Origin of the sequence: Beggiatoa alba B18LD (assembly GCF_000245015.1) — a bacterium.
Classification (GTDB): Bacteria; Pseudomonadota; Gammaproteobacteria; order Beggiatoales; family Beggiatoaceae; genus Beggiatoa; species Beggiatoa alba.
Genome location: NZ_JH600070.1, coordinates 3,719,041 through 3,945,804, shown reverse-complemented (window position 1 = coordinate 3,945,804; position 226,764 = coordinate 3,719,041). Strand labels below are relative to the sequence as shown.

Below are 226,764 nucleotides of genomic sequence, written 5' to 3'. Positions count from 1 at the left end.
AAACAAATCAAAGAAAAAATTGAAAAAATCGGTACTCCACTCCGTGAGTGGGATATTAATATTTATCGTGGTGTATTAACAGGTTACAACGAGGCTTTTATTATTGATAGTGCAACAAGAGATAAACTAATCTCAGTTTCACCAAATTCAGCAGAAATAATACGACCAATTTTAAGAGGCAGGGATATTAAGCGGTATGGGTATGAGTCTGCTGATTTGTGGTTGCTTTTTATTCCTTGGCATTTTCCTTTACATAAAAACTCATTAATTAAAGGGGCTTCCGAAGAGGCAGAAGATATTTTTAAAAGACAGTATCCAGCTATTTATAACCATTTGCTTCAATTCAAAACCGAACTTTCTAACAGAAATAAAGCTGAAACTGGAATACGCTATGAGTGGTATGCATTACAACGTTGGGGAGCAAATTATTGGGAGGATTTTTTTAAACCTAAGATTATTTACCCAGAAATAACTAAATTTTTACCTTTCTATTATGATGAACATGGGTATTACATTAACAATAAATGTTTTATGATTACAAGTTCTAATATATCTTTTTTAACTGCTTTTTTTAATTCGTCATTATTTAAGTTCTGTTTCCGAGAAAACTTCCCAGAATTACTAGGTGGAACAAGGGAATTAAGAAAGGTGTTTTTTGACAAAATCCCAGTTATTAAAGTTGATGAAAATACTAATGAGTTTTTTAGGGAAAAAATTATTTTAATTCAAGAATTAAAGGCTATAAATCAAAAAACCACCCAGCTTGAAAATGAAATCGACACGCTAATATTTGATTTATATAATCTCAGCCAAGAAGAAAGAAAGTTAGTCGTTTTAGCTAGTGTTATATAAGATAATTTTTTATTATTTTATAATAATTTGTATTTCTTCTTCAGTTAAACTGTATAAATTAAATATTAATGTATCTAGTTCATTTTCAATATAGAGTGTTTCTCGATTATCTTCCTTTTGTTTATGAATTTCATCAACTAAATGATTAATTTTATCCTCTAATTGATTATCTGGTTTTGGTAAAGGTAAATTTTCTAAAAAAACTTTTTTATATCTATATCCATCTTCTCCAAGTCCACCACCTGCATAGAATTTCTTGAAAAAATATGAAACTGGTCTTGAATTGAGTAATGCTAATATATACTTTAAGTTCTGTCCTACCATGACAAAGCAAGTATCATTAATAAATATAGAGTTTGTGTCATATGAAAATTGAGGTTCTCTAACAATTTCTGGGTAAATAATCTTAGGTTTAAAAAAATCCTCCCAATAACTTATACTATCTTGAGTTTCAAACCATTGATAATTCGTTATTTTTCTTGATTTGATAATTTTTCCATCCACTTTATATTGTTTACCAGTTTGTTCTAGTCGTTCCCTTCCAAAAGAAAGTAGGTGCTCTTTTACCGCAGGATATTTTTCAATATCCACTCTCAAACTCGGAAGAGTTCCTATTATGTACAAGCCCTGCCATTCATGCCCATACCGCTTAATATCCCTGCCTCTTAAAATTGGTCGTATTATTTCTGCTGAATTTGGTGAAACTGAGATTAGTTTATCTCTTGTTGCACTATCAATAATAAAAGCCTCGTTGTAACCTGTTAATACACCACGATAAATATTAATATCCCACTCACGGAGTGGAGTACCGATTTTTTCAATTTTTTCTTTGATTTGTTTTTCTATTTCATCAACGACAATCCAACTGTTTGGGGTATTGAAATGGGTATTGAGGGTTGAGTGCTGTTGAAAAAAATCGCTCATATTTTTTAAACTAAAATCCTTTCCAAAAACACACGTTTTTACTTTATTCTGAAACTCAGCTTTCTGCCCAATAAAAATGTTAGTATCCACTGTTGCACTATCAAAAACCTGAAAACCGCCAAAATCGATTAATATCAATGGATTTGAATGCTTAATAAAATACTGCCGTAAAGATTCGCCATAAGCCGCACGCATCCATTTATTAGACGTAATAAACGCAAGAATTCCATTATATTTTAATAAACTAAGTCCTTTTTCATAAAATAAACAATACAAATCCCCCATCCTCGTAAATGTTTCATAACCCAATTCTTGCAAAATATGAATTTCTTCCGTCATTTTTTGCAACTGTCTGTAAGGCGGATTACCAATAACAATGTCAAATCCTCCTTCTTTAAATACATTTTTAAACCATAAATGCCATAAGAAATAAGGCTTATCTTCTGTTTTTTGTAGAACAAGCAACTTCTGTTCAGTTTCATCTAAACCCGCTAATTGCTTTTGCCAATCAAGATATTGCTTAAACTCTTTTGATTTTTGATTCAGTTTTGTAAAATCCTTATTTTTAACGTTAATTCCCAAGCTTTCCCATTTACGTTCTACTGCCTTAATTTTATATGTCAAATCATCTTGACATGCTTGTATAAAAGCATGGATTTTTTTCTCCACAAATTGATTAATTTGTTTTTTTGCCTCAGATTTATCTAGTTTTTCCCCTGTGTCTTTCTCCAACTTATCAGGGTCAAAATATTTATCGATTAACTTATCCAATTGTTCTTTACTATCTTGAGAAAAAGCCTCAAGCGGTTTTTCTGCTTCAAAACCAATACCTAGTGATGGCTGTCTTTCCTCAACAGCATTCTCTGTTTTCTTCGCTAAATCTTCCAATTTAACCGTGCCAAACCGCTCCAGTAAACTGTTTCCCTGCATAATTTTAAAATCAAGATTGGGCAAAGGTTGTGGTTCATCCTCATCAACGACCAATGTCAGCCAAAAACGCAAACGGGCAATTTCCACCGCACCATATTCTAAATCAACCCCATAGATATTCTTTTGAATAATCTCTTTTTTAACCGCAATAGGGTCAAAAATCGTATGATTTCTTAAATAAGGATAAAGCAAACGGCGACATTCAAAAATTTCCTTCAATAACCCCATTGGAAATGCACCAGAACCAATAGTCGGGTCACAAATTTTAACGGCTTTCAATTTATCATTGATAATATTCGCTTTTTTATAAGCAGTGATACTAGCATGTACTTGATTATTTCTAATCAATAATTCAAATACTTCTTTGTTTTCCAATGGTAATTGGGTATGCAAATATTCAATTAAACTTTCTTGACAGAGAAAATGTACAATTTCTTTAGGGGTGTAAAATGTACCCTTTTCACGGTTTTCTTCTAATAAATTCTCAAAAATATGCCCTAACATCTCAGGGTCGATACCTATCTCACTGTCATAGGGGTCATTTTCATCAATCGTAAAATTATACTGTTCAAAAAAATCTAATAAATTCGCAAAATAATCCGCAGGAAAATCAATTTTATAAATAAAAGCACTGTCTTGGTCAAATAAACCACCATTGAGATACGGTAATTTTATGGCGATTCCTAACGAGGCGGGTGCAATGTCATTTTCACGTTTTATATTTAACGTTTCAAAAAACAATGTTTTTAAAGCTGTACTGTGGAATTTCTCGGGCTGCGGGTGACTTCTAAATAATGATTGTAAAAATTTCATATCGCCGTTTTTCCAATCTTTACGACTTGCAGAAACGCCCAACCAGCCCTTTTTTTGTAAAAATTGTAAAAATACCATTCTACCTAATAGTTTTTTAGCAAAATCACGAATTGGCTTTTGTTTTTTATCCTCATCAGTTTGACGGTTGTCTATTAGCTGTTGATAATATTCTGTATTTTTTGCCAAATACTGCCAGAATTTTTCATAAAACGCTTTATAAGTCTTAAAAAAGTCTTTATTGAGCTTTTCTACACTAAACGCTTCATATAAATCGTTTAAATAAATGGGTTTATCTTTTAATTTATCAAAACGGTCTGCGGCTGTTCTGCAACTTTCACCTTTGCCAAATAGATAAGTATAACGTTTTGGTTCTGTTTGCTTTTTTTCGTCTAAAGTTCTTATTTCACTGATGTAGCTAAAACGCCATTTATCCTCTTGCACAAAGACAATAAGCGCACCATCCACATCATATTGATATACTTGTCGTAATAAATTACGTAATCCGACCCGATTTTTACTAATCCATATTTGGGGCGTGAGTTTTACCTCATAAATGCCTATCAATCTTTCATCTGCCGTATAAAAGCTGCCAAGTTCAACGGCTTCTGTTGCTAACTCATTATCTGATATAGGAATTATTTGAGGCAATTGATGAAATTTTTTAGCTCCAAAATAGCGAATTAAAACATCTCGCCATTTTTCAGGTTGGTAAGGAGCTTCTAATATTTCTGTTTGTAACGTTTTTTTATCAATCATGAGCGGTTTCTTGTAAATTTATTCAATAAAAGTCTCAGATAAAATGATATTAGGTTCAGGTGTTGCTTCTAATTTATCTGGATTTTCTTCCGTTATATTGTGCTGAACATTGTATTTTTTAGCCAATTTAATAATCAGTCGACTGACTTGCTCATTGGTGATTAATTTTTTATCCAATTGGCGAATAATTTTATTCATTTCTGTGGGTAAATTCGTAATAGTCCCCTTGTCGATTAAATTTAATAAATTAATATAAGCTATTTTCGCTTCTTCTTGCTGACAAGATTTTTCCATATCACGCAAAAATTTTCTTGCTTTTGCGGAAATAACCCCATCATTCTTTGTAACTTTCTCAAGAGTTGTACTTAAAAAATCTTGTTCAAAGGTCTGTAAAGCGGCTTCTACTTGAGCATAATGCTGTATTGGTAAATCAAAACTGGGTTCGTTAACATTTGCTTCAAAATATTGTGCGGCTTCTAAAAATGATAAAGCATTTGTTTTCAATTCATTATCAACCTTATAAAATTCAATTTTATAGGGTGATTTTAAAAAAATAATAGTGTTTTGTGCCAAATTATCAGTTGATGAATTTTCTACTTTTCTAGCGGTTCTTGCTTTCATTGGAAATTGTGCAATTCGCTTAAAGAGTTGGGGGTTATTATCTTTAAACTCACGAATAAAACGTAAATAGTACAAACGTTTATCTTCATCATCTTTTGTACCTTCTTTAAATAATTCGAATTGTTCTAACATTTCTTCATGGGTATAAATTTGTGCATCTTCGCCAAAGGCAGTATGAAAGCCTTGTAACTTAATTAACGCAGTATTATAAAGTTTTATCTCTTCATCACCTTGTTTTGACGGGTAAAAATTATAGTTATAAATAACCCCAGCAATGCTACCAATACGATTTACGCGCCCAATGCGTTGCATTAAACGAGTTGCGTTCCAAGGCGTATCATAATTTACGATGACATTACAGCGATGTAGGTTAATTCCTTCAGCCAATACATCCGTCGTCACTAGTATCTTATATGTTTCTTTCCTCTCACCCGTATAATTCGCATCAAAGTTTTCTTGAATAGTTTCAAACAGTTTACTTCTATTATCAGCCGAAACATTTAAAACCTTTGTCTTTAATCGTTTTTCAAGCTTTTCTTGTAAATAATCTGCTGTATCGACGCTTTCAGTAAAAATAACGAGTTGCCCTGTTGGATTAATGATTGAGTTCAATAACTCTTCGTCTAATACTTTAAAAAAAGTATCTAGTTTAGGGTCTTCTGTGATGGCTGACCATTCTTTAATAAGCTCTTGTAATAGCATTGCATCTTTCTGTAACCCTTCGATGAAATGGTTTTCAAAATCATAGGGTGTAAAAACATTATTTTTAGGATTATCAATGTTTACCTCCATAATGAGCGTTTCTATCTCATCAATACTAAAACCTTTTTCCATTAAATCATTAATCTGTAAGTCGGGTGCAATTAAAATTTTACCCATTTCAAACATTTGAATCATTCGTTGTGTCGTAGTCTCTAAATTATTCAGTGATTTTTTGAACGCGGTAAAACTACTTTCTAAACGTTTTACCATAAAAGTCTTCATAATACCTGCAAGCGATTTTGATGAAGTAACTGCTTGTTCGTAATATTGTTCTCTTAATTCTGGTTTTAGATAAGCAGTGGCTTGGTAACGGGTGTAGTTAATTTTGTCTGCGTCTGTCAGGTAGAAAACAGTGCGGTAAAACAATTTACTTAATTTGGTACTCAACTCATAAATTTTGGGTCTTGGCGCAGCAATTTCAGGGAATACAATATGTTGTGCATTTAAGTCCTCTAGGTATTTGGGATAATTTTTTAAGTCTTTTCGGGTTCGACGCACGGTTATTTGAGAAATAATTTTTTCTCGAATTAGGCTGTATAGTTTGCGAATTTGTTCAATGTCTGGTTCACTACTTAACATAATCTCTTGATAATCACGAATAATCGGACTAAAGAAATTTTGTAAATTTGTTATGGGTAGTGTGCTTTTCCGTGCGTCTTGGAAAAGTAAAAGTTGGTAATATAAATCTTGAGGGCGATTATTCAGTGGCGTTGCTGAGATGAGAATAACTTTCTTTTTTGTTCCTTGAATTAAACCTTCTCCATTTCTAGGGGTTTTACAGATTTGTTGTAAATTATTAAACATGGTTGATTTATGGTTGCGATAACGATGTGCCTCATCAACCAGAATTAAATCATAGTCTTCTTTCGCCCAGTAGTTTAAATCTTCCCCTTTAATAATTTTTTCTAGTCGTCCATTGGTAATAAATTTGGCATGTCGGTCAATACCAAACTGACGAAAAGTGTTTTTCCAATTTTTTTCAAGTGTTGGTGGATAAACGACTAATATTTTTGTATTTAAAGAACCATTGGCAATGAGAAATCGTTTAGCAATCATTGCGGCAACAATGGTTTTACCCAGTCCCACAACATCGGCTAAAAAGAACCCATTATGCTCAATGAGCATTTGGAATCCTTGATTAACTGCATCAATTTGGTAACTAAGTTTTTTATAGGTCTTTGGTAAATCTCCAATAGTATCTGGGTCATAATCGATATTTTTTCCAAAAAACTCTATGAGAAATCTGATATAAAGTTCATAGGGGGTAAATGATTGCCCTATGTGTGTTTTTTCCTTAAAGCGTTGAATATCAGCAGGTAATATTTCTGTCGCTTGCTCCCAAAGGGTTGAAAATTCGTCTTTAAGAAACTTAACATCATCAAAATCTTTTAAAGCAATATTTAGTTCATAATTAGCAGTTTTTTTTATTCCCAGCCCAGCTTCTGTCAAATTAGAAGAACCCATAATAACCCAGCCATCAGAATGGGGCGTGTGATGTTCGGGTAGAAATAAGTAAAATTTTGCATGGACAGTTTTGGAATGATGCGCCCTAACTTTAATTTTCTCTTTTATTAAATCATTGATAAAAATTAAAATACCGTCTTCAACTTCTTTAGAATATTTTGCTTCTTTGATATCTTGAATAAACCATCGTAAAAATTCATCTTTTGCTTTATCAACGTCGCCAAAATAAAGCAGCCCTTTGCGTTGTGCTTCTGCAAATAAGTGATCTACATTGATTCCGATTAATATGTGTATCTCTTTGACATTGGTTAAATATGGTTGTAATGCAAAATAGCCTGATGAGCGAAAGTAACCAATTACTGCATGAAAAGCATGTAACCCCGTCATGTCATGGATAATACCTTTAAATTTATCAAATAAATTACGTTCATGACTATTGGTAAAAAATTTAGAGGACATGTTTATTTCTTTGAAAGATAGTTGAAAAAATAGGCAGTTTCTGGGAAGGATTTAAGCGGATAATTTTTTTCTAATAATTGTTGGTAGTGATAAATAGAGAGTGATATTTGCCTATACTTAAGTCCAGTTTATGAACTTCTAAGCATTGTTGCATCACTTCTAATGATGCACCACCTATGTTTAGCGATAAACTGATATTTTACTCACCCATCTATCAAAATATTATTGCCCTCTGCTGAGATTAAAATTGAATCCCCCGAGCCAGCTTCTAAAAATTTAAAGGTAATTGTCATAATTTTTTATATTAAATAATAAGGTAGTTAAATATCAGTAATATAATTAGATATATAAAAAGGTAGTTAAAGCAAGGAGATATATTTTAAATTAAACAATCAGGAAGATAAATATTTTTTTATTTAAATCAAAGTTTCTAGCATTGATTATTTACTAACCTGAGTTCGACGATATTTATAAAATAAAACAGAGACCTGCTAGGTTTTGAAAACCCAGCAGGTCTGTTGGAACACGAGAAAAGGGTTGAAGGACTGGCAGAGATTATTCTCTTGTTTTTCATCGGGATTCACCAGATAAAATTAAAACATTTTCTGAATCAGGATTTTCAGAATTAACAGGATTTAAAACCCTCAAACCAAAAAGTCAGGTGAATCACGCTTTTTAATCCTGCTAATTCTGAAAATTCGATGAATTCTGATTCAGACAAGCTGTTGTCTTTTTAAAAGAAAATCGCCGAACTCAGGTTAAGTTGATTCATGAGATGTCGAATAAAAAAACCTGTTTTTGTGTATCCGATAAGTGGCTGAAGGATAGCAAAAACAGGTTATGTGAATGGCAATGCAAGCGTTAAGCGTTATTGAATCCCTTTCATACTTAAACGGATTTTGCCTTGCTTATCAATTTCTAAAACTTTTACTTTAACGGTGTCGCCTTCGCGCAATTTGTCGGTTACTTTGTCGACACGTTCTTCCGAGATTTGGGAAATATGGACTAAACCATCTTTTCCGGGGGAGATGGTTACAAATGCACCGAAATCGACTAATTTGGCAATTTTACCGTCATAAATTCCACCGACTTCAACGTCAGTCGTAATCTGTAAAATCCGACGTTTAGCTTCTTCAGAGGCGGCTTGGTCAGAAGAAGCGATTTTAACCAGTCCGTCATCACTGATATCGATAACTGCGCCTGTTTCTTCGGTGATTGAACGAATGGTCGCGCCACCTTTACCGATAACATCACGGATTTTGTCGGTTTTAATGCGGAAGCTGGTAATGCGGGGTGCATGAACGGACATTTCTTCTCGCGGGGTGGAGATGGCTTGTCCCATAATGCCTAAAATGTGCATCCGCCCTGTTTTCGCTTGCGCTAAGGCTATTTCCATAATTTCACGGGTGATGCCGTCGATTTTAATATCCATTTGCAACGCGGTAACGCCGTTTGTCGTCCCTGCAACTTTAAAATCCATGTCGCCTAAGTGGTCTTCATCGCCCATGATGTCGGAGAGAACCACAAAGTTATCGCCTTCTTTAATTAAACCCATCGCGATTCCTGCAACAGGGGCTTTGATAGGCACAGCTGCATCCATTAACGCAAGGCTTGCACCGCAAACGGTCGCCATAGAGCTAGAGCCGTTAGATTCGGTAATTTCAGAGACTAAGCGCACGGAATAGGGGAAGGTTTGTTGATTAGGCATCACGGCTTGTACACCACGACGGGCAAGGCGACCATGTCCAATTTCACGGCGTTTCGGTGTGCCAATGCGTCCAATTTCGCCCACACAGTAGGGAGGGAAATTGTAGTGGAGCATAAAGCCTTCTTTGCGTTCGCCTTCTAAGGCATCAACTACTTGGGCATCGCGTTCTGTGCCTAAGGTGGTGACAACGATGGCTTGCGTTTCGCCACGGGTAAACAGGGCAGAGCCGTGGGTGCGTGGTAAAACACCTGTACGGATGGTAATCGGACGAATGGTGCGATTATCACGCCCATCAATACGGGGAAGACCACCGAGAATATTGCCACGAACGATTTTTTCTTCTAACTTGCTTAATGCTGATTTAACTTGGCTCTCGCTCCATTGAGGGGCTTCAACATCGCAAAGTTGGCTGATGACTTCTTTGCGAATTATTTCAATGGTATCACGGCGAACTAGTTTATCGCGGATTTGATAGGCTTCACGTAAACGGTTTTCTGCACTATTTTTAACCTGCTCGACTAAAGCAGGGTCTAAGGTGACAGGTTTCCAGACCCAAGGGCTTGGATTGGCTTCTGTCACCATACTTTGAATAGCGTCTAAAACAACTTGTAATTGTTCATGTCCGAACAGAACTGCGCCGAGCATGATTTCTTCGCTTAATTCAGTCGCTTCAGACTCTACCATTAACACGGCTGTTCGTGTTCCTGCTACCACGAGGTCAAGCGCAGAGTGTTGTAGTTGCTTCCCTGTTGGGTTTAACACATATTCGCCATTGATGTAGCCAACCCGTGCAGCCCCTAAGGTTGCTAACATGGGGAAACCAGCGAGCGCAAGGGCTGCGGATGCCCCTATTAAGGCAGGAATATCGGGATCTATTTCAGGGTCTAATGACATAACCGTTGCAACGATTTGGACTTCGTTGGTAAATCCTTCAGGAAATAGAGGACGTAACGGGCGGTCAATTAAGCGAGAAGTTAAGGTTTCTTTTTCGGAAGGTCTGCCTTCACGTTTAAAGAAGCTGGCAGGAATTTTTCCTGCGGCATAAGTGCGCTCTTGATAATCCACTGTCAGCGGAAAAAAATCGCCTTCTTTTGAAGGTTCTTTACTCCCAACAACCGTGACTAACACGACAGTGTCGCCCATGCTACTCATGACAGCAGCAGAAGCCTGACGTGCAATTTCGCCAGTTTCTAGCGTAACGCTATGCTGACCATACTGAAACGTTTTTTTAAGTGGATCCATCGAAACTCCTTAACCGACTCGCTCATTTACTGAAAAGAGGAAGGCTATATTTTTAGTGGCGTAAACCAAGTTTGGCGATTAACGTTTGATAACGCGCGAAATCTTCTTTTTTGAGGTAGTCGAGTAAGCTACGGCGTTTGCTCACCATTCTTAATAAACCACGACGAGAATGGAAGTCTTTGCCATTGCTTTTGAAGTGTAAAGTTAAGCTGTCGATATTGGCACTTAATAAAGCGATTTGGACTTCAGCAGAACCCGTATCGTTAGTGGAGCGTTGATATTCTTGGACAATTTTGCTTTTTGTTTCGGCAGTTAGCATGACAGATAATGTCTCCTGAAAATAAAACAGTATTTTTACCTAAACGCGCAAGTATAGCGATAAGTCAAGCTAAAAACAAGAATCTAATTGAATTTAAGCGAGGGTTAATACGCTATTTTTATCGCGGAGGGGGTTAAGGTTAAGCGTCAAAGTGTTGTCGCCATAAATCGGGGAGTGGTAGTGATTTTCCCATGTGGTAATTGACCCAAACCATTACAACATGTCCTTGTGCATAGATTTTAGTTGGTTGTTGGCTGTCATAAATTTCGTGAATAAATGGCACACTGCTTCTCCCTGTTTTGCCAACGTAGGTATCAACAGTAATCGTCGCGGGGTAAACAATCGGCAGTAAATAATTGCATTCAGCTTTGACTAAGACAGGGCCTTCTTCGCCTTCTAATTTCATGCCTAAGCTATCTAGCCATTCAATCCGTGCTTGTTCCATAAAGGTGAAATAACGTGAATTATTCACATGTCCCAATGCGTCCATATCTGACCAGCGAATGGGAAATGAATAACGATAAAGTAGTTTTTTCGGTGTTTCTGTCATTTTATGAAACCTCAATCAGGCATTCAGTTATTTTTGAGCGTCTGCGGCTCTTTGTGCACGTTGTCGCGCTTCTGCTTGTAAAACGCTTAAGGGTTTATCTGACCAACCTTGGGCGTGTTGTTTTACTAATTCAGCGAGTGCTTGAATATGTAAATCTTCCGCATTTAAAGCGGGAATGTAGTGAAAGACTTGTCCGCCATTGTTGAGAAATAACTGACGGTTTTCAATGTCAATTTCTTCTAAGGTTTCTAAACAGTCAGCGGTAAATCCTGCACAGATAACATCCACCCGTTTTGTCCCTGTTTTTGCCCATTGGATTAAGGTTTCATCGGTGTATGGTTGTATCCATGCCTCACGCCCAAAACGGGATTGAAACGCAACTTGCCATTGGGTGTCGGCTAATCCCAATTTTTCCGCAACTAAACGGGCGGTTTTTTGACATTCGCAGGGGTAAGGGTCGCCTGCTGAAAAAAAGCGTTGTGGAATACCATGAAAAGAAAATAATAATTTTTCGCCTTGTCCATGGGTTGCCCAGTGTTGTTGAATGCTGTTTGCTAAGGCGTGAATATAGGCAGGAAAGTCATGATAATGTGAGATAAAACGCACATCAGGTATCCAACGCCATGTTTTAAACGCTTGGCTAAGTGCATCAAAGGTAGAACCTGTTGAGGCGGAGGAATACTGCGGATATAGGGGTAAGCAAAGAATGCGTTGTGCATTGGCTTTGCGTAATTGTTCTAACCCTGCCGCAATTGAGGGGTTGCCGTAACGCATACCCATCGCAACAGTGACAGGTGATTGAAACTGTTGGGTTAAAACTGTTTGTAATTTCTCAACTTGTTGTTGGCTAATATTTAGCAATGGTGAGCCTGTTGCCGTCCAAATTTGTTGATATTTTTTTGCAGATTTGGCAGGGCGTGTTCTTAAAATAATGCCATGTAGGATAAACCACCAAAACCAGCGCGGTAGTTCTGTAATGCGAGGGTCAGCTAAAAATTCAGCCAAATAACGGCGTAAGGCTTGTGGCGTTGCTTCATCAGGCGTGCCAAGGTTGATTAATAAAATGCCTAGCTGGGGAATCGCTTGATGGTCGAATGCAGTAGTATTTAAATAACTTTTCATAACATCACAGAGTTTGTGTTTTTTCTGTCTGATAGGGATAAATAAAAAAACCGCTTAAAACATTAAGGATTTTAAGCGGTTTTTTTATCACGGGGTTGAGATAACAGCCAAGTAAAATTAAAGTTTCCAGAAGCTCGTCATAACCTTATATTGCAAGTCTATCAGCTCAGAGGCAAGGCTTGTATTCGACAATAGTTGTTTTGTCATACATTGAAAAATTTGCCCTGTCACTTGCGCATCACCCGATGCAGTATGACGTGCGGGGTTTTTAATTTGAAACGACTTTGCAACATCATCAAGGCTGTAATGTCCTAAGTTACCACTATAGGCAATATACAATAACATTGTATCTATCCATAAATTAGGTAGTTGCCAAACTAATTTACGTTGTAACGCTTTATTAATAAAACATAAGTCAAAATTTACATGATGCCCGACGATAATCGCATCTCCAATAAACTCGACAATTTCGTCCAAAATATCGTCGATATACGGACTATTAGCAACATCGCTGTCACTAATACGGTGCAATGCGGTGGACATGACAGGAATCGAACGACGTGGATTTACTAAACTTTTGTATTCTCGTCCTGTAAATTCTAAGCCCCGCATTTCTAATAAACTGATAGAGACAATTTCGTCTCCTGCATAGGGTAATAATCCCGTTGTTTCAGTATCAAGTACAACAAAACGGGTTTTATCATTTGCGACGATTTTTTTTAACAATGTCGCCTCAGTGCAATGTGTACTCATATGGTTGGCTGAACACACAATCTCCTCCTTCTTTTCCTTGCTTTAATAAACGGTTATAGCATGAAAAACTTATAAACAACTTAAGAAATTATCAAAATATTCATGCTAAATTTTTATTTTATATCTGGCAATTATATCCCATAAAAGATAAGTACAAATATTGCCTATAAATTTCTAATGCGTTTCAGGAAACAATAAAAACTAACTTATTTTTATAATTAAGAAAAATCTATACATAAGCATTGCAAAATAATTTCAATACTATCCGTCGATATAATTAACAAAAGGTATTTTGCTTATCAATGAACATTCGTCAAACCGTTATCATACAAGCCATCAGCTTATATTTTTGAATCCAAAGCGACCCAGTTATAATATGCGGCATTATAAATAAGCCTCATGACATTAAGGTGATAATTCACAATGTTAATTCCTGTTATTTTATCGGGTGGTGTGGGTAGTCGATTATGGCCTTTATCACGCGAACATTATCCTAAACAATTATTAGCGTTAGTCGGTAACAACACATTATTACAAGATACAATTTTACGATTAGCGGGATTAGGACAACCGCTACGCCCCTTAATGGTTTGCAATGAAAGCCACCGTTTTCTGGTTGCTGAACAATTACGGGTGCTCAATCTCCAAGCGGAGAACATTTTATTAGAACCCAGTGGACGTAATACCGCCCCAGCGGTTGCCGTTGCTGCATTACATGCGGTACAGCAACACCCCGATGCCTTATTATTGGTACTGCCTGCTGACCACATTATTACTGCCACAGAACAATTCTGCTCAACGTTAAAGCAAGCGATTCCACTGGCAGAGGCAAATTATCTGGTCACTTTTGGCATCGTGCCCAACTGCGCAGAGACAGGATACGGCTATATCAAAGCTGCACAAACGATTCCCCAAACACAAGGCTATAAGGTAGAAAAGTTTGTCGAAAAACCTAATTTAGCCACTGCACAACATTATGTTGAATCAGGCGAGTATTATTGGAATAGCGGCATGTTCCTGTTTAAAGCCAGCCGTTATTTAGAAGAATTAGAAAAGTTTGCCCCTGCCATTTTTGCTGCTTGCCAACAAGCTTTGAGTCATGCGACCCAAGACCAAGATTTTTTACGTTTAGATGCCAATGCCTTTAATAATTGCCCCAGTGATTCCATCGACTATGCAGTGATGGAACACACCGAGGCAGCCGCCGTATTACCGCTTGATGCAGGTTGGAGCGATGTCGGCGCATGGACAGCACTTTGGGCAGTGAGTGCTCAAGATAAGCAAGGTAATGTTTTACTTGGTGATGTGATTGCCGAAAATGTGAAAAATAGTTATTTACGTGCAGAATATCGCCTACTTGCCGCGATTGGGTTAGATAATCACATTGTGATAGAAACCGCTGATGCCGTACTGGTTGCCCATAAAGACCAAGTACAAGATGTAAAAAAAATCGTCACCCATTTAAAAAATACAGCACGCCAAGAGGCAGATTTACACCGTAAAGTCCATAGACCTTGGGGAACTTACGAAAACATTGATGTAGAAAGCCGTTTTCAAGTAAAGCGCATCATGGTCAAACCTGGTTCTAGCCTCTCATTACAAATGCACCACCACCGCTCCGAACACTGGATTGTCGTCAAAGGGACTGCAAAAGTCACTTGTGGTGAAGACACCTTTTTAATGACTGAAAATCAATCGACTTATATCCCACTTGGGGTCAAGCATCGCTTAGAAAACCCAGGCAAAATTCCTTTGGAAATCGTTGAAATTCAATCAGGTGCTTACTTAGGCGAAGATGACATTATCCGCTTTGAAGACATTTATGGACGGTAACTGAACAAAATCTGATGAAAAGCGTTTGCGGTTTACCCCTAAAAAATCCTAAACTACTCGTTTTTCTGTGCAGAAACCGCCCTAATTAGAGTCACCATGAAACCTTCAATTCAACATAAACTGGAAAACCTTTCAGATCGTTTAGATGAATTAAACGCGCTCCTTGCTGATTCTGATACGATTTCTGACCAAACTCGCTTCCGTGAGTTATCTAAAGAATTCTCAGAGATTCAACCCGTTGTTGCCTGTTTTCAGCAGTATAAAAAAGTCTTAGCGGATATAGAAACCGCTAAAGAAATGTTGAAAGACCCAGAAATGAAGGAGTTAGCAGAAGATGAACTCAATCAAGCTGAGGCTGAACAAGTACGACTCAATGATGAATTGCAAATCCTGCTCCTACCAAAAGACCCCGACGATACCAGTAATACCTTCGTTGAAGTGCGGGCGGGAACTGGCGGGGATGAAGCCGCTATTTTTGCGGGCGACTTAGCGCGGATGTATTCTCGTTATGCAGAAAAACAGGGATGGCAAGTTGAAATTATTAACGAAAACCCAGGGGAGCATGGGGGCTATAAAGAAGTTATTCTCCGCATTTCGGGGCAAAACGTTTACTCTGCTTTAAAATTCGAATCGGGCGGGCATCGTGTGCAACGTGTTCCTGAAACAGAAGCACAAGGACGGATACATACTTCTGCTTGTACCGTTGCAGTGATGCCAGAAGTCAGCGAAATTAACGAATTTCAAATTAACCCTGCTGATTTAAAAGTAGATACTTACCGTTCTTCGGGGGCGGGGGGGCAACACGTTAATAAAACCGACTCTGCCATTCGTATCACCCACTTACCAACAGGTATTGTTGTAGAGTGTCAAGAAGAACGTTCTCAACATAAAAATCGGGCAAAGGCAATGTCATGGTTACAAGCCCGTTTATTAAAAATGGAACGTGATAAGCAAAATGCAGAACAGGCAGCAACACGACGGAGTTTAGTCGGCAGTGGCGACCGTTCGGAACGAATACGCACTTATAATTATCCACAAGGGCGTATTACTGACCACCGCATTAACTTAACGTTATACAAACTAGAAGATGTATTGGAAGGCTATTTGGATTTACTCATTGCGCCATTAACGCATGAGTATCAAATGGATTTATTAGCGAACTTAGTAGAATAACCCAAAATATCTGTGATTTCGTTGATTATCATGGATAAATCAATGAATCACAGTTAAAAAAATAGTTTCATCTTATGATGAACTGGGTAACATGACTTTGTGAGCGCGTAACCACTCTTGGCATTTCACCCATTGTACCTGCCAACCAGCAACACCACTTGCTGCTTCACTGCTTTGGCTGTCTTCACTATTAGCAGCATTAGTGTGTTCTGCACTAAACCAAGCTTTTGCCGTGACTTGTAAAACCTGACGAGCGACAGGAGTTAAATTGTCCCAACGAATAGCAGAATCTTGTTGCGCTGAAAGAGCGGGTTGAGGTTGTGGGGACATGATTATATTCTCCTCAAAACGATAGATATATCGACAATAAACAAATTTTATTTGTGGGCGTAAAAAGTATTTCACAATACTTTTTATAGTGAAGCAGGAAAAAAAAATTGTCCACTACTAAGTATCACCTATGACCCACTGTAGCAAAGATTTTTTATTCTAAAAAAGAATAAAATCTCTTTTCAATATAACTAAACCGTAGTTTAGCTAAACTTCTATGAAAATACACTACCATAGAATAAACGATAAAATGCATTAATCATTCGTTATCGTTACGTCATAAATTGAGTAACTGAATGATTGAGTAGGATTAAGGAAACAATATGAAAAATAAGTTATATCGATGATTGTAGAGACCTTATTATCTACACAGTTAAGGTGTTTAAGGTCTCTACAGATAAAGACAGGCAAGGAATTGCCATCGAACCAAGTATAGACTAAACCATATTGGCTAAGAGGTGTTCATCAAAAATATAAAACGTATTTTTTCCTGACTCTTTCGCAAGATACATTGCCATATCTGCTTGCTGAATCAATTTTTCTACCACGCTAATGCCATCTTCTTCTATTCTGTCATGGTTAGGTCGATAAAAAGCAATGCCAATATTGCAATTAACTTGTACTTCATGCCCTTCTAAAAACACAGCCTGTGTGACCAGTTCAAATAATTTTTCAGCCAGTAAACGCACGTCATAATCTTGATGAATAGGCGATAAAATCAGCGCAAATTCATCCCCTTCTAAACGTGCAATCATGTCACCATCCCGAATGACCTTGCGTAATTGTTTTGCCAGTGTTTTCAAAAACTCATCACCAACTACATAGCCAAAATGCTCATTAATCTGTCTAAAGTTATCTAAATCTAGGTATAACAGGGCAAGACATTCATCTTGACGACAGGCGCGGGTTAATTGTTCATGGAATAAAAGACGGTTTGGTAATTCGGTCAACGAATCATAATGCGTCAATAGACGCATCCTTTCTGCATCATCACGCAATGCCCGCATATCGGAATAGACAGCAACATAATGTGTGATTTCATTATGCTCACCACGAATAGCACTGATAGATAACCACACCGCATAGATTTCGCCAGATTTACGACGATTATAGATTTCGCCGCGCCAACGTCCTGTTTCGCGCAGACTTGCCCATAATGTCTCATAAAATAAAGCCTCATGTCTGCCAGACTGTAAGAAACGTGGTTTTTTATCTAAAACTTCATCATAACTATAGCCTGTTGTCACAATAAAGGCTTGATTCACATCAATGATTGCACCATTTGCATCAGTGATTAATACACTATCGGTGGTGGTTTCAAAGACTTTTGTTGCTAAACGCTGCTTTGTTTGGGCGCGTTTTCGCTCGGTGATATTTTCCACCATATGAATTAAATATTGAGGTTTATCATTCGCATCTCGCACCAACGATGTGGTAATACGCCCCCACAGCATGGGGCTATTTTGGTGATGGAAAAAATATTTTTCCATTTGATAAAACGGACGTTCTTCACTCAATAACTGCAAATAGAATTCTTTTTCTACAGCGGTATCTGCAGGGTAAAAAAGTTTATTAAAGTTTTTACCTTCTAAGTGTTCGGTCGTATGACCTAACATCTGTTGTAAGGCTGGGTTGTGATGCACAATTTTGCCTGACATATCGACCAATGCGATACCCATCGCAGCTTGTTCAAAAATACCCCGAAACCGATTTTCACTTTTACGTAGCGCAACTTGTGCGCGTTTACCCTCTAAAATAACTTTGACCCGATGACGCAAGACCGCCCAATGCACAGGTTTAGTAATATATTCAACTGCCCCCACTGTAAAAGCCTTATCAACAGAAGCTTCATCGTCTAAAGAGGTAATCATAATCACGGGGACATCAATGCTTGTATTCATTTGCTTTAATTGATAACAAGCAGTAAATCCATCCATCACAGGCATAGCAGCATCTAACAACACTAAATCAGGCGAATAAATTTTAAACGTATCAATTGCTTTCGCACCATTTTCAGCCTGTATAACGGTATAACCTTGTTCCTCTAGCAAATTTTGCAACATACCCCGCATAAAGAGGTCGTCGTCAACGACTAATACTGAAAATTTTTGTTCGTCCTCTTTAAACATTTTTGCCTCTCTTTAAACGCGAGTTCATCCCTCGTTACTGTTTTAATGCGGCTTGTAATGCCCGTTTAATTAATATCTCACTGCTGATTTTTTCTGTGCTTTCGCTTGTCACAGCTTGTACCCAACGTGTTGCTTCCTGAGGCTTATATCCTAGTGCAATCAATGCACTAATCGCATCATCGACTGGGCTAATCAATCCCTGTACTAAAGCAGATGAGGCGGATGATGTCGCGGAATGATTGGGCGCATCGGTGATAAATGTGGTTAATCTATCACGCATTTCAATAACTAAACGTTCAGCCGTTTTTTTTCCGACACCAGGAATTTTGATTAATTGGGCGGTATTCCCTTGCTGAATACTACTTGCAAATGTACCTAATTCCATAGCGGATAAAATACCTAATGCTAATTTAGCTCCCACACCATTGACGCGAATTAATTCTCGAAACATGCGCCGTTCTGCATCACTAATAAAACCAACAAGATGATGGGCATCTTCACGAATTAATAAATGAGTAAATAAACTAACAGACTGGTTCAAATCAGGTAATTTATAAAAAGTTGACATCGGGGCTTCTACTTCATAGCCGACCCCTTGTACATCGATGACAAGTATAGGAGGAGATTTTTCTAATAATAATCCGCGTAAGCGCGAAATCATGAAATAACCTAGTTCAATTGAAAGTGAAAATACGATGACCTTACCGCAATATACCTGCTTTGGCTAACTGCTGTTGATGTTGTGCTGTGTGCAAATGACAAAGTGCGACCGCGAGCGCATCCGCCGCATCGGCTTGAGGAACAGCGGATAAACATAATAGAATTTTCACCATCTGTTGCACCTGCTCTTTTTGTGCATGTCCCTGTCCAACAACAGCCTGCTTAATTTGATTCGGCGCATACTCATGAACGTGCAAACCTTGTACCACTGCTGCAACAATTGCTGCACCACGTGCTTGTCCTAACTTTAACGCAGAACTCACATTTCGTGACACAAATACTTGTTCTATGGCTAAAACACTGGGTTGATATTGCGCAATCAATGATTGCAATCCTGTATAAATTTCATGCAAGCGTGTCGGCATATCTGTTGTGTGAGTGCGAATACACCCACACGTAACAAATACAGCCTTTTGAGCGTGCGCCTCAATAATGCCAAACCCCGTTACTCGAGAACCAGGGTCTATTCCTAATATTCGTGTCATGCAAAAATTATGCGAGTGCTGCCATGACTTCATCACTAAAGTCGGCATTTGAATAGACTTTTTGCACATCATCTAAATCTTCTAGCATATCTAGTAATTTAACGATTTTCTGTGCAGTTTCTAAATCAACACTGGTGCTTGTACCTGCACGCATGGTAATTTCAGCCGATTCAGGGGCTAATTTTGCTTTTTCCATCGCCGTTTTAACGCTGTGTAAATCACTGGGTGCGGTAATAATATCGACAGAACTGTCTTCATTCTTCACCACATCCTGCGCACCAGCTTCTAAAGCCGCCTCCATGAGCTTGTCTTCATCACTACCAGCGGGGTAGGTTAAAAGCCCAATTTCTTCGAACATAAATGCCACAGAACCATCCGTGCCTAAGTTCCCGCCACATTTACTAAACGCATGACGCACTTCAGAAACCGTCCGATTGCGATTATCCGTCATACAATCCACAATCACCGCAATACCGCCCGCGCCATATCCTTCATAACGGACTTCTTCGTAGTTTTCCCCTTCCGCCGCACCTGCTCCGCGCTTAATCGCCCGTTCAATTGTGTCTTTCGGCATATTAGCGGTTAATGCCTTATCCACCGCTAAACGCAAACGGGGGTTTGCATTTGGGTCTCCCCCTCCCATCCGTGCGGCAACGGTGATTTCACGAATAAATTTCGTAAAAACTTTGGCTCTTTTTGCATCTTGCGCACCTTTACGATGCTGAATATTCGCCCACTTACTATGTCCTGCCATAAATGAAAACCTTAAATTCTGTGATAGTTTGAGTGTTTAAGAAGGAGAAAAAACCCGTACATATTTTAAAATATCAGGTTGTTACATAATTTATTTTATAAATAGATGTAATAACGGGATATTGTATCACCAACTTATTGATGTCAGGTAGGGTAGAAAAGTACGTAGTGTGGTAGGCAATTCAGTCAATATGCTAGGGATATATAAAGATGATTTATTCTGATTTTATTTTTAGAAAAAAACAGGGTATATCATATAATTAATGATATACCCTGTTTTAAATGGTTTGTTCAAATAAACTTAACGCACCTGCACATCTGAGACATCAAAACGCAAATCAGATTCACGTCCAGTCAACTCGACATTCAATACATTGTTATCATTATCAATACGAAGACAAGGAATATTGACGGTATTTTGTGCCAAATGATAGGTGGCAACGCAATCACTATCAGTAATAACACGATATAATCCGCTATTTTGTACCCCGACAAAGAGAATTTCAGGATGATGCGGGTTGATAACCAGTGCGCGAATATTAGGTTTTGAACTAAGCTCAGTTGATAACTCAGTCCAAGTTTTACCGCCATTCGCGCTACGGTATAAACCTGTTCGTGCGCCTAAATAGACAATTTCTGGATTATGGGGGTCAATCACAATATTATCGGCTGCAATATGATGAATAGTCTCCCATGTTTCTCCCCCATCAGTGCTTTTGCTAATACGTGGTTCATATTCTCTAGGTGGATTATAGTGTTCTTCACTGACATAAAGTGTATTTGGATGATGTGGATCAATTGCGATAGGTAAATTTCCTTCCTGTAGGACGGAAGAAAAAAAAGTTTTTAACACCCAAGTTTGCCCTTGATCGACACTCTTATGAAGTTCATAACCACGAGTACCACCAGAGAAGGGAGAATCATTCGTACTCAGATAAAGTGTGTTGGGATTTTGTGGATTCACGGCGATAAATGAAGGCGAATATGGAGAAGGTAAGGCGTTTTCCCAGTTATCACCACCATCAACACTTTTGAGAAAACCATAATTTAAAAAATAAAGAATATCAGGATTATAAGGATTAATTCTTAATTGAATCAAGTAGCCCGTATTTTCATATTTTTTTACCCAAGAGATGCCATCATCTTCGGATTTAAAAATACGAACTGTTGAATCATCGTGAGTTGTTAGGTAAATAATAGCCGTATTTTGTGGGTTAATAACGATACCATTGATTACCCCTTCGACATTTGTCGTTTCTAGCTGTTCCCACTGTTCCCCACCGTCTTTACTCTGATAAAGCCAGTCAGCATCCGTAAAATAGAGCATATTTGGATTATGGGGAGAAATGGCAATCGTGTCGTTTTCCCCAAATCCACTGCGACCTGTTGCGACCCGTTCCCATTGTGTGGCATAAATAGTATTGGAAAAAACTAATAAATAAAGCAATATAAAAAAGTTTTTCATTGGCGCATCCTTAATTAAACTCACTTAGCAATTAATCAAGCTGTTCTAATCGGATAACTGATTTCTTTTAAGTATCGTTATGAGAACCGCTAAATTTAACGCACCTGCACATCTGAGACATCAAAACGCAAATCAGATTCATACCCTGTCAACTGGATATTTAATCTATTATTAATACAAAGGCTAAAGAATATTGGTAATATTTTATGCTAACTGATTAAGTTGCTACGCAATTATTATCGGTCACAAGGCGATATAATCATGTTGAATTTAGGTTTATAAAACACATCTTGATTAAACGCTTAACTTACTACATAATTATGAGTTTAAGTTTCAACTGGTCATTATTCAGGGAGTTCAACGTTGGCTAATTCAGCACAAGCAAAGAAACGGGTTCGTCAATCCGAAGCACATCGTCAATTAAATGCGGGACAACGTACCCGTTTACGTACTTCTATTAAAAACGTGGTTAAAGCCTTAGCAACAGGTAATGTTGAAGCCGCTAAAGCCGCTTATGCAATTGCAGTTCCTGTCATTGATGGCATGGCGCATAAAGGTTTAATTCATAAGAATAAGGCTGCTCGTCATAAGAGCCGTTTAAATAGTCATATTCGTAGTTTGAGCCAACAAGCTCAAGCGTAAGCGTTACCGCGACTCGATTGCGCCGTCTTTTTATAAAAAAACCTGTCACGGTGTTTCGTACGGACAGGTTTTTTTATGGGCTAAAGAAAGCAACAGATTGTTTATACGTTAGATTAGTATTAGCGTACAATACCGCGTGTTGTTTTTCCTAGAAAATCAATCATTAAGTTAATTTCAGCACAATCCGTTGCTTTCACTTTTAAGGCTTCTATTGCCTCTGTTAAGGTTAAGCCTTGTCGATAGATGATTTTATAGGCTTCTTGAATGTGGCGAATGGCTTCAGGGCTGAAGTTACGGCGTTTTAACCCTTCTTTATTAATACCATAGGCTTTTGCGGTATTGCCCCAAACGGTCACAAAGGGGGGAACGTCTTTAAATATGACGGTGCCTGCTCCTGAAAAGCTGTGCGCGCCTAGTTGGCAAAACTGATGCACGAGGCTAAATCCGCCCAGTATGACGTAATCAGCAACAATGACATGTCCTGCTAAGGATGAGCCGTTTGCGAAAATGGTATGATTGCCTACCCGTGAATCATGGGCAAAGTGGGTATATGCCATAATCCAGTTGTCATTTCCAATGGAAGTAATCCCTTCGTCATCTTCTGTTCCACGGTGCATGGTGCAATATTCACGAATAACGTTGTCATCACCAATTTCTAAGCGTGTATCTGTTCCACGATATTTTTTATCTTGTGGATCATCGCCTAATGCTGCAAATTGATGGATACGGTTATTGCGTCCAATTCGAGTCGTGCCTTTAATGACGACATGCGGTTCTATTTTTGTGCCTGCGTCAATTTGGACACCAGCACCGATATATGAGAAAGCTCCAACTTGGACACTGCTGTCTAGTTCTGCTTTAGGGTCTATGTATGCGCGTGGGTCTATCAACTTGGTATATCACTTTTCATGCACATGAGATCGGCACTGGAAACCAATTTGCCGTCAACTGTCGAGGTTGCGGCATATTTCCAAACCCCCCGAATAATTCTGGTCACTTTCACTTCTATGTAGAGCTGATCACCTGGTTCAACTGGTTGTTTAAACCGAGCATTGTCAATACCGACTAGGTAATAGAGGGATTGGTTATCAGGTTTTGCATCGCTGGTTTTAAAAGCAAGTACGCCTGTTGCTTGTGCCATCGCTTCTAGTATTAAAACGCCTGGCATAACAGGGCGGTGAGGAAAATGTCCTAAAAAGAAAGGTTCATTATAGGATACGTTTTTAATCGCTGTTAAATACTCACCCAGTTTGTAATCTAATACCCTATCGATGAGCAAAAAAGGATAACGATGGGGTAAGTGTTGTAAAATTTGATGAATATCCATGCTATTCAAAGTATTTGTTGTCATCGCATGGCTCCTGTTTGACAGGATAAGAAGGAGTGAGAATGTGTGCAGTCTTGATGACCACAGAAATAATGTTTTGTCATTTCAGCGTTTTTTCTAAAGAAGTGAGACGTTTTGCCATGTCATCCAGTTGTTTAAAACGGTGATAATTGCGATGCCATTGATGGTTTAGTTCTAACGGAGTACCTGAAGAATAAACTCCTGGTGAGAGGATGGATTGTAAAATAATAGAACCACCTGTGACATGAACATGATCGACCAGTTCAATGTGTCCCACAATGCCAACACCACCTGCAATCATGCAATAACGCCCAATGCGCGTACTGCCTGCAATACCAACACAACCTGCAATTGCTGTATGTTCTCCAATGTGAACATTGTGAGCAATTTGGATTTGATTATCGAGTTTTACGCCACGTTCTATGATGGTGTCTTCTAGCGCGCCTTTATCAATGGTGGTATTTGCGCCTATTTCTACATCGTCACCAATGATAACACCACCTAACTGAGGGACTTTAATCCATTGACCTTGATGATTAGCAAGTCCAAAACCATCCGCACCAATGACTGCTCCTGGTTGTATCACAACACGCTTGCCAATTTTTGTGCCTGTGCATAACGTCACTTGGGCAATCAGTTGGCTACCTTCCCCGATATGTACTCCAACACCGATGACGGACATTGCACCGATAACCGCATTATCCTCAATAACGGCTCGCGCTTCGACCACCGCTTGTGCGCCAATATAGACACCATGACCAAGCGTTGCCTCAGGGCTAACCCATGCACTGGGGTGTATGCCTATAGGTTTTGGCAGGGGCGGGTTAAAATAAGCGGCAGCAAGTGCGTAGCCAAGATAAGGATTTTCCATGAGCAGCACAGGAACAGGGCAATCGACATGGTCTTTTGCGTTCAATATAACGGCAGCTGCTTGGGTTTTAAGCAGGTCAGCACGATAACGACGGTTGGAGAAAAAGCTGACTTCTTGTGCAGTCGCCCGTGTGAGGGAGTTAATACCACTCACAACGGTCGACGGGTCTGCACCTTGTAGTTCTGCTCCAAGGGTTGCCGCTAATTCAGCAAGGCTCACAGAAACGGACATAGGCTCAGTAGGGATGGGGTTTAAGGATTATTTTTTCTTTAAACTGCCTAAGACTTTTTCAGTAATATCAACTTTATCACTGGCCCATACAACGCCATCACTGAGTATAAAGTCATAAGCCTCTTGACGGGCAATGGATTGAATCACTTCAACAATTCGTTTTTGTAATTTGTCTAGCTCTTCACTCCGACGGATATTGTAGTCTTCACGGAATTCATCTTGTTCACGGCGTAAATCACGACGTTTAGCAGCAATATCCCGTTGTAAATCGCGGTTTTCTGCTTCGCTCATGATTGCGCCATCTTTGGCAAGGCGGTCTTCTAAACGGCGTAATTCTTGTTGTGAGCCTTGCAGTTTTTTCTGCCGATTCGCAAATTCTGCTTCTAAGCGTTTGTTTGCGTCCGCAACTTGGGGGGCAGATTCCATCACCCGTACAGCATTGACAAAGCCAATTTTTAACTCGGCAAATGCAGGGGTAGAGACAAGACTACATAATAAACCAGTGATGAGATAAAACTTTTTCAAGGGAAACTCCATACAATGACATGTCAAGATTAAAAATTAGTACCAATTGAGAACTGGAATGCTTGGGTTTGGTCGCCGTCTTTATCGTTAATGGGATAAGCAAGACTAAAAGTGAGTACACCAATGGGTGAAATCCAGATTGCACCAAGTCCTGTTGAAGCGCGTAATGTTGATACATCAAAATCTTCGTTTTGACCGTACACGTTCCCAACGTCAACGAATGCAGAGACACGTAACGAGCGGAGGTCTTCCGCAAAAGGAATGGGCAAGAAAAGTTCTGCATTTCCAACTACTTTGAAATTTCCCCCCAGCGGTCTGTCATTAGAGTCTAAAGGCCCTAATGTGTTTTCTTTGTAACCACGAACAGTACGCGGTCCCCCCGCTGTATAGTTTTCAAAAAATGGTAACTCGTCATTATCGCCGTATCCATCACCATAAGCAACCTCTGCTTTGGTCGAGAAAACGTAATCCTTCATAATGGGGAATAACCATTGTTGGCGATAGCTGAGTTTGTAGTAATCTAAATCGCTGATTGGAATTGCAATTTCTGCGTTAAAGGATTGAAACATCCCTTTATCAGCAAAAACAGCACGGTTACGGGTATCGCGTGACCAGCTCGCGGTTAAACGATAAGAGTCGTAAGTATCGCCGTAGCGATTAATAAAATCAAAAACTTCTGTTGCACTGGATTCGGTGGTTTTTAATTTGGTGTTGTCGTAGTTAAATCCAAGGCGCACGCTATTGAATTCACTGATGGGAATACCATAAGTCATGTTTCCGCCATACACATCGGTGGTGTAACGGCTTAAGTTGGCTTCTTCTGCATCAGTTGTACGGTAAAAAAGTCCAAAACCACGGCTAACCCCATCTACATCTACATAGGGATTTAAATAGGAGAAGCTATAAACGGTATTCACTTGGCTATTGTTGACTGCCGCGCTGACATGTCGCCCTGAGCCTAAGAAATTATCTTGTGAAATACTGGCGTTGAGTAATAAACCTTGCGTTTGTGAGAATCCAACCCCTGCCATTAATGAGCCTGAGCTTTTTTCTTGAACGGTATAGTTAATATCGACGAGGTCGTTGGTATTGGGGACTAAAGGGGTTTCTACGCCAACATTATCAAAGTAGTTGAGTAATTCTAAGCGGTTTTGTGAACGTTTTACCGCACGGGTTGAGATATAACCGCCTTCCATTTGGCGCATTTCTCGACGTAGGACTTCATCGCGGGTTTTCGTATTGCCCTGAAAATTAATCCGTCGCACATAAATCCGTCGATTTGGGTCAACAAAGAAGTTTAAAGCAACGGTTTTCTTTTCCTTATCAATATCAGGCACCATGTTGATGTTAGCAAATGCGTAGCCTTCATCGCCTATCCGTTCGGTAATCGCTTCTGTTGTACTGGTAATTTCTTTACGTGAAAATACATCACCTGACTTAATTGTCATTTTTGAGGTGAGTTCTGATTCAGGGACAATGAGATTGCCAATCAGTTTGATATTAGAAATGCTGTATTGTTCACCTTCCGTGATAGCGATGGTGATATACACATCTTTTTTATCAGGGGTAATAGAAACTTGTGTTGAATCAATGGTAAAATTGATATAGCCACGGTCTAAATAATATGAACGAATGGCTTCTAAATCGGCAGAGAGTTTTTGGCGCGAATATTGGTCATTGCTGGTAAAAAAGGATAGCCAGCCCGTTGTTCCTAATTGCATTTCACTGAGCAATGCTTTATCAGGGTAGGTTTTATTCCCAATAATATTGATTTGTTTGATTTTTGCGACAACTCCCTCAGAAATTTTGAGGTCAATCGCAACGCGACTTTCATCCAGTGGGGTAACGGTGGTATCTATTTGTACCGCATATTTTCCTAAGCTGAAATATTGCCGTTGTAACTCAAGTTTTACCCGTTCTAATGTCGATTTATCAAAGACACGTCCTTCTGCAAAATTAATAGATTTTAAGGCATTTTTTAAATCTTTGGTTTCAATACTACTATTGCCTTCAATATTAATTTGCGAAATAGCGGGGCGTTCTGCCAATTTAACGACTAACACGTTCTCATCACGCGCTAATTGCACATCGTTAAATAACCCTGTTTTAAACAATGCAGTAATTGCATTATTGGTTTTTTGTGCATCTACCCGCTCACCGACTTGTATCGGTAGGTAGTTAAAAACCGTCCCTGAGGTGGTGCGTGTCAATCCTTCTAAACGAATATCGGTTGCGGTAAAAGGTTCAAAAGCCCCTGCACTCAGTGCGTAACTGGAAAGAAGCACGCCTAAACAGTGGCGATATTGAAAACGTTTAAGTTGCGTAGTAAAAGGTCGATTGTTCATTCAAGCGGCGGTGGGGTTGTTTAAGTGTTTGTCCGTATTATCGGCATTCGGTCACTAAGTTAGGCAATCGCTCTATTATCTTACGATGTTATCTTGAGAATCAATAAAACGGGTGAAATTAGTTATTATCTATTGCTATATCGTTGACAATCACTAAAGTAGTCGTCCAAGGTCGTTAAAAATCGCAAGTCCCATAAGTCCAAGCAGTAAGCTCAATCCTATTCGATAAAAGAAAAACTGTGTTTCTTCATCAACGGGTTTACCCTTAACCCATTCTAAAAAATAAAATAAGAGGTGTCCGCCGTCTAACACAGGAATTGGTAATAGATTCATTACCCCTAAACTGATGCTAAACACACCCAAAAAGGTTAAAAAGGTGATAATGCCGTTACTGGCGGACATACCTGCGTATTGTGCAATGCCAATTGGGCCGCTGATATGGGTTAGTGAGACTTCTAATAACACTATTTTACCCAAGAAGCGTAAAGAAAGAATTGTAACATCCCATGTTTTAACCGTACCTTTCCAAATAGACTCAAAAAAGCCATAGTATTCAGTAGTTAAATAATCTTCGGGGATAAGTATTCGTGGCGCGTAAACACCCACACGTCCTACCCCATCGATATTATCAGGGGTTAGTGTCAAGGTATGACGCTCTCCTTGACGTTCAATTTCTGTCACGATGGGCTGATTAGGACGAGCCATCACATATTTTACCCAATTTGTCCAATCTGCAACTTTTTCCCCATTCAGTGACAAAATACGGTCGCCTTCCTGCAAGCCTGCTCGGTCAGCCGCGCTATTAGCAATAACCTGCCCAGCTTGTGCGGGTAATGGTATGCGAAAAGGAGTCAGTCCTAAATGCTGAAGAAATTGTCCTTCCGCAATATCATCTAGGGATAATTCACTGGTTGCAACCGTTAATTGTTTTTCATAAAGCCCTTCTGTTTGTACCGTATAAATACTATCTTCTTGGTCTAACATCGCGGGCAATGTTGCTTGTAGGACAGTTTGCCAGTGTGGCGTGGCTGTTCCATTCACGGCAATAATTTGATCACCTGATTGTAAGCCCGCACGTGCTGCAACACTATTTGGGCTCACCTCACCCACAATGGCTTTAATATCGGTGATACCGAATTGATAAATCAGGGTATATACAAGAATAGCAAATAAAAAGTTAAACAGTGGCCCTGCACTCACAATGGCGGCTCGTATCCATAACGGTTGACGGTTAAAAGCACGATGTCGTTCTTGCTCAGGGACTTCCCCCTCTGCTTCATCTAACATCTTCACATACCCGCCTAATGGCACTGCTGCCAATGCGAATTCGGTATTATCACGCCCAATTCGTCGTGACCATAGGACTTGTCCAAATCCGATGGAAAAACGTAAAATTTTAACGCCTAAGCGTTTAGCAACCCAGTAATGTCCAAATTCGTGAACCGTCACTAAGACGACTACCGCAACAATAAACGCGAATATCGTTTGGATGAGCCACATAATTTCCATCCCAATTTATAAAGAATAATTGATGCGCAATATGGGGGTTAAAAAGGTGACTGCAACTTATCTAACCATGTTGTTGCCCACAAACGGGCCTGAGTATCATCAGCTAAAACATCATCCAAGCAAGTAACCGTTTTTGCAGGAATATGTGCTAAGGTATTTTCAATTAAGCGCGGAATTTGTGTAAATCGAATGCGTCGTTCTAAAAAGGCTTGTACTGCAATTTCATTTGCTGCATTTAAAATCGTGGTTGCTGTTCCCCCTATTCGCATGGCTTCATAAGCCAATTGCAAACAAGGAAAACGACCATCAACAATGGGTTCAAATTCTAATCGAGCAATTTCAATTAAATTTAAGGGTTCAACACCCGCACTGATACGCTTAGGATAAGCCAGCGCGTGGGCAATGGGTGTGCGCATATCAGGATTGCCCAATTGTGCCAGCACAGAGCCATCAACATAAGCGACTAAAGAATGGATAATACTTTGTGGATGCAAAACAACGTCTATAAAATCCGTTGTTGTATTAAATAACCAACACGCCTCGATGACTTCTAAACCTTTATTCATCATCGTTGCCGAATCAACAGAAATTTTTTGCCCCATTTTCCAATTTGGATGAGCACAAGCCTGCTCAGGCGTAACTTCCCCTAACTGTTCTAACGGGGTTTTGCGAAAAGGGCCACCCGATGCGGTGAGTAAAATCTTATGTACGCCTAACTGGGCTAAATCGCCAACTTGTTGAAACTGCGCAGGCATACATTGGAAAATGGCATTATGTTCGCTATCAATCGGCAATAACGTTGCCCCTGTATCCCGAATTGCCTGCATAAATAAATGCCCTGACATCACAAGGGCTTCTTTATTCGCCAATAAAACCGTTTTGCCCGCTTGAGCAGCGGCAAGTGTCGGTAATAAACCCGCACCGCCCACAATCGCCGCCATCACCTTATCTACATCAGGCAATTGCGCAACTTTTACAAGTCCTTCTACGCCACTTAATACCGTCACATCTGAATTTAAGGCTTTTAAACGATAAGCAAGTTGTTCCGCTGCATCAGGCTCAACCATCACCGCATAACGGGGCGACCACTTAATACATAACTGCAATAAGCGTTCGACATTTTGATTGGCAGTTAGCGCGATAACCTGATATTGCTCAGGATGTTGACCAATGACATCAAGCGTATTTAAACCGATAGTGCCTGTCGCGCCTAAAATACAAATGCCTGCCATTATAAAGTTCCTGTGATAAAAAGACTGGTAACAAAAATGGGGCTTGCTGAGGTTAAGCTGTCAATTCGATCTAACACACCACCATGCCCTGGTAATAACTGCCCACTATCTTTTACACCCGCTTTCCGTTTAAACAAACTCTCTAACAAATCTCCCAGAATAGACGCACAAACCGTCAACAGCCCAATTCCTAACAAAATGACTAAAGCAACACCAGAGAAATGCGCCCACCCGCCAAATAACAAGGTAACGATAAGACTAGCTCCTAAAGCCCCCCAAACACCCGCCCATGTTTTCCCTGGACTGACTTTATCCGCTAATTTTCCACGTCCCCAACGTCGCCCAGCAAAGTATGCCCCCGTATCAGCCGCCCAAACTAGAATCAAGAGAAATAACACCCACTCCCCCCCACGTTGTGCGTGCAATAACCACAAAGCACACCATGCAGGCAATAAAATCCAGACACCTAAAGCCGTTTTAACAATTCGCTCTGTTGGTAAATAATCACGCCCCTGTTGATAAGCCCACACAACGAATAAAGCAAACAACCAGCCTAAACTTGCAACACTTATCAAACCATTCAATAACAACGGATACTTATATAATCCTAAATAAGTGATACTCATTAAAACCGCAAATATCCCTGTATAAATCCATTTTTCTACAACTTGCGTCCAACCACTCAAACCCGCCCATTCCCACACCCCAAGCAAGACAAAAATGCCCAAGACAATGGCAAAAGATAAAGTAGAAAAATACAAATCTAAAATGACTAATAAGGGTACTAAAATACTAGCGGTTAGAATTCTTTGCTTGAGCATCTTGTTCTACCTGATCGCCTGTTCGTCCAAATCGACGTTGTCGCGTTGCAAAAGAAGTCAGGGCTAATTGAAACGCATCCGCATCAAAATCAGGCCATAAAGTATCCGTAAAATACAACTCGGTATAAGCCAATTGCCACAATAAAAAATTACTGATGCGCTGCTCGCCCCCTGTACGAATAAATAAATCAGGTTCGGGCAAATCAGCAAAAGATAAATGTTTAGCTAACAAAGACTCATTAATTTCTTGGGGGGTTAATAACCCCTGCTCAACTTGATGGGCTAAATAACGGCTCGCTTGAGTAATATCCCAACGTCCGCCATAGTTAGCAGCAATGACTAAGACCAATCCCGTATTATGCTGAGTTTGCTCTTCAGCATGACGAATCAGTGCTTGTAACTTTTCAGGAAAGGCAGTGCGCTCGCCGATAATTCGCAAGCGAATATTATTACCATGTAATTTTTTAACTTCATTCTGTAACGCAAACATAAACAATTCCATCAATAAACTGACTTCTTGTTCAGGTCTGCGCCAATTTTCACTACTAAACGCGAACAGCGTTAAAACCTCAATGCCCTGCTCCGTACAACAACGCACGATTTTTCTAACGGTTTCAACACCAGCACGGTGTCCTGCAATACGCGGTAACAGACGTTTCTTTGCCCAACGTCCATTACCATCCATAATAATTGCCACATGGCGTGGCGTTTGCGCCTGTTTTGTCATAAGAGTTGATGTGTCGCTAAGGTGACTCGCCCAAAAAAAACGATAAACCATTACGCCAGCATTATACTTCCATTAACTCCGTTTCTTTATCCGCTAATTGCTTATCTAACAAAGCAATATATTTATCTGTCAACTTCTGCATACTCTCTTCGGCGCGTCTTTCATCATCTTCAGAGATAGAACCGTCTTTTTTCAGTCCTTTTAAATCCTGAATCGCATCACGGCGAATATTACGCACAGCAACCCGTGCATTTTCAGCTTCATGGCGCACAACTTTCACCAAATCGCGGCGACGCTCTTCGGTCATGGGGGGTAAAGGAACACGTAAAACTGTCCCTAAATTTGTTGGGTTCAACCCTAAATCAGAATCTCTAATCGCCTTTTCCACTGTAGATAACATCGGTTTTTCCCAAGGGGTTACCCCTAAGGTACGATTATCTAACACGGTCACATTGGCAACCTGATTAATAGGCGTATCATTCCCATAATAAGGCACCATCACATGATCCAATAAACTGGTATGAGCGCGACCAGTACGGATTTTAATAAATTCGGCTTTGAGTGCTTCGATACTTTTCTGCATCCGCTCTTCTGCATCGGATTTTATCATCTGTAACATTTCACTCATTACTTATTCCTCACTATAAATCAAAGTACCTTCATCAACGCCTGTTACAGCACGTAATAACGCGCCTGCTTGTCCCATATCTAACACGCGCAAAGGCATTTTATGATCGCGACATAACACAACGGCGGTCGTATCCATAACCCCCAATTGATTTGCCAACACTTCGTTATACGTTAAACGGCTAAATCGCGTTGCATTTGGATTTTTCTTCGGGTCTGCTGCATACACCCCATCAACCTTTGTCGCTTTTACCATCAAATCTGCATTAATCTCAATTGCTCGCAAACTCGCGGCAGAATCAGTGGTAAAAAAAGGATTACCTGTCCCTGCGGCAAAAATCACCACCCGCCCTTTTTCTAAATGGCTAATAGCCCGACGGCGGGTATAGTCCTCACAGACGGCATCAATACGAATCGCAGACATCACGCGGGTATGAACCCCTACTTTTAACAATGCGTCTTGCATCGCAAGTGCGTTAATGACGGTTGCTAACATGCCCATATGGTCAGCCGAGACACGGTCTATCCCATTTGCGGTTAAACCTGCACCCCGAAAAATATTCCCGCCACCAATGACTAAACCAACTTGTACTTGTAACTGCACAATATCACGGATTTCTAAAGCAAGCCGCGCAATAATTTGCGGGTCTATTCCATAGCCTATATTCCCCATTAAAGCCTCACCACTGAGTTTTAAGAGGACACGGCGATAAGCAGGAGTCAATTCAGACATTTGGAAAAATACCGATTATCTTGTTTAAGAAGGGTGAACAGTCCGCCATCAGCAACTGCAAAAGATAAAAAACCATAATTGCAATAGACGGCGGACATAAATAAAGAGATGAAACAGCTGGGTTAAAAATTAACCGCTCACTGCTTTCACTTGTTGCATGACTTCATCAGCAAAATTCTCGACTTTCTTCTCGATACCTTCACCGACTTCAAAACGGATAAAACTGGCAACGGTCGCTTTTTTACTACCTAACAATTTTTCTACCGTTTGGTCAGGGTCTTTAACAAATGGCTGACCTAATAAAGTGATTTCTTTTAAGAACTTTTGCACCCGACCGCCAATCATCTTTTCAATAATTTCAGCAGGCTTACCACTTTCTTGTGCTTGCGCAATGAAAATTTCTTTTTCTTTCGCAATTAAGTCAGGGTCAACTTGCTCCGCAGAAACGCAAACAGGACGGCTTGCGGCAACATGCATTGCAACATCACGGGCTAAATCCACATCACCGCCCCGCATATCGACCAATACGCCAATCCGCGTACCATGTAAATAAGCCCCCACAACCCCACTGATAGGCATTAAAGAGAAGCGACGAATAGTCATATTTTCACCAATCTTCGCAATCAACTCACGCCGTCTTTCATCAACGGTTTTACCATCAGCTAACTGAGCGGCGGCTAATGCCTCTAAATCGGCGGGCTTATTCACCAATGCACTACTGGCAATTGCATCGCAGAATTCTTTAAACTCATCACCTTTAGAAACAAAATCAGTTTCACAGTTGACTTCAACAATCACCGCATTTTGCGCATCTTGTTGAATCACGACCAACCCCTCAGCCGCAACACGTCCTGCTTTCTTATCCGCTTTCGCCTGTCCTGCCTTACGCATGGCTTCGATAGCAGCTTCGATATCGCCATTATTTTCGGACAAGGCTTTCTTACATTCCATCATACCTGCACCAGTCCGCTCACGCAGTTCTTTAACCAGTGCCGCTGAAATTGTCATAAACAGTAACTCCTTCAAGCAAATCAATATAAAATTCGGGTAAAGGGAAGTCCTAAAACTTCCCCTACAAAAAACGGCTTATTCGGCTGCTTGTTCTTGCGCGTCAGAAGCAACTTTATCGTCTTGCACTTCTACGAAATCATCCTCATTGGGCAATAAACCCGCTTGACGACTTTCGAGAATCACATCGGCAATGCCGTTTGCATACAAACCAATGGCACGGATAGCGTCATCATTACCAGGAATCACATAATCAATATTCAAAGGGCTAGAATTACTATCCACCACACCAATCACAGGAATCCCCAACTTCATCGCTTCGCTAATGGCGATTTTTTCATAACCGACATCGATAACGAATAACGCATCAGGCAGACCATTCATATCCTTAATCCCGCCTAAGCTACGCTCTAATTTTTCGACTTGGCGATTAATGGATAAGGCTTCTTTTTTGGTTAAATGATTGATAGTTCCGTCGCTAATCATCGCCTCTAAATCTTTCAAGCGTTTGATAGAAGACTTCACTGTCTTATAGTTGGTCAGCATCCCGCCTAACCAGCGACGATTGACATAAGGCATACCACAACGCAATGCGGCTTCCTTAATTGGCTCTTGGGCAGAACGTTTCGTACCCACAAATAAAATATTGCCTTTTCTCGCGGCTAATTTACCAATGAAGTTAGTCGCTTCATTGTATAAACGCACGGTATGCTCAAGGTTGATGATATGGATTTTATTGCGAGCACCGAAAATATAAGGTGCCATTTGCGGATTCCAGTAACGGGTTTGATGACCGAAATGCACACCCGCTTCCAACATTTGACGCATTGAAACTGCCATTTAAAAACTCCAAAAAATAAAGTAGGGTTAATCCTCCATACATCCCATAGATTGACTCCTTAACGGAGCACCCCAATATATGTGCCGATGTATGTGCGATGTGACAAGTGTTAAGACCTGTCGGTTGAGAATTAAAGTATGGTTATACTTTGTAAAAAGACAACGGCATTTAACGAAAGGAAAAACTTTCCGAAACGGCTATTTTAGCGTATAACTGCACGCTTTAATATTTATCATTCACAGAAAAAGCGTTTTACCGCATACAAAGCGCGTGCTTTATACCACATAAGGCACAAGACAACAATTGTATTCCTATAAAAATTATGGCAGTCACAATTAAAACTCAGACAGAAATTGAAAAAATGCGGGTTGCGGGTCGATTAGCGGCTGAAGTCTTAGAAATGATAGAACCCTATATTCAAGTTGGCATCAGCACTGAAGAAATAGACCGCATTTGTCATGATTACATGGTCAACGTGCAAAAAGTGATACCTGCACCACTGAACTATAAAGGCTTTCCAAAATCCATTTGTACTTCTGTTAATCACCAAGTTTGCCACGGCATTCCGAATGATAAAAAATTAAAAGCGGGCGACATTGTCAACATAGACATTACCGTGATTAAAGACGGCTATCACGGCGACACCAGCAAAATGTTTATTGCAGGCGAACCCACTGTTCGCGCAAAACGCCTTATCGATGTAACTTACGAATGTTTATGGATAGGGATTAGACAAGTTAAACCTGGTAATTATTTAGGCGATGTCGGTGCTGCTATTCAAAAACATGCTGAATCGCTCCATTTCTCCGTTGTGCGTGAATACTGCGGGCATGGTATCGGACGATTATTCCACGAAGACCCCCAAGTTCTACACTACGGCACACCCAAAACAGGCGAACTACTCCGCCCTGGTATGATTTTCACCATAGAACCCATGATTAACGCAGGAAAACGCCACATCAAACTATTACCTGATGCGTGGACAGTCGTCACCAAAGACCACAGCCTATCCGCCCAATGGGAACACACGGTATTAGTGACAGAAGACGGCGTAGAAGTATTAACGCGACGTGGGGAAGAGGCAAGCCAATCAACAAATTAAAGACTCAATTGCCAAGCCTCTCTTAAAAAAACGAGGGTATTGCTAAACAACGCGAGTACGGCGAGATTCTTTTAAAAAGACAATAGTTTGAATGTTGTTTTGAATGTTGTAGGGTGGAATAGCGAAGCGTATTCCACCTTGAAATTCTGCAAAAACTGAGCAAAAAAAGATTATAAATCGTAGGGTGGAATACGCTTTGCTATTCCACCCTACATTTTTTGGTTGAAAAATTCTAAAAGGTTTTCGCCACTCGCCGAACTAGCATTAATGAAGGTGTATCAATAACCTGAGTTCGGCGAATTTCTTTTAAAAAGACAACAGCTTGTCTGAATCAGAATTCACAGAATTTTCAGAATTAGCAGAATTAAAAAGCGTTATTCACCTTAAATTTTTGGTTTTAGGGTTTTAAATTCTGTTAATTCTGAAAATCCTGATTCAGACAATGTTTTAATCTTGTCTGGTGAATTCCGATGAAAAACAAGAGAGTAATCTCTGCCAGTCCTTCAACCCTTTTCGCGTGTTCCGACAGACCTGCTAGGTTTTCAAAACCTAGCAGGTCTCTGTTTTATTTTATAAAACTCGCCGAACTCAGGTTAAACAGGTAAGGTTGATAGGATATAAAGAACCTCCCAGAAAAAGAGAACCGCAAAACGCAAAATGCCAGATTGTCCCGAATGTCAAAGTCCTCATGTGATTAAAAAGGGGAAAACGCATTTAGGCAAACAAAACGACAAACTAGGCGTTTATCGTCAATGTGCAGTGTGTTATACGGATTTTTGGGCGGCGTATAAAGGGGTATTACCCAGTAAACGTCACCGAGCGGTCGGGAAGGAGACAGGTTTAACTAATCATATAGAACGATTTAATAACACATTGAGACAGCGAGTTAGTCGCTTAGTTCGCAAAACCTTATCCTTCTCTAAGAAATTGCAAGATCACGTGGGAGCTATCATTTTTTTCATTAATCGTTACAACCTATCCTTACTTGTTTAGCAAACATTAGTTAAAAAAGAAATGCGGATTTTCCGCCAATTAGTCGGCGAAAACCTAGACGCAGATAAACTCCTACCCTACCTAACATGCCAAACAACACATAGTTGTTAAATACCCCCGCCTCGCGCCATTTCCAAACGAAACCAAGCTAACCGTATCGATAGAAAGCACTAACACACGGTATCGAGAATGTCCGTAAATCCCCCTACGGAAAAATGCAGATTAAAACTAGCACAACACTTGCTACACTTACAATAATTTAGAGATAACAACAAATACCCCCATAACTAAGGAATAACCAATTTATGCGCATATATCCCTTATTACTGATTCTATTAACTACATTCACGCTCAGTGCTTGTGCAACCAGCCGTTCAGGCTCAGTCTATACCCGCGAACAAGCCCGCCAAGTGCAACAAGTAGAATATGGCACTGTGCTTGCCGTGCGCTCCATCCTGATTGAAGGCACAAAAACCCCTATCGGCTCTGTCGGTGGTGCAGCAATTGGTGCAATTGCAGGTAGTGCAGTAGGTGGTGGCAGAGGGAGCGATATTGCTGCTGTTGCAGGTGGTATTGGCGGATGGCTGTTAGGGTCAGCCGCTGAAGAAGGCTTAACCCGCCAAGACGGCTTAGAAATTACCGTTCGATTAGACAGCGGTAGAACCGTTGCTGTTGTACAATCTGCCGATGAAATCTTTAACATTGGCGACAAAGTGCGCCTTGTCTCTGGTGATGAAGAATCCCGTGTTGTTCACTAAATTTACTAATGACCATCCCTATTTACCCAAATACCCCCAATCTACAACCCACTGCCGCCCAACTCGCGGCAGTTTTTCATCTCCCCCTCAGCGACCACCCCAACCCCACAGGATTAACGCTACATTTACGCGCTGATTACTTAGAATTAATTGATTTTAATAGTAAAGAAAACGGCATTTATGTCGACTTTATTGGCGGGCGGGTTGGCTATCGTCGCCAACAAGGGGGCGGAAAAAATCAACCACTAGGGCGAGCCATCGGATTGAAAAAAAATGCAACCCCTCGCATTATCGATGCAACCGCAGGGTTAGGGCGTGATGCATTTGTCCTTGCCTGCTTAGGTTGTCGCATCACCCTTGTTGAACGCTCCCCCGTTGTCGCCGCACTGTTACACGACGGACTACAACGTGCCCAACAAGACCCTGAAACAGCAGAAATTATTACCCGCATCAAGTTGATACACCAAGACGCAAGCGATTATCTTGCCCACCTTCCCCCAGACGAAAAACCCGATGTTATCTATTTAGACCCGATGTATCCACACCGCGATAAAAGCGCGTTAGTTAAAAAAGAAATGCGGATTTTCCGCCAATTAGTTGGCGAAGATTTAGACGCGGACAAACTTCTACCCCTAGCCTGCGGAAATGCTAAACAACGGGTTGTTGTCAAACGTCCACGCCTCGCGCCATTTCTCGCAGAGACTAAACCAACGGTATCGATAGAAAGCCCTAATACGCGGTTTGATGTGTATATATCAAACGTATTATAAAAAGATTAAATAGAATTCAATAAAAATAGCGCATCAATATAGTAAACGCACTATAAAACGATGCCGAGGACTGGCAGTCCTCACAGGACTGCCAGTCCTAAATTTAATCACTTTGTGGTACGTTTACTATAGCAACCTGAGTTCGGCGAGATTTATAAAATAAAACAGAGACCTGCTAGGGTTTCAAAACCTAGCAGGTCTGTTGGAACACGCGAAAAGGGTTGAAGGACTGGCAGAGATTATTCTCTTGTTTTTCATTGGGATTCACCAGACAAGATTAAAACATTGTCTGAATCAGGATTTTCAGGATTAACAGGATTTAAAACCCTCAAACCAAAAAGTTAAGGTGAATCACGCTTTTTAATTCTGCTAATTCTGAAAATTCTGTGAATTCTGATTCAGACAAGCTGTTGTCTTTTTAAAAGAAACTCGCCGAACTCAAGTTATAGCAGGTTTTTTCACTCGAAAAACAAGGGGGAGTTTCCTCCCCCTTGTTGTGGTTGTCAGCAGATGTCACTCAAGGTGAGTTATTCTGTTTTAATAGTGGTATCAATGGGTACTGCGTTGAACACTAACTTACCAACATCAGAACCTGAAGTGATACGGTAGCCAATGAAGATTTGTAACACACCAGGAGCGGCGAATTTGCTTGCATAAATCTTGATTGGGTAGTAAGCAGGTAAGATTAGCCCTGTTTTTTGTGCAGTTAATTGACCTAAGGATTGGACAATATCACGGCTATCAAAGTTCCATGCAGCGACGCATAATTCACAAGTATTGTTTTTACCATCTAACATGTACCAGAAGAATTGGTCACCAATGGTTAATAAACCCGCAACAATGATGTCTGCCGTTTTGCCCACGTCTTCGCTAGCGACTTTGATATGACCTGCGACTACAACATCCTCCAACATGGTGGTATTAGATGGATTGAGGTAGCTTGAACCATTATTTACCATCACACCGCCGACAATTTCTGCTGTGGTTGCAACACCTTCACCTGTGGTTGCTACCGCTGTGGATAAGAGTGGTTGTGCAGGTTTGCAAACACCATCTAACAAGATGCCTTTTTGTGATTCAAAGCAATTTGCTTCAGAACTGGTGGCTGTTGTAAAGGTTGCTGTGCAAGCTTTTGCACTGTCCAGTGTCAACACGAGGGTTGTAGATGTGCCTGAGCAACTACCACTCCAACCTGTGAAGGTTGCACCTGTTGTCGGTGTGGCTGTTAAGGTGATGGCTGTGTTGGTATTAAAGCTTGCAGAACAAGTCGTACCGCAATTAACACCGCTGGGAGAGCTGACGACAGAGCCACTACCTGTTTTTGTGATGGTTAATGTTTGTGTTGTGCCTGTGCTGGTATCGCTGAAGGTTGCAACGCAAGATTTAGCGGCATCAACAGTGACCGTTGCGGTGGTGTTTGTGCCTGAGCAGCTACCGCTCCAGCCTGTGAAGGTTGCACCTGTGCTGGGGCTGGCTGTTAAGGTCACGCTGGTGCCACTGGTGAAGCTGGCAGAGCAAGTTGTACCGCAATCAATGCCTGTAGGGGTGCTGCTGACAGTTCCGTTACCGTTCTTTGTTACGGTTAAGGTTTGTGTCGTGCCTGTGCTACCACTTGTAAAGGTTGCTGTGCATGTTTTCGCGGCATCCATTGTCACACTTAAAGGATTGGTTGTGCCTGAGCAGTTTCCGCCCCAACTGGTGAAGGTCGCGCCTGTTGCAGGGGTTGCAGTTAATTGAACCGTCGCGTTTTGGGTGTAGTTAGCTGTACATACAGTGCCTGTTGTACCGCAGACGATACCGCCCACATCACTGGTAATAGAGCCATTAGTTGGTGCTGGGGCAATGGTTAATGCGGGTCCTGTGCTGGTTGTTGAGGTTGCAACGCCAGTGACTTTAATCCGGAAGGGATTTTCTGAAACGCCCGCATCATGTGTACCACCGTTTGCACGGTCGGTGTTGTAGATTTCAATGGTTTCGTTGAAAGTACCTGCCGTTGTTGGGCTGAATTGGACGCTAAATTGTGTTTCGCTGAGTTGCACAACACGGTTTGCTACTGTACCAACTGTTTTGAAGTTGAGTGAGGGCTGTCCATTTTGACCTAAGAAGTTGACAGAGGTCACGAGTAAGTCTTCTGTACCAACCCCAACGTTTTTGATAATGATTTCTTTAGTAACAGGCGTACCGATGTTGGTTGTTCCAAAATCGATGGACGTGGTGGCATCTGTTTGTAATTCAGTTGTTCCAAAGTACACATCAATTTCAGGGCTAACAGGGGCTGGAGGTGGGGCGTTTTCAAATGTTCCTGTCACTTTAAAGGTAAAGCTGGGATTTGTAGGATCATTGGTTGCGATAGTTACCGTACCTGTATAAATGCCTGCAGTTGTGCTGGTCATCGCTAATTCAAAGGTTGTTTGTTCACCTGAGGGCGTTAACGAGGTTGCACAACCACCGTTTGTTGGTTGGTTTAAAGTACGGGGTCCTAAGACTTGATCAGAATCTGCATAAGGTCCAGGGGTTGCTGTAACGGCAGTAGTCAGACCTGCTATTGTTGGAGCAATAGTCGCTAAGTTTAAATTACTGTATCCAATATTCTTTAAAATAAAGGTTTTGGATAAGGTTTCACCAACAGTTGCTGTTCCTAAATCAATTGTAGCGTCTTTTGATACGGTTAAGCTGGTATCTACCAACACTTGTAATTTTGGATTCAAGTCAGGGACAACAACGGCACTGATAGGAATCTCCGCAGGGTTGGAATCAGGGTCGGTTGAGAAGACTTGCAATTTACGTTGTGGCACAACATAGGGATAGGTTGTGGGCGTTGGGCTGAGTTTGGCTGGGTCAAAAGTGACTTTGAACGAGCCGGCAATGGGCGTTCCCGTATAAAGCGTTGCAGGAGCAACAGGGTCAATTAACCCCATTAATCCCGTTAGACCGCTGGTGACTGATGAACCTGAGGTGCTGCTTAAACCAAAGGCGGTATCAGGCGAGGGGAAGAAGACAATACTGGTTACTGAATCTGTTGGGGGGGTGAAAGTACCATCATTGGTTGAACCAACCGTAACCGTTTTAATCGGGTTCGCTGTTGACCCTGGTGCAGTTAGCCCAATGTTTAAACAACGGGTTGCTGTTTGTGGAGGAACAGCAGGGTAGAGTTGATTTGTGGTTTCGTAGGTGCTTAAGTCAGTGGTATCAAATACCCGTAATCTCGCATTAGACCCCGTTGCTGGCGTTGCAATAGTACCAGAAATGGGAAAACTAACGTTTGCAAATCCTGCTTCATTACTAGAAATACCCACATTTCCACTCACGACCGTATCAGATGCTTGAGAATTCAGGCGAATGATAAAAGTTGCGGTTGTTGTCGTTGTTCCATCTAAAACCAGTGGGAACGGAGTGGGTACTGTGGACATCAAGGTATAACCAGAGGGCACTGTAATAGCGGTAATTTGCAGTGCTGTGGCAGTGGTTAAAGTACATGTTGCCGTTGTTGTTGTATTAGGAGAGATAGTGCCCAGATTTAAGGTAGGACTAGGAACGGGTACGTTTGTCGTTACAACGGCAACGGCTGTTGCCCCTGTTGGGTTAGCAGGAGTACAAGAAATATCATACGCCCATACGTTTTGTCCTAATGCGGAAAGCGCAAGGCTTCCGACAACAGATAGCCAAATTTTCCGCCGTCTGTAAGTGCCTTCAGCGGGTGCTGAAGGTGTTCCTTTGTTCATAAAAGTACGCATATAAAAAGCCTCCAAAAAATAACGTGTCACCAATGCCTATTTAAGACATGCCTACCTGACATCAAATAGGTTGCTATTATTAAGGCAATAACCACGCCATTTTTTATTGTTATTGTTATTCAATTGATTAGTAGCACATTCTAAGCGGTTACTTATTTGACTCAGTGCTTAGAAAGTGACAGATATTAACCTTTTTTAATCTCCTTCCCTGTGTAGCTGTGAGATGACATAAAAATAAATCGATGTTGATAAACTCAACACCCTGTCAAATGCTAATCAGCGTCATAGAAATGACATTTTTATGCGGTAAATCAATCCGTATTGCAGCGTAACATATCGAGTATAATACAAGCTTAGTAGCCCGTATGATTCTCTTAATTTTCTCTGCTGATGCCCTGTGCTTATGCAAATTCCAACGACAGAAAACACCCAAAAACCGAACTTACTTATCGTTGATGATAATCCCGCTAATTTACGATTATTAGTCAGTTTATTAGCAGACAGTGGTTATAAAGTCCGTCCTGTCCCCAGTGGTGCGCTAGCACTTTCTGCGGCGCAACTCTTGCCCCCTGATTTAATTTTGTTAGACATTAACATGCCTGATATGAACGGGTATGAAGTGTGTCAGCATTTAAAAGCAGAAGAAGCGACAAAACACATTCCTGTTTTATTCATTAGCGCATTAGATGATGCAATGGATAAAGTTCATGCGTTTCGAGTGGGTGGCGTTGATTACATTACAAAACCTTTTCAACCTGAAGAAGTTTTAGCACGGATTCAAACCCATTTACATATCAGCCTGTTACAGAAACAATTGCAATTAGCCAAAACCGAAGCGGAAAATGCAAAAGAATCTGCGGAAACCGCAAATCGTGCAAAAAGTCGTTTTCTAGCCAACATGAGCCATGAACTGCGTACCCCCTTAAATGGTATTTTGGGCTACGCTCAAATTTTGAGACATGACAGCAACTTAACCCCACAACAGCAGGAAGGCATTAATATCATCCAGCGAAGTGGCGAATATTTACTGACACTGATTAACGATATTTTAGACTTATCAAAAATTGAAGCTGACCGCATGGAATTATATCAAAGCGATTTCAGCCTAGAACAATTTCTCAATAATGTTGTCGACCTGTTTCGAATGCGGGCAGAACAAAAAGATATTCGGTTTATATACGATTCCCCCTTTGTTCGGAAAGAAAAAAATGCATTACCGACAGCCATTCGTGGCGATGAAAAACGCTTGCGTCAAATTCTCATCAATTTATTAGGCAACGCCATTAAATTTACCGAAAAGGGGCAAGTCATTTTCCGTGTAGAAAAAGAACACGATAAAATTTGTTTTAGCGTTGAAGACACAGGCATTGGAATTCCTAGCAATAAATTAGAAGAAGTATTCCTCCCCTTCCAACAAATTGGCTCACACAATCAACAAATGGAAGGTACAGGCTTAGGACTTTCAATTAGCAATCGCCTTGTCAACATGATGGGCGGTAAATTACAAATTACCAGCCAACTCGGACAAGGTAGCCGTTTCTGGTTTACGATACATTTACCAGAAGCAAAAGGCTTTTCTGATAACCAACCCAGCATTTTACCCAAAATTACAGGCTACGAAGGACAACAGCGTAAAGTTCTCATTGTGGATGACCAAAAATTTAACCAGCTGGTTTGTAAACACTTATTACAACCTTTAGGCTTTGAAATTAGTCATGCCTACACAGGACAAGAAGCCATTGAAAAAACCCAAGAATTAAAACCAGATGTCATCCTAATGGACTTAGTGATGCCAGAAATGGACGGCTTTACCACGACAGAACGCATTCGCAAACTTCCTATTGCATCTGATATTACCATTATTGCCGCATCTGCCAGCGCATTCAGCCAAGACCAACAAAGAAGCCTAGCCTCAGGTTGTGACGATTTTATTGCAAAACCCATTAAAGCAGATGAACTCCTTAAAAAGCTAAAACACTATCTGAGTCTCACATGGACATATGAAAAACCTGAAATGACCTTACCAATAGAAACAACGTTCACAGCCCCCAATTCCGAACAACTAAAAACCCTACTAGACCTCACTATTCGCGGTGATATTGAAGGCATTTTAGAATATATCACCATTTTAGAAAATGATAACAAAGCGTTACAAGCGTTTACCTACCGTGTTCGCCAAATGGCAAAAAATTTTCAATTAAAACATATTCGTGAATTAGTTAAATCGCTATCCTCATAAAACACGTATAGCAGACAAAAATATTGCCTGCCCATCTTTATATACGCAATAACGAATATACTTGAGAAATACACAATACATCCCCAATTATTAACATATCGTAATTGTTGGATTAATTAATATAACAAACAGAAAGACAAGACTTATTTAGAATTTTTATTTTAAAATGTTTGATTAGATGTACAATAAATCCTGCTTTACGTGCGTACTAAAACAACAAACGTGAAGAACAGAATGACCATTCACCACTATCTTTCTTCAAACACACAAAAGTTTATCCTCAATCATTGGAGCATCTCGTAAATGAGCGAAAATATAACAGAAATTACTGACTTAACCTTTGCAGATGAAGTGCTGAATGCAGACTCCCCCGTCTTAGTTGATTATTGGGCAGAATGGTGTGGACCCTGCAAAATGATTGCGCCTATCATGGAAGAAATTGCCAAAGAATATGAAGGAAGGGTAAAAGTGGTTAAATTAAACATTGATAACAACCCAGAAACCCCCCCTAAATACAGTGTTCGTGGCATTCCAACCCTGATATTATTTAAAAACGGCAACGTAGAAGCCACCAAAGTTGGCGCAATTTCAAAATCTCAACTGACCGCATTCTTAGATAGCAATCTCTAATGCAAAAAAACTAGACGAAATATTACTGACGTGTTAGCATTTACGACTACAGTGTGCAACGCACTACATTAAAAACTAAAGTAGTCATAAGCATATTCTTAAAACGTATTTTTCGTTAGTTCACACAAACCCAGCCCGTTTTAATCCCCTCACCAACGCACGATACCAAAACGGGCGATAGTTTTCTTAAAGAACTAAAAAACCACTCACCATTTCATCACTACCATCTACAGACTGTTAGCGAATTCATCACTATGCTCGATAGTTAGCCCCTGTATTCCGCACTGATACCTAAGCGCGTATCATCCGCAACCCCGATACAATCTCCATCAAGACCATTCTTAACCATCCCTGCAACACAATCTCTACCCAAATAGACAATTATGAATCTAACCGAACTCAAGAAAAAAAATGCTAGCGAACTTATCCAAATGGCACAGGATTTGGGACTAGAGGGAACAGCCCGTGCTCGTAAACAAGACATCATTTTCGCGCTCCTCAAAGCCCATGCCAAAAAAGGCGAAGACATTTTCGGGGATGGCGTACTAGAAATATTACAAGACGGTTTCGGGTTTTTACGCTCTGCTGACAGCTCCTATCTTGCAGGTCCAGACGATATCTACGTCTCACCCAGCCAAATTCGCCGATTTAACCTACACACAGGCGACACCGTCTCAGGCAAAATTCGCCCCCCCAAAGAAGGCGAACGCTATTTTGCCCTGCTTAAAGTCAGCGAAATCAACTTTGAAGCCCCAGAACAAGCCAAAAATAAAGTTCTCTTTGAAAACCTAACCCCACTTTTTGCAAACGACCGATTCCGCTTAGAACTTGGCAATGGCAGTACTGAAGATGTCACCCCCCGCATTATTGACCTTATCGCCCCCATCGGCAAAGGACAACGCGGCATGATAGTCTCCTCCCCCAAATCAGGGAAAACCATGATGCTCCAAAGCATCGCCCACTCCATCGCCATCAACCATCCAGAATGCTACCTCATCGTCCTCCTCATTGACGAACGCCCCGAAGAAGTCACCGAAATGATGCGCTCCGTTAAAGGCGAAGTCGTTTCCAGCACCTTTGACGAACCCGCGACAAGACACGTCCAAGTTGCTGAAATGGTGATTGAAAAAGCAAAACGACTGGTTGAACATAAACGCGATGTCGTTATCCTCCTAGACTCCATTACCCGCCTTGCCCGCGCCTACAACACCATTGTCCCCTCCTCAGGCAAAGTCCTCACAGGTGGTGTCGATGCCAACGCCCTACAACGCCCAAAACGCTTTTTCGGCGCAGCACGTAACATTGAAGAAGGCGGCAGCCTCACCATCATCGCTACTGCCCTTGTTGATACAGGCTCACGTATGGACGACGTGATTTACGAAGAATTCAAAGGCACAGGCAACAACGAATTACACCTAGACCGCGAAATTGCCGAAAAACGCATCTATCCCGCCATCAATATCAACCGCTCAGGCACTCGCCGAGAAGAACTACTGGTTAGTGCCGACGACCTCCAAAAAACATGGATACTACGCAAACTTCTCCAACCCATGGACAACATCGCCGCGATGGAATTCCTCATGGACAGACTCAAACTCACCAAAAACAACGCCGAGTTTTTCGACTCCATGAAACGCTAATTTCACGACCCATCCTATAAAGAGCCTACGCCTTGTCGGATACTACAGACCAAACACCCACAACAACCCCATTTGTCTCCATCATCATCGTCAACTACAACGGTGGTGAACTACTCACCCGCTGCGTGTTATCTGCCCTTGCCTCACAACAAATTGACTTTGAAATCTTTGTTGTCGACAACGCCTCAGATGACACCAGCCTTGCCACCCTACGGGCTGCTGTTCACAATGACAAACGGGTTACTATCCTACAAAACGAGCGCAACGAAGGCTTTGCCAAAGCCTCCAACCGCCCGATTCCACAAACACGCGGACAATACCACCTCTTTCTAAACCCCGACTGCCTCATTCAACCCGATACCCTCTACCGATTCTGCCAAACCCTCGCACAATACCCCCATGTTGGCATGGCAGGCGCGCTTGTGCGCAACCCTGACGGGACAGAACAAGCGGGCAGTCGGCGTGGCACACCCAGCCCATGGCGTTCTGTCGTTCGTGTACTTCACCTAGACAAACTCCTACCCAACCACCCCCGCTTTAAAAGCTTTGTCCTCACACAAGAACCCATGCCCACTGAACCCACAGAAATGGAAGGCATCTCAGGTGCTTGCATGTTTGTCCGCCGACAAGCCATGGAACAAGTCGGTACAATGGACGAAGCCTACTTTCTCCACTGCGAAGATTTAGACTGGTTTATGCGTTTTCGCCAAGCAGGCTGGACAATTCTCTTCATTCCCGACATAGAAGTCACACATATTAAAGGCGCGTGTAGCCGTCGCCACCCCATTCGAGTACTCTGGTACAAACATCGTGGCATGGTACGCTATTACCGAAAATTCTTTCGCCAACAATATCCTATCTGGTTACAATGGGGAGTTATTACCGCTGTTTGGATACGTTTTGCTATGCTATTGCTTATCCAAAGCATCTTACGAAAATCATAAAACCATCACATCAAAAACCCGTTAATATGATACGCCCGACACAAGCGATAACGGTTTTATAGCAAATAGAGAGGAGGACACACCGATGGAAATTCGTTTTAGCCAACGCCCTGGTTGTTGGGAACGTTACTTACAACGTCAATATCAAAACCCCCTCTTTGCTGAAATCCGTGACCGCGAGGTTACACAAGCAGAAGTTGAACGCGCCCAAAAACGCGACGAAAGCGAACGCCAAAAATTTACAAGCCAATTTCAAAAACTATTAGAAGAAGTGGCAACATTACAAGCACAGGTAGAAGCCGATGTCGTGCTACACCTACGCACAAAAATAGATAGCCTTTACGAACACTGTGCAGGCTTAGGAGGAAAAGATTACAGCATGGAAAAAAACGCCCTTGTAAAACTGGGCGAACTCATTGTTGAATCCATCCGTGCTAGTGGACTACATGACAGTAAAACACTAAAAGAACTAGAAAAAGAAATGGTTGCCCGTCAACTACATTTCAACTTATTAGAATATCCGCTAATTGCCCACCTTTTACACCCAGAATCACCCATTAATGAAGCGAGCATTGTCCCGACTTTATTATCTGAAGAAAACAAAGCACTACGAGCGGCAATGACCTTATTCGGCGCAGAACAACAAAAAATTCTTTGTACAGCTGCTCGTGATTTAATTAAACGCTTACAAATAGAAGGAAAACGTGTTCCATCTGTGGTGCTATTACGATTAGAGACGATGGAACAGCCGATTAATAAATTAAATTAGAGAAGGCAGACACAGACTTACTAACCTGAGTTCGACGAGATTCTTTCAAAAAAGACAACAGTTTGTCTGAATCAGGATTCACAGAATTTTCAGAATTAGCAGAATTAAAAAGCGTCTTTCACCTTAATTTTTTGGTTTAAGGGTTTTAAATTCTGTTAATTCTGAAAATCCTGATTCAGACAATGTTTTAATCTTCTCTGATGAATCCTTATCACAAAGTGATTTAAATTTAGGACTGCCAGTCCTTCGCATCGTTTTATAGTGCGTTTACTATACTGTTGCTATACATTTTCTCCAAACCATTAAAAAAGCCCCGCTCAAGTTTAACCCTGAGCGGGGCTTAATGTAAAAGCTAACTATTCGGATTAGATAGCGTTATTTTTAGAGTTTGCCGTTTAAGGCTTCAACAGTAGCGGCATCGTCATAAATGCCAGCACCGACTTGGATGCTAGAGCCTTCAATGGCGTGCGCATAAGAGAATTTCTTGAAAATGCCTTCAACACCAGGTTTTGTCCATTGATACTCAACCCAGCCACCTTTCGCGCCTTTACCTGCTTCACATAATTCTTTAAACAGTTCTTTGGCGTTTTCTTTGGCTTTGTCTTTCATGGCTAACACAGGTTGACCGACTAAAGCGGGAGCCATGGGGTGGGCAACCATTTTGTCTTCTTTGCAGTCATAGGCGAAGACATAGGTATCTTTCCACACAAATTTGCCATCTTTCTTGTTTAATTCAGCTAAACCAGCGGTTGCATCTTTTGCAACTTCTGCTGCGGCTTCTTTGACTTTGGCGACAACTTCGTCAGCGGTCGCAACGTCAGCGGCAAAAACAGAACTCACACCGAAACTGAACACAACACCAGCAGTTAAAGCGGCAATTTTGGTCAACTTCATAAAATTCTCCTTTGAGATGCTTCTTATTGGTTGTAATCTTGTGATGAAAAAAACTTATCTGAAAATGATAAGTGTTGTTTATTGTACGTATAAAACATTAGAAAATAAATAGGGTTACTCCCCAGCTTTACATAAGTTTTTTTCATCATTATGGGGGTTGACAAAAAGAGAGACGCGATTTTTTACGTCTCTTGCTTTGAGGAGCATTGATTTAGAAGTGGCAACGGTTTTCTTTTTCGTCGTAGCCGAGTGTGTCTAAGTTATTGGTTTGGTGCATAAAGCCTGCTAAGGGAGCTGTGGCAACAACCCAGTTATCAGCCGTTAAAAAAATCGCTTGGCGTAGTTGGTTATTCCATGGACGGAATGAAGAGCGACTGCCTTTAACGCTGTCGATAACGATTTCATCGCTACGGATGTAGTCGCGTAGGGTTGCAAAATCTAAGGTGTTTTTGCGTTGAATGGCTTCGGCAATGATTTTTATACCTATCCATGCTGACCAGTCATAGCCTGTGCCGTGTCGCCGTCCTTCTTTAGTGAATCGACCATTTACTTGGGGCGCGCCGTTGCGTTCCCATGACCAATGCCACCAGTCAGGCACAAGCCCTGCCGCACCGACGACTAAGCGCGGGAATTGGGTTTGATAGGGTACTGAGCGGGCAAAATCGCCTGTACCATCGGCAACAAACACAACATCGTAATCGGCATTGCTGGTTAATAAGGTGACGTTATTTTGTTCGCGGTCGCGTGGGTCACGTCCGAGCACGTAATCGCGGACTTCTATCACTTTTAAGCCGAACCGTTTGGCAGAGCGGGTAAAGGCTTCATGTAGTTGTATATCATCAGGGTTTGTGCCTTTTAGTTCTAAAACGTCGCGCCATTTGCGGGAAATAAGGTATTGTGCAACGGCATCGGTGAGCATTTCCCAACTGGGGGCAAGGTGTAGTACGTGGGCTTGACAAGCTTCATTGCGTAAATTTGTATCTAATGCACTGATATTAAAAATTAAGATGTCTTTGCCTTTTGTGCGTTGTCCTAGTTGTGCCAGTGTGGTGCTAGGCACATCGACGAGGAAAAAGCGCACGCCTTTGGCGTAAAGTTTGTCGAGTTCGCCCATGAGTTCATCAACGGTATTTCCTTGTGATTTTTCTAGCATTAGGTTGATGTTTAATGCTTGTAGGGGAAAACGTACATCTTTTGCCGCAACGATTGCCCCCATATAAGGTCGACCCCAAGGCTGAAAATGTAATTGTGCATCGTTATGTTTGGCACTATAACGGACATCATCTGATTGTTCTAAATACCCTATTCGTAAAATTTGCGCGTTTTCTTCGGCAAGAACGGGCATTATTGCGCATAAACTAATGATAAATAGTAAAAAACGCAGTTGAGTGTACATAATTACAAAATCTCCTTGTGGTTTCGTGGATAATATCAGCGGTAGATACAATCCGTTTTATGTCTGTTTGGCGATTCGCCTGACATTTTTACAATAACTGAAAATAATGCGTTGTGAACAGCCGATTTATTTAAATTGCCCTTTTACCGAAAAAGAGTTAGTCAAACAGTTGGGTGCGAAGTTTGACGGGGTTTCGAAAAAGTGGTTTATACCTGTTAGGTTAGAGATTGAACCTTTTCAACGGTGGTTGCCTGCGGAATGGCAAGCGAGTTTATTGCCATTGGATTCAGCTCCATCTGTAGCGACTCAAGCGTCTATCGCGGGAATTTCTTTGTATGAGTTGTTAAACCAAGTCCGCCAAACCCTTGCCCAAGCCCATGCACAGCCGTATTGGTTACGAGCGGAGATTGTGGCTATTCATCATCGTCAGCATGTGTATTTAGAATTATCCGATCATGATGCTGAGGGACGGGAAATTGCTAAAGTTCGCGCGAGTCTTTGGCGTGAGCGAGCAACAAAGGTTTTGAGCCATTTTGAACAGCAAACGGGCATGGCATTGAGTGCAGGCTTAAAAGTCTTATTTCAAGCGACGATTGAGTTACATCCTGTTTATGGCTTTTCACTCAACCTATTAGATATAGACCCGCGTTTTACGCTGGGCGAGATGGCGGCAAAAGTGCAACGGATTCGTGTGCAATTAACCCAAGAGGGTTTAATTAATCAGAATCGACAACTGGCAAAACCGAATGAATTTTGTCAAATTGCCGTCATCGCGCCCGCACAAGCCGCAGGATTAGGCGATTTTCGCAGCCAAGCCGATAAATTGCAGGCATTGGGACTGTGTCAATTTCATTATTATGTGGCTAGTTTTCAGGGTAAAAATGCAACGGAGGAAATTCCTCAGGCAATTGAAAAAGTCGCAAAAGCGCATTTAAAAACACCATTTGATGCGTTGGTACTTATACGCGGTGGTGGTGCGACGGCTGATTTAATGCAATTAAATGAATATCCAATTGTAAAAGCAATTTGTACCGCGCCCTTGCCTGTGATTATCGGCATTGGGCATGAACGCGATAAAAGTTTATTGGATGAAGTCGCAAATCATGTTTGTCATACACCGAGCTTGACCATTACTTATATTCAAACCACGATTGTACAAAATGCCCAACAAGCCAAACAGCATTGGCAAAATTTGCTACAAGGGGCGCAAGCCGTGCTGACGCAAGCACAACTCCAAAATCAACAAGTATATGCGCAAGTTCGTGAACAAGCCCGCTATGCACTCGCAAACCAACGCCAACAGACACAATACTTATGGCAAGATATTAAAAACGCTAGTCAACAACAGCTACAACAAGCGCGTTTTATGACCAAACAATGGATGGAACAAATCTTACTCGGCGACCCTAAACGTATTTTACAACAAGGCTATGTACTCGTTAGAGATAAGCAACAACGGCTACTTACTGATAAAGAACAAGCCCAACAAGCCCGTGAGCTTTGGCTAGAGTTTAAAGATGGCATGATTGCCAGCCAAATTACCGAAAAAAGCCCTGAGTCTTAACCCTTGTGACTTTTACCCGATTGACCAGACTGTCAGATACTTATGCAAAACCTTATTAATGAATGCACCGACGAAAGCTACGACACTTTAGAAAGTTATAAAAAACCAACCGTAATGGTGGATGTCGCTATTTTTACCGTACAAGACAACACGCTAAAAGTGTTACTGATTAAACGCGGAATCGCTCCGTATAAGGACGCATGGGCATTACCAGGGGGGGCGTTACGGGTTGAACAAGATGAAAGCCTAGAGATTGCCGCCCTACGTGAACTTGCTGAAGAAACAGGCTTAAACCCGCAAACAGGCGCACAACGCCAATATTTAGAACAACTCCACACCTACGGCGGGCGTAACCGTGACCCACGGGGCTGGACAGTCAGCGTTGCCTATTTTGCCCTTGTTGCAATTGACGATGTCACCCTACGCGCGGGAACGGATGCCAGTGCTGCCCAATGGCACACGATTAATGGTCATCAAGTAGAACTCCCACTTGCCTTTGACCACGCCGATATTCTGCATGATGCAATTACCCGCTTACGTTCAAAATTAGACTATACCGACATTGCAGTACATCTCTTGCCCAAAGAATTCACTCTCACTGAATTACAACGAGTTTACGAAATCATCATGCAAGAAAAACTGAATAAAAGCTCTTTCCGTCAGCGTGTGGATAGAGCAGGCATTGTGAAACCAATTAAGGGCAGAATGCGTACAGGCTCAAATCGTCCCGCCCAGTTGTACCAATTTATTCAACAAAAGCATGACCGCATGTTTTTCCCGCGCAGTATTGCATGGGCACAAGAACGCAAACGCTAAGGATATTCCCATGAATTCAGAAATTTTTATTCCCAGCGTCATACCGCCCACAACGCCCAGCCCCTCACTCTGGTTTATCTTTCGCCGTGACCGTTTACTGGTTGCCGACCTAGACAGTGAGATTCGCGTCCCCTGTTGGCTCTCTTTTCACGAATCAGGACTTAATGCGATACGACAACACTATTTAGGCACATGGGGGCAATATCCCTGTTATTGCGTGGAAACTAACGACGAAACCCCTCCCACAGGGTTTAATTTTATCAATCTACGGACACTGAGCTTAGAACTGAGTCGTGATATGTTTGTTCTCGCAGGGCGTGGCATACAAGTTTTACAATGGGACAGAGACCACCAATTTTGTGGACGGTGTGGGCAGGCGATGCAACTGCTTCCTACTGAACGCGCTAAACGTTGTCCCAGTTGCGCCCTCGTCAGTTATCCACGCATTTCCCCCGCCGTGATTATGCGCATTACCCGCCATGATGAAATCTTACTATCTCGCTCCGCACACTTTGCGCCTGAGATGTATAGCGTACAAGCAGGCTTTGTCGAAACGGGAGAAACCTTAGAAGAAACGGTGATTCGAGAAGTACAAGAAGAAGTCGGGATTCGTATCAAAAATCTACACTATTTTGGCAGTCAACCATGGCCATTTCCGCACTCGCTCATGCTTGCCTTTACCGCAGAATATGCCAGCGGTGAACTGTGCATTGATAAAAATGAATTAGAAGATGCCCAATGGTTCAACGCCAATGCACGCCTGCCGAAATTACCGACACCGATGAGCATTGCACGCCATTTGATTGAAGATTTTCTGGCAGAACATCGCCAGTAAACCCAGTATGATACATAACTGTTTTAACGACGAAAAAAAGGAAAACACAATGCGTTATTTAAGCCTGATACTCTGCTGTTTATTACAACAAGCGGTTTTTGCTACTGAACCCAGCGCAACAACAGCAAACCCCGCGAACATGCCCGCCATGACGCTTGCGCAAACGATTGTTAAATTTCCCATTGCCGAAGGGGTGAGCATGGACAGCGCGATAGACTCCATGAAACTTCGCGCTAACTCTTTAAATATGAAATTAGTTGCTCATCAACCGATGTGGAAAGAATTTGAAGCACAAGGTCATCAAAAAGTACGCCGTGTCGAAATTTTTCAATTCTGCAATATAGATGTTGCCCGCGATATGCTGGACTTTAATATTGATTTTGTTGCTTATATGCCTTGTCGAATCGCAGCGATTGAAGATGATACAGGCAAAGGCTGGTTAGTCATGATGAATTTAGACTTGCTCATGCAATTGACCCAAATGCCGCCCGATTTACTGCCAAAAGCCCAAAAAGTCCGCGATGATTTAATGGAAATTATTCAAGCGGGGGCAAATGGTGAGTTGTAATTTACGGCGACATTAAGATGAATAACCGAATGAAACGTAAAGTTATTGTTATTGCACCACATCCAGACGACGAGACCTTAGGCATGGGAGGGACTCTTTTACGCCACCGTGCCGAAGGCGACGACATTTATTGGCTCATTATTACGAATATTTCAACACAACAAGGCTTTAGCTCGGAGCGGGTTAATAGTCGTCAAGCGGAAATTGCGCAAGTCGCTGAGGCTTTTGGTTTTACAGAAACAATTAAATTAGATTTTCCCACCATGAGCTTGACTGATAACGATTGGCAAGCCTTGATTAAAGCCATTGTGCAGGTATTTTTACGGATACAACCAGATACAATTTATTTACCTAATCGTAGTGATGCACATTCAGACCATCGCATTATTTTTGATGCGACGATGGCATGTACAAAAACCTTTCGCTATCCCTTCATTCAACGCATTTTTATGTACGAAACTGTTTCCGAAACAGATTTCGCACCTGCACTACCTGAAAAGGTATTTATTGCCAATTATTTTGTTGATATAACAGCCTTTTTCGCGCAAAAAATAGCCATTATGCAAATTTACGCTTCAGAACTTGCGCCGCCACCCTTTCCGCGCAGTATAGAAAATATCAGCGCGTGGGCAACGGTACGCGGTGCGATGGCGGGCGTTTTACATGCTGAGGCTTTTCAAATCGTGAAGTGGATAGAGAAATAATCCAAAAAATCTGAATTCGGCGAGTTTCTTTTAAAAAGACAATAGCTTGTCTGAATCAGGATTTTCAGGATTAAAAGATTGTCTGAATCAGAATTTTCAGAATTTTAACAGAATTTTCAGAATTAAAAAGACAAGAAAATTAAAAGAATAAAAAATTATGTTTTTAATTGTTTTTAATTCTGCTAATTCTGAAAATTCTGTGAATTCTGATTCAGACAAAAAAAGACCTGCGAGGTTTTCAAAACCTAGCAGGTCTGATTGAGCAACTTAAAAATTGCTGTATTGTCTAATATTTCTGCTGTGTATTGCGTTTATACTGCTCTTCACGCATCAACTTACGTTGTTTATTCCAATTCTTCTCATCCAAGTTATCTGCATCTTGTTCGTTTTTGTCTTTCAAACTACTTAAACTCGGCGCACTATAAAGTGTTGCCCCTTTTTCAAGTTCTTGTACATTGTCTAACAAGACTTGTCTTGCCTCTTCGATTTTTCCTGCATCCCGCAAGGTCACTGCTAACTTATTTTTCTCAATTGCTAACTGTTCTAAAACGGTTGCCATAACGGTTGCGTTGGTTTGTGTGCGGACTTGTTCGGCATCTTGGCTAAAACGCATATTCACTTGACTGCTTAAGTGGTCTTTTATTTGGTTACTCATGTTTAAGTAATCCACCGTTACTGTTGCAACCGTGAATAAGTTATCTGTTGCATTTGCAGGGGTTTCAATTTCTAATAATACGTATTTCTCTTGCTCACTATACAGTTGATTTAACACGATTTTGACTTGTTGCCCGTTAATAGCCGCATCCCGTCCTATCACACGCACAGGGCGCACACCCGATGCACAGTCGATAGTAATCACTAATTCTTGCGCGACAACGGAGAGTAAATCACCAAATTCGTAGTTAAAAATACGGGTTAAGTCGTTGGCATTTTCTACAAAGCTGTGACTGCCTTCACTTTGCTGGGCAAGACGGGTCATTAAATCTTCGTTATACCCTAAGCCTAAACCGATAGTCGTCACGCTGATGCCTGATTGACTCAATTGCGCCCCCAACGTGCCTAATTCCTCAGGAGTACTTGGGCCTACGTTAGCAAGACCATCAGAAACGAGAATTAACCGATTGACTTGATTACGGGTTAAAAACTTATTTAACTCTTTCGCCCCCCGTTGTACACCGCCATATAACGCGGTACTGCTACCAACCGTTATTTTGTCGATAATTTTGTAAATACTGTTCTTATCCACTGCTTTAGTTGCGGGCAGGACGACATCAATCTCCGTGTCATATGTCACAATCGAAAGGATGTCGTTTTCTCTTAAACGTTCAACCGCCATTTTTGCGGCGACTTTCGCTTGCTGAATTTTCTCTCCCTGCATAGACCCTGATTTATCAATAACTAAGGCAACATTTACAGGTGCAACTTTTCCTGTTTGTGGGAGTGCGTATCCTGTCACTGCGACACGTAAGTAAGTCGTTTGTGGTTTTTCTGCGAGCAAAACGGGATGTGCTAATGCAGTGTCTAACTTGACTTGTAACGCATGAACGGAATTTAACATAGAATAAACCCCTAATATCATTAAGATAAAAAAGTAACGCATAGTAATACTCCTGCAACGCCGTGTTATTAAGGAATGTGTCGTAAAATTAATTAAAATCCTCGTCTTTGTTTCCGTTATGATGAGGGCTATCAATCGTCATGCAGGTCTATTATTCATGATGCATACACAGCAAATACAACAAGGGTTTACCTTATTAGAAACCATTATTGCAATGGCCATTGTGGCAATGACATTGGGAAGTTTATTAAGCGTGTTAGGCAGTAGTAAGCAACTTGCATTTAAGGCGCAAGCAAATATTTATGAAGTCATTGTTTTACGCTCTGCTCTCAATGTCGCTCAAGTGCAAGAAGAGCCTGATTATCCAGAGTATCCCGCCGATTTTATAGAAAAATTAACGTTTGAAATGGAGGATGTGTTAGAACCGCCTAAACGTCAAACGCAAAAAATCATGTTAGGACTAGAGCCTTATCAATGGACGGATAAAACACATGGTTCACTGGTTAGCGGGTTGCGCTGGAAAAAATTAACGTCTGCACAATAAGAGTTTATTTATGTTGTCTGTCCGTCAAACGGGTTTTACTTTATTAGAAATTCTTCTTGCCCTTGTCATTTCTGCCGCCATCATGACCACTTTGGCAACAGGGATGTACCTCATCACGCAAGATTGGAAACGAACCACGCATGATCTAGATGATAGTTTAGATGCAGTTTTAGTGTTATTACAGTTAGAAAGAGCACTTAATGGCGCGTTTCCTCATACTTATATCGACCGTGACGAAAATAAAAGTTATATCTATTTTAAAGGCGATGAAGAACAGCTTACTTGGGTTTCTACGGTTTCACCCGCCCGCCATGCGGGGCTTGCTGCTTGGCAGTTATCGCCCAGTGAGTCGAAAGAGGGTGGTATTGATATTCGTGTTGTTCCTGTTTTTGCAGGGAATCCCGCTGAAAATTTGGAAAAAGCAGAACCATTAACCGCTTTTACAGGATATACCGCCCGTTTTGAATATTTATTTGTAGATACAGAAATTAAAGATGAAACGGAATGGTTAAAAGAGTGGTCGGCAGAAAAAACGCAAGGTTTGCCTAATGCGGTACGTATTGTTTTAGAAAAAAATAATGATGATAAAAAGGCAGGCAAAGATTTAGAAATCATTGCGGCTATTTTAGCTTTTGAACACAGTACGATTAAACGGGCTAAACCACTTTAAGCATGACAGAGGCTGATTTGATTATTAGCACTTTGCAACTATTGTAGTCACTAATAACCATGTCTCTTAATGCTTAATAGAGAGGTGTCACATGTTAAAAGTTGCATGTCCTAAATGTCATTATGAACCCATGAGCAAAGACCGCTGGATGTGCTCGTGTGGGCATGTTTGGCATACGTTTGATACATTGGGACAATGTCCCGCCTGTGGTTTAATCTGGTTTGATACAGCTTGCCCACATTGCCAACAATGGTCTAGGCATTCTCAATGGTATTACTGGCAACCCCCTGCGCGTATTTTAGTAGCCCGTCTAGCCTTGCCCGCACCACAACAATTTTTACGGTTAAGCTATCGCAGTTAGCCATGTAGCCATGTTTTGGATATAAAAAAAGTGATTGTTAAGATAGAAACCTTTTTAGATAAATTGGGTATTATTTTGTTATGAGTACAGAATTAGCCTTACATGATATTCATTTGCCTGAACCTATTAGCTGGTTTCCCCCTGCGTTGGGATGGTGGGTATTATTTGGATTCATCATTGTAGCCATTATCGCTGGTTTTTGGTGGTGGCAATATTATCGCTCACAATATTTGCAACGCTTTGTCTTACAAGCCTTAGAATCTGTTGCAACGCAATATCAACAGACTCAAGACACGCAGCAATTGGTCATAGCTCTATCGCGCTTATTACGACGTGTCTGTTTAAGTTACTATCCTCGTCAACAAGTCGCAGGATTAACAGGGGACGCATGGCTACAGTTTTTAGACCAGTTTTTAACAAATAAACCATTTACGGATGGGATAGGTAGAGTATTAGCCTCCTCTCCTTATCAAGCCCACGTAGAAGTAGATGCTCCAGCCTTATTAGACTTATGTCGTGCATGGTTAAGGGCATTTGTGAAGCAGAAAATGATGAAAGCGTGAGGTTTGATAGATTGGTCGTGCTAAATTGTCTGAATCAGGATTAGCAGAATTTAAAAGCGTCATTCACCCTACTTTTTAGGACTAGCAGTCCTCACAGGACTGCCAGTCCTTCGTACCGTTTTATAGTGCGTTTACTATAATTTAACCTAAGTTCGGCGAGTTTTATAAAATAAAACAGAGACCTGCTAGGTTTTTAAAACCTAGCAGGTCTGTCGGAACACGCGAAAAGGGTTGAAGGACTGGCAGAGATTATTCTCTTGTTTTTCATCGGGATTCACCAGATAAGATTCAGACAAGCTGTTGTCTTTTTTAAAAGAAACTCGTCGAACTCAAGTTAAAACCAAGAAATTAATGTGAATCACGCTTTTTAATTCTGTTAATTCTGTGAATTCTGATTCAGACAAGCTGTTGTCTTTTTAAAAGAAAATCGTCGAACTCAGGTTAATTTAAGCAACCGACTTATGCCAAAACAACGCCAGATAAATGCCTATAACCACAAAAATAATACCAATCAGATGATAATAATGCAGTTGTTCGCCTAAAAAGATGAGTGATAACACAGTCCCAAACACGGGAATTAAATGAATAAATTGCCCCGCTTTTTGTGCGCCGATTTCAAAAATTGCCTGATTCCAGCAAATATAAGCCACTATTAAGGGAAAAATCCCTACATAAATAATACTGCTGATAGTGGGGAGATTTGGCGACCATGTTCGCGGTGAATACATGAATTCCCAAATATAAAACGGTAGCATCACTAAAACCCCTAAAATTACAATTACGCCCATAAAGCCCAACCAGTGTAAATCCATGGGCTTCCATTGTAGTAATAGGGAATAAACCGCCCAAATCAGTACCGCACCTAATACCCAAACATCCCCTTGATTAAACTGGAAATGAGTCAATACTTGCCAACTGCCTTGGCAGATAATGACTAAAACCCCCAGTGTTGAAATTAAAATGCCCATAAATTGAAAATGGGTAACGCGCTGACGAAACCAGAAGTAGCCAAGAATAATAATAAGTATCGGCATGTTAGATTGTAAAATAGCGGCATTGGTTGCCGTAGTCGTTTGTAAGCCAACATATAGAAAGCTATTAAATCCGCCGACACTTAATGCACCTAATACGAGCAATATCAGCCAGTGTTGACGAATTAACGCCTGTTGTGCAGACATATAACGCCATGCAAAAGGCAGTAAAATCAATAAGCCGACAATACCGCGCCAGAATGCTAATGCCATCGGTGGCATTTCTGCCATTACCGCTCGCCCAATTACCATATTGCTTCCCCAGAAGAGGGTAGAAAGAACAGGCAATACATAGGGTGAGATGGAAAAATTGAGAATACGCATAGTAAATTTTTAGTAAAAATATTTAGTTGGTAACTGATTCAAAAGAAAATTAAAGAAAAATTTTTCTTTAAATCCCCAGTTTTCCCCAAATTTCATCAATCCGTTGTTTAACCGCTTTATCCATTGTAATGGGGCGACCCCATTCGCGTTGGGTTTCACCTTGCCATTTATTTGTCGCATCAAATCCAATCTTTCCGCCCAAGCCAGAAACAGGCGAGGCGAAATCTAAATAATCTATTGGGGTATTTTCCACAAGGGTTGTATCGCGTACAGGGTCCATACGGGTGGTCATTGCCCAAATCACATCTTGCCAATTGCGTATATTGATGTCGTCATCGGTGATAATGAGAAATTTGGTGTACATGAATTGTCGTAAAAATGACCAAATGCCAAACATGATGCGCTTGGCATGTCCTGCGTATTGTTTTTTGATGCTAATAATTGCCATTCGATAAGAACAGCCTTCAGGGGGTAGATAGAAATCAACAATTTCAGGGAATTGCTTTTGTAAAATAGGGACGAAAACTTCATTTAATGCAACGCCTAAAATTGCAGGCTCGTCGGGTGGTCGTCCTGTATAGGTGCTGTGGTAAATAGGGTTGTGGCGGTGGGTGATGCGTTCAATAGTGAATACGGGAAACGTATCAACTTCGTTGTAATAGCCTGTATGGTCGCCGAAAGGCCCTTCGGGTGCAGTTTCGTTGGGATAAATAAAACCTTCTAGGATAAATTCAGCGTAAGCAGGGACTTGTAAGCCATGACTTAGGCAGGTTGCAACAAGGGTACGTTTTCCGCGTAAAAGTCCTGCAAAAGCGTATTCAGAAAGACTATCAGGAACGGGCGTAACCGCGCCTAAGGTTGTTGCAGGGTCTGCACCTAGAGCAACGGCAAGGGGAAAAGGGTCTGTTGGATGAGCATTTTTCCATTCTAAATAGTCTAATGCACCGCCTCGATGAGAGAGCCAGCGCATGATGACTTTATTGCGTCCAATCACTTGTTGGCGGTAAATGCCTAAATTTTGCCGTGCTTTATGCGGACCTTTGGTGATAACTAAGCCCCAAGTAATCAGGGGAGCCGCATCTAGTGGCCAGCAGGTTTGAATAGGGAGCTGGCTTAAATCAACGTCATCGCCTTCAATTACATTTTCTTGGCAGGGTGGTTTTGTAATGATTTTAGGGGGCATGTTAAGCACTTGTTTAAAAACGGGGAGTTTATCAAACAAGTCACGCACGCCTTTGGGTGGGTCGGGTTCTTTGAGAAAGGCAAGGAGTTTACCCACTTCGCGTAGGCTATGAATATCGTCTTGTCCCATGCCGAGCGCGACCCGTTTCGGTGTACCGAATAAGTTGGCAAGCACTGGGATTTTATAACCTTTAGGGTTATCAAAAATCAGGGCAGGCCCTGCGGCGCGTAGGGTACGGTCGCAGATTTCCGTCATTTCTAAGTAGGGGTCTATATCTAAACGAATGTGTTTTAATTCGCCTTGTTTTTCGAGCTGACGAATAAAGTCGCGGAGGTCTTGATAACGCATGGGATTGGGGTAGTTGGCGGGTAAAAAAAAGGGTCTGGTAGAAAGCGGGTAGATTACCAGACCCTTATAGCGATAGGTTAATTAAAAAGAGGGACATTCACCCTTGTTCTTTTTAGAATCAAGCATCTTATCGCCATTAAATTTATAAGTGACGCATTGACTACCGTCTTCAGCTTCGAATTGCCAAATTGTTGCAACGCCAATATCGCCATCCTCGTTATCAAAGAAATCAGGCAGACGTTTTTCTGTCTTGAGCACTTTTTGCTTATCACCTGTTAAGGCTTTAACGAGCGCGTTATATTCTTCATCGTCGCTGACTTCCCCTGTTTCTTCAGGTGGGGTATCTGCTGGCGATTCGGCAGGAATATCAGGGCGTACTGATTCAGCAGGGGCGGGATGCGGTGCTGGTGTCGGTGCGGGGGGAATTGCGCTATTAGGTTGAGGCGGTGGCGGGAGTGGCCCTTCATCATGGGGGGCAGGTGGCGCGGGCGGAATGGCTGGCGGCTCGGCAGGTTTTTCAACAGGCTTTTCAGCGGGTTTTGCAGGTTCTACTTTTACAGGCGGTGCACTGGGTATTGCGGTTGCGGGAAGTTGAAATAATTCATCGCAATAGGCAAACCATGCTTGTACTGTGCGTGTTGTTTTAGCGGCTTCTTTGGTATCGGGGTCAGTAAAAGTTGACTCATGTGTATATTTGATAATATTGGGATAATTCGTCAGCGCGTTTTGTTTTGCTGTGGTATAGATGCTGACTAATGATTGATTGCTGGGGTCATTGCTATATTGAGAACATGCTTCATCAACGGCTTTCCCGACTTCTTGTTTTGCCGTGTTGAGTTTCTTCATCAGTTCATTTAAAACAGCTTCTTGTTGCTGGGCTTTCTGTTTAACTTCTTCTGCCTGTTTAGCAATTAATGCCTCTGCATCAGACACTTTTGTGCTCAGTTGTTCTTCACAAGTGTTATAAGCTTGGGCTAAGGTTTGGTCGACAAAGTATTTGCCTGTGTAACGGTCAGTTGTAGAATCTTTTAATGTCGCATCAATTTTTAGCGCGAAATCGCGGTCGCGTTCATAGCGACTGACAAGGCTTTGCAAAATACTCAATGAGCCTTTACTTTTTGGGGCAGGCATTTGTAGGCTACGTTCACAGGTATTTAATGCCGCTTTAAATTTTTCTAGTGCGAGGGCATCAGCGGCGTAACTATTCGGGGTGTTAAATAACGCCGTTAGTAATGAAAGCGTCATGGCGCGTTTTAAAATCATACTATGCAAAACTCCCTTGATAATTTGATAATCATGCGTAGTCCATCCTTATAATCGTTTCGTTCATTAGATTGCACAAGGTAAACGCATATCTTTTAAGACTTTGCGAACAGTCGGTAAATGTCGGCGACTGACTTCTAAGGTTTTATTAGCCGTGCGTAATTTGATGAGATGTCGCCCTTCATGATCTTTCACCAATCCCGCAATTTGTACAATAGCAACTAAAGTACTGCGATGAATTCTTAAAAATTGTCCACTGAATTCTTGTTCTAATTCTTTTAAGGTTTCCCCTATCAGTGCTTCACCCTGTGTCCAATGCAAAACGACATACTTTTGATCAGCATAACAATATTGTATTTCATTCACAGGAATCATACGCAGTTCATCGCGTACTTTAACACTGATATGACTGCGTGCTTTTGTCTTTATGGGGCTAAAACTGTTCGTTTCAGAAAGCTCATCATCACTGATATTCAACAAAGTTTTAGCACGCATTAGCGCACCTTCCAACCGATCACGTCGTATTGGTTTCATCAAATAATCAACTGCTTGCTGGTCAAACGCATCTAGCGCGTGGTCGCCGTAAGCCGTTGTAAAAATCAGCGCAGGTGATGGGGATATATGACGCATTTGGCGAGCGGCTTCCATCCCATCCATACCCGGCATACGAATGTCTAACAAGACAATATCAGGGTGGCATAAGCTCACGATATTAACCGCTTCCCGCCCATTTCCAGCCTCCCCCACCACTTCACCAATGCCAATTTCTTCAAGCAATGCCCGTAATCGCGCCCGCGCAAGGGGTTCATCATCAACAATGAGAATTTTCATCATAGCGTAGGTATTTATTAGAGAGTTATTAGCCTAGCGTGTGCGAATTCAGTGCCATATTAAACAATGCATAAATCGCATAAAGAGACAAGACATTGAGTTGCTGAAATCACACAGTATCCCCATATATCATCAGGAAAGTCGTTAGTTTAAAACAATGGAGTACATGATTAATATGGCAAAAAAGACATTTCCATGTGGACATAAAGGGTTAGGGCAGTATTGTCATAAATGTCAACAATCTTCAGTAGAACAACATCATCAAGACACTAATAAACGTGAAAAACAGGTGTGGGAACAACAATTTAAAGCAGATGCTGTTGACTTACGAAAACTGCCACATAAAAGTTTAGTTATTAAAGCCCGTTCTATTCTCGCTGCCATTAAAGAAGGGCAAGCGTATCAAGTCTTTAACGGTAAACGGATGAATTACGATAGGCACATCGTTTCCGTGCCTATTGATAATGATTACCGCATCTTATTTAAGGACGAAAAAGAAGGCTTAACCCCTGTTGTTGTACTCTCTCATGAGGAATACAACACCAAAAAACCCGGTGCATCAAAAATATAAAAAACTCACTGAACAAGGCGATAGTGACATCATCACACGCCTTGTCTATTCCAGCCGAGACCGTACCCCAATTTTTACATCCCACAGATTGACAATAGCACAAAATAAATCCGCTGTTCGCTCAGCGTCATAAATCGCCGAATGCGCCTGATCATTATCCCACTCAAAACCCGCTACCTGCACCGCCCGTGCTAATACCGTCTGACCAAAAGCCAAACCGCCTAATGTTGCTGTATCAAAAGCACTAAACGGATGGAAAGGATTGCGTTTTGTATTCGTCCGCTCAGTAGCGGCATTTAAAAAACTTAAATCAAACGCAGGATTATGACCCACTAATACCGCCCGCGAACACTTCTGCGACTTTACCGCCTCACGAATAGGCTTAAAAATCTTATGTAACGCATCATGCTCAGGCAAAGCTAAACGAAAAGGGTGATAAGGGTCTATCCCTGTAAACGCCAACGCGGCTGCGTCCAAATTTGCCCCCGCAAACGGCTCAACATGACAAGCATGTGTTTCGCCCCGTTGCCAAAATCCCTTTTCATCTACATCTAAAATGACGGCGGCAATCTCAAGTAAGGCATCCCGTTTAGGGTCAAATCCCGCTGTTTCCACATCAACAACAACGGGTAAAAAACCACGAAATCTTTTTGCAATTAATGGATTATACACTATTAAATCAACCTGTTACCAACTGCCATTGAATATCATCACCTGCCCGCAAAGGAACAACCGTATCATCACCAAATGCAAGCGATGTCGGCATTTGCCAACACTGTTTTTTCAACGTCACTGTCCGCGTATTACGTGCTACGCCATAAAAATCCGCGCCGTAAAAACTCGCAAACCCCTCTAACTTATCCAAAGCATTAACCTGCTCAAACGCTTCCGCGTACAACTCTAAAGCGGCAGGCGCGGTAAACATACCCGCACAACCACAACTTGCTTCTTTCGTATGACGGGCATGAGGCGCGCTATCCGTGCCTAAAAAGAATTTAGGATTACCACTGGTTGCTGCACGTAGCAAGGCTTGACGATGCTGTTCACGTTTTAACACAGGCAAACAATAATGATGCGGACGCACCCCGCCTGTAAATAAATCATTGCGATTCATCAATAAATGATGCGCGGTAATGGTCGCCCCAATCTTAGACGACTGTGCACTGACATAATCCACAGCTTCCGCCGTTGTAATATGTTCTAAGACAATCCGCAAATTAGGAAAGGCAAGAATAATAGAGTCAAGAATATACTCAATAAAAACCTTTTCACGGTCAAAAATATCGACCGTATTTGCCGTTACTTCCCCATGAATTAACAAAGGCACATCATACGTTTGCATCGCTTCTAACAAATGCCAAACTTTATGCAAATCCGTCACACCTGATTCAGAATTAGTCGTTGCACCCGCAGGATAATACTTAATGGCAACAACGCTTTCAGACTCCTTTAACCGTTTGATTTCTTCAACGCTTGTATTATCCGTTAAATATAAGGTCATCAACGGCTGAAAAGTAGAACCTTCAGGCAAGGCTTGCAAAATACGACTTCTATAAGTCTCCGCTTGTGCTAAAGAAATAACAGGCGGTTTTAAATTCGGCATAATAATGGCGCGTCCAAAACAACGCGCAGTTGCTTGAATCACAGAAGCCATTGCCACGCCATCACGGACATGCAAATGCCAATCATCAGGTTGAGTTAAAGTAATCTGCGTCATCTAAAGAAGTTACCCCTTAAAATTTAAGGGGGTTATTATGCCATGTTCACACTGTTTTCAATATGTGATGTGGATGTTCAATGGTGATTGAGCCAATAAAATGATGAAAATTTTTAAGGTGTTATAATGTTTAAAGACTTGTTTTATTGACAGTATAGCCACTGGGTAAACGTGTCAACTCGTCAAAAATCACGTTATCTAACATAACATTGTCAAAGATAGCGGTGGAAAAATCGATAGCACTTATGTCAGTTTTATGCAGAACATTATCTGGTAAAAAAGAAACATCCTTTAACGTTGCTTGAAAAAACTGCGATGCTTTTAAATCAACGCCATAAAATTGAGCGTTTACCCATTTTGTAAAAGAAAAATCGGTTAAAAAAAACACAACGTCATAAAATTCAACATTCACAAAAGTTGCATATTTAAAATTTACATCCATGATAATGCATCTTTCAAAAATTACATTTTCTACATGCTTATTTTCCAAATTCATACCATCATCAATTCCGCCACCTATAAAGGTGCAATTGCACAAATTCAATCCGTCTTTATACCTTAATTTCATGTAAATTAGTCCGATAAGATATTATGTTCTTTCTTACATTAACCAATGTCTATCAATTAAGGCTAAAATAGCTCTAAATTTTTAAAAAAGCAGCTTTTAAGTTACTAAACCATGTTTCATTGTGTGCTTCATCAACCAGAAATCCCCCCCAATACAGGGAATGTCATTCGTCTGTGTGCCAATACACAAGTACAACTCCACCTAATTCACCCATTAGGCTTTAGTCTCGACGACAAACGTATGCGTCGCGCAGGGTTAGATTATCATGAGTGGGTCAATGTAAAGGAATATAAAACATTAGATGATTTTCTAATCACGATAAATCCAACCCGTTTATTTATCTGTGAAACTTGTGGCGAACAATATTACACCGACTGCCACTATCAGGCGGGAGATGCATTTTTATTCGGTTCGGAAACTTCTGGATTACCGCGAACTGTCCTTGAACGTTTTCCACAAGAACAGATGATTAGAATCCCCATGCGAGCAGGCAATCGAAGTTTAAATTTATCAAACTCCGTTGCAGTCGTTATTTACGAGGCATGGCGACAACTGGGATTTGCTTAAAAAGATAATTAACGTGCTTCTGTTGGCGACTTACCTTGCGTAAAACGCCCTTTTGTTTTCCAATAGACTAGCATGTTGAGTAAGCCTTCATCACTGGCAATTTTGGTGACTAAAATCGGCGCAGAAAAACCTAAATTGATGGCTTCGTTGCGTGTGCGCTCGCTCATCACTAATAAGGGTGTACTTTTAACCCAAGATTGTTCCGCCAATAAAATCAATAAATTTTGTAAGCCTTCGCTACTGGTCACTATCATAATATCGGGCGGTGAAGTCGGTAACGTTAATAAACGCGGGCATTCTCGACGATAAACATTTAAATAATCTACTTGCGCCCCCCGCAAACGCAACTGTTCGGCTAACGTCTCGCGCCCTCCTTCTCCTCGCACAATAATGATTTTTCGGGCTTCCACCTGTTGCATCAAAGGCATGATTAATAATGCTTCTGTGTTATAGGGTGCTGGCGCACAAAGTGCGGATACTCCCCACGCTTGCAACGCCTCAGCCGTTTTTTTACCAATCGCAATCGTCGTGAGATGAACAGGGAGTTTTTTCTGTTCATCAAGCAATTCAGGCAATCCATATTCGACAGCATTAGCACTGACAAAGATAAGCATGTCTAATTGAGGCAATTGTTGACGACAACTAGATAGCGGACTTCTGTCTGCCAATGGAATAATTTCTAAAACAGGTAAACGGATTGCTATACCGCCAAGAGCTTCTATTTGCTCACATAAGGCTTCTGCTTGATGTGCAGGACGGGTGACGAGTACACGAAAATCAGTTAAAGACATAATTCAAATAACCCTCAGCACAACGATACAATTGATATTAAATAATTAATTGTCAATGACGTTTAAAAAGCAGAACCAATGAAATAAAAAATTGTACCTAAATAACCCCAGCTTTGCGAGTTTTATAAAATAAAACAGAGACCTGCTAGGTTTTGAAAACCTAACAGGTCTGTCGGAACAGGCGAATCAGATTGACCAGACAAGATGAAAAAATTGTCTGAATCAGGATTTTCAGAATTAACAGAATTTAAACCCCTTAAACCAAAAAACTAACATGAATAAATCTTTTTAATTCTGCTAATTCTGTTAATTCTGATTCAGACAAAAAAAGACCTGCTAGGTTTTGAAAACCTAGCAGGTCTGTTGGAACAGGCGAATCAGATTGACCAGCTTAAAAAATTAAGCGTGGGTAAATTGCTCTTCTTCGGTAGAGCCTTTTAATGCAGTGATAGAAGACACACCGCCTGTAATCACTTGGGTCACGTCATCAAAGAAACCAGCACCGACTTCACGTTGATGCTTGGTTGCCGTGTAACCACGAGATTCAGCAGCAAATTCTTTTTCTTGCAATTCTACATAAGCAGTCATGCCAGTGTCACGATACTTGTCAGCTAAATCGAACATAGAGTAGTTCAATGTATGGAAGCCTGCCAAGGTGATGAATTGGAATTTGTAACCCATTGCACCGAGTTCTTTTTGGAACTTGGCAATGGTTGCGTCGTCAAGGTGACGTTTCCAGTTGAAGGAAGGTGAGCAGTTGTAAGCCAGCATTTTATCTGGGAATTCTTTCTTAATAGCTTCCGCGAAGACGCGGGCTTCATTTAAGTCAGGTTTGCCTGTTTCTAACCAAATCAGGTCAGCATAAGGGGCGTAGGCTAAACCGCGAGAAATCCCTTGAGCCATCCCTTGACGGGTTTGGTAGAAGCCTTCAACGGTACGGTTGCCAGTGACAAATTCTTGATCACGTGGGTCGATGTCGCTGGTTAATAAAGCAGCTCCTAATGCGTCGGTACGGGCAATAATCACGCTAGGTACGCCAGAAACGTCAGCAGCTAAACGGGCAGCGATTAATTTTTGCACGGCTTCTTGTGTAGGAACTAAGACTTTTCCACCCATGTGACCGCATTTTTTCGCAGAGGCTAATTGGTCTTCCCAGTGAACACCAGCCGCACCCGCTTCAATCATGCCTTTCATTAATTCGAAAGCATTTAACACACCGCCGAAACCTGCTTCGGCATCAGCAACGATAGGCACGTACCAGTCGATGGAGTCGTTGCCTTCGGCATGGTGTAATTGGTCAGCGCGTTGGAATGCGTTGTTAATACGGCGAACAACGGTCGGCACGCTGTCAACGGGGTATAAGCTTTGGTCAGGGTACATTTGACCTGCGCTGTTGGCATCGCCTGCAACTTGCCAGCCACTTAAGTAAATGGCTTTTAAGCCTGCTTTGGCTTGTTGCATGGCTTGGTTGCCAGTTAAAGCACCTAAAGCATTAACATACGGTTCTGTGTTTAAATATTTCCACAGTTTCTCAGCACCTACTTTGGCTAAGGTGTGCTCAATGGGTAAAGTGCCACGTAAACGAACTACTTCAGCAGCGGAATAACCACGGGTCACGCCTTTCCAGCGAGGATTCTCAGCCCAGTCTTTTTCAAGTGCTTTTGCATCTAAAAATGTCATATTATCCAGTCTCGGTTTAAGGTAAATATTCGTAAGCGACTAAAGTCAAAAATTCAGCAAACGTCTCTTCTGTCACAATCTTCGCGAGTAATTCCGCAGCTAATGCGTAGTGACCAGCCTTTTGGCGCTGTTCACCCACCTGAGCACGGATAATATCGAGTTCCTCCTGTATCACTTGTTTGACTAATTCGGCGGTCACTTTGCGACCATCGTTTAAAACGCCTTTCGGATAACGTACCCACTGCCATAATTGGGCGCGGGCAATTTCAGCGGTTGCTGCATCTTCCATGAGGTTGTTAATAGGCACACAGCCATTTCCGCCTAACCATGCTTCCATGTATTGAAGTGCCGCACTGACATTGTTACGCAATCCTTTTTCAGTGATATTGCCTGTTGGAACTTGCAATAAATCTTTTGCGGTAACATTGACTTCTTCGCGCAGTTTATCTTTTTGATTGGCTTTGGGCATGTATTTGTTGAATACGTCCATTGCAATCGGAACTAGTGCAGGATGTGCAACCCACGTGCCATCATGTCCATCGCCTGCTTCTCGTTCTTTATCAGCCAGCACTTTTGCTAGTGCGGCATCGTTAGCGGCTGGGTCATTCTTAATCGGAATTTGCGCCGCCATCCCGCCCATCGCATGTGCGCCGCGACGGTGACAGGTTTTAATCAATAGTTGAGAGTAGGAACGTAAGAAGTGGCTTGTCATTGTCACTTCGCCACGGTCAGGTAAGACAAATTCTGGGTTTTTGCAGAATTTTTTGATGAAACTAAAAATGTAGTCCCAACGACCACAATTTAACCCAACGCAATGGTCACGTAATTCATATAGAATTTCGTCCATTTCGAAAGAGGCTAAAATCGTTTCAATTAAAACAGTGGCTTTGATAGTGCCACGGGGTAAGCCGAGTTTATCTTGTGCGTAGTTAAATACGTCGTTCCATAAACGGGCTTCTAAATGGCTTTCTAATTTGGGTAAGTAAAAGTAAGGTCCTGTGCCTTTGCTTAAAGCACGTTTTGCATTGTGGAAGAAGTACAACCCGAAATCAAAAAGTGAACCAGATATAGGTTTACCTTCAAATAACACATGTTTTTCTTCTAAATGCCAACCACGAGGACGCACTAATAGGGTCGCTATAGTGTCGTTTAATTGATACTGTTTGCCTTCTGGGCTGGTGTAGGAAATGGTCTTGTCTAAGGCATCACGTAGGTTAATGTGCCCTTCCAATAATCCTTCCCAAGTAGGGCTTTGTGCATCTTCAAAATCTGCCATGAATACTTTCGCGCCTGAGTTCAAGGCATTGATGACCATTTTGCGGTCAACAGGCCCAGTAATCTCGACACGGCGGTCTTGTAAATCGGCGGGGGTCGCACCGACTTGCCAATTACCATCACGAATGTGCTTAGTTTCAGGCAGGAAATCAGGCATAATGCCTGCTTCTAATTGTTTTTGCCGCTCAACCCGTCTTGCTAAAAGTGCTTCACGTCGTGCACCAAAGTGTTTTACTAAGTCCGCTACAAACGCAACTGCTTCAGCGGTTAATACAGAGGCAAACTCTGGTTTAACTGGAGCAGTGATTGTCAAATCAGGCGTATGCAGTGACACAGGTTGTGTTGACATCGTAATCTATCCCTCTGGACGTGTTTAGCTACGTTTGAGTAATGGGTCTATAATTAAAGCTGATTTTTACGTTGCGTTGCAACAATTGGTAAGCCAAATATTTTAATATATACTATTGTCTATGTTAATAGTGAATTGTTAAAAATATTGCTTATTGTGGAAAATGAGGCATTAATACAGTATTAGCAAGGGTTTAGCGATGGCAGTTAATACAGAAGAAATTTGGGAAATGTTTCGTGAAACGGGAAAGCAGATTCAAGCTTTACGTTATCGGTCAGAAGAAACAGAGCGGAGCATTAAAGAGCTGGTAGAAGCGTCAAGAGAGACTGACCGTAGATTTCAAGAAATACGAACGGAAATGGCTGAAAGCTCAAAAGAGACTGACCGTAGATTTCAAGAAATACGAACGGAAATGGCTGAAAGCTCAAAAGAAACTGATCGTAAAATTAAAGAAACGATTGTCAGTTTACATGACGGATTGCATAAAACAGAGAAGTTATTAGGCGGTTACGCACAGGCAGCTGAAAAACGTTCGCGAGAGTTAGATAAAAGAATTGGCGCATTAAGCAATCGCTTAGGCGAGTTTGTTGAAGAATTTATTAAACCTAATATAGTGCCTTTATTACAAGCGCGGGGCATTGATGTACATGTGGTTAGTCGTGATGTGGAGGCGAATAACCCTCAATTAGGTTTAGCAATGCAAATTGATTTATTAGCGATTAATGGCGATTGTTGCGTACTTATCGAGGTTAAAAGCCATTTAAGTCAAGATGATGTCGACGAACATATAGAGCGGATGGGAAAATTTAAACCATTATTTCCTAAATATCAGGACAGTCAAATTTTTGGCGCGGTCGCTGGCATGGTTATTCCTGATAATGTCTCTAAATATGCGTATAGAAAAGGTTTTTTTGTTATAACCCAAAAGCATGATACTGCTATCATTCTGAATGATATTCAATTTCAACCTAAAACATGGTAATTCTTTGATAACTCAATTAACCATGATTCTTTAATAACGCGCAATAATTTCAATAATATTAGGTGTGTTATGTCTAACGAGCGTTTTTACTACAAACAAAATCGACTGAAACAACTGCGGGCTTTTTGCCATGCGGCACAAACGGGAAGCATTTCTAAAGCTGCTGACCGTTTATTTTTAAGTCAGCCCTCTGTTTCACTACAAATAAAAGCCCTAGAACGTGAATTAGATATTTCTTTATTCGAACGGCGTGGTCCCTCGATTGAATTAACCCCCGAAGGAAAAATTTTATACGAATTAGCAACGCCTTTAGTAGAAGGGATTGATTCTTTAACAGAATCGTTTGCAGTACGACGGGGTAATTTAGAATCAGGCGAGTTAAATATCACAGCGGGCGAATCGACCATTCTGTATATTTTGCCCGATGTCATGAAACGTTTTGCCAGTGCTTACCCTGGTATCCGCTTGCGCTTGCATAATGTCACAGGACGCGATGGGATGGCGTTATTACGGGCAAATGAAGTCGATTTTGCCGTTGGGTCATTTTTAGATATTCCTGACGATATCATGTATTTTCCCATTTACTACTATGACACTGTTCTGATTACACCGAAAAATCATCCTTTAGCGCAAAAACCCGATTTTCGTTTAGAAGACATTAGCCAATATGGGTTGATTCTCCCACCGCGTCATTTAAGCACATGGCGTATGGTGAAAATGGTTTTTCAACAGCATAATTTAGACTATAAAGTCACCTTAGAAGCAGGTGGCTGGGAAGTGATTAAAAAATACGTGGCGTTAGGCTTGGGCATTTCTGTTGTGACGAGTATTTGCCTAACACCGAGTGACCCTGTTGAAGTTTTATCGTTAGAGCAATATTTTCCCAAGCGAAGTTATGGCGTGATTCTGCGCCGTGGCAAATTCCTCTCACCAGGAGCAAAACGATTTATAGAGATGATGGACACGGATTTTTTTAAACGTGATTTGTAATTAACCTGAATTCGGCGAGTTTCTTTTAAAAAGACAACAGCTTGTCTGAATCAGGATTCACAGAATTTTCAGAATTAGCAGAATTAAAAAGCGTGATTCACCTTAAATTTTGGTTTTAGGGTTTTAAATTCTGTTAATTCTGAAAATCCTGATTCAGACAATCTTTTAATCTTCTCTGGTGAATTCTTTTCGCACGTTCCGACAGACCTGCTAGGTTTTTAAAACCTAGCAGGTCTCTGTTTTATTTTATAAAACTCGTCGAATTCAGGTTAATTAACCTGAGTTCGGCGAGTTTCTTTTAAAAAGACAACAGCTTGTCTGAATCAGAATTTTCAGAATTAAAAAGACAAGAAAATTAAAAGAATAAAAAATTATGTTTTTAATTCTGCTAATTCTGTGAATTCTGATTCAGACAAAAAAAGACCTGCTAGGTTTTAAAAACCTAGCAGGTCTCTGTTTTATTTTATAAAACTCGTCGAATTCAGGTTAATTAAAAAAGGGCGAAATCATATCGCCCTTTTGATTTTTAAGCAGAATTAGCGAGTACAGAGCTATTCTACGCCAACATTTGCCTTTTCCTGATAATCCTTAATGGCTGCTTTAATGGCAGATTCTGCCAATACGCTGCAATGAATTTTTACAGGAGGCAGGGCTAATTCTTCAGCAATTTCTGTATTTTTAATCGATGCTGCTTCTTCTAAGGTTTTACCCTTAACCCATTCTGTCAGTAGTGAACTGGAGGCGATGGCAGAGCCACAGCCGTAGGTTTTGAATTTTGCGTCTTCAATTACCCCTTGTTCGTTGACTTTAATTTGTAAGCGCATCACGTCGCCACAGGCGGGTGCGCCGACTAATCCTGTGCCAACATGTGGGTCTTGCTGGTCAAACGTGCCAACATTGCGGGGGTTTTCATAGTGGTCGATAACTTTTTCGCTGTAGGACATGTGTCTTCTCCTCTGTGCAACTTAAAGATAAATTCGGTTAGTGTGCCGCCCATTGGACGCTTTTTAAGTCTATACCTGCTTTGTACATGTCCCATAATGGGGATAATTCACGCAATTTGGCGATTTTGTCCCGAATTAGCGGAATTGCGTAGTCGATATCTTCTTCTGTGGTAAAACGTCCAAGGGTAAAGCGGATGGAGCTGTGGGCGAGTTCGTCATCGCGTCCTAAAGCCCGTAAAACGTAAGAAGGCTCTAAGCTCGCAGAGGTACAGGCAGAGCCAGAGGATACGGCTAAATCTTTGAGTGCCATAATTAGGGATTCACCTTCTACATAGTTGAAACTGATGTTTAAGTTTCCTGCTATGCGGTGTTGTAAGTCACCATTGATATAAACTTCTTCCATATCTTTGATGCCATTCCATAGTTTTTCGCGGAGATGTTGTAAGCGTTTGTTTTCCCCTGCCATTTCTAGTTTGGCAATGCGGAAGGCTTCTCCCATGCCAACAATTTGATGGGTCGCCAGTGTGCCTGAGCGCATCCCACGTTCATGTCCACCGCCGTGTATTTGTGGTTCTAGGCGTACACGGGGTTTACGACGCACGTATAACGCGCCCATGCCTTTGGGTCCATAGACTTTGTGGGCGGATAGTGACATGAGGTCAACTTGCATTTTTTCGAGGTCTATGGGGACTTTTCCAGCACTTTGTGCGGCATCAACGTGGAATAGGACATCGTGAGCGCGGGTAATTTCGCCTATCGCTTCTAAGTCTGAAATTACGCCGATTTCGTTGTTGACGTGCATGAGGCTGATGATAATTGTGTCCTTGCGAATAGCTGCTGCTAATTTTTTCAGGTCAACCAGTCCATTGGGTTCTGGGTCTAAATAGGTGACTTCGAAGCCTTCGCGTTCTAAATGTCGACAGGTGTCGAGGACAGCTTTATGTTCGGTTTTACAGGTAATGATGTGCTTGCCTTTTTTTTGGTAGAAGTGCGCCGCGCCTTTCAGGGCGAGGTTGTTAGATTCGGTCGCGCCTGATGTCCAAACGATTTCTTTTGCGTCGGCATTGAGGAGGGCTGCAACGTGTTCACGGGCTTCTTCAACAATTTTTTCTGCATCCCAGCCAAATTTGTGTGAGCGGGAGGCTGGATTACCAAAATACCCTTGCATGGTGAGGCATTGCATCATTTTCTCAGCAACTCGGGGGTCAACGGGGGTTGTTGCGGAGTAGTCCATGTAAATTGGAATATTCATAATTCACCTTTAGATTTTTAATCTGGTCTTTAATCTCTGAAAATATTGTGTTTTTAACTTTCTTTTTTTAAATGTTTTGTATTAACCTAATGCCATTAGTAGCTGAGTTTGTTCAATTTGTTTTTTAAGTGCTTGATAAAATTGTTGAATATCTTCAAGGGTGTTGTGTATCCCTAAGCTGATTCTGATTGCACTTTTTGCATTAATTGGGTCTATCCCCATTGCGAGTAAAACGTGGCTGGGTTCGGTCTTTTCGCTGTGACAGGCAGAGCCACTGGAGACGGCAAAGCCTAAGCGGTCTAAGCCCATAAGTAGGGTTTCGCCTGTAAATCCTGCGACGGTTATCATTAAGGTATTCGGTAAGCGTTCAGCATGTTCTGCCAGAATTTTCACACTGGGTAGGGTGTGTAATAAGGTTTCTAATTGGTCGCGTAGTTGGCGTGTATGGCGTTGGCGTTGTTCTAATTCATCGCAAACTAGCTCGGCGGCTTTGCCCAGTCCAACAATGGCGGGAATGTTTTCAGTGCCACCTCTTAGCCCTTTTTCTTGTCCACCGCCGTGTAATAGGGGTTCAAGTAGGGTTGTTTTGTCGGTAATCAGCACGCCACAACCCAACGGGGCATAGAATTTATGCCCCGATAGGGTCATGAGATTTACACCCATTGCCGCGAAATCAATCGGTATTTTGCCAACAGCTTGGCTAGCATCAGTGTGGAAAACGATGCGGTGCGTTTGGCAGTAGTTTGCAATTGGCTGAATGGGTTGTATAACCCCTGTTTCATTATTCGCCGTCATGACGGAAATGAGGCGAGTATCAGGCGGGATATTTAAGTAGTCTTGTTTCACCCGTCCTAAGTCGTCAACGGGCAAATAATCAACTGTCCAGCCTTGTCGTTCTAAACTTAACGCAGGGGTGTATAAAGAGGCATGTTCGATACGACTAATCAAGATTCGTCCAATATCGACATGGCAGGCAGTCCCTTTTAATGCGAGGTTATTGGCTTCAGTGCCCCCACTGGTAAAGATGATTTGGGAGGGGTGGGCATTTACGAGGTTTGCAACTTGTTCGCGGGCATGGTCTATGGCGGCGCGAACACGACGACCATAGTGGTGTACGCTGGAGGCGTTACCATGTAGTTGTTGCAAATAGGGCAACATGGCTTCTAAGACGCGCGGGTCTAAAGGCGTTGTTGCATTGTAATCCAGATAAATACCCATAACTGCATCATCTCATAGGGGGTTAGCGGTGATGTGCAACATGGCTTTCCATGCGGTGTTGTGTGGCATATTCAACAGGACGGAGATTTGCTTCACGGGTGAATTCTTTCATGCGTTTTTCAACCACTTGGGCAAGTGAGATATTGCTTAAGAATTCACGAATTTGGTCGCTTAAATCTTCCCATAATTCATGGGTTAAACAGGCGTGTGCATCGTGGCAATTTTTCATGCCTTGGCATTTGGTCGCATCAACGGATTCGTCGACGGCTGAAATCACTTGAGCAACAGTAATTTCGTCAGCACTACGGCTTAAGCGATAACCGCCACCGGGCCCGCGAGCACTGTCCACTAAGTTATGCTTGCGCAGTTTAGAGAATAATTGCTCTAAGTAAGATAAAGAAATGCCTTGTCGTTGCGAAATATCTGCCAGTGTGACAGATTTTTGATCGCGGTGAATAGCTAAGTCCAACATGGCAGTGACGGCATACCGTCCTTTTGTGGTGAGTCTCATTTTTAATGACCTTGTAATAGTGTGTGAATAATGGCAAGTGCAAGTATTACATCACCTACTAAAACAATCAAGTAAATTCCCAATTAAATTACTCAAGAAATAATCACGTGTCCTGTGTATTTTGTTTTTCCCTCAACTGGTTTACATAATATATATCATAGTAAAATACTCAAGTATTAAGCTGAAAAATATCTTGTCTTTTTAATAACTGATTAAAGATGTTGCATGATTTTAGCTTGTTTATAGGGTTTTAATTCTTAAAAATTAGGACAATAATAGACGCGCCTCAAGTGAGCACTTGAGAAAATAAATAACAGTAAATGCTAAATCCTCTAAAGGAGTTTTTATGTCTAAACTTGCACGTTGGCTAAGTCCTGTGATTGGGGCATTAGCTGTGGCAGTCACCAGTTTGCCCAGTTATGCCGCTGATACGTTTAACTGGAAGATGGTTACGACATGGCCGCCCAATTTCCCAATTTTTCAAACGGGCGTTGTGCGTTTTGCCAAAGATGTGGAAACCATGAGTAATGGGCGGATTAAAATCCAAGTTTTTGCAGGGGGGGAATTAGTACCGCCTTTACAAACTTTTGATGCCGTCTCTCAAGGGACTATCGAGTTAGGACATGGCGCGGCTTACTATTGGGCGGGCAAAGTGCCTGCTGCACAATTTATGTCGGCAGTGCCGTTTGGCATGACTGCTAAAGGCATGAATGCATGGTTTTATAACGGCGATGGTTTAAAGCTGTGGCAAGAAGCTTATGCACCGTTTAACGTTGTCCCTTTTCCAGGGGGGAATACAGGCGTACAAATGGGAGGCTGGTTTAACAAAAAAATTGAAAGTGTGCAAGACTTACAAGGTCTTAAAATGCGCATTCCTGGTTTAGGTGGCAAAGTGATTGCCAAAGCAGGCGGAACACCTGTGTTATTAGCAGGTGGTGAAATCTATACCGCATTAGAGCGGAAAACCATTGATGCAACAGAATGGGTAGGGCCTTTCCATGATGAACGTTTAGGCTTATATCGAGCGGCACAATATTATTATTATCCAGGTTGGCATGAACCTGGTACGGTACTTGAGGTGATTGTCAATAAAAAAGCATGGGATTCTTTACCACCTGATTTGCAAAAAATTGTGGAAAGCGCGGCAAGCTCCTTAAATGTTACCATGTATGCCGAATTTGAAGCCTCTAATAACAAAGCCTTACGGGAATTAAAAGAAAAATATAAAGTAAATGTTTTACCATTTCCGCCTGAAGTGTTGAAAGAATTACGGCGTTTAACGAAAGAAGTCTTAACCGAAGAATCAGCAAAAGACCCTTTATTTAAAAAGGTTTATGATTCTTTCACTGCATTCCAAGCAGATAATGACGCATGGACAACAGTATCTGATGATGCTTACAGCGAGGCATCCAAAGAATAAAGAAAGCCTGTTTGCTAAAACGGCGAGTCATTCACGGAAACCCCATGAATTTACTCGCCTTTTTTATTGAAATTAACTTATAGTATTGTATCATATGAGTTTTTTAAATTATTAACCATTTGCCGATAACCCAATTAGTTTAAAAATAATGAATATAGATATTAGCTTGATTGCATTAATTATTTTAAGTTTTTTATTAATACTCGTTTTAGCCTACGCCTACCATCAACGCCAACAAGCGCGGTTTGGAGTGATTGAACAACCCAAACAAGGTGCTTATAAAAACAAAAAAAGTTCATGGTGGTATCGCAATTTATACACAACGGATTTACCCGATGTTGCTATTTATGGTGAAAGTGATAAAAAGCAAACATTTGAACACCCTGCCGTAATTACCTCTGAATATCCCATTGCCCAACAATTGCACACAGGACATCTCAACGAAAACAGCTACCCCTATCAAGCGAAAGCCAGTTTATTATCCACGACAGAAAGCACCTTGTTTCTAGCCCTGCATCAAATTTTACAAAATCAACCCTATATCTTATTAGCTAAAGTACATCTTGCCGAAGTATTAGAAACATTAGCCGATGTCGGTGATATAAAAACAAGACGCACCGCTTTAGAACGCTTACGCCAAAAACGGTTAGATTTTGTTATCTGTCATCAACAAAGTTTTGCGGTCTGTGGTGTTGTTGCTATCGAAGAGCCATTTGATGCTAATAAACCGTTAAGTACACAACTGCATGATAAATTTGTTGATATTGCATTAGAAACAGCAAAAATTCCGATGATGCACGTTATCGTGAGCGAGACCTATGATTTAACCAGTTTAAAACAACAATTAATGGACAACTTACAGTTAAATTTATTCACAACCAGCCAGCCAACAACTGCCACACCCGCCACAAAAACCTGTCCTCAGTGTGGCGAACCGATGAAACGGGTTTCCCCAAAAACAGGGCAACATGCAGGAAAAACCTTTTTTATGTGCAGTCAATACCCTGCTTGTAAAACCGTTGTACATGCTTAATAGACCGAATGTCGCGCTGCATATTAGCGTTTTTATTAACCAGTGCGTATCCAAGCCCCTACTGAGATAAATCCGTGTGATGCTACACAATGCTGGTTTTGCTTTATACTCACTTTATAAAAGACAGAAACAAAGCAGTAGATTGGGGGATGGAGAGTAAGTCATGATTGAATTAACCGATTATGCCATCACAGAAAAAATCTATGATGGTATAAAAACCGTTGTTTATCGCGGGTATCGTAAAAAAGATCACCAAGCCGTTATTATTAAAGGTTTGCAAAATCAATATCTTGAACCGCGTCGTATTGCGCAATTTCACCATGAATATCAAGTGACACAAGGCTTGAATTTACAAGGAATTGTAAAACCTTACGGCTTACACAAGTGCAATAACTCGTGGGTATTGATTTTTGAAGATGATCACGGTGAATCATTGCGCACCTTATTAGATAAACAGAAAACGATAGATGTCCCCCTCTTTCTTGAATTAGCCATTCAACTTGCCCATGCAGTCGGTGAATTACACGTTCATCATATTATTCATAAAGATATTAAACCCGCGAATATCATTATTAATTTAGAAAAAAAACAGATAAAACTGACTGATTTTAGTATTTCCTCAAAACTTCACACAGAAAATCCAACGTTATGCAACCCTGATTTACTTGAGGGGACATTGCTGTATATGTCGCCTGAACAAACAGGACGGATGAACCGCTCTGTCGATTATCGAACAGACTTATACTCCTTAGGCATTGTTTTTTATGAAATGCTGGTAGGACATCCACCGTTTGAATCCAGTGACGCACTAGAATTAGTACATTGTCATATCGCAAAACGTCCAACAGCCGTCCATGTACTAAATCCAACAGTCCCCCATACAATTTCACACATGATAATGAAATTACTTGCAAAAACAGCAGAATCTCGTTATCAAAGTGCGTTTGGTTTAAAAGCCGATTTAATTGGCTGTTTAGTACAATATCAAGAGCACGGGAATATTCAACCATTTGAATTTGGAAATAAAGACCGTTGGGATAGGTTTCACATTCCACAGAAATTATATGGGCGTGAACAAGAATTAGACGTTTTATTAACCAGTTTTGAACGGGTCAATGCAGGACAAACAGAATTCATGCTGGTTGCAGGTTATTCGGGAATTGGTAAGTCTATGCTAGTACAAGAGATTTACAAACCCATTACCCAACAACGTGGCTATTTCTGTGCAGGAAAATTCGACCAATTTCAACGCAATATTCCCTATAGTGCGGTTGTAAAAGCCTTTGCTAATTTAGTGCGTCAATTATTAACGGAAAGCACGGAGCGCGTGCGTTTATGGCGCGAGCGATTACTAAACGCATTAGGTTGTAATGGACAAGTTGTGATTGAAGTCCTACCTGAAGTAGAGCTAATTATTGGTAAACAACCCCCCGTTGAAGTTTTACCGCCAACTGCCGCACAAAATCGATTTAATCATGTCTTTCGCCAATTTCTCCGCGTTTTTGCTCAAGCCGAACATCCCTTAGTTTTATTTCTGGACGATTTACAATGGGCAGACTCAGCAACCTTGAAATTATTAGAACTAATTTTAACGGATGAAGAAACCCGCCATTTATTATTAATCGGTGCATATCGTGATAACGAAGTCGATATGAGTCACCCCTTAATGTTGACTTTAGACACATTACGCCGTGAACAAGTCAATATCAGTCAAATCACCTTATCTGCCTTGCAACTGGTACATGTAACCCATTTATTAGTTGACACCTTACACAGCGATATTGAAGCGGTTAAACCCTTAGCCGAATTAATCGTTCAAAAAACTCAAGGAAATCCTTTTTTTAGCACTCAGTTTTTAAAAACATTACATCAAGAACGGCTATTTACCTTTGATTTTGAACAAGCCTGTTGGCGGTGGGATGTGCAAAAAATCCACGCTTACGGCATTACTGACAACGTCGTCGATTTAATGATTGCTAAATTGCGTAAATTACCACCTGCTACGCAACAAGTGCTACAACTCGCTGCCTGTGTTGGCAACCAATTTTCACTGCAAACCCTCGCAACCATCTATCAACATCGTTTAAAAGAAACGTTTTATACCCTACTCCCCACTATTCAAGAAGGCTTAATCCTACCTGTTTCTACCCTAGAAATAGACCCACAAGATGAATCTGTCTTACTCATTGCACATTATCGTTTTTTACACGACCGCGTTCAGCAAGCGGCTTACGCCTTAATTAACAACGACCAAAAACAAAGCGTGCATTTAAGTATTGGACGTTTACTGATTCAAAATCTTACCCCACAAGAAAGAAGCGATAACTTATTTGAAATTGTTGACCATTTAAATTTAGGTCAACCCTTAATGACGGATGCTAATGAACTCATTGAATTAGCCCGTTTAAACTTAGAAGCAGGACAAAAAGCCAAACTAGCAACCGCTTATCAAGCCTCATGGACATACTTAAGCAACTGTCGCCAATCGTTAAACGCGCTTGCAGGCTCTGCCATGTGGACGTATTACTACGACCTAAGCTACACCTTACACCGAGAATTGATTGAAGCGGCTTATTTAAATGGATATTTTTCTGAGTCTGAGCGATTAGTACAACACACAATCGCGCAAGCTCGTACCGTGTTGGAAAAAGCAGATATTTATAATGCGTTGATTATTCAATACACCATGCAAGCCCAATATGTCCTTGCGACCGAAGCAGGACGACAAGCGTTACGGTTACTCGGTGTTGATTTACCCACAGATGACTTACGCGCCGCCTTATTCACAGAAATGCAACAAGTCACCAAAAATTTAGGACAACGCCCCATTGCAGCCCTACTCAACGCGCCTGATATGCGTTTGCCTGAAAAACAGATTGAAATTCGTTTAATGAATAATTTAATCGGTGCAACCTATTTTTCTAATCCCGCCCTGTTATACGTCATCATTGCTAAATCGGTGAACTTATCCCTGCAATACGGAAATTCTGTAGAGGCTGCAATGGGTTATTCCTGTTATGGCATCGTGCTTGGGGCAGTATTGGGTGATTATCAAACTGCCTACGCCTTCGGCACAATGGGCATGAAATTAGCCGACCGTTACAACGGATTAGCACAAAAATGTAAGGCATGGGAATTATTTGCAAACATGTCTTTGATTTGGGTAAAACATTTACGTGAAGCGGATGCAATTAGCGAAGAGGCTTTTAAAGCAGGCGTTGATGGCGGAGAATTGCAATTTGCTAGCTATACCCTTGTTCATTTACTGACACATGCATTTTATGAAGGTAAACCACTAGAAACTATATTAAGCGAGTATTCGCCAAAATATCTCAATTTTGCAGAAAAAACAAAAAATCAATTAGCCATTGATTCTATGTTAGGTTATCAACTCATCATCTGGAATCTGACAGGACGAACAACCGATAAAGAAAGTTTTCACCTCGATAATCTTTCTGAAGCGGATTATTTAACCCAATGCCACAAAAATAAAAATCTTGCCCCTGTCTGTCGCTACTATGTCAGTAAATGCCAACTTTATTATTTATATGGGGATTATCATAAAGCCTTAGAACTTGCCCTAGAAACCGATGATGTTATTTATGCGCTAGTAACGTTAGCACCTGTTGCAGAACATAATTTTTACACATCCCTCAGCATTATCGCCTGTTATCCCAGTTTTAGTGCTGAAGAAAAAACCCGCTACTGGCAACGATTAGAACAAAATCAGCGCAAATTACAACACTGGGCGGAAAACTGCGAAGCAAATTTTTTACATAAATATTTGTTAATTAAGGCAGAAATGGCGCGTTTAGAACAGGATGTTTTAAGTGCGATGGAACATTATGACCTTGCCATTGCCTCCGCCAGTCAATACGAATACACCCAAAATGAAGCCCTCGCCAATGAATTAGCGGCAAAATTCTGGTTAGCACGTGGTAAAAGCGACATTGCCCAGTTATACATGAAAAAAGCCCAATATGGTTATTACTTATGGGGCGCGAAATGTAAATTAGCTGATTTAGAAAAAATGTATCCGCAACTGCTCAGTTTGCTACCTGAAGGACGGCTGAATAGCAACGACGGGCAAACTGTCACAGCAACAATGACCAGCTCTTACGGGGCGCATTCATTCATCACCATCGGTGCAAAAAGTCAATTAGATTTAGCCAGCGTTATCAAAGCCTCGCAAGCAATTTCTAGCGAATTTGTCTTGCATCATTTATTAGAACGCTTAATGCGTGTTGTGATTGAAAATGCAGGCGCGGAAGAGGGCTGGCTTATTTTGAAAAAACAAGGACAGTTAGTGCTCGGTGCATATGGCAATGTCGCAATGGATAATATTCAAATTTTGCAAAATATCCCGCTAGACCACGCGCATTGTCAAGACCCCTGTTTATGCCTATCGACAGCTGTCGTTAGCTATGTATCACGTACCCAAATGCCTGTTGTACTTGCAGATGCTTGTCAAGATGATGTGTTTGCAAATGACCCTTATACCGTACAAAAACAGCCAAAATCGGTTTTATGCCTGCCATTGGTTTATCAAAAAAACCTGATTGGCGTGCTTTATTTAGAAAATAATTTAACAACGGGAACTTTTACCCCTGAACGCTTAACCGTTTTAAAACTTTTGTGTTCACAAATTGCAATTTCTTTAGAAAATGCGCGATTTATCGATGAGCTAGAACACGCACATGTTGCTATTCGGCATCATGCCGATAATTTAGAAACGTTAGTTGCACAACGGACTGAAGAATTAGCACGCGCTAATGCAGAAATTACCACGTTAAATCAACAATTACATGCTGAAAACTTACGTATGGGTGCAGAATTAGAAGTAACCCAGCGTTTACAACAAATGCTGTTACCCAAGCCTATAGAATTAAGTGAAATTCAACCGTTAGAAATTGTCGGTTTTATGTTGCCTGCTGATGAAGTTGGTGGAGATTATTATGATGTTTTACAACGTGATGGGCGGGTTGTCTGTGGTATTGGTGATGTAACGGGACACGGTTTAGAAAGCGGTGTTTTGATGCTGATGGTGCAAATGGCAGTACGCACTTTATTAGAAAATCAGGTTGATGATTTAGAAAGCTTTTTAACGGTTATTAATCGCGCTATTTACGCCAATGTTGAGCGTATGCAGTCTGATAAAACCCTGACATTATTACTTTTAGATTATCAAGCGGGTATTGTGCGTTTATGTGGGCAACATGAAGAAGTATTGCATGTTCGCGGCGATGGGGTCGTAAAACGGATTAATACCTTAGAGCTGGGTTTTCCTATCGGTTTAGAAACAGATATTCAAGCCTATTTACAGCATTTAGAAATCCCTTTAGCGGTAGGAGAGGGGATTGTTTTATATACAGATGGGATTACAGAAGCCCGTGCGTTGAATAAGACGTTATATGGTGTCCCGCGCTTATGCCATGTCATACAACAAACATGGACAAGTGGCGTTGAAACAGTGAAGCAAGCGATTGTCGCCGATGTTCAGCAACATTTGGGACAAGCTCCAATTTTTGATGATATGACGTTATTAATTATTAAACGCTGTTAAATAACCCCAGTTCTGCGAGATTCTTTTAAAGAGACAACAGCTTGTCTGAACCAGAATTTTCAGAATTAGCAGAATTATAGTAAACGTACCACAAAGTGATTTAAATTTAGGGCTGGCAGTCCTGTGAGGACTGCCAGTCCTTCGCATCGTTTTATAGTACGGTTACTATATAAGCTTTTAAAAACGTATTAAACACGTGATTAAATTACTCTCTGGCTTTCCCACGTAATAAATCCCGCCGTGAAATTCCTTTCTTTTCCATTAACTCAACAGGTTGCATTAACAACATTAAGACTTGTTGAGCGGTCTGTTTTGCTATTTCTTGCGTTGTAAAATCAAACATGGGGGAAAAAAGCGAGCAACTATGATAAATCCCTAAACTTTCTTCATAACAGACTAAAAACTCATATTCTCCTGATGGAAAATGATAAGTAATTTTTTCATCACTTTTAGGTGAATAATGTAATTGTTCGGTACTATCTGGTAATACCAATAAATTCATAAACCAAGGTGTTATAAGGATGCCAACACAATATTTTTCCCACACTTGAAAATTAATTGCCTCAACTTGTAATGCAGGATTTACAATAGGAATTCCCTGCATTCGTTGTAGTTGAATCGCTTTAAACGTTTTTTCTAAGGCTTGCACTTGATTACAACAAAAATAAGGCATAGTTAATTATCACGCTAACGTTGTTTTAAGACTAATAAGGTAATATCGTCATAGACTTTTTGTTGTCCGATATAGCGATGTAAATCATGAATCACCGCTTGACGGATAGCATGTGCATCGAGTTGATGCGAGCGTTTTACTGCATTAATTAATCGATTTAAACCATAATGTTCATGTGCAGTATTTTCTGCTTCTGTAATTCCATCAGTGTATAACACAACAACATCACCCGTCTCTAATTTCAAATGGGCTTGATCAATATAATGACTAATTTCTTGTTCTAAACCAATAGGAAACCCTAAATCCATTGTATCAATCAACTCAATATTGCCATCTTCTCGCACAATGAGAATTTCTTCATGTTGACCACTCAACCATAAATAACCATCTTCATAATCTAACAAGGCTAACGTTAAGTTTTTATCTGAATTCATCCGCTGGACATTATGATAAATTGTGCGGTTTAAAGCATTTAAAAAGCGAATCGGATTACGCTCTTCATTCGTCAATAAGGTATAAACCGCTGTTTGTACCATCAGCATCAAAACACTGCTTTCTAAGCCGTGCCCTGTAACATCGCCAATTCCAATTTTAATCCGTCCGTTATGACACAATACGTCGTAATAATCGCCACCGACTTCAGAAGCAGGTTCCATAAATCCCGCAATATCCAAATCTGAAATACGTTTTAATTCATCCTCAGAAGGCAATAACATCATTTGTAAACGCCGAGTCACATCTAATTCAGCACTCATGCGTATATTTTCTGTTTTCAAGCGACTATTTAACAAAGAAATTTCTTGATTTGCTTGTGCTAATTGTATTGTACGCTCATCAACTTTTTGCTCTAAATGATTCGTTAAGTCCTTTAACTGCGCTGACATATTGGCTAAAGAATCAACTAACGTATCTATTTCACGAATTTGAGAAGAAGTCAGATGAATATCAAAATTACCATAAGCCATTTGTACCGCCGCCCGACTGGCTTGATGAATAGGATTGGTTAAGCTATGCGTTAAACGATGAATCCAATAAGGCAATAATGTAAATAATACCGCTAAGGCAATAACTATTCCTAATAATAACAGTCGGCTGACCTGATCAACGACAGCATCATTCGACAAAATAGCAATGGTATATTGATTTTCTAAAGTTAAACTTGCAAATCCAGCATGTTTGGCAATATCAAGTGGAAACAATAAACCTGTTGCAGTTTCATCAGTAGAAATAAGGACATATTTACTCTGATCTAATAGCCACACATTGACTAAATCCCCTGTTTTCGAGACCCCATCAAAAAGATTCACAATCATCGAATAATTTTCTTGCTCTAAAGACAATGCAACATTATTCGACAAGTAGCTAAGAATTAAATGACTGTTTTCACTAATATGATTATGCAACGCGGTATAAACAGTAACGAAAAAAAATGCGCTTAATAAAACAGCAACAACAGCAACAGAACCTGTAACCAACCAAAAAATGCGTTGATGTAATGAAGATAATTTTGTATTTATCATATAATTTAGCGAAAACATCAGTTTTGAGTTGCCTGTTTCCATATGGCTTCATATTTTTCTAATATGTCAGTCGGTAATGGCTGCCACAAAATCAGCCTGCGCAGATAATCAGGGTCGGTCACATGATAAATAATTTGTTCTTTCACACTCATATAGCGAGAAACATAGAGGTTCGTCCCCCCATATCCCGTTTGTCGCATCACCTGCGCCTGTGTTGTTGCACTCAACATAAAATTAATAAAGCAATAGGCAGCATCAATTTTTTTATTAGCAATACCACTTGCCATTACCCAACTATCAACCCACGCCGTTGCCCCTTCCTCAGGAATCACTAAATCCCAATTACCACCCCGTGCATTAATCATATGCACACCAACGCCCCAGTCCATACCAACATCTAATTCATTCATATCATTTGGTTCTAAATTACTCTCCCAATATCGATAAATTTGTGTCGTATGTAAAAGAGATAATCTATTTTTAATTTTTGATAGTTCTGTATCGCTTAAATTGAATAAATGACTTTCTGGAATTTTTAAAAACAAGGCGACCATATAAATATTTGCCGCATAAAAATCACCACTGATAGAAACTCGTTTACGATAGCGTTCATCCCATAAAATGACATAAGAAGTCGGTGCTTGCATACGGTCTTTATTGTACGCTAAGGCATAAGGCCCAAAAGTAAACGGTGCGGCATATACCTGCCCCTCCAACCGATAAAAACCATGTCGTAAAATAATGGGATTAACTTGTCTAAAATTAGGAATTTTCTCTAAATCCAAAGGACGAATTAATTGCTTTTGCCATAAGTGCTCAATCACATCATTTGCAGGGCTAATTAAATCCGCTGTATTTTGTGTCAATTGCTCAACAAAAGAAGTTAAGCCTGTCGCATAAGTAACCTCTAACTGAATATCTTCATGACATTGTGTTTTTGCATACGCCTGAAACTCTTTTTCATAAGGTTTTACATACCCTGTCCACGTGTGAATTTTTAATACAATCGGTTCTGCCCGTAGCGACAAGGTATAAAAACTAAATAAAAAGAAAACAAATAAATTCAAATTTCTACATTTTAAATTATTCATTATTTTCATGATAAAATCAGAAATAGGTAAAACAAAACTAATTAACATCGCTAAACTGAATACCCTTAAAATTATGCATAGAATTAGCCAAAGCCCTAAGTAAAAACCCTTATATCATGCCTTAAATAATAACAATCGCAACTAGTTATCCTACTATTTTGATGTTTTAATATGAAACTAATATGAAATGCTTAGGATTAACCCGCCGTTAACTCATCACCAAACATGGAGAATTTAAGATGACTCTTTCCCTTGGACTTGTTCTAACCAGTATTCTCATTCTCGCATTTATCCTCTTTGGTGTGCTCTTTCTCATCTTCCACTTTTTCAAAAAAGTAGAACAAGGCAAAGCACTTATCGTCAACACCATGAAGTCTGAACCCGTTGTAACTTTTACAGGTCGTATTGTGTTACCTGTTGTTCACAAAGCAGAAGTTATGGATATTTCGCTCAAAACCATAGAAATAGACCGACGAGGACGAGAAGGCTTAATTTGTAAAGACAATATTCGCGCTGACATCAAAGTCACCTTTTTTGTACGTGTCAACAAAACCCCTGAAGATGTCTTACGAGTTGCCCAATCCATCGGTTGCGCCCGCGCCTCAGACCAAAGAACCTTAGAAGAACTCTTTATAGCCAAATTCTCCGAAGCCCTCAAAACTGTGGGTAAACAACTGGACTTTGAAGACCTTTACAAAGAACGCGACTCCTTCCGCGACAAAATTATTGAACTCATCGGCACACACTTAAACGGCTATGTCCTAGAAGATGCCGCCATCGACTATCTGGAACAAACCCCATTAACCGATTTAGACCCCAGTAATATCCTTGATTCACAAGGGATACGCAAAATTACCGAATTAACCGCAAATCAAAACGTCCTGACCAATGAATTCAAAAATCAGGAAAAGATGAAAATCACCAAGCAAAACGTCGAAGCGAAAGAAGCCATTTTAGAACTCGAACGCCAACAAGCCGACGCAGAAGCCCGCCAAGCCCGCGAAATTCAAAACGTCCGCGACCATGAGCAAGCAGAAATGACGACCGTCGCCGAACAAGAACGCCTCCGCTCAGAAACTGCTCGCAAACACACTGAAGAACAACTCGCCATCCAAGAAGAAAACAAACAACGTGAAATCGAAGTAGCAGGACAAAATCGCTTACGTGTGGTTGGTATTGAATCTGAACGGGTAAAACTCGCGCAAGAACAAGAAATTGTTAATCGTGAGCGTGAAATTGAATTACAACGGATTGAAAAAGAGAAAGCCCTAGAAGAACAACGACGCGACATTGCCCACGTTGTCCGTGAACGAGTTGCAGTCGAAAAAACCGTTGCCGAAGAAGAAGAACGCACCAAAGAATTACGTGTTCTCGCTGAAGCCAATCGCCAAAAACAAACCAAAATTATTCAAGCCGAAGCCATCGCCCAAGAAGTATTAGTCACCGACATCAAAGCGGCAGAAGCCTCACACGAAGCGTCAAAATTCAAAGCCCTAGAAAAAATCACCCTTGCTGATGCAGAACGCGATACAGCAGATAAATTAGCCCTTGCCAAAATCCGTCTTGCCGAAGGGGTTCAAGCCGAACAAGCTGCTTCAGGGCTTGCCAATGTCAAAGTCAAAGAAGCCAATGCCCTCGCCATTGAACGTGAAGGCGTTGCCCAAGCAAGAGCCTTACTAGAAAAACTCCAAGCCGAAGCAACGGGCGAAGAGCAAAAAGGGCTAGCCCAAGCGCGGGTCAAAGAGGCAGAAATTGCCTTAACCGAAAAAGATGGCATTGCTCAAGCAAAAGCCTTACTGGAAAAACTCCAAGCTGAAGCAACAGGCGAAGAACAAAAAGGACTTGCTCAAGCTCGGGTAAAAGAAGCGATGGCAAGCGCGTTAGAAAAACAAGGCATGATAGATGTTAAAATTAAAGAAGCCAATGCCCAAGCAGTTGAGAAGCAAGGAATTGCTGAGGCTAAAGCCTTACAAGAACGTTTCCTAGCTGAAGCGGCAGGATTAGCCGAGAAATTCAAATCGTTAGATGCACTCAGCGAAACAGGCAAAGTACACGAAGAATTCCGCTTACGCATGGCGCAACAACTCGACGTTGAAAAATTGCGGATGGATGCGCAAAAAGTCACCGCAGAAATGCAAGCAGCTGTGTTAGCAGAAGCCTTAAAAACCGCGAAAATTGATATTATCGGCGGTGATAGTCGCTTTTTTGAACAAATTCTCAGCGCAACCTCAATGGCAAAAGCGATTGATGGCTTTGTCGATAACAGCCAAACCACCCAACAACTGTTTAAAAATTACTTAGCAGAAGACGCAAAAGGCGATTTAACCCTAGATTTAAAAGCCATTTTAACCAATCCTGCTTTTTCTAGCCAAGACGTACAAAACTTAAGCCTTGCGGCTTTTCTCACAAAATTGCTTGCCCACAGTACCCCAGAACAACAAGGGAAATTAACACAATTGTTACAAGCGGTTAAAAAAATGGGGCTAGAAGACAAACAAATATCATAAAATCGCACTGTTTCCCGCTTGTTTCTCCATCACACAAGCGGGAAATGCACAACCATTTAATGCATCAATGACCACTCAACAAACTTATACTGTTTTAATTCTCACCGATTATGCCACTCCAACCGCAGAAACGCCCCTCACTGAAACGGTTTATGCATGGCAATTAGCCCAACAAATCAGTCAGCACGGCTTCAATGTCATTTGGGCAAGCACCGCCGCATACGCCCACAACGCGACGATAGCAATAACGGCTTGTCAATGCGTCGTCTGTCCTGATGCACAGGCATTACAAAATTTATTAAAAAATACAGCGATTGACGTTGTTATTACAGAAAATCAAGCCCTTGCAAACTGGCTACCTGCCTCATTTTCACAGCCCGTTATCAGCCATTTATTAACGGCGAAAAATCAATTTTTCTTCAGCTTATTCAATAGACCAGCCAATACGACAGCTATCAATTCATCGCTTGAAACAATTTCATTAAATCAATTATTTAACCCTATAGGAACGCCATTTTTAGATGGGAAATTAGCGGATTATCAAAAAGACGCTTTAACTGCTTTAAAACAAGCGGTTGATATACGCGGTAAAAATATCCTAGAAATTGGCGCAGACAATGCAAATGTCTTATATGAATTAGAATTAGCGGGAATGCAACGCGGGGTCGGGATTAATAACTGGTATTGGCAAGATAAAACCGCTAAACAACGAATAACCGATAAAATTGTTTTATGTCATGGTGATATTCGTGCTTTACCGTTTGAAGATGAAAGTTTCGACCTCATTTTCAACATTGCTGCGTTTGAACATATTCATGATTTTCAAATCGCAATGCGCGAAATGTCACGCTTATTAAAACCTAATGGCATGATATACGGCTATTTTGGCCCTTTATGGTCGTCAGCAATTGGGCATCATCTCTGGTTTGAGTACAATGGGCACTGGATGCGCTTCACTGAACCAGATTCATACGCCCATCTATTACGCCCTTATGACCATTTACGGCTTGATAAAGCAACATTTTTCGCCAAACTCGCCAAACAATGGGGCGAAAAATTCGCACAAGCACTGACTTATCAAGTCTATGAAAATCCGCATATTAATCGCTACACCTACGCCGATTATTTACGCTTTTTCCACGAATCAGGCTTAACACTACGCTTATGTCGCAATGTCGGCGCAATCTCTATCGATGCCGAATTAGCAGAAACGCTCGCCAACGAACTCCCAGACGGGCAACAAATCGACTTTACCTGTTCCACTTTAGAAGTTTTATTACAAAAAACAAAAAATACCGTGTCAAACTCAACTCAACAAACAGATTTAATAATAAATTCAGAAAGTTCTGAACAAAAAAACCGCAAAATCTTCTTAATTACGCATGGCATGTTCCCTGTTACAGGCGAATCCGTTACAGGTAACGGAATTCGAGCGTGGGGATTAGCAATGGGCTTAAAACATCAGGGTTTTGAGGTTATTTACGCCACACAAGCCAACACCGTGCGCACGATTCCTGAACAATCGCTAGTCACGCTCGCCCCTTACCAAGACTACCAACACTTACAAGCCCTGATTGCGCAACATCAGCCCGCTGTGTTAATTGTCGGTTATTGGGAAATCATGCGCCAATTGCCTGAAAACTTCCCAATTCCTATCGTTTTAGACCTACTCGCTCCCCGATTGCTTGAGGCTGAATTTCAAGAACAACACAACGTCGAATTAGAACTGATTGATTATATTTACACCCTCAGCCGTGCCGACCACTTTCTATGCTGCACCAAACGGCAAAAAGGGTTTCATATCAGCTGGTTATTAATGAGCGGTATCAGTTGCAAATCCAATCCCCTAGATTTAATTCCTATTTCTGCCAATCCACAACTGCCACAACGTCCAACCCCTGCCCCCGACCATCAGCCCGCTTTTGTCTATGGGGGCGTGATTTGGCCATGGCGCGACCCATCCGCGTGGATGCTCGTCATTATGCGCACTTTAGACACACACGCACGCGGGAAACTGCATTTAGTTGTTGGCAAATATCCACTAGCGGGCGGTGAAGCAATTAGCCTAAAACTGCCTGAAGAAGACCGTTATCAGCATATTCTGCACAAATCCGATTTAATGCCCTATAACGAAATGGAACAATTTTATTTACAAGCAGATATCGGCATTGAATTAGGCACAAAAAACTGTGAACGCGAACTAAGTTTTTCCTTCCGCGTCATCGACTATTTACGCTGTGGCTTGCCTGTAATTTGCAACGACTTTTTAGAAGTTGCTGACTTAATTCGTGAATATGATGCAGGTTGGGTAATTCCTTCCGATGATGACCAAGCCCTTGCAAGCGTTGTGAGTCGCATTATTACAGGACAAGAAAACCTTGCACAAAAAAGCGCGAATGCACAACGCTTGATTTTAGAACAATTTAACTGGGAAAAAACCACGCAACCGCTGGTCGACTTCTGTCGTAACCCGCACAAACTCGACAAACGTAGCCACTTCTTTATGGCATTAGCAAAACGCTTTAGCCATGAACAAGACGCGCAACAGTTACAACAGCAACTTGAAAGCGTAAAAGCGCAATTAACCGCTGAACAAGTCTTAGCGACACAAATCACTGAAGCCAAACTGCAAAGCTGGGCAGAATGCGAACGGTTAAAACAGGAGATTGCACAATTACATCAGCAACAAGCTGAAACTGCGCAACAAGTCACCCTTTGGCAAGATATCGCCGAACAACGTCGCTTAAAAACACGATTTAAACATCTTAATCAAGGCGTTAAACTGCTATATCGCGCAGTGGTGAACCGCTTTTTTATGCCCTTAGCGAATCGCCTGAAAAATCGGCATCAAAAACACCTTGCGATTGTCACCCGTCACGACGTTTTCCCCGTTGACCACGGCGCGGCAGCGAAGATTTACCACACCGCCCGCGCCCTTTCCTCACTCTATGACGAAGTTTATTTAATCACCGCAGACCGCGAAAAATTTTATATTTTCCAAAATGGTGCAATGCGCGAAGAGCTTTACCCGCGTTTACTGCGTCGCCTGTGGGCACAACCTGAAGAAACCCTACGCCAGACCTTAAAGGCACAATACGGCATCCCGTTAGACGACGCTTTTTTATTTTTCCCCCTGTTAGATAAAAATTTCCGTTTACGGGTTTTATACGTCGCTTTACAGAAAAAAATTGATGTTTATCAAGCAGAATTCCCCGCTTATTTAGACGCTTGTCGCTGGGCGCATTTCCTTTTTCGCGGACAAACCAGCATTGTAGAACACAATGTAGAATTTGCAAGAATTGCAAGGACTTACAATGTTTCTAGTGCAACGGAAACCTTTATGCGTGAGACAGAAATTCGTTTATGTCGCACTGCGGATAATGTTATCGTCGTTTCACAAGCAGATTTAGAAAAATTGGAACAAGTTGGCGTTCCTAATCAACAATTAACGTTAATCCCGCATGGCGTGGATTTAAACGCTTTTAATCATCCTAGCCCATCTCCTGAACAAATTCGCCAACAATATGGCATCAGTCAAGATGATATTGTCCTTGTTTTTCATGGTATTTATCTCTATCCGCCCAATCGTCAAGCAGTAGAATTAATCGATAACGTGATATTACCCGCATTAAATCAACGGGGTTACTATCCAAAATGTTTAGCAGTCGGCAAATATCCGCCTGCGCAAAAAAATCACCCTGATTTGCATTTTACAGGTGTTGTCGATGAAGTCGCCCCATATTTAAAAGCTGCTGATATTGCGATTGTGCCGTTACAAGATGGCGGCGGTACACGGATGAAAATCTTGGAGTATTTTGCCAGTAGTTTGCCTGTGATTGCGACCGCTAAAGGCGCGGAAGGAATTCCCGTGATTAATGGACAAAGCATTATGATTGAAGATGATATGAATGCGTTTGTTGAGGCAATTATTCAATTAATCACGGATACAACCGCTCGTTATCGATTAGGCAACGCAGGCAGAACATTTGTCGAGCAATTTGATTGGCAAGCGATTGCAGGGCGTTATTGGGAGCTATATGAGGGAGGCAAGAAATAGGTTTAACTATAGTAAACGTATCATAAAGTGGTTTAAATTTAAGTGAAAACCTAGTAGGTCTTTTTTTGTCTGAATCAGAATTCACAGAATTTTCAGAATTAGCAGGATTAAAAAGCGTGATTCGCATTAATTTCTTGGTTTAAGGGTTTTAAATTCTGTTAATTCTGATTCAGACAAGCTGTCGTCTTTTTAATAGAAACTCGCCGAACTCAGGTTAGAGTAACGACTAAAACCCAGCTTCTTTAGTACTACCCTTTCTTTTACCATTAATCAACTTATCTTTTAAATCTGGCGGAACAACAAAAACGAAAGAGTTACCATATTTTCTTTTTCTCAGTAAATTTAAATCATCTGACATTTTTAATAAGTCCGTCCTTGCTGTTTGGTAACTAATAGCATGGGATGCCTGATGTTCTTGGATACGATAGATAAAGGTTGGATTTTTTAACGCATGTTTTAATAAAGACAATTGTCTGTGATTTAATTGTCCTTTTGCCTCTGAATTTTCTAACCATTTTTCTACTTCTTCAATTTCTAAGGATTTCTTAGACAAATAATCATGTAACGCACTTATCCCTTTTCTAATCACACCAGTCTGATGAACTAGAAAGTAAGTCATATCATTATTATCTGTTTCTGTGTGCAAATAGGCATTCCCATATTGAATAGGTGCTTGTTTAATAATGCTAGAAATCGATACAAACTCCATTAACCAATAACCATGTTTTGCCATTGCCCAATAAAATAAGGCTCTAGCAGTTCTACCATTTCCATCAACAAAGGGATGATCATAACCAATCATAAAATGTAGGATAATCGCCTGAATCACTGGATGAATAAATGGGTCTTCATGTATCTTATTTGCAAAATCACAAAGCTTCTGAATTCGCATTGCTAATTCGTTGGCGCGGGGTGGTGTATGCAGTATTTCAACTTTACTGGCATCTACCACATGAATGTCATCCGATTCATCTCTGAATTTGCCTGCTTTTTCTGGATTATCTAATGTCCCTTTTGTCAGTACCTCATGCAGATGAAGAATTAAAGAGGGCGTTAAATCTTCCTCTTTGTAGTCCCGAATAACTCTCATCGCTTGATAATTATTAAAAATCATTTTCTCACTATGATCTTTAGGTTCTCTCCCTTGTCGCAACATTTCCTTTGCAACGTTTCTAGTGGTTGATGCACCTTCAAGCTGGCTTGAACTAATCGATTCCTCCATCAGAGAACTTATTAAGTAAGTATCTCGTGTATGTGGATTAGTAATGGGCTGATTCATGATAATGCTGCCCGCTGCATTTTTATCTAACCAATGTAACTCCTTATATAAACTATCTGGCACACAAAATGAAAATGGCTTGCCGTGTTTATCTGTAAAAGATAATTTTTTAGAGATATGTTGCCTAGCGATTTTAGTGGCAAACCAATATTCTTCGCTGGTTAATCCCTCAGGGGGTATCAGATGCTTGAGTTTTTCCCAATGCAAATAACGCCCTTTGATGTCTTCAGGACCTACTTTTGCATTCGTGATAATAGATATGATTTTCGTCATATCTTTTTGATTAAAAAATTTTTCAAACGGCGGCGGGCTTTCAGGAATTTTCATTGTAACCACTGTATTGTATTTTTCGACCTAATACATTCGTACCTATACAACTAGACTACTAATTTTTATTTTTTTAGTAAATACTAAACTAACCTGAGTTCGGCGAGTTTTATAAAATAAAACAGAGACCTGCTAGGTTTTGAAAACCTAGCAGGTCTGTCGGAACACGCGAAAAGGGTTGAAGGACTGGCAGAGACTACTCTCTTGTTTTTCATCGTGATTCATTAGACAAGATTAAAACATTGTCTGAATCAGGATTTTCAGGATTCACAGGATTAGCAGGATTTAAAACCCTCAAACCAAAAAGTCAGGTGGATCACGCTTTTTAATCCTGCTAATCCTGAAAATCCTGTGAATTCTGATTCAGATAAGCTGTTATCTTTTTAAAAGAATCTTGCCTAACTCAGGTTAACCCTATTGTTTTTATCGATGAAAAACGAAACCCCATCCTATTTTTAGGTGGGGGTTTCTTCTTTACTCCACCCCCTTCAATACCTTTTCTACCGCTTCAATCCGTTCTTGACAGACTTTATAGGCTTTGCTGGCTTCTTCTACGAGGGGTATCAGTTGGTCTATGTCTATGTTTTCAGTTTCGCGCATGGTGTCGGCGATGGTTTTTAGTTTGTCATAGTTTGTTTTATAGCTGTTTGTATTTGCTGTTTTTCGGGTTGCCATTTTTTAATCTCCTGTCTTTTCTTGTAAGACTGCGTAAGTTGTTTTAACGATGTCCACCGTTGCTGCTACGTCGTGAGTGCGGATGATTTTCGCGCCTTTGCTTAACGCTAATACGGCAAGGGCTAAACTGCCATAAAGTCGTTCTGTGACGGGTTTATGCAACACCGCGCCGAGTAACGATTTACGCGATACGCCAATAAGTACAGGGTAGTTTAAGGCGGTGAGTTGTTCTAATCGGTTCATCAGTTGTAAGTTGTGTTCAGGGGTTTTACCAAACCCAAATCCAGGGTCGAGCCAGATGCGTTCTTTGGCAATGCCTGCGTCTAAACAGGCTTGAGCGCGGGCTTGAAGGTAGTCGCAGACTTCACGACTTACGTCTTCGTAGGTAGGATTAATTTGCATGGTTTGTGGTGTGCCTTGTTTGTGCATCAGGCAAACAGTCACGTTGGGTGATTCGGCAACAGCTTGTAAACTGTCTGTTTCAGTAAGGGCGGCGATGTCGTTGATAATCTGCACGCCTGCTTGTATCGCGGCACGCATCACATTGGCTTTATAGGTATCGACGGAAACGAGAATAGGAAATTCTGCTAAAACGGCTTCGATAATCGGCATGACGCGGGCAAGTTCTTCTTGTTCTTCGACGGGTTGGGCGTTGGGGCGGGTAGATTCGCCACCAATATCTAAAATTTGCGCACCTTCTTTAATGAGTTGTTCGGCTTGGCGTAGGGCGTTGTCTTTGATTGTGTATTTACCGCCATCAGAGAAGGAGTCGGGCGTAACATTTAAGATACCCATGACGAGTGGGGCAGTCGGTGGGAGGGTGGTTTGTGTCATAATGTGTTTCTCAATTTTGATTAAAAATAATGCGTGTGTGCAATTAAAGTGATTGTTATGAGCCAGTCCAATATGTTCCCGCAACCGCGTAAACGGTTCGGACAGAATTTTTTACATGATACTTATGTAATTCAACGAATTATCCAGTCTTTTGCGCCGCGTGCTGGTCAGTCAGTTGTCGAAATTGGCGCGGGGCGGGGGGCGTTGACTTTACCCTTGTTGGAAATCTTGGGGCAGTTGACCGTTGTTGAGATAGATAGAGATTTAGCCAGTTTATTGCAACAGGCTTGTGCTAAATTGGGTGAGTTGCGTTTGTATCAGGCGGATGCGTTGCGCTTTGATTTTGGCGAATTGGCGCAGGCAGGTCAATCTTTGCGGATTATTGGTAATTTGCCGTATAACATTTCTACGCCGTTGTTATTTCATTTGTTAAGTTTCGCGCCTGTTGTTAGTGATATGTTGTTTATGTTGCAAAAAGAGGTGGTTGACCGTATGACGGCTGAACCTGATAGCGCGGATTATGGGCGGTTGTCGGTGGCTTTGCAGTATCGTTGTCATGTAGAAAAGTTATTTAATGTTGGTGCGGGGTCGTTTACGCCTGCGCCGAAAGTTGAATCGAGTATTGTGCAGTTAATCCCTTATCAGACATTGCCTTATCCTGCGAATGATGAGGCGATATTTCAGCGAGTGATTACGAGCGCGTTTGCACAACGACGGAAGACCTTACGGAATAATTTAAAAAGTCTGTTATCTGATGCGCAAATTCAGCAGGCAGAGATAGACCCGCAAATACGAGCGGAAACGTTAAGCGTTGCGGATTTTGTGCGTTTAGCGAATATTGTGCAGGCTTCTATATAATCGTTATAAAATTTGCCAAAGGGATGGATTCATTGCCATGACGACAGGAATCACAACGGATATTCAGCGGATTTTATCTGCGTCACATCATGACCCGTTTGCAGTCTTAGGACGGCATGTGCAGGGTAAAAAGTGTTCTATCCGCGTGTTGTTACCACAGGCGCAAGTGGTGCAGATTTTACCCGCGCAATTGGCATTAACCCGTTTAGAAAATACCGATTTTTTTGAATGGGTGGGCAATCCTCATGCAGTATCAAGTATCTATAAAATTCGTTGGTGCGATACGTTGGGACAATGGCATGAGCAATATGACCCTTATTGTTTTCCACCACAATTAAGCGAATTTGATTTGCATTTGTTTAATGAAGGGAAACATCGCCATGCTTATACGTTTTTAGGGGCGCATCCGCGCATTATCGACGGTGTTACAGGCGTTTTATTTGCGGTTTGGTCGCCTCATGCAGAACGGGTGAGTGTTGTTGGTGATTTTAATCAATGGGATGGGCGCGTGCACCCGATGCGGGTACGGGGCAATAGTGGCGTGTGGGAGTTATTTATCCCTGATTTACCCGTTGAAAGTTTATATAAATTTGAAATTCGTCAGCGTGGAACAGGGCAAATTACATTAAAAGCTGACCCTTACGCGCAAGGTTTAGAACAACGTCCCCGCACCGCTTGCTATGTTGTTCCGCCAACGCAACACCAATGGCAAGATGCACAATGGCTCGCAGAACGCGCACAAAATCAATGGCTAAAGCGTCCTATGAGTATCTACGAAGTACATTTAGGCTCATGGCAACGCACAGAAACAGGCGAATTTTTATCTTATCGTGAATTAGCCCCGCGTTTAGTCGCTTATGTGCGTGAATTAGGCTTTACACATATCGAATTACTCCCCATTGCCGAACATCCTTATGACCCTTCATGGGGTTATCAAGTCACGGGATTTTATGCCCCAACCAGCCGATTTGGTTCACCTGACGACTTCCGCTACTTCGTCGATTACTGCCATCAACATCAAATCGGCGTGTTATTAGATTGGGTCGCGGGACATTTTCCCAAAGATGCGCACGGACTCGCCCAATTCGACGGCACAGCCCTATACGAATACGCCGACCCACGCAAAGGCGAGCATAAAGAATGGGGGACATACGTTTTTAATTATGCCCGCCATGAAGTGCGCAGTTTTTTAATCTCCAATGCCCTGTATTGGCTGAAAGAATTTCATATTGATGGCTTACGTGTCGATGCTGTTGCCTCAATGTTATATTTAGACTACTCCCGCAAAGCAGGTGAATGGTTGCCCAATGCTTACGGCGGTAATGAACATATTGAAGCCATTGAATTCTTACGTGAATTAAACAGCATTACCCATGCGGAATGTATCGGCACTCTAATGATTGCTGAAGAATCCACCAGTTGGGCGCAAGTGACCCGTCCGACATGGGTTGGCGGTTTAGGCTTTAGCATGAAGTGGAATATGGGCTGGATGCACGACACGCTTAATTATTTCAGCCAAGACCCAATTTATCGAAGTTATCACCATCAATTGCTAACCTTTGGAATGCTTTACGCCTTTAGTGAAAACTTTGTGTTACCTTTTTCCCATGATGAAGTTGTCCATGGAAAACGCTCACTATTGGACAAAATGGCGGGCGATACGTGGCAAAAATTTGCGAATTTACGCTTGCTATATACCTATTTATGGACATATTCAGGCAAGAAATTATTATTCATGGGCTGTGAATTTGCACAAGGGCGTGAATGGAGCGAATCGCGGGCATTAGATTGGGAATTATTAAACATCCCCTATCATCAAGGCATACAAACCTTAGTCAAAGATTTAAATCACTTATATTGCCAATCTCCAGCACTCCATCAATTAGATTTTGACCGCCAAGGCTTTGCATGGATAGACTGCCACGACAGCGCACAATCAGTGATAGCCTATAAACGCTGTGCAGGCGAATCACAATTAATCATCGTCTTAAATTTCACCCCTATCCCGCGCCATCATTACCGCATTGGCGTTGCGCAAGCGGGAACGTATCAAGAAATTTTCAACTCTGATTCCGAATATTATCAAGGTAGTAATGTAGGAAATGGCGAATTAACCGCAGAAGCTATCGCATGGATGGGCGAAACGTATAGTATTGAATTAACATTGCCACCACTGGCGGGGGTAGTGTTGCAGTGGGTGGAATAATAACGACTGTTGATTTCGTGAGTTATGCTCTAAACACATTTTCTTGATGCCACTTTAAATTATCTAATCGGGGATAAAATAAAGCATCACTTGGCAATAAAATCGCCTGATTGGCAAATTGTTTAATACCATAATTTGTATTGGTGTTTTCAGCCAAATAAGGCGAAATCTTTACTTTAAAATCATTGTCTATCGTCAATAATCCTCTATCAAATGCTCGATGCAGGTTCGGACATAAAGCAATCCCATTACTGACCGTATCATCATGTGAAATACTGAAAGGGATAATATGACAAGCATCTATCATCTGTAAATTCCATAGGTTGTCCAACCGCCAGCCAGAGATACAACAAGTATCGTTGTATAAACGCGGAATCAGCTTTTTAAAAGTCTGGCTACGTAAAAAAATCTCTTCTTCGTCTTTTAAGGCTTCAGACGCAATTCGATATTCAGTGGCTGATTCTTGAATCATCTTTGTTTCTAATTGTTCTAAATAATTATTTTTATTCTGTGCTTTGTTCAGATATAACGCCATGGTTTCAGGAAAGTATTGTGTTAATAAACAATGCTGTAACTCATAGCGACTATTTGGATTAAGTAAAAGCTGAAATAAATCAGACTCTAACTCAGCATACGCCACTATTGCATTTAAGCTATTAAAACTAAAACGAACAACGGTTTGTAATTCTTGTGTGCAATCTGGTTTCGGAATTAATTGCCAAAAACCATCATTTTTTAAGTAAAAAAAAGGGTATATCAATTGACAGGTATGTTTTGTTGTCACTAATAGTAACCAATTTTCTTTAAAGGTGGCGATAAGTTCAGGACTGAGTGTTATCTGATTTTGTTGAATTTGTCCTTTGTTTATCAGTTCTATAATAGAGAGCAATAACAGTGGTTTATGGGGGGCATCTCCGCCCATGGTTTTCCGTTTACTTTTATCAATGCCAAGATGGGTAAATTTTTGTAAATAATTTTTTAAGTCCATTTTCTTTTAATTAAAAGCCTTATTTAAACGTATTATTATTTTAGCAGGTGAGATAATAATTTTTTCTAAGTGAACTGATGAAATACAAGAAAAAACTTAACCTTTCCTAAAGTTCTCTGCGTGAATCCTGTACATAATAAGTCTGTATTTTAGTGTAAATCATCTAAAAGGAGGCGTGACAATGAGTGTCATGACGAGGTTGCAGTCTCAGTATGAGCGACCAACGGTTGCAGTGCATAAGTTTAGTTCCTGTGATGGTTGTCAGTTGGCGTTTTTAAATTTGGGAGAAACGTTGATTAAACTCACTGAGTTGGTCGATATTGTGCATTTTGTGGAGGCTGGGGCGAATCAGCCTGAACGAGCAGTCGATATTGCCTTTGTAGAAGGGAGTATTTCTACACCTGAGGAGGCAGAGCGGATTAAAGCTGTGCGTCAGAATAGTCGCTATTTAATCGCTATCGGTGCGTGTGCAATTGCTGGTGGGATTCAGGCGTTGCGGAATGGGCAGGATGTGCCTGCATGGACTCGTGCCGTTTATCAGCATCCTGAGGCGATTGAGTCGTTGGCAACGGCTACGTCTTTAGCCCAGCATGTGCGAGTGGATTTTGAGTTACAGGGTTGTCCGATTAATAGTTTTCAGTTGTTAAGTGCGATTCGAGCGTTGTTGTTTGGGGTAGAGCCTCCGCGTGACCAAGATAAGTTATGCGCGGAGTGTAAGCGGTCGGGTAAGGCGTGTGTGATGGTGACACAGCAATTGCCTTGTATGGGGGCGGTAACGCGCACGGGGTGCGGGGTGTTGTGTCCGCATCAGTCACGGGATTGTTATGCATGTTATGGGCCTGCGGAGAATGTGAATACGCAGGCATTAATCCAGCAGTTTCAGCTGCTTGGAGTGAGTCCATCGGTAATTTCTCAGCGGTTTGCGTTGTTTAATAATCAATCTCCCGCGTTTGCGCGAGCCACTCAGGAGGCTAAGAATTTATGAGTGATTCTACTTTTTCAGCCGTTTCGACCAGTCAGCGCAGTTTAACCATTACCGTGCCTGCTTTAACTCGAGTAGAGGGGGAGGGGGGTCTCGATTTGGTGGTGAAGGATGGCAAAATTACGGATTTAAAATTGCGGATTTTTGAGCCACCGCGTTATTTTGAGAAGTTTTTAGAGGGGCGAACATTTGAGCAGGTGCTTGATATTGTGGCGCGAATTTGTGGGATTTGTCCCGTTGCGTATCAGATGAGTGCGGTTCATGCGATTGAGTCAATTTTTCAGGTGAATATCTCGCCTTGGGCGCGGGAAATGCGCCGTTTGTTGTATTGTGGGGAGTGGTTAGAAAGTCATAATTTGCATATTCATTTGTTAGCCTTGCCTGATTTTTTAGGCTTTAAAAGTGCGTTAGAGATGGCGGGGCAGTATGGCGAGCCGTTAAAACGTGGGTTACGCTTGCAACATATTGGTAATGATATTATTCGTTTATTGGGCGGGCGGTCGGTGCATCCTGTTGGGGTGCGGGTGGGTGGTTTTTATCACGCGCCAACTGTTGCGCAGATGTCGGCGTTAAAACAGAAGATTTTAGAAGCCTTGCCCGATGCAGAAGCCTTAGTCCGTTGGACGGCATCGTTGGCATTACCTGATTATCATCAGTCATTTACAACGGTTTGTAATCGTCACGCGCAAGAGTATCCGTTTAACGAAGGGCGGTTAGTGTCTAGTGATGGGTTAGATATCGCAATTGCGGATTATGAGCAGTATTTCACTGAGTTACATGTCCCGCATTCGACGGCATTGCATTCTACTTTACGTAATGCTCAAGGCAATGAGCAGTCTTATTTAGTGGGCCCTTTGGCGCGGGTGAATTTGAATTATGCACAGTTGCCCGCTGCGGTGCGTTTTAATGTGGAGCAAACAGCGGTTCGTTTTCCGAGTCAAAACGTTTTCCATAGCATTGTCGCGCGGGCGGTTGAGGTGCATTTTGCTTTGTTGGAAGCCTTACGGATTTTAGAAAATTATCAAGTGCCTGAACGTCCTTATGTTGATATTACGCCCCGCGCTGGGGTGGGCTATGGTTGTACAGAAGCCCCACGTGGGATGTTGTGGCAACGTTGGGAATTAAATGAACGGGGGGAAGTGATTTCTTGCAAGATTGTTCCGCCAACCAGTCAGAATCAAATGCGTATTGAAGAGGATTTGCGCGATTCATTGGAGGAAATGGGCTTACAGCATAGCGATGAAGCATTGCGTTTACGGGCTGAAATGATTGTGCGTAATTATGACCCGTGCATTTCCTGTGCAACACATTTTCTTAAATTGAATATAACACGCCATGCAAGCTGAACACACAGCAAGGGTCTGTGTCGTGGGGGTTGGTTCACCGTTTGGCGATGACCAACTGGGCTGGTTTGTGGTTGAACGCCTAGAACAAATCGCGCCAAGCCTTGCCGATTATGTGCAATGTAGCGCGCCCAGTCGGGAACTATTGCCAATTTTGCGTGATAGGGAACACGTTATTATCGTTGATGCGTTGCATTCCGAAGCCTTATCTATCGGTACATGCAGAGAGTGGCAAGGCGTTGATGCCATTTGTCAGCTACCTAACCATTTATCTAGTCATGGCTTTGATGTCGCAAACACTGTGCAACTTGCTAAACAACTTGGTTGGCAACCGCGCTACCTACGTTTCTACGGCATTGACATCGACATTAATACCTGCCAGCCCACCGCCCTACACGCCCCATTAAGTCCCCCTGTTGCTCAAGCGATGGAACTGTTAATCGAAGCACTACACACTGATTTACAAGCAATAGACATGAATCAGATACAAGCTTCTCAGGAGAACTCCGCCCATGCGTAATCAAGACTTACTTATCTATTTACCCCATACCCAACTGCATTTATTGTTTAAAGTCCTACAACAAGCGGGCTATCAATGCGTTATCCCCCAAGTACGCGACCATACCATTGTTTTTGATACCGCTCCCGCTGATGCAACTGAGGCAGTCAACGCTTTACCACGTGGCTATCAAGACATTCAAAGCGCAGGACGTTACTGCCTAGAACACAACGATAATCCCCGTTACTTTGCATGGGCAACAGGAGCGCAAGCCCTCAAACCGCTGACTTTTGCCCCACGCGAAACCCTCTGGACAGTCAGCCGTGACGCGACAGGCAAACTCAACTTTGTTGAAACCTTACCCAACCCCAAACCCACTGCCGTGATTGGGGTACGCGGTTGCGATTTAGCCGCTTTACAACTGCAAGACCAACATTTCTGTTACAAAGAATATGCCGATAACTACTACAGCAAACGCCGACGCAGTCTGCTCCTCATTGGTGTTGACTGCGCCCGCAGTGCTGATACCTGTTTCTGTCACTCCACAGGCGATGGGGTCAATGTCACCTCAGGCTACGACATCGCCCTAACAGAACTAGATGACGGCTTTATTCTCCGCTTTAAAAGCGAAAAAGGACGCGCTTTACTTGCAGAACTCCCACAAACGCCTGTCAGTGAAGCCCAACAACAACAAGCCCAACAACAAACCCAAACCGCAATAGCTATGCAAACCCGTCGACTACCTTCCCGCGATTTGCAAGCGACCCTCTTCAGCCGTTTAGACCATCCCCACTGGGAAGAAGTCGCAAAACGCTGTTTATCCTGTACCAGCTGCACCTCCGTCTGTCCTACCTGCTTCTGTCACAGTGAAGGCGAACAAGCCGACATCACAGGCACACACAGCGAACACTATCGACAATGGGACTCCTGTTTTACCGCAGGACACAGCTACATGCACAGCTTCGTTTTACGCGACAGTACGACCTTCCGCTACCGCCAATGGATGACCCATAAACTCGGCAGTTGGCACGAACAATATGGACGCAGTGGCTGTGTTGGCTGTGGACGCTGTATTACATGGTGTCCCGTTGGAATTGATTTCACGGCAGAAGTTAGCGCAATTTGCGCCTAAAAACGGAGGAAACCACCATGCCCCAACAAAGCTTTGCCAACACCATCTTAGACAACCAATATTTTCCTCAAGAAGCGGAAATCGTTAAATTTATCCAAGAATCAAAAACGATTTTTACCCTACACCTACGCCTAACCGACCCGATAGCCCATGCAAACTACACCTACCACCCTGGGCAATTCAACATGCTCTACTTATACGGCGTGGGCGAGGTTGCTATCTCCATCGTCTCCGACCCTGAACATGAAGACCTGCTCGTACATACGATTAACCGCGTTGGACGGGTCACTAAAGGCTTTTCCCAACTCAAAGCAGGGCAACGCATCGGCATCCGTGGCCCTTTTGGGCGAGGCTGGCCATTACGAGAAGCAGAAGGGCAAGACGTTGTCATTATCTCAGGCGGGTTAGGCTGTGCCCCTGTTGTCTCCGTGATTAACTACATGCTCCGTCGTCGCCAACGCTTCGGCAAACTGACGATTGTGCAAAAAGTCAAACACGTTGACGAATTCATCTGGGAAGACCACTACCGCCAATGGCAAACCCTCCCTGATACAACAGTTCTAGTTGCCTCAACAGCGGGGTCAGTTAATTGGCACTGGCAAGTCAGCCCCAGAATTAAAGTGATTGAAGAAGTCGAAATCCGCTCCGAGCGCACCATCGCCATGATGTGCGGCCCTGAAGGCATGATGCAATCCGCAACCGTGCACTTGATAGAAAAAGGCATGTTAGAAAAATCGATTTACTTAAGCATGGAGCGCAACATGCAATGTGCTGTCGGACACTGCGGACACTGCCAAATCGGCGGGACATTCGTGTGCAAAAATGGCCCTGTCTATGCCTACCCTGAAATTAAGGGATTATTGGGGAAAGCGGGGTTTTAACTCCTAATCTTAACCATAAAAAAACCTTCCAGATTGAAATGGCTGGAAGGTTCTTTAATGTCGTCTAACCTATCTAAGTTCAGTGAGATTTTTTAAATTAAATTTGTCAAATTCAGATTATGTAAAGAATAAAAGATATTTGATTTAAACAATATTGAGATAATAAAATTAGTGAATTACTACTTAGTAAGTAAGTCTCAACAAAAAACACCTAATCATCTTTACTTAATTCAAAACTCACAAAAAACTCAAGTAACTCAAGAGTATCATTTCTAATTGTTATTATTTCTACTTCGGTTACAACTTGATTTCCATGCACTATCCCATTAAGTTTTTGATAGTGATTGATTAGCTTATTCATACTTGTATATAAAGCACCTCTATGTGTAAGCGGGAAAACCTCTTTATTATTTGGTAGCCATTTTCTTATCATTTCACCGTCAACGTCTTGTTTTCTTCTTTTCTCTTCTTGCATGGAAGAGTTATGAGCATCTAGTACTTTTTGGTTATTTTTAGACTTATTTATAAAATACTTTAGGGCAGTTTCAAATAAACCTCTATATAACATACAGGAGGTGTGAGGTAATTCCTTTATTTTTAAACTTCTTCCTTCAATAATTAAGTTGTTTAATATCATACTAGGTGATGATGGAAATTTATTAGGCAATAATGTTGCTTCGTCTTTTGTGTGTTTTCTCTGAATATTACGTTTTTTCTTAGTTGGTTTTTTTTGAGTTTCCGTTACAGACGGGTTTCCTTCCTGTAGTGTATTTTCTTGAAACTCAAGAGAGGTACTAAGGGGTAAACCAATTTCTTTATGGAAATTAGTACTTTTTTCATCCTCAGTTATATTTTCTTCTTTTTTTAGATTTTTCCAAATATTAATGACCTTTTTAGCATCTGCACGATAATTTTTAGATAACTCTTCTACTTTCTTTTTTAACTTGAGAAAATCAGGGCTATTTCGCTTAACATCAGTCTTATCTGTATTCCAAGGTAAATCTGATGGGTTTTCTGCAATCATACGCACGATACACACGAAACCATTATATTCAGAATGAAATACTGATGTAGAAAAACCATATATTGGTGATGTACTACGATCAACAATAACGCGGTCATTACAAATATAATAGATACCAAAAAACTTAGTTAATTTCTTATTCAAGCTCGTATTATGATCAGACTCACCCGCAAATCTATAATTCTCATGAACACCAACATCAAAATAAGCTTTAAACTGCTTGAAAGGCAAAGATTCAGAGCGATACGGTATTTTGCTATCTTTAGTAGATGGTGATCTTAGATTAGGTACTAGTGGCTTTATAGTTATTTCTGTATCAATATTGTTAGTACATATCTTCAGGTTAATTTGGAGACCTTTTTTTATAAAAATGGCATATCTAATTGATATTTGCTCTATTAGGTTATCACACCATGAGATATCCTTTATCTGATATTTAGTTTCTGATTTCAAATCTTTTATAACAAATAAAGTTTTTCTTTCTCCTGTAGTAGGATATCGTTTAAACTGCAAATTTTGTTCGTTTGATAAGGCACTATCTGCCGCTGCTCTGTATTCATATTTACCGTTATCTGTAATTAGCTCAAACTTTGAACCAGCTTTGAGTAAAGCACGTTTTAAACCTAAGCCATAAGAGCCAATACCATACTTATGGCGAGATGGTTTTCCCGTTATAAATGCACCATCATTTAATAAATTTTCCTCACTAAAAAAACCTTGACAGTTATCCAGTATAGAAATCTCATTATTAGATAATTTTAAATCTATTTGATATTCGTGATAGTCATTAGGTAAGCCATACTCATCTTTATGATAATCAGTAGTAGAAACAATATCATTCCTAGCAGAATCAATTGAGTTATCAATTAACTCAAATAGTGCATCAGTCAATTCAACATCTGTTGTTAAAATTCGCTCAATAAATTCTTTATCAATGCCAGTAGGAACTGAAATAGTATCTAATAATTCTGTACTCAAAATATTTCCTCAATTGATTTAATATAGTCCTGTGTCAACTTTGCTTTGATGAGTCTCATAATATGAAAGCTGACTAATGGTGAAACGCTATTACCAATCATTCTGAAACTATGCCATTTCGTTGGATGAAAACAAAACCAGTCGGGAAATCCCTGTAATCTAGCTGCTTCTCGAACAGTAATAACTCTAGGTTCATCTGGATGAATTGGACGAACAGCTTGATAACTACCTCTATCTGAACCAGTACCAGCCCGTAAAGTTGGACATAAGCCACTCCATTCTAGGCGTTTTGACTTGCTTATCTGATCTATCCCACCTTGCTGTAAAGCAACATAACGATCTTGAACAACTTTCATATGATGTGTATTAAAATGTCCAGATGTTAAATTCTGTTCTAACTTTTGCCGTGCTTCAATATTACCTAAATGTTTAGCTGGCATTTTTCTCATTTGCTGTGCATAGTCAGATAAATTTTGCGATGTTTTATAAGCTTTCCAACCAAACTCTGTTTTATGACTATTTTCTTTTAGGGGACTGGGTAAATCAGAAATCGCGTCTTTTACTGTTACCTGTACTGTCACCTGCTTATTTTGTACAGAAAAAAGGTTTATTTCAATAGGTTCTACTGTATTTTTATCATAACCAATGACAAAAACCCGCTTTCTTTTAGTAGGTACTCCAAAATCTGAGGCGTTTACTATAAAAGGGGGTAAAACCCTATATCTTTTATTTAAACTTTCAATAGCCTGATTCAACACCTCAAAATGTTTTTTATCTAATAAACCTTCCACATTTTCCATAACAAAAAACTTTGGCAGAAGAATATTTATATGTCTAAAAAAATCATTAATTAATGTTCTTCTAGGGTCATTTAAATCACCTATTCCCATTCTACTAAAACCTTGACAAGGAGGGCCACCAATTACCACATCAATATTTTGATTATTAAGAAAACTCCATGAATTATGACTCATTTTTGATAAATCACCATTAATTACATAAGTATTTGGAAAGTTATACTTATAAGCAGATTGCAATGTTGAATCTATATCTACAGCTGCGATTGTATGAAATCCCGCTAACTCAGCCCCTAAGCCAAATCCACCACAACCACAAAACAAGTCAACTATGTTTAATTGACTATACATAACTTGTCTCCAGTCTCTGTTTATTATCACAACTCGCAAATAAAATTTTTAAAATCAAAAAATATGCGTTTATTAAAAACTTTAAATTTTAAAATAATTAAGTCTAATGTTTAAGTATAAAACAATGAAATTATATTTTTTAAAATCTATAACACCAAGTTTTTATAATACTTTACTAACGCTTACAACCTAAGTTAACGTTTATTCATCTTAAAAAACTAATTTTTATCATATTTTCGCACAACTATATTTTTTTCACAAAACACTATAAATTTTGGTAGTGCTAAACAGGTAAGGATGAGTTGTAATGATTAATGAAAAAAATGATAGCCCCTACGTGATTTTGCAATTTCTTAGAGAAGGATAAGGTTTTGCGAACTAAGCGACTGACTTGCTGTCTCAATGTGTTATTAAATCGTTTTATAGAACCGATTTGAAATGTTTAAAAAGAAGCGAGTTGTTTAATCACGAGTCTGATAAAACACAGTTTCAGTTTAGCGTTAGCATTCTCAAGAGTCCGTTCAAAGTTCTTAACTAAGGACTTACAACGTTAAACCCAAGCATTAGATAAAGCCTACCTATTCCAAAGTATTAGAACCAATACACCGATATTAATCTCTAGCGCGTTCAGAACAGCCGTAAGACGGGCAAATATAGAAAACTTCCGTTTCCATGACCTCAGACATACAGCGGCGAGTTACTTAGCAATGAACGGAGAAAACCATTTAACGATAGCGTCCATATTGGGACATAAAACGTTAAGCATGGTTAAACGCTATGCACACCTAAACCTAAAACATACGGCGTTAGCATTAGAACGATTACAGACTCACTATGAAATTTTTTTAAGGGAAAAAGAAGAGGAATAACCGATTAAAACACTGAGCGAAAAATTTGCAAAAAACGCAGACAAAAAGGTAGCGTAGCCGTTTTCTTTTGAGCATAAGCCCTTGAAAACACTATGGAGCGGGTGATGGGAATCGAACCCACGCTATCAGCTTGGGAATCCTTTATAATCAATGTATTACACCTATAAATCAGCACTTAAAGATACTGAATAATAATATAAGCAACTTGAAAAATCATTAAACTCATGTAACTATTGAATAGTCTTATAATTACATGAGGTTAAAAAATGGCTACTACCGATAAAAAACGTTCTTATGACCCAAGTTATGAACCGACTGAAGAGCCTAATTATCCAAAGCGAAGTTATTACTTACTGCTTGTAATGTTTATCTATTTCCTAATTTTTTATGTTGCTATTCCATCAGTTATGTTTATTAAGGCGTTAATTAAATGACTGGCTACCTTTTTTTTAACTCTATTTTCTTTTATATCCTTATTTTGCCTAGTTTATTATTGGTAGGTTTAACGATTTATGCCACTATTCATGCTGTTGTTAGACAACGTTATATTTGGCTACTTTGCATTGTGTTCTTAATGCCTTTTGGCGCGTTCTTTTACCTGTTGCCTATCTTCATGCGGAAAAAAATCGAACGTGAATATCGAGAGCGTGAACAGCAACAAATAGAAAAACCTGTTAAAGGTGAAGTTGTTCGCAATCAAAAAGTTTTAGAAGCGCCTACCAATAAGCCCAAAGTAACAACTTCTCAAGAAGTTTTACATCGTATTCAAAGACAAAGGGCTGGACAATAAATTTTTTAAAAAACAGGGGGGCGGGGTTTGATGCTTGTCATCACCCCCGCCCCCCTTTCATTTGTACCCCCTCCCCCCCCTCTTACGTGTTAGTAATACGTAAAGTTAGCGTCAAAAATGGCAAATTTTTAGTAGTTAATTGAATCCGTTATCCACATTTGTTACAAGTATATTCATGATGATGCAAACACAAGAATCCCTTAAATTAACGCCTATTCAGTTTCAGCCCTTTTGCGACTGGGTCACTATCTCCCAACGTCATGGGCTTAATTCTGTAAAAGTCATTAATTCGGGTATGGTGGTTTATTTAGATTCTGATGGCAATATTGAGTATTACACTGAAAAACATCAGGTTCATGAAGGTAGTTATGATACTCGCTTAATGATTCGTTCTGATGGTTGTACGGTTTCTGTCTCTGGCAATGTCGGGGTCTTTGGTCGTCACGATAACGTTTTTAATTATTCTTTCGTTGACACCATTAAAAAATTAAATGACTTGCTGGTCAATGACTTTGAATTACCGCCGTTTACTGCGGGTGAAGATTATTTTAGACAAGTGAGATACCGACGTTCTAAGGAATTGCATTTATTGCGCGTGTGGACGGGTGCAACCTTATCAAGAATTGATTTAACACAAAATTTTGCGCTGGGTAGTCCTGAACTTGCTGAAGAATATCTGCATTATCTGGCTTCGTTAAAGCCTACAAGAATGAGAACTCAAATTAATGGCTCATCAGACACCATAGAAACCGTTAATTATGGTTTAACCAGTAAATACCGTTCTGGCGTGGTTTATAACAAGGCAATTGAATTTGCTAAACGCAAAGTTAATGAACTAAAACGCAAAGAACCTTATTACTTGAATTTATTAAACTATCTAACGGATAACGGTGTATTACGTTATGAACTACGTTTAAGACAACGCTATTTAACGCAATCTGGTCTTCGCTATTTGGGTGCAATTATGGAGTATCCTAAAGAATTAGATAAGGTTTTTACCGAATCTGCATCTGTTGTTATTCGTGACACTAGCTTAAGTTCTGTTAATCAATTAAGTCGTCCTGCATGGTTGACTTATCTGCGTTGGACACATGGGGCTAAATTGCCCAGTAATCGCACTTTTTACCGTCATCGCTCTGAAATTCTTCGTACTGTCGGGGTTGATGTTGCTTCACCCTACACCCCGCAATCAATGGACTATGCACGTCGTCATGAATTATCGATAAAACCTGCGGTTATTCCGTCGGGTTACTTTTTACCAAGACTAGAGGGTTAAGACATGTTAGTAATCGTTTTTAAAATTCAAGGTGGGCAATTTGACAAGGAACCGGGACAAGACAAAGTTCGTACATGGTCTAAAGCACAATTTTTTCAAGTTGGTTCTGACCGTGCACTTGCTCAAGGAGCAATGGAGGGTGATTGCGAATATAACTTAGTCTCTCAATACGCTGATAAAGTCCCCTTCTTAGCCAATTGTGACTTTTTCAACTCCTCCAAAAAAGACAAGAATGGAAAAGCTATTCCCGTTTCCGTTTTAGAGTCTGTGCAATTTATCCGTCAACTTTCCGCTTCTGATTTTCGCACTTTAGCTGAAGAACCTAAGCGAGAATATGAAGTTGTACCCAAAGACGATAAAAAATTTACTGGGGTTATTCCTCCCGCTATTCCCGCTAAAGTTGCCTAATGAAACCCTTCATTATCCTTGTTTTATTCTTGTTTTCCCTACCAGCTTCCGCCTGTTCATTGGTACGGGGTGGTTTAACTAATGAACAAGTGACTAATGCACTTTTTACTATTTGCACTCAACGCTTTAATACTTTTGACGTTTCTTATTGTTCCCTCTATGCCACTGAACACAGAGACACACAAAACTGTATTTATGCCCTCTCTGCACCCTATGGCTTTGTGGCTTATGCCTCTGTCTTTGGTGACTTAGTCGAGCCTGTTTTCGTTGAGTCTGCAACATTTGAACAACACATTTATCCCTTTATTTATTTAGGGGTAATGCTTAGTTGTGGGGCCGCTCTCCTTTTAGGGTTGCCATTTGTTCGGGGTAAATAATGGATATTGCACAAGCTAATCAAATTATTGAGGCTTCATATTTATTGTTTGCCATTGTTTTCATTTTCTTAGTAATAGGGAAACTATTATGAAAGTTAGACGTGTACTTTTATTTTTATTAACTGTCTTACCCATTCTATTTATGGTTACTGATGCACAAGCCGCTGCCTTAGTTGCGAATATCACTGTTACCGATATTGTTGACCAATTAAAAGCAGGTGCTCCTGCTATCGTATCGATTGCTACTGCAGCTATTTCCTTATTGGCAGTGATTGCCGTATTTAAATATGTTCGTGGTGCTCTGTAACTAACTAACCATTGCAAATCATGCGCTTGCTAATCTTCCTTTTTTTCCTCTTTTGGGCTAGTTTGGCTCGTGCTGATTTGCAATCTAATTTTTCGGCTTGTCAATCCAAAGTAGAAGAATTTCGTGTTTATCACACCTGTGAGCATATTTTCACCAATAAAGATTTTACGCTAGGCTCTTATTTATACTCATGTTTACAAGAGAATCATATTAATCCTAACTATTTAGAAGCCTCTACGACAACAAAATTTTCTAGTTCCCCTAAACCTTCTAATTTTCCACTATCTGATATTGGACAAACCTTTTTAAATTGGCAGGCAAATACTCAATTTACCTATCAAGGCATTTATGCAGAAGCCTATTGTGAGCCTGTCCCCCCTCCGACCGTTTTTGATTCCGCTTGTCGTTACAAATTAAAAACCTGTGATGCTTCCACCGCTTTTCCATCCCGTTACTGTGAAAGTCTTCCCTACAATGAACAGCTTTTCGAGGAGGGTTGTGTTGATAAACGTGATTGTAATAATGGGTTTATTGGGGTTCACAGTTCTGTAAATCCTAATGGTGCGCCGTATTGCTCTTGTACCCCTGATTATCAGGTTATTGATAATGCTCCTTGGTACACTAACTGTGATTGTAAATACAAAGATGCCATGTGCTCTATGGTGTGTGATAGCTACCCCTGTGAGCCTGATTATGATGAGGGTAATAACGACGACGATAACAACAATAATGATGATGATGACCCTGATAACCCTGATGATAATAATGATGATGGTACGGGGGCTGATTGCACTCAATCAGATTCTAAAATATCGGGTTCAGTTAAATTCTGTCCTGATGACTGGGAAATGACTTATAAAGAATTCCGTATCATGCGGTGCGGTGCGCTTGATGGAAATTGTGAAGGAAAGGACGCTGATGCGGTTATCTGTAACTACTTGGGCAATGGGTGCAACGGCGGCTCCTACGTCGTCGCTCCTGATGAATTAACCAACGGCTTCGTTATTAAAGAAGATGAACAAGATAAAGTCGTCTTAAACCGTTTTTTTAAACCTACAGGCTCTAATATTCCGATTTTAGACAGGTGTGAAGCTGACCAATATTGTACTAACCCCCTTTCTAAAGCCAGCGCAACAACAGAACCGAAAGAGTGTGACTATGAAACCGCTAAACCAACGCTCGATTTACCGTGTCCAGTTACTCCAACGGGTAGCGAATTAGACCCCAATACCGTTATAGATACATCGATTTGTCAGAACGGTTGCCAATACGTTAAATCAGGCGTTTCAACAGGCACGACACTTTGTCGTTACAACTTAAACCCCGTTACCTCCCCGACATCCTCTTGTTCCTCTGGGGGCGTTTCTAACAACTTCCCGTGTGGTATCGATGGCACTCCCCCCTGTAACGTCCGCGATACGGTGACACACGCGCTTTTAGGTGACATTAAAACGCTTTTAGAGACGCTTAACGATGAAGTCGACCATAGCCTAGCGATTACACTATCAACAACCGCAATAGTCGGGGCTATTGGGGCCGCCGCGTTAGCTGATAAAGCCGCTATGGCAGGACAAACTTTAGCAATAGAATCAGGGTTACTCGCCCAAACCGTCGCGATTGAAGCAGGTCTCGCCGCTCAAACAGCCGCTCTTGTAGCAGCACTCCGCGCGGATACCTTAAAAGAACTCTTTGAAAGTTCAAGCGGTGCGACTAAAGAAGCCATTGAACGACTAGAAAAAACCTACAAAGACTCGTTAAAAGTCTCTGATTTTAAGCCAGAAACCGAGATAGAAAAGTACAAACTTGAACAAGATAAAATCTCGACCGTTATTGATGTTTCTACTTTAATTCAACTCCCTAACTTCTCCGCTGGCTCTTGCCCACTCCGTGAAAAAGTCGAGATACCTATGTATGGCGGTGAAGTCGTTATCGATTTCTCTTACGCTTGTACAACGTTATTAATCCTAAAAATTTTATTGTACATTTCCACAATATTAACCGTTCAGGGAATTATCTTTAAATCATGAGTGAGTTACTAGCCGCCCTATTTAATAAGCTCTTTACCGTGAAACTTTGGGAAGGCTTATTCAACTTCTTCATCATGCGATTCTTCACCGTCTTCGGTCTATCTATCGCAACCTACAAGGGATTTAACGCCCTAAGTGATATGGTCATGGATAAAATTAACCTCGCTTTAAATCAACTCGATAACGCGGGCTTACTGATTTCTATGGCGGCAATGCTCGACTACTTAGGCGTTATGACTAACTTAGCCTTAATCTCTAGTGCCTACGTGGTTAAATCCGCTTATAAATGGTCTATCGTTAAAAATCCAACGAGTCCAACACCATGACAGTCCATATCATCGCGGGTCTAGCGGGTTCAGGAAAAACCAATTATATTGTTGGTACACTTATCAAAGACTTAGCCAAATCTAAACGCCCTATTTATCTTTTAAACTTCGATTTAACCCCTGAATTTTTTGAAGTTTACCCTGATATTTTAGAATTAGACGAAAAAATTCACCGCTTTGATGGGCTTGGCGATGTCGTGGCTTATCAAAATCAGGCTTTTCCCGTCGTTTATTCAGAGAGTTCCTACGGCAATATTCGAGACTGGCTACCCGCTGGCGCGGTTCTTTTGGTGGATGAGGCTCAACATTTTTTCCCCTCTGAACGTAACTATCGCAAGCCCCCCTCTGAATTTTTAAAGTATTTACAGACTCATCGACACGATGGACATGACTTTTATTTTATTACCCAATCAGCCCAACTTTTAGATACCCACATTAGAAAACACTGCGGGGCGTATTTTCGGCTGGTTCGTCCTTTCGGTTTACCCTATTCAAGGCTTGAACGTTACAGCGTTTACGCCTCTGACGACAAACTAAAACCCGTCAATAAAGAATACGGTAAGCGGGTTAAATTCGATAAACAGGCATTTAAACTCTATAAATCCACCGTCGTGGATACCGTAAAGCCCAGAATGCCCTTCAAACTCTTTCTTTTTATCTTCCTTATTTTCTTCATTATTTGGCTGGTTTCTTCCGCTTTTGGCTACTTGGGAAGTGGTGACGTTGTCGTTGATAAAACCGCTAAAGAACAACTACAACAGGCTAAAACGGAGGGTATAGAGAAAAAATTAACACTATCAGAAGAATATATTCTCGTGGGCGGGTCTAGGTTTGGCAGTAATTACAATTATATTTTCGCTGAGTCAGCCACTTGTATATCTCGCCGCCTCGTTGATTTACTCGCAAAAGGTCATCGAGTTCAACCCCTAGATGCTCGCTCTGTTCGGTTAAATGGGCGAATCCTCACGATAAGCGCGTGCGTTCTCCAACACACAAACAAACCTACCCCTTTAATTAATCCACCCTTACCGAAGTTATAGGCATCAATATGATTAATAAAAAAGTTTCTCGTATTGCGCAAATTATGGGAGCAGAAGAACACACAAATTTAGAAAGGCTCATCGAACAGGGATTAGTAAAAGTCGATTTTGAGTCAAGCCTACTTTTTACCGTTCCTACTCAAAAAGGCTTAGATTTAATTAAGGCAGTCGATAAACTGATAGGTTCAGTTTTAGAGGAGTAAAAGAAATGAATACACACTCAAAAAAACTGAGGCTGAAGAATTAGATGGCTATATGACTCCTGAAGAGTTGGCAAAGTTTCATGAGGACTTTTTAAAAATTCGGCATAAAATACGTACAGATGTCCATTTAATGGAATTTTTTGAAAAATATGAATTTAGTCTTGAGCATATTTATATTTCTCATATGGAAAAAGACATTTTCGCAATGAGGCTTCTTCTATGGAGTAGTTTTATCCTTTCCACCCTAATTTTCTTATTGAGTCTTTTCGCAGGCTGGTAGGTTCACTAGCTTTTCAAGTTCAGCCAATAAAACACGGGCGTGTTGCCAGCGGGGCGAGGTCGGGTGAGCCTTTTCCTTAAATGACGTTATCAACGTTCTGACCTGCTCGAGTTTTTCCTGAACGGTCTCCAGTTCCTCGCGGTTTTCCGCTAATTCCGTTTTTAACGTTTCCACCTGCGGAGATTCCACAACATTCAATTGTCCCGTCGGTTCGGTAGGGGTGATTTCCTCATTTTTGATTAAGGTCAATTGAACAGGTTTCTTTTGGCGTTCCTTTCCGACATGTTTAGCAAGTATATTTAACGCTTCCTCGCCTTGTTCAGGTGCAACTATGCTTAGGTACTCTAAAACTTCGTCGATACGGTCAACAGGGATTCTAACGTTTTTCTTGGCGGTAGCGTGCATGATATGAACCTCTAAAAAGTGTTATTACTCTTTGATAACGCTTATATTTTAACACTTTAGAGGGTGCAATACAAGGAAAAAATGTAATTATCTTAATGTTTTTCAAGACCTTACATTTTTATAAATGGGTTTTTGGGGTTTAGTATTTTATCTTCCGTCTTTGTAAAGTGAGTGTTCTTTTATCTTGTCTTTTTACTTTCAGCCTTACGCACACGGTCAAGCTATATCATGACAGCATGATTTTTCTTGATACGGGTCGCGCTTGTGTTACTGACCTTTCAGAACGAATCAGGGTAGGGGGTAGAAAAATCTTGCTGTCTTGATATAGCCTTCTGCGATTTGGTGAGTCGTTTCGCACTTAATCCACTTGATTAAATTTAAGCCTTAATAAACTCCTCAACAGTTAAACCAGCAACACGGATTAAAGCTCTTAAAGTCCCCTTTTTTACAGGGTCATGATTAGGAATGGATAAAGTAACTAAACTCCCTTCTTTCGTCATAATGATATGACTACCCGCTTGCCTATCTACTTGCCACCCAAATTTTTTAAAAATCCGCACAATATCTAAACCTGTCATTGATGGAAGTTTAGGCATTACGCGGCTACCTCAATTTCATAGGTTTCCACTATTAAAGGCATCCCTTTTGCCCTACGAACATCTAAACAAAGTACTATCGCTTCTTGAATGTTCTCTAAAGCCTCCTCTTTAGTATCGCCTTCACTAATACAACCAGGAATAGCAGGACATTCGACTACCCAACCACCATCTTCATCATCAGGATACATTGTGATTACTAAACGCATTTTCTTACTTCCTTATCTAAGCAGTTTTCATTGTGCCTAATAGCTGGTTAAGCTGTTTAATTTGTTTTTTCATTTCGGTGAACTGTTTCGCGTCCTCAATAACAGCATAAATTTTTTGCTTCTGACTATCGTCGAGGCTTTCTATCATTTCGACTATGGCTTGGGTTCGTGGGGCTGGTTTTTCATTTCTATACATGTTCCCGTCACCAGTTAGAAGCCATACAGGGTCAACCCCATACGTGCTTAATAAAGCATGTATGAGTTCCTTGCTTATCGTTCTTTCTCCCCTTTCATAGTTTTGATATGCACGCAAAGATATACCGACAGAGTCAGAAATTTCTTCCTGATTCAATCCCTTAGACTCTCTTAAATAAAGAAGTCTTTTACCAATATTTATATTCTCATTTGTGCTTGACATATTACTCAAATATACCTATTCTATAACTGTAAGCGTAAGCACTTACACTTACATTAAATTATAGAGCTAAATTAGGTAATTACCTGATTTAGTGGAATGTAAGCGTAAGCAATTACACTTACATTAAATTATAGAGCTAAATTAGGTAATTACCTGATTTAGTGGAATGTAAGCGTAAGCAATTACACTTACAGATATTTTAATAAATAAAACAATGGTTTTTTAAAAACAACTGAATGTAAGCGTAAGCAATTACACTCACACTCAATTATACGTAGGAAATCCCCTATGAACAAAGTAACGATGATAGAAGAACTACGGGGGGAGTTCGGCACGATGGAAGAAGCAGCGCAATACTTTCAAACATCGCGCGAAATTCTTTACCAAAGTTTAAACGGAAAAGGGGCGCGAGCGGTTCGTTTAGCACTGGCTAAATACTTTAATTTGTACCCTTCTGAAATTTGGCAAGACAACACAAGAACAAGGGTTCTTGATGACTACGAAATGATGGAGAGAATGCAATGATGACGCTATCAAATACAGCAACGGAGCTGTGCAGACACCTACAAACAACCCCTGAAGCCTTGAAAGAACAAGGACTTTTAAAACAAGTTGGCATAGGATTTTTAATCGCTACCCATAAAGGACGTGAAACACTCAAACAACTAGACCCCACTCATACGAGTGTGTTCGACCTCACTTGTACGAGTGACCCCACAACAAAACACACTCGTACAAGTGACCCTGACACCACATTAACTGAACCTGAAAAAGTGTTACTGATGGACTTAATACTAACCGATAACTCGATACAAGACTTACTCGACATGGGGCTATTAGTAGAAGACAGTGAAGGGCGATTAATACCAAATGAGGGTTGAACCATGATTAAAGCGAAAACACTCACAAGGGAAAAGTTGAAAGCCGTTATAGATGAGTACGCAGAGTTACAGTATCAAGCGGGGCTTCTTCGAGGTGAACATTATAGAACGGAGACTAGGGTAGGAGTTGAACGGCTAAAAATATTAATAGAAGTAAAAACATGCAGTGATAACCCCTATTTAGAAATAGCCATTTTTGGGCGGTTGTTAGAAACATTAGGGGATAACATGGAAAAAGTAGGCTATTTAAGAAAGTCTGACGTTGATGATGATGAAGAATTACAGGCTTTAATACTTCCCCATGAACAAATGGTAACCCTAGCAAGAACACAAATTGATGCGCTATTAAGTGAACAACCCATTAACCCAACTCAAGAGAGACAATCATGAAAGAACCGATACCAAGTAGAGCCTACCGCTTAACCCAAATACTCAACCTAGACGAAACAGAACTTTGTGAACGTGGATTCCTCTTTGTTCAGAAAAGTTGTTTATATCCGACTCCTAAAGGACAACAAGTGTTAGACGAAATCGAGCCACTGGTCAACAAACATAAAGACGACTCCGTCTTTACAGGCTTAAAACTTAACCTTGTAGATGATGAAACAGCGTTCTAAAAGAAAAACCCTAAGCAATGACATCAACATCACTTAGGGCAAGATTTTAGAGCAAATGAAACCGCGTTAAGTTTAGCCACAAGACGCGGTTTTTTATTACCTATAACACTAGGAAAGTGTCATGAACAATTATATACCAAAGTACCTGAAAGAACGCGCCCAATGGGTAAATTGGCGTTATGTAGAACGTCCGAACGGCAAATTAGGTAAAGCACCGTTTATGCCCACTGGACAACCCGCCAAGACAAACAACGCTAACACCTTAAGCCCTTATGAAACCGTTCAAAACGCACAAGGCTTTGACGGTATCGGCTTCGTCCTCCGAGAAGGAGATAACCTTGTCTGCATCGATTTAGACCACGTGATACAACCTGATGGCGAATTAGAACCATGGGCTAAAGACATCCTAGACCTGTTTAAAACGACCTATATCGAAAAGTCGCCCTCTGGTGAAGGCTTGCACATTTGGTGCTTTGGCAAGGCTAAACGATGCGGTAAAGGCACAACAGAAAAACGTATCGAGATATACGACTACACCAGCCCGCGCTATCTAACCGTTACGGGTGACATCTATCTCGATTATGAGCATTGTTCTACTGATATAAATCACGCTCAGGCACAACTCGACTATGTCTATGAAAAATACTTTAAACCCGCTGAAGACAACCCCCCCGCTTTAACCCCCCCAACGTCCGCAGTTGAACAAGGGAAAAGTGCGCACGATCTAAACGTGTCGAATAATGACAAAATCCCCGCAGTAAAAAACCCCATTCCCGCAGTCGACATATTCACCCTCACCAAAAACGACGTTAAATTTAACGCCTTGTTTAACGGTGATTTCTCAGGCTACCCTAGCCACTCAGAAGCTGATTTCGCCCTATGCCTCAAACTCGCTTTTTACACCCAAAACAACGCTACTGAAATCGACCGACTATTCAGACAATCAGGGCTATTCCGTCCAGACTGGGACAAGAAACACGGACAAACCACTTACGGACAACGTACGATACACAACGCTTTAGCTAAATCAGTCAACAAGCTAGAGCTAAAGGAAAAGAACACAGTTGATGCCTCTGCCCCGACCGTTCCCGATAATTCCCCGACCGTTCCCGATGAACAAGCCCAACAAGACAAATCCGTCATAAAGACAAGAAAAACTCTCCCGCCTCAATCCATCTTAGGCAATCTACTGGCAAAACGAATTAACAACCTGATATTTGACGCGCTTATTGAAGAATGGATGATATATGAAGACAACCACTGGCAAAAAATTCATGCCTTGCGCGCGGAAGATATTATCGACAAATACATCCATGAAGTTGTCGGCAATGTCGGCTACAGCGCGGGCTACGTCTCAGGCGTGACCAAGTTTCTCAAGGTAAAAAAAGCCGTCTTCGAATTCAACAAAATACCCGACACTATCCCCTTCAAAAACGGACTCCTGCGGATAACTGATAAGAAACTGTTTAAACACGACAAAAAATACTACACCACGTGGATAATCCCCTACGACTACAGCCCACAAGCCACCTGCAAACCTATCATCGACTGGCTATCGTTCTGCGTTGGTGGTAATGAGGACCAACTCCAACTACTCCGCGCCTACATGAACGCGATAATCACCTCCCGCGTAGAACTACAACGCTATCTTGAAATTATCGGCGTAGGCGGTAGCGGTAAAGGCACATTTATCAGACTCTGCGAGTTACTTGTTGGTGAACAAAATACCCACTCAACAGAACTTAAACTCCTAGAAAAAGGACAATTCGAGACTGCCTGCCTTTACGGTAAAAAGCTGATAACAATAACTGACTCCCAAAACTTCGCGGGCGATGTTAGCGTTCTCAAGGCAATAACAGGACAAGACACCCTCCGCTACGAACAAAAAGGCATACAAGCAACAGCGGGCTTTAAAGCAACAGGGCTAGTCGTTATAGCCGCTAATGAGGCGATAAGCTCCAAAGACTACACCAGCGGTATTGCTCGCCGTCGTATCACCGTTTACTTCAATCAGCTTATATCCTCAAAAGATCGCAGAGACCTCACAAAAGAATTTCAACCCTACATTGCGGGCTTAATCAACTGGGTCTTAGCCCTAACCCCTGAACAAGTCGCCTCCTATGTCCGTGATACACACGACAATGTTCATAGCCTCCACGACGTAGAACGTGAAAACCTCATTAATACGAATCCAATAGCCGCATGGTTAGAAGAACGGGTCGTTTATGACCTTCATTTCTCTACGCCCGTCGGTGTCAGTCGCTCAGACAATGGGCAAATTATCAATGCTGACAAATGGCTATACCCCTCATACGTCCAATACTGCCAAGACGTAGGCAATAAACCCCTAGCCCTTAATCGCTGGGTCCCGCTCCTCGTTGAACTGTGCAACACACAACTAGGCTTAACCGACGTTAAACGCTGGCGTGACATGAATGCTAGTTACATCGACTGCCTAAGCATTCGTCGTGAAGCAGAACGGACACCTTCCCCTATCGATATGAAATACCCTAAGCCGTTCTAATTGTTGCGTGAAAACAACACGAAAAAAACCCAAAAAATGGGACACACGCAAATTTAGAAAAAGTGCAAAAGTCCACCATTTTAACCAAATCAATAACTTGATTCACCATAGACCCACCATAGTCCACCATATTAACCAAGCCAAGGACTTACGACATAAACAAACTGTGTTCTTCTAGGTTATTAAGATAAAAAGAGAGATAACTTATTGAAATGGTTAATATGGTGGACTATGGTGGGTCAATGTTAGGTTAAGTTATTGAAATGGTTAATATGGTGAACTTTCGGCAAAAATCGCTACACGTTTCAGAAAAAATTACCATGACCGACTGTTACCTTTTTGCAACAGTCTAAAACACGATTAACGACATTATGGCAAGCATAACTAAACGCAAAAATAAACAAGGTTACACAGTTTGGACGGTTCGCATTAGAGACAAACAAAACAACATCAGCAGAACGTTTACAACCCTAAAAGAAGCCGTCGAATTCTCTGAAAACACCCAACAACAAACCGTTGCCCAACTCATAGACCTTTACATCAATGAAGCAATGAACCACAAAAACCCAAAAACGATTAAGCTACAAAAACCACAACTCCAATACTGGCGTAAAGCACTAGGACACCTATCCGTTAAAAAATGCACTGCCCACGATGTTATCCGCGCTCGTGATGCCCTGCTTAGACTAGGAAAAAAACCTCCTACCGCTAATCGCTACGTTCAAGCAATCAGCCCTGTTTTTACCTACGCAATAGACGTGCTTGAATGGGCGCAAAAACACCCCGTGAAAGCCGTCAAAAAGTACAGAGAACAATCGCGTCTCCGCTACCTATCCCCTGATGAAATTAACCGATTACTAACCGTAGCAAAGACAACTCAATATCTTTACCCAATTATCTTAATTGCGCTCACAACAGGCATGAGAAAGGGAGAAATTATTAATTTACGATGGACTGATATCGATTTTACAAATCGCCTAGTCATCCTACATACCACGAAAAACGGAGATATGAGAGTTATAAACCTATCTCCAACAATTTTGGAACAACTTAAGGAACTCCCAAAACTTAGCCCTTATGTTTTTACAGGCAAAACAGGACATCCCTATTTTTTAGCAAGCAGTGTATGGAAGAATTTATTAAAACAAGCAAATATAGAAAACTTCCGTTTCCATGACCTCAGACATACGGCGGCGAGTTACTTGGCAATGAATGGCGAGAATGCAATCACGATTGCAGAGATATTAGGACATAAAACCCTAGCGATGGTTCAGCGGTATTCACATTTGTCAAGCGAAATACGCCAAAAAGCACTGGATAAACTGGCAAAGATGTGGATAAAGTAACCATATAAACGGTGTGGGATTCGTTCATAATTACTTGTTTTTAAATGGAGCGGGTGATGGGAATCGAACCCACGCTATCAGCTTGGGAAGCTGAAGTTCTACCATTGAACTACACCCGCAAGAGGTAGGAAAGACGATTATGATAATTAGATTTATCGAAGTCGTCAATTTTTATCGATTTAAGCTGTTTTGCCTTATTTTTAAAAGTGTATGTATTTTTCTCTGAATTGTTGAACGGTTGTTCGTAATGGGTCATCTAAAAAATTCAGGGCTTGTTGCGCGATAGGTTCGGGAACACCCGCATAGAAGGCTTCGGCAATACTACCTGTGATGCAGGCGATAGTGTCACTGTCACCGCCTAAAGAGACCGCAAGACGAATGGCGTTTTCAAAATCAGTGGATTCTAAAAAGGCAATAATGGCTTGTGGGACAGAGCCTTGACAAGAGACATCAAAAGTATAAGTTGGGCGGATTTCGTCGCAGGTGCGATTAAGGTCGTAGTGAAATGTTTGGGTAATGTAGTTTTTTATTTCTGTTTTGCTGTGGTGTGTGCGAGCAAGATAAATAGCGGAGGCAGTTGCTAACGCGCCTTTAATGCCTTCGGGGTGGTTGTGGGTGATATTGGTGTATGTAGTGGCTTTTTTTTGGATTTCTTCTAGAGAATCAAAGTAATAGGCAACTGGGCTGATGCGCATGGCAGCACCATTACCCCAGCTGTTATAGGGTTGACTGTTGGTTTGGTTTGCCCATTGGATAAAACTCGCGCCGAAACCTGCTTTTGGGTAGCGGTGGTAATAGGCTTTCATGGTTTCGGCGTAATCACTTTGTTGCAGGATAGTTTCGGCAAGTGCAATGGTTAATACGCTATCGTCGGTGAATTTGTTATTTTGATTGAAAAGGGGAAAATCGGTTGTTTTGATGTTGTTCCATTCGTACACTGAGCCGATGATATCGCCTGTTATCGCGCCTAGCATGGTGTTTTCTCTCTTTTTTGGTAGGTTAATGAAATAGTTCAGTCTAATTTTAGAAAAATATGCCGTTTTTTGGTGTGGTATTCAATCTAAAAAAGCAGGGGTTTTGATTGGAGTGATTAAAGTATTATTCATTTTTATGGCTTCCATTTTTAAATGATAATCATTATCATTTATCTTTATAAGATTAAGTGTGATTTTTTATTTTTAATTCATTGTATTTATTTAACAAAATCAAAGTGAGATATTGTGATGTTATTTTCAAAGCATAAAATGTTGCCATTACTTTTATGTACCAGTGTTACGAGTGTGGGGTTTTCTGATGACAATATTGAATTAGCAGTTGTTAATTCGGATGTGGAGTTAGCGACGGTGGATGTTTGGAGTACTAGTGTTCAAAGTAGTTCGCAGCATTTAGCAGATGATAGTATTGCGATGAAGCAAGCAGATCATTTGAGTGATTTAATGCGTAATATTCCAGGTGTAGATATTGGTGGTTCTCATTCGGTGAATCAGCGTATTAATATTCGCGGTATTGATGAAACTGATTTAGATATTCGTTTAGATGGTGCGCCACAAGCGATTAATATGTTTCATCATGTGGGGAATTTATTACTTAATGCGGATATTTTAAAAGCGGTTGAAATTGATGTGGGGGCTACATCGGTTATTAATAATGGTTTGGGTGGTTCTGTGCGTTTTGAAACAAAAGATGCTCAGGATTTATTACAGGCAGGGCAGACGGTTGGAGCGCGGGTGCAGGGGTCTTATGCGTCTAATAAATCGTTAGGTTTTTCTTTAACAGGCTATGGAAAGTATGACAAGTTGGATGCTTTGGTCTATGGCTATAATGTGAATCGTGATAATCCTAAAGATGGAAATGGCGATACCATGATGGGGAATGATGGCACGATTGGCGATATTTTATTTAAAGTGGGTTATGACTTAACTGATTATCAACGTTTGGAGTTTAGCGCAGACCGATATGAGGATGAGGGGCTTTATTCACCACGTCCTAACTTTGGTACAAGTGCTAATGTTGGTTTTACAAAGCAAGCGGTTTTTCCAACGGAATTCAGTCGTAATACTTATACGCTTAATCATGAGTTAGATATTGGTAATACTTTGTATTTAAAGACGACAGCTTATTATAACGAGTTGGATTTATGGCGTTCTGAAGATGCAAGTTTACGTAATGCGGTAATTAGTGGTCTTGCAAAAACGAAGGGGATTAATTTATTAGCGCAAACAGTGATTAATACGGAGTCGTTAAAACAGCAGTTAACGTATGGTACTGAATATCGTCAACAATCATCAGATTATAGTCGTGTTGCACAAGCAACGGGCAATCCTGCTACAAATGTTTTTGCACAGGAAGAAGCAAAATCGTATGCCGCTTATATTGAGGACAGGGTTGAGTTTAGTAATGGTTTAGCAATCACACCAGGGCTTCGTTACGATTATTATTCGCGTGATATTGCGCGGGGTGAAAAGCAGGATTGGGATGAGTTTTCTACTGCATTAGCGGCAGAATATCCGCTTTCAACAGCATTTACAGTGCGTGTAAGCACGACAGAAAGTTTTAAAGGCCCTGAGTTAAGCGAGATTTTTACAGGAGTTTCTGACTATTCTGTGTTGAATACAGATTTACGCCCTGAAACGGCGCGTAATAATCAAATTAGTTTGTTATTTCAAGAAAAGCGGTTTTTAGGTGCAGATAGATTTGCGGCAAATTTAACTGTATTTAGAACAGATATTAAAGACTACATGACTGTGATTTATGAGGGTAGTAGTCTTGCTTATGATGCCAATATTGGCGATGTGGAAATTAATGGTTTTGAATTTAGCGTTAATTATGATATTGGAGACTTTGGCGTTTTAGCCAGTTATGCCCGTTCTGATTCTGAAATTACAACCTTTGACCCTGACGATAGTTTAAATAAACAGCCCTTAGATAATGAAGTGGGTGACAGTATCAGTTTAGAACTAAATTATGAAGTACCAACCTTAGGATTAAAATTTGCGTGGGATTCCATGTTTGTACGTCCCGAAGATGGTTATACCTTAGATAGTAGTGATAAAAAATCCTATGATGTGCACAACATCTCAGCTCGTTGGCAGTTGCAACAAAGTTTGAAAGGGTTAGTTTTAACGTTTGGTGTCGATAATTTATTCGATGAAGTTTATACCTCTCATGCGTCTTCATCAGGTATTGCTCGTGGACAGCGACTTGATGACCTTGAACCAGGGCGAAACTTTAAATTAACAGCAACATACACTTTTTAAGTGACTCTGTAGAAACCGTCGATATCTCTTTATTCAGTGTATAGTTTTAAGTCATACACTGATAAAGCGATTACGCTTCAGGATGAATCGAGATAGCTTTATGATGTTGCTGAAAAATATACAATTAAAATTGCCTTCACCACGGCGGGCATTAGTTTATCTACATAGCTGGTTAGGTGCAATTATTTTTGCCTTTCTCCTGCTTATCACAATTACAGGGTTAATCATTACTTTTTCGGGGGATTTAATCGGATGGGAATATCCCGAATTAGTAACCGCTACCCCCTCAACTGCACCACTGTCCCCTGACCTTGAAGCCTTAATTTCAGTTGCCCAACAAGGATATGGGGAAGACTTTGATTTAAAAGGGCTCATGATGCCACATAGTCGCCTACAAATTGATGCGGCGACTTTTTTCGGCAAACCTGTCAATCTGCCTGACATTGAAACCATGTTGCTTGCTGTTGACCCTTATCAACATCGCTACCTACGTGCCATCAATCTCGATGAGAGTTGGACAGTGATGCTGATTCATTTGCATGGCGAGCTATTAGCGGGTCATTTTGGCGAATTAGTTGTTGCAGTTATTGGATTATTAACACTCGCTTTATTAGTCACGGGAATTTATTTATGGTTGCCACAAACGCATAAAACAGCCCGTGCAATAAAAAACAAAGCAACGCGCTTTCGTTGGAGTAAAAATCCACATACCTTCTCTTTTTATGTACATAGTTTTTTAGGATTATGGGGCATTTTATTTGTGATGACTTGGGTATTAACAGGTGTTTACTGGTCACAACCACAATGGTTTAAGTTTTTGCTACCAGATTTACCGCGTAAACCCCCAGTCGAAATGTTAAGCCAGTTACAACAAAATTGTGGTGTAGAAATTAAACCGAATCAGGCATTAAAAGTGGCACAACAAGCGTTTCCTGATAGGCAATTAGCACGCCTTATGCTACCAACGGCAAAGGACTACTATTATAGCTTTGCTTTTAAAGGGGATGCAGATAGCAATCGCTACATTGGAAATGCCTTTGCGTGGGTTAGTAGTCGCTGTGAACATCGAGTCTATAGCCAATTATTTGGCGATAAGATTGGATTAGAAAAACTATCTTCATTAATGATTTCATGGCATTCAGGACGATTTTTTGGTGTGGGGCAAATTCCAATTGTCCTTTTTGCGGGTTTTATATTGGCACTTATTACCCTCACGGGAATCGTACTCTGGTATTACCGCCACGCCCGCCATTTAAAATCCCTATGGCATGGGATAACACGGCTAACAGTAAAGCGTTTATCTTAAAAATCATCGCTTAACCCAAGTTCGGTGAGTTTTATAAAATAGAAACCTGTTAGGTTTTGAAAACTTAGCAGGTCTGTCGGAACACGCGAAAAAGGTTGAAGGACTGACAGAAATTCTCTTGTTTTTCATCAGGATTCACCAGACAAGATTAAAACATTGTCTGAGTCAGGATTTTCAGGATTAACAAGATTTAAAACCCTCAAACCAAAAAGTCAAGTGAATCATGCTTTTAAATCCTGTGAATTCTGATTCAGACAAGCTATTGTCTTTTTAAAAGAAACTCGCCGAACTCAGGTTATTTGTTTAGCACAAGCAATATAGATTAAGCAGGAGTGCAATCGCTTCAACTATTACTTCTTTTTTCCTTATCCCGCATAGCGGGGAAAAGCAGGAAGAAAGTATTTTGACGACAGGAAGAAATCTAGGATATAACCGCGAAATTTTAGAAAACAAAGTTTGCAAATAACGAGAATGACAATGACAGAATTTTGGGAAGAAGCATTTAAGGATAAGCAAGAAATGTGGGGCTTAGAACCTGCTAAATCAGCTATATTGACAAAGGACTTTTTTGTTGAGCATAAAGTCAAAAATGTTTTAATACCCGGAGTTGGTTATGGACGAAATGCAAAAATTTTTATTGATAATGGAATGTCTGTAACAGGTGTTGAAATTTCTCAGACTGCAATAGATTTGGCTCAAAAACATTTCGGAATCGATTTGAAAATTTATCATGGTTCGGTCACAGAAATGCCTTTTGATAACAAATTGTTTGGCGGGATATTTTGCTACGGTTTAATATACTTACTGGATAAAGATGAAAGGATAAAACTTATCCAAGATTGTTTTAATCAGTTGGCTGAAAATGGGTTTATGATTTTTACGGCAATAACTAAGGATGCTCAAACTTATGGACAAGGCAAACAAATAAGTAAAGACCGATTTGAAATGTTTGGTGGAGTAAAAATTTTCTTTTACGACAGGAAAACCATAAAAGAAGAATTTGGAAATACTGGACTTTTTGAAGTAACAGAGGTAACTGAGAACTATCCTTTTTATCTAATAAAATGCCAAAAAACTAAAACAAATAGCTGACTAGTTTTGGTAACAGGATTTAAAAAAGTCATTCGCGTTTAAAATCTGAATGATTTGGCATTACCTAAAAGGGAATATTTCGACAAAAAATCATCGCTTAAGCAATTACGGCTTATTTAGGTTAAGCTAACATTATCAACTTGCTTGTGATTAATTGGAATGATGATGAATTTTTTAGCCATTGCCCTCAGTTTCTTATTAGTTCAAGACAGCCTACCCGCTACCTTACAATCATGGTGGACAACATTAACAGGTCAAGTGAACAACACAACAAATGTTTGGCAAGGGTATATTGAGGGGGAATTTATCTGGCTGTCACCTACAATTGCAGGACAATTAGCCGTCGTGAATGTTAAAAAAGGTGAAATTGTCAAAGCAGGCACACCTTTATTCACACTGGTTGCAGAACCTGACAATTTAGCGTTACAAGAAGCCGAGCAAAAACTACAAGCAGCTCAAGCTCGTTTAGCCGATGCACAAAAAGGCTTACGCCCTGAAGAATTAACTGAAATTAAAGCCAGAATTGCCCAAACTGAAGCGGATTTAAGCCTTGCACAGACAGAACTAAATCGTACTGAAAAATTATTACAAAAACAGGCAATTCAACAAGAAACCGTCGATATTAATCGCGCAACCTTACAACGCCAACGTGCCCGCCTAAACGAACTACAAGCGCAACTCAATATTGCACAATTAGGCAGTCGAAACGATGCAATTCGGGCACTGCAAGCAGAGGTAAAAACGGTACAGGCGGTTGTTGCACAAGCCCATTGGCGGGTTGCGCAAAAGCAAATGACCGCGCCAATAGCAGGGCAAATTACCGAAGTTTTTCACTATGCTGGTGAATGGGTTGCAATGGGTAGTCCTGTCGTTGCTTTATTACCGTCAACTCAAATTAAACTACGTTTTTTTGTTTCTGAAACAGGATTAGGCGAATTACAATTAGGACAATCCGTTAATTTCCAATGTGATGGTTGCAACAATTCTTTAACCGCTACGATTAGCCATATTGCCACTGAAGCGGAATACACGCCGCCAATTATCTACAGCCAAGAAACGCGGGTGAAGTTGGTTTATATGATAGAGGCACGCCCATCAGTAGAACTTGCAACGCAATTGCATGTCGGACAGCCTGTGTCGGTGTGGCGATTAGAGAAATAAAAAAGGGCAATATATTCAGTGCCCTTTAATGAGTAACCCAAGTATTTTTATATGATTATCTTATGCGCGATATGGATAAACGCCTTCTGTTGCAATGTAGTAGTCAACATCGCCACCATTGGCAGTTTTTATAGCGGGTATATTTGGGATCGCAAATGTTCGACCTAATGTACCACCGAATTCATTGCCTAGTAAAGAAAACAAGGCAGGGTTCTCGCTAATGTTTAGTACGCGCCCATCACATTTAACCCAACCTTTTGACTCCCAATTCCAAGGGAAGAGGCAAACCATACCAAGAATTGGATCCATTTTATCACTCCTTCGTCTATTTAAGAGGGAGTCAAAACTATACGGTAGATTCGTTGAAAAAAATAGGGAGAAAGTTTATTTCTCCCTAAATAAAATTTTAACAATATAAATAAGTTGTTAAGCGTGAATCATCCGCCCATCAACGGCTAACGCGGCTTCATGCATCCCTTCAGCTAACGTCGGATGTCCATGAATCGTGCGGGCTAAATCTTCGCTACTGGCTTGGCATTCCATCGCTAAGACTGCCTCGGCTAATAATTCGGAGGCAGAAATTCCGAAAATATGTACGCCTAAAATGCGGTCGGTTTTTGCGTCGGCAATCATGCGAATCATGCCTGCTGTTTCACCGTGTGCGCGAGCGCGTCCGCTGGCTAACATGGGGAATTGTCCAACACGGTATTCAATACCAGCCGCTTTTAATTCTTCTTCGGTACGACCTACCCACGCAATTTCTGGCCATGTGTAAATCACCCACGGCATAATATCGTAGTGCATTTCGGTTTTTTGACCCGCTAAACGTTCAGCAACCATAATGCCTTCTTCAGAGGCTTTGTGGGCTAACATGGGGCCACCGATAACATCACCAATGGCATACACATTGGGGACGTTGGTTTGACGGTGTTCGTCAACGATGATAAAGCCACGATCGGAAATTTTCACACCGATAGCTTCGGCATTTAAGCCTGCGGTGTTGGGTTTACGTCCAACAGAAACAATGAGTTTGTCGACAACGATTTGTTGTTCTGCGCCGTTGACATCTTTGTAGCTGACATGAACTTCATTGCCGACGACTTTGGCATTGGTCACGCTTGCGCTTAATTGGATATTTAAACCTTGTTTTTGCAGTTCTTTTAATGCAGCGGTAGCAATTTTGCGGTCAGCAACAGATAAGAATTCGGGTAAGGCTTCTAAAACGGTAACTTGACTGCCTAAACGATTCCAAACGCTACCTAATTCTAAGCCAATTGCACCCGCGCCAATCACGCCTAAGCGAGCGGGAATGCTGTCAAATGCTAGTGCGCCTGTAGAGTCGACGATGAGTTGGTTATCAACAGGGGCAACAGGAATATTGGTGGGAATAGAGCCTGTGGCAATGATAATTTTGTCGGCAGTGTATTCTTGTTCGCTGCCGTCTTTCGCGGTGACTTTGATTTTATCAGCAGTGACAAAGCCGGCAGAGCCTTCTAAACGGGTGACTTTATTCTTTTTGAAAAGTCCTGCAATCCCTTGGGTTAAGGTTTTGACAACATCGGCTTTACGGGCTTGCATGGTCGCAACATCAATGCTGACGTTGTCAACTTTAATCCCATGTTCGCCTGCGTGTTTTTTGATGTGGTGGTAATGATGGGAAGAGTCTAATAGGGCTTTAGAGGGGATACATCCAATATTTAAGCATGTGCCCCCTAAGGAATTTTGTCCTTCAGGGTTTAAATATTTTTCAACGCAGGCGACTTTCATGCCCAGTTGTGCACAACGAATTGCGGTGACATAGCCACCAGGACCTGCACCGATAACGATTACGTTAAAATCTGCCATCGTTTTTACTCCTTGAATCTTTTTGGTTTTCTGTTGTTATAAACCCCTCACGAGGAGGGGTTTTTGAGTTTCTTAAACTTCTAATAATAAACGGGCAGGGTCTTCAATAGCGTTTTTAATGGCTACTAAGAATTGCACAGCATCGCGTCCGTCAATGATACGGTGGTCATAGGTTAAGGCAACGTACATGATAGGACGAACAACAACTTGTCCGTTTTCAACGTAGGGACGGTCGACAATGTTGTGCATCCCTAAAATCGCGCTTTGCGGTGGATTTAAAATCGGGGTGGACATCATAGAGCCGAAGATACCGCCGTTGGTGATACTGAACGTACCGCCTGTTAATTCTTCGATGGTTAATTTGCCGTCGCGTGCACGTTTGCCATATTCGGCAATACCTTTTTCAATATCAGCGAAGGATAGAGCATCTGCATCACGGAGAATAGGCACAACTAAGCCACGTTGGGAACTGACCGCAATCCCGATGTCATAGTAGCCGTGATAAATGATGTCGTCGCCTTCTGTCGAGGCGTTGATAATGGGGAACTTTTGTAAAGCAGCAACAGTGGCTTTGGTGAAGAAGGACATAAAGCCGAGTTTAGTACCGTGTTTCTTTTCGAACTCGTCTTTGTATTTTGCCCGTAAGTCCATCATGGGTTTCATGTTGATTTCGTTGAACGTGGTCAACAGGGCATGATGGTGTTGGGCTTCTAGTAAACGTTCAGCAGTACGTTTACGCATCCGTGTCATGGGGACACGTTCTTCAGGACGTGAGCCTGCTAATGGAGCAACAGCAGGCGCAGCACTGGCAGGTTTTTGTCCTGCGGCTAACATGTCTGCTTTGGTGACGCGGTCGCCTGTATGGGGAACGCTGGCAGGGTTAACACCTTGGTCAGCCGCCATTTTACGCACTGCGGGGCTGGTTTTGGGGTCTGCACTGGTTGTTGTAGCAGGAGCGGTTGTGGCAACTGGGGCAACCGTGGCGGTTGCAGGAGCAGCGGCTGCAACAGCGGCGGTGTCAATTGTGCCTAACACTTCTTCGCTGAGTACGCTTACGCCTTTGTCTTTGGCAATGCCTGTTAATACACCTGCTTTGGGCGCGACAACTTCAAGAACGACTTTATCAGTTTCGATATCGACCAATTTGTCGCCTTCTTGTAAGGCATCTCCCGGTTTTTTGTACCATTCCAACACAGTTGCATCTGCAACGGATTCTGAGAGCACAGGAACTTTGACATCTACGATAGACACTGTTTATTTTCCTTTTGGCGGTAATTGTTTAGGAAGTTAATAACCACGTCTTTCAAGCCATTTCTGGCAAGAAAGCGGTGGTTTATTGACAAATTTATACGGCAACGCGCTTGGCTTCGCTATTTAATGCTAATGCGTCTGCCAAGAATTCTTGCAGTTGTTGACGGTGTAAATATAAGTAACCCACAGCTGGTGAAGCTGAAGAAGGACGACCTGCGTATTCAATCCGTCCGCCTTCAAATTCTTGTAGATTAACATCCATGTGTGCCCGCATAAACCACCACGCGCCTTGGTTTCTGGGTTCTTCTTGTACCCAAACACGGCTTTTTGCATTGGGGTAACGGGCAACAATTTCGGCAATTTCTTTTTTAGGATGTGGATAGAGTTGTTCTAAACGAATAATCGCAATGTCTTTGATATTGTGTTCTGTACGGGCTTCAAGTAAGTCGTAATAGACTTTACCGCTACAGAAGAGTAAACGCCGCACTTTTTCTGGCGCGATACTCTTATCAGCTTCATCTAACACGGGTTGGAAGCTACCATCGGTAAATTCTTCCATGCTAGAAACGGCGAGTTTATGCCGTAACAAGCTCTTAGGACTCATTATAATCAGTGGCTTACGATAGGGACGTATGGCTTGACGACGGAGTAAGTGGAAATTTTGCGCGGGTGTGCTAGGAACGCAGACTTGAATATTGTCTTCTGCACACAGTTGTAAGTAGCGTTCTAAACGGGCGGAGGAGTGTTCGGGTCCTTGTCCGTCGTAGCCGTGAGGTAACAGCATGGTTAAACCGCACAGACGTTGCCATTTAGATTCGGAAGAGCTGATGAATTGGTCGATAACAACTTGTGCACCATTCGCAAAGTCTCCAAATTGGGCTTCCCAAATAACTAAGGTTTCTGGGTCTGAAGAGCTGTAACCAAATTCAAATCCTAAAACGGCTTCTTCAGATAATAAGGAGTTGATAACAAGGAAATTCGCTTGTTTTTCTGAAAGGTTACGCAGTGGTAAATAGGATTCGCCTGTATCGCGTTCATGTAAGACAACATGACGGTGCGCAAATGTACCGCGCCCGCAGTCTTGACCTGATAGACGCACAGGATGTCCTTCTTCTACTAAAGCCGCATAGGCCAAAACTTCAGCAGCACCCCAATCGAAAGGTAATTCACCCACGCCCATTTTACGGCGAGCATCAACGATTTTTTCTACACTGCGATTGAGCTTGAAGCCTTCAGGGATGGTGTTAGCTCGTCGCATTAAATCTTGCAGTAACTCTTTGCTAATGCTGGTTTTTGCAACTTCATCCCATTTTGTTCCTAAATAGGGTTTCCAGTTGACAGAGAATTGGAAATCTAAACTAACAGGGCGGGAAACGACTTCTTTAGTCTTTAAGTCAGCACGATATTGTTGTAACAACATTTCGCCTTCTTCTACACCGATTAAGCCTTCTTTAATCAATTGTTGTGCGTACAGGCTTTGTACTTTGGTGTGTTTGCTAATTTTTTGGTACATCACGGGTTGTGTTGCGGCGGGTTCATCCGCTTCATTATGACCATGACGACGATAGCAAACCATGTCGATAACGACATCTTTCTTGAACACTAAGCGAAAATCTAAGGCTAGGCGGGTGACAAAGACGACTGCTTCTGGGTCATCCCCATTAACGTGGAAAATGGGGGTTTGCACCATTTTGGCAACATCGGTGCAATACATGGTAGAACGAGCTTCAAAGGGGTCGCTAGTGGTAAAACCAATTTGGTTGTTAATAACGATGTGTACTGTGCCACCCGTGCCATAACCTCTGGTTTCGGCAAGGTTTAGCGTTTCCATGACAACGCCTTGACCTGCAAAAGCGGCATCCCCATGAATTAAAATGGGTAATACTTGATTGCGTTCTTTATCGCCACGACGTTCTTGACGGGCACGCACAGAGCCTTCAACCACAGGGTTAATAATTTCTAAATGTGAAGGATTGAAAGCTAGGGCTAAGTGAACATAGCCACCAGGGGTCATGACTTCAGAGGAGAAACCTTGATGATATTTGACATCACCAGAGCCTTGATGGTTTTCCTTAATTTTTCCTTCAAACTCAGAAAATAAGTCTTTAGGACGTTTCCCCATGATGTTGATTAAAACGTTTAAACGTCCACGGTGCGCCATTCCGAGCACAATTTCTTTCATGCCATTTGCGCCAGCATGTTGAATTAACTCGTCTAACATAGGAATTAAACTTTCCCCGCCTTCTAAGGAGAAACGTTTTTGTCCCACATATTGGGTGTGCATGTAGTCCTCAATGCCTTGTGCAGCAGTGAGTTTATCTAAAATGCGTTTTTTCTCTTCGCTGACATAAGAAGGAGTTGCCAAAGTACCTTCTAAGCGTTCTTGTAACCAACGTTTTTGTTTCGTATCGGTGATGTGCATGTATTCAGCACCGATAGAACGACAATAAGTTTTTTGTAATAACGCAATAATTTCTTTTAAGGTTGCGCGATTTTTACCATACAATGAACCTGTATCAAATACGGTGTTCATATCAGCGTCGGTTAACCCATAAAACGCAGGGGTTAAATCCTCTAACGGCTCAATAGCATTGAGCTTCAAGGGGTCTATATCCGCTAATTGATGCCCACGAAAACGATAGGCATTGATTAAGCGCAAAACAGCCGCTTGTTTGTGGGCAAAACCAAATAAAGATTCTTGATCACAACCTGCCCCAGAACTACGACTCGGTTTATAGTCATAATAACGAGCTTGAATAGGTGCGTGTGGAACTTCTGGTTTACTGAGCTTTTCTTCTTGTTGTAATTTTTCAAAATAAGCACGCCATTCTCCACTCACTTGAGTCGGATCGGCGAGATAATTTTCATATAATTCATCAACAAAGGCTGCGTTAAATAATAGAGTTTGGGGGTTGGGTGTGGACATTTCTCTCAAATGCTCCCTCTAAGCAAGTGGCTGACCGAAAGGCTTGTATGCAACTATAACGATATTTTATCATAAACTGTGAATGATCATTATACATTCTCTAGCAGAGAAACCATTTTTAAGAGTATCATATCGCCTTGATAGATCATCTTGACTTAAAGTATTCATCCGCTGGCCGTGGCATAATGTAGCTGATATCTTTGAAGTGCAAACAAAAAGAATTCAAGTCTGCTTTATACATTCGCTCGATTTTTCATCCATTCAACATCAACATTAAAGGAAGTTCGCCATGAAAAAACCCGTCCGTGTCGCAGTGACTGGTGGCGCAGGTCAAATTTCTTATTCATTAGTGTTCTCAATTGCTTCTGGTCAATTGTTAGGACCTGATCAACCCATCATTCTGCAACTGTTAGAAATGCCTGTTGCAATGGAAGCCTTAAAAGGGGTTGCAATGGAATTAGATGATTGCGCATTCCCCTTGTTGCATGACATTGTGACAACCGATGATGTGAAAACAGCGTTTACCGATATTGAATACGCCTTATTAGTCGGCGCAAAACCGCGCGGACCTGGCATGGAAAGAAACGATCTCTTACGTGACAACGGCAAAATCTTTACCACACAAGGTAAAGCATTAAACGATTATGCTAATCGCAATGTAAAAGTCCTCGTCGTTGGTAACCCTGCCAATACTAATGCTTACATTGCTATGCGCTCCGCGCCTGATTTAAATCCCAAAAACTTCACCGCAATGACTCGTCTTGATCATAACCGTGCGTTGAGCCAGTTATCGGCTAAAACAGGCACAAAAGTGACCGACATCAAGAAAATGGTCATTTGGGGCAACCACTCATCTACGCAATATCCAGATATCACCAACACGACCGTTGCTGGTAAAGCCGCTAAATCTTTAGTGGATCAAAACTGGATTGTGAACGATTTCATTCCCACTGTACAACAACGCGGTGCCGCTATTATTAAAGCACGTGGTAAATCCAGTGCGGCTTCTGCTGCGAATGCGGCAGTTGACCATATTCGTGATTGGGCATTAGGTAGCAACGGCGAATGGGTTAGCATGGCTGTTCCTAGTGATGGAAGCTATGGAATTCCTGAAGGTTTAATCTATTCCTTCCCTATTACCACTGCAAATGGCGAATACAGCATTGTTCAAGGATTAGAAATTGACGAGTTCAGTCGTGATCGTATGATTAAAACGCAAAATGAATTAGAAGAAGAGCGTTCAGCTATCGCAGATTTACTTGGTTAATGTTATACTGCTCGCGGTCTTAGGGAATACTACCTACATCATAACTAGGTTAAGTATTTCACCGCGGGCTTTTTTTATATAAAAACAAGTAGTTTGATGATAGTGCATTACCTATCAGGCGATATATTTCCTAAACAATAAAAAACAGCATTAGGAAATTTAATTCACTAAATCTTATCTAGGATAAAGTGTTATGAAAAACCAGCACAAAAAAAGAGGTCTGCTGGGTGTTTCGCCAAACCACTGATTGAGGAGATTCAGGGACGGTAAGGATGTTAGGCTGGATGCCTATTACATACTAAATAAGCTGTGGAAGTTGAGTGCAGTGCCCTTCAATACTAATCTAACTTGCTAATGGTTCTGTTATTTAAGGGGATTTGTTAGCGGTTAGTTAGTGTTAAAATAAAAAAGGGCGTGACTGAGAGCCACGCCAAACCACCAAAGGAGGATGGAGGAGTCGGTTTTTAACTGTCTCTTTCTTTTTTTATTATATTTATTATAAGAACAACAGCATTACTATAAAATCTTAAAAAGGGGCGTGACTGAGAGCCACGCCAAACCACCAAAGGAGGATGGAGGAGTCTTTTACTACCGCCAACGAGTCACCACTTCGTGTAACTTGCTTGGCATTGTATTCTGTTTAATTCTTCACTTGCTGGATATACTAGCACAGTATTTTGTGCGGTGCAACATTTGAATAAAAATATAGTGTGTTTTTACTAAAAAGTCAAGACAAACCACGCCATTGTTGCTAAAAAACACGACCTAATCGGTATAAACACAACACTTGTTTTTCTAGTGCGTAGAATATAGCAATTACCCACCCTTTTGCAATAGTCCCTTTAAATTCAAAGCATTGATATTTTTTAATGCGTGGGTATAAAATTTCTCAACCCATTCTTAAGCCACTATGTTCGTTCAATTCGTGGAACTCGTGGGCTTATATGACACAGTAATTCGTAGGCAATAGTACCCGATAAGATTGCAATTTCTTCAACAGGTAAGTTTCTCCCCCACAAAACAACAGTATCACCAATTTTTGCATTGGGTTGTGAGCGTAAATCAACGGCTAACATATCCATAGACACACGACCAATGAGAGGCACACGACGACCATTGACTAAAATGGGTGTGCCAGAAGGCGCATGTCGTGGATAACCATCCGCATAACCTGCTGCAACAACGCCTACAGGCATTGCTTGTGGACAACGCCATGTCGCACCATAACCAATGGGTTCACCTTTACGATATTGTTTTACGCTAATCAGTGCAGACTGAAACTGCATAACAGACTGTAACCCCTCATCTTTTGCGACTGTATTTGAAAAGGGAGAAACACCATACAGCATAATTCCAGGTCTTACCCATTGATAGTGGGCTGCTGACCATGCCAAAACGCCAGCTGAATTTGCTAATGAACTCTCAACCTGAATTTTTTTTCTTAGTTCATCAAAAATACGGATTTGCTCCATATTAATTTTACTATCGCGCTCATCCGCACTACTAAAGTGACTCATTAAAGAAATAGGCTTTAACAAAACATCACATTGATTAAGCCGTTTCCATGCCAACTCGACCTCGTCAGGTAAAAAACCTAAACGATGCATACCTGTATCCACTTTTAGCCATACTTTAATCGGTAGTTTCGCCGCTAATAAGCTATCTACTTGTCCCTGCGTATGTACAGCAATTTCAATCTTTTGTGTAGCAATTGTGGTCAGTTCATCTGCACTAAAGAAACCTTCTAATAATAAAATAGGTGCATCTATGCCTGCTTGACGCAAAATTAAGGCTTCCTCTAATGAGCAAACAGCAAACATTTCTACTAAACCTGTTAATGCTGTAGCAACCCTGACAGCCCCATGTCCATAAGCATCCGCTTTAATAACGGCAATAATTTTTTGTTTGGGTGCTAACTCCCGAATCCTTTGCACATTGGCACGCAAAGCGGATAAATAAATAATGGCTTGCGTTGGGCGTGTCATACTCAATGTTCTCCGTGGTAATAATCCATAGGGGAAAAGTTTTCGAAGCGGGTTAAATGACCTAAAAAAGTTAAGCGTACAGTTCCTATAGGACCATTACGTTGTTTCGCAACAATAATTTCTGCTGTTCCTTTATCTTCGCTATCTTGGTTATAGACTTCATCTCGATAAATAAAAATAATTAAATCTGCATCTTGTTCAATAGAACCTGATTCGCGTAAATCGGACATCACGGGACGTTTATTTGGTCGTTGTTCTAAACTCCGATTTAATTGAGAAAGCGCAATGACAGGAACATGTAACTCTTTTGCAAGGGCTTTTAAACCACGAGAAATTTCAGACACTTCAGTTGCACGATTTTCACGACTATCAGGAACTTGCATTAATTGCAGATAATCAATCACAATTAATCCTAACTGTCCGTGTTCACTGGCTAAACGCCGCGCCCGTGCCCGTAATTCGGTTGGATTTAAAGCGGGGGTATCATCGATAAATAGGGGAGATTCTGATAATAAACTGATTGCAGAGGTTATATTAGTCCAATCATGATCTTCTAATTTTCCTGTGCGCACATTTTGTTGATTAATTCGTGCTAAGGACGAAATTAAACGCATTGCCAACTGTTCGCAGGGCATTTCCATACTAAAAACGGCAACAGGATGTTTTGCTTGAATCGCAACATATTCCGCAATATTCATGGCAAAACTGGTTTTCCCCATTGAGGGGCGACCAGCAACAATAATTAAATCAGAACGTTGCAAGCCACTGGTTTGTTCATCAAAATCTTTAAAACCTGTTGGTACGCCTGTTATCGAATTACCTGATTGATAAAGAATATCTATTTGATCTAAGGTTTTAGTTAATATCTCTTTAATCTCACGAAATCCACCACCACTACGCGCTCCTTTTTCCGCAATTTCAAATACTAATTTTTCTGCATTTTCTAATAATTCTGTTGGTTTATGCCCTTCATATTGAAAAGCACTATCCATAATTCGTGAACCGACATGAATTAATTCACGTAAAATTGATTTTTCCCGCACAATATCGGCATAAGCGGTAATATTTGCTGCACTTGGTGTACTATCAGCAAGCATCCCCAAATATGCAATTCCACCTACATTTTCTAGTTTGTTTTGCTTAATTAACCATTCAGATAAGGTAATAACATCACAGGGCTGTCCCATTTCTGCAAGCATTTTAATGGCTTTAAAGATTAAGCGATGATCGGGACGGTAGAAATCATATTCTGACAAACGGTCAGCAATGGTGTACCACGCACTATTGTTGAAGAGCAAACTACCCAATACGGATTGCTCAGCCTCAATAGAATGGGGCGGTACTTTATGGAATGAAGTAGCTCCTCGTGAGGAAGAAACTAATTCTTGATCGGAATAAAGAGGTGGTTCCTGCATAAACAAACAAGGTAATCAGAAACCTAAAGGTTGGGGAGTATCTATCCTAACTTTAAGAAAATACTCTGTTTATAATAAAAAACTTGTCGATATTATAGGATAAAAAAGGGAAGCAAGCTTCCCTCTTTTAAGATGTTAGTCATCAGTCACAATTAGTTTTCAGAAACAACTTGTACTGTTAATGAGACGTTAACATCAGGATGTAAATGGACAGCAACTTCATGTTCGCCAACAAAACGGATAGGTCCTTCTTGTAAGCGAATTTCGTGACGGTCAACTGCAATACCAGCACTGGTTAATGCTTGAGCAATATCCCCAGCACTGACAGAACCGAATAATTTGCCTTCTACACCTACTTTACCAGAAATAACAACAGTCATTTCTTGGAGTTGTGCGGCGCGTTCTTGTGCACTGGCTAATTTATCTTGTTGCGTTTTCTCTAATTCAGCACGACGTGCTTCAAAGTTGGCAACATTTTCTTTGGTCGCTAAAACGGCTTTGCCATGAGGAATTAAAAAATTCCGTGCATAACCAGCTTTTACCTTAACCATTGTGCCTAAGCCACCTAAATTAGGGACTTTCTCCAGTAAAATGATTTCCATCGTGCTTCACCTTACTCGTGCGTATCAGTATAGGGTAATAACGCTATGTAACGGGCTAATTTAATGGCACGCGCTAATTGACGTTGATAACGGGCTTTAGTCCCAGTAATACGGCTAGGAACAATTTTTCCCGTTTCCGTGATATAACCCTTTAAAGTGTTGAGGTCTTTGTAATCAATTTCCACAACTTTTTCAGCGGTGAAGCGGCAATATTTCTTCCGACGGAAAAACCGTGAAGAACTTGCATTTCTTCTAGGAGATTTGGTCTTCTGAAACATCGTCATCGTAATCCTCATCCATATCTAAATCATCAGCGTCGTAATCATCATCGGATTTTAAGGGCTGTTCACGTTCATCTTTCGCTTTAAACAGCGGAGATGGTTCTGTTACAGCAGCTTTACGAGTGATGATGAGGTCACGAATAACGGCATCATTAAAGCGGAACGCGCTTTTTAATTCGCCTAATACATCTAGTCCGCATTCAATATTCATGAGGACGTAATGTGCTTTGTGTATTTTATTAATAGGGTACGCTAATTGACGACGACCCCAATCTTCCAGACGGTGAATTAAGCCACTTTTGCCTTCAATCATCGCGCGGTAACGCTCGATCATGGCGGGCACTTGTTCACTTTGGTCTGGATGCACTAAAAAAACAACTTCGTAATGCTTCATTCAGACTCCCTACGGATTATGCAGCTTTGTTGAAATTAACAAAGCAAGGAGAAAATAAAAAAGACTTACAGCTAAAAACTGTAAGCCGAGCATTCTAATTTGAATAGCATGGAATAGCAACAAAATTTTTATTTTTATATCCTACTATTTATAAAGCAGTTATCTGACTTGAAATCGCAAAATCTATTTAATTACAGGATTGCTTGCTTGAGTAATTGCCGCCAGCCTTGATAGAAGGACGACCCAATTAACCCGTTCGTTATAACCCAGTACATCGATTCTTGGTAAACCACCACCTTTTACAATGTAATAACCATTACTCGCGGTTTCTGCCCCCCACATCGTACAAATCCCATTTTGTAAACGGCAACCTAAGCCCAGCTTTTCATAAGAAAAATTTTCAAACATACTTAAAACGCCACGTGAGAGCGCATCAATAGCCCCGCCACCGCCTAAATTAGAAAGATTATTAACTGCTTTTTGGCTAATTTTTCTCGTCATGGTTTGCCCATCAGGTGTGCCCAGATAAGCATCAAATGTAACAGGTTGCCAATTGACAAGGTATAAATTACGCACATAGCCTGAAAGCAAGCCTTGAATGGACCCAAACTTTGTAATATCAGTCAAGGTTTTTAAATCAATTTTATCAACAACGATATCCGCTTTTAATACAGGTGCAGCACCGAATAAAGATTCTAACGTCAATCGCTGTGCAATAATTTTTCCATCAAAAATATTAAATTGTAACGCTCCGCCAATAGTAATAATTCCATTCTGATAACGAATAGAGGGAATTTCCCCGCCTAAATAACCATTAAGCGTCGTCAGTTGTAAAGCGGTTGTTAGTGCTTGCATAGAAATGGGCTGTAATTTCCCTTTTAACTCCCAATTCATTTTTTCGCCAAATCCGCCCACTAGATTAAAGTTATCTATACGAAAAGCCCCATCTAAAATGGGTAAGTTTAACGGTGCTAATAATTGAATTTTTTCATTGCCTAAATTGGCATAAAGCTGTGCTGCGCCTAACTGAATATGCGATAAAACATAAGCACTATCCCATTTTACATTGGTTGGTTTATCTGCTTGTTGACTATCCCATTCAAATGTACCCAATAGATGGCTAATGCCGAATTTCTTATTCGTATCATCAATACTAACGTTATTTAATCCGCCAATAATTTTAAATTTATCTTTGCTAATTAATAAATTAAGGGACAAATAACCATCAACTTCTAATTGAGATAAAGAACTCCCTTCAAAGCTGGGTTGAATATATGCAGAATAAATAGGCATCAATGCCACTGTGGGCAAACGGGCAGAAAGCGCATTAATATGAATTGTTTCTTTTAAATTAATATCGCCTGTGGCAATCACAGTACCAATATTTTCATGCTTATACTGTACTTGCTTTAAAATAAGTCGTGATGGAAACCATAGCATATCGCCCTCAATACTTAAGGGTTCTTTCTGAAAACTTAAATATAAGGGTTGAATATATAACTCACCTGTTTTTGCCTTTAATGTCGTCGCTATTTCTAGCCCCGATTCATTTTGCTGTTTCGCCTGACTGGGTTTTGCCGTTACTGTCCACTCTAAATTTAATTTTTCTCCTGCGGTTGAACCTGTCGCATTTGTAAGACCAAAGGCATTTAAAGTAGTTTTTAATGTTGCGTTTTGTATTTGTGTACCAATTCCTGCAATTTGCGCCGTTAAATTGGCAACCCCCATAAAACTTAAACCAAGTGGCAACTCAATCCACTGTTGTAGTCGTTTAGATAAATCTTCTAAATTCAGTATTTTGATATTTATATTTCCCTGCCAATTCTCTTTTTGATACAACAACTGCCCTGCCATAGATCCTGTCCCAATTGCTTGCGTGATAGCAATATCTACTTTTAACGGATTAGGTAAATAAGCAATAGATAAATTAGTTGGTGTCTCTAAAAAATGAGGAATGGTTAAACTGGTTTTTGTACAAGTAATTTGTTGTATTGAATATAATAATTGTGGACAAACAATGGATAATTCTTTTACAGGTTGCTTAAGTGTACTAGATTGAAATTGTTGCAATTGAGCATTAATTACTAATTTTTTCTCTGTAGTTAGTAAAACTGTCAGTATTGCCTGCTCTGCCTTCCAATTAGATGATTGAATATTATCAATTTTTAGCCTAACTGAACTAATGGCAAATCCTTGTATTCCCCAGAAACAGCCGATTAATACAAGCAATGCTTGAAAATGTGTTTTATACATAAATTTTGCCTACAGTATCATCAGATTTCATTCCACTTGTCCCTGTTGCTTAACCATTTGAAAGACAGCAGACAAGCGACGAGTTGTCGTTTTACTATCGAATTGCTGTAAAAACTCTAAATTAGTTTGTGGCGATAAATGACCCGCCTGCCACTGCTGATAATAATGGCTGAGACTTTCATAAAGTTGTTCTGAATCATGTGGTGGGATTAAATCTACCTGCAATGCATATTTTTGTAAAAAATCATAAGTATCCCCAAGTGGAATTTGCGCCACAATGGGTTTTCCTGTTGCAAGATAGTTAAAAACCTTGGTTGCAATGTGCGGATCAAGATGCGGCGGCGGGGGTAATTCACGTGTGAGAAATAAAAGGTCAGCCTGTTGTAAATAAGGTAACAATTCCTCTTTAGATAAACTCGGCACACAAACAACATGTTCATGGACATGATATTTTAACGCCTGCTCATTCAAAATATGGTTAGTGCTCCCAATCGATAGCAAACGCCAAGGGAAAGGACAACGTTGTAACACATTCAATAATTTATCAGGAGAGCGTTGTTTATCCCAAGTACCCATATAAAAAATGGTAAAGACTTTATTTGTAAGATAAGAATCTGTTTTAAAATTAAAAATAGTGTCATAGCTGTTAAAAACTAAAAAAACCTTCTCTTTTTCCATTTTTTGGCTGTAGTGAGTCCATGTACTCCATGAAGTCACAACAAGCGCGTCACAACTCTGCCAAATTCGTTGTTCTATCAAATCACGTTGTGTTGCTAAAACAGGATTTTCTTGTGTTGGTAACAACTTTTGTAAATCAATAATTAATTTGCAATGTGTTCGACGCTTTAGCCGATAGCCTAATAATAATATGCTGAAAGGGGGAGCAACAATATAGATGGTATCACAATGATATTCTGCTATTAACTCAATCGCTTTATGATATGCCATCTGTAACCAGTTAATATCGACATCGCCAAAAGCTTGCGCCTCTCGTGAAAATCCCCGTAGTGACAGGAAGTTTTTAAAGCGGTTGGGTAGTTTCCATTTTGTTGATGAGGTTGCATCAACCCGAAAAACAGGAAATTCAGCGTAACGTTCTGGGGGGTGAGGCGTTTTATTTTGGGCTGTCGCAGAAACAGCATTCGTTAGAATCACTGCATTTAAGCCATGATCACGAAAATGGCGTAAAAACTGTAATTGACGAAAGACACTCGCATGGAGTTGAGGGGCGAAATGATAAGTAATAACGAGTATTTTACTGCCGCGCATGAGTTAATCATCGTGAGTGAATGAAATAAATAGATACGCTTTGTGTTGATAGTATCTATCCCTTCATCGTTTAGCAAATTTTTGTATTTAATTAATATAGTCAATTAATTATAAATTTAAACAATCAATGTCATTTTTATATTCGGACACGATGACTTGCCGTTAAAAAATTACAATCGTCACAGTATTGCAACAGTGTGGTATAGAGGTTGAAAGATTGAATTATCTATAAAAAATTTAAATTTTACATAGAAAGCGTTAAAACAGGGTCTTTTTAAGTGACACTATTGCATTTACTAGGCATAAGCGTTGCTTTAGCCTGCGCTGTTAGCGTGAAAAATAACGTTTAACGACAAAAAGAGCAGGTCGTATTGCAGTTAATTACACTTATTTTAATGTTCATTTTCCTCTCTTCGTTGTTAGTAATAGGTAAGAGGGAGATAATTAATAAAAATATCTATTTATTACAATATAATAGCGGATAGATGTTTTTTTAGTGTTGGGCAAATTGGGTACGACCTGAATAATTAATACTCATTTTTTTTTGTGGTAATTTCTACAAAGCCTGCCATTTTGTGTGCTTTATAACAACAAAAAGAGCTTTGTTACTTTGGAGCTTTTAATGAAGAAAATAGGAATTGTGAGTGTCATAACACTATTCAGTTTATTGATCAGTCATTCAGCGTTTGCGGCAGAATCATTACCGAATGTGATGGGCATTCCCATTGATTTTATTTTATTCGGTTTAACTTTATTGGGTGTTGCGTTATTTCATCATCACACGCTGGCAGTTGGTTTAACAGGATTGGTCACGATTGCGCTGTATAAAATCACCTTCACAGGTTTTAAGCATGGTGAGGGTGTTACAGGCTTTATGAGTCATATTGGGCATGAATGGGTTACTTTAGTAAATTTATTCTGTTTATTAATGGGATTTGCATTATTATCACGTCATTTTGAAAAAACCCGTATTCCTGCTGTTTTACCACGTTTTTTACCGCATGATTGGAAAGGTGGTTTTTTACTACTTATCATCATTTTCGTGCTTTCTAGCTTCCTCGACAATATTGCTGCCGCCATGATTGGGGGGGCAATGGCGCATACTTTATTCCGCGCTAAAGTCCATGTTGGTTATTTAGCTGCGATTGTTGCCGCTTCTAATGCAGGTGGGGCGGGTAGTGTTGTTGGCGATACAACAACAACTATGATTTGGATTTCTGGTATTAGCCCTGTGGACGTTTTAGAAGCCTATGTCGGTGCTGGATTGACCTTATTTATTTTTGGTATTCCTGCGGCAATTCAACAACAGAATTATTCCCCTATCTTAAAACATCAACATCAAAAGATTCATTTAGATTGGACTCGTATTGGCATTGTGGCATTGATTCTAGTTTCTGCTATTTTAACGAACGTTATCGTTAATATGCAGTTTTCTGGAATTGCGGAAAGTTTTCCTTTTATTGGTGTTGCAGTTTGGGTTGCTATTTTCGTTTCTGTTCCCTTACGTCGTCCTGACTGGGAAATTTTACCTGAAACATTGATGGGGACAGTTTTCTTATTATCTTTAGTTTTATGTGCTTCTATGATGCCTGTGGAAACCTTACCCGCTGCATCCCCATTGAGTACCTTTGGTTTAGGGGCTGTTTCTGCGGTGTTTGATAATATCCCTTTAACAGCATTAGCCATTAAACAAAGTGGATATGATTGGGGCTTTTTAGCCTTTGCTGTTGGATTTGGTGGTTCTATGATGTGGTTTGGTTCTTCTGCGGGGGTGGCATTGTCTAATATGTACCCTGAAGCTAAATCTGTGGTGAATTGGTTACGTTATGGTTGGTATGTCATACTTGCTTATATCATTGGCTTTGTTGCGTTAAATTTAGTCGTTGGCTGGCATCCTCATGCACCCGTACATGCAGAAACAGCGGTAGTAACACATTAAACCCTTTTAAATTAGGGTGATAGAAAAATAAATCCACATTTCTGAATTATCAAGGAATGTGGATTTTTTATCATGAAAGGATTTTAAAATTTCTAACAACCTTGAATTCTGCGAGTTTCTGTTAAAAAGACAACAGCTTGTCTGGTCAACCCTTTTCGTGTGTTCCGACAGACCTACTAGGTTTTGAAAACCTAGTAGGTCTCTGTTTTAGTTTTTAAATCTCGCAAAACCAGAGTTAAGTAAAATACCTGTGTTATCTTCTTTAGGAAAGAAAACAACGAGAAAATGTGGCGTTATCTAGCTGTTTTAAAAGTATGATATGTTCTTTCAACAGCTTTTTGTGTTTTAATCTTCGCACCATTTCTGCATCTGTTGTTTCTCCTTCACAAGTATCCATCAACAGTCTTAACGCAATATCAATGGCTGATTCTCCAGCAAGTCCCGTTTTTTCTATCACAGCGTAGATTAAATTGTCATCAACAGTAAATTGCATAATAAACACCTTAAACGATTGATTAATTATCGTTATTTTATATTACTGTGCTAACATGACGATTTAATAACAAAATACTTAACATTCGATTATTTATTCATCAAAGCCTAAATTATTTTCTACATGTTGCAGTTTAGGCATATTAACTTTCTCAATTTTAACCACTTTTTCTGCCCGTAAATACTCTGCAACAATGTCCCAAATGGGTTTCCCTTCTGCTTGACTACCAACCGTTGCCCAACCCGCAACAGGGTAGCGTTTTTCCATGTCTAAAGCCGTACCATCATCTAAGGTTAAATTGCTAATCCGTTGGTTCATGCCTGCTGTAGGGTCGCAGACATAGTTTAGCCCACCCACTCGTACCATATCCCCCCCCTGTTGGCGATAAGGGTCTGGATTAAATAAGTTATCGCAGACATCTTCTAGGATTAATTTAATTTCTGAGCCAGTCATTTCACGGCGATAAGTTTCAGGATAGGTAATGCAGGTTTGATCTAAGACATTTTCCATGGTGATGGCTTGCCCAGATAAAATACTCGTTCCCCAACGGAATCCGGGGGAAAGTGCTATCTGTGCGTCATGTTGTTGGCGCAATGCATTACAAATTAATTGGTCAAATGTTCCATTAAAATTACCGCGTCGGTAAAGTAATGTGTCTGTTGTCGCTAATTTTTCAGTTAATTTATCCAAGTAAGGCGCGCGTGCTTGGTCAATATAGGCTTGCATGTCTTTATCAGCAGGTAATAAATTCGCAAAGACAGGTAATAAGCGATATTGATAGCCCTTCACTTTTCCATCACTGATTGCAAAATCAAGTACACCTAAAAATTTACCATTAGAACCCGCATTACAAACTAAGGTTGTTCCCTGCGTATTTTTAACTTCTACAGGTTTAGGCACGCCATCATGTGTATGCCCCCCCAGAATGACATCGATACCTGTTACTTGCGTTGCCATTTTTAAATCGACATCCATGCCATTATGTGAAATGACAACAACGAGCTCAGGCTTTTCTTTTGCCCGAATCTCATTAACAAGGCTTTGCATGGCTTTGTCTTGAATGCCAAATGTCCAATCGGGAATAAAACGGGCAGGGTTCGCAATCGGTGTGTAAGGGAAAGCTTGCCCAACAATCGCAACACGAATACCATTTAACGTTTTAATGGTATAAGGTTTAAAAGCATGTCCTGTTTGTTCATCATAAACAGGTTTACCTTCAAATAAATAGGCTTCTTCCCGCACAGTAATATTTTGCGCAACGAATTCCCCTTTAAAGGCTTGTAGATTTTTTAAAACCTCTTCCGCTAAATAGGTAAACTCCCAGTGTCCTGTCATGACATCCACGCCCAACAAGTTACAAGCCCCCACCATATCTTGCCCGCGTGTCCAGTAAGCAGTGCCTGAGCCTTGCCACGTATCACCACCATCTAATAACAAGGTTTTTTCTCGACCATAACCATCACGCAGTTGTTTGACTAACGAGGCTAAATGCGCAAACCCGCCAACCTTGCCATATTGTTGAGCAGCATCACTGAAATTAAGATAGGTAAAAGCATGTGCTTCAGGTGTATTTTCTGCAATGCCCGCTTGTTTTAACAAGGCTTTTCCAACTAAATGGGGGACTTGCCCCTGCATACTATCAAACCCTAAATTAATATGCGGTTCACGATAATATAAAGGCAATAATTGTGCGTGCGTATCAGTGATATGTAATAAACGAACTTGCCCAAAGTTAGGAACATCGTATAAATCACTAGCTTGTCGAGCAAAAATCTTTTGAGGAAGTAGCCCTGCCGCACTGGCAACGGCCATGATTTGCATGAACTGACGGCGATTAAGTAACATGAAAAACCCTCCAAGTTAAAGAATATTAGTATATCGCTAGATACTAACATTTTTTGTATCTACAAACTGCTATAACGATTATATGTAGATAGAGGGAATATAGTTAAAAGCCTATCTGAATGGAATAAAAAATTTTTTTTGCTTAAAAACGCATAAAAAATGAGAATAATAAAATAACTCCCTTGTCCTACCAAACAAGAGAATGTTTTACCAGCCTTTCACGTTTTTAATTAAATGGTCAAGTAATGGCGTGACTAATATAATGATAAGCATCAATAAAATTCCGCCCGTAACCCCTAAACTAACGCCTATTGCCATCATAGATTTCATCCGTAAATATTTTGCATTCAGCGTAATTTGTAAAGAAGTCAACTTTTCTTTTTCTAAACGTTGTTGTTCTTCTATTTGCGCCCGTGCTGTATCACGTTGCGAACGCAATAACTCCGTATCTTTCTGCGCTTGATGGCGAATAATTTCAATTTCCTGCTTTAAACGAAATTGCTCTGCCTCTGTTTTTTTCAACAATTCGGTCAACTGCTTCTGTAAATTATCATCCTTATGTTGACGTTCTGAAGCAATTCTATCAACCTCACTTTTTAAGCGGATCATCTCCATTTTAGCCTGAGACAATTGATCAATTTGATCGCGCGTTTTTTCTTGGCTTTGCTCAAGATAGGCAATACGCGCTTCAAATTCTATTTTTTCCGCTTCTGCACGTTTGAAGGTCTCAGAAGTGTCATCTGCAACAGCCTGTAATTTTACGATAGCACTTTGTAATGAACGAATTTGTAAAGCTAATCTTTCCGCTTCAGCGGATTTTCGAGAAGACGCTTCAGCTGAATCAGCCTCTTGAGCCTCATTCTTCAGTTGGTTATAACGCCTAATGAGCTTTTGGACTTCTGCTTTAGCCTGTACGATAGAAGACATTTTTTTACTCTCGATCAAAGATACAAAACAATGTTATTGTTGTTGCTAAACAGTCGCATCAGTAGCAAAGAACTTAGAAACCCGTTAAGCTAAAAATATCATTATGCATGATGCAATAACATTGTTGTAAAAATCTATTACGCCATGTTGATTTCTACTGTGACATGCGCAAACTCACTTCTGTGTGCTAATAACTGTTTGTAATATGACGGATTATGGGGGTTTTCAGCGATAATAGAAATGATGATTGCGGATTGATTGGCATTGATACGCCATACATGCAAATCCTGTACACGATGATGTTTTTCTGCTTCAATGGTAGAGATAACATCCGATAGAATATCAGTTTTTATCCCACTATCTAGTAAAATATCGCTAGTATCTCGTAATAAGCCATAAGACCATTTTAAAATAACAAGCATTCCGACAATGCCCATTAACGCATCAACCCAAATCCATCCGAAAAATTTACCCAGTAACAGGGCAATAATGGCTAAAACAGAGGTTAATGCGTCTGCAAGCACATGAAAATAAGCCGCTCGTAAATTATGATCATGGTGGTGTGTGGCATGATGATTGTGGTCATCATCGTGATCAGGCTCGTCATGATCATGTCCTTCATGTAACCAAACCGCACTGATTAAATTAACAATTAACCCAATCACAGCAACAAAGATGGCTTCATTAAACTGAATTTCTTGTGGAAAAAATAGGCGGTGCATGGATTCAAAGCCGATCATTAATGCGACAACAGCAAGAATTAATGCGCTAGTAAATCCCCCTAAAACCCCTACTTTTCCTGTTCCAAAACTATATTTAGGATCATTTTGATGAAATCGGGCATAACGATAAGCAAAGATAGTAATACCAATTGCAAGCGCGTGAGTGCCCATGTGCAAACCATCAGCCAGTAATGCCATAGAGCCATAGAAAAGACCTGCCGCGACTTCGATAACCATCATAAAAATAGTGAGTAAAGTGACGCGCTGGGTACTGAGTTCATTTTTTTGCTTATGTACATCAAATTGATGGACATATTGACAATAGTGTTTTGTAGTCATGAGTTATTAGCCAAAGCATTCGGATGAAATATCCTAGTTAATTTATCAAAGTTCTAGGTAAAATAAACCGTTTTATTGATTTAGCTTTATATTGCCACAATTAATAATGCAGGCAATAAAAGACAATAGTGCGCAAAACAAAAAATCAATTTTGCCCTTAGGTTTTTTGATTTTATTTCATAATGTTGGAGACTGCTGTATGGACGTTTTAGAGCGTATTAAACAACAAGTTGAGAGTAATCCTGTTGTTATTTATATGAAAGGGACTCCTGAATTGCCACAATGTGGCTTTTCTAGCCGTGCTGCACAGGCATTACACGCCTGTGGTGTTGATTTTGCCTATGTGAATGTCTTGGCAGATCCAGAAATTTTTCAAAATCTCCCCCGTTTTGCAAATTGGCCAACATTCCCCCAAATTTATGTTGATGGAGAACTCATTGGCGGTTGTGATATTACCCTTGAGTTGTATCAAAAAGGTGAATTAAAGCCAATGTTAGAACAAGCTATTGCAAAACAAAAAACGGCATAATGCTTGATATGGCATTAGCCAGAGTACTATGAGTGGGCAATATGTCAGTGATTACATATTGTCCATTTGTTTTCTAAGCAACTTTGATATCGCTAAAAATCATACTTTTATAAAATGCAACTTGTTAAAGTTAAAGAATACTTAAAAAAGAAAAAAGATGATTTCTATATCGTATTAATTTTATTAGCCTGTGTTATTACATATAGATACCAACCAACTCATCTGGAGCTTGTCCCTTTGGCTATTTTTATATTGTTTATCACGTTAATCACTTTTGCTATTGGCTTTCTCGTTTTGCAAGCGAAAGTTAAAAAGCAACTTAATCTAATTGTTAATAATAAAAAAAATGTGTTGAGGACTGCTGCTAAAGACGCGCTCACGAAAGGCTTAAAAACTTCAAATGATCAAAACCGTTTAAGTTACTACGAGTTGACATCTTTTGAAAAAGAATTTGAGGCGATTCTAAAAAAAGAAATCAATACGAAAGAATATGATTTTATGGGGCAATATATGTTTTATGCGTTTGTTTTTGGCATTGTTTTATTCTCGTCTATGCTAGTCTTATTTTTTAGCAATAAAGAATATTTATCTTTTTTTTCGTCATTAATTCAAAGTCTCTGTAGTTAAGATATGTTCTATAACATTCATTTACGGCAACACGCGATATGATGATGTAATAGATTAAAATGAGCATTTTCTATGCGACTGTAATAACTTGCTCAGTGGTTTTTTTATCTGAACACTTTAGTCTTTCACCCAATACGCTGACAAGTCACCCATTATGCCTGCTGTTATTCCTAATCATGATAATAAAACTGCTGTGAAAGATATTGAGCAAAAAAGATTATTAGAAATCTATCAAAATTCGCAACCGTTATTAGAGCAGGTTGCTGCCATTGTCACGCCTCAGGCTGAACAGATTGCAAGCGTTTTTTATTCAGAAATGTTGGCAATTTCTGGCGCACAACCTTTTTTAAATCATATGCTGGTTGATACACGCTTGCGTACATCGTTAGCTGAATGGGTAAAACAGCTTTTTACTCCCTCTAACGAGGAAGAAGTACAACAACATATTAAACGACAAAGAGAAGTTGGTAATATTCATGCACGTATCAATATTCCAATCTATTTAGTACATCATGGCATACGAGTTTTAAAGCGGGAATGTCGTCAGTTTATTATCGCCTCTTGTTTAGAACGCAATGAAATGGCAAACGCGCTCAGTCTAGTTGAAGAATTACTGGATTATTCTTCATTCCTCATTAATGAAAGTTATTTTAATGACATCATTGTGAATGAACGTAGTGCGCAAGCCTTGCGGATGAATACGATTAATCAAGGTTTAGCAATGGAATGTGAGCGTTTACGCTCCTTATTATTCGATTGGTTAAGACGTATTTTAACCAGTTTGTACCAAACGCCAGCCCCTAGTTTTCAACAATTACCCAGTATTTTTAGTTCTGATTTTGGCTTATGGGTGACGTATAAAGCGGAATTATTATTTATCGATCATCAGTATGAGATAGAGCATTTAAAATCTCAGCTTCTACAAATTAATGCATTAGTAAAAACATCGATTGATTTGCGTGATCGTAGCCTCATGGCAGAGTTAGGGGTTGTTATTAATCAATTAAATGATGCAGTTACCCATGCATCTTGGTTTTTATCATCTTTTATTAATCACGCTTTAGAAATGGAAAGTGGACGAGACCCACTGACGCATTTATTTAATCGACGCTATATCCCTACCATCATGCAACGGGCGATTAGAATCAGCGCGACACAAGGAACGCCCTTTTGTGTTCTGCTTGTTGATATTGATTTTTTTAAAAAGATTAATGATACATGGGGACACGATAATGGCGACACAATTTTGTCTCAAGTTGGTGAGTTATTTGTGACACATGTACGGGCGGGAGATTTTGTATTTCGTTATGGTGGCGAAGAGTTTTTAGTCTTGCTCAATGATGTGTCTTTAGACGTTGCACAACGGATTGCTGAAAAATTAAGAGCTTTGGTAGAGCAACATACTTTTTATCTCAATAAATCAATGCCTTTTAATATTACGATTAGCATTGGCATTGCTTTACATGAAGGACATCCTGATTATTCTGTGATTATTTCGCAGGCGGATAACGCGCTCTATCAAGCAAAGTCTAAAGGACGGAATCGAATAGAAGTTGCTGATAAATTGGTAGGTGATTCAACAAATTTGTAAAAGTATAAGCACTTGATGACTTATATTATTTTCCTTTCTTTTTTTCCTCTAATAACGCAGTTTCTAAAATACTGCATTCCATTGCTAAGTATTTTTCAACTAATTCGGCAGCCTCATTTAAGTTGTTTTGTTTGCTTAATGTTTCCAAGCGTTTACAAAAATTAACGAGGCTTACTGAACCAACGCTTGCCGCTCCACCTTTGAGTTTATGCACCGCTTGATAAAATAAATCTTTATCCAACATGACAATGGCTTCATACACTGCAGCTTGATAACGTGGAAATTCCGTTAAAAATAAATCTATTAACCAATTAATCCCTCGCTTTTGCATGTCAATACGCATTGTTTCTATAATATTTGCAGATAAAACATCCTCTTGTGTATTAATTGAGACTAAATGTGACGAGCTAGAAATTGTCTCATCTTCGATAAATTCATGCTCATGATGATCCAATAATTTATTAATTGCTAAAACGGAGGTTTCTTGGGTTAGTACATAAGTAAATCCGCAATATCGCATTAACATACGCTCTAAGTCATGAGAATTAATTGGTTTACTTAAATAATCATCCATCCCTGCCATAAAGCAACGTTCACGTGCGCCATTAATAGCATTAGCAGTAACTGCAATAATTGGCACATGTATCATATTATTTTTATGTTGTTTTTCTTGTCGTCGTATTTGTTCTGTCGCTTGATACCCATCCATTTTTGGCATTTGACAATCCATAAAAATCAAATCGTAACGATGCTGTGTTAATGCCTGTAATGCCTCCTCGCCGTTATTGACAACTGTCACTTGGCAGTTTAGTTGCAATAACATGTCTTTCATAACCTCTTGATTAATTAAATTATCCTCGGCTAATAAAATACACTTTTCACGAACAACGGGAGAAACAGCACCTATATTCATGATATCTACCTTGTTGAAAATAGACGAAAATAGATGTTGCAACAACTTCGACGGCATAACGGGTCTATGCAACACGTACTCATTAAGCACAGCAGCAGTGTGATAATCTTGCCCCTCAGGCATTAAAATAATGAGTGGTATATTACTAACCTGTGGATTAGCATGAATAATTTGTGATAACTGCATTCCATCCAAATAGGGTAAACGACTATCAATGAGTACAACGTCATATGTCTGACGTAATGCAACCGCGTCTAATAATTTATCTAAACATTCTGTAACGGTTGTCGCATAATCCACTTGTATGTGCCATAACTGCAATTGTTCATTAATCAATTGACGGTATAGCGGATTTAATTCAACAAGTAGTACATGTTTATTATGTAATTTTGCCCGTTGTTCTGCGCTACCTAAGGTTGTATTTACAATTTGGGTTTTTTGTAGAACAACATCAAACCATAGGGTACTTTGATCTTCTGTTTGTTGATAAAAACTAAATGTCCCTCCCATCACATCAATTAAATGGCGGGCAACCATAATACTTAAGTTATCAGTGTTATAGTGTGTTGTCGCATCCATGTTTGGCGTAGTGCTTAATAAATCTTCTAAAACAAAACTGTTAATCAATCCATGACTATTTAAGGTAATGTGCAATTTAACATTTTTTTCAGTTTCTTCTAATAAATCAACCTTTAAAAGGATACTACCTTGCTGTGTTGATTTGATGGCATAGCCTAATAAATTACTTACAATTTGTCGTAATTGGTCGATATCGCCTGAGAATAAATGTGTCGCCGCAAAACTAAATTGGCAGCCGAAAATTAAATCTTTTCGTTGAATTGCTAAAGCGGATTGTCCTAATAAATCTTCGATTACTGCATGAATGTCTATAGTAGAGAGTTCTTGACTGAGCTGTCCTGTTTCAATACGAGAAAACACTAATATGTCATTAAAAAAGTGCAATAGATTTTCGCTAGATTCTCTAATTGTTTCTACAGAGTAGCGTTGTTGGCGTGGTTCTATGGGCGATTTTAGTAATAACTCGGTTGTGCCGATAATATTGTTTAATGGCGTTCTAATTCCTTGATTAATAATATTAATGAATGTGCTCTTTGCGCGTTGTGAAGTTTCTAGCATCTCTCTGATTTGATATAACTCGCTTTCTAATTGTTTATAACGTGTTAAATCCTGCGCGAAGTAACAAATTAATGATTTTTGTGGGTCATCTTCCTGTTGACGTACAATAAAGCGGTTAATAAAAGCATGAACACTATGTCCTTGTTTATGAATTAACTCTCCTGTCCATTGTATATAAGGCAAATCACTATTTCCGCCTTGGCGAATGATGCGGGAGACAGATTGTCCTTGTAGCTCTTCTTTGCTGTAACCTGTGAGTTGACATAATGTTAGGTTGATATGGGAAATGATATTGTGTTCATTAGCAACGCAAAAACCGTCAGTGACATGTTGTAATAAAATATCTTGATATTTAATATGTTGTAGATAACGTTGTGCTTTGTGTAAGGATGGCGTGATATCACAGGCAATAATCAGTAATTCATTATCATTCAGTGGAATATAGTAAATATCATAATTTTGTTTAGATTGTTCTAAATTTAATTGTTTATACTGCAATCGTCTTGCAATTGCGCTTTGAATATCTTGTAAAAAAGTTGGCAGGGCTTCATAAGCCTTAAAAATAGAAGTGCCTTGTAACGGATTAGCTGTTGTGTGAAATGTGTCCAATTGTCCCGCTGAAAATTGGATGATTCCTTGTTGATTAATTTGCCAAATTACCAATGGAACATTATTAACAGCAACTTGTAAGATATTTAATTGTGTTTTCAACGATAAAATATAATTTTTTTCTTTTTGCTGAAAAAAAGTAATTATGCTCGTTAATATCAAGCTAAAGACTAAAAAAAGACTGAAAACAAATAAGTTATTTGTTGTATTCTTAGCATCTGTTAAGAATAGCAAAAGGGCTAAATAACTCGATAAAATCGTTGCGAGTATATAAGGCTTCATTAATAAATTATTTTTCATAAATAACAAATTATTATCTTTAAGTTGTTAGTCGATAACTTGAATATTTATTGCTTTGCAACAAAATTCTACACCCTAAACAATACATCATAAGATGAATTATGTTTCATGAATAGGAATTAGCATATGCAAGAAACGGACGAAGAGTTAGATGCATTATTAAATAAAATGTTACCAACATTTGAGGAGAAAATGCCTTTTAATAAACTATTAGGCATTCAAATTGTTTCTTTACATTTAAATGAAGTAAAAATTCGCTTTGATATGCGTGAAGAGTTGATTGGTAATTTTGTGCATAGAATTTTACATGGTGGCGTTATCGCGTCTGTGTTGGATGTTGCTGGTGGCATGATTGCTATTGCTAATTCGTTTCAACAACGCCGTGAACATTTGACCGAATCAGAGAGAATGCAGGGGATTGATAAAACAGGTACGATTGATATGCGTATCGATTATTTACGTCCTGGTCGTGGTGACTATTTTATTGCAACGGCAACTATTTTACGGAGTGGGCGTAAAGTCGCAGTGACACGGATGGAGTTGCATAACGATGAAAATTTATTAATTGCCGTAGGTACGGGTTGTTATTTGGTTGGTTAGAGATGAAAAAAGCCTTGCAATATTTCTATATTGGCAAGGCGTTATAGATAATTGTCACCGATTTATTGTTTTTCGCATTGGCGTGGATTCGTTAAGATTTCCAAACGGGTGTCCGTTTTTGTGTAAATGCGTCAATCCCTTCTTTTGCATCTTCATCCATGATATTGCAGACCATGACTTCAGCAGCATAATGGTATGCGTCTGTTAATGGCATTTCTAATTGTTTATAAAACATTTGTTTTCCCATACGAATGGCAGTCGTAGATTTTGCAACAATCGATTCAGCCAGTGCTTGAACATTGCTATTTAATTGTTCTGCTGTGACAACACGATTGATAAGACCGTAGTGTAGTGCTGTTTGTGCGTCAATAAATTCACCCGTCAATAAGAGTTCCATCGCTTGTTTGCGTGGTAAGTTGCGGCTTAAAGGGACGGCAGGGGTACTACAAAATAAGCCAACATTGATGCCAGACGTTGCAAATTTTGCCGTATCAACGCTCACCGCTAAATCGCAAGCGGCGACTAATTGGCAACCCGCCGCAGTTGCAATGCCTTGTACTTGTGCAATAACAGGTTGTGGTAATTGGTTAATGCTTAACATGACTTTGCCACATTGTTGGAATAATGAGTGACAAAAAGCTTCTTCATGTTGGCTACGAATTTCTTTTAAGTCGTGTCCTGCGCAAAATGCTTTTCCTTCAGCCGCAATAATAACGACTTTAACGTGTTTATCTTGTGCAATCGCATCGAGTGCTTGTTGTAAGGCACTGAGCATGGCTTGTGATAAAGCATTGTATTGCTTGGGACGATTAAGGGTTAGTGTAGTAATCCCTTGTTGTGTGTCTTCACGAAGTAAGTAGGGTTGTTGTTCTATCTCTAGCACAGCATTCATTTGTATTCTGCTCCTTTGTTGGTAAAAATTTGTATCAACAGGTTGTTGTATATTGTAATTGATGAAGTACATTAAGCAAAAAGGACTGAGCAACATGTTAAGGTTGTCAGTCCTTGCTGGTTTAATCGGTCATCGAAATGACCTCGTGATTAAACTACTTTCGCTTTATCTCGTAATATAAATTTTTGAATTTTACCTGTTGAAGTTTTAGGTAATTGTCCAAAAACGACATGTCTGGGAATTTTGTAGTGTGCCATTTGTGAACGACAAAATTCAATGATTTCTTGGGCTGTGACTGTGCCAGCATCTTCACGTAAGGTGATAAATGCGCAGGGTGTCTCGCCCCATTTTTCATCAGGTTTTGCAACAACAGCGGCTTCTAAAATGGCTGGGTGACGATAGAGTACATCTTCTACCTCAATGGTAGAGATGTTTTCACCACCTGAAATAATGATGTCTTTGGAGCGGTCTTTAATTTCAATGTAGCCATCGGGGTGCATAACGCCTAAGTCGCCACTATGAAACCATCCACCAGAAAAGGCTTCATCCGTTGCTTTAGGGTTCTTTAGATAGCCCATCATCACGTTATTGCCCCGCATGAAGATTTCACCGAGGGTTTTACCATCAGAGGGAACAGGCTCTAATGTTGTTGGGTCAGCAACCATTAATCCTTCTAAAACGTGAGAACGAACCCCTTGGCGTGCATTTAAGCGGGCACGGTCTTCAATGGGTAAGCTATCCCATTCGTTATGCCATTCACACACAACAGAAGGACCATAGGTTTCTGTGAGACCATAAACATGTGTGATTTTAAAGCCATTTTTTTCCATCCCTTCTAACACAGCGGCGGGAGGCGCGGCGGCAGCAATCATACCCTTCACTAAATGATGTTTTTTCTCACGTACGGCACGCGGGGCATTGAGTAACATATTGTGAACAATCGGCGCACCACAATAGTGGGTTACTTGTTCATTAGCCACTAAATCATAAATTAAGTCTGCTTCAATGCGACGCAAGCAGACATTAGTCCCTGCAACTGCTGCCATTGTCCAAGGAAAGCACCAGCCATTGCAATGGAACATGGGTAATGTCCATAAGTAAACAGCGTGTTTGGGTAATTCCCACGAAATGATGTTGCTAACGGAGTTTAGATAAGCCCCACGATGGTGATAAACCACACCTTTAGGATTGCCTGTTGTTCCTGAGGTATAGTTTAAGGTAATGGCTTGCCATTCATCTTTAGGTAATTGCCATTGAAAATTGGGGTCGCCTTCTGTTAGCAGGGATTCATAATCCTTTTCACCTAACAAACTCCCTGATTTTGCCATTTCATCATCAATATCAATGATGATAGGTGGTTTTTCTAAAAAGTGGAGTGCACGACTGATAATAGGGGAGAACTCTTTATCAGTGATTAATATTTTTGCTTCACCATGTTGCAACATGAAGGCAATCATTTCAGGGTCTAAACGGGTATTCAGTGTATTTAAAACTGCCCCAATCATGGGGACACCGAAACTTGCCTCAAAAATTGCGGGCACGTTAGGTGCCATTACCGCAACAGTGTCGCCTTCTTTTATTCCACGTTTATGTAGTGCAGACGCAAGACGACGACAACGGGCATACGTTTCTGCCCACGTGTAGCGAGTATTACCATGTACCACGGCTATATGGTTAGGGTGTACATATGCTGCACGCTCTAAGAAAGTGAGCGGAGACAAAGGAACATAGTTAGCATTATTTTTATCTAACCCTAATTCATAAGGATTCGCGGACATTTTCACCTCCTAAGTGATGTGGAAAGGTAAGCATTATAAGTTTTTCTTATGAAAAGAAAAAATACTTTTTAATGGATACATGAAAAATTTTTGTTATGACTCAAACTATCTTAAACACTAGCATAATAACTATTTGTTACACAACAAACTTCAAATTTATTGGCATAGTGAATTTATTGTAAAGTAAAAGATAGATTAGTTGTTTAAGCTGACTATCTCATTATTATTGTTATTAATTTAAAGCCACGTTTGATTAAAGGGAACGAGTTATACTCCTCGCTAAATAAACATACTTTGGTAAAATGAATACATTTACCTAAACCACCAGTGAAAAGTAGCATGTTAATTCGTTATATTTTCAAACGGTTATTATTGATGATTCCAACATTATTTGGGGTCATGCTTGTTGCTTTTGTGATTACACAATTTGTTCCTGGTGGTCCTGTTGAAAAAATGATTAATGAATTAAAAGGACAAAATCGGCAGGGAGAAGCAAGCACAGGTGTAGAAGGGTTATATCGCGGTGCGACAGGATTGGATGAGCAGCAACTGGCTGGATTAAATAAATTATATGGATTTGATAAGCCCGCACCAGAACGTTTTTTCTTAATGATTCAACAATATATTTTTTTCGATTTAGGAGACAGTTATTTTCATCATCAATCTGTGATGAGCCTTATTTTTAGTAAATTACCTGTTTCTATGAGTATTGGCTTGTGGACGTTTTTACTAACCTATCTCATCTCTATACCGTTAGGTATTCGTAAAGCCTTATATGATGGCTCTCCCTTTGACGTTGCGAGCAGCACTATTTTATTAATTGGTTATGCAACACCCAGTTTTGTCTTAGGTGTTTTTTTATTAGTGTTATTAGGCGGTGGCAGTTTTTTTGATGTTTTTCCCTTACATGGTCTTGTTTCTGATCAGTGGGAGACTTTATCACCTGTTGCCAAAGTACTAGATTATTTTTGGCATTTAGTATTACCTATTACAGCATTATTAGTCACCAACTTAGCATTAACAACATTATTAACAAAAAACAGTTTTTTAGCAGAAATACAGCAACAGTATGTCATTACTGCATTAGCTAAAGGATTAAAACCTAAAACTATTTTATATAAGCATGTCCTTAGAAATGCGATTATTCCCATCGTGACAAGTTTCCCTGTCGCCTTTGTAACGGCTTTTTTTTCTGGTAGTTTATTGATTGAAACAATTTTTTCTTTGGATGGTTTAGGCTTATTAGCCTATGATTCTATTAAACAACGTGATTACCCTGTTGTATTAGGCACTTTATATATTTTTACCTTATTAAGTTTGTTAGCAAAATTATTGACAGATATTAGTTATGTACTTATAGACCCTCGCATTCAATATGAGTCTATTAACCGATGAGTGTCGCTCCGCCGCTTTCTCCATTTCAATATTTTTGGCAACGCTTTAAAACACACAAACGTGGTTATTATAGTTTGTGGATATTTAGTTTATTGTTTTCAATCAGCTTGTTTGCTGAGTTTTTTAGTAACGAAAAACCGTTAATCGTCTTTTATAATGGCGCGTATTATTTCCCGATTCTACAAACCTATCCAGAAACGACATTTGGTGGATTCTTTGCGACAGAGGCTGATTACACAGATACATTTATTCGTGAGCAACTCACACATGCAGGAAATTGGCTAATCACACCATTAAATCCTTATTCATTTAAAACATTAGATTACACTAATGCAATGCCTAATCCTGCGCCACCGTCTGATTTACATCTTTTAGGCACAGATGATCGAGGACGCGATGTTTTGGCACAACTCATTTATGGCTTTCGTTTATCCGTTCTATTTGGACTCACTTTAACTTTTATTGCGGTTGTGGTGGGGGTGATTGCAGGGGCGATTCAGGGATATTTTGGGGGAAATGTTGATTTATACTCACAACGTCTGATTGAAGTCTGGGCAAGTATTCCAGAACTTTATGTATTAATTATTTTTTCCTCCCTGTTTTACCCTAGCGTTTTATTACTTATCCTCTTGTTATCCTTATTTAGCTGGATGAGTTTAGCTGACTATGTGCGTGCAGAATTTCTAAAAGGGCGTAACTTCACTTATATTCACGCAGCCCAAGCATTGGGTGTTAGTCATTTCAAAATAATCTGGCGGCATTTATTACCCAATGCATTAACACCTGTTTTCACTTATATTCCCTTTTTTATCAGCAAAGCAATTTTAGCGTTAACCAGTTTAGATTTTTTAGGGCTAGGACTCCCCCCCGATCAGCCCAGTTTAGGCAGTTTATTAGCGCAAGGAAAAAGTAATATAGAGGCGTGGTGGCTATCGCTGTTTACCTTTATTATTTTAGTGGGTATGTTGATTTTACTAACATTCATTGGTGATGGGTTACGTGAAGCCTTTAACCCACGTAAGACGGCTAAATCTATTCAATTATCATAGTTATTTGATTATTAAAATCTGTATTTGTATAAACCTTGAGCAATTTCACTATGCCACTACCGCATTATCTCCGTTTTGATACGTTGAGTTTACACGCAGGACAAGTGCCAGACCCAAGTACAGGCGCACGAGCAACCCCTATTTATCAAACAGCTTCCTATGTTTTTAAAGATACAGACCATGCAGCAGGTTTATTCAATATTGAACGGGCAGGACATGTTTACTCGCGTATATCTAACCCCACAAATGCGGTTTTAGAAGAACGCATGGCTGCCTTAGAGGGCGGGGTGGGCGGTTTAGCAACAGCCAGCGGACAAGCTGCATTGCATCTGGCGATTTGTACCTTGATGGGAGCTGGCAGTCATATTGTTGCTTCACAATCTCTTTATGGTGGTTCTCATAATTTATTGAGCTATACCCTACCTAGATTTGGCATTCAAACAACGTTTGTTAATCCGCGTGATCCTGATGCTTTTCGTCAAGCAATTCAGCCTAATACACGTTTAATCTTTGGCGAGGTTTTAGGAAATCCTGATTTAGCGGTGTTAGACTTACCCGTTATTGCGGATATTGCACATCAAGCGGGTCTTCCACTACTCATTGATGCAACCTTTACAACCCCTTATTTATGCAAGCCATTAGAATGGGGGGCTGATTTAATTACACATTCTGCTACAAAATTCTTAAGTGGGCATGGGGTTGTGATTGGTGGAGTTTTAGTAGATGGTGGTATTTTTAACTGGGATGCTACTGATAAGTTCCCAACACTCTCTGAACCTTATGCAGGATTTCACGATTTAATTTTTACAGAAGAATTTACGACGAGCGCGTTTATTCAGCGTGCACGAAAAGAAGGCTTGCATGATTTTGGCGCGTGTTTGAGTCCAACCAGTGCTTTTTATATTTTACAAGGCATAGAAACGCTGTCTTTACGGATGGAGCGTCATATTAGTAATACACGAAAGTTAATTGAATTTTTATGTCAATCCTCAGCAGTAACCACTGTCAATTATCCTGAGTTGTCACATCATCCTGATTACAAACTTGCCAAAAAACTGCTGCCTAAAGGTTGTGGTGCAGTCTTTAGTTTTGAATTAAAAGGGGGAAGAGTTGCAGGACAACGCTTTATTGAATCATTACAAATATTTTCCCATCTTGCGAATGTTGGTGATGCAAAATCATTGGTTATTCATCCAGCAAGTACAACTCATCATCGAATGGACGCGCAGGCATTACAACGGTCGGGTATTTCTGAAGGCTTAATCCGTCTCTCTGTTGGATTAGAAGATATTGATGATTTACTAGAAGATTTACAACGCGCTTTATACGTTTCACAAAAAACTTAGGAAATAGGTGATGGAATGTATTATTAATGGTCAGCCTACATTTATTGCAATACAATCAAGCATTAATCCCCATGCCCACACCATTATTTTTATCCATGGTGCCGCGATGGATCATAGTATTTGGACATTACCCCGTCGTTATTTCACTCGTCATGGCTATAATGCGTTAGCAATAGATTTACCTGCACATGGACGGTCTGAAGGACAAGCGTTAACCTGTATTGAAGCACAAGCAGATTGGTTAATAACTTGTTTAGATGAATTAGGACTGAAAAAAGCAACCTTTATTGGGCATAGTATGGGCTCTCTGATTGCGCTAGACCTTGCAGGACGATATCCCAATCGTGTTGACGCGCTAGCATTATTAGGGACTGCTATCCCTATGCCTGTTAGTGATACGCTATTACAGGCGGCTGAGAAAAATCAACATGATGCCTATGACTTAATTAATCTCTTTGGACATTGTCGTCGCTCACAATTAGGGGGTAATGCGATATCGGGAATGTGGTCTATTGGTAGCACTGTGCGTCTATTAGAAAGAGCACGTCCTCATGTATTACATACAGATTTCCTTGCTTGTCACCACTATCATACGGGGCTGGAACAAGCGCAACGTGTTACTTGTCCAACACTGCTAATTGTTGGTAAACAAGATAGTATGACCTCTCCTAAAGCAGCTCAAACACTCGCTAAGTACATTCCACAAGCACAAATTGTGTTAGTAGATAATTGTGGGCATTTTATGTTGAGTGAACAACCTGAAGCCGTATTACTTGCATTACAGACCATGATGTCAAAGATAGTCTGTACATAAAAAACTTTATTCATGTGAAAGACAAAAGATAAATAACAAACATGATTTAAACTATTTCCAATTGGATTAAATCTACTTATAATACTGAGCTGATTTTTGAGCAGGCAACTACGCCATCTTAATGCGAAATTCTGAGATTATTAGTAGGAATAGTATTAAAGAAGCGTAGAAAAAAATATAACTGATAATTTTGGATAAAAAAGACTTGGTCAAACGATAATCTCTGGATTTTATGCTAAAAAATCAAACAACCAGAAAACTATAAAAACATAGTTGACCCTGTTTAGATGTCCCTTTATCATACTGCCTTGCCTTACACATGCCTAAAAACTAAATCAATAAAAAAATCGGGGCAATCAATGATTTTATGTCAACATAAAATCTCTCCATATTGCTAACAGAATTAGATTTGAATGAATCAACAAGTGTCCCCTGAACACCCACCGTTAAGCGATACGGGTGTGCGGAAAATTTTGCGTATTCAATCCCTGCTCATTGCAGGCATGACACTTGTTTTTTATTTTGGCTTCGGACAAGCAGAAGCGCAAGCTGCCCTTTATGGTGGCTTTATCGTATTGTTCAATGTATGGATAACTCAGCGTCGGCTACAAACAGCACTAGAACTTGCTAAAGTAGCCCCTGGAAAAGAAATTGCCGCATTTTATGTTGGTGCAATTCAACGCTTTGTTGCAACAGTTATTTTTTTTGGTTTGGGAATGGGATGGTTACATCTTCCACCTATTCCTATGCTCATTACGTTTGCTGTTGCACAATCAGGTTATGCCCTTGGACATCTTGTTCGCTCAAAACCGATTTCTTAATAATTTAATTTTTAGGGAGTATTCAGTGTGAGTACAGAAAGTCATGGTGGACCTAGCAGTCCCGTTGAATATATTACCCACCACTTAACTAACTTGAGTGTTGGTGATGGATTTTGGACAGTTAATATCGATAGCTTATTCTGGGCTATTGCAATGGCTCTCCTGTTAGGATTGGTTGGTAAAAAAGTTGGAGATAGCTTAAGTTTAGATAAACCTTCTAAATTACAATCCTTTTTAGAAGTTGTTGTCGAGTTTGTTAATACACAAGTCAAAGAATCCTTTAGTAGTTATAATCCTCTTATTGGTCCTTTAGCATTCACAATATTCTGCTGGATATTCATGATGAATACATTGGACTTAATCCCCGTCGATTTAGTGCCCTTGATTGCATCCTTTGTAGGCATCCCCTACATGAAAATCGTACCTACAACAGATTTATCCATCACGTTTGCGATGTCCTTCAGTATCTTTGCCTTAATTATGTATTTTAATTTCAAGGTAAAAGGGCCAATCGGTTTCGCTAAAATGTTTCTGTTCCATCCCTTCAGTGCTCATAATCCCGTTGTTAAAGTTATCCTCATGCCGTTTAACATCTTAATGACCTGCATTGAAGAATTGGCTAAACCAGTCAGTATGGGCTTACGTCTCTTTGGTAACATGTTTGCGGGCGAATTAATTTTCGTATTAATCGCACTGTTACCTTTCTGGATTCAATGGGTACCTGGTGGTTTATGGGCAATATTCCACATCGTTGTTATCACACTACAAGCCTTTATTTTCATGTTGCTGACTATCGTTTACTTAAGTATTGCTCATCAAACATTGGATGATCATTAAGCAATAGAGATGTACCGTTGTCTTATCCATTTGTAAGACATTCAGTTATGACTTACAAATGGTAACCCCTTAAGTTTTTAACTATTTTTTCTTTAACATTCACTATTTTAAGGAGATATTTCACATGAATGCTGACATCATCGCTCAAATTGGTTCTGTTTATGCCAACACAGTGTTAGTCGTCGGTTTTATTCTGGCTGCAGGTGTGTTCGCTTCTGCATTCGGTTGGGCAATTATTTGTTCTAAATACTTAGAAGGTATCGCTCGCCAACCCGAAATGAGAGCACAATTAATCGGTCAAATGTTATTCAGTGGTGGTTTGATGGAAGCATTCCCCATGATCGGTTTAGGTATCGCCATGTTCTTCACCTTCGCAAATCCGTTTGCTGCTTCCTTAAAAGCTGCAATTGGTGGTTAATTCCCTAATCCCCTTACCACTTAAAAAGTTGGGAGCTTAACCTTATGAGTATTACAGCGACCCTCTTTGGACAGATAATCACGTTTGGCGTACTCGTCTGGTTCGTGATGCGTTATTTATGGAATCCCATGCTTCAAATGCTTGAGCAAAGAAATACGCAAATAGCAGATGGTCTGGCTTCCGCAGAACGCGGTAAACACGAATTAGAGTTAGCTGCACAACGTGCTGCAGAACGTCTTCGCGAAGCGAAGCAACAAGCAGCAGATATTGTGGCTAATGCGAATAAACAAGCTGATTTACTTGTTGAAGAGGCTAAGGAAAAGGCACGTTTAGAAGGTCTGCGTCAACTTGAAGCCGCACAGGCTGAAATTGAGCAAGAAAGAAGTCGTGCTCGTGAACAATTGCGTGAAGAAGTTGTGAGTTTGTCCATTGCATGTGCTGAAAAAGTCTTAGCCCGTGAAATCAATGCAGCAAATCACAGCGAATTCATTGCTCAAATGATTAAACAGCTATAGGCAGTGAGTTATGGCAGAATTTGCAACTCTAGCACGTCCTTACGCGGAAGCAGTGCTTGGTCTTGCCAAAGCGTCAGGTGATTTTACCCAATGGTCTGACGATTTGCGCTTGTTGACTATGATAGTTAAGGATTCTGCAATTGCAGTGGTCATTGCCAACCCACGCATCGAAAAGTCCGTTTTAACAAACTTGTTGTTGGATATTTGTGCAGACAAGATTGGAAGTGAAGCTCAAAACTTAGTTAAAGTTTTGATCGACAACAACCGCTTGTCTATTGTGCCTTATATTGCACAAGAGTATGAAATGCTCAAAGCCCAACAACAAGGTTATGAAACGGTGGAGTTAACCTCCGCTTTCCCCGTTACCGAACCCCAAGAACAAGAACTGTCTGCAACCTTACAAAAACGGTTAGGCAAAACAGTGAATATCAGCGTAAAAACTGATGAATCCTTAATGGGGGGATGGTTAGTGCGTGTGGGTGATCAAGTTATCGATGCCTCTATTAAGGGTCGTCTGCAACAATTAGCCACTGAATTGCGTCGTTAAAGCGAGAAAGAACACATGCAGAAGATGCAGCTTAATCCCTCTGAAATCAGTGATCTGATTAAACAAAAAATTCAAAGCTACAACCTCGCAACCGAAGGTCGTAGTGAAGGTACTATCGTCAGCATTACCGACGGGATCGTGCGTATTCACGGTCTTGCAAATGCTGTGTATGGTGAAATGTTAGAGTTTCCCGGTGGTTCTTACGGGATGGCATTGAACCTTGAGCGTGATTCCGTTGGTGCAGTGGTGTTAGGGGCTTATGAACATTTGTCCGAAGGTGACACCGTAAAATGTACTGGTCGCGTGTTAGAAGTTCCTGTTGGTCCTGAGTTATTAGGTCGGGTTGTCAACTCTTTAGGTCAACCTTTAGATGGTAAAGGGCCTATTAATGCCACATTAAGCTCTCCGATTGAGCGTATTGCCCCTGGTGTTATTAGCCGTCAATCTGTTAGCCAACCTGTACAAACAGGGTTAAAAGCAATTGACGCGATGGTGCCTGTTGGACGTGGACAACGTGAGTTAATCATTGGTGACCGTCAAACTGGTAAAACAGCTGTTGCGGTTGATGCCATCATCAACCAAAAAGGCACTGGCATTAAGTGCGTTTATGTCGCAATTGGACAAAAAGCCTCTTCTATTGCCAACGTTGTCCGTAAGTTAGAAGAGCATGGCGCATTAGAACACACCATCGTTGTTGCTGCTTCTGCCTCTGATCCCGCTGCATTACAGTTCATTGCCCCTTATGCTGGTTGTGCAATGGGTGAATACTTCCGCGATCGTGGTGAAGATGCACTAATTGTTTATGACGACTTAACCAAACAAGCTTGGGCATATCGTCAAGTTTCTCTGTTATTACGTCGTCCTCCAGGACGTGAAGCCTATCCTGGTGATGTATTCTACTTGCACTCTCGTTTGCTTGAACGTGCAGCACGCTTAAACGCAGATTATGTTGAAAAAATCACCAATGGTGAAGTGAAAGGCAAAACAGGTTCTTTAACGGCTTTACCTATCATTGAAACCCAAGCTGGTGACGTATCTGCCTTCGTTCCTACCAACGTTATTTCTATTACTGACGGACAAATTTACTTAGAGACAGATTTATTTAACTCTGGTATTCGTCCTGCAATTAACGCTGGTTTGTCTGTGTCCCGCGTCGGTGGTGCTGCACAAACCAAGATTATTAAGAAATTAGGTGGTGGGGTTCGTTTAAGCCTCGCACAATTCCGTGAGTTAGCCGCCTTCGCACAATTCGCTTCCGACTTAGATGACAGTACTCGTAAGCAAATTGAACGTGGTCAACGTGTCACAGAATTAATGAAGCAAAAACAATACTCTCCCTTGAGTGTTGCGGAAATGGCGATTTCTTTGTATGCCGCGAATGAAGGCTACTTAGATGATGTGCCCGTGAAGAAAGTGGTCGATTTTGAAAAATCCTTGCATATCTATATGAAAAATAATCATGCTAAATTATTAGCTGATATTAATGCAACGGGTGATTACACCGACAGCACTGCCACGAGTTTCAAAGCCGCTTTACAAGACTTCAAGGCTAATCATACGTGGTAATACAGTAATAGGGGCGATAGTTTCATCTCGCCCTTATTTTGCTGTACATCATCTACCTTTTACCAAGAGTCTTCGTTATGGCAGGTAGCAAAGAGATACGCAATAAGATTAAGAGTATTAAAAATACGCAAAAAATTACCCGCGCAATGGAAATGGTTGCTGCCAGTAAGATGCGTAAAGCACAGGATAGAATGCGTAAATCTCGTCCTTACACAGAAAAAATTCGTTCTGTGATTGGGCACTTAGCGCAAGCACATCCTGACTATAAGCATCCTTTTATGGTTGAGCGTCCTGCGAAGCGTATTGGTGTGGTGGTTGTGTCCTCTGATAGAGGATTGTGCGGTGGTTTAAATACCAATTTATTTAAAGCAACTTTATCCGCCCTGAAAAAATGGCAAGCTGAAGGCGTAGAAATTGATGTATGTCCTATCGGCAATAAAGGGAGTGGCTTTTTTAAACGGATTGGTAGCAATATCGTTGCACAAGCAACCCATTTAGGGGATACCCCCTCTCTGGAAGATTTAATTGGCTTAGTAAAAGTCATGTTGGATGCCTATAACAGTGGCACAATAGATCGTCTCTATGTCATCTATAACCGTTTTGTAAATACCATGACTCAAGCCCCTCAAGTGCAACAATTGTTGCCAATCCATGCAGGAGAAGGGGATAAGTTAGAACGGTATAGTTGGGATTATCTATATGAGCCTAGCGCGCCCGAAGTTGTGGACGCACTGTTAATGCGTTATATCGAATCGCTCGTTTATCAAGGTGTGGTAGAAAACATCGCATGTGAACAAGCAGCACGGATGGTTGCGATGAAGAGCGCGTCCGATAACGCGGGTAACTTAATTAACGAACTCCAACTGGTTTACAACAAAGCCCGTCAAGCCGCCATTACCCAAGAAATTTCCGAAATTGTGGCAGGTGCCGCTGCGGTTTAGCCAGTTATGGTAAGTCATTATGGCTTACTGAAAGCTGCGTATAGAATACTCGCAATTTTAAAGATATATAGAGGAACTTAAACAAATGAGTTCAGGCAAAATAGTGCAAATCATTGGCGCGGTGATCGATGTCGAGTTTCCTAGCGACTCCGTTCCCAAAGTCTATGATGCCTTATTGGTGGAAGACGCTAATTTAACATTAGAAGTTCAACAACAATTAGGCGATGGCGTAGTTCGGACTATTGCCATGGGTACAACCGACGGGATGTGCCGTGAATTAACCGTCAAAAACACAGGTGCACCAATTAGCGTGCCTGTTGGTCAAAAAACCTTAGGTCGCATTATGGATGTCTTAGGGACTCCCATTGATGAAAAAGGGCCTATTGGGGAAGAACAACGTTGGGGTATTCATCGTAAAGCCCCGCGTTATGAAGACTTATCTGCTAGTACCGAACTATTAGAAACAGGGATTAAAGTGATTGACTTAGTTTGCCCCTTCGCAAAAGGGGGTAAAGTTGGTCTGTTCGGCGGTGCTGGGGTTGGTAAAACTGTGAACATGATGGAATTAATCCGTAACATCGCTATTGAGCATAGCGGTTATTCCGTGTTCGCAGGGGTTGGTGAGCGGACTCGTGAAGGGAACGACTTCTACCATGAAATGAGCGAAGGCGGCGTGTTAGATAAAGTCTCTCTCGTTTATGGTCAAATGAATGAACCCCCAGGAAACCGCTTACGGGTTGCCTTATCAGGCTTAACCATGGCGGAATTTTTCCGTGATGAAGGGCGTGACGTGTTGTTATTCATCGATAACATTTATCGTTACACCCTCGCAGGAACAGAAGTCTCTGCATTATTAGGTCGTATGCCTTCCGCAGTAGGTTATCAACCAACCCTCGCAGAAGAAATGGGCGCGTTACAAGAGCGGATTACCTCTACTAAAACAGGTTCTATTACCTCTATTCAAGCGGTATATGTGCCTGCTGACGACTTAACTGACCCATCACCTGCAACAACCTTCGCGCACTTAGACGCAACCGTCGTGTTATCACGTCAAATTGCTGAATTAGGGATTTATCCTGCGGTTGACCCCTTAGATTCTACCAGCCGTCAGTTAGATCCTTTAGTTGTTGGTCAAGAGCATTATGAAACAGCACGTGCAGTGCAAGGGACTTTACAACGTTATAAAGAGTTGAAAGACATCATTGCAATTTTAGGGATGGATGAGCTATCTGAAGAAGATAAATTAACCGTTGCCCGTGCACGTAAAATTCAACGTTTCTTATCTCAACCCTTCTTCGTGGCTGAAGTCTTTACGGGTAGCCCTGGTAAATACGTCTCCTTAAAAGATACCATCAGCGGTTTTAAAGCAATCGTCAGTGGCGAATATGATCACTTACCAGAACAAGCATTCTACATGGTAGGTTCTATTGACGAAGCTGTTGAAAAAGCTAAAAAACTATAAGTAGTGTACGGTTATTGATAGTTTGCTGTCAGTAACCGTCCTCTCATAGCTAGGGAGCTTAAAATGACAATGACTATTCATATCAATGTAGTAAGTGCTGAGTCCGATTTATATTCAGGGCTGGCTACAATGGTAATTGCCCCCGCCATTATGGGCGATGTGGGTATTACCCCTCGTCATGCTCCTTTATTGAGTCCGTTACGGGCCGGTGAAGTGCGGATCAAAAAAGAAGATGGCACAGAAGAAGGCTTCTATGTGTCAGGTGGTATGCTGGAAGTTCAGCCTCATTTAGTCACGGTATTAGCAGATACTGCTTTACGGGCAAAAGATTTGGATGAGGCAGCCGCTTTAGAAGCAAAACAACGGGCTGAAAAGCTGTTGGCTGACAAGAAATCTGATGTTGATTACTCTCGTGCACAAGCAGAGTTAAGCGAAGCGATGGCACAGTTGCAAGCGATTCGTCGTTTACGTAGCAAACGGTAGTCTTGTTATCATGAAAACCCCTTTCTTCTTGATGAGGAAAGGGGTTTTTTATGTCCTTAAACGATGCTGTTATGCATTTGACAGTGCAATTGCGTGTTTTTTCATCTTCCGATACAGTGTATTGCGACTCATTTTTAAGCTCACCGCCGTATTGGTAATATTCCAACGGTGATGTTCTAATGCCTGCAAAATCACATTTTTTTCTGCTGCATCTAAATCAGGCATATCGGTAATTGTTGGTTGTGCGTGCATGACTGGTGGCACAGTAATATGTGGAATAGTCGCCGTTGTCGTGGCTATGTTAGCGTTATCCAATTGCACTAATGTTCTATCAGGTAATGTCACAGCCGTTCGGTAGGTAATATCTGTTGGTAATTCATGACGAGTGACTAAATTACCTGTTCGTAATGCTAATGCAGTTCGAATGACATTGCGCAACTGACGAATATTTCCCGGCCACTGATAGGCTACAAGTAGATTAAATGCTTCTGCTTCAATTTCAATCGATTCATTATCAAAATTTTCAGCCGCTAATGCACAACGAATGAGGGTATCAATATCATTTCGCTCACGTAATGGCGGAAGGGTTAAGGTAATCCCATTTAAACGATAATATAAATCTTCACGAAATTTCCCTTCAGCAATCAATTTGGGAAGTTGATGATGTGTTGCACTGATAACCGTCAGTTCAACAGCAACGGGCATTTCACTGCCTAATGGCACAACCGCCTTTTCCTCCAAGACACGTAATAAACGAGTTTGCAATGTTAATGGCATATCGCCAATTTCGTCTAAAAACAGAGTCCCACCGTGAGATTGTAAAATTTTCCCCCGCATCCCTTCACGCCGCGCTCCTGTAAACGCGCCATGTTTGTAACCAAACAGTTCACTTTCAATTAAAGCTTCAGGAATGGCTGCACAATTAAGTGCGACAAATGGCTTATGCTTGCGTTGGCTAGCCTCATGGATTGCCTTTGCAAGTGCTTCTTTTCCCGTTCCCGTTTCTCCCTGCAATAAAATGGGAATACTTTTATTCATGACTTTTTGTGCATGACGTACATTAAATGTCATTATGGGGTCTTTACCTGCCAACGCCTCTAAACTCATACAGAATGGCATCTGTGTTGAGGATATTCGCTGGATATTGGCATTGGGTATGCTACTGCTACGACGTTGAGGAAATTGGAGTTGCGTATGGAACGGATGCCCATGTTGCACGTCATAGACAATCTGTAACCCATTTGGTTGACGGTTTGTATAAGATGTCAAAAGGGTTAAATTGGTCGTTAATAAGTCACTGATATTTTTGCCAACGATTTCCCCACGGGTCTTATTAAAATGATGTAGCGCGTTTTGATTAGCTGCAATGATAAGTCCTGTTTCGTCAACAGCCAGCAGTCCTTCGGTAAAGTGACCAATATAGTAAGGCTTTGGATGAAATCGTAAAACCCAATGGGATTGGCATTGACGCATAAATCCAAAGTTTTCGATTTGACGGGCAGAAATATTAACTAAAGCGGCTGTATGACGATGACTTTCACGGGAGTCTTGTGCGCTGGTTGAGGATACATCCAAGACAGCCAGTAATTCGCCTTGAGCATCAAAAACAGGCGCGGCAGAACAGGTAAGAATTGTGTGTGAGGTACGGAAATGCTCTTCACGACAAACAATAACAGGGGATTTTTCATAAAGACAAGTACCAATGCCATTAGTACCTTCTTTTTCTTCTGTCCAAATTGCACCTGGTAGTAAGCCTGAGCGGTTGAAATATTCTGTGAGTGTTGGATCACCGACATAACTGACAATAATACCGTCGCTATTGGTTAGAATAACAGAATATCCTGAACCAAGAATGCGTTGATATAACTGAGCCATTTCTTCTTTGGCGAAGTCGCCTAACAATTCATCAATACGTTCACGATGATCGGTTAGTTCCGCATGTTCAATAATCAGCGGTTTACGTGGTGCTTCGGGATCGATGCGGTAGCTTTGCAAGCATCTTTCCCAAGAACGCGCAATTTGCGCTTCTAATTTTTCGGCAAGCCCTTTTTTATCTACATGAGAATAGATTTTTTGGGCGTGATGATGTGTTGTTGCGTCAAATATCATATCCTGACATCCCCTGATATTTGGTCTATGAAAAAACCGATCATTATAATTGTTTTTTTCGTGTTACAAAAACATAACACTTAAATTATAGTGTGGCATAGGGCTAATAAAAATGCTAGTGCTATTCCGAACTTTTAAAAAATAATAATTATATATTTCAGTAGTATAGTTTTTATATAAGTACGTTTAAGTCCCATAAAAATTCGTTTTTTTTCCCTAAAGACCGATGGAAATATTCATTTATACTTTAATTTTTAAGATTATTTTCTTTTTAAGAAGAAAAGCTATTTTTTACCCTTCTTCCAAGGGACAATAGATGAAATATTTTCAATAATCATCTTTGCTTATCTACGGTACGTTTAAGGAGCAATTGTTATGCAAAATTACCGTATTCTCATGCTAATTGGATTTTTATTTAGCCCATTATTACAAGCCGATATCATTCTTGATAATACCTTAGGCACGGATACAACGCGGTTAAACAGTTCCATATTTAATACTCCTGAACATGGTGATGTTAGTGCAATTCTGATTCAGCAAGAGATGGGGAAACAGTACGGGACAAACTTATTTTATAGCTTCAGTGAGTTTAATTTACAGTCAGGAGATATGGCTTACTTCCTAACAAAACCTGATAGCGTGACGAATATTATCAGCCGCGTAACGGGTGGAAAACCTTCTTTTATTAACGGGACAATTAGTTCTAATCTGGTTGGCGGGGACTTATTCTTTATTAATCCCCAAGGAATAATTTTTGGTGAAGGTTCTAGCGTAGAAGTGTTTAGCTCCTTTCATGCTTCTACAGCGGACACTTTATATCTAGGAACAGACGGGGAATTTAATGCCCGTTATCCAGAACAAAGCGTTTTAACCAGTGCACCACCTAGTGCTTACGGTTTTTTAACCGAAACACCCGCCGATATTCGTTTAAATGATACCTTTTTTATTGCTTACGATAATGATATTTCCTTGATAGGGGGAAATATTCAAATTGATGATAGTTTTTTATGGGCAGTTTCAAAACGGATTGCATTAATAAGTCTTGCAAGTGCGGCACAAGTAAACTTTGATAAATTAGAAGATTTAGCAAACTTATCCAGTCTTCAACGTGGCAATATCTCACTTGACCATAGTTATCTGCTTGTGTCTGGTGCGAAAATCTCCGCATCGATACAAGATTCTGAAATTAACATTAATACCCAAAAAGCAGGGGATTTATATATCTATGGTGGGCAATTTATCGTTAAAGACAGCGTTTTAATGAGCGGTGGTGTACTTGATTTATCTGTAGAAAATACAGATGTCAATATTATTAATAATGATGATAGTGGCAATATTTTAATGCAAATCAACTCATTAAAACTAGAAAATAGTTTAATCGCGACTTTAACAAATGGTACTGGTAAAGGTGGCGATGTTTATATTTTTGCCAGTGAACAAGTCGATATTGGCGGAAAAACAGAAAAAGATTTATTAGCCGATACTGGTGTAATGACCAGCCAAATTGCTGCAAATAGCTTAAGCACGGCAGAGAATGCAGGGCAAGCTGGTGTTATTTATATAGAAACCCCTGTACTCTTGTTGCATGATGGTGGAAAACTAGATAGTTCTTCTGAGGGAAGTGGCAATGCAGGGGGAATCTTTATCAAAGCCAATGATGTAGAAATTCGCGGCAGTGCGCAAACCGAAGAACAAGACATTACTAATCCTTACAGTGGCTTATTTGTCAACTCTGTCGATAGCTCTGAAACAGGGGGGGATGCAGGAATTGTGGCAATTCAAGCGGACAATTTACGCCTGCTAGATGGCGGACAAATTAGCAGTAGTACCTTTGGCGGTGGTAATGGAGGCACAATTCTATTAACAATTAAAGATACATTGATTTTAGGTAATGCCAATATTGGTAATCCTTTGAGTGATCCAAAAAATTTGATTAATGTTGTTAAAGAAGACAAAGCCAATGATAACGTTGGCATGGTTACGCCCATTGACGATAGTGTCACAACGCAAAAAGACGGTATGGATAAAGAAGGAGCAAATGAAGATTTATCCCGCATTCCAACCACAACCAGCGGTATTCTTGCCTCTTCCAGTAATCAAACTTTAAGCAATAGCGGGGAAGCAGGTGAAATTCTTATCAGTGCTAAAACAATTGATATGAATAGTGGTTTTATTACAACCACCACATTAGGAACAGGTAATGCGGGAAAGATTGGTATCACGGCTGACAACTTATACATGCACAATGGAGCGACCATTTCCAGCCCCACGGAAGGCACAGGCAATGGTGGCGCAATTTTTATCAACGTAGCCGATACCTTAGAAATGCTGGGCGGAGAATTACAACATGAATTTGCATTACCCACCGCGATTCAAGCAACTAGCTATAACATAGAAGGAACAAATGGTGGACAAGCAGGAGAAATTCACTTGTCTGCAAAAAATTTAATTGTCGACGGTGCACTCATCAGTGGTTCAACGACAACCTCAGGTTCAGGTAATTTTATCGAAATCCAAGCAGAACATATTAAAATCAGCGGAACGACAATTTTAGAAGATAAAATGAATCATGCAGGCATTTATGCAAGTTCTGAAAGTCATGATGAAACAGCAGGGAATGCAGGAGAAATTGTGATAACTACTCAAACGCTGGATTTAGAAGAGGGCGGGAGTATTAATGCTTCCACACAAAATGCTGCGGGAGGTAATATTAATTTGAATATTTCTCAACAAATTTATTTACGTAATGGGGGAAATATCACAACTAGTGTGCGTGGTGGCACAGGAAACAGCGGTAACATTACAATCAGCGCACCACAATTTGTGATTGTGGATAAAGGACAGATTGTTGCACAAGCGATGGATGGTAATGGCGGTAATATTACCCTTGAAACAGAACAATTGCTTGCCTCTACCACCCGAGAAACACAAATCGATGCCAGTTCACAAACAGGAATTTCAGGAAATATCGTGATTACCTCTCCCATTGTCGACATCAGTGGCAATGTCATCAGCTTACCCAGTGGTTTTTTTAACGCAACCACACAACTACAAAGTAAATGTGGCTTACAAAATGGGTTATTAGAAAGTCGTTTTGTGGTACGTAGTTTAAAAACCGTTGGAAAAACACCGCAGGACTTACGCAGCATTAACACATACACCCCCAACCATATCAGTCTTCAAACCGTACAAAAAACAGATAAACTCCCTGATTTAAATGGACAGTTATTTGTACAAGTCCAATGTAAAAAACGGCTAGCCTAAAAAATGTAGCAGGTTTTACTCGTTAACCCCAATACTGCGAGCTAATAACCTGAGTTCGGCGAGTTTCTGTTAAAGAAACAACGGCTTGTCTGAATCAGAATTCACAAAATTTTCAGAATTAGCAGAATTAAAAAGCATGATTCATCTTACTTTTTGGTTTAAGGGTTTTAAATTCCGCTAATTCTGTTAATTCTGAAAATCCTGATTCAGACAATGTTGTAATCTTGTCTGGTGAATTTTGATGAAAAACAAGAGAATAATCTCTGCCAGTCCGTCAAACCTTTTCGCGTGTTCCAATAGACCTGCTAGGTTTTGAAAACCTAGCAGGTCTCTGTTTTATTTTATAAAACTCGCCGAACTCAGGTTAATAGATATAGCTAACGCACTATAAAACGATGCGGAGGATCGACAGTCCTAAATTTAAATCACTTTATGGTACGTTTACTATAATTAAACCGCAATCTGTTGATGGGTAAAGTGGAGATAGTTACCTGAATAAATGCGTTGTAAGCCATGAATTTTCCAATTATAGAGATATATCCATGCAAGAACACCTTGTCCTGTCGTGGAGAAAACAGGCATTTTTTGGCGGATGTATTCTGTAGGAGTGGGAAAACGTTGGCTGCAGCCTTCATAATCATCTAAAAGTAGGAAAAGCTCTTCAGCTTGATGTAAACAGTAAAGTTCGCCAAAAACATGCTCGGAAGTCAGCGGGGAATAAATAGCACAGGGATAGCCATTAACTTCGTAGAGCTTGCCTTGAAAGTGTGCTGTATCAATAAATTCTGCATAACGGGTAATCGGTTGATGCATAGCATGTTGCATGTTTTTGAGGAGCGTGCCATAAACAAAAAGGTATTCCTGCGGTTTCATAGGCGAGAGCAGCAAATTCAAGTTTGATGATAGTGATATGTATGGTTGATGTCGGGAATATGTGCGAGTGCAACATAAACCAGCAGTCTATGATAGTTTTATAGAAAAATAATCACCATGAATCAAGTTTTTTATAGAATATAGCGAACGCACTATAAAAAGATGAAAAATGACCAAACAGAATTAAAACATTGCTTAATTGTCTGAACCATAATTCACATAATCTCCCTCCTCAGTTCGACGATTTTTTTTAAAATAACGCGAGTACGGCGAAAAAGGGCTTAAATAACTTGAGTTCGGCGAGTTTTATAAAATAAAACAGAGACCTGCTAGGTTTTGAAAACCTAGCAGGTCTGTCGGAACACGCGAAAAGGGTTGAAGGACTGGCAGAGATTATTCTCTTGTTTTTCATCGGAATTCACCAGACAAGCTGTTGTCTTTTTAAAAGAATCTCGCCGAACTCAGGTTAAATAGCAATCTTGGAAAAATAGTTGCGCTATACGAGTGCAACAAATGCCTCTTAAAAAAGCCTAACAGCGGTTAAGCCTCTGTTAGGTTTTTTATTTTAATCTCCTCATTTATTTTATATTTATTATTGTCTCGAGCCTGTCAGACAAGCGTGTGGATAATACATTGCATGAGTTGTGTATTCATGCGATTATCGCGTTTTTATGAGATTTGGCTTTGTTTGTTTTAGTATAGTAAAAATTATACTTTATATTCAATAAATTATTTATTATTGGCTCATCAGGCAAACCTCCCATATATCACAGTCATCGAGGAAATTTGCAATGGAGTATTTTTTACAGCAACTTATCAATGGTGTCACACTGGGCGCAATTTATGGCTTAATTGCTATTGGCTATTCAATGGTTTATGGCATTATCGGCATGATTAATTTTGCACATGGCGATATTTTTATGATAGGGGCGTTTACAGGCTTAATTGCGTTGTTAGTACTTGGTGCGGCGGGGATTACGTGGATACCGCTGGCTTTGTTATTAACACTCCTTGTGGCGATGCTATTAACATCGGTGTATGGCTGGACGGTTGAACGGCTTGCTTATCGTCCTTTGCGGGGGTCGTTTCGTCTCGCACCGCTAATTTCCGCAATTGGGATGTCTATTTTTTTACAAAACTATGTGCAGTTATTTCAAGGTGCACGAGTACGCCCTTTACCCCCGATGATTGAGGGTGGATTTACTTTGTTAGAGACAGATGGTTACAGTGTCGTTTTAAGTTATATGCAGATTATTATCATTGTAACGACATTAGTTTTAATGACGGGATTTACTTTATTAATTCATCGAACTTCTATTGGACGGGCACAACGGGCTTGTGAGCAGGATAGAACGATGGCGGCATTATTAGGAATTAATGTTGACCGTACGATTTCTTTAACCTTTGTGATGGGGGCAGCGTTAGCGGCTGTTGCAGGGGTAATGTTTTTATTATTTTATGGCGTTATCGATTTTTTTATTGGCTTCTCCGCAGGGATTAAGGCATTTACGGCAGCGGTATTAGGGGGAATTGGGTCTTTACCAGGGGCAATGCTAGGCGGTTTGTTGATTGGCTTAATTGAGGTTTTTTGGTCGGCTTATTTTTCTGTGGAATATAAGGATGTTGCAGCTTTTGGCATTTTAGTATTAGTGTTGATATTTCGCCCAACAGGCTTATTGGGTAAACCTGAAGTGGAGAAAGTGTAATGACTGCAACTATTCGTTCTTTTTTGCCTATTGCGTTAAAAGATGCTTTGTTAGCCGCAGCCATTGCTTTGGGGTTGAGTTTGCTCATGATAGGCGTGCGCCCTGTTGATTTGCCCAATGGTTTAGGTTTAAGTACGCATTGGAATTGGGTCGTTATCGCAGTTTTAAGTGTGTTTACAGGACGCTTTTTATTAATGATTTATTGGCTTTGGCGACGACAATATCACGCGCCCTTATTGCCTGTTGCTAATTTCCTACCTCACCTTTCCCCCTCGCTTTTTCGTTTTACTAATCTACTGATTGCTCTTGTTTTAATTGCACTTGCGATTGCGTTACCTTTTCTGAGTTTTACAGACCGTTATGTGTTGGACATCGCAACGCTGGTATTAACTTATATCATGTTGGGCTGGGGCTTAAATATTGTTGTTGGTTTAGCTGGATTGCTTGATTTAGGCTATGTCGGTTTTTACGCGGTTGGGGCTTATTCATTTGCGTTACTGTCCACACACTGGGGCTTAGGTTTTTGGATGTGTTTGCCACTAGCGGGATTATTGGGCGGATTATTTGGGGTTTTATTGGGTTATCCCGTGTTGCGGTTGCGGGGCGATTATCTTGCGATTGTCACGTTAGGATTTGGCGAAATTATTCGTATTATTCTGTTGAATTGGTATCAATTTACGGGGGGACCTAATGGTATTTCTGATATTCCGCGCCCAAGTTTTTTTGGATTGGAATTTACCCGTAGTCCTGAGGAAGGCATACAAGCATTTCATAGTTTTTTTAATATCGAGTTTTCGCCGATTCATCGCATTATCTTTCTTTACTATGTCATTCTTGGCATGGCGTTATTAACTAATCTTTTTACGTTACGCATTCGTAAATTACCCATCGGGCGAGCATGGGAAGCCTTGCGAGAAGATGAGATTGCTTGTCGCTCTTTAGGCATTAATCCCACAAATACGAAATTAACCGCTTTTGGTATTGGTGCTATGTTTGGCGGTTTCGCGGGTGCTTTTTTCGCAACACGTCAAGGCTTTATCAGCCCTGAAAGTTTCAGTTTTATTGAATCCGCGCTGATTCTGGCAATTGTGGTTTTGGGCGGAATGGGGCGACAAATGGGCGTTGTGTTTGCAGCAATTCTATTAATTGGGGTGACTGAGTTTTTCCGTGAACTACAGGAATATCGGATGCTTGCATTTGGTGGGGGAATGGTATTAATCATGGTTTGGCGACCCCGTGGACTATTGTCGCACCGTGACCCAACCATTTTATTACAGGGTCGTGAAATACCTGCTATAGAAAAGGGTTAAATACCAATGGATACTGATATTTTACTCACTGTAGAACATTTAACCATGCGTTTCAGCGGATTAATTGCCATTGATGATGTGTCGTTTAATGCAAAAAATCGCCAAATTACCGCAATTATTGGCCCTAATGGTGCTGGTAAAACCACTTTATTTAATTGTTTGACAGGTTTTTATAGCCCAACCATTGGACGACTCACGCTAACGCATGAAAATCAGGTTTTTTTATTAGAACGCTTACGCGGATTTGAAATTACTAAGCGGGCAAAAGTTGCGCGGACTTTTCAAAATATTCGATTATTTCCTGCCATGTCTGTGTTAGAAAATTTAATTGTGGCACAGCATAATCAGTTAATGCGTGCTTCAGGATTTACGTTTAAAGGCTTATTTGGGTTGCGTAGTTATCGTCAAGCAGAAAAAGCGGCAGTGGAATTAGCCTGTTACTGGTTGACACAGATTAAACTGTTGGAATATGCCGATACACCCGCAGGCAGTTTGCCTTATGGTGCACAACGAAAGTTAGAAATTGCTCGAGCAATGTGTACTTGTCCTCGTTTGCTGTGTTTGGATGAACCCGCCGCTGGGCTTAATCCGTCTGAATCCTTGGCATTAAGTGAGTTGCTCGTTTTTATTAAGGAAAAACATGATATTGGTATTTTATTGATTGAACATGATATGCAAGTCGTCATGGATATTTCTGACCATATTATTGTTTTAGATTATGGACGCAAAATTGCGGAGGGAATACCGATAGAAATTCGCCGTAATCCGACGGTGATTGCGGCTTATTTAGGTGAGGAAGCAAGCACAGGAGCACAACCTGCATGAGTGTTTTAACAGTGAATGGTGTTCATACTTATTACGGTAATATCCATGCGTTACATGGCATTAATTTAGAAATTCATGCAGGGGAAATTGTCACACTTATCGGCGCAAATGGCGCAGGTAAATCTACATTATTGATGACTATTTGTGGTAATCCGCGTGCGGCAGCGGGAACGATTACTTTTAAAGGTCAGGATATTACTTATTTACCAACTCATGAAATTGTCCGTTTAGGCATTGCTCACGCACCTGAGGGGCGGCGCATTTTTCCACGGATGACAGTCATGGAAAATTTACAGTTAGGCGCACAAGAATCGCCGTATTTTGAAACCGATTTAGAACGGATGTTTACGTTATTTCCACGCTTGAAAGAACGTCATCATCAACGTGGGGGAACGATGTCGGGTGGGGAACAGCAAATGCTGGCAATTGCACGAGCATTGATGAGTCGTCCACAACTTTTGTTATTAGATGAACCTTCCTTAGGACTCGCGCCATTAATTGTGAAGCAGATTTTTGAAGTTATTAAGGAAATTAATGAAAAAGAAAATGTAACTGTCTTTTTAATTGAACAGAATGCATACCATGCGTTAAAACTGGCGCATCGTGGTTATGTCTTGGTAAATGGTCATATTACGATGACAGGGACAGGGCAAGAATTATTAGAACAGCCTGAAATCAAAAATGCATATTTAGGGGGACATTAGCAGTATGATAATATAGTAAACGTACCATAAAATGATTTGAATTTAGGACTGGCAGTCCTCCACATTGTTTTATAGTGCGTTTACTCTAATCGTTCAATTTCTTCGCGTGTTAATCCCGTCGCAACCATAATAAGCTCAAGAGGGGCGTTGCTTTTCTTCAGTGTTATTGCGACTTTTATTCTTTCTTGTTCGATGCCTTGTTCAATTCCTTGTTTAACCCCTTGTTCGATACCTTGCTTAACACCTTGCTCAATCCCAATCTCAATACCCTTCTCCATCCCTATCTCAATCCCTTCCTGTTTAGCTGTGTCTAATACATTGATGAAATCGCGGTAGTATTTCAAACTCAATTCATACGCATGGCGGTCTTCATAACTCATGTTCGCTAATTTCGCTAAGGCAAAAGCGTCTTCGATAATATCCCCTTGAAATTCTCTCGGCATATCGTCAAATGTCACTAGTTCACGCAGAAAATATAACCACCATTCCAAATGGTTCGCTAATTCGGATTCTTGCTTTTTGAATTTCGCCATTTCTATGTAAATGAAGTTCAATTTCTTAAACGTGACTTCTTTACTGTAAATATCGGTAAGTTGTCCGAAATGTAAGTAATGGTCATCAGGAAAACTGGCTAAGGAGAAGTCTAAAATCCCAATGAAATAAATCGGGGTTAATTCAAAGTCCCATTTGCCTTTTTTGGCTTGGTCTTGAATTAAGAAGCTGGCGTAATAGGTAGCGCGGTCTTGAAAGTGTTCTTGTTTCGCACGTTGTAATTCAACAATGAATTCCTGATTTTTTTCATCCCGACAATAAATATCAAAGATGGCGCGTCGGTCTTCTTCTAACATGCCGAGTTTTTCGATATTTTTAAATTCTAAGCTGACAATTTTGTGTTTTATCGGTAATAAATCATTAAGAAAGCTGATAAGGAGGGGTTTACTTTCTTCACTGCCGAAGATTTTTTTAAAGCCAAAATCGGTGAAGGGGTTGATGAATGTGCCTAGGGATTTGTCGGTCATGTTGATGCGTCCTCATGCTTGGAAAGATATAGTAAACGTATCATAAAATTATTTAAATTTAGGACTGGCAGTCTTCCGCATCGTTTTATAGTACGTTTGCTATTTTGTTGTTGAATCAGCAATATTACTGATTCAACTGTATTTTTAAGGATTACGTTTCGCTTGTTGATAGGTTTTAAACAGTTGGCGTTGATATTCACCTGATAATACATATTCCGCTAACCAGATAAAACTTTGTGCGTCTTCGGTCATTCCTGTAAAGCGGTATAACGGTTCACCCGCTAAATTATAAAAAATAATCACAGGTGTGCTACGTACACGGTTGATTGTTTGACTAAATACTTTGCTACTAATGGTATTCCCTTCAAAATCGGTCAGTTCAACATCGCCCAAAATATCAATAGGAAAAATCAAAAAGCGTTCTTTGTAAAACTGTTGAACATCGGGCTGTGTAAATACGGTGTCGCGCATTCGTTTACAAAATGGGCAACCTTCCATTTCAAAAAATAACATAATCCCTTGTTTACCATTTTCTTTTGCCGTTTGTAGTTCTGCTTGCAAATCGCCAAATGTCACATCAAAAAAGGCTTGGCTATTACCTGTTTTAGTAGGCTGATTTACATAACGTGCTTGTTTATAATCAGTAAAGGATTGTTGTTGATAGTGTTCCTGTAGAATATATTCACCTAGCCATAAAAATTCCTCAGGATTTTGAGTAATCCCAGAAAAACTATAAAGTAGTGTTCCTTGCGGGTTAAAAAATAGGGCTAATGGATACGCTTTTCCCTCTGAATTTAATTGTTTGGCGACTGTTGTTGTCGTACTTGCTTGATTTTCAAAGTTAATGATAGATGTGGTAACACTTGCATTGATTTGTAAATTAATGAAGTTTTGTTGATAAAAATTAGCAATTTGCGCTTGTGGAAAAATGACTGTTTGCATGTAGTTACATAATGCACATTTTTCAGCTGTGATAAATATAAAAATGCCTTTTTTATCTTCTTTTTGTGCATTTTCTATGGCTTGAGTCAATGAACTTGGATTTTGTAACCAAGTTGTGGGCATCTGTTCGGCAAAAAGCAGACTTGCATAAAAAGTGAGCATTAACGCAATAACGATTGATTTCACAGCTGTTTCTCCGTAAAAATAAGACAGGAATCGCAGAACGTGACAGCGGACAGTGTGCTTTTTAAAGCATACTGTCCTGTTTGAACAAGTGTAGGAAGAAAACAATAAGCTGTATTTAGAATTTTGCTTGTTGTTTTTTAACGGCGACCATTTCTTCAGAAGCGTGTACGGCTTGCCCTAAGGTGGTAATTCCGCGAGCAATTAATAGGTCTAATAAACGTAAGAAGACTTCTGCCGTCGCTAATGCATCACCAATGGCAGTATGTCGTCCACTAATATCAACGCCTAAACGCTCCGCAATGCTGTCTAAATAATGGTTTTCAGTGTGGGGGTGAAGATAACCAGAAATTAAAAGCGTATCTAATACAGGATTATTAAATCGAATGCCTGTTATGCCTTCTTTCATGCTAAGAAACTTCATGTCAAACGCAACATTGTGCCCAACCAGTACTGCATCGCCTACGAAGGTTTTAAATTTGGGTAATACGGTTTGAATCATAGGTTGGTCTTTAACCATGTCATCTGTAATGCCATGAAAACGAATTGAGGCTTTTGGAATTGGCTTATTCGGATTAACCAGATATTGGAAGGCTTCCCCGCTTAAAATTCGCCCATTCACCACACGCACGCCTGCAATGGAAATAATTTCATCGCCTTCAGAAGGACGAAGCCCTGTTGTTTCTGTATCAAAAACAACGAATTCTAAAGAGGACAATGGACGGTCAGCCATTTCACCCAAGGCATTTTCTGGCAGTTGAAAGTCATAAAATTCAGGGCGTGGCGCAAGCACTTCGCGCGGTTGTTCCCATTGGCGACGAGATGCAGGAAGTGGCAGGCGTAATAATGCAGATTTTGCTTTACGGTGGGTTTGACTCCATAAGTCACTGTCATGAATATAAAGAATATCGCGCATGGTCTTCGCGCCTATCATGTCGGGTATGGTTTCCCGTGACCATGATTCTAATACAGTGTCGGAAATGGGTTGTCCTTGCCAAATAATGTCTAAATAAACACGACGATTACCCATTAATGGCTCTATATTGAATTGCTTGATTTCTAAATAATCATGGAGTTTGTTAATTAAATGCGTTAAGAGACAAATCAGGGCATAACCATCCACATGTAGCCATAAAGGATTACCAGTGCCTGTTAGAATAATCTGTTTTCTGGTTGGCAGTTTATGGTTAATGCTGTTAATGAGGTCGTCTGAGTGTACATCTGCCATAGACCATTGATGATTTGCCAGACGGGAAGATTCTTGGGCGATATTTTCCAACGAGACGCTTAACTGTCTGCTTTCTTGGACAATGATGTGTATAAAAGCATCATGTGTGGTTTGTGGCATTTGTGGATGTTCTACTAAGGTTTCCGCAGCCGCTCGCAAATTCGCCAAGGGAGCACGATATTTTTCTGTCAGTTGTAATAGCTGTTGTTCTTGTTGCTGTACGGCTTCAAGCCGTTGGGTTACATCATTAAAAGCTAAGACAAAACCTGTTTCGTTGTCCTGTTCAAATGAACGAGCAAGACGACAATGATAGAGGCTATTGGTATCATGCGCGCTACATACAAACTCGCCTTCTTGTTTCGTGTGTTTGTCCCGACTGGTGCGCAAACGTAGCATTTCTAAGGTATGTTCAACAGGCGAACGGGCAAAGACTTCATAAATAGAACGACCTAAGCCTAATGCAGCGTGATTGCCCAAAATATGTAATGCGGCAGGGTTATAAAGAACAATTCGTCCTTGTGTATCGCAAACAATCACACCGCTATCAAGGTCACGGAGAATGGTTTCTAAACGTATCTTTTGCGCCTCTACTTTCGCGGCACTACTGGCAATCGCTTGTGCAAGTTCTAAACGGGTCTTATGGTGTTTATCGCCTAAAGCTTGAACAGATTTAGCAAGGTCAGTGAGCAGATGAAAGCGGTTTAATTCTAGTTTATGCGCGGGGTTACTGTGTAACATGATTTCTATACCGCGAATAATCCATTGTAGTGGAAAAAAAAGCTTGTTATCTAACAGCATCCATACAATCGCTAGAATAGAAAAACTTGCAAAACCACCGACAGCAAGAAAGCCTTCAAAGGCGTTGCGTTGTTCAGAATCAACAATCTTATCAAGTAATAAAAACCACCCACCGATAAAAATTGTTAAGTTCACACTGATAGCAATAAAGAAACCTAACCAAAATTGTGTTCTCGCGCTCATACATCCGCCAATAACTCTTTAACTTTTTCAACGACTTCTTGTGTAGCAAATGGCTTAGTAATGTATTCATCCGCACCAAGGGCTAATCCTTTTTCACGTTCGATATCACGTCCTTTTGCAGTAAGCATTACAATTCGAATTGTTTTCCAAGCAGGATTTGCGCGGATGATTTCACAGACTTGATAACCACTTTTTTTCGGCATGTTGACATCAAGCAAGATTAAATCGGGGAGAGTGGTTTCTACAATTTGTAAGGCTTCTTCACCATCTTTAGCAGTTTTAACAATGTATTGTGCTTGCTTCATTAAAAATTCTAAAGATAGCAAGATATTGGGCTCGTCATCGACGACTAATATCGTCTTACTCATAATTCCGTTCTCCTTTAGATTTGTGCATGAAATATGATTGTTGGTGTTATCCATGCGATGTTGTTGTAAAAAACGCTTATGATAACGAATCTACAAGAGACTCGCTACTTGCAGGTAATGCTATGCTTTTGGATATTATTTATTTTATCGTAAAACGAATATTTATTAGAAAACAATAATACAAAGAGGTGAAGATAATTTAAGAGGAAGGGATGGAACAGGGTTTATATAGTAAACGCACTATAAAACAATGCGGAGAACTATCCTGTGAGGACTGCTAGTCCTAAATTTAAATTGTTTTATAGCACGTTTACTATATGAATTAATGCTTTAAAAAAGCAAAAAAAACGGCGACTTCAGTCGCCGTTTTTTTCAATCACGATTCTATCAAGAAAAACTTACCTTAGTTAGGGCAAGTATCTGTATTGACGATGTTCGCTTGGATTGCAGAGCTAGAGAATACCACTTTACCAGCTGGATTACGGTAGCCTACATAGAGGTTTAATAAACCGCCAATGTAGAATTGACCTTGATATAACACGCTGCTGTAGAGAGAAGGTAATTCACCCACTTCTTTCGCAGCGGTAAGACCCGCTAAGCTCATACCGTCCCATGTGACGATGTTGTTAAGGTCCATCATGTACCAGCCGCTGAAGTTAAACTCGCCGATGGTTAATAAACCAACGATGAGGACTTCACCACCTTTGCCTACGTCAGCAGGATCAACTTGGAAGGCAGCTTGGATGCTAACAGGATTGTTAGGACCGTAGCAAGATAACACGGCTGTTTTGGTAAAGCCGTCCCCTGCTTTCAGGGCTTGATAGATACCACCGAAGAAGTCTAATGTACCTTCAGTCACTTCACCTGTTGTTGGGTCAAACACAGAACCTGTGCTGGTTAACTCAGGACGGACGGAGCATTTATCACCTGCGAAGAAGCCTAAGGCAGATTCGCAATCTACTTGGGTTGTGCAAGCAGACAGGTTAGAAGTAGAGCATTGACCTTCATAAGCAGATGCAACGGTGAATGTACGTTCTGCTTTGACGCTACCATCAGGATTTCTGAAGGTTAACTTGAATGTACCTTCAACAGCACCAGCACCCACAACTAAGACTTTTCTAGAGCCAGCAGTGGTAAATAATTGTTGACCTGTTGCAATAATGTTACCGCTTAAATCTCTGACATCAGGATTTTGGATAACACCTTCACCTGTTAAGCCATCGTTAAATAACACGGTGACATCAGTGGTAGGATAAGGATTGCCATCTTGATCCAGAATTTCAACAGTTAAAGCAACTTCACTGTTGGTAGGAATCTTATCCTGAGTGATGTACGCGTTAATTGCGGTCAGTTTTTCAGGCGCGCTGACATTGGTAGTAACAGTAATGTTGTTAGTACCTAAGCCTGGTTTGTCAAAGGCTAACGCGATATTGTCTGTGCCACTGAAAGCTTTAGTGCCAACGGTTGCATATCTGACTTCAACCACACCACCTGGGCTTAAATCAGGAATACCTGCGGAGGCAGTACCTGTACCCATGTAGGAAACACTGATAGAGTTTGTGCTGCTAGCAGTGAATGTACCTGTGCCACCAGGTGAACCAGGGGTAACGGAGTTACCGAAGGTATCAAACATCTTCAGTGAACGTTCAGGGATATAAGCCGCGCGGTCTGTGGAGCTAGCAATTGTTCCAGCATAAACAGAGGTAACTTTTTGGTTATGTGCGTTACGTAATTCAACGTTGGTTGCTGCTGCACGGATGATACCCGCTGCATCAACTAATTGTTGGGCATAAACACCAGTGCTATCAGAAATTAAGTAGGTAGCACCATCAGTTGCTGTTTTGAAGAAACCTTGCACAACATTGGTGCTAGGATCACGGTTAACAGTTAAAGACTCACTGGTGGTCGTATTTTGGATAGTAATAGGACCAACATTGGCATTGTTATCGCTTGTAACAACAGTGAAGGCTTTAAATTCTGTACCAGCCATTTGGGCGGTAGTGAATAAAGGAGAAACAACTAAGGTTTTCTCAACAGCACTGATTGCTAGAGGAGCGGAGGCAGTAATACCAGAAACGGTAGTTCTGTTAGGACCAGATAATGCAGTACCCACTAAAGAAGCTGTGCTGGCTTTGGTAAAGGCGGAGCTACCAGCTACACCGATTTGGTAAGAACCTTTGGAAGCACCAACACCCACAGGGATATCAAATGCGGCAACACCCGTGGTAGTCGTGTTTGCATCTTTTACTTCAACAGTAATGGCTGTGCCAGCTCTGCTGGTTGTGGTATTACCATATTCGTCTTTTAATGTTGCAGAAACAGTCGCACCTTGACCAGCATTGACATTCAGACGTTGTTTGTTAGCACTTAAAACAATGCTACGTGGTAAACCAGTAGAGATAACTTCAACAGTATCAGGATAGAGTAAATCTACGCTGTTGCCATCAAAGCCTTTGAAGGTTGCTTCAATATAGTATTTACCAGCAGAGGTAACTTTATTGTCTAAAGTGACAATGGCTTTACCTAATTGCATTTGGGTGGTGTAAGGGACGCTGGTGCTACCTTTTCTTAAGGTAACGGTCAATTCACCCGCTGCGGAGGGGTTTTCAGATTCCACAATAATTTGTGCACCTGCAACACCTGCAGTCATTTTACCAGTAATACCGTCAGCCCAAATGCCATCATCAGTTGTACCGAGTGCTTTTTCAGGGTCAAGTGCAGAAGCTTTAAATTCTACAACGTTTAAAGCTTTAGGTGCTGAAGAAGGAGGGTTGATGGTAACAACACGCTCGGCAGAGGCAATCGTTTTGAATTCCACACCACCGCCTGTGGTTGGGATTCTTTCTTGTAGGGTAATGGTAACTGAGTCAGTGCCTGTTGCTGTGACAGGGTAGTTGATACTAACTTGACCGTTACCTTGGTTTAAACGGAAGTATCTAACTTGAGAAGTAAATTGACCAGATGATGGTCTTGGGTCATCAGGGGTAGCACCAGGATAGGTAGAACCGCCAACGATTTCACCTTTAATGGTATTGACTACAGCAATAATCACTGAGCCTTGTTGTTCACCAAAACGGTCAACAGCACCAGAGCTATCTAAGCCTAATAATGCTAAGTTAATTGTACCGCCAGCATTAATAGTTGCTTTATCGAGAATAAATTCACCACCGACGGTGGTGGTGGTTGCCATTACAGAACCTGTTGCCAAAGTCAGCGCAATAGCTGAAGCTAAAGCTGTTTTCTTGAAGTTCATGTTCACTAATCTCCGTGGTTAATCTTGAGATGGGTAAGCCATAGTCGGAATATATACAACCTTTAAGGTGTCAGTATTTTAACACTATTTTGCATAGATTCTACACAACTATACACACCCAACTTATACATCAGGTTACTACTTATATTGCACATAAAACAAACAATTTTCAAGTTATTTTACGACTTTAATCTGTCATTTCTTCATCAACAAAGCATATTGTTTTTTTAGTTTCTTAGTCTTTTTAATTGTTAAATTCGTTTTTTATTTGAAACTAATTCAATTTATTAAAATGTGCTCGAACATTTTAATCGGCACTAATCCAGATTATTTGTCGTTGATAAGCAAGTTGAGTTGTATTTTGGGCAAGCATTGCATCTATTTCGTAAATCCCTTCTGTCAGCCCTACAGGTAGCGCGCCTTGTATAATTAACCCATTCATACCAAACAAAGAAAGTTGTATATCTCCCGTAAACGGGAATGGGCTTTGTAAAGTATCATTAAAAGGGGTAGCTTCTAGGACTGGTTCAGCGTCGAACCGCTCATAAAGTGTAAAGCGTTGTTCCGCAATGGGGAGATTAACACGTAAGTATAGGTCTGCTGATTGCCCGATTAAACCTGTTAATAAAAGGTCTATATTTAAATAATCATTAGGACGATAGCTTGTTTGAGTCAGTGGTAAAAATGCTAAATAATTTCCAGCAGATGGTGTTGTTGGTAAATGTAATTGTCCAAACCCCGCTTCTTCATCCCAACCTATCGCATTAATATCTTGGCTGGCTTGCATTAATTGAACAATGAGTTCAGTAGCACTTTTTTCAGGATTATTAGCAGCTAGTAAGGCAAAACTAGCACTGACTATTGCCGCTGCGGGTGATGTTCCGATATAAAAATTGACATAGCCTGTTCCAGGTTGAGTTGTCCATAGACTTGTTCCAGGTGCGGTAATCATTAAATCATTTCCATAACTGCCGAAACGTTCATGACTTTTAGTGTATGCACCAACGCTAACGACAAAAGGAAGACTCGCTGGAAAAGCGACTGTGGATAAATCTTCATTGCCTGCGGCGGCAACAAGGATTTTATTTTTATTGAAGGCATAGCGTAATGCATCTTCTACCCAAGGCGCGGATTCTTCTAACATCACACTCATAGAAATAATTCGTGCATCACTATCAGCTGCTGCGAGGATAGCGGCGGCAAGCGTTGTAGAGCTAAAACTCCCTCCATCAGCTTGATTCAATTTATAGGGGATTACTTTTGTCTGTGGTGCAACGCCACAACTCCCAATACGATTGTTGCATTGTGCGACCATAAGCCCAGCCATTGCTGTGCCATGCCCATTTGCATCATAAGGCTCTGCATCATCATCCCCAAAATCGTAGCCTTGTGAAAATAGAATATTGTCTTTTAAATCGGGATGGTTTGGGTCGACACCGCTATCTAATAATGCAATGGTGACACCCGCTCCTTGCGTTGTTTCCCAATAAGTGGGTACACCAATTTCATCCAGATGCCATTGCTGGGTATAGAGCTCATCATTTGGTGTTGCACTGACAAAATAACCACGAACATCGGTATAGAATGGCAAACGGCTTATCTGTCTTAAATGAGTTTGATTATCACTATCGGAAATTTCGATGACAAGCCAAGGTAATGGGGATAAATCTTTAATAACTTGTCCTTGCTGATATAATCGTGCGACTTCGGCAGAATCTGTTTCTGTATCTAAATGTACGAGTACCTGTTTCGCTTGTACAACAGGTACAATGGACACAAATAAAATGCTTGTAAGAATCGCTTTATAAAGAAAATTAAACATTTGGACAAATTGGTAAATACAGGAGATTTTGTATTGTAGCGGATTAATTTACACAATTGTAGTAATCTTTCGACGTACTGTTACTTTTTTGTCACAAATTAAATTCATGAGCATAGTAATACTTAACTTTCTGAAGCGTTACATTTTTACCACAAAGCAAGGTTTAGTGTCACCCTTTCAAGCAATTTATCAGCATAGGCATCTCGTTTTTTTATTGCTAAAACGGGATATTATCACGCGCACATCGGGCACGTGGTTAGGCGATGCATGGTTATTATTACAACCTGCATTACAAATTGTTGGTTTTTGGTTTCTCTTGGATGTGGTGTTAAAAATTAAATTTCCGAGCGGCGTTGCCTTTGTCGATTATTTTCTCTTGGGCATGTTACCGTGGTTATTTATCTCTGAAGTGTTAAACCGTAGCTTGAATGTCTTGAGCGAATTTGGAGGGCTATATCGACGTGCGGTCTTTCCTGTCATTATTTTACCGTTATTGCCACTGATTTTATCTACCTTGTTGTATGCCATTGTAATGGCAATTATCGTGTGGCTCATGCAAGGATTCGCTGCAATCCCTTTTGGCGTGGCAAGCATTGTTATGTTGATGGTTTGGCTAATTCCTATGTGCTATTTATTAGCAATCACAGGTTTATTCTTAAAGGATATTAGTCAATTTTTTCCATTTCTGATTACCATCACTATGTATTTAACCCCTATCATGTACATGCCTGATTTAATGCCTAGTTCATTACAATGGATTCTCGTGATTAATCCCGTTGCTGATGTTATGCGCCTTATTCATGCAGGCACGCAAGGATTGGCATGGGATTATTGGAATGTACTGCGTCCATTAGGATTGTGGCTATTGCTGTTAGGACCTGCATGGGTACTCTTCCAGCGATCCGAACCGCATATTCGTGAGATGTTATAGTGCTTTATTAGTCCGTTTTACAAGGAAAATAACGGGTAGTAAACCGACTAACACCAGTGTTAAAGCGGGCAATGCTGCCCTTTCCCATTCGCCTTCGGCGGTCATTTCGTAAATACGGACAGATAAAGTATCCCAGCCAAAAGGTCGTAAGAGTAAAGTTGCGGGCATTTCTTTCATCACATCGACTAGAACTAGTAAAAATCCTGCAAATAAGCCTGAGCGTAGTAGAGGAAAATAGAGACGTTTAAGAATATCAAGATGGCTCGCGCCTAAACTACGCGCAGCATCTTGTAAAGAAGGACGAATTTGATGTAAGCCACTATCCACGGCACCGAAAGCAACTGCCATAAAACGCACAATATACGCGAGAAGTAAGGCAATAATCCCGCCTGTTAATAAGCGATAAGGACTTAAACCAATACTGGTAAAAAACGCTTGTAACTGATTATCCATCCAAACAAAACTTAACATCACACCAACCGCGAGAACCGAGCCTGGTAATGCATAGCCCATGGTGGCGACTGAGACGGCAAAACGAATACTCCGACTTTTTCGTTGCGTATGTTGGCTAAATCCGAGTAATAAAGCACTAAAAACAGTCAGAGAGGCAGCAATAACGCCTAATAAGAGTGTATTGGTCAGTAGATTGATATAGCGGTAGTCTAAATCACGGGCAGCAGTTTGCCATATCCAAACAATCAATTGTAACAGTGGAATAAAGAACGCAAACGCAAAGATAAAACCTGCAAATGTAGTTGCTGTGATAGCTTTCCAACCCTTTAATTGGTAACGATGTTGACAACGTGAGTCTGTGTGATAACGTGCCCGCCCACGAAAATATCGCTCAGTCAATAAGGCTGTAATGACAAATAATAAGAGTAAAGTTGCTAATTGTGCTGCTGCATGTAAATTAAATAAATTAATCCATGCTTTATAAATAGCAGTGGTAAATGTATTGTAGTTAAAAACAGCAACCGTGCCAAAGTCTGCCAGCGTTTCCATTAATGCCAATGAAACCCCAGCCGCAATGGCAGGTCGTGCGATAGGTAAGGCAACATGATAAAACGCTTGAAAAGGACTTGCGCCCAAAGACCGCGCCGCCTCCATCATCCGCTGTCCCTGCCCTAAAAATGCAACACGTACTAACATGTAAATATAAGGGTATAGGGCTAATACCATAACGATAATAACCCCTTTTTCTGAGCGGATAGCAGGAAACCAGAGACTAGAACCAAACCATTGACGGATTAGACTTTGCACAACGCCACTGTAATCAAATAAACCAACCATCACAAACGCAAGCACATAAGCAGGGACGGCAAGGGGCAACATTAATCCCCATTCAAAAAAACGTCTGCCCGGAAATTCGCACATAGCAGTTAGCCATGCCAAGCTCACGCCTATCACCGTCACGCCAATGCCAACGCCTATCAGTAAGACGAACGTATTACGTAGTAATTCAGGTAAAACTGTTTGTAGGAGATGTTGCCAAATATCAGAGGCATTAGATAGCCATGTCGCGCTTAAGACTAAAAGTGGGACTAAAACCAGAATAGCGAGTCCTAAGCTAATCAGCTTCCATCCACCGCCTTGTGAAAAAAAAGAGTATTGAACAATAGGTTGCGAAGGAAAAGGTGACGGCAAGGTCTCTGAAAGCGTATTCATGGGTCACAACGGCATAATGAGTCAATAAAATGGCGGGAAAAACGTTGAATACTCTGCAAGTTGAGAATTTAGCGGATGAATAATTGATTCTCAACTTGAGAGGAATAACACCAACTCACAACTATTTATAACCAGCTCTATCCATTAATTTTACTGCATCTACTTGCAAACGCCCCGCTTCTACGACATCGATAGTGTTAGGCTTAAAGTCTCCCCATTTTTTCACCACCTCACTTGCAGGAACGATAGGATTTGCAGGATATTCATAATTTAACTCAGCAAACACTTTTTGTGCTTCAGGGGTTGTCAACCATTCCAACAGTTTTAAAGCCGCTTCAGGATGCTTCGCATATTTAGTAATTCCTGCGCCAGAAACATTGACATGTGCACCGTCTTGACTCCAAAAAATTGCAACAGGTAAATCAGGTTTTTCAGCCTGTAATCTGCCTAAATAATAAGTATTCGCAATACCGACATCGCATTGTCCCGCTGCAATTGCTTCAATTAACTTTGTATCATTAGAGAAAACATCGGTTGCTAAATTCGCAACCCAGCCTTTAACAACCTGCTCAGTCTTTTCCTCGCCTAGTTGGCTAATCATCATCCCAACCATAGACTGGTTATAAACTTTTTTAGAAGTCCGTAAACATAAGCGACCTTTCCATTGACTATCTGCTAATGCAGCATATGTCGTTAATTCAGTAGGTTTCACCCGTTCCGTACTATACATAATGGTACGAGAGCGGATGGATAAACCTGTCCAACGATTCTTAGGGTCGCGCAAATAGGCTGGGATGTTTTGCTGGATAGTGGGAGAATCAACTGCAGCTAAAACGTCTCGCTCTGTCGCTTGCCATAAATTACCTGCATCGACAGTAATCAACATATCAGCAGGTGTATTTTTCCCTTCGGCTTGCAAACGTTCTAATAATGCAGCTTCTTCTGCCGTTGTGAACTTAATGGCGACCCCTGTACTTTTGGTGTACAAATCAAACAATGGCTTAATTAAACTATCATTTCTTGCAGAGTACACGATAATTTCATCAGCAGCCCAACTTATAGAACTGAAACCTAAACAGGCAAGTGCTAATCCTAAACTAATTTTTTTAACTTTCTTTGAGAACATTAGTTAAATAACTCCATATTATCGGCAAAGAGAAATAGAATACATGCAAATGATAATTGTTCTTATTTGTAAAGACAATGTTTTATCATGTCAATTTCTTTTAAAAATTGGTTAGAATGAATGGAATACAAAACAAAAACAGGTATGTAAAAAATACATACCCGCTTTTAGAGGAGAAAATACATGTTTGTGTATTTTAAGAATTGCGCACGCGAATAATAATATCTAAACCCGCAGAACAAGTTCCCTTTGGTAAGGTTGGATGATACGCAAGGCTTAAATTTTCATCTTCTATATCGGTTAATTCCCCTGTATCCACATTATAAAAATGCTGATGCGGTGTTGTATTAGAGTCATAAAACACTTTAGTTGGGTCAACAATTACCTGACGAATTAACCCTTTTTCAACAAACAAACTCAAGGTATTATAAATCGTTGCTTTAGAGACAACAGGACTTTCCTTATTCAAGGTCTGTAATAAATCATCGGCAGCAAAATGTTGATGACGCGCTAAAACCAGCAAAGCGATATCTACACGTTGTTGTGTAGGCGTTACTTGATGGTAACGGAGTAAATCAACCACTTGCTCTTTATTAATAACAAAGTGACTAGCATGGGTTTTCATGATTATTTATCTAACTCAAGATAGATAGTTAAGCCAATAAGGTTTTTGTTGTTTTATTTACATTATAGTCAAGCTCGCATAATCGCAAGCCTATCTTGTCTTCGTTTAATAAAAACCCTGATAATTCACCTGTTTTTAAACATTATGTTCTGTTTAAACAGGACGTTTTTTAAGCATAACCAATGCAACGCCGATAACGGTTAACCCCATTCCTAATAATGCAATTGCGCCTAAGCGTTCATCAAATAAAAAATAAGCTTCTATCGCAGTTACTGGTGGCACTAAATAAAACAAACTGGCGACCCGCGCTGCTGCCCCTTGTTTAATCAATAACATTAATAGGCTAATCGCGCCTAATGATAAACCCACAACCAGCCATGCTAATGCGAGCATAAAAGGAACACTCCAAACAACAATCATGGTTTCAGTAAAAAATGCGACACTGCCTAATACTAACGTTGCAGTTAGATATTGAATCAATGTACTGCTGATTAAGGGGATATCCGTACAAAAGCGTTTGTGGTAAACCGTTCCAACAGAAATAGAAATAAGTGCAAGTATTGCCCAAAAAATAGAGCTTACTTCTAAGGGAATTACAGTTCCCTCAAATCGTTCACTTAATACAAAAATAACGCCTAATAATCCTAAAAATAGTCCTATCCATTGTAAGCGCGTAATAATTTCACGCAAAATGAGTGCTGCAGTTACAGCCGTCAATAATGGTTGTAAACCAACGATTAAGGCAGTTAATCCAGAAGGTAAACCCACTTTAATTGCGGCAAAAACCCCCCCTAAATAACCCGCATGTACTAATAAACCTGATATCGCAACATGTCCTACAGCATTAAATTGGGTGGGTAATGGTGATTTGCTGATAAACAAAACACCCCATAAAACAAGGCTTACAATCGCTAAACGATAAAATAAAAAGGTAAAAGGTTCAGCATAAGGCAAACCGTATTTCGCGCCAATAAATCCCGTGCTCCATAATAAGACAAACACAATGGGCATTACATTTAACCAAATGATTTTAGCGTTCAAGGGGAATGATATCTTTAATAGGTGGGAATCAACGTCACTATCACATTGATTTAAGATAAGGATTACAAAACCCCTGCATATTTTACGAATACAAACAAGATAATCACACCAAGCAGATGAGATGGTCACATACTTGATTGAATAAAATATGCAGGCTGTTTAACGCTAACCGACTAAGGACATAAAGGATTTAATTTAGGTAACGCCATCCGTAAGGAAGACCAACCCATCCCTAAATTCACTTTTTTACTGGTTACTAACACAACGAGAGAATTAGGTTTATCAGGTAACACAATCATAAAATGCATGGTGTTATCAGTTGTCATTTGCACTTCTTTAATCATGTGTTTTTTAGGGCTACCGCGCATATTAGAAATCATGTCTTCAACAGCCGTGACTGTTCTACCACGGAACATATCAACGGCAGCCGCTGCGACAGCATCTAAGTATGATTGTGTGAAATACGGAACGTTGTGAGAAACGCCTAACAGTAAACCACTATTTAAATCGACCACTGCACAGCCTAGTGCGCCATCTACATTTCTGACGATTTCACTACAAATATCATTGATGTCTGCCATTTTTAATTCTCCTAAGTAGCAATATTGTTTCAGTCCGTACCTGCATTTCCAGCAAGCAACTCCTCATATAAAGCCATTACCAATTTTAAGCAAATAGTTGACCAAGTTACTTAAATAATATTTCACACCAGTGATAAGTCAGAATTGGTAAAAACTTCAAAACACTAAATAGTACAAACTCAATTAGTTTGACGGAAATACGCAGAAAAAACTATTGCGCATTTAAAGCCTGTCCTGTTACCCCTAGACTATCAGCCCCCATCAAATATAAATAAACGGACATAATCTCCTCCGCTGTTTTTAACGTATTAGGGTCTTCAGCGGGAAAAGCTGCCGCACGCATTGCCGTCCGTGTCGCACCAGGATTAATACTATTGACCCGAATAGCCGTATTAGCAGCTAACTCATCCGCTAAAGTCTGCATTAAACCTTCAACTGCAAATTTCGATGCAGAATATGCCCCCCAATAAGCCCGACCTTTCCGCCCTACACTAGAAGAGGTAAAAACAATAGAGGCATCAGTCGACTTCTTTAATAACCCTAAACAGGCTCGTGTCAATAAAAAAGGCGCGTTTAAATTAACCTGTATGACCTTATACCACAGATTAATGTCCGCATTTTCTATCGGTGCTAAAGCACCAAGTAATCCTGCATTATGCAAAAGCCCATCCAAACGCCCAAACTCACGATCTAGCGTTGTGACTAAATCCTCATAGTCTTTTGGACTTGCTCCCTCTAAATTCATTGGATAAATCGCAGGTTGGGGATACCCTGCTTGCTCTATTTCGTCATAAACTGCTTCTAACTTACGGGTTGTGCGTCCCAATAAAATAACAGTTGCCCCATGCTGCGCAAAAGTCCGCGCACTCGCTCGCCCTATGCCATCCCCCGCACCTGTAATTAAAATGACACGATTTTTCAACAAATCGGGAGCAGGTGTATAATCCATCATATAAATACCCTTAATATCACTTATCTATTCACAGAAGAATCATTAATGTCATAACCCAAATAAATGGCTTACAACTCAATTAACAATAGTCTATCAGGTCTCGCCCCATTCGCTAAATGCCTATTGCAGCAATTATTATCCGCTTATCACAGATGATTTTTAATAAAAAAACAAAATCCTGCTGAAAACTCGTTAAAATATACCTGCCTACTGTTACAATGCACTCAGTATAATGCTTTGCGTATCACGGACTAAAATGGGACATCAATAAAAAGCTAGTCAGTCTCAACTAATTTACGCTACGCTACTTACCTTCTTAAACACCTTGTTTAGCTCAAACACGGTCTGACAAAAACCTATATGGAAAATAAATTTTTCATCAGTTTACGCTTCCGTATGATAGCAATGATATTACTCGGTGTAGTTCCACCTATGCTGATAGCAATATTATTTGCCAGTTCGCAAGCGGCACAAATTATTCGGCAGGAAGCTAAAGAAAACCTGATGTTGCGTGCCACCTCTTTGGCTGATAGCGTCACACGATGGGATGAGATGAATGTCAAATCACTCATGACATTAAGTCAAAATGCCGCCTTTACCACGATGGAAGCAGAAAAGCAGATTCCGAGTCTCTCTGCCATTTATCGCGTTTACCCCGAAATTTATGGCACTGCCGTTGTTAAAAGCAATGGGCTTAACTTCACCAGCGGGACAGGCATCGTACATCGCAACCCAATCAACCTAAGCCATCGAGAATGGTTTCAAGGCGCGTTAGAAGGGCATGATATCACCCGCAGTGCCCAAATTTCTCGCACTTATGAACAGCCTGCTGTTACCTTCTCATCGCCTGTCCGTTCCATTCCAACCCTACTACGGGGAGATAAAGGTGAACTTGTCAGCCAACTACAAACGAAACTGAAAGAAATTCCCTACTATAAAAATCAAATAGAAGTCACTGGTATTTATGACAAAGCGACAGAAGACACAGTTCGCACCTATCAAATGGACTACCCTGGACTGATTGCAACAGGAATTGCCGACCCTCTCACCCTAGAACTCTTAGGTATTATCAAACAATGGGAAGAGAAAAAAGTACCACCGCCAGACCGTCCGATTATTGGCGTTGCGGTTGTTCTTACCTTCTTAACCGAATTGGGTAAAGCCGTTGGAGCAGTTCGTTTAGGTCATACAGGATATGCCTTCATGGTGGATGAAAAAGGTCGTGTTCTTGCACATCCTGAAGCGAAATATGTCACTGGCGATGAACTCACCGACTTTAGTAAACATCCTGCTGTACAACACATTCTTATAGGTAACAGTGGGTTATACGCATTTATTGATGAAAATAATGTGAGCTGGCTTTCTCATGGTCTGCGCATTGCCAATGGTTGGAGCGTAATTGCCTTACAACAAGAGTCTGAAGTATTAGAACGGGAACAATTTTTCTGGCGATTGTCTTTAATTGTTGCCCTGATTGCAGTCTTAATCGTTTGCGCTTTCACATGGTTACTGGCTAATCGCCTACTCAAACCGATTACAGGTTTAACGACTGCTGCAACAAAATTGGCAGAAGGAGACTGGCAACAAAGTGTTGATGTTAAAAGCAATGATGAAATTGGCATTCTTGCCAATACCTTCAATCAAATGGCAAAACAACTCCGTGTTTCCTTCTCTATCCTAGATGCAAAACGCGAAGAAGCACAAAAAGCCCGCGAAGCAGCCGAAGAAGCTAACAAAGTAAAAAGCATGTTTGTGGCGAATATGACCCATGAATTACGCACCCCACTCAATGCAATCATCGGCTACAGCGAAATGTTGCAAGAAGAAGCCGCCGATATGGGTATGGAAGATTTTATTCCCGACCTGAAAAAAATTGATAGCGCAGGTCGACATTTGCTCGCACTGATTAACGATGTGCTGGACTTCTCCAAAGTAGAAGCTGGAAAAATGGAGTTATATTTAGAAACTTTCTCCATTAATATGATGATTCAAGATGTTATCTTCACCATTCAACCCCTGATTGAAAAAAACCAAAATGCTTTAGAAGTCACATCTCCCGAAGAATTAGGCATGATGCACTCAGATGTCACCAAAGTGCGCCAATGCTTATTTAACTTACTCAGTAATGCCAGCAAATTCACCGAAAATGGTAAAATTTTCCTAAGCGTTGAAAGTTATCAAGTTGACGCACTGGATTGGATACGTTTCCGCGTCACAGATACAGGCATCGGCATGACACCTGAACAAACGTCAAAACTATTCCGTGCCTTTATGCAAGCAGACTCCTCAACCACTCGTAAATATGGCGGTACAGGGTTAGGCTTAGTCATTACACGACAATTCTGTCAAATGATGGGCGGAGATGTGATTGTAGAAAGCGAATTCGGTAAAGGTTCAACCTTTATCATTGAATTACCAACCCAACTCAAAGATAAAGAACCTGAAAGCGACGAAACCAGCGCGTAAAATGATTGCGACATGGAAAGAGAAAACCACTCCCTGTTATCTAGGGAGTGTCATCATAAAAATCCGTTTTTTAATTGATAAAAATGGATAACAGGAAGGATATTGAAAATAGGCAGATTAAGCAGTCATAGATAATTTTTAACTTACTGTGTGAACCCAATTTGTCGAAAAGCAACATTTAATTGAGCAAGTTCACATTGAATTAAATGCAGATAAGTATTTGCCTGACCAAACTCAGCACTTTTGCCACATTCGGCTAATTTTCCATATAAATCACTGAGTTTACTTGCACCTAATTGCTGACAAGTTAATTTAAACTCATTCGCCGTTAAATTAATTTGTTGCACATCTCGCGCCCGTAAAGTGGCTTCTAACGCATTAACTTGCTGCCAATGGCTACTTAAAAATTCATCAATTAAACAGGCTAACGCCTCTTTTCCCATCAATCGATAAAGATCCGTTAAAACGCTATAGTCCAACGTATAAGTCCGCTCATTATTACCTACACTAATAAATCTGCCCATTTCTGTAACCCTCAGAACATCAATTAGTTTTTATGATATATTATGAATAATATCTATCTATGATGTTGAAAAGTTTACGAGGGTCTCAGTAAAAGGAAAATTCGTATTAACCCTTAATTTAAGATCGGTTTCTACTTAAGGATTTTTCCCTAGTTACTTTCTGTTAAGAAACTGACTAGTTATTTTTGTCCATCTCCCAATTAAAAACACGTCTTGGCGCAATTCGCCCATCACTTAACACTTCACCTAAGCCAAGAAAATCCGTTTTGTCACAACTGGGCGTTAACGTCGTCTGCAACTTAACCCATTGATGAATTGGATAGTCATGTGCAACAGTCACCGCCTGCCCATGTTGGATAGCATCAGCTTGTGTCGCCGATAAACAAACCACAGACCATAAAGGCAAGGCTGTATATAAGGGGCGTAGGTAACTATCCAACGCAGCGAAACCTTGCGTACTTGCCTGCGTCAGCACGTCCATCGCTAATAATTCATGATATTGCCCAACCCCAGTACGGTGCAACGCACTGATATACGCACCACAGCCTAATGCTTCCCCAATATCTTCCGCTAAGGTACGAATATAAGTTCCTTTCGAACAACGAACATCTAACGTTAAACGATTTTCTTGAAAATCAATAATATCTATTGCATAAATCGTAACGGGGCGTGCTTGTCGCTCAATAGTTTTGCCCTGACGCGCCAAACTGTATAGCGGTTGCCCTTGATGTTTTAACGCCGAATACATGGGCGGAACTTGCTGAATTTCGCCTAAAAACTGGGGGATAACTGCCTGAATATGAGCCAAATCAATATTAGCTGTTGACCGCGTCTGTAAAATCTCGCCTTCTGCATCCCCTGTACGGGTCGTTTTCCCTAACGTACATTCGGCTCGATACTGTTTATCCGCATCTAACAGAAAACTTGATAATTTTGTCGCTTCTCCTAAACAAATCGGCAATAAACCTGTCGCTAAATTATCTAAACTGCCTGTATGTCCTGCTTTTTCTGCTTGAAATAAATGTTTAACCTGTTGCAAGGCATGATTAGAGCTAATTCCTAACGGTTTATCTAACAAAATAATGCCGTGTACAGAACGACGTGGACGACGCGGTTTACTCATAAAATCGCTACTCGTGTTTATCGTTGCTGGGATTGTTGGCGTTATCTGCGTCTGTCTCTCCATCTGCGAGTGGTGACGGCACAACGGAGTCAATCAAATGAGACAGTTGTAACGCATACTCAACCGTACCATCATGGATAAAATGCAAGCGTGGCGTGACACGAATGGTTAAGCGTTGCGCTAATTCATGGCGCAAACTCCCTGCGGCTTGATTTAACAGAGCAACGACTTCCGCTGGCTCGCGCTTATTGGCTAATAAACTGATGTAAACCTTTGCATATTTTAAATCTGGGGAAACATCTACACTCGCAATAGTAATCATGCCTAAACTGCTATCATTAATATCGCGGCGGATAATGTCCGCTAAATCGCGTTGAATCATTTCACCAACACGTTGAGTACGTTTGTATTCTTTTGGCATAGTAACGAATTAAATCATTCTCTCAAAAACAGGAGTGTGGTATTTAATGCACTGATTTACAATAAATTATGCACTAAATTCCCTCATAAAACAAAAACCTGTCAAGTGTAGCACTCAACAGGTTTATATTAACTGCACGCAATGCGCAATTACATCACAACGGGTTTATAACTTCCGTTGAATGGTGACTTTATCGTAAACTTCAATCTGATCGCCTTCTTGTAAATCATTGAAGTTCTTAACACCGATACCGCATTCTGTCCCTGCTTTGACTTCATTAACATCATCTTTAAAGCGACGTAATGAATCAAGTTCACCTTCAAACACCACAACATTATTCCGTAAAACACGAATCGGACATTGACGTTTAATCACCCCTTCGGTAACTAAACAGCCCGCAATCGTGCCGACTTTAGAAACACGGAAAACTTGACGTGCTTCAGCCAGACCGATAATAACTTCTTTGACTTCAGGGGCTAACATACCACCTAAAGCTTTCTTCACTTCGTCTATGGCTTCGTAAATCACGCTGTAGTAGTGCAGGTCGACTTCTTCTTCGCTGATAATCCGTCGTGCCGTATTATCGGCGCGGACGTTAAAGCCTATTAGAATGGCATTAGAGGCAATCGCAAGGTTTACGTCTGATTCGGTAATTGCACCAACGCCGCTACCGATAATATTCACTTTGACTTCATCGGTAGAAAGTTTAATTAAGGAATCTTGTAACGCTTCGAGAGAGCCACCCACATCGGTTTTTAAGACGATAGTCAGGGTATTGACTTGACCTGTCTGCATTTGTGAGAACATGTTCTCAAGTTTTGCAGCTTGTTGGCGGGCCAGTTTGACCTCACGGAATTTCCCTTGACGGAATAAGGCAATTTCACGGGCTTTACGTTCGTCAGCAACGACAATAGCTTCATCGCCTGCGCTTGGCATCCCTGATAAGCCTAAGACTTCTACAGGAACAGAAGGTCCTGCTGCTTCAATGGGTTTTCCATGCTCATCAATTAATGCGCGTACTTTACCAAATTCTTGCCCCGTCAGTAGAATATCACCACGGCGTAAAGTACCACTTTGAACGAGAACAGTTGCAACAACGCCGCGTCCTTTATCTAAGCGGGATTCAATCACAACCCCACGGGCTGCCCCATCAACAACCGTTGTCAGTTCTAAAACTTCTGCTTGTAATAATATAGCTTCTAAAAGGTTATCAATGCCTTGCCCTGTTTTTGCGGACACGCTGACAAACATGGTATCGCCGCCCCACTCTTCAGAGACAACTTCATATCCTGATAATTCTTGTTTCACCCGGTCTGGGTCGGCTTGTGGTTTATCAATTTTGTTGACAGCGACGACAATGGGCACTTTTGCCGCTTTAGCGTGTTGAATTGCTTCAATGGTTTGAGGCATCACGCCATCATCAGCCGCAACGACCAGCACGACAATATCTGTTGCTTTCGCACCCCGCGCCCGCATAGCGGTAAAGGCAGCATGACCTGGGGTGTCTAAGAAGCAAATCGTTCCGCGTGGGGTGTCAACGTGGTAAGCACCGATATGTTGTGTAATCCCGCCTGCTTCCCCTGCAGCCACTTTGGCAACACGGATATAGTCGAGTAGAGAGGTTTTCCCATGGTCAACGTGTCCCATGATGGTGACAACAGGGGCACGGGTGGTGTGATGACCTTCTAATTGGGTTTGCATGACCTCTTCTTCGAGGGCATTTTCTTTCAGCAGTTTAGGCGTATGTCCCATTTCCTCGACTAAAACAGCAGCGGTGGTTTGGTCTAAGATTTGGTTAATCGTGACCATGCTGCCAAGTTTAATCATGACTTTGATGACTTCAGCCGCTTTAACTGACATCTTTTGTGCTAAATCAGCGACAGTAATCGTTTCGGGAATACTGACTTCACGGATGATAGGCGCAGTTGGTTTATTAAAGCCGTGTAAGGGTTGGTCAAATTTGCCGACTTTTTTCTGTTTTTTACGGTGTTTACCACCTACATCATCTTGTTGACGTTCGTGTTTAGTCGGGCGGTCATCGCGTTCACGTCCGCTTGGGGCTGATTTACCTTCACGTCCGCCTTTATCTTTGCTGACGACTTTGCTGGGGCGTGCTACTTTATTTTGTTTACCCCCTTTGCCTAAACGTTCCTCATCAACTAAGTTAAGGATTTCGTCATCATCACTATCGTCGACAGTGGGGATAATCGGAGCTGCAACAGGCGGTTTTCGTTTAGCATCCGTTGCTTTTTTTGCCGTGTTTTGTGGTTGTTGGGCTTGGGTTGCTTGGGGCTGACGTGTTTGTTCTGTGCGTTCTTGACGTTCTGAACGATTTGCGTTTGTTCCCGTAGAAGTTGTTTGTTGCTGTGAACGGTTGTGATGATTTGTCCGTTGTTGCCCTTGTCCTCTATTTTCTGTTGGGCGAGCCGTTTTTTCTGTTTTTTCCGCGCGAACTTCTACCGTAACCGTGTTTTTTGCAATGACTTGTACTTGCGGTTGATGACTGCTAGACATGGATGGGCTAGTTTGAGCGGGCGGTGTTGCGGTTTGGGGGGTAGCAACCGCATTCGCTTGAGCAGGTGCTGTTACTCGCTCGTGCGCTGGTTTTTCCTGTGTTTGTTTACGCGCTTGAACTTCGCGCCGTTGTTTTTCTTCCGCTTCAAGGCGGACTTTTTCTGCCGTTTCTTGTTTACGACGGGATTCAGCTTCTTCTTGGCGACGGATTTCAGCTTCTACATCCCGTTGCGCCGCGTCTAATTTTTCTTGTTGAATAAACTGGGTGATTTTTGGCTCATCATCTCCCGCTGGGCGTTTAACGTAAGTACGTTTTTTCCGTACTTCTACGCTAACTGTTTTAGCACGTCCGCCTTGTGTAGCACTAGGCACGCGAATTTCGCTGACGGTTTTACGGGTGAGGGTGATTTTATTCGGTTCACTGCTGTTTCCACCGCTACTGTGTGGGGCAACGGGTTTTTCAACATCTTTGCCGTGTAACTGGCGCAAATGGGTTAGCAGTTGCAATTTTTCACGGTCGTTAATATTGTCGTCGGCGTTTTTCGTAGGTAATCCTGCTTCGCCTAATTGGTTTAATAGACGTTCTAGCGGAATCCCCACCACATCTGCAAATTGTTTTACTGTCACTTCAGCCATACTACTCTCAGTTACCGGGTTTAGTTATTCGTTGGGCTTGAATCGTTAGCCATAAGTACACAAGCGGATGAATAGGGAGTGTGAATCTTCACACTCGTTTACTAAGGATTTTCTGGGGCTTATTGTGCGAATTTTTTGGTGCATCTGGTTTTGCGAGTTGCACAATGAAGCATTTGATGACCTTAATTATTGTTTTTCCTGTTCAAACCAAGGGGCACGGGCTTGCATGATTAATGTGCTAGCGCGGGCTTTATCGACTCCGCTTACACTCATTAAGTCGTCGACCGATTGTTCGGCTAAATCATCCATGCTGATGATGCCGTGACTGGCTAAGCGTTTAGCAAGTTCACTGTCCATGCCTTCCATATTAGCAAGGTCTTCGGCAGGTTGTGCATCGCTTAGGGTTTCTTCTTCGGCAATTGCGTTAGTTACGAGCGCGTCTTTTGCCCGATTGCGTAGTTCTTTTACTAAGTCTTCGTCAAATTCTTCGATTTCTAACATTTCGCTCAGTGGTACGTAGGCGACTTCTTCAAGGCTAGAGAAGCCTTCACGTACGAGGATATCAGCGATTTCTCCTTCTATGTCTAGTTTTTGCACGAACATGTTACGTAACACTTGCATTTCTGCTTCGTTTTTTTGTTCTGCTTGGGATTCGGTCATCACGTTGAGTGTCCAGCCTGTGAGTTGGCTGGCGAGCTTAACATTTTGTCCGCCTTTTCCAATTGCTTGAGAAAGTTGCTCTTCTTTTACGGCGACATCCATGCTGTGGGCATCTTCATCAAGTATGATGGAGACTACTTCCGCAGGTGACATGGCATTGATTACGAATTGCGCAGGATTTTCATCCCATAGAATAATATCAATTTTTTCGCCACAGAGTTCATTCATAACCGCTTGAACCCGTGAGCGACGCATTCCAATACAGGCACCAACAGGGTCTAAGCGGGCATCTTTGCTGCGCACCGCAATTTTAGCACGTAAACCAGGATCACGGGCGGCACTGATGATTTCGATCAGTCCTTCGCCAATTTCGGGCACTTCTACAGTGAATAAGGCTTTTAGAAAGTCGGGGGAGGTGCGATTTAAAAAAAGTTGAGGCCCTCGTTGTTCAAAGCGAACGCTCTTTAAAAAACCACGAATGCGGTCATTAGTACGGACGGCTTCGCGGGGTATCAGTTCATCACGGGGTATCATTGCCTCAGTGTTGCTACCAACGTCGACGATGATATTGCCCTTTTCGATGCGTTTTACGATACCGCTGATAATTTCGCCTTGACGGCTGGCGTATGCATCGATAATGAGTGCGCGTTCTGCTTCGCGAATTTTTTGCACGATGACTTGTTTGGCCGTTTGCGCGCCAATGCGGTCAAAGTTCACAGATTCGATTTGTTCTTCCCAATAGTCGCCAATGGTCAATTGATTATCTTTTTTCTGGGCATCCGCAAAACTAATTTGTTTTGCTTGTTGTTCAGGGCGTTGTATTTCGCTTTCGACCACTATCCAACGGCGAACGGTTTGATAATCGCCTGTTTGGCGGTTGATGGTAACGCGCACATCGATTTCATTGCTGTAACGTTTCTTAGTGGCACTTGCTAAAGCACATTCTAAGGCTTCAAAAATTGTATTTTTGCTCACGCCCTTTTCATTGGAAACCACTTCTACAACTTGTAGGATTTCTTTATTCATAGCCATTCCCTCTATCCAGAAGACTTAATGTTTTGCAAAGTTGAGTTCTTCAGGCACTAGGCGTGCTTTGTCTATCTGTTCGTAAGGCAGGCTGTACGCTGTCCCTTCTACCACGAGTAGAATTTGTTGGTCTTGCACATTTTCAAGCAAACCGACGAAATTTCGCCGTGTGCCTAAGGGCTTTGTTAAGCGAATATTCACGTGGCGACCAATAAAACGGGTAAAGTGTTCGAGGGTGAATAGGGGTCTATCTAAACCAGGCGAAGAAACTTCTAGGGTGTAATGACTTTTAATGGGGTCTTCAACATCAAGCACCCCACTCACTTGATTACTCACACGTTCACAATCGTCTAGGGTGATGCCTACCGCGCTGTCAATGTAAATGCGCAGTAAAATCCCACGGCTTAATCCTTGAGAGAGACGATCCACGCCAACTAATTCATAACCGAGTGCGGTAACGGTGGGTTCTAATAACGCTTGTAACTTCGTATCAAACATAATTCCACTTCATAGACATGACTAACTGCTGATATAAACATATTAATCATGTGTTGATTTAACCTATCTATAAAATAAAAAATGGGCATATTGCCCACTCCTTTGCTTGCCCCTTCATAGCGTGCACTCTCACAGCATTCGTTGGTAAATGTTGTGTTGTATTTGCATGTTATGAATACCTTGCCCTGCCTTATTTAAACGCTTGGAATATACAAAGCTGTCGCCTCATTCAGCAAAAACCCCCTAAAAAGGGGGCTTTTGGTTAATGCGAAATTTTCTGCATAGTATAGATGACGTTATACTCACCTGCAACCATTACTATACGATTTAGATAGGGTCTTTTTTATAAAAAATAGTTAGTTGGCTGTTAAGGTTAGGATTAATTCATAATGCCGACAGCCTGATAGGGCATCTCGGTATGAACTTCAATAGGCACTTGTTTTATATTTGCTAAATACTCAATTGCAGCAACATCTATACATTGTGGTCGCTTGACCAAAATTTTTTGAGGCATATGGCGTAATAACACACGGATAGTGCCACCAATGCTTGGATAAATATGGCTACTGTGTGGAATATGGAGATGGCGCATTAAATATTCTAAGAAATTCGCATTTTCTTGTTGACGCAATATTTTTGCCTCTGCACTGACGGTTGCATAACTGACGGGATGTTCTGCTAATGCGTTAACTTCAGCCATGATTTGTTCAACAAACCATAATGATAAATCTTGCTGTTGGTAAGCCTGATAAAAAAAACAGCCATGAAAATCATCAACGCCTACATAACGACGATGCAAAATTGCCTGACTGGTTAAACCGCTAACCGTCGTTTTTAACAATGCTGATGGAATTAAATAATCTTCCAAACTAATCGAATTAACCGCGCCGCCTGCAATATTCGTAATAACCCACAATTTTGTAGAAATACAGGTATTAAAATGATGATTAAACAATGAAACCCATTTATGCAATTCGCGGGTTAAAATCCCCTTCCCCGTCCACGCATCAATAAAAACAATATCCTCTCCATTTGTCCCCTGTTGTTCCAAAATATATCTTAATGCATTTTCATCGATGCCTTTTTCACGAATCAGCGATATTGAATAATGGGGAACTGTTTGACTAAACACAGCCTCTAAGGTTCGTTTGATTAAAACACCGATAGGAGTGCCAGAACGGGCTAAAGAGACTAACGTAAACTGTGATTTTGTCGTGTGGAGTAAATGCGCCAAACTTAAAATGTGATACGCTAACTTTTTCTTATTATGCGTAACAGCTTGATAAAAAAATGTTAAATAATCTTCCGTTGGTAACGGCTCTACAATAGGCTCACCTGTACGTATGTTTACGACCTGTGAAGTCTCAAGAGATTCAATCAGAATGGGCTTAAACAATAATAAAACATCTGTTGGGAGATAACTCCCTGAAAAAGGGGCGTAATGAATCATAAATTAAATAAAATTTTGACAATTCTCTAAAAATTAAAAACAGAATGTTTTATAAAAAACTATTGATTCAAATGCTAACACAATCAATACAGCGCATTAACATTGATTAAGATAAGAAATGCAGAATTTACGCCATAGCTGAAAGCTCATATTTAATTTTCCAATTTTATGAACCAGTTACAAACACAACAAGCCAGTGTCATTCTTGCTAAAAAAACACTACTACAGCATATCACGCTCTACTTATCTAGCGGGCAACTCGTTGCATTACTGGGACTCAACGGAGCAGGCAAAACCACCTTATTAAAACTCCTCGCTGGTTTATACCCGCCAACAACAGGACACGTTTACTTAAATTCGACCGAACTTCGACGCATTCCTCGTCAACAACTCGCCACCCAAATCAGCTATGTACCCCAACAAACCCATTTTGAATTTGCCCTCACCGTTTGGGACATCGTCATGATGGGACGCAATCCCCATTTAGGACGTTTCCAAGCAGAAACGACACAAGACCGCGACAGTGTCACTCAAGCACTTTACCGTACCGATACCCAACACCTTGCACAACGCTGGTTTCATGAACTCTCAGGCGGTGAAAAACAGCGCGTTATTATCGCCCGTAGTCTAGCAACACAAGCCAATATACTCCTACTCGACGAACCTACTGCAAGCCTAGATATTGCCCACGCACTTAGCATTCTCCAACTCTGTCGCCAACTCGCAGATGAAGGACATTTAATGCTTTTATCCCTACACGATATCAATGCCGCACTTCGCTACGCCGACCAAGTCATTTTATTAAACGCAGGACAACTACAAGCGATGGGAACACCACAAACCGTATTAACCCCACAAACATTACGCGACAACTTCCAACTTCACAGCGAAATACTAACCACCGCCAGCGGGCAAACCCTCTTTTATTTTGACCAACCGCGTGAATATTCCTAAACACACCCCACTTTGACAAAAAATAACCTTTATCTAATTTGCGATACCCTAATAGCCCTGAAATCCCTTACAAACGGCATAATTAAAAAATAAAAAATTATGTTAATCTTTTTACTAGGTTGTTCAAAAAATCACAACACCAAATTAATAAGCTAACCAGCTAAGATTACGGAAGAACTTGAATAAATCATGACCCAACAGGCTGAATATGATGTACTCGTAATAGGAAGCGGGGCGGCAGGACTAAGCCTTGCTTTAGAACTAGCAGACCATGCACGCATCGCCGTCCTCTCTAAAGCCTCCATAGATTCAGGCAGCACCCAATACGCGCAAGGGGGAATTTCCGTTGTACTGGGTGAAGATGACTCCCTCACTTCCCACGTGGAAGACACCCTCAACGCAGGTGCAGGACTTTGCAACCGCGACATCGTCAATTTCACCGTCGCCGAAGGCCCTGAACGCATTGCATGGCTGATAAAACAAGGCGTACCCTTTACCCAAGAATCCAATATTGATGGGCAATTAACCTATCATCTGACCCGTGAAGGCGGACACAGCCACCGTCGCGTTATCCATGTCGACGATGCCACAGGAAAAGCCGTTGTTACTGCACTCACCGCAAAAGCCGCTGTACATCCCAATATTCAACTTTTAGAACGCCACATTACTATCGACCTGATTACAGGCAAAAAATTAGGGCTAAATACAAACCGCTGTATTGGGGCTTACGTCTTAAACCGCGACACCAACGAAGTGATAGCCATGCGGGCGCGTTTTGTCGTCCTAGCCACAGGCGGTGCGGGCAAAGTCTATCTATATACCAGCAACCCCGACGTTGCGACAGGCGATGGCATTGCGATGGCATGGCGAGCAGGCTGTCGAGTGGGCAATATGGAATTTATCCAATTCCACCCGACATGTTTATTTCACCCCGAAGCAAAATCATTTCTCATCAGCGAAGCAGTACGGGGCGAAGGTGGACGCTTACTCCTCCCCGATGGCACACCCTTCATGCATCGCTTTGACCCCCGTGCCGAACTTGCCCCCCGCGACATCGTCGCCCGCGCCATAGACCACGAAATGAAGCGCATCGGTAGCGATTACGTCTTTTTAGACATAACCCATAAATCCGAACAATTCATTGTTTCCCATTTCCCCAATATCTATCATCGCTGTTTAGAATTGGGCTACGACATGGCAAATCAACCAATTCCGATTGTACCCGCAGCCCATTACACCTGCGGCGGCGTTGTTACCGACCAACACGGACGCACCGATATTGCAGGCTTATATTGCATTGGAGAATCCGCATTTACGGGACTACATGGCGCAAACCGTATGGCGAGCAATTCCTTACTAGAATGTCTAGTATTTGGACACAGTGCCAGCCAAGATATTTTGAAAGAACTCGATACTGTCGCAACACCGCCAACCGTACCTGATTGGGACGAAAGCCGTGTAACGGATTCCGATGAAGAAGTTGTCGTCTCACACAACTGGGACGAATTACGACGGTTTATGTGGGATTATGTCGGCATTGTCCGCACTACCAAACGCCTAGAACGGGCAAAACGACGGGTTGACTTATTACAAAACGAAATTCATGAATATTATAGTAATTTCCGCGTTACAAACGATTTAATTGAATTACGGAATTTAGTGGTTGTTGCTGATTTAATTATCCGCTCTGCTTTACTACGTAAAGAAAGCCGTGGCTTACATTACACCCTAGATTATCCTGAACGCTTGCCAGAGCCAGAAAATACGATTTTAATGCCCTAGTCATCCAGTCAAAAAGAAAGGACTGGCAGTCCTTCAAGGACTGCCAGTCCTAGAATCATCACGCAGTTTCAAAGAAAAAACACTTATAACCGCTGATAACTCTCCTCATTCTCTCCGCCAAACACTTCAAACAAACGTGGTAAAAATTGGCGTAACTCTAAAATCATCAAGGTGAACTCACTATCAAAACGTTCGGTATAACTTTCTTTAGCATCTTCGCTACTACCATCAGTTTCAGGGCTTTCATTTAAAAAGCGTAAATTGCGAATCACTAATTCATCGGTTAATACAAGACTTAAACGCTCTTCCCATTGCAAAGCGAGTTTTTTTACCTGTTTGCCTGCTTCTAAATGTCCGTGAATTTCTTCCGTTAATAAATCCTGTTTTCTACACTGTACGCTTGCCTGCTCATTGTCCACCATTTGGCAAGCATCTTCTATTTTAAAATCATGCGGGTATTGCTGTTCGCTCAACCATGCTGTCATGACGGAGGCGGGGGCGCGGTTTGTGTGTGGAATGACTATCGGTAAGCTATCTATCGTTTTGCGTAATAAAACTGTCAATTCTTGGGCTTTTTTCTCGCTGCCTGTATTGACGATTAACCAACCATTTTGTACATCAATATAGGCGGATAAATGGCTAGTACGGCTAAATGCACGGGGGATAAGGGTTTGCAAAACTTCTTCTTTTAACACATTTTTTTCTTTTTTGCTTAATTTACGATGTTCTGTTGATTCTATTTCTTTAACTTTCTCATCTAAATGTTCACGAATGACGCTTGCAGGGAGGATTTTTTCCTGACGGCGAGCGGTGAATATGATGCAGTTATTAATACTATGGGTGTAGTAATTCGCTTCTTGCCCTAAAGGCGGTACCCAGCCCATGCTGTATAAATCCAGCCCGCCACAAGGGCGAAATGCTTGTTCAGCCAGTTTTTGATGGAGTTCATCAGTAGAGAGGGTAAAGGGTTTTAAAAAGCGAAAGAGAAAAAGGTTTTTAAACATACGATTGTTTTTGGCATTGTTGGGGGTTTATTTTTTTCAGTGTACCATTGTTGCAAATCCCGTTCTTGAGATAAAGAGGCATTTTAATGCGTAGAGTTGTCTTAAAAAATAATGATTTTCAGTGGATTGATGTTGTTAGTCCGACTTATGAGGAGTTAGAAAACTTAGGACATGAATTTTCTATTCATCAAACGGCAATACAGGATTGTTTACAGCCTGAGCATTTGCCAAAACAGGAGGATATTAAAGGGGTTAATTTTATCATTGTGCGGGTTTTTGATGAAAATGCGCCAGAGACTGCGAATAATGTGCATCAATTGACTCGTAAAATTGCTATTTTTTTGAGTAAAGATTTTTTGATTACGGTTCACCGTGTGGATTTATCTTTTTTAGATGAATTGCGGGAAAAATGGGAACAGTCTCAATCAATCCATTTTAATGAGTTAGTTGTATTAGTTTTGCGTGATTTGTTGAAAGGGGTGATTAAATCTTATGAAGCTCCATTAGTGACGGGTCAAGGCGAATTAGAGCGGTTTGAAGCAACGATTTTTGAGGGGAAATCAACGATTGATTCTGTACAAAATTTATATTTATTACGGCGAAAAATGTCAATTTATCAAAGAATGTTGTATTTGTTCCAAGATATTTTAATTAAGTTAGATTCGCCGTTTGAGTTACATAGTCCATTATTGCAAGATTTGCGCGAAGAGTTAGAAAGTTTATGTTTTTTAGTTGACCATACGGTTGAGAGTGCGGATAACTTGTTGACGTTAAACTTGTCGTTAGCGTCGTATAAAACGAATGAGACAATGCGGGTATTAACTATTTTTTCTGTGTTTTTTATGCCTTTAACTTTTATCGCGGGCATTTATGGGATGAATTTTGATTATATGCCCGAGTTACATTGGCATTATGGTTATTTTGCGGTGTGGGGGTCGTTTGTTGGGTTTGTTGGTTTAATTTATATTTGGTTGCGCCGTAATGGGTTTTTATAAAATTATTAGCGTGGTCAGGGCGTTAATTTTATTAATCTGCGTGAGTTTATAGCGGTTTAATTGTTTTTTCTACAATGGTAACTGTGCGCAAGAGGGTGGGAAATGTGTCTATCATGAGTTTTTCCATCATACGGGCGCGGTGAATTTCTACGGTGCGCACGCTGATATTAAGCTCAGTTGCAATATTTTTATTGGCTTTGCCTTCGGCAACAAGCCACATCACTTCTTTTTCACGGCTGGTCAGTTGTTCGTAGCGGTGAATAATTTCTGCTTCTTCTTGGTAACGTAGGTAAGTTTCGACACCATGTTGCAAGGCTTCTTGTACACAATCTAATAAGCGTTGGTCGCTAAAGGGTTTTTGAATAAAATCCATCGCGCCCGCTTTCACGGCTTTTACCGCCATTTCGACTTCCCCATGTCCTGAAATAATCAGGAGTGTTAAGGGGGATTTCATTTCTTGGAGTTTGGCTTGTAGTTCTAAACCACTCATACCAGGCATACGAACATCGGCAATTAAACAGCCTGTCCAATCAGGTTGGTATTTTTGTAGAAAGTCTATGGCTGATTCAAAGGTGATGACATTTAAGCCGACTGTTTTTAGGAGTAAGCGAATAGCCGCACGAATATCAGGTTCATCATCGACAACAAAAACTTGTGGTGCTGGATGTTGTGGCTTCATTTATCTATCTCGCGGATGGGTAAGCTAAAACGGAAAATACTGCCCCCTTGTGGATTATCTGTAAAGTGTAGTTGTCCGCCATGTTCATCAATAATAGACCGACATATCGATAAACCAATCCCAACACCATTATTTTTAGTGGTTATAAAAGGTTCAAAGAGTGTGTTTTTTACTTCAGGGGCAATGCCGATGCCTGTGTCGTAAATCGCAACTTCTAAATAGTGAGGACTGGAAAGCATGGTTTTAATGGTAATGATGCGTTGTGTTGTTACGGCTAAAACAGCATCCATTGCATTGCGAACAAGATTTAAAATCACTTGTTGGATTTGAATGTTATCAATCGTAACGGGGGGGAGGTGTGGGCTAAGTGCTAGGCTTAGTTGTACTTGATGGCGACGTAGTTCAGGATGAACGAGATATTCTACTTCATTAATCAGTTGATTAATATCTATCGGTTCTTTTTTAAATTGTTTGTCTTTTCGTGCAAAAAAGCGAATACGTTTGATAATTTCGCTGGCAAGTTTGCTGTTGCGTTCTATGCCTGTGAGAGCAAGGCGCAGGTCTTCTAAATCAAAATTTGGTGTATCAATGAGGCGTAGCCCTGCTTGGGAAAAGCTTAGAATTGCTGTTAAGGGTTGGTTGATTTCATGAGCAAGCGCGGTGGTCATTTCGCCCATGGTGTTGAGGCGGGAGATATGGGCGAGTTCGTGTAGTGTTTGGCGGGCTTTTTCTTCTGCTTGACGGCGGGCGGTAATGTCTCTACCAACGCTAACAATTTCTTGAATTTGTTTGTCATGTCCTAGTATGGCTTTACATGACCATGCAACCCAGCATAGGGGCTGTGTTTGGGGGAGTTGTAGTTCTATATGTCCTATATGAGGAGGATGTTGGAGCTGTTCGCACAGTTGCGTAAAGTTGGTTTGTTCTTCGGGGATTAAGTATTGCGTGAATGTTGTCCCAAGGAGTTGATTTTCATTTTTTTGGAGTTTTTCGCAGTAGGAGGGGCTAGCAAATAAGAATTGTCCTTGTGCGTCTAGTTTAATCACAAAATCGGTTTGGTTTTCGACTAAAAAACGGTATTTTTCTTGACTAATTTGTAAAGCGATTTGTGTTTTTTGACGTTGTTGTTCTAGTAACTGGGTTTTTTGGCGTAAGTTGATATGTGTTGCAACACGGGCTAGTAAAACCGCTGAGTTAAAAGGTTTGGTGATGTAATCCGCCGCGCCGAGTTGGAAGCCTTTTAAGATGTCTTCTGTGTCATCTTTAGCAGTAAGAAAGATGATAGGGACGTTTTTGAGTGCAGGATTTTCTTTTAATTTTAAGCAGGTTTCAAAACCATCCATTTCAGGCATCATGATATCGAGCAAGATGAGGTCAGGGATGATTTTATCAACAATTTTAATTGCTTGGTAACCATCTTGGGCAACACTGATGCGGTAGTTTTGTTGGCGTAAAACCATCCCTAAAAATTGAATATTAGTGGATTTATCATCCACGATAAGAATATGGGGGTCGAGAGATTGACCAGTCATAGGAATATAGGTTGTTTTGTAGAGAAGAACAGGGTTTTTATGGATATCTTAAATAATAAAAAAGACAACAGCTTGTCTGAATCAGGATTCACAGGATTTTCAGGATTAGCAGGATTAAAAAGCATCATTCACCTGACTTTTTGGTTTGAGGGTTTTAAATCCTGATTCAGACAATGTTTTAATCTTGTCTGGTGAATCCCGATGAAAAACAAGAGAGTAATCTCTGCCAATCCCTCAGCCCTTTTCGCGTGTTCCGATAGACCTGCTAGGTTTTGAAAACCTAGCAGGTCTTTTTTTGTCTGAATCAGAATTCACAGAATTTTCAGAATTAGCAGAATTAAAAACAATTAAAAACATAATTTTTTATTCTTTTAATTTTCTTGTCTTTTTAATTCTGAAAATTCTGATTCAGACAAACTGTTGTCTTTTTAAAAGAAACTCGCCGAACTCAGGTTATTGTTAGAAAAATACAATTTATTTAGTAGTGCTAAACAAGTTTAGGTTTTCAACACGTAAAACTTAATTCAGACAAAAGTCTTAAGATTAACTAACAACTAAAACCTGACGTTATATAAGAAACGATTACATTATAATATGCGAATATTCGTATATAATGATAATACCAAGACCTCTATAAATAATGTAAATACCATGTCACTACCCATATTGGCTCTAAAATTAAGTGGCGCATTTATCCTGTGGCTACTGTTATATCTCAATTTACAAGTATTGACTGAAGCATTGGTTTACCAAATTTTTGGCTTATCTAAAACGAATGCTTTTGGCATTGCTGTGGCTTTTTTTATTTTTGAAGTTCCAAAAGTTTTATTATTACTTTCATTGATTATTTTCATAATGGGGGTCATTCGTTCTTTTTTCACGCCAGAATCTACCCGCGCCTTATTAGCAGGTAAAGCAAATTTTCTAAGCCATATTCTTGCTGCATTACTCGGCGTAGTTACCCCATTTTGTTCCTGTTCTGCTGTACCGCTGTTTATTGGATTTCTCACCGCAGGTGTGCCCTTAGGAGTCACTTTTGCATTTTTAATCGCAGCCCCAATGGTGAATGAAATCGCGCTAGGGTTGTTATTTGGTTTATTTGGCTGGCATATCGCAGGCTTGTATTTAAGCATGGGGTTAATCATTGCAATTCTATCAGGCTATGTGTTGGGAAAACTCGGTATGGAACAGTATGTAGAAGATTGGGTTTATAAAATCCCGCCAATGCCAGATAGTGCTGAAGCACGGTTGACAATGAATGATCGCATCGAGTTAGGCATACAAGCTGTGCGCGATATCGTTGGCAAAGTCTGGTTCTATGTATTATTAGGGATTGCCGTTGGGGCAGGAATTCATGGTTATGTCCCTGAAAATATTTTAGCTTCTCTACTGGGGGCAAGTTGGTGGTCAGTGCCTTTAGCCATTCTTGTTGGGATTCCGATGTATTCCAACGCTGCTGGCGTTATTCCCATTGTACAAGCCTTACTCGCTAAAGGCGCAGCTTTAGGGACAGTGTTGGTATTTATGATGGCAGTTACTGCCTTATCGTTGCCTGAAATGATTATTTTACGCAAGGTGTTAAAAGTCCGTCTTATTGTGACTTTCATCAGTATTGTTGCTTTGGGAATTTTAACTGTTGGGTATTTATTTAACGCTATCATGTGAGGTTTATGATGTACGAGTTTATTGTGTATGGACCAGGTTGTGCAAATTGTAGTAATACAGAAAACTTGATTCGCCAAGTATTAACTGCCCAAAATCTTCCATTTACCCTGAAAAAAGTCACAGATTATCAAGAAATGGCTATTGCGGGGGTCTTATCTACACCCACAGTAACATTGAATGGAAAGGTGATGACGAAAAAAGCTAAAGTGCCCACAGAGGAAGAAGTTAATACGTGGTTGAAGAGTCTTGCTTAAAGTTGGCTTGTTAAATCAACTACCCGCGCAACTTCTTCTAAACTGGTAATGCCTTCTAAAACACGTCGGATGCCTTCTTGTGCTAAGGCACGAAAGCCTGCACGTTGCGTATGATGTTTAATATCATAGGTGGTGGCTCGATGAGCAATGAGTTCTTGTAAGCCATCATCTAAGCGTAAAATTTCCATCAGGGCTAAACGTCCTTTATAGCCACGTTGTTCGCATTGTTCACAACCCGTTGCACGGTAAAGTGTCGCGGTTTGATTGACCGATAAGCCTAATAAACGACGGTGCATATCTGCTGGGGGGTAGGGTTGTTTGCAATGCGAACAGAGTTTGCGAACTAAGCGTTGTCCGATAATACCGATAATGTTATCCGCCATTAAATCAGGTTGTACGCCAATATCTAATAAACGCGGAATCGCACCAATTGCTGAATTGGTATGTAAGGTTGAATAGACTTGATGCCCTGTCATCGCAGCCCGAAAAGCCATTTCTGCCGTCTCTTCATCACGAATTTCCCCAACCAGAATAATATCAGGGTCTTGTCGTAAAATTGAGCGCACGCCTGTGACAAAATCGAGTTTAACCCCTTCATTAACCGCCGTTTGTCGTACCCGCCCTAAAGCATATTCGACGGGGTCTTCTAAGGTCATGATATTAACTGCTTCTGTATTGAGATGATTCAGTACAGAATACAACGTTGTCGTTTTCCCGCTCCCTGTTGGCCCTGTAATTAAAATAAGCCCTTCAGGGCGTGCAACCATGAGTTTTAATGTCTGTAAACTATCATCCATTAATCCTAATTGATTGAGCGATAACAGACCGCGTTGACTGTCTAAAATCCGCAATACAATGTTTTCGCCGTAAATCGTTGGCTGCACAGACACCCGAAAATCGATTAAACGTCCTGCAAGGGTTAAGCTAATTCGTCCATCTTGGGGGATGCGATTCTCCGCGATATTTAAACCCGCTAACACTTTAATGCGCACCGCAATCGCTGACCAATAACTTTTATGCAAGCTACGAATTTGTTGTAATACACCATCTAAGCGGTAACGTATCCGTAAAAAGCCTTTTTCGGGTTCAAAGTGAATATCGGACGCGCCCCGTTTAACCGCATCAGAAAGTAACGCATCAACTAAACGGACAAAGGGTTGACTATATTCTTCCCGTCCTGCGGGTAAACTTTGGTAATCAACTTCACCCGTTTCAATTTCATGCAAAATCCCATCTAAAGAGAGGTTATAGCCATAAAAATGGTCAATCGCCGATAAAATTTCTGCTTCACTGGCGAGCAATGGCTCAACCCGAATATTTCCCCCTAAGGTCGCAACCAATTGGTCAATGGCTAAAACATTGAAAATATCAGCCATTGCAACACGTAAGAAATTTGCTTTTTTATCAAAACTAATGGGAATAAGAGAATAACGGCGGGCTAATTGTTTCGGTACAAGGCTTAATGTTTCGTGGTCAACGACTAATTTGGACAATTCAATACTACTTTGTCCTAAAGTTTGTCCTAATAAATCGCGCATCACGGCTTCAGAGACAAAGCCGAGTTTAACTAAAATTTTGCCTAGTTGTTCTTGCGTCTTTTTCTGTTCTGTGAGCGCAACTTTAAGTTGGTCAGCACTGATAATCTGCTGACTAATTAGAATTTCTCCTAAACGGGGGCGTGCGATTTCGTGGTTAAGTGTTGGTGAGGCAACTGGATTCATAAGCAGTGTAATCTATCAAGCAGCAACGAGTAGGAGTAACGGAAGAGATAATACATTAATTGCAAATGCTATTCCTATTCGCCACGCTTGTCATGCATTGTTCGGTATTATCTGGAAGACTTTTCTAATCTAAATTAGTGTGAATTTGCTAATTCGGAAAGCGCGTCGGTTGTTTGATTCGTTGGTAGGGCAATATTTAAGTCAGCAAGATAAGTTTGCAAAGCGTGTGGGTCAAAGCTCACGGCTTGTTGCGAGGCTAATTGCAATGCTTGTTGATAATAAGGAATGGCAAGTTGTGGTTTATTCAAATGTTCCAAACTAACCGCTAAGTTATACGCATAATCTGCTTTTTGTTTGTCGTAACGATATGCATTGAAATAGGCTTCTTGCGCACTGCGCCATTGTCCTTGTGTTGCATAAGCATTGCCTAAACCAAAGTGTAAATAAGCGGCTTGCGGTTGTTCTTGTAAAAGTTGTTTTAACTGATTTTTTTGTTGCTCAATATCTTGAGTCGGTAAAATTTGTAATAGCCCCATTTTAGCGACGGGGTCTTGTGGATAATGATTTAATACCCGTTGATAATAAGTTTTTGCAAGATTTGCTTGTTGCTGTTTACTGGCAATCGCTGCCATTCCTAGCAAAGCATCCCGATTATTGGCATCTTGTTGTAATACTTGTAAGTAATAACGGTTAGCTGTTGTTAAATTACCCTGTTGTAATGCTGTATATGCCGTTGTCAAATGACTGACTAACTCGTTTTTATTGCGTACTGTCCGACGAATACTAATTTTTTCAACTTCAGCATCAACCGTATGCGCACTGACAGACGAAGTAGGGTTTGTCGTTGTCACCGTTGGAGAGGGTGGGCTATTAGTGGATGTTACTGTTTCTGTAGCGGAGTTTTGCGTTGCGGATTTTAGTGCTAATAGATTTAATAATGCGTTGTTTGTATCGCGTGCACTCAATAAAGAAGACGCTTTAGGAATGGTTAATGTTGGTTTTTCATCAGTAGAGAGCTTTTCCGCTTGCGTTGTGCCATTGGCTTCTGAATCATTCAAATCTCCTTCTTCGCTGATACCAATATGCATTGGCTCTATGGTTAAAGGCACGATTTGACTAGGCTGATTACTCCGCGCATGTGCTTGAAGAGGAATAGGATTATGTTGTGCATTACCTGTTATATTTTTAGCTGACAACATCGTATCAGAAACAATATTATCAAAATAATACAAACCTGCGACACCTAAAAATAGACCTAAACCAGCAATTGCCCAATAAGATTGAGTGTTAACAGGACGTGCTGAGGACGCTGATAAAATCCGATGTACATTGTGCTGTCTTTCAGCCACGCTGGGATGTGGTGTTGAAAAAATAGCGTCATCCCATGTTAAATGCGTCGCTTTATCCACAGTTTTTTCAGTAGTTTCTTCAGATGTATCAGGCGTAAAGGCTCTTGCTGTTGGGCTTGCGTCTCTATTTTCAGTCGTTATCGGACTTTCACTATTTTCATCTCCCATCGTTAAATAAAGCTGATGGGCTGAACGACTTTCTAAATCGTGTGAGGTTTGGCTTGAGTCAGGAGATGAACGAGAAGGCGTATCATCTAATTCACGGCTGGATTGAATA

The 226,764-nt window shown here is 40.7% G+C and carries 191 protein-coding genes, 1 tRNA gene and 2 pseudogenes (1 of these 194 only partly in view); 90 read left to right on the top strand and 104 right to left on the bottom strand.

What is annotated here, in order from left to right; translation table 11 throughout:
• Positions 1-852 (top strand): TaqI-like C-terminal specificity domain-containing protein (locus BEGALDRAFT_RS16240; protein ID WP_002691883.1); only part of this gene is annotated, 852 nt, incomplete at its 5' end.
• Between the two features lie 12 nt (positions 853-864).
• Here the strand turns inward: BEGALDRAFT_RS16240 and BEGALDRAFT_RS16235 are convergent.
• From BEGALDRAFT_RS16235 to BEGALDRAFT_RS16205, 7 genes are all read right to left on the bottom strand, one after another.
• Positions 865-4,275, bottom strand: coding sequence for an Eco57I restriction-modification methylase domain-containing protein (locus BEGALDRAFT_RS16235; protein ID WP_002691880.1), 3,411 nt, complete (start codon positions 4,273-4,275; stop codon positions 865-867).
• A gap of 18 nt (positions 4,276-4,293) precedes the next feature.
• Positions 4,294-7,581, bottom strand: coding sequence for a helicase-related protein (locus BEGALDRAFT_RS16230; protein ID WP_002691878.1), 3,288 nt, complete (start codon positions 7,579-7,581; stop codon positions 4,294-4,296).
• 868 nt (positions 7,582-8,449) lie between these two features.
• Positions 8,450-10,531, bottom strand: coding sequence for a polyribonucleotide nucleotidyltransferase (gene pnp / locus BEGALDRAFT_RS16225; RefSeq protein ID WP_002691876.1), 2,082 nt, complete (start codon positions 10,529-10,531; stop codon positions 8,450-8,452).
• 52 nt (positions 10,532-10,583) lie between these two features.
• The gene (rpsO, locus tag BEGALDRAFT_RS16220; RefSeq protein ID WP_002691874.1) at positions 10,584-10,850 is read right to left on the bottom strand and encodes a 30S ribosomal protein S15; all 267 of its coding nucleotides are present in this window, start codon (positions 10,848-10,850) and stop codon (positions 10,584-10,586) included.
• Positions 10,851-10,989: 139 nt separating this feature from the next.
• Entirely contained in the window at positions 10,990-11,400 is a 411-nt protein-coding gene (locus BEGALDRAFT_RS16215; protein WP_002691872.1) for an acyl-CoA thioesterase, read from the bottom strand.
• 27 nt (positions 11,401-11,427) lie between these two features.
• Positions 11,428-12,522: a ferrochelatase gene (gene hemH, locus BEGALDRAFT_RS16210; RefSeq protein ID WP_002691869.1), complete on the bottom strand. Its 1,095-nt coding sequence runs from the start codon at positions 12,520-12,522 to the stop codon at positions 11,428-11,430.
• A gap of 117 nt (positions 12,523-12,639) precedes the next feature.
• Complete coding sequence (locus BEGALDRAFT_RS16205) at positions 12,640-13,275, bottom strand: 3'-5' exonuclease (protein ID WP_040295010.1); 636 nt, start codon at positions 13,273-13,275, stop codon at positions 12,640-12,642.
• A 423-nt stretch (positions 13,276-13,698) separates the two neighbouring features.
• Here BEGALDRAFT_RS16205 and BEGALDRAFT_RS16200 point away from each other — a divergent pair, with 423 nt between their 5' ends.
• Together BEGALDRAFT_RS16200 and prfA are read left to right on the top strand one after the other, a co-directional pair.
• The gene (locus BEGALDRAFT_RS16200) at positions 13,699-15,108 is read left to right on the top strand and encodes a mannose-1-phosphate guanylyltransferase/mannose-6-phosphate isomerase (protein WP_002691865.1); all 1,410 of its coding nucleotides are present in this window, start codon (positions 13,699-13,701) and stop codon (positions 15,106-15,108) included.
• Positions 15,109-15,204: 96 nt separating this feature from the next.
• Complete coding sequence (prfA, locus tag BEGALDRAFT_RS16195; protein ID WP_002691863.1) at positions 15,205-16,281, top strand: peptide chain release factor 1; 1,077 nt, start codon at positions 15,205-15,207, stop codon at positions 16,279-16,281.
• Positions 16,282-16,353: 72 nt separating this feature from the next.
• Here prfA and BEGALDRAFT_RS16190 read toward each other — a convergent pair whose 3' ends face one another.
• From BEGALDRAFT_RS16190 to BEGALDRAFT_RS16165, 6 genes are all read right to left on the bottom strand, one after another.
• The gene (locus tag BEGALDRAFT_RS16190) at positions 16,354-16,611 is read right to left on the bottom strand and encodes a hypothetical protein (protein ID WP_002691861.1); all 258 of its coding nucleotides are present in this window, start codon (positions 16,609-16,611) and stop codon (positions 16,354-16,356) included.
• A gap of 437 nt (positions 16,612-17,048) precedes the next feature.
• Positions 17,049-18,740: a PAS domain S-box protein gene (locus BEGALDRAFT_RS16185; protein ID WP_002691859.1), complete on the bottom strand. Its 1,692-nt coding sequence runs from the start codon at positions 18,738-18,740 to the stop codon at positions 17,049-17,051.
• 34 nt (positions 18,741-18,774) lie between these two features.
• Entirely contained in the window at positions 18,775-19,401 is a 627-nt protein-coding gene (gene ruvA / locus BEGALDRAFT_RS16180; protein ID WP_002691857.1) for a Holliday junction branch migration protein RuvA, read from the bottom strand.
• Between the two features lie 40 nt (positions 19,402-19,441).
• Positions 19,442-19,945, bottom strand: a complete 504-nt coding sequence (gene ruvC, locus BEGALDRAFT_RS16175) for a crossover junction endodeoxyribonuclease RuvC (protein ID WP_002691855.1) — start codon at positions 19,943-19,945, stop codon at positions 19,442-19,444.
• Positions 19,946-19,952: 7 nt separating this feature from the next.
• Complete coding sequence (locus BEGALDRAFT_RS16170) at positions 19,953-20,699, bottom strand: YebC/PmpR family DNA-binding transcriptional regulator (RefSeq protein ID WP_002691853.1); 747 nt, start codon at positions 20,697-20,699, stop codon at positions 19,953-19,955.
• A gap of 300 nt (positions 20,700-20,999) precedes the next feature.
• The gene (locus BEGALDRAFT_RS16165) at positions 21,000-22,163 is read right to left on the bottom strand and encodes a WD40/YVTN/BNR-like repeat-containing protein (protein WP_002691851.1); all 1,164 of its coding nucleotides are present in this window, start codon (positions 22,161-22,163) and stop codon (positions 21,000-21,002) included.
• 363 nt (positions 22,164-22,526) lie between these two features.
• Between BEGALDRAFT_RS16165 and rpsT the strand changes: the two genes are divergently transcribed.
• Entirely contained in the window at positions 22,527-22,805 is a 279-nt protein-coding gene (gene rpsT, locus BEGALDRAFT_RS16160) for a 30S ribosomal protein S20 (protein ID WP_002691849.1), read from the top strand.
• Positions 22,806-22,924: 119 nt separating this feature from the next.
• On the opposite strand, the gene lpxA is transcribed toward rpsT, so the two are convergent.
• The 13 genes from lpxA to rpsB all read right to left on the bottom strand — a co-directional run bounded on the left by lpxA (position 22,925) and on the right by rpsB (position 35,622).
• Positions 22,925-23,695 carry an acyl-ACP--UDP-N-acetylglucosamine O-acyltransferase gene (gene lpxA / locus BEGALDRAFT_RS16155; RefSeq protein ID WP_002691847.1) on the bottom strand — a complete coding sequence of 257 codons (771 nt, stop codon included), beginning with the start codon at positions 23,693-23,695 and terminating at the stop codon, positions 22,925-22,927.
• Positions 23,692-24,156 (bottom strand): 3-hydroxyacyl-ACP dehydratase FabZ, encoded by a 465-nt coding sequence (gene fabZ, locus BEGALDRAFT_RS16150; RefSeq protein WP_002691844.1) that lies wholly within the window; start codon positions 24,154-24,156, stop codon positions 23,692-23,694. Before fabZ ends, lpxA begins: the two co-directional genes overlap by 4 nt.
• Before the next feature lie 76 nt (positions 24,157-24,232).
• Entirely contained in the window at positions 24,233-25,255 is a 1,023-nt protein-coding gene (gene lpxD / locus BEGALDRAFT_RS16145) for a UDP-3-O-(3-hydroxymyristoyl)glucosamine N-acyltransferase (protein WP_002691842.1), read from the bottom strand.
• A gap of 27 nt (positions 25,256-25,282) precedes the next feature.
• Positions 25,283-25,780, bottom strand: coding sequence for an OmpH family outer membrane protein (locus BEGALDRAFT_RS16140; RefSeq protein ID WP_040295009.1), 498 nt, complete (start codon positions 25,778-25,780; stop codon positions 25,283-25,285).
• Between the two features lie 29 nt (positions 25,781-25,809).
• Positions 25,810-28,125 carry an outer membrane protein assembly factor BamA gene (bamA, locus tag BEGALDRAFT_RS16135; protein ID WP_002691838.1) on the bottom strand — a complete coding sequence of 772 codons (2,316 nt, stop codon included), beginning with the start codon at positions 28,123-28,125 and terminating at the stop codon, positions 25,810-25,812.
• A gap of 153 nt (positions 28,126-28,278) precedes the next feature.
• The gene (rseP, locus tag BEGALDRAFT_RS16130; RefSeq protein WP_002691836.1) at positions 28,279-29,625 is read right to left on the bottom strand and encodes an RIP metalloprotease RseP; all 1,347 of its coding nucleotides are present in this window, start codon (positions 29,623-29,625) and stop codon (positions 28,279-28,281) included.
• A 47-nt stretch (positions 29,626-29,672) separates the two neighbouring features.
• The gene (gene ispC, locus BEGALDRAFT_RS16125; RefSeq protein ID WP_002691834.1) at positions 29,673-30,866 is read right to left on the bottom strand and encodes a 1-deoxy-D-xylulose-5-phosphate reductoisomerase; all 1,194 of its coding nucleotides are present in this window, start codon (positions 30,864-30,866) and stop codon (positions 29,673-29,675) included.
• Positions 30,866-31,687, bottom strand: a complete 822-nt coding sequence (locus tag BEGALDRAFT_RS16120) for a phosphatidate cytidylyltransferase (protein ID WP_002691832.1) — start codon at positions 31,685-31,687, stop codon at positions 30,866-30,868. Before BEGALDRAFT_RS16120 ends, ispC begins: the two co-directional genes overlap by 1 nt.
• Entirely contained in the window at positions 31,659-32,414 is a 756-nt protein-coding gene (locus BEGALDRAFT_RS16115; RefSeq protein ID WP_002691831.1) for an isoprenyl transferase, read from the bottom strand. Before BEGALDRAFT_RS16115 ends, BEGALDRAFT_RS16120 begins: the two co-directional genes overlap by 29 nt.
• Positions 32,415-32,475: 61 nt before the next feature.
• Entirely contained in the window at positions 32,476-33,033 is a 558-nt protein-coding gene (gene frr, locus BEGALDRAFT_RS16110) for a ribosome recycling factor (protein ID WP_040295735.1), read from the bottom strand.
• A gap of 12 nt (positions 33,034-33,045) precedes the next feature.
• Positions 33,046-33,774 (bottom strand): UMP kinase, encoded by a 729-nt coding sequence (gene pyrH / locus BEGALDRAFT_RS16105; RefSeq protein WP_002691827.1) that lies wholly within the window; start codon positions 33,772-33,774, stop codon positions 33,046-33,048.
• Between the two features lie 129 nt (positions 33,775-33,903).
• On the bottom strand, positions 33,904-34,782 hold the full coding sequence (tsf, locus tag BEGALDRAFT_RS16100) for a translation elongation factor Ts (RefSeq protein WP_002691825.1): 879 nt from the start codon (positions 34,780-34,782) through the stop codon (positions 33,904-33,906).
• A gap of 78 nt (positions 34,783-34,860) precedes the next feature.
• The gene (gene rpsB / locus BEGALDRAFT_RS16095; RefSeq protein ID WP_002691824.1) at positions 34,861-35,622 is read right to left on the bottom strand and encodes a 30S ribosomal protein S2; all 762 of its coding nucleotides are present in this window, start codon (positions 35,620-35,622) and stop codon (positions 34,861-34,863) included.
• A 323-nt stretch (positions 35,623-35,945) separates the two neighbouring features.
• Here rpsB and map point away from each other — a divergent pair, with 323 nt between their 5' ends.
• From map to BEGALDRAFT_RS16075, 5 genes and pseudogenes are all read left to right on the top strand, one after another.
• Complete coding sequence (gene map, locus BEGALDRAFT_RS16090; RefSeq protein ID WP_002691822.1) at positions 35,946-36,725, top strand: type I methionyl aminopeptidase; 780 nt, start codon at positions 35,946-35,948, stop codon at positions 36,723-36,725.
• A 741-nt stretch (positions 36,726-37,466) separates the two neighbouring features.
• Positions 37,467-37,718 (top strand): annotated as a pseudogene (locus BEGALDRAFT_RS16085) (IS1 family transposase); the annotation flags it as partial.
• Between the two features lie 21 nt (positions 37,719-37,739).
• Positions 37,740-37,829 carry a hypothetical protein gene (locus BEGALDRAFT_RS19695; RefSeq protein WP_081484206.1) on the top strand — a complete coding sequence of 30 codons (90 nt, stop codon included), beginning with the start codon at positions 37,740-37,742 and terminating at the stop codon, positions 37,827-37,829.
• 194 nt (positions 37,830-38,023) lie between these two features.
• Positions 38,024-38,476: an outer membrane lipoprotein gene (locus tag BEGALDRAFT_RS16080; protein WP_002691821.1), complete on the top strand. Its 453-nt coding sequence runs from the start codon at positions 38,024-38,026 to the stop codon at positions 38,474-38,476.
• 8 nt (positions 38,477-38,484) lie between these two features.
• The gene (locus tag BEGALDRAFT_RS16075) at positions 38,485-39,246 is read left to right on the top strand and encodes a class I SAM-dependent methyltransferase (protein WP_002691819.1); all 762 of its coding nucleotides are present in this window, start codon (positions 38,485-38,487) and stop codon (positions 39,244-39,246) included.
• Positions 39,247-39,773: 527 nt separating this feature from the next.
• On the opposite strand, the gene BEGALDRAFT_RS18535 is transcribed toward BEGALDRAFT_RS16075, so the two are convergent.
• Positions 39,774-42,980, bottom strand: a complete 3,207-nt coding sequence (locus tag BEGALDRAFT_RS18535) for an InlB B-repeat-containing protein (RefSeq protein ID WP_002691817.1) — start codon at positions 42,978-42,980, stop codon at positions 39,774-39,776.
• Between the two features lie 403 nt (positions 42,981-43,383).
• Here BEGALDRAFT_RS18535 and BEGALDRAFT_RS16065 point away from each other — a divergent pair, with 403 nt between their 5' ends.
• The 5 genes from BEGALDRAFT_RS16065 to BEGALDRAFT_RS16045 all read left to right on the top strand — a co-directional run bounded on the left by BEGALDRAFT_RS16065 (position 43,384) and on the right by BEGALDRAFT_RS16045 (position 49,202).
• Complete coding sequence (locus tag BEGALDRAFT_RS16065; protein ID WP_002691815.1) at positions 43,384-45,219, top strand: response regulator; 1,836 nt, start codon at positions 43,384-43,386, stop codon at positions 45,217-45,219.
• Positions 45,220-45,522: 303 nt separating this feature from the next.
• On the top strand, positions 45,523-45,849 hold the full coding sequence (gene trxA / locus BEGALDRAFT_RS16060) for a thioredoxin TrxA (RefSeq protein ID WP_002691813.1): 327 nt from the start codon (positions 45,523-45,525) through the stop codon (positions 45,847-45,849).
• Positions 45,850-46,232: 383 nt separating this feature from the next.
• Complete coding sequence (gene rho, locus BEGALDRAFT_RS16055; protein ID WP_002691811.1) at positions 46,233-47,489, top strand: transcription termination factor Rho; 1,257 nt, start codon at positions 46,233-46,235, stop codon at positions 47,487-47,489.
• 32 nt (positions 47,490-47,521) lie between these two features.
• Positions 47,522-48,433 carry a glycosyltransferase family 2 protein gene (locus tag BEGALDRAFT_RS16050; RefSeq protein WP_002691809.1) on the top strand — a complete coding sequence of 304 codons (912 nt, stop codon included), beginning with the start codon at positions 47,522-47,524 and terminating at the stop codon, positions 48,431-48,433.
• 85 nt (positions 48,434-48,518) lie between these two features.
• Complete coding sequence (locus BEGALDRAFT_RS16045; RefSeq protein ID WP_002691807.1) at positions 48,519-49,202, top strand: hypothetical protein; 684 nt, start codon at positions 48,519-48,521, stop codon at positions 49,200-49,202.
• A gap of 381 nt (positions 49,203-49,583) precedes the next feature.
• Here the strand turns inward: BEGALDRAFT_RS16045 and BEGALDRAFT_RS16040 are convergent, their stop codons facing one another.
• Both BEGALDRAFT_RS16040 and BEGALDRAFT_RS16035 read right to left on the bottom strand, forming a co-directional pair.
• Positions 49,584-50,096, bottom strand: coding sequence for a cache domain-containing protein (locus tag BEGALDRAFT_RS16040; RefSeq protein ID WP_002691805.1), 513 nt, complete (start codon positions 50,094-50,096; stop codon positions 49,584-49,586).
• Positions 50,097-50,307: 211 nt separating this feature from the next.
• The gene (locus BEGALDRAFT_RS16035) at positions 50,308-51,492 is read right to left on the bottom strand and encodes a type 1 periplasmic-binding domain-containing protein (RefSeq protein WP_002691803.1); all 1,185 of its coding nucleotides are present in this window, start codon (positions 51,490-51,492) and stop codon (positions 50,308-50,310) included.
• 106 nt (positions 51,493-51,598) lie between these two features.
• On the opposite strand from BEGALDRAFT_RS16035, the gene xseA reads away from it, so the two are divergent.
• From xseA to BEGALDRAFT_RS16010, 5 genes are read left to right on the top strand one after another with little or no spacing between them, the layout of a single operon-like run.
• A complete protein-coding gene (gene xseA, locus BEGALDRAFT_RS16030; protein ID WP_002691801.1) occupies positions 51,599-53,056 on the top strand; it encodes an exodeoxyribonuclease VII large subunit in 1,458 nt (485 codons plus the stop codon).
• Between the two features lie 42 nt (positions 53,057-53,098).
• Complete coding sequence (locus BEGALDRAFT_RS16025) at positions 53,099-53,872, top strand: NUDIX hydrolase (RefSeq protein ID WP_002691799.1); 774 nt, start codon at positions 53,099-53,101, stop codon at positions 53,870-53,872.
• A gap of 10 nt (positions 53,873-53,882) precedes the next feature.
• Complete coding sequence (nudC, locus tag BEGALDRAFT_RS16020) at positions 53,883-54,707, top strand: NAD(+) diphosphatase (protein WP_002691797.1); 825 nt, start codon at positions 53,883-53,885, stop codon at positions 54,705-54,707.
• Between the two features lie 49 nt (positions 54,708-54,756).
• On the top strand, positions 54,757-55,275 hold the full coding sequence (locus BEGALDRAFT_RS16015) for a DUF302 domain-containing protein (protein ID WP_002691794.1): 519 nt from the start codon (positions 54,757-54,759) through the stop codon (positions 55,273-55,275).
• Positions 55,276-55,304: 29 nt separating this feature from the next.
• A complete protein-coding gene (locus BEGALDRAFT_RS16010; protein ID WP_002691792.1) occupies positions 55,305-55,979 on the top strand; it encodes a PIG-L deacetylase family protein in 675 nt (224 codons plus the stop codon).
• Positions 55,980-56,265: 286 nt separating this feature from the next.
• On the opposite strand, the gene BEGALDRAFT_RS16005 is transcribed toward BEGALDRAFT_RS16010, so the two are convergent.
• The gene (locus BEGALDRAFT_RS16005) at positions 56,266-57,579 is read right to left on the bottom strand and encodes a vWA domain-containing protein (RefSeq protein ID WP_002691790.1); all 1,314 of its coding nucleotides are present in this window, start codon (positions 57,577-57,579) and stop codon (positions 56,266-56,268) included.
• A gap of 115 nt (positions 57,580-57,694) precedes the next feature.
• On the opposite strand from BEGALDRAFT_RS16005, the gene BEGALDRAFT_RS16000 reads away from it, so the two are divergent.
• The 4 genes from BEGALDRAFT_RS16000 to BEGALDRAFT_RS15985 all read left to right on the top strand — a co-directional run bounded on the left by BEGALDRAFT_RS16000 (position 57,695) and on the right by BEGALDRAFT_RS15985 (position 59,675).
• Complete coding sequence (locus BEGALDRAFT_RS16000; RefSeq protein WP_002691789.1) at positions 57,695-58,081, top strand: PulJ/GspJ family protein; 387 nt, start codon at positions 57,695-57,697, stop codon at positions 58,079-58,081.
• A 10-nt stretch (positions 58,082-58,091) separates the two neighbouring features.
• Positions 58,092-58,751: a PulJ/GspJ family protein gene (locus BEGALDRAFT_RS15995; protein ID WP_002691787.1), complete on the top strand. Its 660-nt coding sequence runs from the start codon at positions 58,092-58,094 to the stop codon at positions 58,749-58,751.
• Positions 58,752-58,842: 91 nt separating this feature from the next.
• Entirely contained in the window at positions 58,843-59,112 is a 270-nt protein-coding gene (locus tag BEGALDRAFT_RS15990; protein WP_002691785.1) for a hypothetical protein, read from the top strand.
• Positions 59,113-59,192: 80 nt separating this feature from the next.
• Positions 59,193-59,675: a DUF4381 domain-containing protein gene (locus BEGALDRAFT_RS15985; protein ID WP_002691783.1), complete on the top strand. Its 483-nt coding sequence runs from the start codon at positions 59,193-59,195 to the stop codon at positions 59,673-59,675.
• A gap of 446 nt (positions 59,676-60,121) precedes the next feature.
• Here BEGALDRAFT_RS15985 and BEGALDRAFT_RS15980 read toward each other — a convergent pair whose 3' ends face one another.
• The 4 genes from BEGALDRAFT_RS15980 to BEGALDRAFT_RS15965 all read right to left on the bottom strand — a co-directional run bounded on the left by BEGALDRAFT_RS15980 (position 60,122) and on the right by BEGALDRAFT_RS15965 (position 64,658).
• Positions 60,122-61,030: a DMT family transporter gene (locus BEGALDRAFT_RS15980; protein ID WP_002691781.1), complete on the bottom strand. Its 909-nt coding sequence runs from the start codon at positions 61,028-61,030 to the stop codon at positions 60,122-60,124.
• Positions 61,031-61,097: 67 nt separating this feature from the next.
• Entirely contained in the window at positions 61,098-62,561 is a 1,464-nt protein-coding gene (ubiD, locus tag BEGALDRAFT_RS15975) for a 4-hydroxy-3-polyprenylbenzoate decarboxylase (RefSeq protein ID WP_002691780.1), read from the bottom strand.
• Between the two features lie 81 nt (positions 62,562-62,642).
• Positions 62,643-63,824: a hypothetical protein gene (locus tag BEGALDRAFT_RS18530; protein ID WP_002691778.1), complete on the bottom strand. Its 1,182-nt coding sequence runs from the start codon at positions 63,822-63,824 to the stop codon at positions 62,643-62,645.
• 66 nt (positions 63,825-63,890) lie between these two features.
• Positions 63,891-64,658, bottom strand: a complete 768-nt coding sequence (locus BEGALDRAFT_RS15965) for a LytR/AlgR family response regulator transcription factor (RefSeq protein WP_002691777.1) — start codon at positions 64,656-64,658, stop codon at positions 63,891-63,893.
• A 172-nt stretch (positions 64,659-64,830) separates the two neighbouring features.
• Here BEGALDRAFT_RS15965 and BEGALDRAFT_RS15960 point away from each other — a divergent pair, with 172 nt between their 5' ends.
• Positions 64,831-65,226, top strand: coding sequence for a DUF7682 family zinc-binding protein (locus tag BEGALDRAFT_RS15960; protein WP_002691775.1), 396 nt, complete (start codon positions 64,831-64,833; stop codon positions 65,224-65,226).
• Positions 65,227-65,271: 45 nt separating this feature from the next.
• Here BEGALDRAFT_RS15960 and rnt read toward each other — a convergent pair whose 3' ends face one another.
• The 3 genes from rnt to BEGALDRAFT_RS15945 all read right to left on the bottom strand — a co-directional run bounded on the left by rnt (position 65,272) and on the right by BEGALDRAFT_RS15945 (position 67,511).
• On the bottom strand, positions 65,272-65,898 hold the full coding sequence (rnt, locus tag BEGALDRAFT_RS15955; protein WP_002691773.1) for a ribonuclease T: 627 nt from the start codon (positions 65,896-65,898) through the stop codon (positions 65,272-65,274).
• A 7-nt stretch (positions 65,899-65,905) separates the two neighbouring features.
• Positions 65,906-66,943 (bottom strand): dihydroorotase, encoded by a 1,038-nt coding sequence (gene pyrC, locus BEGALDRAFT_RS15950; RefSeq protein ID WP_002691772.1) that lies wholly within the window; start codon positions 66,941-66,943, stop codon positions 65,906-65,908.
• Positions 66,944-67,073: 130 nt separating this feature from the next.
• Positions 67,074-67,511, bottom strand: a complete 438-nt coding sequence (locus BEGALDRAFT_RS15945; RefSeq protein WP_002691770.1) for a pentapeptide repeat-containing protein — start codon at positions 67,509-67,511, stop codon at positions 67,074-67,076.
• Between the two features lie 111 nt (positions 67,512-67,622).
• Here BEGALDRAFT_RS15945 and trmL point away from each other — a divergent pair, with 111 nt between their 5' ends.
• Positions 67,623-68,078, top strand: coding sequence for a tRNA (uridine(34)/cytosine(34)/5-carboxymethylaminomethyluridine(34)-2'-O)-methyltransferase TrmL (gene trmL / locus BEGALDRAFT_RS15940; protein ID WP_002691768.1), 456 nt, complete (start codon positions 67,623-67,625; stop codon positions 68,076-68,078).
• 8 nt (positions 68,079-68,086) lie between these two features.
• On the opposite strand, the gene BEGALDRAFT_RS15935 is transcribed toward trmL, so the two are convergent.
• From BEGALDRAFT_RS15935 to aceB, 3 genes are all read right to left on the bottom strand, one after another.
• Positions 68,087-68,869, bottom strand: coding sequence for a uroporphyrinogen-III synthase (locus tag BEGALDRAFT_RS15935; protein ID WP_002691766.1), 783 nt, complete (start codon positions 68,867-68,869; stop codon positions 68,087-68,089).
• 399 nt (positions 68,870-69,268) lie between these two features.
• Positions 69,269-70,549, bottom strand: coding sequence for an isocitrate lyase (aceA, locus tag BEGALDRAFT_RS15930; RefSeq protein WP_002691764.1), 1,281 nt, complete (start codon positions 70,547-70,549; stop codon positions 69,269-69,271).
• 16 nt (positions 70,550-70,565) lie between these two features.
• A complete protein-coding gene (gene aceB / locus BEGALDRAFT_RS15925) occupies positions 70,566-72,173 on the bottom strand; it encodes a malate synthase A (protein WP_002691762.1) in 1,608 nt (535 codons plus the stop codon).
• A 199-nt stretch (positions 72,174-72,372) separates the two neighbouring features.
• Here aceB and BEGALDRAFT_RS15920 point away from each other — a divergent pair, with 199 nt between their 5' ends.
• The gene (locus BEGALDRAFT_RS15920; RefSeq protein WP_002691760.1) at positions 72,373-73,155 is read left to right on the top strand and encodes a methyl-accepting chemotaxis domain-containing protein; all 783 of its coding nucleotides are present in this window, start codon (positions 72,373-72,375) and stop codon (positions 73,153-73,155) included.
• 69 nt (positions 73,156-73,224) lie between these two features.
• On the top strand, positions 73,225-74,145 hold the full coding sequence (locus tag BEGALDRAFT_RS15915) for a LysR family transcriptional regulator (protein ID WP_002691759.1): 921 nt from the start codon (positions 73,225-73,227) through the stop codon (positions 74,143-74,145).
• A gap of 551 nt (positions 74,146-74,696) precedes the next feature.
• On the opposite strand, the gene iscU is transcribed toward BEGALDRAFT_RS15915, so the two are convergent.
• The 4 genes from iscU to iscR all read right to left on the bottom strand — a co-directional run bounded on the left by iscU (position 74,697) and on the right by iscR (position 78,070).
• Positions 74,697-75,089, bottom strand: coding sequence for a Fe-S cluster assembly scaffold IscU (iscU, locus tag BEGALDRAFT_RS15910; protein ID WP_002691757.1), 393 nt, complete (start codon positions 75,087-75,089; stop codon positions 74,697-74,699).
• 37 nt (positions 75,090-75,126) lie between these two features.
• Positions 75,127-76,341, bottom strand: coding sequence for an IscS subfamily cysteine desulfurase (locus BEGALDRAFT_RS15905; RefSeq protein WP_002691755.1), 1,215 nt, complete (start codon positions 76,339-76,341; stop codon positions 75,127-75,129).
• Positions 76,342-76,422: 81 nt separating this feature from the next.
• Entirely contained in the window at positions 76,423-77,559 is a 1,137-nt protein-coding gene (locus tag BEGALDRAFT_RS15900; RefSeq protein ID WP_002691753.1) for a cysteine desulfurase family protein, read from the bottom strand.
• Positions 77,560-77,581: 22 nt separating this feature from the next.
• Positions 77,582-78,070: a Fe-S cluster assembly transcriptional regulator IscR gene (gene iscR / locus BEGALDRAFT_RS15895; RefSeq protein WP_002691750.1), complete on the bottom strand. Its 489-nt coding sequence runs from the start codon at positions 78,068-78,070 to the stop codon at positions 77,582-77,584.
• Positions 78,071-78,416: 346 nt separating this feature from the next.
• Here iscR and BEGALDRAFT_RS15890 point away from each other — a divergent pair, with 346 nt between their 5' ends.
• From BEGALDRAFT_RS15890 to BEGALDRAFT_RS15880, 3 genes are all read left to right on the top strand, one after another.
• Positions 78,417-79,490, top strand: coding sequence for a TRAP transporter substrate-binding protein (locus BEGALDRAFT_RS15890; protein ID WP_002691748.1), 1,074 nt, complete (start codon positions 78,417-78,419; stop codon positions 79,488-79,490).
• Between the two features lie 148 nt (positions 79,491-79,638).
• Positions 79,639-80,523, top strand: a complete 885-nt coding sequence (locus tag BEGALDRAFT_RS15885) for a DUF2726 domain-containing protein (RefSeq protein WP_002691746.1) — start codon at positions 79,639-79,641, stop codon at positions 80,521-80,523.
• 163 nt (positions 80,524-80,686) lie between these two features.
• On the top strand, positions 80,687-86,086 hold the full coding sequence (locus BEGALDRAFT_RS15880) for an AAA family ATPase (protein ID WP_002691744.1): 5,400 nt from the start codon (positions 80,687-80,689) through the stop codon (positions 86,084-86,086).
• Positions 86,087-86,291: 205 nt separating this feature from the next.
• On the opposite strand, the gene hybE is transcribed toward BEGALDRAFT_RS15880, so the two are convergent.
• The 3 genes from hybE to BEGALDRAFT_RS15865 are packed head-to-tail and all read right to left on the bottom strand — an operon-like array spanning position 86,292 to position 89,370.
• Positions 86,292-86,759 carry a [NiFe]-hydrogenase assembly chaperone HybE gene (gene hybE / locus BEGALDRAFT_RS15875; RefSeq protein ID WP_002691742.1) on the bottom strand — a complete coding sequence of 156 codons (468 nt, stop codon included), beginning with the start codon at positions 86,757-86,759 and terminating at the stop codon, positions 86,292-86,294.
• 14 nt (positions 86,760-86,773) lie between these two features.
• On the bottom strand, positions 86,774-88,279 hold the full coding sequence (locus BEGALDRAFT_RS15870; RefSeq protein ID WP_232281990.1) for a PP2C family protein-serine/threonine phosphatase: 1,506 nt from the start codon (positions 88,277-88,279) through the stop codon (positions 86,774-86,776).
• 17 nt (positions 88,280-88,296) lie between these two features.
• Positions 88,297-89,370 (bottom strand): ABC transporter substrate-binding protein, encoded by a 1,074-nt coding sequence (locus tag BEGALDRAFT_RS15865; RefSeq protein WP_157237613.1) that lies wholly within the window; start codon positions 89,368-89,370, stop codon positions 88,297-88,299.
• 239 nt (positions 89,371-89,609) lie between these two features.
• Here BEGALDRAFT_RS15865 and BEGALDRAFT_RS15860 point away from each other — a divergent pair, with 239 nt between their 5' ends.
• On the top strand, positions 89,610-91,877 hold the full coding sequence (locus BEGALDRAFT_RS15860) for a hypothetical protein (RefSeq protein ID WP_002691737.1): 2,268 nt from the start codon (positions 89,610-89,612) through the stop codon (positions 91,875-91,877).
• A 67-nt stretch (positions 91,878-91,944) separates the two neighbouring features.
• The gene (locus tag BEGALDRAFT_RS15855) at positions 91,945-95,934 is read left to right on the top strand and encodes a glycosyltransferase (protein ID WP_002691735.1); all 3,990 of its coding nucleotides are present in this window, start codon (positions 91,945-91,947) and stop codon (positions 95,932-95,934) included.
• A gap of 226 nt (positions 95,935-96,160) precedes the next feature.
• On the opposite strand, the gene BEGALDRAFT_RS15850 is transcribed toward BEGALDRAFT_RS15855, so the two are convergent.
• The 3 genes from BEGALDRAFT_RS15850 to folP all read right to left on the bottom strand — a co-directional run bounded on the left by BEGALDRAFT_RS15850 (position 96,161) and on the right by folP (position 99,049).
• The gene (locus BEGALDRAFT_RS15850; RefSeq protein ID WP_002691733.1) at positions 96,161-97,540 is read right to left on the bottom strand and encodes a Fic family protein; all 1,380 of its coding nucleotides are present in this window, start codon (positions 97,538-97,540) and stop codon (positions 96,161-96,163) included.
• Between the two features lie 474 nt (positions 97,541-98,014).
• Positions 98,015-98,215: an exodeoxyribonuclease VII small subunit gene (xseB, locus tag BEGALDRAFT_RS15845; RefSeq protein WP_002691732.1), complete on the bottom strand. Its 201-nt coding sequence runs from the start codon at positions 98,213-98,215 to the stop codon at positions 98,015-98,017.
• 3 nt (positions 98,216-98,218) lie between these two features.
• Positions 98,219-99,049: a dihydropteroate synthase gene (folP, locus tag BEGALDRAFT_RS15840; RefSeq protein ID WP_002691731.1), complete on the bottom strand. Its 831-nt coding sequence runs from the start codon at positions 99,047-99,049 to the stop codon at positions 98,219-98,221.
• 57 nt (positions 99,050-99,106) lie between these two features.
• On the opposite strand from folP, the gene rsmA reads away from it, so the two are divergent.
• Together rsmA and glgB are read left to right on the top strand one after the other, a co-directional pair.
• Positions 99,107-99,907 (top strand): 16S rRNA (adenine(1518)-N(6)/adenine(1519)-N(6))-dimethyltransferase RsmA, encoded by an 801-nt coding sequence (gene rsmA / locus BEGALDRAFT_RS15835; RefSeq protein ID WP_040295004.1) that lies wholly within the window; start codon positions 99,107-99,109, stop codon positions 99,905-99,907.
• Positions 99,908-99,944: 37 nt separating this feature from the next.
• Positions 99,945-102,113, top strand: coding sequence for a 1,4-alpha-glucan branching protein GlgB (glgB, locus tag BEGALDRAFT_RS15830; RefSeq protein ID WP_002691727.1), 2,169 nt, complete (start codon positions 99,945-99,947; stop codon positions 102,111-102,113).
• A gap of 22 nt (positions 102,114-102,135) precedes the next feature.
• Here glgB and BEGALDRAFT_RS15825 read toward each other — a convergent pair whose 3' ends face one another.
• A complete protein-coding gene (locus BEGALDRAFT_RS15825; protein WP_002691725.1) occupies positions 102,136-103,101 on the bottom strand; it encodes an HNH endonuclease in 966 nt (321 codons plus the stop codon).
• A 181-nt stretch (positions 103,102-103,282) separates the two neighbouring features.
• Between BEGALDRAFT_RS15825 and BEGALDRAFT_RS15820 the strand changes: the two genes are divergently transcribed.
• The 5 genes from BEGALDRAFT_RS15820 to BEGALDRAFT_RS15800 are packed head-to-tail and all read left to right on the top strand — an operon-like array spanning position 103,283 to position 107,938.
• Positions 103,283-104,086 carry an NADH-quinone oxidoreductase subunit B family protein gene (locus BEGALDRAFT_RS15820; RefSeq protein ID WP_002691723.1) on the top strand — a complete coding sequence of 268 codons (804 nt, stop codon included), beginning with the start codon at positions 103,283-103,285 and terminating at the stop codon, positions 104,084-104,086.
• Positions 104,083-105,429: a Ni/Fe hydrogenase subunit alpha gene (locus tag BEGALDRAFT_RS15815; protein ID WP_002691721.1), complete on the top strand. Its 1,347-nt coding sequence runs from the start codon at positions 104,083-104,085 to the stop codon at positions 105,427-105,429. Before BEGALDRAFT_RS15820 ends, BEGALDRAFT_RS15815 begins: the two co-directional genes overlap by 4 nt.
• Positions 105,419-105,946 carry a hydrogenase maturation protease gene (locus BEGALDRAFT_RS15810; protein WP_002691719.1) on the top strand — a complete coding sequence of 176 codons (528 nt, stop codon included), beginning with the start codon at positions 105,419-105,421 and terminating at the stop codon, positions 105,944-105,946. Before BEGALDRAFT_RS15815 ends, BEGALDRAFT_RS15810 begins: the two co-directional genes overlap by 11 nt.
• The gene (locus BEGALDRAFT_RS15805) at positions 105,939-107,057 is read left to right on the top strand and encodes a 4Fe-4S dicluster domain-containing protein (RefSeq protein ID WP_002691717.1); all 1,119 of its coding nucleotides are present in this window, start codon (positions 105,939-105,941) and stop codon (positions 107,055-107,057) included. The genes BEGALDRAFT_RS15810 and BEGALDRAFT_RS15805 overlap by 8 nt, the downstream gene beginning before the upstream one ends.
• Before the next feature lie 17 nt (positions 107,058-107,074).
• A complete protein-coding gene (locus BEGALDRAFT_RS15800; protein WP_002691715.1) occupies positions 107,075-107,938 on the top strand; it encodes an FAD/NAD(P)-binding protein in 864 nt (287 codons plus the stop codon).
• Between the two features lie 211 nt (positions 107,939-108,149).
• On the opposite strand, the gene BEGALDRAFT_RS15795 is transcribed toward BEGALDRAFT_RS15800, so the two are convergent.
• The 3 genes and pseudogenes from BEGALDRAFT_RS15795 to BEGALDRAFT_RS19010 form a co-directional block, all read right to left on the bottom strand.
• Positions 108,150-109,940: an ATP-binding protein gene (locus BEGALDRAFT_RS15795; RefSeq protein ID WP_002691713.1), complete on the bottom strand. Its 1,791-nt coding sequence runs from the start codon at positions 109,938-109,940 to the stop codon at positions 108,150-108,152.
• Positions 109,937-111,088, bottom strand: coding sequence for a DNA cytosine methyltransferase (locus BEGALDRAFT_RS15790; protein ID WP_002691711.1), 1,152 nt, complete (start codon positions 111,086-111,088; stop codon positions 109,937-109,939). Before BEGALDRAFT_RS15790 ends, BEGALDRAFT_RS15795 begins: the two co-directional genes overlap by 4 nt.
• A gap of 283 nt (positions 111,089-111,371) precedes the next feature.
• A pseudogene (locus BEGALDRAFT_RS19010) lies at positions 111,372-111,512 on the bottom strand (IS1 family transposase); the annotation flags it as partial.
• A 166-nt stretch (positions 111,513-111,678) separates the two neighbouring features.
• On the opposite strand from BEGALDRAFT_RS19010, the gene BEGALDRAFT_RS19000 reads away from it, so the two are divergent.
• From BEGALDRAFT_RS19000 to BEGALDRAFT_RS15745, 10 genes are all read left to right on the top strand, one after another.
• Entirely contained in the window at positions 111,679-111,957 is a 279-nt protein-coding gene (locus tag BEGALDRAFT_RS19000) for a tyrosine-type recombinase/integrase (protein ID WP_081484202.1), read from the top strand.
• A 430-nt stretch (positions 111,958-112,387) separates the two neighbouring features.
• Entirely contained in the window at positions 112,388-112,747 is a 360-nt protein-coding gene (locus BEGALDRAFT_RS15785) for a hypothetical protein (protein WP_002691707.1), read from the top strand.
• 175 nt (positions 112,748-112,922) lie between these two features.
• A complete protein-coding gene (locus BEGALDRAFT_RS15780; RefSeq protein WP_002691704.1) occupies positions 112,923-114,023 on the top strand; it encodes a phage/plasmid replication domain-containing protein in 1,101 nt (366 codons plus the stop codon).
• 3 nt (positions 114,024-114,026) lie between these two features.
• Positions 114,027-114,431, top strand: coding sequence for a hypothetical protein (locus tag BEGALDRAFT_RS15775; protein ID WP_002691703.1), 405 nt, complete (start codon positions 114,027-114,029; stop codon positions 114,429-114,431).
• Positions 114,431-114,808 (top strand): hypothetical protein, encoded by a 378-nt coding sequence (locus tag BEGALDRAFT_RS15770; protein WP_040295003.1) that lies wholly within the window; start codon positions 114,431-114,433, stop codon positions 114,806-114,808. Before BEGALDRAFT_RS15775 ends, BEGALDRAFT_RS15770 begins: the two co-directional genes overlap by 1 nt.
• A gap of 88 nt (positions 114,809-114,896) precedes the next feature.
• On the top strand, positions 114,897-115,115 hold the full coding sequence (locus BEGALDRAFT_RS15765; protein WP_002691699.1) for a major capsid protein: 219 nt from the start codon (positions 114,897-114,899) through the stop codon (positions 115,113-115,115).
• Positions 115,116-115,135: 20 nt separating this feature from the next.
• Complete coding sequence (locus BEGALDRAFT_RS15760; RefSeq protein ID WP_002691697.1) at positions 115,136-117,142, top strand: hypothetical protein; 2,007 nt, start codon at positions 115,136-115,138, stop codon at positions 117,140-117,142.
• On the top strand, positions 117,139-117,468 hold the full coding sequence (locus tag BEGALDRAFT_RS15755) for a DUF2523 family protein (protein ID WP_002691695.1): 330 nt from the start codon (positions 117,139-117,141) through the stop codon (positions 117,466-117,468). The genes BEGALDRAFT_RS15760 and BEGALDRAFT_RS15755 overlap by 4 nt, the downstream gene beginning before the upstream one ends.
• Positions 117,465-118,508, top strand: a complete 1,044-nt coding sequence (locus BEGALDRAFT_RS15750; protein ID WP_002691693.1) for a zonular occludens toxin domain-containing protein — start codon at positions 117,465-117,467, stop codon at positions 118,506-118,508. The genes BEGALDRAFT_RS15755 and BEGALDRAFT_RS15750 overlap by 4 nt, the downstream gene beginning before the upstream one ends.
• Positions 118,509-118,516: 8 nt before the next feature.
• The gene (locus BEGALDRAFT_RS15745) at positions 118,517-118,711 is read left to right on the top strand and encodes a hypothetical protein (protein ID WP_002691691.1); all 195 of its coding nucleotides are present in this window, start codon (positions 118,517-118,519) and stop codon (positions 118,709-118,711) included.
• 253 nt (positions 118,712-118,964) lie between these two features.
• On the opposite strand, the gene BEGALDRAFT_RS15740 is transcribed toward BEGALDRAFT_RS15745, so the two are convergent.
• The 4 genes from BEGALDRAFT_RS15740 to BEGALDRAFT_RS18525 all read right to left on the bottom strand — a co-directional run bounded on the left by BEGALDRAFT_RS15740 (position 118,965) and on the right by BEGALDRAFT_RS18525 (position 120,619).
• On the bottom strand, positions 118,965-119,396 hold the full coding sequence (locus tag BEGALDRAFT_RS15740; protein WP_002691688.1) for a hypothetical protein: 432 nt from the start codon (positions 119,394-119,396) through the stop codon (positions 118,965-118,967).
• Between the two features lie 377 nt (positions 119,397-119,773).
• Complete coding sequence (locus BEGALDRAFT_RS15735; RefSeq protein ID WP_002691687.1) at positions 119,774-119,992, bottom strand: type II toxin-antitoxin system HicA family toxin; 219 nt, start codon at positions 119,990-119,992, stop codon at positions 119,774-119,776.
• Entirely contained in the window at positions 119,992-120,201 is a 210-nt protein-coding gene (locus BEGALDRAFT_RS15730; protein WP_002691685.1) for a type II toxin-antitoxin system HicB family antitoxin, read from the bottom strand. Before BEGALDRAFT_RS15730 ends, BEGALDRAFT_RS15735 begins: the two co-directional genes overlap by 1 nt.
• 16 nt (positions 120,202-120,217) lie before the next feature.
• Entirely contained in the window at positions 120,218-120,619 is a 402-nt protein-coding gene (locus BEGALDRAFT_RS18525) for a helix-turn-helix domain-containing protein (protein WP_002691683.1), read from the bottom strand.
• Positions 120,620-120,907: 288 nt separating this feature from the next.
• Between BEGALDRAFT_RS18525 and BEGALDRAFT_RS15720 the strand changes: the two genes are divergently transcribed.
• The 6 genes from BEGALDRAFT_RS15720 to BEGALDRAFT_RS15695 all read left to right on the top strand — a co-directional run bounded on the left by BEGALDRAFT_RS15720 (position 120,908) and on the right by BEGALDRAFT_RS15695 (position 125,987).
• Positions 120,908-121,144, top strand: coding sequence for a hypothetical protein (locus BEGALDRAFT_RS15720; RefSeq protein ID WP_002691681.1), 237 nt, complete (start codon positions 120,908-120,910; stop codon positions 121,142-121,144).
• On the top strand, positions 121,141-121,500 hold the full coding sequence (locus tag BEGALDRAFT_RS15715) for a nucleoside/nucleotide kinase family protein (protein WP_002691679.1): 360 nt from the start codon (positions 121,141-121,143) through the stop codon (positions 121,498-121,500). Before BEGALDRAFT_RS15720 ends, BEGALDRAFT_RS15715 begins: the two co-directional genes overlap by 4 nt.
• A gap of 36 nt (positions 121,501-121,536) precedes the next feature.
• Positions 121,537-121,890, top strand: a complete 354-nt coding sequence (locus BEGALDRAFT_RS15710) for a hypothetical protein (protein ID WP_157237612.1) — start codon at positions 121,537-121,539, stop codon at positions 121,888-121,890.
• A complete protein-coding gene (locus tag BEGALDRAFT_RS15705) occupies positions 121,887-122,117 on the top strand; it encodes a hypothetical protein (protein ID WP_002691676.1) in 231 nt (76 codons plus the stop codon). The genes BEGALDRAFT_RS15710 and BEGALDRAFT_RS15705 overlap by 4 nt, the downstream gene beginning before the upstream one ends.
• Before the next feature lie 121 nt (positions 122,118-122,238).
• A complete protein-coding gene (locus tag BEGALDRAFT_RS18520) occupies positions 122,239-124,641 on the top strand; it encodes a phage NrS-1 polymerase family protein (protein WP_002691675.1) in 2,403 nt (800 codons plus the stop codon).
• Between the two features lie 371 nt (positions 124,642-125,012).
• Positions 125,013-125,987 carry a tyrosine-type recombinase/integrase gene (locus BEGALDRAFT_RS15695; protein ID WP_002691673.1) on the top strand — a complete coding sequence of 325 codons (975 nt, stop codon included), beginning with the start codon at positions 125,013-125,015 and terminating at the stop codon, positions 125,985-125,987.
• A gap of 45 nt (positions 125,988-126,032) precedes the next feature.
• Here the strand turns inward: BEGALDRAFT_RS15695 and BEGALDRAFT_RS15690 are convergent.
• Together BEGALDRAFT_RS15690 and BEGALDRAFT_RS15685 are read right to left on the bottom strand one after the other, a co-directional pair.
• Positions 126,033-126,106 (bottom strand) — tRNA-Gly (locus BEGALDRAFT_RS15690).
• 81 nt (positions 126,107-126,187) lie between these two features.
• Complete coding sequence (locus tag BEGALDRAFT_RS15685) at positions 126,188-126,961, bottom strand: ADP-ribosylglycohydrolase family protein (RefSeq protein WP_002691671.1); 774 nt, start codon at positions 126,959-126,961, stop codon at positions 126,188-126,190.
• Positions 126,962-127,231: 270 nt separating this feature from the next.
• Here BEGALDRAFT_RS15685 and BEGALDRAFT_RS15680 point away from each other — a divergent pair, with 270 nt between their 5' ends.
• The 4 genes from BEGALDRAFT_RS15680 to BEGALDRAFT_RS15665 all read left to right on the top strand — a co-directional run bounded on the left by BEGALDRAFT_RS15680 (position 127,232) and on the right by BEGALDRAFT_RS15665 (position 132,803).
• Positions 127,232-129,244: a TonB-dependent receptor domain-containing protein gene (locus BEGALDRAFT_RS15680; protein WP_040295715.1), complete on the top strand. Its 2,013-nt coding sequence runs from the start codon at positions 127,232-127,234 to the stop codon at positions 129,242-129,244.
• A 100-nt stretch (positions 129,245-129,344) separates the two neighbouring features.
• Positions 129,345-130,550 (top strand): PepSY-associated TM helix domain-containing protein, encoded by a 1,206-nt coding sequence (locus tag BEGALDRAFT_RS15675; RefSeq protein ID WP_002691667.1) that lies wholly within the window; start codon positions 129,345-129,347, stop codon positions 130,548-130,550.
• A 477-nt stretch (positions 130,551-131,027) separates the two neighbouring features.
• A complete protein-coding gene (locus BEGALDRAFT_RS15670) occupies positions 131,028-131,642 on the top strand; it encodes a class I SAM-dependent methyltransferase (protein WP_002691665.1) in 615 nt (204 codons plus the stop codon).
• A gap of 159 nt (positions 131,643-131,801) precedes the next feature.
• On the top strand, positions 131,802-132,803 hold the full coding sequence (locus BEGALDRAFT_RS15665) for an HlyD family secretion protein (protein WP_081484200.1): 1,002 nt from the start codon (positions 131,802-131,804) through the stop codon (positions 132,801-132,803).
• Between the two features lie 60 nt (positions 132,804-132,863).
• Here BEGALDRAFT_RS15665 and BEGALDRAFT_RS15660 read toward each other — a convergent pair whose 3' ends face one another.
• The 4 genes from BEGALDRAFT_RS15660 to BEGALDRAFT_RS15645 form a co-directional block, all read right to left on the bottom strand.
• A complete protein-coding gene (locus BEGALDRAFT_RS15660; protein ID WP_002691661.1) occupies positions 132,864-133,112 on the bottom strand; it encodes a phage tail protein in 249 nt (82 codons plus the stop codon).
• Between the two features lie 117 nt (positions 133,113-133,229).
• Positions 133,230-134,648, bottom strand: a complete 1,419-nt coding sequence (lpdA, locus tag BEGALDRAFT_RS15655) for a dihydrolipoyl dehydrogenase (protein ID WP_002691659.1) — start codon at positions 134,646-134,648, stop codon at positions 133,230-133,232.
• A 72-nt stretch (positions 134,649-134,720) separates the two neighbouring features.
• The gene (gene odhB / locus BEGALDRAFT_RS15650; protein ID WP_002691657.1) at positions 134,721-135,899 is read right to left on the bottom strand and encodes a 2-oxoglutarate dehydrogenase complex dihydrolipoyllysine-residue succinyltransferase; all 1,179 of its coding nucleotides are present in this window, start codon (positions 135,897-135,899) and stop codon (positions 134,721-134,723) included.
• A 94-nt stretch (positions 135,900-135,993) separates the two neighbouring features.
• A complete protein-coding gene (locus BEGALDRAFT_RS15645; RefSeq protein WP_002691655.1) occupies positions 135,994-138,825 on the bottom strand; it encodes a 2-oxoglutarate dehydrogenase E1 component in 2,832 nt (943 codons plus the stop codon).
• A gap of 289 nt (positions 138,826-139,114) precedes the next feature.
• On the opposite strand from BEGALDRAFT_RS15645, the gene BEGALDRAFT_RS15640 reads away from it, so the two are divergent.
• Positions 139,115-140,092, top strand: coding sequence for a malate dehydrogenase (locus tag BEGALDRAFT_RS15640; protein ID WP_002691654.1), 978 nt, complete (start codon positions 139,115-139,117; stop codon positions 140,090-140,092).
• A gap of 908 nt (positions 140,093-141,000) precedes the next feature.
• Here the strand turns inward: BEGALDRAFT_RS15640 and alr are convergent.
• The 7 genes from alr to BEGALDRAFT_RS15605 all read right to left on the bottom strand — a co-directional run bounded on the left by alr (position 141,001) and on the right by BEGALDRAFT_RS15605 (position 148,291).
• Positions 141,001-142,077, bottom strand: a complete 1,077-nt coding sequence (gene alr / locus BEGALDRAFT_RS15635; RefSeq protein WP_002691653.1) for an alanine racemase — start codon at positions 142,075-142,077, stop codon at positions 141,001-141,003.
• A 2-nt stretch (positions 142,078-142,079) separates the two neighbouring features.
• Positions 142,080-143,492, bottom strand: coding sequence for a replicative DNA helicase (gene dnaB / locus BEGALDRAFT_RS15630; RefSeq protein ID WP_002691651.1), 1,413 nt, complete (start codon positions 143,490-143,492; stop codon positions 142,080-142,082).
• Positions 143,493-143,644: 152 nt separating this feature from the next.
• Positions 143,645-144,094, bottom strand: coding sequence for a 50S ribosomal protein L9 (gene rplI, locus BEGALDRAFT_RS15625; RefSeq protein WP_002691649.1), 450 nt, complete (start codon positions 144,092-144,094; stop codon positions 143,645-143,647).
• A gap of 11 nt (positions 144,095-144,105) precedes the next feature.
• On the bottom strand, positions 144,106-144,372 hold the full coding sequence (rpsR, locus tag BEGALDRAFT_RS15620; protein ID WP_050978454.1) for a 30S ribosomal protein S18: 267 nt from the start codon (positions 144,370-144,372) through the stop codon (positions 144,106-144,108).
• Complete coding sequence (gene rpsF / locus BEGALDRAFT_RS15615) at positions 144,347-144,769, bottom strand: 30S ribosomal protein S6 (protein WP_002691646.1); 423 nt, start codon at positions 144,767-144,769, stop codon at positions 144,347-144,349. Before rpsF ends, rpsR begins: the two co-directional genes overlap by 26 nt.
• A gap of 183 nt (positions 144,770-144,952) precedes the next feature.
• A complete protein-coding gene (locus tag BEGALDRAFT_RS15610; RefSeq protein WP_002691644.1) occupies positions 144,953-147,022 on the bottom strand; it encodes a hypothetical protein in 2,070 nt (689 codons plus the stop codon).
• 27 nt (positions 147,023-147,049) lie between these two features.
• Positions 147,050-148,291, bottom strand: a complete 1,242-nt coding sequence (locus BEGALDRAFT_RS15605; RefSeq protein WP_002691642.1) for a glycosyltransferase family protein — start codon at positions 148,289-148,291, stop codon at positions 147,050-147,052.
• 640 nt (positions 148,292-148,931) lie between these two features.
• On the opposite strand from BEGALDRAFT_RS15605, the gene BEGALDRAFT_RS15600 reads away from it, so the two are divergent.
• Positions 148,932-150,230 (top strand): citrate transporter, encoded by a 1,299-nt coding sequence (locus BEGALDRAFT_RS15600; RefSeq protein ID WP_198284654.1) that lies wholly within the window; start codon positions 148,932-148,934, stop codon positions 150,228-150,230.
• A gap of 262 nt (positions 150,231-150,492) precedes the next feature.
• On the opposite strand, the gene BEGALDRAFT_RS15595 is transcribed toward BEGALDRAFT_RS15600, so the two are convergent.
• The 4 genes from BEGALDRAFT_RS15595 to dmeF all read right to left on the bottom strand — a co-directional run bounded on the left by BEGALDRAFT_RS15595 (position 150,493) and on the right by dmeF (position 154,556).
• Entirely contained in the window at positions 150,493-150,723 is a 231-nt protein-coding gene (locus BEGALDRAFT_RS15595) for a hypothetical protein (RefSeq protein ID WP_002691639.1), read from the bottom strand.
• A gap of 93 nt (positions 150,724-150,816) precedes the next feature.
• Positions 150,817-152,568: a thiosulfohydrolase SoxB gene (gene soxB, locus BEGALDRAFT_RS15590; protein WP_002691637.1), complete on the bottom strand. Its 1,752-nt coding sequence runs from the start codon at positions 152,566-152,568 to the stop codon at positions 150,817-150,819.
• Between the two features lie 207 nt (positions 152,569-152,775).
• Positions 152,776-153,495 carry a hypothetical protein gene (locus BEGALDRAFT_RS15585; RefSeq protein ID WP_002691635.1) on the bottom strand — a complete coding sequence of 240 codons (720 nt, stop codon included), beginning with the start codon at positions 153,493-153,495 and terminating at the stop codon, positions 152,776-152,778.
• A 137-nt stretch (positions 153,496-153,632) separates the two neighbouring features.
• Complete coding sequence (gene dmeF, locus BEGALDRAFT_RS15580; protein WP_002691634.1) at positions 153,633-154,556, bottom strand: CDF family Co(II)/Ni(II) efflux transporter DmeF; 924 nt, start codon at positions 154,554-154,556, stop codon at positions 153,633-153,635.
• A gap of 199 nt (positions 154,557-154,755) precedes the next feature.
• Between dmeF and grxD the strand changes: the two genes are divergently transcribed.
• From grxD to BEGALDRAFT_RS15565, 3 genes are all read left to right on the top strand, one after another.
• Positions 154,756-155,085, top strand: a complete 330-nt coding sequence (gene grxD / locus BEGALDRAFT_RS15575; RefSeq protein WP_002691632.1) for a Grx4 family monothiol glutaredoxin — start codon at positions 154,756-154,758, stop codon at positions 155,083-155,085.
• 114 nt (positions 155,086-155,199) lie between these two features.
• Positions 155,200-155,712, top strand: coding sequence for a hypothetical protein (locus tag BEGALDRAFT_RS15570; RefSeq protein WP_002691630.1), 513 nt, complete (start codon positions 155,200-155,202; stop codon positions 155,710-155,712).
• 154 nt (positions 155,713-155,866) lie between these two features.
• Positions 155,867-157,303 (top strand): diguanylate cyclase, encoded by a 1,437-nt coding sequence (locus BEGALDRAFT_RS15565; RefSeq protein ID WP_002691628.1) that lies wholly within the window; start codon positions 155,867-155,869, stop codon positions 157,301-157,303.
• 25 nt (positions 157,304-157,328) lie between these two features.
• On the opposite strand, the gene BEGALDRAFT_RS15560 is transcribed toward BEGALDRAFT_RS15565, so the two are convergent.
• On the bottom strand, positions 157,329-160,262 hold the full coding sequence (locus BEGALDRAFT_RS15560; RefSeq protein WP_002691627.1) for a response regulator: 2,934 nt from the start codon (positions 160,260-160,262) through the stop codon (positions 157,329-157,331).
• A 126-nt stretch (positions 160,263-160,388) separates the two neighbouring features.
• On the opposite strand from BEGALDRAFT_RS15560, the gene BEGALDRAFT_RS15555 reads away from it, so the two are divergent.
• Positions 160,389-160,862 carry a thioesterase family protein gene (locus BEGALDRAFT_RS15555; RefSeq protein WP_002691625.1) on the top strand — a complete coding sequence of 158 codons (474 nt, stop codon included), beginning with the start codon at positions 160,389-160,391 and terminating at the stop codon, positions 160,860-160,862.
• A 91-nt stretch (positions 160,863-160,953) separates the two neighbouring features.
• On the opposite strand, the gene BEGALDRAFT_RS15550 is transcribed toward BEGALDRAFT_RS15555, so the two are convergent.
• Together BEGALDRAFT_RS15550 and BEGALDRAFT_RS15545 are read right to left on the bottom strand one after the other, a co-directional pair.
• Positions 160,954-161,754: an enoyl-CoA hydratase gene (locus tag BEGALDRAFT_RS15550; RefSeq protein WP_002691623.1), complete on the bottom strand. Its 801-nt coding sequence runs from the start codon at positions 161,752-161,754 to the stop codon at positions 160,954-160,956.
• A 149-nt stretch (positions 161,755-161,903) separates the two neighbouring features.
• Positions 161,904-163,532, bottom strand: a complete 1,629-nt coding sequence (locus tag BEGALDRAFT_RS15545; RefSeq protein ID WP_002691622.1) for an acyl-CoA synthetase — start codon at positions 163,530-163,532, stop codon at positions 161,904-161,906.
• Between the two features lie 339 nt (positions 163,533-163,871).
• On the opposite strand from BEGALDRAFT_RS15545, the gene BEGALDRAFT_RS15540 reads away from it, so the two are divergent.
• From BEGALDRAFT_RS15540 to BEGALDRAFT_RS15480, 13 genes are all read left to right on the top strand, one after another.
• Positions 163,872-164,927 carry an ABC transporter permease subunit gene (locus BEGALDRAFT_RS15540; RefSeq protein WP_002691619.1) on the top strand — a complete coding sequence of 352 codons (1,056 nt, stop codon included), beginning with the start codon at positions 163,872-163,874 and terminating at the stop codon, positions 164,925-164,927.
• The gene (locus BEGALDRAFT_RS15535) at positions 164,924-165,976 is read left to right on the top strand and encodes an ABC transporter permease (RefSeq protein WP_002691617.1); all 1,053 of its coding nucleotides are present in this window, start codon (positions 164,924-164,926) and stop codon (positions 165,974-165,976) included. The genes BEGALDRAFT_RS15540 and BEGALDRAFT_RS15535 overlap by 4 nt, the downstream gene beginning before the upstream one ends.
• 50 nt (positions 165,977-166,026) lie before the next feature.
• The gene (locus BEGALDRAFT_RS15530; RefSeq protein WP_002691615.1) at positions 166,027-167,322 is read left to right on the top strand and encodes an O-acetylhomoserine aminocarboxypropyltransferase; all 1,296 of its coding nucleotides are present in this window, start codon (positions 166,027-166,029) and stop codon (positions 167,320-167,322) included.
• A 10-nt stretch (positions 167,323-167,332) separates the two neighbouring features.
• A complete protein-coding gene (locus BEGALDRAFT_RS15525; protein WP_002691613.1) occupies positions 167,333-168,136 on the top strand; it encodes an alpha/beta fold hydrolase in 804 nt (267 codons plus the stop codon).
• 413 nt (positions 168,137-168,549) lie between these two features.
• A complete protein-coding gene (locus tag BEGALDRAFT_RS15520; RefSeq protein WP_002691611.1) occupies positions 168,550-168,957 on the top strand; it encodes an ATP synthase subunit I in 408 nt (135 codons plus the stop codon).
• 27 nt (positions 168,958-168,984) lie between these two features.
• A complete protein-coding gene (gene atpB, locus BEGALDRAFT_RS15515) occupies positions 168,985-169,794 on the top strand; it encodes a F0F1 ATP synthase subunit A (protein WP_002691609.1) in 810 nt (269 codons plus the stop codon).
• Between the two features lie 124 nt (positions 169,795-169,918).
• A complete protein-coding gene (gene atpE, locus BEGALDRAFT_RS15510; RefSeq protein ID WP_002691607.1) occupies positions 169,919-170,212 on the top strand; it encodes a F0F1 ATP synthase subunit C in 294 nt (97 codons plus the stop codon).
• A 44-nt stretch (positions 170,213-170,256) separates the two neighbouring features.
• On the top strand, positions 170,257-170,727 hold the full coding sequence (locus BEGALDRAFT_RS15505) for a F0F1 ATP synthase subunit B (RefSeq protein ID WP_002691605.1): 471 nt from the start codon (positions 170,257-170,259) through the stop codon (positions 170,725-170,727).
• A gap of 10 nt (positions 170,728-170,737) precedes the next feature.
• Positions 170,738-171,274, top strand: coding sequence for a F0F1 ATP synthase subunit delta (locus tag BEGALDRAFT_RS15500; protein ID WP_002691603.1), 537 nt, complete (start codon positions 170,738-170,740; stop codon positions 171,272-171,274).
• 24 nt (positions 171,275-171,298) lie between these two features.
• Positions 171,299-172,840 carry a F0F1 ATP synthase subunit alpha gene (gene atpA, locus BEGALDRAFT_RS15495; protein WP_040295002.1) on the top strand — a complete coding sequence of 514 codons (1,542 nt, stop codon included), beginning with the start codon at positions 171,299-171,301 and terminating at the stop codon, positions 172,838-172,840.
• A 77-nt stretch (positions 172,841-172,917) separates the two neighbouring features.
• Entirely contained in the window at positions 172,918-173,781 is an 864-nt protein-coding gene (gene atpG / locus BEGALDRAFT_RS15490; protein WP_002691599.1) for a F0F1 ATP synthase subunit gamma, read from the top strand.
• Between the two features lie 85 nt (positions 173,782-173,866).
• The gene (atpD, locus tag BEGALDRAFT_RS15485; protein ID WP_002691597.1) at positions 173,867-175,243 is read left to right on the top strand and encodes a F0F1 ATP synthase subunit beta; all 1,377 of its coding nucleotides are present in this window, start codon (positions 173,867-173,869) and stop codon (positions 175,241-175,243) included.
• A 63-nt stretch (positions 175,244-175,306) separates the two neighbouring features.
• Entirely contained in the window at positions 175,307-175,726 is a 420-nt protein-coding gene (locus BEGALDRAFT_RS15480; protein ID WP_002691595.1) for a F0F1 ATP synthase subunit epsilon, read from the top strand.
• 69 nt (positions 175,727-175,795) lie between these two features.
• On the opposite strand, the gene BEGALDRAFT_RS15475 is transcribed toward BEGALDRAFT_RS15480, so the two are convergent.
• Entirely contained in the window at positions 175,796-177,835 is a 2,040-nt protein-coding gene (locus BEGALDRAFT_RS15475) for a sigma-54-dependent Fis family transcriptional regulator (protein ID WP_002691594.1), read from the bottom strand.
• A 375-nt stretch (positions 177,836-178,210) separates the two neighbouring features.
• Here BEGALDRAFT_RS15475 and BEGALDRAFT_RS15470 point away from each other — a divergent pair, with 375 nt between their 5' ends.
• Complete coding sequence (locus tag BEGALDRAFT_RS15470; protein WP_002691591.1) at positions 178,211-181,099, top strand: two-partner secretion domain-containing protein; 2,889 nt, start codon at positions 178,211-178,213, stop codon at positions 181,097-181,099.
• 450 nt (positions 181,100-181,549) lie between these two features.
• On the opposite strand, the gene BEGALDRAFT_RS15465 is transcribed toward BEGALDRAFT_RS15470, so the two are convergent.
• Positions 181,550-181,972, bottom strand: a complete 423-nt coding sequence (locus BEGALDRAFT_RS15465) for a gamma-glutamylcyclotransferase family protein (RefSeq protein ID WP_002691589.1) — start codon at positions 181,970-181,972, stop codon at positions 181,550-181,552.
• 791 nt (positions 181,973-182,763) lie between these two features.
• Here BEGALDRAFT_RS15465 and BEGALDRAFT_RS15460 point away from each other — a divergent pair.
• Genes BEGALDRAFT_RS15460 through BEGALDRAFT_RS15445 form a run of 4 tightly spaced genes read left to right on the top strand, consistent with a single transcriptional unit; the run spans position 182,764 to position 186,517 of the window.
• Complete coding sequence (locus tag BEGALDRAFT_RS15460) at positions 182,764-183,678, top strand: ABC transporter permease subunit (RefSeq protein WP_002691587.1); 915 nt, start codon at positions 182,764-182,766, stop codon at positions 183,676-183,678.
• Positions 183,678-184,988: a high-affinity branched-chain amino acid ABC transporter permease LivM gene (gene livM, locus BEGALDRAFT_RS19070; RefSeq protein ID WP_002691585.1), complete on the top strand. Its 1,311-nt coding sequence runs from the start codon at positions 183,678-183,680 to the stop codon at positions 184,986-184,988. Before BEGALDRAFT_RS15460 ends, livM begins: the two co-directional genes overlap by 1 nt.
• A 6-nt stretch (positions 184,989-184,994) precedes the next feature.
• Entirely contained in the window at positions 184,995-185,813 is an 819-nt protein-coding gene (locus BEGALDRAFT_RS19065) for an ABC transporter ATP-binding protein (RefSeq protein ID WP_002691583.1), read from the top strand.
• Entirely contained in the window at positions 185,810-186,517 is a 708-nt protein-coding gene (locus BEGALDRAFT_RS15445) for an ABC transporter ATP-binding protein (protein ID WP_002691580.1), read from the top strand. The genes BEGALDRAFT_RS19065 and BEGALDRAFT_RS15445 overlap by 4 nt, the downstream gene beginning before the upstream one ends.
• A gap of 80 nt (positions 186,518-186,597) precedes the next feature.
• Here the strand turns inward: BEGALDRAFT_RS15445 and BEGALDRAFT_RS15440 are convergent, their stop codons facing one another.
• The 6 genes from BEGALDRAFT_RS15440 to BEGALDRAFT_RS15415 all read right to left on the bottom strand — a co-directional run bounded on the left by BEGALDRAFT_RS15440 (position 186,598) and on the right by BEGALDRAFT_RS15415 (position 196,268).
• Positions 186,598-187,536, bottom strand: a complete 939-nt coding sequence (locus BEGALDRAFT_RS15440; protein ID WP_002691578.1) for an Rpn family recombination-promoting nuclease/putative transposase — start codon at positions 187,534-187,536, stop codon at positions 186,598-186,600.
• A 144-nt stretch (positions 187,537-187,680) separates the two neighbouring features.
• Complete coding sequence (locus tag BEGALDRAFT_RS18515; protein WP_002691576.1) at positions 187,681-188,664, bottom strand: thioredoxin family protein; 984 nt, start codon at positions 188,662-188,664, stop codon at positions 187,681-187,683.
• A 115-nt stretch (positions 188,665-188,779) separates the two neighbouring features.
• Positions 188,780-190,870 carry a 3'-5' exonuclease gene (locus tag BEGALDRAFT_RS15430; RefSeq protein WP_002691574.1) on the bottom strand — a complete coding sequence of 697 codons (2,091 nt, stop codon included), beginning with the start codon at positions 190,868-190,870 and terminating at the stop codon, positions 188,780-188,782.
• Complete coding sequence (locus tag BEGALDRAFT_RS15425; protein ID WP_002691572.1) at positions 190,867-191,238, bottom strand: response regulator transcription factor; 372 nt, start codon at positions 191,236-191,238, stop codon at positions 190,867-190,869. The genes BEGALDRAFT_RS15430 and BEGALDRAFT_RS15425 overlap by 4 nt, the downstream gene beginning before the upstream one ends.
• Positions 191,239-191,641: 403 nt before the next feature.
• Positions 191,642-194,491, bottom strand: coding sequence for a hypothetical protein (locus BEGALDRAFT_RS15420; RefSeq protein ID WP_002691570.1), 2,850 nt, complete (start codon positions 194,489-194,491; stop codon positions 191,642-191,644).
• 307 nt (positions 194,492-194,798) lie between these two features.
• Complete coding sequence (locus BEGALDRAFT_RS15415) at positions 194,799-196,268, bottom strand: S8 family serine peptidase (RefSeq protein ID WP_198284653.1); 1,470 nt, start codon at positions 196,266-196,268, stop codon at positions 194,799-194,801.
• Between the two features lie 211 nt (positions 196,269-196,479).
• Between BEGALDRAFT_RS15415 and BEGALDRAFT_RS15410 the strand changes: the two genes are divergently transcribed.
• On the top strand, positions 196,480-197,244 hold the full coding sequence (locus tag BEGALDRAFT_RS15410; RefSeq protein WP_198284652.1) for an ABC transporter permease: 765 nt from the start codon (positions 196,480-196,482) through the stop codon (positions 197,242-197,244).
• Here BEGALDRAFT_RS15410 and BEGALDRAFT_RS15405 read toward each other — a convergent pair.
• The 6 genes from BEGALDRAFT_RS15405 to BEGALDRAFT_RS15380 form a co-directional block, all read right to left on the bottom strand.
• Positions 197,239-198,909, bottom strand: a complete 1,671-nt coding sequence (locus BEGALDRAFT_RS15405) for an ABC transporter permease (protein ID WP_002691565.1) — start codon at positions 198,907-198,909, stop codon at positions 197,239-197,241. The two genes, BEGALDRAFT_RS15410 and BEGALDRAFT_RS15405, sit on opposite strands and share 6 nt — an antisense overlap.
• Before the next feature lie 121 nt (positions 198,910-199,030).
• Positions 199,031-200,035: a Fe(3+) ABC transporter substrate-binding protein gene (locus BEGALDRAFT_RS15400; protein WP_002691563.1), complete on the bottom strand. Its 1,005-nt coding sequence runs from the start codon at positions 200,033-200,035 to the stop codon at positions 199,031-199,033.
• A gap of 196 nt (positions 200,036-200,231) precedes the next feature.
• Positions 200,232-200,660 carry a Fur family transcriptional regulator gene (locus BEGALDRAFT_RS15395; protein WP_002691561.1) on the bottom strand — a complete coding sequence of 143 codons (429 nt, stop codon included), beginning with the start codon at positions 200,658-200,660 and terminating at the stop codon, positions 200,232-200,234.
• A 153-nt stretch (positions 200,661-200,813) separates the two neighbouring features.
• Entirely contained in the window at positions 200,814-201,671 is an 858-nt protein-coding gene (locus BEGALDRAFT_RS15390; protein WP_002691559.1) for a DMT family transporter, read from the bottom strand.
• A 203-nt stretch (positions 201,672-201,874) separates the two neighbouring features.
• Complete coding sequence (locus BEGALDRAFT_RS15385; RefSeq protein WP_002691557.1) at positions 201,875-202,282, bottom strand: roadblock/LC7 domain-containing protein; 408 nt, start codon at positions 202,280-202,282, stop codon at positions 201,875-201,877.
• 211 nt (positions 202,283-202,493) lie between these two features.
• Positions 202,494-203,234 carry a YciK family oxidoreductase gene (locus tag BEGALDRAFT_RS15380; protein ID WP_002691555.1) on the bottom strand — a complete coding sequence of 247 codons (741 nt, stop codon included), beginning with the start codon at positions 203,232-203,234 and terminating at the stop codon, positions 202,494-202,496.
• 360 nt (positions 203,235-203,594) lie between these two features.
• Here BEGALDRAFT_RS15380 and BEGALDRAFT_RS18510 point away from each other — a divergent pair, with 360 nt between their 5' ends.
• Positions 203,595-205,700 (top strand): ATP-binding protein, encoded by a 2,106-nt coding sequence (locus BEGALDRAFT_RS18510; protein ID WP_002691554.1) that lies wholly within the window; start codon positions 203,595-203,597, stop codon positions 205,698-205,700.
• 143 nt (positions 205,701-205,843) lie between these two features.
• Here BEGALDRAFT_RS18510 and BEGALDRAFT_RS15370 read toward each other — a convergent pair whose 3' ends face one another.
• From BEGALDRAFT_RS15370 to BEGALDRAFT_RS15340, 7 genes are all read right to left on the bottom strand, one after another.
• Complete coding sequence (locus BEGALDRAFT_RS15370; protein WP_002691553.1) at positions 205,844-206,224, bottom strand: hypothetical protein; 381 nt, start codon at positions 206,222-206,224, stop codon at positions 205,844-205,846.
• A 175-nt stretch (positions 206,225-206,399) separates the two neighbouring features.
• Entirely contained in the window at positions 206,400-207,347 is a 948-nt protein-coding gene (gene truB, locus BEGALDRAFT_RS15365; RefSeq protein ID WP_002691552.1) for a tRNA pseudouridine(55) synthase TruB, read from the bottom strand.
• Positions 207,348-207,354: 7 nt separating this feature from the next.
• Positions 207,355-207,768 (bottom strand): 30S ribosome-binding factor RbfA, encoded by a 414-nt coding sequence (gene rbfA, locus BEGALDRAFT_RS15360; RefSeq protein WP_002691551.1) that lies wholly within the window; start codon positions 207,766-207,768, stop codon positions 207,355-207,357.
• Between the two features lie 165 nt (positions 207,769-207,933).
• On the bottom strand, positions 207,934-210,918 hold the full coding sequence (gene infB, locus BEGALDRAFT_RS15355; protein ID WP_002691550.1) for a translation initiation factor IF-2: 2,985 nt from the start codon (positions 210,916-210,918) through the stop codon (positions 207,934-207,936).
• A gap of 186 nt (positions 210,919-211,104) precedes the next feature.
• Positions 211,105-212,604 (bottom strand): transcription termination factor NusA, encoded by a 1,500-nt coding sequence (gene nusA, locus BEGALDRAFT_RS15350; protein WP_002691549.1) that lies wholly within the window; start codon positions 212,602-212,604, stop codon positions 211,105-211,107.
• 24 nt (positions 212,605-212,628) lie between these two features.
• Positions 212,629-213,102: a ribosome maturation factor RimP gene (gene rimP, locus BEGALDRAFT_RS15345; protein WP_002691548.1), complete on the bottom strand. Its 474-nt coding sequence runs from the start codon at positions 213,100-213,102 to the stop codon at positions 212,629-212,631.
• 379 nt (positions 213,103-213,481) lie between these two features.
• A complete protein-coding gene (locus BEGALDRAFT_RS15340) occupies positions 213,482-214,552 on the bottom strand; it encodes a cysteine protease StiP domain-containing protein (protein WP_002691547.1) in 1,071 nt (356 codons plus the stop codon).
• A 168-nt stretch (positions 214,553-214,720) separates the two neighbouring features.
• On the opposite strand from BEGALDRAFT_RS15340, the gene BEGALDRAFT_RS15335 reads away from it, so the two are divergent.
• Positions 214,721-215,506 carry an ABC transporter ATP-binding protein gene (locus BEGALDRAFT_RS15335; protein WP_002691546.1) on the top strand — a complete coding sequence of 262 codons (786 nt, stop codon included), beginning with the start codon at positions 214,721-214,723 and terminating at the stop codon, positions 215,504-215,506.
• Positions 215,507-215,695: 189 nt separating this feature from the next.
• Positions 215,696-217,288: an L-aspartate oxidase gene (gene nadB / locus BEGALDRAFT_RS15330; protein WP_002691545.1), complete on the top strand. Its 1,593-nt coding sequence runs from the start codon at positions 215,696-215,698 to the stop codon at positions 217,286-217,288.
• A gap of 83 nt (positions 217,289-217,371) precedes the next feature.
• On the opposite strand, the gene BEGALDRAFT_RS15325 is transcribed toward nadB, so the two are convergent.
• Positions 217,372-218,292, bottom strand: a complete 921-nt coding sequence (locus BEGALDRAFT_RS15325; protein WP_002691544.1) for a recombination-associated protein RdgC — start codon at positions 218,290-218,292, stop codon at positions 217,372-217,374.
• A gap of 86 nt (positions 218,293-218,378) precedes the next feature.
• Here BEGALDRAFT_RS15325 and BEGALDRAFT_RS15320 point away from each other — a divergent pair, with 86 nt between their 5' ends.
• A complete protein-coding gene (locus BEGALDRAFT_RS15320) occupies positions 218,379-219,287 on the top strand; it encodes a magnesium transporter CorA family protein (protein WP_002691543.1) in 909 nt (302 codons plus the stop codon).
• Positions 219,288-219,333: 46 nt separating this feature from the next.
• Here the strand turns inward: BEGALDRAFT_RS15320 and BEGALDRAFT_RS15315 are convergent, their stop codons facing one another.
• The gene (locus tag BEGALDRAFT_RS15315; RefSeq protein WP_002691542.1) at positions 219,334-219,966 is read right to left on the bottom strand and encodes a response regulator transcription factor; all 633 of its coding nucleotides are present in this window, start codon (positions 219,964-219,966) and stop codon (positions 219,334-219,336) included.
• A complete protein-coding gene (locus BEGALDRAFT_RS18505; protein WP_002691540.1) occupies positions 219,963-221,498 on the bottom strand; it encodes a response regulator in 1,536 nt (511 codons plus the stop codon). Before BEGALDRAFT_RS18505 ends, BEGALDRAFT_RS15315 begins: the two co-directional genes overlap by 4 nt.
• Before the next feature lie 651 nt (positions 221,499-222,149).
• Between BEGALDRAFT_RS18505 and BEGALDRAFT_RS15305 the strand changes: the two genes are divergently transcribed.
• A complete protein-coding gene (locus tag BEGALDRAFT_RS15305; RefSeq protein WP_002691535.1) occupies positions 222,150-223,163 on the top strand; it encodes a permease in 1,014 nt (337 codons plus the stop codon).
• A gap of 5 nt (positions 223,164-223,168) precedes the next feature.
• On the top strand, positions 223,169-223,417 hold the full coding sequence (locus tag BEGALDRAFT_RS15300) for a thioredoxin family protein (RefSeq protein WP_157237610.1): 249 nt from the start codon (positions 223,169-223,171) through the stop codon (positions 223,415-223,417).
• Here the strand turns inward: BEGALDRAFT_RS15300 and BEGALDRAFT_RS15295 are convergent.
• On the bottom strand, positions 223,414-225,138 hold the full coding sequence (locus tag BEGALDRAFT_RS15295; protein ID WP_002691531.1) for a GspE/PulE family protein: 1,725 nt from the start codon (positions 225,136-225,138) through the stop codon (positions 223,414-223,416). The two genes, BEGALDRAFT_RS15300 and BEGALDRAFT_RS15295, sit on opposite strands and share 4 nt — an antisense overlap.
• A 134-nt stretch (positions 225,139-225,272) precedes the next feature.
• Positions 225,273-226,764 carry the 3' portion of a tetratricopeptide repeat protein gene (locus BEGALDRAFT_RS18500; protein ID WP_002691529.1) on the bottom strand. Its footprint extends 509 nt past the window's final position, so 1,492 of the gene's 2,001 nt are visible here — the last part of the coding sequence; the start codon falls outside the window, past its right edge; the stop codon is at positions 225,273-225,275.

Excerpts from the sequence above, each read along its gene's own strand:
- BEGALDRAFT_RS16170 (WP_002691853.1), bottom strand. The coding sequence starts at position 20,699 with ATGGCAGGACATAGTAAGTGGGCGAATATTCAGCATCGTAAAGGTGCG.
- rpsR (WP_050978454.1), bottom strand. The coding sequence starts at position 144,372 with ATGTTTCAGAAGACCAAATCTCCTAGAAGAAATGCAAGTTCTTCACGG.
- BEGALDRAFT_RS15865 (WP_157237613.1), bottom strand. The coding sequence starts at position 89,370 with ATGAATAATTTAAAATGTAGAAATTTGAATTTATTTGTTTTCTTTTTA.
- BEGALDRAFT_RS15740 (WP_002691688.1), bottom strand. The coding sequence starts at position 119,396 with ATGCACGCTACCGCCAAGAAAAACGTTAGAATCCCTGTTGACCGTATC.
- BEGALDRAFT_RS15555 (WP_002691625.1), top strand. The coding sequence starts at position 160,389 with ATGCAAGAAACGGACGAAGAGTTAGATGCATTATTAAATAAAATGTTA.
- BEGALDRAFT_RS15685 (WP_002691671.1), bottom strand. The coding sequence starts at position 126,961 with ATGCTAGGCGCGATAACAGGCGATATCATCGGCTCAGTGTACGAATGG.
- BEGALDRAFT_RS16010 (WP_002691792.1), top strand. The coding sequence starts at position 55,305 with ATGAAACGTAAAGTTATTGTTATTGCACCACATCCAGACGACGAGACC.
- BEGALDRAFT_RS16035 (WP_002691803.1), bottom strand. The coding sequence starts at position 51,492 with ATGTACACTCAACTGCGTTTTTTACTATTTATCATTAGTTTATGCGCA.
- BEGALDRAFT_RS15695 (WP_002691673.1), top strand. The coding sequence starts at position 125,013 with ATGGCAAGCATAACTAAACGCAAAAATAAACAAGGTTACACAGTTTGG.
- BEGALDRAFT_RS15675 (WP_002691667.1), top strand. The coding sequence starts at position 129,345 with ATGATGTTGCTGAAAAATATACAATTAAAATTGCCTTCACCACGGCGG.
- BEGALDRAFT_RS15610 (WP_002691644.1), bottom strand. The coding sequence starts at position 147,022 with ATGTATAAAACACATTTTCAAGCATTGCTTGTATTAATCGGCTGTTTC.
- iscU (WP_002691757.1), bottom strand. The coding sequence starts at position 75,089 with ATGTCCTACAGCGAAAAAGTTATCGACCACTATGAAAACCCCCGCAAT.
- BEGALDRAFT_RS15855 (WP_002691735.1), top strand. The coding sequence starts at position 91,945 with ATGACCACTCAACAAACTTATACTGTTTTAATTCTCACCGATTATGCC.
- soxB (WP_002691637.1), bottom strand. The coding sequence starts at position 152,568 with ATGTTACTTAATCGCCGTCAGTTCATGCAAATCATGGCCGTTGCCAGT.
- BEGALDRAFT_RS16205 (WP_040295010.1), bottom strand. The coding sequence starts at position 13,275 with ATGAGTACACATTGCACTGAGGCGACATTGTTAAAAAAAATCGTCGCA.
- BEGALDRAFT_RS15915 (WP_002691759.1), top strand. The coding sequence starts at position 73,225 with ATGTCTAACGAGCGTTTTTACTACAAACAAAATCGACTGAAACAACTG.
- BEGALDRAFT_RS15805 (WP_002691717.1), top strand. The coding sequence starts at position 105,939 with ATGCGTAATCAAGACTTACTTATCTATTTACCCCATACCCAACTGCAT.
- trmL (WP_002691768.1), top strand. The coding sequence starts at position 67,623 with ATGTTTCATTGTGTGCTTCATCAACCAGAAATCCCCCCCAATACAGGG.
- BEGALDRAFT_RS15775 (WP_002691703.1), top strand. The coding sequence starts at position 114,027 with ATGTTAGTAATCGTTTTTAAAATTCAAGGTGGGCAATTTGACAAGGAA.
- BEGALDRAFT_RS18530 (WP_002691778.1), bottom strand. The coding sequence starts at position 63,824 with ATGATTTTAAAACGCGCCATGACGCTTTCATTACTAACGGCGTTATTT.
- BEGALDRAFT_RS15380 (WP_002691555.1), bottom strand. The coding sequence starts at position 203,234 with ATGATGGATTATACACCTGCTCCCGATTTGTTGAAAAATCGTGTCATT.
- tsf (WP_002691825.1), bottom strand. The coding sequence starts at position 34,782 with ATGACAATTTCAGCGGCACTGGTTAAAGAACTGCGTGAGCGGACTGGT.
- BEGALDRAFT_RS16065 (WP_002691815.1), top strand. The coding sequence starts at position 43,384 with ATGCAAATTCCAACGACAGAAAACACCCAAAAACCGAACTTACTTATC.
- rpsB (WP_002691824.1), bottom strand. The coding sequence starts at position 35,622 with ATGGCAGTTTCAATGCGTCAAATGTTGGAAGCGGGTGTGCATTTCGGT.
- BEGALDRAFT_RS15680 (WP_040295715.1), top strand. The coding sequence starts at position 127,232 with ATGTTGCCATTACTTTTATGTACCAGTGTTACGAGTGTGGGGTTTTCT.
- BEGALDRAFT_RS15605 (WP_002691642.1), bottom strand. The coding sequence starts at position 148,291 with ATGCGCGGCAGTAAAATACTCGTTATTACTTATCATTTCGCCCCTCAA.
- BEGALDRAFT_RS15530 (WP_002691615.1), top strand. The coding sequence starts at position 166,027 with ATGCCACTACCGCATTATCTCCGTTTTGATACGTTGAGTTTACACGCA.
- lpxD (WP_002691842.1), bottom strand. The coding sequence starts at position 25,255 with ATGTCCGTTTCTGTGAGCCTTGCTGAATTAGCGGCAACCCTTGGAGCA.
- BEGALDRAFT_RS15425 (WP_002691572.1), bottom strand. The coding sequence starts at position 191,238 with ATGAGTAAGACGATATTAGTCGTCGATGACGAGCCCAATATCTTGCTA.
- BEGALDRAFT_RS15560 (WP_002691627.1), bottom strand. The coding sequence starts at position 160,262 with ATGAAAAATAATTTATTAATGAAGCCTTATATACTCGCAACGATTTTA.
- BEGALDRAFT_RS15445 (WP_002691580.1), top strand. The coding sequence starts at position 185,810 with ATGAGTGTTTTAACAGTGAATGGTGTTCATACTTATTACGGTAATATC.
- BEGALDRAFT_RS15400 (WP_002691563.1), bottom strand. The coding sequence starts at position 200,035 with ATGTTCTCAAAGAAAGTTAAAAAAATTAGTTTAGGATTAGCACTTGCC.
- BEGALDRAFT_RS15420 (WP_002691570.1), bottom strand. The coding sequence starts at position 194,491 with ATGAACTTCAAGAAAACAGCTTTAGCTTCAGCTATTGCGCTGACTTTG.
- BEGALDRAFT_RS15745 (WP_002691691.1), top strand. The coding sequence starts at position 118,517 with ATGATTAATAAAAAAGTTTCTCGTATTGCGCAAATTATGGGAGCAGAA.
- BEGALDRAFT_RS15750 (WP_002691693.1), top strand. The coding sequence starts at position 117,465 with ATGACAGTCCATATCATCGCGGGTCTAGCGGGTTCAGGAAAAACCAAT.
- atpE (WP_002691607.1), top strand. The coding sequence starts at position 169,919 with ATGAATGCTGACATCATCGCTCAAATTGGTTCTGTTTATGCCAACACA.
- BEGALDRAFT_RS15520 (WP_002691611.1), top strand. The coding sequence starts at position 168,550 with ATGAATCAACAAGTGTCCCCTGAACACCCACCGTTAAGCGATACGGGT.
- BEGALDRAFT_RS15715 (WP_002691679.1), top strand. The coding sequence starts at position 121,141 with ATGATGACGCTATCAAATACAGCAACGGAGCTGTGCAGACACCTACAA.
- frr (WP_040295735.1), bottom strand. The coding sequence starts at position 33,033 with ATGTTACAGATGATAAAATCCGATGCAGAAGAGCGGATGCAGAAAAGT.
- glgB (WP_002691727.1), top strand. The coding sequence starts at position 99,945 with ATGACGACAGGAATCACAACGGATATTCAGCGGATTTTATCTGCGTCA.
- BEGALDRAFT_RS16040 (WP_002691805.1), bottom strand. The coding sequence starts at position 50,096 with ATGAAGTTGACCAAAATTGCCGCTTTAACTGCTGGTGTTGTGTTCAGT.
- BEGALDRAFT_RS15850 (WP_002691733.1), bottom strand. The coding sequence starts at position 97,540 with ATGAAAATTCCTGAAAGCCCGCCGCCGTTTGAAAAATTTTTTAATCAA.
- BEGALDRAFT_RS15730 (WP_002691685.1), bottom strand. The coding sequence starts at position 120,201 with ATGCGTTTAGTAATCACAATGTATCCTGATGATGAAGATGGTGGTTGG.
- BEGALDRAFT_RS15320 (WP_002691543.1), top strand. The coding sequence starts at position 218,379 with ATGCGTAGAGTTGTCTTAAAAAATAATGATTTTCAGTGGATTGATGTT.
- rho (WP_002691811.1), top strand. The coding sequence starts at position 46,233 with ATGAATCTAACCGAACTCAAGAAAAAAAATGCTAGCGAACTTATCCAA.
- BEGALDRAFT_RS16080 (WP_002691821.1), top strand. The coding sequence starts at position 38,024 with ATGCGCATATATCCCTTATTACTGATTCTATTAACTACATTCACGCTC.
- rsmA (WP_040295004.1), top strand. The coding sequence starts at position 99,107 with ATGAGCCAGTCCAATATGTTCCCGCAACCGCGTAAACGGTTCGGACAG.
- BEGALDRAFT_RS15540 (WP_002691619.1), top strand. The coding sequence starts at position 163,872 with ATGTTAATTCGTTATATTTTCAAACGGTTATTATTGATGATTCCAACA.
- BEGALDRAFT_RS15780 (WP_002691704.1), top strand. The coding sequence starts at position 112,923 with ATGATGATGCAAACACAAGAATCCCTTAAATTAACGCCTATTCAGTTT.
- BEGALDRAFT_RS15665 (WP_081484200.1), top strand. The coding sequence starts at position 131,802 with ATGATGATGAATTTTTTAGCCATTGCCCTCAGTTTCTTATTAGTTCAA.
- BEGALDRAFT_RS15595 (WP_002691639.1), bottom strand. The coding sequence starts at position 150,723 with ATGCAATTTACTGTTGATGACAATTTAATCTACGCTGTGATAGAAAAA.
- dmeF (WP_002691634.1), bottom strand. The coding sequence starts at position 154,556 with ATGACTACAAAACACTATTGTCAATATGTCCATCAATTTGATGTACAT.
- BEGALDRAFT_RS15505 (WP_002691605.1), top strand. The coding sequence starts at position 170,257 with ATGAGTATTACAGCGACCCTCTTTGGACAGATAATCACGTTTGGCGTA.
- BEGALDRAFT_RS15340 (WP_002691547.1), bottom strand. The coding sequence starts at position 214,552 with ATGATTCATTACGCCCCTTTTTCAGGGAGTTATCTCCCAACAGATGTT.
- BEGALDRAFT_RS15945 (WP_002691770.1), bottom strand. The coding sequence starts at position 67,511 with ATGAAATTAAGGTATAAAGACGGATTGAATTTGTGCAATTGCACCTTT.
- fabZ (WP_002691844.1), bottom strand. The coding sequence starts at position 24,156 with ATGACAACAAATACTTTGAATAGCATGGATATTCATCAAATTTTACAA.
- BEGALDRAFT_RS18525 (WP_002691683.1), bottom strand. The coding sequence starts at position 120,619 with ATGTCAAGCACAAATGAGAATATAAATATTGGTAAAAGACTTCTTTAT.
- BEGALDRAFT_RS15305 (WP_002691535.1), top strand. The coding sequence starts at position 222,150 with ATGTCACTACCCATATTGGCTCTAAAATTAAGTGGCGCATTTATCCTG.
- BEGALDRAFT_RS16190 (WP_002691861.1), bottom strand. The coding sequence starts at position 16,611 with ATGTCCCCACAACCTCAACCCGCTCTTTCAGCGCAACAAGATTCTGCT.
- BEGALDRAFT_RS15935 (WP_002691766.1), bottom strand. The coding sequence starts at position 68,869 with ATGTCTTTAACTGATTTTCGTGTACTCGTCACCCGTCCTGCACATCAA.
- BEGALDRAFT_RS15385 (WP_002691557.1), bottom strand. The coding sequence starts at position 202,282 with ATGGCAGACATCAATGATATTTGTAGTGAAATCGTCAGAAATGTAGAT.
- BEGALDRAFT_RS16015 (WP_002691794.1), top strand. The coding sequence starts at position 54,757 with ATGCGTTATTTAAGCCTGATACTCTGCTGTTTATTACAACAAGCGGTT.
- BEGALDRAFT_RS15465 (WP_002691589.1), bottom strand. The coding sequence starts at position 181,972 with ATGAAACCGCAGGAATACCTTTTTGTTTATGGCACGCTCCTCAAAAAC.
- BEGALDRAFT_RS18510 (WP_002691554.1), top strand. The coding sequence starts at position 203,595 with ATGGAAAATAAATTTTTCATCAGTTTACGCTTCCGTATGATAGCAATG.
- BEGALDRAFT_RS16115 (WP_002691831.1), bottom strand. The coding sequence starts at position 32,414 with ATGACAAAACAGGCGCAAACGCCACGCCATGTGGCAATTATTATGGAT.
- aceB (WP_002691762.1), bottom strand. The coding sequence starts at position 72,173 with ATGTCAACACAACCTGTGTCACTGCATACGCCTGATTTGACAATCACT.
- BEGALDRAFT_RS18520 (WP_002691675.1), top strand. The coding sequence starts at position 122,239 with ATGAACAATTATATACCAAAGTACCTGAAAGAACGCGCCCAATGGGTA.
- BEGALDRAFT_RS15565 (WP_002691628.1), top strand. The coding sequence starts at position 155,867 with ATGCCTGCTGTTATTCCTAATCATGATAATAAAACTGCTGTGAAAGAT.
- BEGALDRAFT_RS15545 (WP_002691622.1), bottom strand. The coding sequence starts at position 163,532 with ATGTCCGCGAATCCTTATGAATTAGGGTTAGATAAAAATAATGCTAAC.
- livM (WP_002691585.1), top strand. The coding sequence starts at position 183,678 with ATGACTGCAACTATTCGTTCTTTTTTGCCTATTGCGTTAAAAGATGCT.
- BEGALDRAFT_RS15905 (WP_002691755.1), bottom strand. The coding sequence starts at position 76,341 with ATGAATATTCCAATTTACATGGACTACTCCGCAACAACCCCCGTTGAC.
- rseP (WP_002691836.1), bottom strand. The coding sequence starts at position 29,625 with ATGTGGCTCATCCAAACGATATTCGCGTTTATTGTTGCGGTAGTCGTC.
- BEGALDRAFT_RS19065 (WP_002691583.1), top strand. The coding sequence starts at position 184,995 with ATGGATACTGATATTTTACTCACTGTAGAACATTTAACCATGCGTTTC.
- BEGALDRAFT_RS15535 (WP_002691617.1), top strand. The coding sequence starts at position 164,924 with ATGAGTGTCGCTCCGCCGCTTTCTCCATTTCAATATTTTTGGCAACGC.
- BEGALDRAFT_RS15470 (WP_002691591.1), top strand. The coding sequence starts at position 178,211 with ATGCAAAATTACCGTATTCTCATGCTAATTGGATTTTTATTTAGCCCA.
- trxA (WP_002691813.1), top strand. The coding sequence starts at position 45,523 with ATGAGCGAAAATATAACAGAAATTACTGACTTAACCTTTGCAGATGAA.
- BEGALDRAFT_RS15480 (WP_002691595.1), top strand. The coding sequence starts at position 175,307 with ATGACAATGACTATTCATATCAATGTAGTAAGTGCTGAGTCCGATTTA.
- BEGALDRAFT_RS15670 (WP_002691665.1), top strand. The coding sequence starts at position 131,028 with ATGACAGAATTTTGGGAAGAAGCATTTAAGGATAAGCAAGAAATGTGG.
- infB (WP_002691550.1), bottom strand. The coding sequence starts at position 210,918 with ATGGCTGAAGTGACAGTAAAACAATTTGCAGATGTGGTGGGGATTCCG.
- atpG (WP_002691599.1), top strand. The coding sequence starts at position 172,918 with ATGGCAGGTAGCAAAGAGATACGCAATAAGATTAAGAGTATTAAAAAT.
- BEGALDRAFT_RS15800 (WP_002691715.1), top strand. The coding sequence starts at position 107,075 with ATGCCCCAACAAAGCTTTGCCAACACCATCTTAGACAACCAATATTTT.
- BEGALDRAFT_RS15325 (WP_002691544.1), bottom strand. The coding sequence starts at position 218,292 with ATGTTTAAAAACCTTTTTCTCTTTCGCTTTTTAAAACCCTTTACCCTC.
- BEGALDRAFT_RS15430 (WP_002691574.1), bottom strand. The coding sequence starts at position 190,870 with ATGAGCGCGAGAACACAATTTTGGTTAGGTTTCTTTATTGCTATCAGT.
- dnaB (WP_002691651.1), bottom strand. The coding sequence starts at position 143,492 with ATGCAGGAACCACCTCTTTATTCCGATCAAGAATTAGTTTCTTCCTCA.
- rpsO (WP_002691874.1), bottom strand. The coding sequence starts at position 10,850 with ATGCTAACTGCCGAAACAAAAAGCAAAATTGTCCAAGAATATCAACGC.
- BEGALDRAFT_RS15585 (WP_002691635.1), bottom strand. The coding sequence starts at position 153,495 with ATGTCTTCTATCGTACAGGCTAAAGCAGAAGTCCAAAAGCTCATTAGG.
- BEGALDRAFT_RS15720 (WP_002691681.1), top strand. The coding sequence starts at position 120,908 with ATGAACAAAGTAACGATGATAGAAGAACTACGGGGGGAGTTCGGCACG.
- grxD (WP_002691632.1), top strand. The coding sequence starts at position 154,756 with ATGGACGTTTTAGAGCGTATTAAACAACAAGTTGAGAGTAATCCTGTT.
- BEGALDRAFT_RS15870 (WP_232281990.1), bottom strand. The coding sequence starts at position 88,279 with ATGATAAATACAAAATTATCTTCATTACATCAACGCATTTTTTGGTTG.
- BEGALDRAFT_RS15645 (WP_002691655.1), bottom strand. The coding sequence starts at position 138,825 with ATGTCCACACCCAACCCCCAAACTCTATTATTTAACGCAGCCTTTGTT.
- BEGALDRAFT_RS15370 (WP_002691553.1), bottom strand. The coding sequence starts at position 206,224 with ATGGGCAGATTTATTAGTGTAGGTAATAATGAGCGGACTTATACGTTG.
- BEGALDRAFT_RS15395 (WP_002691561.1), bottom strand. The coding sequence starts at position 200,660 with ATGAAAACCCATGCTAGTCACTTTGTTATTAATAAAGAGCAAGTGGTT.
- BEGALDRAFT_RS15860 (WP_002691737.1), top strand. The coding sequence starts at position 89,610 with ATGACTCTTTCCCTTGGACTTGTTCTAACCAGTATTCTCATTCTCGCA.
- BEGALDRAFT_RS15980 (WP_002691781.1), bottom strand. The coding sequence starts at position 61,030 with ATGCGTATTCTCAATTTTTCCATCTCACCCTATGTATTGCCTGTTCTT.
- BEGALDRAFT_RS15570 (WP_002691630.1), top strand. The coding sequence starts at position 155,200 with ATGCAACTTGTTAAAGTTAAAGAATACTTAAAAAAGAAAAAAGATGAT.
- BEGALDRAFT_RS16000 (WP_002691789.1), top strand. The coding sequence starts at position 57,695 with ATGATGCATACACAGCAAATACAACAAGGGTTTACCTTATTAGAAACC.
- folP (WP_002691731.1), bottom strand. The coding sequence starts at position 99,049 with ATGACACAAACCACCCTCCCACCGACTGCCCCACTCGTCATGGGTATC.
- pnp (WP_002691876.1), bottom strand. The coding sequence starts at position 10,531 with ATGGATCCACTTAAAAAAACGTTTCAGTATGGTCAGCATAGCGTTACG.
- xseA (WP_002691801.1), top strand. The coding sequence starts at position 51,599 with ATGCGTTGTGAACAGCCGATTTATTTAAATTGCCCTTTTACCGAAAAA.
- nadB (WP_002691545.1), top strand. The coding sequence starts at position 215,696 with ATGACCCAACAGGCTGAATATGATGTACTCGTAATAGGAAGCGGGGCG.
- nudC (WP_002691797.1), top strand. The coding sequence starts at position 53,883 with ATGAATTCAGAAATTTTTATTCCCAGCGTCATACCGCCCACAACGCCC.
- aceA (WP_002691764.1), bottom strand. The coding sequence starts at position 70,549 with ATGACATTTTTAGATGCAAAAGCACTTGAAAAAGACTGGGCTGAGAAT.
- BEGALDRAFT_RS15900 (WP_002691753.1), bottom strand. The coding sequence starts at position 77,559 with ATGGGTATTTATCTGGATTACAATGCAACAACGCCTTTAGACCCGCGC.
- BEGALDRAFT_RS15770 (WP_040295003.1), top strand. The coding sequence starts at position 114,431 with ATGAAACCCTTCATTATCCTTGTTTTATTCTTGTTTTCCCTACCAGCT.
- BEGALDRAFT_RS16045 (WP_002691807.1), top strand. The coding sequence starts at position 48,519 with ATGGAAATTCGTTTTAGCCAACGCCCTGGTTGTTGGGAACGTTACTTA.
- BEGALDRAFT_RS15920 (WP_002691760.1), top strand. The coding sequence starts at position 72,373 with ATGGCAGTTAATACAGAAGAAATTTGGGAAATGTTTCGTGAAACGGGA.
- BEGALDRAFT_RS15705 (WP_002691676.1), top strand. The coding sequence starts at position 121,887 with ATGAAAGAACCGATACCAAGTAGAGCCTACCGCTTAACCCAAATACTC.
- BEGALDRAFT_RS15440 (WP_002691578.1), bottom strand. The coding sequence starts at position 187,536 with ATGACCGACAAATCCCTAGGCACATTCATCAACCCCTTCACCGATTTT.
- BEGALDRAFT_RS15790 (WP_002691711.1), bottom strand. The coding sequence starts at position 111,088 with ATGTATAGTCAATTAAACATAGTTGACTTGTTTTGTGGTTGTGGTGGA.
- iscR (WP_002691750.1), bottom strand. The coding sequence starts at position 78,070 with ATGAGACTCACCACAAAAGGACGGTATGCCGTCACTGCCATGTTGGAC.
- BEGALDRAFT_RS15985 (WP_002691783.1), top strand. The coding sequence starts at position 59,193 with ATGAGTACAGAATTAGCCTTACATGATATTCATTTGCCTGAACCTATT.
- BEGALDRAFT_RS18505 (WP_002691540.1), bottom strand. The coding sequence starts at position 221,498 with ATGACTGGTCAATCTCTCGACCCCCATATTCTTATCGTGGATGATAAA.
- pyrH (WP_002691827.1), bottom strand. The coding sequence starts at position 33,774 with ATGTCTGAATTGACTCCTGCTTATCGCCGTGTCCTCTTAAAACTCAGT.
- ispC (WP_002691834.1), bottom strand. The coding sequence starts at position 30,866 with ATGGCAGGCATTTGTATTTTAGGCGCGACAGGCACTATCGGTTTAAAT.
- truB (WP_002691552.1), bottom strand. The coding sequence starts at position 207,347 with ATGAGTAAACCGCGTCGTCCACGTCGTTCTGTACACGGCATTATTTTG.
- BEGALDRAFT_RS15640 (WP_002691654.1), top strand. The coding sequence starts at position 139,115 with ATGAAAAAACCCGTCCGTGTCGCAGTGACTGGTGGCGCAGGTCAAATT.
- BEGALDRAFT_RS15995 (WP_002691787.1), top strand. The coding sequence starts at position 58,092 with ATGTTGTCTGTCCGTCAAACGGGTTTTACTTTATTAGAAATTCTTCTT.
- BEGALDRAFT_RS15405 (WP_002691565.1), bottom strand. The coding sequence starts at position 198,909 with ATGAATACGCTTTCAGAGACCTTGCCGTCACCTTTTCCTTCGCAACCT.
- BEGALDRAFT_RS15295 (WP_002691531.1), bottom strand. The coding sequence starts at position 225,138 with ATGAATCCAGTTGCCTCACCAACACTTAACCACGAAATCGCACGCCCC.
- map (WP_002691822.1), top strand. The coding sequence starts at position 35,946 with ATGGCAGTCACAATTAAAACTCAGACAGAAATTGAAAAAATGCGGGTT.
- BEGALDRAFT_RS18535 (WP_002691817.1), bottom strand. The coding sequence starts at position 42,980 with ATGCGTACTTTTATGAACAAAGGAACACCTTCAGCACCCGCTGAAGGC.
- BEGALDRAFT_RS15815 (WP_002691721.1), top strand. The coding sequence starts at position 104,083 with ATGAGTGATTCTACTTTTTCAGCCGTTTCGACCAGTCAGCGCAGTTTA.
- rbfA (WP_002691551.1), bottom strand. The coding sequence starts at position 207,768 with ATGCCAAAAGAATACAAACGTACTCAACGTGTTGGTGAAATGATTCAA.
- BEGALDRAFT_RS16075 (WP_002691819.1), top strand. The coding sequence starts at position 38,485 with ATGACCATCCCTATTTACCCAAATACCCCCAATCTACAACCCACTGCC.
- rpsF (WP_002691646.1), bottom strand. The coding sequence starts at position 144,769 with ATGAAGCATTACGAAGTTGTTTTTTTAGTGCATCCAGACCAAAGTGAA.
- BEGALDRAFT_RS15880 (WP_002691744.1), top strand. The coding sequence starts at position 80,687 with ATGATTGAATTAACCGATTATGCCATCACAGAAAAAATCTATGATGGT.
- alr (WP_002691653.1), bottom strand. The coding sequence starts at position 142,077 with ATGACACGCCCAACGCAAGCCATTATTTATTTATCCGCTTTGCGTGCC.
- BEGALDRAFT_RS15300 (WP_157237610.1), top strand. The coding sequence starts at position 223,169 with ATGATGTACGAGTTTATTGTGTATGGACCAGGTTGTGCAAATTGTAGT.
- BEGALDRAFT_RS15735 (WP_002691687.1), bottom strand. The coding sequence starts at position 119,992 with ATGCCTAAACTTCCATCAATGACAGGTTTAGATATTGTGCGGATTTTT.
- BEGALDRAFT_RS15990 (WP_002691785.1), top strand. The coding sequence starts at position 58,843 with ATGTTAAAAGTTGCATGTCCTAAATGTCATTATGAACCCATGAGCAAA.
- lpdA (WP_002691659.1), bottom strand. The coding sequence starts at position 134,648 with ATGGCAGATTTTAACGTAATCGTTATCGGTGCAGGTCCTGGTGGCTAT.
- BEGALDRAFT_RS16235 (WP_002691880.1), bottom strand. The coding sequence starts at position 4,275 with ATGATTGATAAAAAAACGTTACAAACAGAAATATTAGAAGCTCCTTAC.
- rimP (WP_002691548.1), bottom strand. The coding sequence starts at position 213,102 with ATGTTTGATACGAAGTTACAAGCGTTATTAGAACCCACCGTTACCGCA.
- BEGALDRAFT_RS15760 (WP_002691697.1), top strand. The coding sequence starts at position 115,136 with ATGCGCTTGCTAATCTTCCTTTTTTTCCTCTTTTGGGCTAGTTTGGCT.
- ruvC (WP_002691855.1), bottom strand. The coding sequence starts at position 19,945 with ATGACACGAATATTAGGAATAGACCCTGGTTCTCGAGTAACGGGGTTT.
- BEGALDRAFT_RS15960 (WP_002691775.1), top strand. The coding sequence starts at position 64,831 with ATGGCAAAAAAGACATTTCCATGTGGACATAAAGGGTTAGGGCAGTAT.
- BEGALDRAFT_RS16185 (WP_002691859.1), bottom strand. The coding sequence starts at position 18,740 with ATGTTTAAAGAGGACGAACAAAAATTTTCAGTATTAGTCGTTGACGAC.
- BEGALDRAFT_RS15390 (WP_002691559.1), bottom strand. The coding sequence starts at position 201,671 with ATGCCCATTGTGTTTGTCTTATTATGGAGCACGGGATTTATTGGCGCG.
- hemH (WP_002691869.1), bottom strand. The coding sequence starts at position 12,522 with ATGAAAAGTTATTTAAATACTACTGCATTCGACCATCAAGCGATTCCC.
- BEGALDRAFT_RS15890 (WP_002691748.1), top strand. The coding sequence starts at position 78,417 with ATGTCTAAACTTGCACGTTGGCTAAGTCCTGTGATTGGGGCATTAGCT.
- BEGALDRAFT_RS15825 (WP_002691725.1), bottom strand. The coding sequence starts at position 103,101 with ATGGACTTAAAAAATTATTTACAAAAATTTACCCATCTTGGCATTGAT.
- BEGALDRAFT_RS15315 (WP_002691542.1), bottom strand. The coding sequence starts at position 219,966 with ATGAAGCCACAACATCCAGCACCACAAGTTTTTGTTGTCGATGATGAA.
- BEGALDRAFT_RS15810 (WP_002691719.1), top strand. The coding sequence starts at position 105,419 with ATGCAAGCTGAACACACAGCAAGGGTCTGTGTCGTGGGGGTTGGTTCA.
- BEGALDRAFT_RS15460 (WP_002691587.1), top strand. The coding sequence starts at position 182,764 with ATGGAGTATTTTTTACAGCAACTTATCAATGGTGTCACACTGGGCGCA.
- nusA (WP_002691549.1), bottom strand. The coding sequence starts at position 212,604 with ATGAATAAAGAAATCCTACAAGTTGTAGAAGTGGTTTCCAATGAAAAG.
- BEGALDRAFT_RS16200 (WP_002691865.1), top strand. The coding sequence starts at position 13,699 with ATGTTAATTCCTGTTATTTTATCGGGTGGTGTGGGTAGTCGATTATGG.
- BEGALDRAFT_RS15475 (WP_002691594.1), bottom strand. The coding sequence starts at position 177,835 with ATGATATTTGACGCAACAACACATCATCACGCCCAAAAAATCTATTCT.
- BEGALDRAFT_RS16005 (WP_002691790.1), bottom strand. The coding sequence starts at position 57,579 with ATGCGTTACTTTTTTATCTTAATGATATTAGGGGTTTATTCTATGTTA.
- BEGALDRAFT_RS15820 (WP_002691723.1), top strand. The coding sequence starts at position 103,283 with ATGAGTGTCATGACGAGGTTGCAGTCTCAGTATGAGCGACCAACGGTT.
- xseB (WP_002691732.1), bottom strand. The coding sequence starts at position 98,215 with ATGGCAACCCGAAAAACAGCAAATACAAACAGCTATAAAACAAACTAT.
- BEGALDRAFT_RS19695 (WP_081484206.1), top strand. The coding sequence starts at position 37,740 with ATGCGGATTTTCCGCCAATTAGTCGGCGAAAACCTAGACGCAGATAAA.
- BEGALDRAFT_RS15885 (WP_002691746.1), top strand. The coding sequence starts at position 79,639 with ATGAATATAGATATTAGCTTGATTGCATTAATTATTTTAAGTTTTTTA.
- BEGALDRAFT_RS16025 (WP_002691799.1), top strand. The coding sequence starts at position 53,099 with ATGCAAAACCTTATTAATGAATGCACCGACGAAAGCTACGACACTTTA.
- atpD (WP_002691597.1), top strand. The coding sequence starts at position 173,867 with ATGAGTTCAGGCAAAATAGTGCAAATCATTGGCGCGGTGATCGATGTC.
- bamA (WP_002691838.1), bottom strand. The coding sequence starts at position 28,125 with ATGAACAATCGACCTTTTACTACGCAACTTAAACGTTTTCAATATCGC.
- BEGALDRAFT_RS15755 (WP_002691695.1), top strand. The coding sequence starts at position 117,139 with ATGAGTGAGTTACTAGCCGCCCTATTTAATAAGCTCTTTACCGTGAAA.
- BEGALDRAFT_RS15965 (WP_002691777.1), bottom strand. The coding sequence starts at position 64,658 with ATGATGAAAATTCTCATTGTTGATGATGAACCCCTTGCGCGGGCGCGA.
- rplI (WP_002691649.1), bottom strand. The coding sequence starts at position 144,094 with ATGGAAATCATTTTACTGGAGAAAGTCCCTAATTTAGGTGGCTTAGGC.
- BEGALDRAFT_RS15660 (WP_002691661.1), bottom strand. The coding sequence starts at position 133,112 with ATGGATCCAATTCTTGGTATGGTTTGCCTCTTCCCTTGGAATTGGGAG.
- BEGALDRAFT_RS15765 (WP_002691699.1), top strand. The coding sequence starts at position 114,897 with ATGAAAGTTAGACGTGTACTTTTATTTTTATTAACTGTCTTACCCATT.
- hybE (WP_002691742.1), bottom strand. The coding sequence starts at position 86,759 with ATGCCTTATTTTTGTTGTAATCAAGTGCAAGCCTTAGAAAAAACGTTT.
- ruvA (WP_002691857.1), bottom strand. The coding sequence starts at position 19,401 with ATGATTTCGCGCTTACGCGGATTATTATTAGAAAAATCTCCTCCTATA.
- BEGALDRAFT_RS16230 (WP_002691878.1), bottom strand. The coding sequence starts at position 7,581 with ATGTCCTCTAAATTTTTTACCAATAGTCATGAACGTAATTTATTTGAT.
- BEGALDRAFT_RS15500 (WP_002691603.1), top strand. The coding sequence starts at position 170,738 with ATGGCAGAATTTGCAACTCTAGCACGTCCTTACGCGGAAGCAGTGCTT.
- prfA (WP_002691863.1), top strand. The coding sequence starts at position 15,205 with ATGAAACCTTCAATTCAACATAAACTGGAAAACCTTTCAGATCGTTTA.
- ubiD (WP_002691780.1), bottom strand. The coding sequence starts at position 62,561 with ATGCGTTATCAAGACCTCCGCGACTTTATTCGTCAGCTCGAAAAACAA.
- BEGALDRAFT_RS15335 (WP_002691546.1), top strand. The coding sequence starts at position 214,721 with ATGAACCAGTTACAAACACAACAAGCCAGTGTCATTCTTGCTAAAAAA.
- BEGALDRAFT_RS16120 (WP_002691832.1), bottom strand. The coding sequence starts at position 31,687 with ATGCTCAAGCAAAGAATTCTAACCGCTAGTATTTTAGTACCCTTATTA.
- BEGALDRAFT_RS15785 (WP_002691707.1), top strand. The coding sequence starts at position 112,388 with ATGACTGGCTACCTTTTTTTTAACTCTATTTTCTTTTATATCCTTATT.
- BEGALDRAFT_RS16165 (WP_002691851.1), bottom strand. The coding sequence starts at position 22,163 with ATGAAAAACTTTTTTATATTGCTTTATTTATTAGTTTTTTCCAATACT.
- atpA (WP_040295002.1), top strand. The coding sequence starts at position 171,299 with ATGCAGCTTAATCCCTCTGAAATCAGTGATCTGATTAAACAAAAAATT.
- BEGALDRAFT_RS15550 (WP_002691623.1), bottom strand. The coding sequence starts at position 161,754 with ATGAATGCTGTGCTAGAGATAGAACAACAACCCTACTTACTTCGTGAA.
- BEGALDRAFT_RS16215 (WP_002691872.1), bottom strand. The coding sequence starts at position 11,400 with ATGACAGAAACACCGAAAAAACTACTTTATCGTTATTCATTTCCCATT.
- BEGALDRAFT_RS15525 (WP_002691613.1), top strand. The coding sequence starts at position 167,333 with ATGGAATGTATTATTAATGGTCAGCCTACATTTATTGCAATACAATCA.
- pyrC (WP_002691772.1), bottom strand. The coding sequence starts at position 66,943 with ATGACGCAGATTACTTTAACTCAACCTGATGATTGGCATTTGCATGTC.